The sequence below is a fragment of the Sagittula stellata E-37 genome (assembly GCF_039724765.1).
GTDB lineage: Bacteria > Pseudomonadota > Alphaproteobacteria > Rhodobacterales > Rhodobacteraceae > Sagittula > Sagittula stellata.
This window is the reverse complement of sequence record NZ_CP155729.1, coordinates 1,125,676-1,351,077: the sequence shown is the minus strand read 5'-3', so window position 1 is coordinate 1,351,077 and position 225,402 is coordinate 1,125,676. Positions and strand designations below refer to the sequence as shown.

Genomic DNA, 225,402 nt, shown 5'->3' with positions numbered 1-225,402 from the left:
GGGCTGCACAATGCGGGTTCCGGGCAGGACGCCGTGAATTTCGCCACGCCGATGCAGGCGATCCTTGAACACAGCCGCGTGCTGAAGGCCGCAGTCGGCGGCGTCCCGAACGGTGGCGGAGGGGGCAGCCAGGAGACCGGCGGTACGACGCCGCAACCCAGCTTCTGCGACACGCTCTACAACAAGGCCGAGACGTTGAACGCCTGTTACGCCTATGACGCCTACCTCCAGTCCTGCGGCGACCATCCTTTTGCCATTCTTGCCAAGGGCTACGTGGCGCGCGAGTGCAGCACATCCTCGACGATCGGCGGCACCACGGGCGGAGGCGGAACGACGGGAGGCGGGACGACGACCGAACTGCTGCGCCCCTGGTGCTCGTCCAGCCGGCTCAACCCGACAGAGGCGACGATCTGCGGGGACCGCTATCTGGCAGGCCTGGATGGGGAGTTGGAACGTGCCTACAAGAACCCGGCACGCCAGGTCTCTGCCTCGGCCCAAGGCGTCTGGCGCACCGGCACCCGCGACCGCTGCGGCACGGACACAAGCTGCATCTCACGCGCGGTGATCGACCGGATCGCCTACCTCAAGACCCCGGCCACATCCTCCGGCGGCACGTCCGGTTCTGGCGGGGCGACCACGCGCTCGGGCAACTATGAACTGTCGTCCTCGTGCTACATCATGACCGCATCGCGTCCGTCGCTGTCAGAGGCGAAGGCCTTCATCTCTCAGTGGTTCGGCAGCGGCCAGGGCGTACGCATCTTCCGGTCGGCCAACGGGTACTACGGCATCGCACTGGAAACCGTGTCGCGGGGCAACGCCGACGGGCGCATCGCACAGCTGATCTCTGCCGGGCGGATTCCAAGCGACAGCTATTGCTCCACCGGGTCGCGCTTTGTCGAAGAGGTGCTTTGGAACGGCGGATCTTCCGGCAACGGATCGTCTTCCGGCGGCGGATACACGATGTACATCGACAACACGGCCAGCCTGAACGTCCGTTCCGGACCCGGTACGCAGTACGGCCGGATCACAGCCGTAGACCGGGGCACGCAGGTGACGGTCACGGGCAGCAGCGACGGATGGTCGAACATCCGGCTGCCGAACGGGCTGACGGGCTGGGTGTCCGCAACCTACCTCTCCAGCTCCCGGCCCTCGGCGCAACGGCAGTGTTACGCCACCGTGACCAACCTCAACCCCTATTCCAGCCGCACCCGCGCAGATGGCTCCGGTTATCTGAACGTGCGCAGCGCCCCGTCCACACGCGGCAACATCCTGATGGAGGTCTACCTCGGGGACACCGTGCAGGTCGTTGGCCAGAGCAACGGCTGGGCAAAGATCCAGTGCGTCTCGGGTCAGTGTCAAAGGCCCTATGTGGGCAACGGCGGCGCCACCGGCTGGGCCTCGGCAAAATATCTCGCGATCCGCTGCAACTGACGGCGGATGCACACCAGGATTTCACAGGAGACACGCGCGATGACCCCCATTTTCCGGATGACGGCAGCCGCCCTGGCGCTTGGCGTCGGCTTGACCGGCGCAGCCTCGGCGCAAGACCAGTCGATCCTGATCGATGTGGAGCTGGAGCTGAACGGCATGCCCCTGCCCGGTGACGCCACACCGGAAGAGTCGGCAGCCTACGAGGTCCTGAACAAGTACTGTTCCGGGTGCCACCAGCAAGGGATGCTCGAAGAAGGGCTGACCAATCCGAAATCCGGGTTCGGGCACATCCTCGACGTGCGCCGCCTTGCGCAGGACCCGAAGTTCGTCGTGTCGGGCGAGCCCACGAAATCCAAGCTTTACCAAGTCATTGCGGGCGGCGCGCCCGCCATGCCGGACAACTGCTGGGACCCATCCTGCACACCCAAGCCGGAGGAAATGGCGTCGCTCGAAACGTGGATCACGAAACTGGGAGAGACCGCACCGCCGGAGCGCACCTTCGTTCCCCTGTCCGAACTCTACGCGTTGGCCCTGAAGGACCTGTCCGCCCAGCCCACAAACCGCCGCGACCGCACGCGCTACATTTCCATGCGGACGCTTTGGAACGACAGCGAGGTCACGCAGGAGAACTACGACGCCTACCTCGCCGCGACGGTGAAGCTGATGAACGCGCTCAGTTTCAACCCCAACGTCTACAAGTTCGAGAAGATCGACGAGAAGGGCATCCTGCTGCGGGTTTTCCTGCCCGATCTCGACTGGAACCACGAGAAGTGGGAGGTGATGGAGCGCGAGTATCCTTATGGGATGGAGTCCGACACCGATCCGAACCTCAGCACGCTCCAGACCATGGCAGGCACCAATATACCGGTGATCCGTGCCGACTGGTTCGCCGCGACCGCCTCGGCTGCGCCGATGTACTATGACGTGCTCGGCCTGGCCGACACGCTGAAGGGATTGCAACAGCAACTTGGGCTCGACATGCGGTCGAACATCCTGAACGAACAGGTGGTGCGCGCCGGTTTCCAGGATTCCGGCGTATCCACCAACAACCGCCTGATCGAACGCCATCCGCTTGGCAGCGGCATGTTCTGGACGTCCTATGATTTCTCGGGATCGAAGGGTCGGCAAAGTTTCTTCGAATACCCGCTTGGCCCTGTGTCCGCATTCGGCGAGGAGGTCTCGTTTCACGAGGATGGGGGCGAGTCGATCTTCACCCTGCCGAACGGCTTCCACGGCTACTACCTGAACACCACGGACGGCACCCGCCTGAACGTCGGCCCAACCGCCATCGTGCGCGACACCGACTACCCGGACGGCACCGGCGAGGTGGTGAACGGCATCTCCTGCATGTCCTGCCACTCCAAGGGCATCCGCTTCAACGACGATCACGTGCGCGAGGTGGCGCTGAACAACCTCGCCCTGTCGCCCGCCGTGCGCCAGACCGTCGACGCGATCTATCCCGGCAAGGAAGTGGTCAACGACTACTTCCAGAAGGACATGGAGGCGTTCTTTGCCACCCTCCAGAAGGCCGGCATCGACCCGGAGACCAAGGCCGCCGGGCTGGAACCCGTGCGCGGCCTGATGGTGTACTTCGTCGACTACTTCGTGAACTACGAACAAGCCGCCAACGAGCTGGGGTTGACCGAGGACGAGCTGACCGCCCGCGCCGCCTTTGCCGGGACAGAGAACGCCTCCCTGTTGCAACGGTTGAAGGTTTCGCCCATCGCGCGTGACGAATGGACCGCGGTCTACCCGGTGCTGCTGGACAAGCTGACCGACTACCGTCCGATCCTGACCGATCACCGCACGACCGCCGCACTGTCGCACTCGGTCAGGCAGGTGGTACAGGGCACGCCCTACGACAGCGTGGGCCAGACCGGCGGTCAGGCCATCGTAACCCATGCCGACGCCAAGCAGTTCGGGGCCGACTACGATGCCACGCAGCACTCGGTCACGGCGCAGAGCCACCTGACCGTCTACACCGACAAGCCCACCTACAAGGTCGGAGACCCGCTGCGCATCTTCATCGAGCCGCGCCACGACTGCCGTCTGACGCTGATTTCCATCGACGACGACCACGACAGCTGTGTCCTCTACCCCTTCCCGGGCCTGCCGGACGTGGTCATCAAGGGTGGCACGCAATACGTCTTCCCGCCGCAGGGCGCGCTGCGCACCTCCGAACCGGGGCTCGAAACGATCCTCGCGATCTGCAACGGCTCCGACGCGGCGATCAGCAAGGAACGGTCCGGCACCAACTCCGTCTCCTGTTCCGCCAACCACCAGCCGATCTCGCGCGAGAGCTACACGTCGGTGGTGAACGAGACATTGATCCTCGACCTCAACCCCGGCGGCGGCGACCAGCTGACCACCGCAAGCGGCGCCGATTACCGCGCCGTGTCCAGCCACAACCCGAACGTGACCAAGGCGCAGATCTCGGTTCTCGTCCAATCTCAATGAGGCCGACAATGCGACATCTGTTCCTTGCCCTGGCGTTCTGCGCACCGCTTGCCGCCCACGCTCAGAGCGGCGAGATCTTCATCCCCGGCGGCGACGACAGCGCGCTGCCGGACGATACCGCCGCACGGCCGACAAGCGCCCTGGCCCGCTGCCTCGCCTCTCCGGATGCGGCCACCTGTGCCGGGGCGACAGTCGATCCCTCAGGCGCAATGAACGAATCCGCCGTGCCGCAGGTCCAGTTCGAAACGCTGGTCCTGGACCTCGACCAGAAGAAGGTGACCTCCACCGCCGCACCGCCCGCCGCCGCGCCGAACTATGCCGCACCGCAACCGGCGGCGCACGGCACGGTTGCACTGCCGTCGGTCGCCGTCACGATCGAGTTCGACTTCGATAGCGCCAACATCCGGGGCGACCAGTTCGGCAAGTTGACCGCCCTTGTGGCCGCGCTTTCAGACCCGGCTCTGGCGGGCACGTCATACGCCGTAATCGGGCACACCGACGCCTCCGGCTCCGAGGGGTACAACTGTGACTTGTCTCGACGGCGGGCCGCCTCAGTCGCGGGTGCGCTCAATGCCGCTTATGTCACACTGCCGCTCTACCCCGTGGGGTTCGGAGAGCATGTGCTCAAAAACGTTTACGATCCCCGCGCGCCAGAGAACCGCCGCGTGACCTTCATGCGGTTGCCCGACGCGCCCGGTGCGGTGCTCCAGACCGCTGGCGCCGTGTGCCAATACTAGGCCAAATACCACCTATGCGAGAAACGCATGTCCGGCTCGCGCGGGCGTTTGAACCGTTGACACTGCAAGCGACAAGGCTAATTGCTGCGGACAGCGGTTCACAGGCAAAGGGGTCTCGCGGTAATGAACATGGTACCCGACACCGATATCGACACGCAGACACCGGCTGGCGACGCACCTGCCAAGTTCCTGACGTTTCGCCTCGCACGTGTGCAGGCCAAGCTGAACGCCCAATCCAGCCGAATCCTGAAGGAGCATGCTGGGATCACTCTGACCCAATGGCGCCTGCTGTCGCTGATTGGCGGAGCAGGCCGCACGACCGCCGCGCACCTGTCGCGTGAAGTGGCGATGGACAAGGGCCTGATCTCCCGCAACATCAAGACGCTGGTCACGGATGGTTTCGTGAAAGTGACGCTCGATCCCGAGGATCACCGCGCGCAGCATCTCGAACTGTCGCCGCACGGGCTTCAGGTCTTTCAGGACACCCTGCCACGGATGCGCGCCCGGCAGGACGCCCTGCGCGCCCACCTGGATATCGAGGAGGAGCGCATCCTGGACCGCGCTCTTGAAAAGCTGGAGCGCGCGGCAGAGGATCGCTCCCTCGGCTGACCCCTCCGAACAACCGGAGCGCGGCCTGGAGGGCGGGCCGCTGAGCCTGCGAAGGCTCAGTCGGGGCGTCCGGAAGGGTGCGCCGCAACACACCTGCGCCATCGGTCAGAGCGTTACCCGCACAGATCCGCTGCGCGCGCTTTCCGCGATGGCGTGGATCACCTTTTCGAACCCGAGCGCATCGGTCATCGACGGATAGGCCTGCGCGCCGTCACGGATCGCTGTCAGAAGCTCTGCCGCCTCGATCACCTTCAGGTCGTTGAATCCGATCTGGTGGCCCGGTGCGGGGACGAAGGCGCCGAACGGCGGATGGTCCGGCCCGGTCAGGATCGTGCGGAACCCCTGTTCGCCGCGCGGCCCCTCGTTCAGGTAGACCTGCAACTCGTTCATCCGCTCCTGCGCGAAACAAATCATCCCCTTGGTCCCGTGTATTTCCCAGTCCAGCCTGTTCTTCCGGCCCCAGGCGGAACGCGATGTGGAAATCGATCCGTGCGCACCGTTGGCAAATCGGATCAGCGCGGTGGCAGTGTCCTCATTCTCGACGGGCGAGCGCCCCGAGCCGTCCGCCAGCGGCCGCGACTCGTGTACCACCTGCATGTCCGCGACAAGGCTTTCGACCGGCCCTGCGAGGCCGACGATCATCGACACGAGGTGACAGCCCAGATCGCCGAGCGTGCCGAGCCCGGCATCGGCCAGTTTCGCACGCCATGTCCACGGCAGGTCCGGATCGGCCTGGTAATCCTCGTCGACCCAGCCCCGCACGTGCACCACGCGTCCGATGCGCCCGTCCTCGATCATGCGCCTGGCGTGCTGGTAGGCAGGATTGCGTATGTAGTTATAGCCAAGCATCGTCACGACCCCAGCCGCGCGGGCCGCTGCCTCCATTTCTTCGGCGTCGGCCAGCGTCAGAGCCATGGGTTTTTCACACCAGACGTGCTTGCCGGCCTTGAGCGCTTCCAGTGCCATCTCGCGGTGCAGGTTGTTCGGCGTGGTAATGCTGACGACATCGACGTCCGGATCGTTCACCAGCGCGCGCCAGTCGTCGGTCGCACGGGCAAAACCGAACTGCCCTGCCAACTGCTCTGCCTTGGCCATCGGCATCTCGCAAAGCATTTCCATGCGCACGTCGGGCAGATTGCCACCCAGCACCGCGCGGGCGTTGCGCCAACCCAACGCATGCGCCTTGCCCATGAACCCCGTGCCGATCACGCCCACGCCAATCCCGGTCATCTTCAAGATCCTCCCGCTGTCTTTGGCATGGCGTAGCCGTTTGCCACCCGATCCGGCAACGCTGCACGTCAAGCGCGACAGAAAATCTTGCAAAATACATCAGAATGCCGCAGTCGGGTTCGGGTATACCTTCAGGACACACCATGGCCCGCCGCCCCACAATCAACGATCTTGCCGCCGAGGCGCAGGTTTCCGTCGCCACCGTCGACCGCGTGCTCAATGGCCGCGCTAAGGTGCGCGAGGAGACCGCGCGCCGGGTGTACGAGGCCGCGCAGCGTATCGGCTATCACGCCGCCGCCCTGATCGGGCAACGCATGATGGCCGACCTGCCCGAGATCCGCTTCGGCGTGGTCTTCAACAAGGAACGCCAACCGTTCTACCAGGACTTCCGGACGGAGATGGAAAGCGCCATCGCCCGTGCGCCGAACATTCGCGGGCGCATGATCGTCGATTTCGTGCCATCGCAAAGCCCGTCGGATTTCGCGGCCGTACTGGAGAAGACAGCCGCACGCACCGATGCCCTGGTCGCGACGGCGGTGAACCATGTGCAGGTCACCGACACCATCGCCCGCATCCAGGACAACGGTACGCCCTGCTTCTCGCTGCTCAACGATTTCGCGCAGGGTGTCCGGCAAAGTTACATAGGCGTCAATAACATGAAGGCCGGGCGTGTCGCCGCGCACATGGTGATGAAGGCGATCCAGCGTCCGGGCAAACTGGGCGTTTTTGTCGGCGGTTTCCGTTGGCACGGGCACGAACTGCGCGAAACCGGCTTCCGCTCCTACTTCCGTGAATTCGGACCGGACTACAGCGTCCTCGACACGCTCGTGAACCTCGAAACCCGGCAACTGACCTACGAGGCGACGCTGGAACTGCTGCAGCGGCACCCCGACCTGAAGGGGCTGTATTGTGCAGGTGGTGGCATGGAAGGGGCCATCGCCGCCCTGCGGGAGGCGCGCGCACCCGGGCAGGTGGCGCTTGTCGTGCATGAAATCACGCCCGAATCCCGTGCAGCGCTGGCCGACCGCTATGCAGAGATGGTGATCGCGACGCCGCTGCGCCAGCTTTGCGAGGCCGCTGTGAAACTGGTGTCCGACACAGTGCTGAACGGGACCACTGGCACGCCGGGACAACTGTTCCTGCGCCCCGATCTGTATCTCCCGGAATCCGTCTGATCTTTTCATTTCGCCCCCCTGCAGCCTCTCAGAAATGATAGGAAAAACCGCAGAGGCGTTGACGCAGGACGTCCCTTGGCGACAGGTATCGGCAAGGGAGACGGCGGCCAGAAGGCCCCGTGGAGGATTCTATTCGTGAAGGCAGATGACATGACGAAACCCCTCGACGTGATCACGATCGGGCGGTCCTCCGTGGACCTCTACGGCGCGCAGGTCGGTGGCCGTCTCGAAGACATGGCCAGCTTCAACAAATACATCGGCGGCTCACCGACCAACATGGCGGCCGGTACGGCGCGGCTGGGGTTGAAGTCGGCGCTCATCACCCGCGTCGGCGATGAGCACATGGGCCGGTTTATCACCGAACAACTTGCGAAGGAGGGCGTGGACACGCGCGGCATCGTCACCGATCCGGAGCGCCTGACTGCATTGGTGATCCTCGGCATACGCGACCAGGAGCAATTCCCCCTGATCTTCTACCGTGACAACTGCGCGGACATGGCGCTGTGCGAGGATGACATCGACGAGGCCTACGTGACCTCAGCACGCGCGGTGGTGGCGACCGGGACACACCTAAGCCACCCTCGGACCGAAGCGGCGGTGCTGAAGGCACTCAATATCGCCCGGGCGAACGGGATGCAGACCGCGCTCGACATCGACTATCGCCCGAACCTTTGGGGATTGTCCGGCCACGGCGACGGCGAAAACCGGTTCATCGCCTCCGACAAGGTGACTGCCAAGCTGCAATCCACCCTCCATCTGTTCGACCTGATCGTCGGCACCGAAGAGGAATTTCACATCGCAGGCGGCACCACCGACACCATTGCGGCACTACGCGCGGTTCGCGAGGTGTCCGGCGCAACGCTGGTCTGCAAACGCGGCCCGATGGGCGCATCCGCTTTCGAGGGGCCGATCCCCGACAGCCTCGACGACGGCCAGACCGGCCCCGGCTTCCCCATCGAGGTGTTCAACGTGCTGGGCGCGGGCGACGGCTTCATGTCCGGGCTGCTGAAGGGCTGGCTCGATGGCGAGGACTGGCCGACCGCGCTGAAATACGCCAACGCCTGCGGCGCCTTCGCCGTGTCGCGCCACGGCTGCGCGCCCGCCTATCCTTCCTGGACCGAGCTCCAGTTCTTCCTCGACCGGGGCGTGCAGGAAAAGGCGCTGCGCAAGGACAAGGCGCTGGAGCAGATCCACTGGTCGACGAACCGCAAGGGCGACTGGTCGACGATGCGGGTCTTCGCCTTCGACCACCGCATGCAGCTTGAAGAGCTGGACGGCGCGACGGATGCCAGGATCGACGACTTCAAGGAGCTGTGTCTGGACGCCTGCGCCGAAGTGGCGAACGGCCAGCCGGGCTTTGGCCTGCTCTGCGACGGTCGTCTTGGCCGGCAGGCGCTCTATAAGGCTGTGGGCACCGGTCTGTGGATCGGCCGCCCGGTGGAATGGCCGGGATCGCGCCCGCTTAGGCTTGAGCCTGAGATCGGCCCGGACTTCGGCGGGCTGAACGAATGGCCGCTTGAGCACGTGGTGAAGTGCCTGTGCTTCTACCATCCCGACGATACGCCGGAGATGAAGCAGCAACAGGAAGACACGGTCACCCGGCTGTTCCACGCCTGCCGCCGCAACAACCTCGAATTCCTGCTGGAGGTCATCCCCTCCAAGGTCGCGGAAGTCACCGACACCACGACTGCAGAGGTCATCCAGCGCTTCTACGACATCGGCGTCTATCCCGACTGGTGGAAGCTGGAACCGATGAAGACCGAAGCGGGTTGGCAGGCCGCCTGCGACGCCATCGAACGCAACGATGCCCACACGCGGGGCATCGTCGTGCTGGGCCTCGCCGCCGCCGAGGACGCGCTGGCCGAAAGCTTCAGGTTCGCCGCGCGGTTCCCCCTGGTGAAGGGTTTTGCCGTCGGCCGCACGATCTTTGGCGACGCCGCGCAGGCCTGGATGAAGGGCGAGATGTCGGACGCCGATGCCATCGCCCTAATGAAGGACAACTACACCCGGCTCTGCACCATATGGGACGATGCGCGCGCGCAGGCGTCCGCGCAGGCCGACACGACACGACAGACCGCCTGAGGGAGGGCGCCGATATGGCCATGATACGACTGACCGCCGCGCAGGCGATGGTCCGCTACCTGTCCAACCAGATGAACGAGGACGGCGAACGCTTCCTCGCCGGGTGCTGGGCGATCTTCGGTCACGGCAACGTGGCTGCGATGGGCGAGGCGCTCTACCACGAGCGCGAGACCCTCCCCACGTGGCGCGGCCACAACGAACAGACCATGGCGCATGCCGCCATTGCCTATTCAAAACAACTGGGCCGCAAACGCGCAATGATGGTGACATCTTCCATCGGGCCAGGCGCGACCAACATGGTCACCGCCGCCGCGCTTGCCCACGTGAACCGCATTCCTGTCCTGCTGGTCCCGGGCGACGTTTTTGCCAACCGTGGCCCCGATCCGGTGCTCCAGCAGGTCGAGGACTTCGAGGACGGCACAATCAGCGCCAACGACTGCTTCCGGCCGGTGTCGCGCTACTTCGACCGCATCACCCGCCCCGAGCAACTTCTGACCGCCCTGCCCCGTGCAATGGCAACCATGACCGATCCGGCACAGTGCGGGCCGGTGACGCTGGCCTTCTGCCAGGACGTGCAAGCGGAGGCCTATGATTACCCGGAGGCGTTCTTCGAGCCGACGACGTGGCACCAGCGCCGTATCCGCCCCGACGAAGGCGAACTGGCCCGCGCGGCGGAGGCGATCAAGACGGCGAAAAAGCCGCTGATCGTCGCCGGTGGCGGTGTGCATTTCTCGGACGCCTGCGCCGACCTTCGGACCTTCGCGGAAACCTTCGACATCCCCGTGGTCGAAACGCAGGCGGGCAAGTCGTCGCTGGCTTGGGATCATCCGCTGAACCTTGGCCCCGTGGGCGTGACCGGCGCTGAATCGGCGAACCGGGCCTGTGCCGAGGCGGACCTCGTGCTGGGCGTCGGCACGCGCTTCCAGGACTTCACCACCGGGTCGTGGACCGTTTTCAGCGGCGGCGCAAAGCTCGTGTCGCTGAACGTGCAGGCCTACGACGCCGTAAAGCATGGCGCGATGCCTCTGATGGCGGATGCGCGCGTGGGCCTGCGGGATCTCGCCTCGGCGCTTGGCAGTTACAAGGGCGGCCTGAACATCGAAGGCTTCAAGGAGGCCTGGTTCGGCAAGGTCGATCCGCTGACCGATGCGCCTGCCGAGGGCAACGAACTGCCGACCGACCAGCAGGTCATCGGCGCGGTGCAGCGCGCGTCCGGCCCCGATACCGTCGTGATGTGCGCCGCAGGCACCATGCCGGGCGAGTTGCACAAGCTGTGGAAGGCGCCGCGCCCCGGAGCCTATCACATGGAATACGGCTTTTCCTGCATGGGCTACGAGATCGCAGGCGCCATGGGGATCAAGATGGCCCAGCCCGAACGCGACGTGATCTGCATGATTGGCGACGGGTCCTACATGATGGCCAACTCCGAGCTTGCTACGGCGGCGGCGATGGGTCTCAAGATCACCGTCGTCATCACCGACAACCGAGGCTACGGCTGCATCAATCGGCTCCAGATGGGCACCGGCGGCGCGGAGTTCAACAACCTTCTGGATCATTCCTCTGCCGCGGACAGCAACATCGACTTCGCCGCGCACAGCGCCGCGATGGGCGCAGCGTCGGTCCACGTCTCGAACATCGCGGAACTGGAGGACGGACTGGCCCGTCCCAAGGACGCGACCGGCCCGTTTGTGCTGGTGATCGACACCGATCCCTACCCCTCGACCCCGCATGGCGGCAACTGGTGGGACGTGGCTGTGCCCGAGGTCTCGGAGCGCGCCGAAGTGAACGACGCCCGCAAGGGCTACGAAGCCGCGCTGCTCGAGCGCACGTGAGGATAGCACAATGACCGTCAAGATCGGCATCTCCCCCATCGCATGGCAGAACGACGATCTGCCCGACCTGACCTCTGCCTACACCATGGAGCAGTGCCTGAAGGAGGCCCGCGAAATCGGCTATACCGGCGTCGAGCGGGGCCGCCGGATGCCCGCGGACACCGAGGGGCTGAAGGCCTATCTCCAGAAGTACGACATCGCGCTTTGCGGTGGCTGGTGCTCCGGCAACCTGCTGGTCGCCAGTGTCGAAGAGGAATGCGCCGCGATCACCCAGCAGGTCGATCAGTTCATCGCGTTGAACTCCCCCTGCCTTGTATACGCAGAGTGTTCAAACACCGTGCAAGGCATGGCGAACACGCCTGTCAACGACCGTCCAAAGCTGTCCCGGGACGAGGTTATGGCCTATGCCCGCAAACTGTCCGAGGTGGCAAAGTGGATGCAGGACCGTGGCATGGTCCTGTCCTACCACCACCACATGGGCAGCTTCATCGAAAGCGAGGAAGAGGTGACCTGGCTGATGGAGGGGTCTTCCCCCGAGGTCACGCTGTGCTTCGACACCGGCCACCTGTTGTTCGGCGGCGGCGATGTCATGGCGACGATGGACCGCTGGGCAGATCGTATACACCATGTGCACTTCAAGGACATCCGCCCGGATATCGTGAAGGACGTGCGCGAGAACGACCGCTCGTTCCTCGACGCCGTGATCGCGGGCGCCTTCACCGTGCCGGGCGACGGCTGCATCGATTTTCAGGCCGTGGCCGACAAGCTGGCGAAGATGTCCTTCAACGGCTGGATCGTGGTCGAGGCCGAACAGGATCCGGCCAAGGCGCCGCCCTACGAATACAGCCAGAAGGGCTATCAGCACATTCTGGAGGTCTGCGCAAACGCAGGCCTGACTGTCGAAACCTGACGCCATGGCCCGCCTTCTCGACGTCCAGCACCCATTCTTCAAACCGCTCTGGCGGCGGATCGTGACGGTCGCGGCCTGCCTCGGCTGGGCATTGCTGGAACTGTCATGGGGTGGGCCGATGTGGGCGCTGCTCTTCGGCCTGATCGGCCTGTACTGCGCATATCAGTTCTTCTTCGCCTTCGATCCGAAAGAGGCGGAGACCAAGGAGGAGGATTCATGAAAGACGTCGGTTACTTCGATATCGAGGACTGCGACCTGCAGGACTTCGCCCGGCTCTGCGGGCAGACCCTTTCAGCGGGACAGCTCCGCTTTGCCACTGACGTTCAGAAGAACGTCCCGCTCTACGACATGCCCTCTCTTACCGCGGCCCTCAGCGACCCGGCGCAGCGTCAGTCCCTGCTGGCTGAATGGGGCTGGGTGCTGGGCCAGTCCGCAGGGGCGCTGGTGCTGAAGGGCGCCTACGAGGACACCGCCCCAATCGACGCCGCCAGCCGCGCCTATGAGGCGATCATCGCGGAGGAGAAGGCGCGCTCCGGCGGCGGGGCCGATCACTTCGCCGCGGCGGGTGCCAACGACCGGATCTGGAATTCGCTCCAGAAGCTGTGTGAAACGGATCCCGAGACCTTCGCCCTCTACTTCGGCAACGACGCCATCGCGGCAGTCTGCGAAGCATGGCTCGGGCCGTGTTACCAGATGACCGCGCAGGTCAACCTCGTACGGCCCGGTGGCAAGGCGCAGGTCGCGCACCGCGACTATCACCTCGGCTTCCAGACGGCAGAGGCGGCAGGGCGCTTCCCGGCGCATGTGCACGACCTGTCCGCGGTCATGACGTTGCAGGGCGCTGTGGCGCATTGCGACATGCCCGTCGAAAGCGGACCGACCAAGCTGCTGCCGTTCAGCGAGCTTTTCCGCCCCGGTTACATGGCTTACCGCCGCGACGATTTCCGCGCGTATTTCGAAGACCACTGCATCCAGCTTCCGCTTGCGAAGGGCGACGCGGTGTTCTTCAATCCGGCGCTGTTCCATGGCGCTGGGTCGAACCACTCGTCGGACATCAACCGCATGGCCAACCTGCTGCAGGTTTCCAGCGCGTTCGGTCGGGCGATGGAGTCGATCGACCGCACCGCCATGGTCCGGACACTTTACCCGGTGGTCCGGGCGCTGCGGGCCGCTGGCCGGCTGGACGACACCGGCACCGCCGCCGCCATCGCGGCCAGCGCCGAAGGCTACAGCTTCCCCACCAACCTAGACACCGACCCGCCGGTGGGCGGGCTGGCCCCGGAAACGCAGGCGGCGCTGTTCCACCGCGCCCTGTCGGAAGACATGGCCCCGGACGCCTTCAACGCCGCGCTGGATGCGCAGAACGCCCGCCGCCGCGCGTGAAACAGCTTGTAGGGCGGGGCTTCGCGCCGCCCACCTCACGGAAAGGACGACCCATGACACATCTCCTGCGCAAGCCCTCCGGCACCTCCGGGCAGGTCCAGAACGTCACCATCGAGAATGCCCGGACACCGGACAGCCCCGACTGGGGCTACGTCGGTTTCGACCTCTGGCGGCTCTCACCCGGCGAGACGGCCAAGGGAGAGACCGGCGATCTGGAGGTCATCCTCGTCCTCGTCGAAGGCAAGGCAGAGGTGACGGGCGCGGGCGTGTCTTTCGGCGAACTGGGCGACCGGATGAGCGTATTCGACCGCACGCCACCGCATGCTGTCTACGTGCCGAAGGCCACCACGTGGGAGGCCGCGGCCACCACCGACTGCACCCTCGCGGTCTGCTCCGCACCGGCCACAGGCGATTACCCGGCGGCGCAGATCAGCCCGGAGGGCGTCGACCTCGTGACCCGCGGCAAGGGTGCGAATACGCGCTACATCCACCCCATCGCGATGGAGGAGCGCGACGTCGCCTCCTCCCTTCTCGTGACGGAGGTCTTCACACCTGCTGGCAACTGGTCGTCCTACCCGCCGCACCGCCATGACGAGGACAACTTCCCCGACATGACCTATCTGGAAGAGACCTACTATCACCGCCTGAACCCTGCGCAGGGCTACGGCCACCAGCGCGTGTTCACCGAGGACGGGTCGCTCGAAGTGACCATGTCGGTCTCCGATCACGACGTGGTGCTGGTGCCGAAGGGTCACCATCCCTGCGGCGCGCCCTACGGATACGAGATGTATTACCTGAACGTCATGGCTGGCCCGATGCGCAAATGGCGGTTCAAGAACCACCCGGACCACGACTGGATCGCACAGCGCGACGCATGAAACCATGACAGGCGGGCCGGGATGTCGTCACGGCCTGCCCCACCGCCTTGCGCCATCCCGGGCCTTTCAGGCAGGCGGCAGGAGTTTTCCGGGATTGAGGATGCCCTTTGGGTCGAGCGCCGCCTTGATCGCGCGCATCATGTCCAGCGCCACAGGGTCCTTCCGGCGCGCCATGCTGCCCAGCTTCGACCGGCCGATACCGTGTTCGGCCGAGAAGGTGCCGCCCAGCAGACGGACCAGATCCTCCACCGTTTCCATCACCGGTGTGACGCAGGCGGCATCGGTCACACGCACCGCATAGTGCACGTTCCCGTCGCCCAGATGCGCCACGACCATGGCATCTGCCTGCGGGTCCACCTTGGCGACGCGTTCTTCCGCCTGCTCAAGGAAGGTCTGGACCTTGTCCAGCGGCACCGCCACGTCATTGACCACGCAGGGTTTCTTGGCCAGCGACAGCTCTGCCGCCGCTTCCCGCCGTGTCCAGAACGCGGCGCGCTGCGCCTCGCTCGTCGCCACGGCGGCATCCATCACCAGCCCCTCTTCGAACAGCGTTCCCAGCGCGTCTTCCAGCAGGCCCGACAGAGGCACGCTGCCGTCCGGGCCGGGAGATGCATCGCGCGGAGCGGTGGCGCCCAGTTCGACAAGGATGTTCACGTCGTGCGGTTCCGCAAAAGGCGCTTGGGCCGCCGGATGCAGCGCGGCGTATGCGTCCATGTAGGCGCGCGGCATGAACTCGAAGGCCTCGACGGCACCCCCGGTGATGTCCTGCAGCCGGTTCAGCAAGGTCAACGCCACATCGACCGACTGCGCGGCTACCATCGCCGTGGCAAAGGCGCGGGGTTGCGGGACCAGTTTGACGACGGCCCGGGTGACGATGCCGAGCGTCCCTTCGGAGCCGATCAGCAGGTGCCGCAGATCGTAGCCGGTGTTGTTCTTGTGAAGCTCGGACATCAGGTCGACGACGCGCCCGTCGGCCAGCACCGCTTCCAGCCCAAGGACAAGGTCGCGCGTGTTGCCGTAGCGCAGGACGTTCGACCCGCCTGCGTTCGTGGCCAACAGTCCACCCAGCCGGGCAGAGCCCTTTGCGCCAAACGTCATGGGGAACGCGAGCCCCAGCTCTGCCGCCGCCGCGTGAAGGTCGGACAGGATCACCCCGGCCCCCACCCGCGCCAGCCGTGCCTCAGGGCGGATTTCCTCGATCCGGTCCAGCCGGTCGAGCGAGAGCATGATGGCCCCTTCGCCTTCGGTCCCGCCGGACAGGCCCGTATGGCCGGAGACCGGGACCACGGGCGTCCCGCTATCATGTGCCAGCCGCATGACAGCCGAAACCTCGGCCGTGTCGCGCGGGCGAACCACGCAAAGCGGTGTCCAGCGGTACTGTCCTGTCCAGTCCTGCGACCAGGGTGCCATGTCCTCTCCGGTCAGGACCTGCGTCACGTCTTTCAGTGCATTGATCATTCAGGAACCTTGAAGGTCAGCGACGCCCAGAGGCTTTCCCATGCCGGGTCACCGTTCGAGCCCGGATCGCGCTCCTCCATGACCACGCTGTCGACGAGATAGAAGTGCCCGGGCGACAGTTCGAGCATGGCCCTGCCCTCTGCGTCGGTGCGGTAATGGCGGATATCCACGGTGCCGTCCGGCGCGCGGTCGAACAGTTCGACCTGCACGTCGGCTCTCGGCTCATCCTTGTAGAACACGCGCACCGGGAAGCCCCCGGACAAATCGTCGGTGAAGGGGTTCGCTTCGGCGACGATCTCGGTCAGCAGACCGACCTGCACGTCCTGCCCCTCTCCGTCGCCGACCGCAATCAGGCTTTTGGCATGGCGGGAGTAGCGCTCGCGGACCTGTTCGGGATCGAGGCCACGTTCGATGTGCCGCGCACAGGCCCACGCAATGTCCTTGTGCGCACAGAACCGTTCGAATGTGGCAAAATCCTTGTAGGTCAGCGTGTAGTCGCGCGTCACATGAACCACCGTGGCCAGCCCTTCGCCAGGTACGGTCATGTTCAACGCGGGCTTGTCTCCGGCACGCCCTTCGACGGGCAGGACATCGCCGCCCATCAGGATCTCGAACCGGGTGAAATTGGGCGGCACATAGGAGAACGTCGCGCCCTCCAGTTTGTCCCCGACGTAGAGATCCGCAACCAGCGGCGCCCCTTCGGCCACCGTGCCGTCGACCGGCTCGATCCAGAATTCATGGGCGCTCGCCGGCATCGCGGCGACGCAAAGCGCCAGAAACAGACGTTTCATTCGGTGTCCTCCCGAGCCTGTGACCTAGCGTTCAGCCGGTTGCCTGCAAGCGGCGTTCAAGCTCCTGTGCGAGATCGTGCATCCGACCCTGAAAGCGCTTGTCCAGACCGCCCTTCGCCAGCTTGAGCGATTGCACCAGAAGGCGGGCCGACAGCGTTGTGGGGGCCATCTCGACCTCGACGCTGACACGTGTACGGGCGCGCGCCAGGGCCACGACATCCATCACCATGACCACTTTCAAGCCGCCACTGATCGAAGAGAAGACCATCCGTTCCGGCGGCGTGTATTCGGTGAGGGTAATGTCGGCTTCCCGCTTCTTGCCCCGGTAGGTAAAGCCCACCCGCCATTCCATGCCTTCGGTGGCTGCGGCCCCGCCCTTGACCCTCTGGACATCGACGCCGCGCCGGAGCGCCTGCCGCTCCACGGTTTCGAGGTCCGAGAGAGACCGAAAAACCTTGTCCAGCGGTGCCTCGATGTCTTCTCGTGCCTTCAACTTCATGTCGTCTTACCGCCCTTGTCCACACAACATGGTCCCCATGGATGAGGACCATACGCGCAGGGTGCCGTCAATCCAAACGGTCCGCCAGCCATGCCCTCAGCATGAAATGCGCAATCGCACCGCGCCTTGCAGGCATTAGATCCGGCCGCAGACCGGCCGCGGCGTCGGCCACCTCCTCGCGCGTGACCCATCGCGCGTCCTCCAGTTCGACCGGGTCCAGCACGATGTCCGTGGTGTCCGCCTCGCCATGGCAGCCGATCATCAGCGAGGACGGGAAAGCCCACGGCTGGCTGGCGAGATAGCGGACGGCACCGACACGGACCCCGGCCTCTTCAAAGACCTCGCGGCGGACGGCGGCCTCGATCGTCTCGCCCGGCTCCACGAAACCGGCCAGGCAGGAATACATCCCCTCGGGCCAGCCGGGCGAACGCCCCAGCAGGCAGCGGTTGCCACGGGTGATCAGCATGATGACGACCGGATCGGTGCGCGGGAAATGCGGCGCGTTGCACGACGGGCACTGCCGCTGCCAGCCCGACTGCCGGATGTCGGACGCCGCTCCGCAGCGCGCACAGAAGCCGTGGCTGTCATGCCAGCCGTGGATCGCCTTCGCGGTCGCCGCCAGCTCGGCGTCGCGCGCGGTGAGCCGCGTCATGATGCGGCGCAGCTCGGCGAACCGTCCTTCCGGTGCCATGGGATGCTGCTGTTCGCTGGGGTCCACGAAACTGCCCAACGTCTCTGCCGTTTCCTCCGGCTCCCAGCCCGAGATATCGGTCGCCCACGTCAGGACACCGTCTTCGCGCCCCAGAAGGATCGGGGCGCGCACCGCGTCCTTCAGCACAGGGTGATCGATGGGCAGCCGCAGGAGTGTCAGGTCCCGGTCCTCGCCGGCCACCAGCGGTTTGCCGTTCCACAACACCACCAATTGCCCGCCGTGATCGGCCAGCAGGTCCGTCGTGCCGCGCAGCTCTGCTGCCCGGTCCAGACCAGATCCGCCGAATGTCACCTGTTCCGCATGACGCATGTGCCGCCCTCCCTGCCTAGCCCCTTCATGCACAGCGGCACGCAAAGATGCAATTCATCGGCGGCGACCTGCCATGCCGTCGCGGAATGCGAAAAAACTGTCACACCGCCGTGCCTTTTCCGTGCAACCTGACCGCAGAAAAAACCTGACATCCGATGGGGGAACCATGACACACAAACAGAAACCACGGTTCAGCCGCCGCCAGTTCCTTGCGGGCACCACCGCCGGGGCGGCCCTGATCGTCCTGCACCCGTACTCCGCCAACGCCGCCGCCAACCAGGCGCATCTGCGGATCATGGAGACGACCGATCTGCACGTGCACGTCTGGCCCTATGACTACTACGCCGACAAACCCGTCGACACCGTGGGTGTGGCCCGCACTGCCTCGATCATCGAACAGATCCGGGCCGAGGCGACCAATGCGCTTCTGGTCGACAACGGCGACTTCCTTCAGGGCAACCCGATGGGCGACTACATCGCCTACGAGCGGGGCATGAAGGAGGGCGACATGCATCCGGTCATCACCGCGATGAACACGCTGGGCTACGACGCCGCCACCATCGGCAACCACGAGTTCAACTACGGTCTCGATTTCCTTGCGAAGTCCACTGCGGGGGCGGAGTTCCCCATCGTGCTCGCGAATATCGCCAAGAACCAAGGCGCCAATCCGCGCGAAGACGAGACTCTTTACAAGCCCTATGTGATCCTCGACCGCGAGGTGACGGACGGTGCGGGCACGGCACATCCGATCCGGATCGGCATCATCGGCTTCACGCCGCCGCAGGTCATGAACTGGGACCGCAAGCACCTCGAAGGCAACGTCACCGCCCGCGATATCGTGGAAACGGCCGAGGCCTACGTGCCCGAGATCCGCGAACAGGGCGCCGACATCGTGATCGCGCTGTCGCACTCCGGCATCGGGTCCGCCGACCACGAGGACGGGATGGAAAACGCCTCCGTCCCGTTGGCGGCGGTCGAGGGGATCGACGCGCTGGTGACGGGGCACTCGCACCTCGTCTTCCCGTCGCCGACCTACGAAGGGTTCGCCGCCGTGGACGCCGACAACGGACTTCTGCACGGCAAGCCCGCCGTCATGGGCGGCTTCTGGGGCTCGCACCTCGGGCTGATCGACCTGCTGCTTGAGCGGGACGGCAACACATGGCGCGTTGTTTCCGCCACGACCGAGGCGCGTCCGATCTCTCAGCGCAACGAGGACCGCTCCGTCGAGCCGCTGGTCGAAAGCTACCAGCCGGTTCTGGACGCCACCGAACAGCAGCACGAGGAAACACTGGCCTACGTGCGCCGCGCCGTCGGCAAGACCTCTGCCCCGCTGCATTCGTACTTTGCCCTCGTGGCCGACGATCCGTCCGTGCAGATCGTCTCCATCGCGCAGCAATGGTACATCAAGCAGATGCTGCAGGGCACGGAGTACGAGGACCTGCCGGTCCTCTCCGCCGCCGCACCCTTCAAGGCCGGCGGCCGGGGCGGTCCGGAGTATTACACCGACGTTCCGGTGGGCGACGTGGCGATCAAGAACGTCTCCGACCTCTACCTCTATCCCAACACCGTCCGTGCTGTGAAGGTGACGGGCGCGCAGGTGAAGGACTGGCTCGAACGCTCTGCCGGGATGTTCAACCAGGTGGAACCGGGCGCGACCGATGCCCTCCTCCTGAACCCGGATTTCCCGTCCTACAACTTCGACGTCATCGACGGTGTGACCTACCAGATCGACCTGTCGCAGCCATCGAAGTTCGACCGCGAGGGTAACGTCGTGAACGCCGACGCCAACCGCATCGTCGACCTGATGTACGAAGGCCAGCCGGTGACCGACGACATGGAGTTCGTCATCGCGACCAACAACTACCGCGCCTCCGGCGGCGGCAGCTTCCCGGGCGCGAAGGGCGACACCATCATCTTCGAGGCGCCCGACACCAACCGAGACGTCATCGTGCGCTACATCGTCGAACAGGGCACCATCGACCCGAAGGCCGACGACAACTGGTCCTTCAAGCCGATGGACAACACCACCGTCCTGTTCGAAACCGGCCCCAAGGCGCGTGACCTGCTGTCGGATGTCGACGGCGCGAAGATCGAGGATGCCGGCGACGGCGAAAACGGCTTCGCGATGTTCCGCATCACGTTGTGATCCATCGGCGGGGCGGCGCCGGCGGCGCGCGCCCCTCGACCAAAGTCGCGTATCCGAATTCGACCGGCGCCCGATTTCCATGCTATGCTGCCCTCCGGAGGAGACATGACCGGAGGGTGGCAGGATGCTGGAGGAGGCACTCTTGCACGACGCTTCGGGCGCGCCCGCGAACCATCGCGGACGCACCCGCTCGCATGACTGGGACGAGGTGCAGGCTTTCTGCCGCACCGTCTACATGCCCTATCGTGTCCGTCCGCTGGAACGCGGCGCACGGCCTGACGCGACGATGCTGTCCGCACAAGCGGGCCGCGTGACGATGACGCGGTTTTCCTACGGCACTGGCATCTTCCTCGACAGTTTCGACCCGGACGCGGGCAACATCATCGTCCTGAACACGCTGCGCGGGGCCCTGTCCCACCAGACATCCGGCACGCCCGCCTCCACCGGCGCCGGAGAAAGCTTCGTCGTCGATTGCTCGCGCACCGATTACTGGCTGGAAGGCGACACCGACCACATGCAGTTCAACCTGACCATCCCGCACGCCGTGATGGAAGAGACCGCACGACGCTGGTTCGGCTTCGTCCCCGACGACCGGCTGTGGGCCTGCCGGACGAAGTTCGGCGGCCCGGGGTCTCCGTGGCTGGCTCTGCTGGACTACGCCGCCCGCACCATGTCCGGTCCCGGAGCGATGCCGGCGGACGGCCCGCTGGCTCGTCACCTCGAAGAGTTCATCTGCATCGAACTGCTGCGCCGCTGGGCCATGGCCGCCGGTATCCGGCTGGAGGATGGCGCCCGCACCGCCGCCCCCGGCTATGTCCGCCGCGCCGAGGAGATCCTTGAGGCCGAGGCACGCGAAGCGCCGGTGATAGGAGATGTCGCCCGCCGCGTCGGCGTATCGGCACGCACCCTGTCTGGCGGGTTCCAGCGGTTCCGGGGCCAGTCTCCGCGCGAATTCCTGGCCGGGCGCAGGCTGGACGGGTTGCGGGCAGAACTGGAAAGCGCGGACGCGGACCGCTCCGTTTCGGATATCGCGTCCGACTGGGGGTTCGTGAACCTCGGTGCGCTGGCCGGGCGCTACCGCGAACGCTTTGGCGAATTGCCTTCGCACACCCGTGCACGCGCAGTCACACGGCACAAACTGGTCTGAACAACGCTTCCGAAAACGGACAGCCCCTGCCGGTCACGGACAGAAAGCCGCCTTTGGTGGGGGTACGCTCCCGCCATGGGAAAACCCTATGGGAGGACAAAATGAAAGATCTCAAGGCCAATTGCGATGCCGTGCTGTCGCGTGTGACAAGTGACAGCCCCCGCGTGCCCGGCGTCGTCGCCATGGTCACCGACCGCGACGGCGACATCTACGGCGGCAGCGCAGGCGACCGGCGCCTCGGCGATGGAGAGATGAGCCTCGACACCGTGTTTGCCATCTTCTCGACCACCAAGGCCATCGCCGGGACGACCGCCCTGCAATGCGTCGAAGAGGGCCTGCTGGACTTCGATGCGCCCGCAAAGACCTACGCCCCGGCCATCGGAAACCTGCAAGTGATCGAAGGCTTCGATGGCGACGGCAGCCCGCGCCTGCGCGCGCCGAAGTCCGACGTGACCACCCGCCAGCTCATGCTGCACACCGGCGGTTTCGGTTACGATTTCTTCAACGAGAGCTACAAACGCATGGCCGAGGAGCATGGGCAGCCCTCCGTCGTATCCGGCACCCGCGCCGCCATCGAGACGCCCCTGCTGTTCGATCCGGGCGAGAAGTGGGAATACGGCACGAACATCGACTGGGTCGGCCAGGTGGTCGAGGGTATTCGCGGCAAGCGCCTTGGCGAGGTCATGGCAGAACGGGTCTTTGCGCCGCTCGGGATGACGGATATCGCCTTCACCCGCACCGACGACATGAAGGCGCGTACGGCGACGATCCACGCCCGTGGCGAGGACGGCAGCCTGTCGCCCATGGACGGCTTCGCACTGCCCGACAACCCGGAGGTCGACATGGGCGGCCACGGTCTTTACGGGACCGTTCCCGAATACATGAAGTTCATCCGCATGTGGCTGAACGATGGCGCCGGTCCCAATGGCCGGGTGCTGAAGCCCGAGACTGTTGAGTGGGCCGTGAAGGGCGCGCTGGTGCCGCCGCAGAAAGTGACCATGCTGCCCGGTGTCATCCCGTCGCTGTCCAACGATGCGGAATTCTTCCCCGGGCTCGGCAAGGACTGGTCCTACACCTTCATGGTCAATACCGAGACTGCGCCCACGGGCCGTCCGGCAGGCGCCATCGGCTGGGCCGGGCTTGCCAACAGCTTCTTCTGGATCGACCGGGCGGCGGGCGTCGGCGGGTACTGGGCAACCCAGATCCTGCCGTTCGGAGACCCGGTGTCATTCCCCGGCTACCTCGACTTCGAGAGCGCCGTCTATCAGGCCATCGCCGCAGCGAAGGCCGCCTGACCGCACTTTAGGACCGTCCGGAAACTTAGGCGGGGGCGGCACGCCGTTCCCCGCTTTTTTCACGGCCTTTGGGAGGAGGACCGATGAAAGACCTGATCACCTTCGAGACCCTGCCCGACTGGGTGCCGGGCCGCCTGCTTCAGGCCAGCGACGGGCTTGGCTGGAAAAACGTGGCGCTCCGCTCCTACCACTACCAGGGGCAGGACGTGACCGTGCCCGCGATGCGGGACTTCCTGCTGGTGGGATATCGCTCCGGCGTCACTCCGATGCAGCGCCGGTTCGACGGGCGCTGGACAAGGGAGACGCTGGGCCCGGGCGCCGTGTCTCTTCTGACTCGCGCGCAGCAGGTGTCGTGGAACTGGGTGGAACCCATCGACGTGACGCATGTCTACCTGTCAGGCACGCTTGTGGCCGAGGTCGCCAGCGAAGTGCTCGACTGCACCGTGACCGACGTCGCACTGGCCGACATCCTGCGCACCGAAGACCCGGTGATGAGCCATGCCATGAAAGCCATCTCCGACGAGGCACAGACCCAAGGGCTTGGCGGCGCGCTTTATGTCGACAGCGTGGCGCGCGGGCTGATCGTCCACCTGTTGCGGCGCTATGCGATGGTGCGGATGCCGCCTGACAGGGATCGGGGCGGCCTGAGCCGCGCGCAGCAGGCCCGCATTCTCGACTACATCGACGCCGGGCTGTCGCAGTCGCTCGACCTGACCGGCATGGCCGAGGCGCTGTCGCTGACGCCCTGCCTCTTTGCCCGCCAGTTCCGCCGCAGCTTCGGCCTGCCGCCCTACGCTTTCGTCAAGGCGCGACGGCTGGAACGTGCCCGGCACCTTCTGGCCCGCACCCCTCTGCCTATTAAGGCGGTGGCGGCGGATTGCGGCTTTTCCGACCAGGCCCATCTGACGCGGCTGTTCTCTGCCGCCTACGGCGTGACACCCGCCGTCTTCCGGCGGCAGGCGTCGTGATTTCCAGCGCAGGTCCGGCGCCTCTTGACCGAGGCAGCGCACGCCTTCCGGGCACGCTGCCCCGACGCGATCACTCCGCCGCTTCGACTTCCGGCGTCTTCGACATGGCGAACCCTTCGTAGCCGTTCTGCGCAATCTCTTCGCACTTCTTCCGGTAGGTGCCGACGCCGCCGGTGTAGGACAGCACCCGGCGCGGTTTGCCCGCCACGTTGGAGCCGGTGTACCACGAGTCCGTTTTCGAGATCAGCGTGGCATTGGCCGTCTCGTCATGGTGCGCGACCCAGGCGTCCTCCGCTTCTGCCGTCGGTTCGATTACCGTCTCGCCCGCGGCCCGCACCGCCTTGATGCAGTCGGTGATCCATTCCGTCTGCTGCTGCAGGCAGGTGGTCATGTTGCATAGGGCCGCCGAGGGGGCGAGCGGCGCACCGGTCATGAACAGGTTCGGGAAACCGTACTTCTGCATGCCGAGCGTGGTGCGGATGTCCTTCGCCCATTCGTCGCGCAGCGTCATGCCGTCGCGACCGGTGATGTCGATCCGTGTCAGCGCACCCGACCCCGCGTCGAACCCCACAGCCATGATGATGATGTCGAGTTCATGGACCGTGCCGTCGGCCAGCTTCACACCTTCCGGCACGATCTCGGCAATCGGATTGTTCCTGACCGGAACGGCTGTGACATTGTCCTGCCGGTAGACCTCAAGGTAGTTCGTCTCAAGCGGCACCCGGTGCGTACCAAACCCGTAATCGCCCGGCTTCGGCACGAGGATGTCGATCAGGTCCGGGTCCTTCAGCCGCGCCTCCATCTTCTCGCGGACGAAGGCGCTGATCTCTTCGGACACCTCCGCGTCAAAGAACATCTCGCCGAACGAGGCGAGCCACAGCTTCAGCGACCCGTCGGCGTGGGTGTCTTCGAGGATCCGGCGGCGTTCCTCCGGCGTGCAGTCGGCCCAGGCGTGCTCAAAGTCGTACTCGAACCCTGTGAAGGTCACGGGCAGGTTGGTCTTAAGCTCATCCCAGCGCGCCTTGTAGGCGGCGGCCTCTGCCGGGCCGTACTTCGGGTTTTTCATCGGCAGAACGTATTGCGGCGTGCGCACGAAAACCGTGAGGGAGCCGACGACCGGCGCGATGGTCTGGATCACCTGGATACCGGTCGCGCCGATCCCGATGACGCCCACGCGCTTGCCTTCGAGATCGACGCCCTCCTTGGGGTAAAGGCCGGTATGGACGATGGTCCCTTTGAACGTGTCCTGCCCCCGGAACCGGTCGGTCAATGGCGCCGACAACATGCCGGTACAGCCGATCAGGTAGCGGGTGTCGTACGTCTCGCCGGTGTCGGTCGTCACCGCCCATCGGCCTGTGCCCTCGTTCCACTTGGCCGACGTCACCCTTTCACCGAATGTGATGTCCTTGCGCAGGTCCAACCGGTCCGCGATGTAATGCATCCAACGCTCGATCTCGGGCTGGCCGGGGAACCGTTCGCTCCAGGTCCAGTCCTTGTAGAGGTCTTCGTCGAACAGGTACTGGTAGATGTAACTCTCGGAATCGAACTTTGCTCCGGGGTAGCGGTTCCAGTACCAGGTGCCGCCTACGTCAGTGCCGGCCTCGACACCGTGCACGTCGAGTCCCTCGCGCCTCAGTTGGTAGAGCTGGTATAGCCCCGCCACGCCCGCGCCGATCACCAGTGCGTCCAGTTTCCGTGTCATCCTGTTCCTCCCATTGGGTGTTTTTCCCGGATGGCCCCTCCCGGCCAGCCGATCCGGAAAGGCTAGGCGGCCCCGGCCCGGGGGGTCTTGAACGTTCCTGACGGCCCTTTGAACGAAACCCGCAACAGCCTGACACACGACGTGAAGCCGCTTGGCTTCCACATAGGGGCGCCGCGTGTTAGCGATCACGCAACTGTTCTGGGAAAGGTTTGACGATGCCATACGATGCGGTGATCTTCGATCTGGACGGCACGTTGCTGGACACCGAACGCCTCGCTTTCGAGGCCGCCCGCCGTGCCACCTCCCGCTTCGGCCCACCCATGACCGAAAGCTTCTTCCGCACGCTTGTCGGCGGCGACATGGCGTCTACAAACGCCCGGCTCGCCGCCGAGTACGGCGCCCACAGGATGGAAGAGTTCAGTGCCGCCTGGGATGAGGAGCACAACAACCTGATGGTCTCCGGGATGCCTCTCAAACCGACGGTGCACGCACTTCTGGACCTGATCGAGGAAATGGGGCTGCCCCGCGCGGTGGCGACGTCTTCCGGGCGCGCAAGTGCCGACCGCAAGCTCCTGGCCGCCGACCTGACCCATCGCTTTGCCACCGTGGTGACACGCAACTGCGTGACCCTCCCGAAGCCCGATCCGGAGCCCTACCTGACCGCCGCCGCCCGGTTGAACGTCTCGCCCGAGCGGTGCCTCGCATTCGAGGACAGCACCCCCGGCGCCCGCGCCGCGCGCGCCGCGGGAATGACCGTCGTCGTGGTGCCGGACATCGCGCTGGTCGAGGAAGGACACGCCCACCACACCGCCGTCGACCTGCTCACCGGTGCACGCATGGCCGGGCTGGGTTAACGCCCGCGCGACGCAGTCAAACCGGTTTGCGGCAAACGATCTGTACCGGATGTGTCCGGCGCTCGGCGATATTGCGGGCGGCGTTGCGCACGATCTGCGGCGCCTGCCGCCCAAGCAGGATATGGACACCGAACACCGGGACCTGCCCGTTCTCCGCCAGTTCGATGGCCTTGTTGTACCCTTCAAGGTACTTGTCGCCCGTATCCGTGACCTCGATCTCGGTGAACCCCGCCCCGGAAAGCAGTGAGACCGTGTCGGAGGGCGTCATGAGGTAAGCACCGCTGCCGTCCTCCGACCAAGGCAAGGGATGGTGCGGATCGCCGGCAGGGCCAAGCCCATGCTCCGTGATCGCAAAGAAAGCGCCGGGCTTCAGCACCCGGAACGCTTCACCGAAAAACCCGGCGCGATCCGGGACGTTCATCGTGACGTGCTGGCTGTACCCGCCGTCAAATCTTTCGTCCTCGAAGGGCAGCGCCTGCCCATCACCGTGAACACAGGCAACATGGCCCGTCATGCCGACGAGGTCGGTCAGACGGTTGGCCGCATCGACAAAGGGCGCGGTGATGTCGATGCCCTCCACCTGGCAACCGAAGCGCCGCGCGAGGTAGCGCGCCGGACCGCCGATCCCACTGCCGATGTCGACGATCCTTTGACCTTCCCGGAAAGGCAGCGCCTCTGCCAGATCCTGCGTGGCCGGAAAGCCCCGTGCGTGAAAATGATCGACCGGGGCGAGTTGCTCGATTGTCACCGTGTCGGGATCGATCCCCGCAGCCTTCATGGTCTCGACGATCCTGCCATAGACGTCGCCGGTGCCCCAGTGATCCGAGATGTTCCGACTGTCCGCCATGTGCGCCTCTATCTGACCTAACGGAACCTTACGGCCCCAGGCCACTGTGTGGCAAGTTCCGGTTGGATGCCCGCCGGGACACAGTCGCCCCCAAGGCAAACGCAGGACCGAAACGCTGTCTTGCCGCGCCTAGAGCGCGGCCTGGTACAACCTGACTTTCAGCCCGCCGAACGCCACCTGCGGCCCGGCGTCCAGGTCCAGCCCGGTGGCTTTGGCCAGGCCGCCGTCCGAGGTCACCATACCCAGCCGCCATCCGCCGAACCGTTCTTTGAGCACCGCGCCCAGCGATCCGTACAGCCCGAACAGGAGCTTCCGGTCACCGATCCGCGCCCCGTAGGGGGGGTTGACCATGACCAGTCCGGGCGGCCCATCTGGGCGTTCGAGGGCGCTGACCGGGGCGCGGGTGAAGGTGCAGACCCCGGACACGCCGGCGCGCTCCGCGTTGGCCGTGCTGCCCCGGATGGCTCCGTCGTCGCGGTCGGCGCCGAAGAACCGACAGTCCGTAGGCCGGGCTTCCAGGCCGGCTTCGCGGCGGATTGCATCGTAAGCTTTGGCGTCGAATGGCGGGAAAGCCTCGAAGGCGAACCGGCGCGCGCGGCCCGGTGCCAGACCCGACGCGATTTCCGCTGCTTCGATCACGAAGGTGCCAGAGCCGCACATCGGATCGACCACGGTTTCGGTCCCGCGATACCCCGCCGCGCGCAGGAAACAAGCCGCCAACGTCTCGCGCATTGGCGCCTTGCCAACCGCCTCCTTGTAGCCTCGGCGGTGCAGCAGCTCTCCGGACGTATCCAGAGACACGGTCACGAGGTCGTCCTCGATCCGTACCATGACACGGAAGGCCCCCTCGGCAGTGACCTTCAGCCCCGCCGCCTCCATCGCGCCCGCCACACGCGACCGGGCAGCCCGGTCGTGGTAGATCTTCGATGCGCGGCAGGTCACGTCGACACGCACGTCGGCGCCCTTGGGAAGGTATGCCGTCCAGTCGACCTTCTTCGCGCGCTTGTCGAGTTGGGCCAGGTGGAAGGCGCGGAATTCGGCGATGCGGACCAGCACGCGCGAGGCCCCGCGCAGGCACAGGTTCGCCCGCCAGACATCGGGCCACCCGCCGCTCGTCAGGACGCCGCCCGCGACGGCCTTTGGCGTGGCCAGACCTGCCTCGGCGGCCTCCTCTGCCAGAACGGCTTCCAGCCCGGGAGGGGCGCTCAGGAAAATCTCGAATGGCGTGTCCATGCCCCCGCTCTTACCGGTTCCGGGCCGCCTGTCCACCGGGTTTCGCGCAAGCGACATGTCATCCATCGAACCCTGCGCCTGCTGCCGGGCACCGATGGTCATGGCGCTCGCAGTGTTGTCCGACCTGCTGGCCGCTGCCCTTGCAATCCACGGCGCGATTCCTTAGATGAGCGGTCGAGAGGTTGTGCGGGCAGGCGCCTCGCCAACCCGGTCAGGTCCGGAAGGAAGCAGCCGTAACGAGCCCCGCTTGGGTCGTTGCAATCTCTCACCACAAAGCCCCGGCCTCTGCGCTGGGGCTTTTGCTTTTCCGGGCGGCTTGCCGAAGGTCAGCGATCCGGATGACGGACGAACCGCGCCGCGCCACGCGGCGCAGCCCTTGCCCAATCCATCTGTTCCGCCGTCCCCTCCGCCTCCGGACATACGCTCTTCAGCCGCTCCTCGGCCTCGTCCGGGGCTTCGCCCGCCTCGATCATCAGGCGCAGCACGGCCATGCCGCAGCGTCCGCCGCCGTTGCGGCTGTTCACCAGAACCCGTCCGCCCCCCAGCAGGGCACGGCGCGCCTGTTCCGACACGGTGGGCCAGGCCTCCATCTGACTGGCGCTCGGCAGGCCGCCCGGCCCGACGGCAAGGTGCACCCAGCGCGTGCCCTTGTCCTGAATGTTCTGGCCGAGGTTCATCGCCCCCGCGTCCACCAGTTCCCCCGGGGTCACAAGCGACAGCACCATGGCCGGGCGCCAGCTTGCCAGGTGATCTAGGTCGCCGCGATAATCGCCGCCCGCACCCGGCAGCGGCGAGATAGCAACGATCCCGCCACCGACAGGCCACGCATGCATCACGACCGCCGATTTCGCTCCGATCCCCGTCACTTACGCCGCTCTTCCCGCCCTCTTGTACACCTGACCGGAGAAAACCCGTTCTGCCCGATGATACACACTTGACGCCCCGGTCCTAGCGATTCGGTCGGCGCAGAGCCTTTGAGATGCGAACGGGCTGGCTGTCAGACAACCTGCCCGGGCCAGGCCTCCGCCCAATCCGACAGGAACCCCCGCAGATCGGATCGCCCCGTCGCGCTGATGACGTGCCGTGGCAAGGCAACTCCGGCCTCCAGCGCCAGCCGCAAACATGTCTCGTGATCCCGGTCGGCACGGGCGGGATTGTTCTCTGAACCGTGGAGTATCGTGGACAGGAGCGTGCCACCGTATCCGTTGATGTGGCTCAGGTCGGGGCGCAGCGACAGCAGCCAGCCCATGATCTCGGGCAGGCCCTCCCACCCTGCGATCTGGACCGGCGTGATCCCTTGCGCGTCCGCCGTGTCGAACGGCAGCCCGATGGCGACGAGGCGCTTCAGATGGTCCATGCGACCCGGCAGGCGCAGAATGTCGTGGATGATGTTGCGATAGGGATCGGCCAGACGGTTGGGATCGACATAGACACCGGGGCTGTCCTCACCCTCGGCGGCGCGCACCAGCAGAACCTCCTCCTCCGTCAGGGCGCACGTGGCGCCACGCGTTTCCAGAACCGCCGCGACCTCCGCATTCCCATAGACCTTCGCGAAGGCCAACGGGTGTGTGCCCTGCCAGCGCCGCTCTGCATTCGCCCCGGCGTCCAGCAACATTTCTGCCATCCGCCCGTCGCAGCCCCGCCGCGCCGCCTGATGCAGTGCGGGAATGACCGTGGGGGCCTCTGCCCCCACCACCCGGCCCTTGAAGTCATCGGGGTCGGCATGTGCCGCCAGAAGCATGTCGACCGCGACATGATCGTTGAAGTCCATTGCCCGGAAAAGCGCGTTGGTCCCCTCCGGCCTGGCCCCTGCAGACAAAAGCAGCCGCAGGCCTTCGTGGTGGCCCAGCTCCGTCGCATGGTAGAGCGATTCGTTGTCGTTCGGATCCGCGCCGTGATCCAGCAACCACGCGCCAAGAACCATGTTGTCGGCATGGCCGATGGCACCGTAGAGCGCCGACAGCTTGTGCCCGTCTGGACCGTGCAGTCCGTCGTTCACATCCGCCCCGTGGGACATCAGAAGATCGGCAATCGCCAGCATGTCGCCTTCGAGTTCCGGGCGCTTGTGGATCCAGCGCGAGTAGGCCAGGTGAAGAATCGGCGTGCGCGGTCCCAGTCGCTGCACCGCGAGTTCCGGTTTGGCGGCCAACGCCTTTTCCACCGCCGCGCGGCGGTAGAGTGCGCATTCGAGACCGAATAGACCGTCGGCGAGGTCCGGCGTCTCTTCCAGAAGGGTTTCGGCCAGATCGACCTGCCCATGGGCCAGCGCCACCTTCAGTCGTTGCAGACGTGCGGCCCGATCAAGACCGGTCCTCTCTGCCTCCGCCTTTAGCCGGGGCCAACTGGCGAACCCGTTTTCCTGCGCGATGATGTGCAGGAAATCGGCGCGGACGAGGTTGGTCAGATCCTTTCGGGGCGGGTGCTGGCGCACACGTTCCACCGCCCATGGTTCACGCGCGATCCAGGCACGGTGCAGGAGTTTGGCGTCAATACGCAGCTTTTCGAGGGATGTTTCGGACATCGGCTTCCTCCGTCATCGCCCGCAATCCGCTGCTCGGGCCAGAGAAATCCGAAGATGTCGGTCTTCGACGTCAGATGCAGGTGCGATGGCTTTCCGCGGATCAGGCGGCCCCCTGCCGATGGGCCATGCCTGATCCTAGCGCCAACGCCTACGGAACCGCAAGCGTCAGAGACGGTCGGCGCCGAAGGTGTCGCAGGCCGCGGGGCTGCCGGCCTCGTAGCCGTTGCTGAACCAGCGCTGGCGCTGTTCGGAGGTGCCGTGGGTGAACGTGTGCGGATTCGGCACGCGCCCGGCCTTGCGTTGCAGGTAGTCGTCGCCGATCCGCTGCGCGGCGTTCAGGGCCTCGTCGATATCGCCCGGCTCCAGAAGGTCGTCCACGTAGGACGCCCAGACCCCGGACAGGCAGTCCGCCTGCAGTTCCAGCCGAACGGTGAGGGCGTTGGCCTCGCGCTCGGAGGCGCGCTGGCGCATGGCGTTGACCTCGGCGAGGATACCGATTTCGTCCTGAACGTGGTGGGCGACCTCGTGCGCGATCACGTAGGCCTGCGCAAAATCGCCGCCTGCCCCCAGCTCCTGCTGCATGAAGGCGAAGAAAGCCGTGTCCAGGTAGGCCTTTTCGTCGACCGGGCAGTAGAACGGCCCCGTGGCGCCCGAGGCCCCGCCGCAGGGCGATTGCGTGACCTGACTGAACAGCACCAACGTCGGCGGATCGTACGGCTTGCCGAAGGCGTTGGGAAAGATGTCGCTCCAGACCTGTTCCGTCGTGGCGAGGACCTGTGAACTGAATTCGCCGGCCTGCTCTTCCCTGTCGGTCAGCGGTCGGGTCTGCTGCGACTGCCCGGAGCCGCTGCCGGTCAGAATGGGCGACACGTCGATGCCGGTGAAGTAGCCTATGGCCAGCACCAGAAGCACGCCACCAAGGCCCAGCCCGCCGCCGACCGCCATGCCGCCACCGCGGCCCCGCCGGTCCTCGACGTTCGAACTTCTCCGAATTCCCCTAAGACGCATGCTCACCCTCCGTACACCCAGTCGTGATCGAACGTCTTAGGTGCGGCACCGGTTCCCGCAAGGCTTGCGATCCCCTGCCCCGGACAATAGCTTGGCCCCGTCCGATCCAGGGAACCCGCATGTCAGATCAGCCCGCCTACCAGGTGCTCGCCCGCAAGTACCGGCCAGAGACCTTTGCCGATCTCGTCGGCCAGGACGCCATGGTCCGCACCCTCAAGAACGCCTTCGCCGCCGACCGCATCGCGCAGGCCTTCATCATGACTGGGATTCGCGGAACCGGTAAGACCACGACGGCGCGGATCATCGCGAAGGGCATGAACTGCATCGGCCCGGACGGCAATGGCGGACCCACGACCGATCCCTGCGGCAAGTGCGAACACTGCGTGGCGATCATGGAGGGCCGCCACGTCGACGTGATGGAGATGGACGCCGCCTCTCGGACGGGTGTCGGCGACATCCGCGAAATCATCGAGAGCGTGCACTACCGGGCGGCCTCGGCGCGCTACAAGATCTACATCATCGACGAGGTTCACATGCTGTCCAAGAGCGCGTTCAACGCGCTCCTGAAGACGCTGGAGGAACCGCCCGCCCACGTGAAATTCATCTTCGCCACGACCGAGATCCGGCAGGTGCCCGTCACGGTCCTGTCGCGCTGCCAACGGTTCGACCTGCGCCGGATCGAGCCCGAGATCATGATCGCCCTGCTGCGAAAGATCGCCACCAGCGAAGCCGCGGAGATCACCGACGAGGCGCTCGCGCTTGTCACCCGCGCCGCCGAAGGATCGGCCCGCGACGCGACCTCGCTGCTGGATCAGGCCATCTCGCACGGTGCCGGAGAAACGACCGCCGATCAGGTCCGCGCGATGCTGGGTCTGGCCGACCGGGGCCGCACGATGGATCTCTTCGAACGCATCATGCGGGGCGACGCCGCCGGGGCGCTCGAAGAACTGGCCGCGCAATATGCCGACGGCGCCGACCCGCTGGCCGTGCTGCGCGACCTTGCCGAGCTGACCCACTGGATTTCTGTGGTGAAGATCACACCGGAGGCAGCCGAGGACCCGACGATCTCACCGGACGAGCGGGCGCGCGGGCAGGCCTTCGCGGACGGTCTTGGCCAGCGCAGCCTTGGCCGGGCATGGCAGATGCTCCTGAAGGCGATCGAGGAGGTCTCGACCGCGCCATCGGCCATCATGGCGGCCGAGATGGCTGTGATCCGGCTGACCCACGTCGCCGACCTGCCAACGCCCGAGGACCTGATCCGCAAGCTGCAGGACACGCCGCCGCCCCCCATGCCCACCGGACCCGCGGGCGGTGGCAGTGGCGGGCAGGCGCACCATGGCGGGCACACACAGGCCACCGGCATGCCCGCCCCCACGCATCGCGGCCCCTCCGGCCCGGTCGCTTCCCGTTCCGGCGGCGCAGCGCCCGCGCTGGCAACCGAGGCGCTTGCCCACTACGCGACCTTCGAACACGTGCTGGACCTGATCCGCGCCAACCGCGACGTGAAGCTGCTGGTGGAGGTCGAGGGCGGCCTGCGCCTTGCCGCCTATCAGCCCGGACGGATCGAGTTCACCCCGACCGACACCGCCGATCCGCAACTGGCGTCGAAGCTTGGCGCGGCCCTGCAACGCTGGACCGGAAACCGCTGGGCGGTGACGTTGGTGAACGGCTGCGAAGCACCGACCGTCACCGAACGCCGCGATGCCGCCGACCGCGCCCTGAAGGCAGAGGCCGCGCAGCACCCGCTGGTACAAGCCGCCCTCGCCGCGTTCCCGAAGGCCACGATCACCTCGATCCGCACCCAGGCCGAGGCAGAGGCGGAGGCTCAGTCAGAGGGCCTTCAGGAAGTCGAAGACGAATGGGACCCGTTTGACGAGGACTGAGGACTGCCCCGTCAGAGGCTCAACCTGACTTTCGAAAGGTCACGGATCCGGCGGACTGCCACCTCTGCGGGACATAGCCGACGCGGACATGGCCGCAGGGACGCTGCGGCGCCTGAAGGCTTGTCGATCCGGGCTGCGCTTGCGATAAGCCTCTGAACCTTCCGGGCCGTGGTCACGCAGGCGCGCGCGCCCCGCACACAGGAGTACAGACGATGTTAAAGGGCCTCGGGAATCTTGGCGACATGGCCAAGATGATGCAGACCGCAAAGGAAATGCAGGGCAAGGTTGCGCAACTTCAGGACGACCTGAAGACGATGACCGTGACCGGCGAATCCGGTGCGGGCCTCGTGAAGGCAACGGCCACCGCCAAGGGCGAACTGACCGGTCTTGAAATCGACCCGTCGATTTTCGTGGCCTCGGAAAAGGAAGTGGCAGAGGATCTGATCCTCGCCGCGATCAAGGACGCACAGGCCAGGGCGCAGGTCCGCGCCGAACAGGAAATGCGCAAGCTGACCGAGGAAATGGGCCTGCCTGCCGACATGAAACTGCCGTTCTGAGACGGGACGGTGGGCGCGGCGGATCAGACCGGACGCCTCTACCACACCCCCCGGGCATGGGTTCTGGCCGGGGGCATAGCCGTCGGCCTGACGACGGTCAGCGGCATGGCCTACCTGGCCACCGAAGCCGCCTTTACCTGCGACATCCGCGATGCGGCCCTGGTCCTGCTGGTGACCCTGAACGCCTGGATCGTCTACGCGACCGGCTGGCTGCTGACCCCGCGACTGGGGCAGATGTTCGCAAACATGCCCCTGCCCGCCCATGATCCGCAACGCTGGATCGACCGGACACTGTTCACCCCGGCCTCCCTGGTGCTTGCGGCGGCATGGGGCGGCGCACTGGCGGGCGGGATCTGGATTTTCGACCCCTGGAATCGTGAAGTCCTGTCGCTCTCCGAACTGGTGCCGCTGATCGCAGAGGCCGCCGAGCATCCGCTGGGCACCGCCCTGGGCGCACCCGACAATTGCCCGAACCCTGTGCCGAAGCTCCTGCTGACGCGGATGCTCTCGCTCTTCATCTTCTGCGGAAATCTGATCATCGGCGCCGGTGTCGCGGTGATCTTCCGCTTCTGGTGGGCCGTGCTGGTGCGCATCGACGACATCGACCTGCGGATCCTGAACCTGTCGCGCGAACCGCTCCCCGCGCTCTTGCGCGCCAACAGCCTGCTGGTCACGTCCTCGGCCTTGGTTGCGTCGCTGTCGATCCTGTCCCTGATCCTGTCCGGCTTCGAGGTGGATCAGACGGTGGCGCTGTTCTCTCTGCTCACCCTGTCGCTGGTCGTGGCCACCTACGCGGTGCCGATCCTGCCGCTGTCGAACCGGCTGAGAGAAGTGAAGTCGGAGGCGATGAATGAGGTCGAGCGTCTGATCGAGGCCCACCACATGCAGCGATCCGGTCTGCCCCCACGCCCGGACGGCCCGTTGAAGAACCCGGATGGCGACGGTTACCTGGACATTGCAACACTGGAGCCGCTGGACAAGCTGATGGAGACGCGCGACACCCTGCGCGGCATCCAGACGCTTCCTCCGGGTGGGCAGGTCTCCGTCTCGGCGGCGGGCATTGTCGCCTTCCTGTCTTTCCTGCCGACGATCATCGACTTTCTCCTCAAATGACGTGTACCTATCCGCATTGAACCGAACGCAGCAGGTCCATGAAAGACACCGACCCCATCGACACGCTCATCGGCCTCATGGCGCGCCTGCCGGGCCTTGGCCCCCGATCCGCCCGGCGCGCCGTGCTGCACCTGATCCGCAAGCGCGGTCCGTTGTTGCAACCGCTGTCCGAGGCGATGACAGAAGTGGCCCGCACCGCGCGCGAGTGTCTGAACTGCGGAAATGTCTCGACCTCCGACATCTGCCCGATCTGCACAGACGAGGGGCGCGGGAACGGGCTGTTGTGCGTGGTGGAGGACGTGGCCGATCTGTGGGCCATGGAACGGGCACAGGTCTTCCGGGGTCGTTATCACGTGCTGGGCGGAACGCTCTCGGCGCTGGACGGCGTGGGACCTGACGAGCTGCGCATTCCCCGGCTCATGGACCGGCTCGGCGCCGAGAACGTGACAGAAGTCATCCTGGCGCTCAACGCCACCATCGACGGGCAGACCACCGCGCATTACATTGCCGACCAGCTCGAAGGGCGGGTATCCGTATCGTCGCTGGCCCAGGGCGTGCCCATCGGCGGCGAGCTCGATTATCTGGACGACGGCACCATCACCGCTGCCCTGAACGCACGCAAACGCTTCTGACCTGCACAAACCTGCGCCCGAAAGGACGCACTCGCCACGTGTCGTGGCCTTGGGCTATTGCGCGTTTGGGGGCTATTCGCGATAGCTGCGGACATCTGCCCGTCCGCTGCCCCGGAGCCTTCCATGTCCTGCCTCGCGCGCCTAGCGCTTGCCCTGTCGCTGACCGTTGCCTCCCTTGCCCCGGCCCATGCCGCCGACAAGACCGCATTGTCGCAGACCGACCTCCTCGGACGCGAGATCGGATTTGGCATCGGGCAGACCGCACTCGATACGGCGGCGGCTGGCGTATGGATCGGAGCCAGCACCGGACGCACCACCGCCGACCCGTCCGGCGGCCAGCAGACCGACGCGGACCGGCGCAACGTTGTCCTTGGTTACGGATTTGGAGACACAGGTTTTGCGGCGTTCGCGGGCTACGGACAAGGCGCGTCGGAACTGGCGGACGACATCCACAAGGCGCGCATCCGGTCCTACTTCCTGGGCCTGACCTATGGGCGATCGGTCGGCCGGTTCGCCTTCGACGGTGCGGCCTACGTGGGGCGCAGCCACAACGTGATCGACAGCCCGGACTCCGCCACCGGCAGCGCCGACCGCGACGGGCGCCTTCTGGGACTGACGCTGCGCGGGTCCGGCATGTTGCTGGACGATGGCGCAGGCCACGGTATCGACTTCGTCGTCCAGGGCGACGCACTGCGCCACACCACAAAGTCCTATCCCGTCTCCGGCCTTCCCGGGGCGACCGTGGACGAGCGTGACAGCACCGCCAGTGCCCTGCGGCTGGAGGTTGGCGCACCGATGACTTCCTCCGGCGCAAGCCTTCGTCCCTTTCTCGGGCTGACGGCATTTGGCGGCCAACAGGACGAGATCGCGATTTCCGGGATGGCGCCGTTCGATGCCGTCGATGTGCTGTCCAAGACGCAGATGTCGCTTGGCATGAGCTTCAAGGCGGAGGCGCTGAACGGCCTCGGCGGCCGTGTTGAACTGACATCGGACGACAAGGGCCACACCGGATTCAACGCCGGGTTTTCCCTGAACTTCTGAACTCCCTACCTTCTGAACTCCCTACCACGGTCGGCGTCGGGCCCGGCGCCCGCGCGTGCCCGGTGCCCAAAAGAAAACCGCGGCCCCTGAAGGACCGCGGTTTCCAAACTGTTGCAAGGTCGGAGGACGACCGCCTCAGCGGTTCTCTTCCTCGTCCTCGTCGTCCTTGCCCTCGGGCAAGTTGAAGAAGCTGTCGGCATCCAGGTAGTTCTGCTTGTCGTCTTCTTCCTCGTCGTCGCCACGCGGATCGGACAGCGAGAAGCTCTCCAGCCCTTCCATGTTCGACGGCAGGCGCGGTTCGGCACTGTCCATCTCCAGGCTCTGCTCTGTCGACACCAGCTTGCGGCGTTCGTCGTCGGTCATGACCTTTTCCAGATCCTTCGCGGCCTTTGCGACGGCGGCGTCCAGCTCTGTTTGCTTGCAAAGGCCAAGCGCCACTGGGTCGATGGGCTGCATGTTCTGGATGTTCCAGTGCGTGCGTTCGCGGATCGACTGGATCGTGGGTTTCGTGGTGCCGACCAGCTTGGCGATCTGCCCGTCGGTCAGCTCCGGGTGGAACTTCACCAGCCACAGGATCGCGTTCGGGCGGTCCTGACGTTTCGACAGCGGCGTGTAACGCGGACCGCGGCGCTTTTCCTCGTCGCGGGCGGCGGGATTGAACTTCACCTTCGGTCGGTACAGCGGATCCTTCTCCGCCTTGTCGATTTCGGCCTGCTCAAGCTGGTTGTTCGCAATGGGGTCGAACCCCTTCACCCCAACGGCCACATCGCCATCGGCGATGCCCTGGATCTCCAGCTCGTGAAAGCCGGTGAATTCGGCGATCTGCTTGAAGGTCATCGTGGTGTTGTCCACCAACCATACGGCGGTCGCCTTGGGGTGCAGCAGCTTGGACATCTCGTCTACTCCTATTCACGTCTTAACGGCCAAACCTTTTCCGGGCCCCGGACCGCCTTTCGGGGCCGCGGGAGACCCCGGATCAACTCCGGGGCGGGTTACCGTTGTGGGGAAACTCGCGCCGTATATAGTGCCGGCCAAATCAAAAGGAAACGGAAAAATGCGCGCCTTTCTTGCGGCCGTCGCCCTGTTCGCCGCCGGACCTGCCCTCGCCGACGGCGAACGCGCCGGTGAGTTCGATTACTACGTCATGTCGCTGTCCTGGTCTCCGAACTGGTGCCGGATGGAGGGTGACGCCCGCGATTCCGAACAATGCGACGAGGATTTCGGCTGGGTCCTCCACGGGCTTTGGCCGCAGTACCATCGCGGCTGGCCCGCCTATTGCCCGACGACACAGCGCCAGCCATCCCGACAGCAAACTGCGGAAATGGCCGACATCATGGGGACCTCCGGCCTAGCCTGGCACCAGTGGAAGAAGCATGGCGTCTGCTCCGGCCTTTCGGCCAGCGCCTATTACGCCCTCTCCCGCGAAGCCTACGGCACCGTCAACCGCCCCGAGGTGTTCCGCAAGCTCGACAAGGCGGTGAAGCTGCCCGCCTCGGTGATCGAGGAGGCCTTCATGAAGGCCAACCCGGGGCTTGAGAAGGACATGGTGACTGTCACATGCCAAGACGGCTTTATCCAGGAGGTCCGCGTCTGCCTGTCGCGCGACCTCTCTCCGGTGCCTTGCGGACGCGACGTGGTAAAGGATTGCCGGATGAAAGACGCTCTGTTCGAACCGATCCGGTGACGAGGGACTGAAATCCCACCCCCGCGCGTCAGAATCGGTAGCCGAACCGCATGATGTCCTGCCGGCAGATGTTCCCCACGACCTCCGCCGTTTCGTCGGTGTAGTAAGTCCGGTAATCCGGGTGCCGGGGCGAACGATTGAGGTGCCCGATCCCCGGCACGAAACCCAGGTGTTGCGCGAGCATGTCAATGTCCGGCCGCCATGACTCGAGCCGGATGTAGTGGTTGCAGCGGTTCCGACCCTGCGAATCCGTCGTGTAGGCGGTGTAGGGCCACTGCTCCATCTGCTTGCGGGTGAACATGTGCTTCACGAAGTCCGGGAAGGTCATCATCTTCGACAGGTGCACCATCCGGTGGTCGAAACTCTGTGTCCTGAGCCAGTGGTAATAGCTGACCATCCGGTCCCACGGGTTACGCACCATGGTGAAGACAAAGAAATCCTCCACCTCCTGCTGGGTCACGACGCCCTCGATGTCCACCAGGTTCGAATGCTTCCAGAGGCGCCCGCGCGCCGTTTCCTGCAACTTCTTCACACGGCGCTTGCGCCGCTTGGCCTTTTCCGTGTCGCCGATCAGAATGTCGCCGCGCATGGCGCGGTCCTCCAGCGCCGCCGCCAGCGATGTGCCGCCTGTCTTCGGAATGTGCACGAAAATGTACTTTCGGCCGCGGGAAATGATCATCTGAAATCTCCTGTGTCCGGGACACGAAAACCCCCTTTTCCTTCCTCGTCAACTGGCGCAACATTCTTGCGTACATATCAGGGAGGGTAGACCATGGGCTGGCTGAAGGATGAAACCGGACTGGAACGCAACGCGGCGAATTACGTGCCGCTCACGCCCCTGTCCTTCCTCAACCGCGCCGTCCAGATCTGGCCCGATCACCTGGCCGTGGTCTACGGCCCGCACCGCAAGACCTACGCGGAATATGCGGAACGGATCAGTCGGCTGGCCTCGGGACTGACCGGATTGGGCGTGGAGCCGGGCGACGTGGTCGCAACGATCCTGCCGAACATTCCCGCCCAGGCAGAGGCGCACTTCGGCGTGCCCGCCTGCGGCGCCGTGCTGAACGCGATAAACACGCGGCTCGACCCGGACACGATCTCCTACATCCTCGACCATGGCGAGGCGAAGGTCGTGCTTTGCGATCCGCAGTTTCTGCCCGTTCTGGCGGAGGCCTTCGACCGGATGGAGAGCGAACCGCCGCAAGTCGTCGAAGTGCCCGACGACCACGCGGGGGTGCACCGCCACTCCGATTATCTGCAATACGAGGACCTTCTGGCGAACGGCGATCCCGACTTTGCGTGGATCATGCCGGAGGACGAATGGGAGAGCATCGCGCTCAACTACACCTCCGGCACTACGGGTCGGCCGAAGGGAGTGGTCTACCATCACCGCGGCGCCTACCTGAACGCCATGGGTCAGGTTCTGTCGTGGCGCATTGTGCTGCATCCGGTCTACCTGACCATCGTGCCGCTGTTCCATTGCAATGGCTGGTGCCACACGTGGATGATGCCCGCCGTGGGGGGCACCATCGTCTGCTGCCGGGACGTGCGCGCCGACTCGATCTTCAACGCCATCGCCGACGAAGGGGTGACCCACTTCGGAGGCGCACCCATCGTGCTCAACACGCTGATCAACGCCCCCGAGGACCAGAAACGGGCGTTCGATCACGTTGTGGAGGTCTTCACCGCCGGCGCGCCCCCCGCCCCCGCCACGCTGGCCGCCATCGAACCCATGGGCTTCAATGTCACGCAGGTCTACGGCCTGACGGAAACCTACGGTCCGGGCACCGAGTGCACCTGGCAGTCCAGATGGGACCACATGGAAGGCGAAGCCCGTGCCGCGCAAAAATCCCGGCAGGGCGTGGCGATGCCGTTCCTCGAACCGATGGACGTGCTGGATGAGGCCGGCGCGCCGATCGCGCGCGACGGCAAGACCCGGGGCGAGATCGTGTTTCGCGGCAACGGTGTCATGAAGGGTTACCTGAAGAACCCGCGCGCCACCAAGGAGGCTTTCAAGGACGGCCTCTTCCACTCCGGCGACATCGCGGTAATGCACCCGGACAACTACCTCCAGATCGCCGACCGCGCGAAGGACATCATCATCTCCGGTGGCGAGAATATCTCGTCCGTGGAGGTGGAGGGCGTGCTCATGGCCCACCCGGCTGTGCTGCTTTGCGCGGTGGTGGCGAAGCCTGACGACAAATGGGGCGAGGTGCCCTGCGCCTTCGTCGAGCTGAAGGACGGGCGGGACGCGTCAGAGGCCGATCTGATCGCCTTCGCCCGCGAACGTCTTGCCGGGTTCAAGACACCCAAGAAGGTGGTCTTCCAGGAACTGCCGAAGACGTCGACCGGCAAGATCCAGAAGTTCGAACTCAGGACCCAGGCAAAGGACATGTGATTTCGCCGTGCTGCGCACGTCGATCCGCGCGCTCCTGCGGAGCGCGTGCCGTGCCTTTGCTGTCGGTTTGGGAACGGTTGAGGATGAAGCAGGTATTTTTCCCAAGGTGAAGGGCTGGAGGGTGGCGCAACCTTGACGTGCAACTGCTGCGGTACGTAGGGTGGGCGTTCCCGGGCGGTGCCCGGGGTTGGCCACCTCCCCTCGCATCAGGTTTCGGGAGCGTCGTCGAGTTCTGCCCATCCTCCGCCGACTCGTGCCAGGTCGACCACCTTTACAACTTCGGTCTCGCGGGTTTCCTTGTACCAAGGGTCGTTCAACACGTGCTCTGGCAGACTGTCTTTCAGGCAGGCCGGGCGGCGATGCCGGACAATTTCCACCCGGTGGCCGTTGCCAACCGCCGGCGCGTGCCCCGACAGGACTTTCGCGCGGAGTTCAACCTCCCGCGCGTTCAGGCGCTGCATTTCCGCGCGCAGATGCGCAAGCTCGTCCACAGGGTGCATGACCTGACCTCCGTTTCGCTCAGCTTGGTGCCAGTGCGGTTAAACCGGAGTTAAGCCCTGATCTTGTCACCAGATTGCACCTGTAGCGTGCGCCATGTTATCGTTTGCCGAAGCGAGAGGCAGAGCAGCGCCCGCATGACAGCACTGAAGCAATTCCAGAGGCTCGAGGCCACCGGGCTGTGGCGCCCGGACCCGGACGCACAGCGGCGCGAGGTGATCGTATCGCTGGGCGATGCGACCCTCACCATGAGCTCCACGTCCGGCGATATTCTTGCCCATTGGTCGCTTGGCGCCGTGACGCGGGCCAATGGCACGCAGGTGCCGGCGATCTATCATCCCGACAGCGATCCCGGAGAGACGCTTGAGCTTCCGGCCGACGAGACCGAGATGATCACCGGCCTGGACCGTGTCTTGCGCGCCATCGACCGGCGGCGCCCGCGCCCCGGCAAGCTGCGCTTCTATCTGACCGGCGCTTTTGTCGTGGGTCTTGCGGCCGGGGCCATCTTCTGGCTGCCGGATGCCCTGGAACGTTACGCGACGACCGTCGTGCCACCGGTGAAACGGGCGGAGATCGGGGCGAAGCTGCTGACCCATATCACCCGCCTGACGGGGCAGCCCTGCAACACGCCGGACGCGCGCGAGCCCCTGAAGCGGTTTTCGCAGCGGGTTCAGCCGTCGGGCAGCGTGGTGATCGTGCCGGGCGGCGGGTTCACCAGTACGCACTTGCCGGGCGCCATCGTGCTGCTGCATCGCCGCGTCGTGGAGGATCACGAGGATCCGGATGTGGCCGCGGGGTTTGCGCTTGTCGAAGCGGCGCGTGCCCGTGCCAGCGACCCGCTGGCCGAACTGCTCGACTGGGCGGGGCTGGCGGCGTCCCTGCAGTTGCTCACCACCGGCAGCCTGCCCGACTCTGCACTTGCCGATTACGCCGAGTACATCATGACCCGCCCGGCCAGGCTGCCGGATGCCGCGCAGTTGCTGCCGGCCTTTGCGCAGGCCGAACTGCGCAGCACGCCCTATGCCTACGCGCTCGATATCACCGGCGAATCCACCCTGGCCCTGATCGAGGCCGACCCGATGCGTGCCACCGGCAGCCGGACCGTGCTTTCGGATGCGGACTGGGTTCGGTTGCAAGGCATCTGCGGGTCCTGACCTCCCCCCGAAAAGGGAGAGACCCGGGCACCCCCATGCCCGGGTCTCTCTGAAGCCGTCCGTTCCGAACTGGCTTGTATCTCGGGTACAGCCTACCGGACGTAGGCCTGCGTGTAGCCGCTGCGATGCACCGCAGCGAGGGCCGCCTGCACAGCCACATCGGAGCCGTAGGGACCGACGCGGAGGCGCTGCACCTTCTGGCCGCGATGGGTGACATTGGCCGCCTGCACCGGGAACCCCGCCGCGGTCAGCCGGGCCGAGGCCGCAGCCGCCTTGTCGCCAGTGGTGAAGACACCGATTTCCACGAAGCCGCCGCCCGAGGCGCCGCTGTTGCCACGCGTCGAAAGCACATCGGTGCGGTACGGCGCCTGCGCAGCGTATGCAATCTGAACGTCGGCAGGCGGATAGGTCTCGTTCGCCACATAGGCGATGTCCGGCGCAACCACCTTGTGCTTGTAGCGCGCGGTCCAGAGGTTCTTCGGAAACGGCTGACGCTTGTTGGCCTGCGAGATCAGGCGGCGCGGCACCTGGTTGGTCCAGACCTGTTGGGTCGCCCTATGGCCTGCGACCGTCTGGATCGCACGGTAGGGGTTCAGCCTGTCGTCTTCCCACGCCGGCTTGTAACCCGCCGGGATCGAGGCGATCTGCGTGTCGCGGCTCTCGTAAACGTGGCGCGGCACGATACGGGTTTCAGGCGCCAGCGACGACCCCTGCCACGAGTTGCGGTTGTAGTAGACGTTCTTGCCGGGTGCCGGTGCTTCGCCACGGCGGATCTCGGTCACATGCGGTGCGCTCTGCGGCCCGCAGCGGACGGACACCGTCCGGTTTCCGACACGGCGCGTGGTGTGACCGGACAGGCAGGCTTCGCGCGCGGGAACCACGACCCGTGTGCCGGTCGGCGCGACGGTCCGTACCGTGGTCGTCGGGACCGGGCGCACGATACGCGGCGGTTCGGCCATGACCGGCTTCGACGCCGGTGCCATGACGACGCGCGGTGCCGGAGCGTAATTCGGGACCGTCGCAGTCGTGCTGCGAACCACCCTGCGCGGCGCGGTCGGCGCCGCCCTCGGTGCTGCTGCAACGGGTGCAGGCGCAGCCGCCGGCGGCGTGTCCACAGTGATCTGCACCGGTGGCGGCGCACCTGGCGTGCGGACCGAGGCCGCTGCCGTCACGTTTCCGCCCATGGTTGGCGTCTGGCCGCAGATGGGTTTGCGCTGCCGCGTCACGCGCGGCACCCATGTGACGTTGCCGTCAAAGCCTGCGCGCACGAACACGCAGCCTTCGTTGTCCACGAATTGCGATCCGGTGTAGCTGGCCGGCGGGAAGTTCGCCGGAATCTGGCCTTGCGCGCTGGCAGTCTGCGCAAAGCTCGCAACATTGGACATAATAATGGCGTAAACCGCCAGTTTCTTAATAGTCATGTCTGCCCCCACAGATGTGACTCGCACAATGCAGTCTCAGCTTTGACCTGTAAAGCTTTGAAAACATTGCTTTCGCTAAATTTCCACTGGACTCCTGTGGATAAACAAGCGGTTGTGGCCGCTTGTCGCAGAATCGCCTTATTTTGGGGGTCGTCACAAGCTTAACGTTGGAAACGAACTATTTCGTCCCGAACATCCGGTCGCCCGCGTCGCCCAGTCCGGGAACGATATAACCCTTCTCGTTCAACTTCTGGTCGAGCGAAGCGGTAACGATGGGCACGTCCGGATGTGCTTCCTTCATCCGCGCCACACCTTCCGGCGCCGCCAGCAGACACAGGAACCGAATCTCCTTCGCGCCCGACGCCTTCACCAGGTCGACCGCCGCGGCAGAGGAATTGCCCGTGGCCAGCATCGGATCGACAAGGATCGTCACCCGGTCCTCCATGTTGGCGGGCAACTTGTTGTAGTACTGCACCGGCTGCAGCGTTTCCTCGTCGCGGTAGAGCCCGATGAAGCCCACCCGCGCGGCCGGGATCAGTTCGAGAATACCGTCGAGCAAACCGTTGCCCGCCCGCAGGATCGACACCAGCGCCAGCTTCTTGCCTTCGATCATCGGCGCGTCCATCTCGCACAGCGGCGTCTCGATTCGCACATTTGACAAGGGCAGGTCGCGGGTGACCTCATAGGCCAGAAGATGGCTGATTTCCCGCAGGAGCTGGCGGAAAGACGCGGTGGATGTGTCCTTGTTCCGCATGATCGACAGTTTGTGCTGCACCAGCGGGTGTTCGACGACGGTCAGGTGTTGGGTCATTTCGGCTCCAGTCTCTTCAGGACCGCGTCGCGCGTGGCCGCATCGCAGAAGGCGGCGTCGAGCGCGGTCCGGTTCAGCTCGTCGAACACCTCTTCGTCCCAATGGAAGGTCTTCGCAAGGTCTTCGAACTCCCGACGCATCGTCGTGTGGAAGAATGGCGGGTCATCGGTCGAAACCGTGACCTTCACGCCCGCCTTGCGCAGTTTGGCAATCGGGTGTGCGGCGAGAGAGGGGAAAACCCCGAGGAAGACGTTGGAGCCCGGGCAGACCTCCAGCACGATCTCGCGCTCGGCCAGCATGTCCACCACGGCGCGGTCGCCCCAGGCCCGGACGCCGTGGCCGATGCGTTCGACGCCCAGATCCTCGACGGCCTCGCGCACCTCTTGCGGGCCATTCCATTCACCCGCGTGGCTGGTCAGACGCAGCCCTGCCTCCCGTGCGCAGTCGAAGGCCCAAGTGAAATCGCGCTGCTTGCCCTTCTTCTCGTCCCCGGCAAGCCCGAACCCCGTCAGCCAGTCGCCCGCCGTCTCGGCCGCGCAAAGCGCCGTCTGCCGCGCCTTGTCCGGACCGAAGTGGCGGATCGCCGTGACGATCCCCCGCAGGGTGATGCCCAGGTCGCGCTCCGCCTCTTCGGCGGTCTCGCGTATCGCCAGAAGGTAGTCCTTCCAGGCGGACACGTCGCCTCCCCCACAGAAATCCGGACTGAGGAAGGTCTCCGAATAGACCACGCCGTTCGCGGCGCTCTCCTCCAGCACGGCCCGGCAAAGCCGCGCGAAGTCCTCGGGCGTCTTGAGGACCGAAGTGGCGGCCTCGTACACTTCGAGGAAATGCCAGAAGTCGCGGTAGTCGTAGGACCCGTCCGGCCGGAAGATCCGGCTGAGATCGACCTTCTTTTCCTTCGCCAGCCCGCGAATGAACGAAGGCGGCGCGGCCCCCTCGAAATGCAGGTGCAGCTCGACCTTGGGCATCCGCCCGATGCGGTCGAGCGTTTCCTCGTCCGCGCGCCAATCCGGATCCTTCACAGAAAACTCCTTCCCGGTCCCTGCGACGGAACCCCAAGATGTGCCGCGATGCTGGCCGCGACATCCGCAAACCCCACTTGTCCGAGCGGACCGGCGCCACGCCCGGCGATCAGCACCGGCACCCGTTCGCGTGTATGGTCGGTGCCGCTCCAGGTCGGATCGTTGCCGTGGTCGGCGGTGATGAGCAGCAGGTCTCCGTCCCGCAGTTTCGGCAACAGCCGTCCGATACCGTCATCGAACCATTCGAGGTGCCGCGCATAGCCGGACACATCGCGGCGATGACCGTAGAGCGAGTCGAACTCGACGAAGTTTGCGAAGGTGAAAGACCCCTCGGGCATCGTCTCGACCGCGTCATGAAGATGGTCCATCAGCGCGTCGTCCGCCCCTTTGACCACGGAATCGATCCCGGTCATCGAGAAGATGTCGCCGATCTTGCCGATGGCATGGACCGCACGGCCCGCGTCCTGCACCCAGTTGGTCAGCACGGGCTTCGGCGGCAGGATGGCGTAGTCGTGGCGGTTGGGCGTGCGGGCGTAGTTTCCCGACTCGCCTAAGAAAGGACGCGCGATCACCCGGCCCACCTTCATGTCGTGCAGGATCGGGGCCAGCCGTTCGCAAACGTCGTAAAGACGGTCCAGCCCGAAGTGCTCCTCGTGCGCGGCGATCTGGAAGACGCTGTCGGCAGAGGTGTAACAGATGGGTTGCCCCGTGCGGACATGTTCGTCGCCGAAGCGCTCGACCATCACCGTGCCGGAGCCGTGACAGTTGGCGAGGATGCCGTCGGTTCCGGCGATCTCGCAGACCTTTGCAGTCAGATCTTCGGGGAAGGCGGGCACGGTGTCGGGGAAGTAGGTCCAGTCCCAGGGCACCGGCAGCCCGGCCAATTCCCAGTGGCCGGACGGCGTGTCCTTGCCCCGAGAGACCTCGGTCGCCGCGCCCCATGTGCCCGTCGGCTGGGTGGCCCGAAGGCCCACCCTACATCCACCGCTTGCAAGATCGGCGGCATGGAGCAGACCGAGCGAACCGAGAACCGGCAGCGAGAGCGGACCGCTGCGTCCCTCCTCGGCCTCACCGCGCGCGCAGGCGTCGAAGATATGGCCAAACGTGTCCGCGCCGGTGTCCGGGACGCCGTTGTTGAAGAAGTCCGCGGCGTCCGGCGCACCGCCTATACCCACGGAATCCATCACCACGAGGAAGGCACGGGTCATGCCACCCGCTCCAGCACGGCATCGCAGGGCTCGGGCGCGTCGCCATAGGCGATGGCCGCGCGGACCGCCTCCGCCGCGCGGTCGGCCTGGCCTTCGCGGGCGGCGTGCACGCGGGCCAGCGGCTGACCCTTCTCGACCCTTTGCCCCAGTCGGACGACCTCCGTCAGGCCGACCGCCGGATTGATCTCGTCTGTCTCAACCCGGCGTCCGCCGCCGAGATCGACCACCGTCAGCCCCAGCGCCTCGCCATCGACAGAGGCGACGATCCCGCTTTCCCGCGCCGTGACTTCCCGGATCACCGGAGCTTCCGGCAGGAAGCGGCGCCAGTCCTCCACGAAACTCCGCGGCCCGCCAAGCGCATATACCATCTGGCCGAACCGTTCGACCGCCACGCCGCTGTCGAGCGCTTCGGAAAGCCGCGCCGCGCCGTCCGGCACGCCCGCCGTCGCCAGCAACTCGGCCCCCAGGGCCACCGACAGATCGCGCAGAGGCCCCGTCCGGGCGCCGGTCAGCACCTCCATGCTCATCTCGACCTCCAACGCGTTGCCGAGCGACGGCACCAGCGGCTGGGACATGTCGGTCAGAAGCGCCGTCGTCGGACATTTGGCGGCATTTGCCGTGTCGACCAGCGCCTGCGCCAGCGCGCGCGCCTCATCCGGTGTCTTCATGAACGCGCCAGAGCCGCATTTCACATCCAGCACCAACGCCTGCAGCCCCGCCGCCAGCTTCTTCGACAGGATCGATGCGGTGATCAGGTCGAGGCTCTCGACCGTGCCCGACACGTCGCGGATGGCGTAAAGCCGCTTGTCCGCCGGCGCGATGTCCGCACTGGCCGACACGATGGCGCAGCCGACCTCGGCGACGATGGCACGCAGGCGCTCTTCGTCGGGAGAGACGGAATAGCCCGGGATCGCCTCCAGTTTGTCGAGCGTGCCACCGGTGTGCCCCAGTCCGCGGCCCGAGATCATCGGCACGTAGACACCGCAGCACGCCAGCATCGGGGCCAGCACCAGCGACACGCAATCGCCCACGCCGCCGGTCGAGTGCTTGTCGACGACCGGACCCGGCAGGTCCCAGTCCAGCACGCGCCCCGAATCCCGCATGGCCAGCGTCAGCGCAACGCGGCCCGCCTCTGACAATCCGCGCAGGCAGACGCCCATGGCAAAGGCACCGCCCTGCGCCGCGCTTACCCTGCCGTCGGCCAGCCCCTGCGCGAACCACGCAAGATCGCGGGCAGAGGGCTCCTCTCCCCGCCTCAGATGACCGATGACGGCGCGCGCGTCGCTCATGCCTCCTCGCCCGCCTTGTCCATGTGATCGTTGGTGAAGGCGCCGGGCAGCAGATCGGCCACCGTGGTCACGAACTCCCGCCCGTCGACCGTGGCCAGAGTGACCTTGACCCCGCCCTTGGCGAATTCCATCAGCTTTTGCCGGCAGCCGCCGCAGGGCGGCACGGGGTGCGGGCTGTCGGCGATCACGTAGGCCTCGACGATCTCCGTCTCGCCCGCGGCCACCATCGCGGCAATCGCGCCCGCTTCGGCGCAGGTGCCCTCGGGGTAGGCCACGTTCTCCACGTTGCAGCCGACGTGCACGGCACCGGAGGGCGTCTTCAGCGCGGCGCCCACCTTGAAATGCGAATAGGGCACATAGGCATTTTCACGCACGCTGCGCGCGGCATCGGCCAGAGACATGACGGTCCTCTCCTTGGTCAGGTCCGGCCATGTTTCCCCTGCGCCCCGCCATTTGCAACCCTTCTCTGCGCGTCACCCGATGGCCGCGAAAAGCCTTGTCGGAAAGGGGCCGAAGCTGTATCGCCCTGCGATAAGACCCATCGCGCGAGACATTGGTTTAACGCTGAACCAATATTGAGAGGAGGCCGTCCGATGAGCGATTCCAAGCACGACACAGCCAAGGAGACGCTGCGCCAAGCAGCGCTTTTCTACCACGAGAACCCCAAACCCGGGAAACTCGAAATCCGTGCGACGAAACCGCTGGCCAACGGGCGCGACCTCTCCCGCGCCTATTCGCCCGGCGTGGCCGAAGCCTGCCTCGAAATCAAGGCCGATCCGACAAACGCCGCCCGCTACACCACGCGCGGGAACCTTGTCGCGGTGGTGTCGAACGGCACCGCGGTTCTGGGCCTCGGCAACATCGGTGCGCTGGCGTCGAAGCCGGTGATGGAAGGCAAGGCCGTCCTCTTCAAGAAATTCGCCAACATCGACTGCTTCGACATCGAAGTGAACGAAGCCGACCCCGAGAAACTGGCCGAGATCGTCTGCGCACTGGAACCGACGTTCGGCGCGGTCAATCTCGAAGACATCAAGGCGCCCGACTGCTTCATCGTCGAAAGGATCTGCCGCGAGCGGATGAACATCCCGGTCTTCCACGACGACCAGCACGGCACGGCCATCGTGGTGGGCGCGGCGGCCACCAACGCGCTGCACGTCGCGGGCAAGTCCTTCGAGGATATCAAGGTCGTCTCCACCGGCGGCGGGGCGGCGGGCATCGCCTGCCTCAACATGCTTCTGAAACTGGGGGTCAAACGCGAGAACGTCTGGCTCTGCGACATTCACGGACTGGTTTACGAAGGCCGGGACGAGGACATGAATCCGCAGAAGGCGGAGTTCGCCCAGGTGTCCGATCTGCGCACGCTGGACGACGTGATCGACGGCGCGGACCTGTTCCTCGGGCTCTCGGGCCCCGGCGTGCTGAAGCCTGAGCACGTGGCGCAGATGTCGGACAAGCCGATCATCTTCGCCCTTGCCAACCCGACGCCCGAGATCATGCCCGACCTCGCCCGCGAGGCGAAACCCGACGCGATCATCGCCACCGGCCGGAGCGACTTCCCCAACCAGGTGAACAACGTGCTGTGCTTCCCGTTCATCTTCCGGGGGGCGCTGGACGTCGGCGCCACGACGATCAACGACGAGATGGAGATCGCCTGTGTCGAGGGCATCGCTGCCCTCGCCCGCGCCACCACCAGCGCAGAGGCGGCCGCCGCCTACCGGGGCGAACAGCTCACCTTCGGTGCCGACTACCTGATCCCCAAGCCGTTCGACCCGCGCCTGTCCGGCGTCGTGTCGACCGCCGTGGCCGAGGCCGCGATGGCATCCGGCGTGGCGATGCGCCCGCTGGACGACATTCATGCCTACAAGCGGCAGCTCGACGCATCGGTCTACAAGTCGGCCCTGCTGATGCGCCCGGTGTTCGAGGCGGCACTGACCGCGTCCCGCCGGATCGTCTTTGCCGAGGGCGAGGACGAACGCGTGCTGCGCGCCGCGCAGGCCATCATGGAAGAGACGACCGAGACGCCGATCCTCATCGGCCGGCCCGAGGTCATGCAGGCGCGCTGCGAACGCTACGGCCTGAAGATCCGCCCCGATCAGGACTTCCACGTGGTGAACCCGGAAAACGACCCGCGCTATCGCGACTACTGGGAGACCTATCACCAGATCATGGCGCGGCGCGGCGTGACGCCCGACCTCGCCCGCGCCATCATGCGTACGAACACGACCGCCATCGCGGCGATCATGGTGCACCGCGACGAGGCGGATTCGATGATCTGCGGCACCTTCGGCGAATACAACTGGCACCTGAACTACATCCGTCAGGTCCTGGGCAACCAGCACCTGCACCCGCAGGGCGCTCTGTCGCTGATGATCCTCGAAGACGGGCCGCTGTTCATCGCCGACACCCACGTCCACGCGATCCCCACTCCGGACCAACTGGCGCTGTCGGCCATCGGGTCGGCCCGCCACGTCCGCCGCTTCGGTCTGAAACCCAATATCGCGCTCTGCTCGCAGTCTTCGTTCGGCAACCAGGCCGAAGGGTCCGGCCCGCGCCTGCGCGAGGCGCTGGAGATCCTCGACGCCCGCGAATGCGACTTCTGCTACGAGGGCGAGATGAACGTCGATGCCGCTCTGGACCCGGAACTGCGTGACCGCCTTCTGCCCGGCAACCGCATGCAGGGCTCGGCCAACGTGCTGATCTTCGGGCAGGCCGACGCGGCCTCTGCGGTGCGTAACATCCTGAAGATGAAGGCGGGCGCACTCGAAGTCGGGCCGATCCTGATGGGCATGGGCAACCGCGCGCATATCGTGACCCCCGCCATCACGCCGCGCGGGCTGTTAAACATGGCCGCGATCGCCGGAACGCCTGTGCAACATTATAGCTAAAGTCTCTTTATGGAAACACGCGAAGGTTGACGCCAGGGCAGCATCGGGTATGCTGTTCTGGTTTAATTTAGTGTATCTGTGAGGCACTTTTACTGATGACTGACGTGCTGAAGCTGGTGCCTGCCGTTGTCGATGCCGTGGCGGACAATTGGAAACTGTCCGCGCTGATCGTCGCCTGCATGTTCATCCTGATCTACCTGGTGTTTGTGGACAACGCGCCCGTTGTTCAGGTCGGTGTCTTCCTGGTTTTCGCCGCGGCGTCGCTGGCTGTCCTGATGATCGTCGCCGCCCCAGAGCAGAGCACCGCAACGACCAACACCAAGGTGGATCTGACCCGAGGCGCCTTCATCTGCGGTACGGTGAACGTCTCCCGGACTCAGGACAAGTGGCTTGCCGTGCGCCGTTCGCAAAACCCCGACAGCGCCATGAAAGAGAAGCTCTTCGAGGGCCAGCTCGTCTATGCCTACGATCAGGCCGGCAACTGGCTGAAAATCAAGGCTGACAAGGCGGGCACTATGGTCGACGGCTGGATCTACGCCGCCTACGTCACCCAGCACCCCTGTTCTGACTAACCCTCAAAGCACGTCCTGACCCTCACAGCACGTCGAACCGAGCTTGGCCGATCATGCCACGCTGATTGTACGCGCAGTGGTAATACTGCATCATCGCCTTCTCGATATCCCGGCGCGCCTGCGCCTCGATCTCCAACGGGGCCCAGCGGGCGTAAAGCATCGGCGTGTCGCTCAGGGATTTGTCGCGCAGGCCCTGGTTCACCTGACGGTGATACAACAGGAAGAGTGCGCCCTTGTGCAGGCTGCGCGTCTGGCCAGGGTCGGCGACCAGGTAATCCCGCATCCGCGCCCTGAGGCCACCCTTCATGCCCGTTTCTCCGATGTACAAAACATTGTCCCGGCGGAGCGGAAGGTTGTCCTCGGTAAAGGCGTAAAAGCCCGGGAATGTGGGGATGAGGTTGCGGTTCGTGACCAGAACCGGCACGGCCACCGCCGGCTCTCACTGAACGAATGACTGCCAATCGGGAACACTCATACCAAAAATCCCAAATCAATAAGGTTACAGCATGAAGGCTAGCACGCAGGCCGTCACCCAACAAATCATTCCGCAGGGGTCAGTTCTCCGCCTTGCAGCGACCATACCTGTTCGCAGGGGCCCGCTCCGACGCGCCCGCACATCGACCCGGAAAACGTGAAGCGCACCCCGCCCGCACTTTCCTCGGCAATGCTCTGCGCGGTGTTCAGGAAGACCCGCAGGAACTGTCCATCTTCCTGCGCCTGCCAGACCGAGCGCAGGCAGCCCGCCGGTCCGCACACAAGATTCTCGGCGGCGGAACAGGACAGAGCGCCGTGGTTGAGCGCGAGGTCCGGCGCCCCGCCTCCGTCGATATCGATGGGAGTGGCGTAGCCCTCGCCGACCGTGACCTCTCCACCAAGGACGGCGCAGGCCTCGCGCATGTCGGACAAGACCTTCGCGGCGGGATCGGCAACGGTGCGCGCCGCCCTCTCCTGCGCGGCGAAGTCGGGCATCGGGCAGACCCGTTCCATGGTCTCTATCGTGGTGCGCGACCCGGTCAGCGAGAAGCGCCAGACGACCGGTGGTGCGTCGTGCGCCTCCCAATACCGCAGTTCCATCCGGACGGCCGCCTTGAGCCGTTCCAACCCCGGCACATGCGCCTCTTCCAACGGGGCCTCGAACGTACCCAGCCCGATGGTATGGAAACTCAATGGCGCCAGCACCCGCGATCCGGCAAAAATCTGCACGTCGACGTCCGACCGTGCGATCAGATCGGCGGCCCCCTCAGAACTCATCCCGAACGCCATAGGGCCGCCCGCGTTGCACGCCAGGCCGAAACAAAGCCGTTCACCCGAGCGTATCCCAGTCCCGTCCGCGCAGACAAAGCCCGCGTGGCGCCCCTCTTCCGGTCCCGCCTGGTATGCCCAATCGGCCTGCGCCCCGCCCGCCGCAAGGGCCAGGACCGCCGCCACCGATGCCACGCGCGTGGCCATGCCTGTCTTAAACGCTCTCATGGTCGAAAGAGGCCACGCGCCGCGCGCCCGGTCAAGCGCCTGCCCGACCGACTCGGTCACTTTGCATCCGCAACATTCAAAATTTGCAAACCGGAGAGAACTTCGCAAGAAACCCGTCTGTTTCCCGGTGTTTTGCAAATATTTGCAGGCAAATTCGCGCGGGAATCGCAAAGTCTCTGCGGTAATCTGTCCTGACCGACGCCAACAGTCTTGCCTGAAAGCCCACCTCGCGCCTAAGCCGCTATGCAAGAGGGAGACCCGAGAGGAGGACACCATGGGCTACAAAGAGGTTTACCAGGGTTGGAAAACCGATCCGGAGGCATTCTGGATGGAGGCGGCGGAGGCCATCGACTGGTCCCAGAAGCCCTCGAAAGCTCTCTTCGACAAGGGCGACAACCTGTACGAGTGGTTTGCCGACGGGATGGTCAACACCTGTTGGAACGCGGTGGACCGGCATGTCGAACAGGGTCGCGGCGAACAGACCGCGATCATCTATGACAGCCCGATCACCCACACGAAGCGGGAGATCTCCTACGTCGAGCTGCGCAACCGCGTCGCCATGCTGGCGGGTGCACTGCGCGCCAAGGGGGTTGAGAAAGGCGACCGCGTCATCATCTACATGCCCATGATCCCCGAGGCCCTGGAAGCGATGCTGGCCTGCGCACGTCTCGGCGCGATCCACTCCGTCGTGTTTGGCGGTTTCGCCGCGCACGAGCTGGCCGTGCGCATCGACGACGCCCGGCCCAAGGCGATCATCGCCGCCTCCTGCGGGATGGAACCGGGCCGCGTCGTGCACTACAAGCCGCTGCTCGACGCCGCCATCGACCAGTCCACGCACAAACCGGACTTCTGCGTGATCTTCCAGCGCGAGCAGGAAGTGGCAGCACTGGTCGAAGGGCGCGATTACAACTGGCATGGCTTCCAATACGGCGTGCAGCCCGCCGAATGCGTGCCGGTAGAGGGCAACCACCCCGCCTACATCCTCTATACCTCCGGCACGACCGGCCAGCCAAAGGGCGTCGTCCGCCACACCGGCGGGCACCTCGTGGCTCTGAACTGGACAATGAAGAACCTCTACAACGTCGATCCGGGCGACGTGTTCTGGGCCGCCTCCGACGTGGGCTGGGTCGTGGGCCACAGCTACATCTGCTACGCACCGCTGATCCACGGCAACACCACCATCGTCTTCGAGGGCAAGCCCGTGGGCACGCCGGACGCGGGCACGTTCTGGCGGGTGATCTCGGAGCATAAGGTAAAGTCGTTCTTCACCGCGCCCACCGCCTTCCGTGCCGTGAAGCGCGAAGATCCCAAGGGCGAATACGTCGGCAAATACGACCTCTCCGGCCTGCGCGGTGTCTATCTCGCCGGTGAGCGTGCAGACCCCGCCACCATCGAATGGGCACAGGAACAGCTCAAGGTCCCGGTGATCGACCATTGGTGGCAGACGGAAACCGGCTGGTGCATCGCGGGCAACCCTCTCGGCATCGAGGAACTGCCGACCAAGCTCGGCTCTCCGGCCGTGCCGATGCCGGGCTACGAGATCCACATCCTGGACGAGGCCGGCCACCCGATGCCCCAGGGCGAACTGGGGTCGATCGCGGTCAAACTGCCGTTGCCGCCGGGCACCCTTCCGACCCTCTGGAACGCCGAGGCGCGGTTCCGCAAGGCCTATCTCGACCACTTCCCCGGCTACTATGAAACCGGCGACGCGGGCATGATCGACGATGACGGATACGTCTACATCATGGCGCGCACCGACGACGTCATCAACGTCGCGGGCCACCGCCTGTCCACCGGCGGCATGGAAGAGGTCCTGGCAAGCCATCCCGACGTGGCCGAATGCGCGGTGATCGGCGTGACCGACGATCTCAAGGGTCAGTTGCCGCTGGGCTTCCTGTGCCTGTCGTCGGGTGTGAACCGCCCGCACGAGGAAATCGTGAAGGAATGCGTGAAGCTGGTGCGCGACCAGATCGGCCCGGTCGCGGCGTTCAAGCTGGCCTGCGTGGTCGACCGCCTGCCCAAGACACGCTCCGGCAAGATCCTGCGCGCAACGATGGTCAAGATCGCCGACAACGAAGACTTCAAGATGCCCGCGACCATCGACGATCCCGCCATCCTCGACGAGATCCGGGAAGCACTCCAAACCCTCGGCTACGCGAAGTAACGCGGCGCATCCAGAGCGCTTCCCAAAGGCCCGGCCCCGCGCCGGGCCTTTGTCATTCCGCCTTGCCGCCGATCTTCGGGGCGAACCACAGGATCAGCGACCCGGTGATCGCCGCCGCCGTCGATGTGATCAGCACCGCCAGTTTCACGCTTTCCAGCTGCCCACCCTCGAAGGCGGCAGAGCTGATGAAGATCGACATGGTAAAGCCGACCCCGGCAAGGAACCCTGCCCCGATCATCTGCACCCAGCTGATTTCCGACGACAGGCGGGCGATGCCCAGCTTTGTCGCCAGCCAGACAATGCCCACGATTCCCAGCGGTTTGCCGATATACAGCCCCAGCATCACGCCCAGGCTTTCCGGCGCGAAGGGAGAGAAACTGGACCCGATGATCAGAAGCCCGGTGTTGAAGAAGGCAAACAGCGGCAGGATGATGAAGTTCGAATAGGCCTCCAGCGCCTCTTGCAAGTGAAATCCGGGCTCGCGCAGGCGGTCGACCGCGTTCTGCAAGCGACGCACGGCGGAATCGTTCATGTTCTCCGTGTCTTCCTCGCCGTCGACGATGGCCGCAGCCTGCATGGCAACGCTGCGCCCGTCCGCCGGACGCCGCGATGGCAAGACCGCCGCGGTGATCACCCCCGCCAGGGTCGCGTGCAGCCCGCTTTCGTGGATGAAGTACCAAAGCACGACGCCCAGCAAAATGTAGGGCATCCGGTTGTAGACCCGACCGATGGCAAGGACCGCCATCACCCCCGTCACGCCGCAGGCGATGAGGAACTGCGTCAGGTGAAATCCTTCGCCGTAGAACACGGCGATCACAAGGATCGCGCCGAGGTCGTCGGCAATCGCCAGTGCCGAGACAAAGACCTTCAGCGATGTCGGCACCTTGTTCCCAAGAAGCGCCATGATCCCCAGAGTGAAGGCGATGTCGGTCGCCATGGGCACGCCCCAACCATGCGCGGCCTCGCCGCCATAGTTCACCGCCGTATACAGCAGAGCAGGCACAATCATCCCGCCAAGCGCCCCGATGATCGGCATGATCGCCCTGTCGCGGTCGCTCAGTTCGCCAAAGACGAACTCCCGCTTGATCTCGATGCCCACCAGCAGGAAGAACAGCGCCATCAGGCCGTCGTTGACCCACATCTCCAGCGGCAGCGCAAAGCTCCGCGCGCCGAACATCAGGGTAAAGTCGGTCTCGCGCAGTTCCTCGTAGGCGTCGTGCCAGCCGATATTGGCCACCACCAGAGCGGCCAGCGTGGCGAGGATCAGAACCAGCCCCGCCGAGGCCGCCCAGTGGAAAAAGTCGTTGCCTGCTAGCGACAGGCGCACGCCCAACGGACGTTCGATGGCCTCGATCAGCGAAGTCTCGTCCCAGGCCCCTTCGTAGAACCGCCCGTCGATGAAGAGCAGCGGCATGTGCAGATCGGACGTGTCGCCAAGCGAATTGCGATCCGCTTCCAACTTGGCGTCGGCGTCCTCCATGTCGGCGCGGAACCGGTCGAGATCGAGGTCGAGGTCCCGCGCCAGTTCCTCCACCTTGTCTGTGGAATAGCTGGGCGGCACGTCGAACAGCGCGCGGTGCATGTCCATGAACCGGCCCTGGCGATGCGCGGCGCACGCCGCCCGCGCGGCGAAGGCCGCACCGTCCTCATCGTCGTGCGGGAGGATGAACCGCACCGCAACCGAGGCCCCGTCGCGACCGAACCGGGCCGGAGAGCGCCTGAGGACATCGCGTATCCGGCGGGTGTGCGGGCAGGTGTAATCGACGTACCACGTGATCTCGACACGACCGCCGGCCTCGCCCAGAAGAATGTCGTTCTCCGCATCGAATGGGCGGGAGAGTTGGTGCACCATGCGCAGCCCTCAAGTCAGTCCCGGGCCACGCGGACCCATCGCTGCGCAACATGGCAACATTTCCGCGACGAGCAAGCCCCGACACCCTGCGACACAGATACCTGCGAACAGCTTCCTACGCGGGGCCATCGACGCGACCACCGGCACAGGAAAGGGGTGGTGTCAGGTCGATGCGCCGCAGGCCGTGGCATCACAGAGGTGCGTAAACGACAGGTGTCAGCCGGACGCCTTGCGACGCTGCCCCACATCGCGTTCCGCCACGACCAGCGGCGCGCCCCTTGCCACCGACCGCGCCACCAGCGTCTCCGCCTTCCGCATGCTCAAAGTCGGCAGCGAAGGTTCCTGCTGCGCGACTTCCACCGCCAGAGTTTCGCGCTCTGCGGGGCCCATCTCCTGCAGGGCCTGCGGTTCTGGCAGCACGGACTCCACCGCGACACCCTCTGCCAGCAGCAGGACATGACGCGCGCAGGCGATATGTACGTAGTCCAGACCGGGCAGCGACGGCATCTGCCGCACCGGCGCCAAAGCCGTCAGGGACAGGGCGGGCACCAGCGCCTCCCCCCCTCTGGCCATCCGTGCCACCAGACGCCCGCGCACCATGACCCTGTGCTGCGGAGAGACCATCACCGCCCGTTCCGGTACGCCCGGTCCCAGCGCATCCTTCCCGATGCGCACCGGTCGTCTGCGTGCGTTGCCCATCTGCTCTGCCCATGTCACGCGCGTGCGACCCACCCAGACAACCGGCTCCGCCCGCCCGTCGTGCGTCAGCACGAGGTCACCCGGAACGATTGTCTCCACCGGCCGCGCGCCGCGCGGCGTCGCGACGCGACAGCCTGCCACGAAACACATGTTGCCCCCTTTGTGCGATATGCCCGCCGCGCGGCACGCCGTTCCGGCCACCGCGCAGAAGAATCGCAGGTACTATGCCTGCCCCGGGTGAATCAGGGGTTCATGGCCGGGCAGCATCTGAGCAACCCGGCCCGGGCCATCCACCGGTCATTCCGTGAAGGTGACAGAGACTTCGGGGTCGCCCGGCAGCCCGGCGTAGCTGACCGTCGCCTTCCCCAGCGCCTTGGCCGGCGGCATGAGCGGCCCGATGGACCCCACCGAGACAAGGTCGCCCGCATTCATCGCGTACCCCTTCGACATCAGCCACAGCACCGAATTGACCGGGTTGCCCAACACCGACGCGCCGGGCGCCTCGGCCAGCACGGTGCCCTCTGCGTCGGTGACGGTCACCTGCATGGACGCCAGCGCCTCCAGCATCGCTGCGGGGTCCTCCACCGGAATCGGTGCCCCCAGCACCCCCATGCGCGGCGCCACACCATTTGCGGTCAAAGTGATCCCGTTGATCGGCTCGCCGTCCTTGAACACGAGGTCCGGCAGTTCGATGAAAGGTTGCACCGCCGAGATATGGGCCATGGCCTCTTCCGGCGTGGCGGCGTCGTTGATGCCGTCATCGCCGATGACGAGGATCAGGTCCGCTTCGAACAGCGGCTTTGCGCCGAACGACAGCGGCACCAATGCGCCGTCCTGCAGCAGCATGTCGGCATAAAGGACCCCCGCGACCGGCTCCGTCACGCCGAACCGTTCCTGCGCGGGCCCCGAGGTCAGCCCGGCCTTGTAGCCGACGATCTCGCCCATCTCCGGCACCAGCGCCTCGATCAGCTTGTCCTGCGTGCAGCGGGCATCCTCCATCGACCCGTCCGGAACCAGCGCCGCCGTCGGCACCTTGGCCATGTAATCCTTGACGTAAGCGGCAATCGCCTCGTCCGTGGCGCACTCCGCGCCGGCCTGCCCCGCGATCACGGCCAGGGCCAGAATAAGCGCACTCGTTGTCTTCATCGAAATTCCTCCCGTTCGGCCCGTACACCGACTCGACCGGGCAAACGGGCTGACGACAGGCTACCAGCTTTTGCCGGAGGGAGAGACTTTTCGTTCACGCATGGGAATGGGCATGGCCCCCAACGTCGCCGTCGTGATCGTGATGAGTGTTGCGCGGGTCCATCATGCCGTCCTTCACACCGAAACGATCAGCGCGACGTTCACCGGGTAGGCGGCGATCAGGCTGCAGGACAACGACACCACCAGCGAAGACCGGAACAGCGGATCGCCGATGCCGGCGGCTCGTCCAAGCAGCCGGCTCACGCCGATGGCGGTCACCTCCATCACGGTGATCGAGGGCGTCTCGGACAGCAAAGCCTCAGACGAACTGCTCCTGGATCAGCCGTTCCTCCAGTCCGTGGCCCGGATCGAACAGTACCCGGTGGATCACCCCCGGCTCGGACCGGATGTGGACCTGCACTACGTCGCGGACCGCGACGCTGTCGGCCTCGGCCATGACCGGGCGCTTCTCGGCCTCCAGCACGTCGAAGGTCACCTCGGCCGCCTTCGGAAGCAGCGCCCCCCGCCAGCGCCTCGGCCGGAACGCGGCGACCGCCGTCAGGGCCAGCACGTCCGCGCCGATGGGCAGGATCGGCCCGTGCGCGGAGTAGTTGTAGGCGGTGGACCCCGCAGGCGTCGCCAGCAGCGCACCGTCGCAGACAAGTTCGGGCAGACGCACCTTGCCGTCGACGCTGATCTTCAGCTTCGCCGCCTGTGGTCCCGCGCGCAACAGCGACACCTCGTTGATTGCCAGCCCCATGTGCCGCGTGCCGTCCGCGCAAAACGCGCGCATGCCCAGCGGGTTGATCACCGCCTCTTCCGCCGACGTCAGCCGCTCGACCAGGCCGTGCTCGGAATACTCGTTCATCAGGAAACCCACGGTGCCGCGGTTCATGCCGTAGACCGGCGCCGCGATCTCCTGCGTGCGGTGCATCGTGTGCAGCATGAACCCGTCGCCGCCAAGCGCCACGATCACGTCCGAGCCTTGCTCCGCATGGTTGCCATAGCGTCGTGTCAGCGCGGCCAGGGCCGCCTGCGCGATGGGCGCGCGGGATGCGCAGAAGGCAATGCGTAGCGTCATGTGCTGTCCGGTCTCCGTTCCGGGACGGCGTTTCCGGAACACCCCCCTTGGGGCGGATGGAAGCACAAGTTGCCGTGGGGGACCAGAGATGCCGCAAGAATATTACACTAAGTCGTTTTGCCGTATTTGACCCCGACAGGCTTTCCGCTAAGACGCCCGCAACGCACGCCCCAGCCTTCAACAGGAGACACGGCCATGAACGCCCCTCACCGCGACGACGGTTTCTTCACCGAAGACCTCTCCTCCCGCGATCCCGAACTCTTTGCTTCGATCACCGGCGAACTCGGCCGCCAGCGCGACGAGATCGAGCTGATCGCGTCCGAGAACATCGTGTCCCGTGCCGTCATGCAGGCACAGGGCTCCGTGATGACCAACAAGTACGCCGAGGGCTATCCGGGCCGCCGCTACTATGGCGGGTGCCAGTGGGTGGACGTCGCCGAGGAACTGGCGATCGAGCGCGCCAAGGCATTGTTCTCCTGCGGGTTCGCAAACGTTCAGCCGAACTCCGGGTCGCAGGCCAACCAGGGTGTGTTCCAGGCGCTGATCAAGCCGGGCGACACCATTCTCGGCATGTCGCTCGACGCGGGCGGCCACCTGACCCACGGCGCGAAACCCAACCAGTCGGGCAAGTGGTTCAACGCGGTCCAGTACGGCGTGCGCCAGCAGGACAACCGTCTCGACTACGATCAGGTCGAAGCGCTCGCCAAGGAACACCAGCCGAAGATCATCGTGGCCGGCGGCTCCGCCATCCCGCGCCAGATCGACTTCGCCAAGATGCGCGAGATCGCCGACATGGTCGGCGCCTACCTGCACGTGGACATGGCGCACTTTGCCGGTCTGGTGGCCGCGGGCGAACATCCTTCGCCCTTCCCGCACGCGCATGTCGCCACCACCACCACCCACAAGACCCTGCGCGGCCCGCGCGGCGGCATGATCCTGACCAACGACGAGGACATCGCCAAGAAGGTCAACTCGGCGATCTTTCCGGGCATTCAGGGCGGTCCGCTGATGCACGTCATCGCCGCCAAGGCCGTGGCGTTCGGCGAGGCGCTCCGCCCCGAGTTCAAGACCTACGCGAAGAACGTGATCGCCAACGCGCAGGCGCTGTCCGACCAGCTCATCAAGGGCGGTCTCGACACCGTGACCCACGGCACCGACACCCACGTCGTTCTGGTCGACCTGCGTCCAAAGGGCGTGAAGGGCAACGCGACCGAGAAGGCGCTCGGCCGGGCCCACATCACCTGCAACAAGAACGGCGTGCCGTTCGACCCGGAAAAGCCGACCGTCACCTCCGGCATCCGTCTCGGTTCCCCGGCGGGCACCACCCGCGGCTTCATGGAGTCCGAGTTCCGCCAGATCGCCGACTGGATCATCGAAGTGGTCGACGGGCTTGCCGCCAACGGTGAAGACGGCAACGGCGAGGTCGAGGACAAGGTGAAGGCCGAGGTTGCCGCACTCTGCGCGAAGTTCCCGATCTACCCGACGCTCTGACGCGGGATCGTCACGACAATTGAAGATGGCCGGCCACAGGTGACCGGCCATTTTTCATTTACCGCTGCCCGAGAGGGGCTTGCCTGCCGCCTTTTGCGATCGCCCCGCTATGCATTGCCAGAACGCCGCCCGCCCCCCATCGACCTAGAGATCCGGCATGGCCCTCATGGCCCGTCAATGACCGGCCGTGGGCGACCGGTAAAAAATGTGCCCCTGTCGATCCGATACCAGGCGGGGAGGGAACCTCGCCGGCGCGTCGACAGGGGCGCCTGTCAAAGCCCCGCGTGAGGCGGAGCATCGACAAGATCTGCACGGGTGACTCTCGTGCCGCCCGCAAACAGACCGAAGTCTTCAGCCAGGACGGCCAGCGCCCGAAGGAAACCGGAGTGGTCGTTGCCTTCGCACAACAGCATGGCATGGCCCGCCGCGGCGACTTCGTTGCCGCGCACCACCGCTCTCATGGTGTTCAGGAACATCCGTTCATGGTCGCTGACGAAGGCCGAACAGCGCGCGCAACGCGCCGAGTTGAAGCGGAACAGCGATACGCGTGCCTGCCGCATCGCCTGAACCGCCGCCAACACCGACATGGCGGCGCGTGGCCCCCGGTCGGGTCCAAAGCACGCCAGTGCGTCGGAGGCCGCCCGCAGCCACCCATGCTCTGCCGGATCGGAAAACGCTCCGAAGTAGTGCCGGGCGATGCTGAGTACAATGAACTCCGCCGGCCTCAGCTTCATTGCCTCGATGGGCGTTCCGCGCCTTGCATCAAAACAACGTTGACCACCGGTTTCCATGACCGCACCTCCAGACCTGAACAGGGAGCCACTGGCGGCTGCCTTTCCGGACCTGGCGGACGGAGCGTCTGGCTGGGTCCCGGATAACTTACAAAAATAGTCATGTTAATTCAAGCAGGAAATCTGGACCATTCGCATCGCATGCGAACATCGGAGTTTCATTGGTCTCGCAAGGCAAGCGCGCGCGCAATGCCCCAGAACCACATCGTTGCGCTAACCACCCGCAACCAACTCAAGACCGGGCTTCGGGCAAGGACCGGGTAGATTTCCGCAAAATGCCCCCGCAAACCCGCCACCGGCGCGTCCCGACTCACCGCCCGCGCCTTGCACGGTGCCAGGAACGGTCAGGGCTGGCAGGGCTGCCGAGCTGTCCGGACGGCAGTGCGCGCGGCGCGCGACCGGGGCCCTGCCCCGGACCCCGAGGTATTTGTGCCAAGATGAAGGCAAGCGCGCGTACACTTTCATCTTGGTACAAATACCTCCTACCGTCCTCATCTTCATGCCGTCGCTCGGAGGTCAGCGCCGGGGGCGGCGGCGCGGGGTGGGCGGGCGGGAGTGCCGCCGGCCCCGGCGCATCAGTACGGCATCGGATGCGCCCTGTGGGTCTCGTCGAGCGCCTGAAGCACATCCTCGCCGAGCTCCAGATCCACCGCGGGCAGGAGGCTTTCGAGTTGTGCCAAGGTCGTGGCACCGAAAATCGAGGAGGTCACGAAGGGCCGCCGCGCCGACCAGGCCAGCGCCATGCGCGCCGGATCGAGGCCGAAGCGCCGCGCGATCTCAAGGTAGGCGTCCACCGCGACGAAGACGCGGTCTCCGGTGCGCCCGCCCATCGTCTCGTTGATCGACATGCGCGAACCTTCTGGCACCCTCCCCCCCTGATACTTGCCGGTCAGGAAGCCCGCCCCCAGCGGCGAGAAGGGCAGCAGCCCCACGTCCTCGTAAGCCATCAGCTCCGCCAGATCGGTGTCGGCCATTCGGCACAGCAACGAGTATTCGTTCTGGACGGACACGACCTTCGGCCCTCCGGTGCGCGCCGCCGTCTCCAGCCACATCTGCGTGCCCCAGGCGCTTTCGTTGGACAGGCCGAAGGCGCGGATCGTGCCACGGTCGACTTCGGCCTGCAGCGCGCCCAGGCAGTCCTCCATGTCCTGCACGATCTGCTCCTTGGTCCAGCCGGATTGCGACGGGTCGTACCGCCAGTTCCTGCGGAACATGTAGCTGCCGCGATTGGGCCAGTGGAACTGGTAGAGGTCGACGTAATCCGTCTTCAGTCTTTTGAGCGAGGCTTCCAGCGTCGGCCGGATGGATCCGGACGAGATCGGCTCCCCGTCGCGCGCGAGGCTGCCTTCGCCGGAGTGCTTTGTGGCGAGGATCCAGTCGCCGCGGCGGCCTGTCTTTTCGAACCATTCGCCGATCACCGCCTCGGTCAGGCCGACGGTTTCCTTGCTCACCGGGTTCACCGGGTACATTTCCGCCGTGTCCATGAAATTGATCCCGGCGTCGAGCGCGCAGTCGATCTGGGCGTGGGCGTCCTCCTTCGGGGTCTGGTTGCCATAGGTCATCGTGCCGAGGCAAAGCTCGCTCACCATCAGGCCGGAGCGGCCCAGCGGGTTCATCTTCATCGCGTCTGTCCTGCAATTGTCGTGGTTGCGCGCAGGATGCCTGCCCCGTCCGGGGAAGACAAGGCGGCCGCGGGACCTTGAGAACAAAAAAGGAACATTGTAAGCTCAGGGCATGATGGCCAGCGCCCTTCTCTCCCGTCGTCCGCACCGGCCGCCCCCCGCCCTGGCGCTCTGGGAAGAGGTGGCGCTGGCGCTGAACCGTGTGCACGAGATCTGCGGCCCGGCCCGGCGCACGCTGGCTCTCAGGGTGGCTGCCCGGGCGGGGGCGCCGCTGATCTGGATCGCGCCCGACCGCGGCGTGGACCTGCCGGATGCCTGCGGCATGGCGGGCATCATGAACCCAAGCGAGGTGCTTTTCGTCGCCGCCGCACGGACCGCCGAGCTGCTCTGGACGATGGAAGAAGCGCTGAAGAGCGGTGCCGCGCCCGTGGTGGTGGCGGACCTGGCCGAACCGCCGGGCATGACCCCGGTGCGCCGCCTGCACCTCGCGGCGGAGGCAGGGGCGGCGACCGGCCTGTCGATGCCGCTCGGGCTGCTCCTGACGCCGGGCACAGGCGGTGCATCGGGGATCGAGACGCGTTGGCATTGCGCACCGGCCCACACCCCCGGCCGCGATGCGTGGCGGCTGGAGCGGCTGCGCGCCCGGATGCTGCCGCCGAAGGTGTGGCGGCTGGAGGACGACCGCCTGCAGCCCGAGGGCATGGCGGCGCAAAGCCCCGCCCTACATCAGGTCGCGCCACCGGCGCCCGCATGTGACGTCCCGAGGCAGGGGGTTTAGGACGCAGCCCGAAACAGCCCTGAGGCATGGCCCGGTGACACGTGGCGGCACCTGATCGGCCGGTGGCGGACGGGCCTGTTGGCCAAGGACCTGCAGAGCGGCATGAACCGGCGATTGCCCCGACGGGAGAGCACCGCACGAATGTACGGCAACCGGACCCGCGCCTACCCGGCCGCCCTGCCCGGACGGGAAGAGCCTGCACCGGCACCCGACTGCGCCGCCTGCCGCGCCTCCGCCCGGGCGAAACTGCTGTAGGGCCAATCTCCGGCCCGTGGCACCAGCCCCTCCCGCACCGGCGCGGTCCGGCAGAAAGCCATGTGAGCCGCCAGGTCCTCCGGTCCACGAATGTGATGTTCCCAGAAGCGCCGTTGCCAGACACCACTCTCGCCGTCCCGCAGGTGCGCACCATCCGGTAGGGCGGGGCTTCGCGCCGCCTCCTCCCCCCGGGCTTCCTTCAGCGCGACGGAAAACCGCCCCTTGATCGCGCCCCACCGGCGCGCATAGCCGCTGTCGCCCTCCGGCATCCGCCAGATCGCATGCATGTGGTCCGGCAGAACCACCCAGGCCAATACCTCCACCGGATGGTCGCGCAGCGTCGCACCGACCGCCCACCGCAACAGGTCGATCTCCCGCAGCAGCAGATCCGAGCCGCGCTCCGCGAGGCAGACGGTAAAGAAGGCGGTGCCTCCGGGCACCAGCAAGCGGCGATAGCGCGACATGGCGGGCACTCTGTCGCAAAAGCCGTTAACCGCCGGTGAACGCAACAGGTCCCAAAACGACACACAAGGTCGAATCCCGACGCGCGCCCCCGCGCCTCCCATGGTCTTCCGGGCCGCATGAAACTCGCCCTGTCCTTCACCGCCCTCTTCCTCTCGGTCATCCTGCTCCAGCTTTCTTCCGGCGGCATCGGCCCGCTCGACGCGCTCTCCGGCATCGCGCTGGAGTTCACCACCACGCAGATCGGCCTTCTGGGCTCCGCGCATTTCGCCGGGTTCTTCATTGGCTGCTGGTGGGCGCCGCGCCTGATGGGAGAGGTCGGCCACGCCCGCGCCTTCGCCGCCTTCACCGCGCTCGGCACGCTGGGCATCCTCGGCCACGTCCTCACCGACAGCGCCTGGGCCTGGAGCGCGCTGCGCGTGGCGCAGGGATTGTGCGTGGCGGGCGCCTACACGGTGATCGAGGCATGGTTGCAGGCCAAGGTCACCAACGCCAACCGGGGGCGCGCCATGGGGGCTTACCGCCTCGCGGACCTGGGCGCGGCGCTTGGCGCGCAACTGGTGATCTCCGTGCTGCCGCCCGCGCACTACGTCTCCTACACGCTGCTTGCCATGGTCTGCTGCGCGGCGCTTCTGCCGCTGACCCTGACGCGCATCCCGCAGCCCGTAGTTGCCACCGCGCCGCGCCTGACGCCGTCGCTTGCCTGGCACAACTCGCCGCTCGCCGTGGCGGGGGTGCTGGTGGCGGCGCTGTCGGGGGCGTCCTTCCGGATGGTCGGCCCGCTCTACGGCGCCGGCGTCGGCCTTGCGCCCTCGCAGATCGCCTTCTTCCTTGCCGCATTCGTGGCCGGGGGCGCCCTGGCACAGCTGCCGGTGGGCTGGCTGGCCGACCGCTTCGACCGGCGCAACGTGCTGGTCTGGCTGTCGGTGGCGGCCATCCTGTCCTGCGTGTTCACCGCCACCGTCACCGACCTGCCCGCCTGGGGCATCATGCTGTCGGCGGCGGTCTTCGGGCTGACCACCTACCCGATCTATTCCATCGCGGCCGCCCACGCGCATGACTTCGCCGAGGACGACCAACGGGTGGAGCTGTCCGCCGCGCTGATGTTCTGGTACGCGACCGGCGCCATTGCCGCGCCCTATGTCGCCTCCGCCCTGATCGAGGGATACGGGCCGCCCGCGCTCTTTGCTCTGATCGCCGTCGGCCACGCCGCGCTGGTGGTCTTCGGGCTGGTGCGGATGCGCGCGCGCCCGGCGTCTTCCACGAAGACCCGCTACGTCTATGCCCCGCGCACGACCTTTGCCGTGGGCCGCCTGCTGAAACAGTTCCGAGACCCGCGCAACGGCGGCTGACGCATCCCGTACCGTTCGCCCAACGCCCAAAAAAGAGACGGTGGGGTATGCCGGAAAACAGTGGGGCGTTTGTCGGCAAGGGCCCCTGCCGTACCCTCAATCGGCTGCCGGAGCCCCCGGCACGCAGGCGTTGGGGCGACAACAATAATACGGACGCCTGCCGATTTTTACGGGAGGATACTCATGAAGAAGGCATTCACGGCCTCCGTTTCGGCGCTGGCACTCTGGCTTCCCGCCATGGCCATGGCGCAGGACGGCACGGTCAAGTTCGGCATCCTTGTCGCCACCGAGGGCGCGTTCGCCGAAGGCGGCGCGGATGGCATCCGCAACGTCGAACTGGCGATCCAGCAGGCCGGCGGCACCGCGGGCGGGCTGACCATCGAAACCGTCGTCGCCCCCACCGACACCACGCCGGACACCACCGTCCGCCAGGCGCGCAAGCTGATCGAGCAGGACGGTGTCGACATCATCCTCGGCCCGCTCTCCGGCTCCGAGGGCATCGCGATGCGCGATTACGCCAAGACGATCCCCGACAAGACCGTCATCAACGGCATCTCCGGCGCGCTGGAAACCACCTGGGTCGACCCGGCAGAGAACTTCTTCCGCTTCAACCTCGACGGCGCGCAGTGGGGCGCGGGCCTCGGGTCCTACGTGGTGAACGAGAAGGGCTGGACCAAGGTCGCCACCGTGGCCGCCGACTACTCCTTCGGCTACACCAACTTCCTGGGCTTCGCCGTGGACTTCTGCAGCGCCGGCGGCGACATCGTCGAACGCTTCTGGGTGCCGCTGGGGTCGTCTGACTTCGGCGGGGTGATTGCCTCGCTGCCCGACGACGTGGACGCCATCTATCTCGGCGTGGGCGGCACGGACGCCATCAACTTCCTCAACCAGTACAGCCAGGCCGGGGCCGACACCAACCTGATCGGCGGCACGATCATGGCCGACCAGACCGTGCTGACCTCGCGCGGGCGTGCCAAGGAAGCCCTGATCGGCACCCCCACCTCCGGCCCGCTGGCGGACGACAACCCCGATCCGGCATGGCAGGAATACGTCAAGGCCTACCAGGACGCCTTCCCGGAAGGCGAACGCTTCCCCTCGCCCTCGCTGTTCGGCGTCGGCTACTACGTCGCGGCGCTCGCGGCCATCGAAGGTCTGAACGAAGTCGACGGCGATCTCTCGGACGGCCAGGCAGCCTTCAAGAACGCGCTGTCGACCATGACGCTGGAAACCCCGCTGGGACCGGTTCACCTGAACGAGAACCGCCAGGCCACCGGCTCCGTGTTCATCAACGAAGTCGTGGATGACGGTCAGGGTGCTTTGCGTAACGAGTTCAAGTCGCGTACCGACAACGTCAACCAGACGCTGGGCCTGTCCGAGGAGGAATTCCGCGCGATGGGTCTGCCGTCCCGTGACACGCCGGATTGCGCAGCGTTGCGCGACGGTTGACGAAGACACGATGCGCAATCGCGCGCGGGGCCACTTGCTGGCCCCGCGCTGCGCCCGAAGGGGCCATGTCCCCGGCGGCGCGCATGGCTTCGGAGCGGGCTTGCCGTGTCTCTCATCACCTATCTCACCCGCATCCATTTCGCCGACCGCGTGCTCGAAGACGCGCTGTCCTCCGAGATGGAGCGTCACGGCCTGCGCCATCCGCTGGTGATCACCGACAGCGACGCGACGCAGGGCGACGGGCTCGACAGGCTGCATGCGGCCCTGCCCTCCGCGCCCCCGACGGCCAGCCACGTTGCGGGCGGCGTCCCTCCCGGAGAGGACCTGTCCCGCGCGCTGGATACTTTCGAACAGGCGGGCTGTGACGGGGTCATCGGTTTTGGCGGGCTGGCAGCGCTGACCCTCGCCCGGATCGCCGCGTCGGACCGGGTGCCGGTCATCACCATTCCCACCTGTACCGAGACTGTCGGGCTTGGCCCCATCGACCCGGCCCTGTCCGCGCGGCCGGGCCGCAAGGTGGCGTTGCCTGTGGCGATCCTCTGCGACGCGACGCTCACGACCTCCGCCGACCCGCAGGCCACAGCCGCAGCGGGCATGGACACGCTTTGCCAATGCCTTGAGTGCTTCCTTGGCACCGCCTTCAATCCTCCGGCGGACGGCATGGCGCTGGACGGGCTGCGGCGCGCCGCGCTCTGCCTCGAAAAGGCTGTCCACGACGGGCAGGACCTGTCCGCGCGGCGAGAGCTGCTTGCCGCCGCGCTGAACGCGGGGCTGGCGTCGGAGAAGGGACATGGCGGCATCGCCGCGGCCGCGCATGGGCTGGAAGCCATCGCCCGCGCGCGCCGGGGCGTGCTGCACGGCGCGCTTCTGCCGGAGGTGCTCGCCTTCAACGCGCCCGCTGTGCACGACCGCCTCGGACTGGTGCGTATGGTGCTGGGCCTTCCGGCAAATGCCGATCCGGGCGAACGGCTGGTCGCGCTGGCCCGCAGGATCGGTCTGCCGCGCCGCCTGTCTGACATCGGGATCGAGGAACACATGTTGTCGCGCGCGGCCCAGGGCGCCGCCGCCGATCCCGCGAACCGGACCAACCCGCGCCATGCCACGGGCCGAGACTACGAAAGGATCATGCGTGCGGTCCTGTGAACCGCAGATGGGCCACCCCCGCCAGACCTGTCCAGACGGGGCCGGGCGGCCAGGACGGGCAGAACGCCAACCCATATTTGTCGAAATCGGGAATCGGAGTAGCATACCTGCGCCTGACATGCCCGGAGAGCGCATGCAGCGCCAGCATTAAGGGGCGAAACGTCCCGGGAGGAGTAAATGAGTGACTCGCTGGCCGTGTTCCACGGCCGTTTCGGTCGCGTCTGCCTTTACAACATGGACCGCAGCATGGTGCCGCACGGGCACCGCGAGGGCCACCTGATCTTTCATCTTCAGGGACCGCCGGGCCAGATCGACGTCAACGGTCGGAAATGGCCCCTCGCCCCGGGTCAGGGCGTCGCCGTCAGCCCGTGGCTGTCACACTTCTACCAACCCGTGCACCTATGCGAACCGACGCTGGCGCTGGTGCTCTACATACGCCCTTCGTGGTTCCTCGACGTGTCGCGGCGGGCCTCGGCCTCGCTCGCCTTCGGGCGCGTGGGGATCGAAGTCACCGACCACCTCGCCCGGCTCATCTACGGTACGGCACAGGCGATGCTGGAGGAGGACTGCGAGGACGTACTGATCGAGGACCGCCTCTGCGACCTCACCCGCGTCGCCTACGAACAGTCGTGGCAATGGACCCCGCGCGGGGCCGACTTCACGGGGCCGGACATGCCACGCCGCGATTTCCGGATCCGCAAGGCGCTGAAGTACCTGCAGGAAGGGCTGGGCGAGGCGCTGGAGATGGACCGCGTCGCCCGCGAGGTCGGCCTGTCGCGCCCGCATTTCTACAAGCTGTTCCGGGCGCAGGTCGGGCTTACGCCGAACCTTTACCTCAATGCGCTGAGGATGGAGCAGGCCATCGACATGCTCGCCACCTCCGAGGACGGCGTGGCGGATATCGGCTTCGATCTCGGGTTCTCCAGCCAGGCCAGCTTCTCGCGGTTCTTCATCGGCAACGGCGTGGTGCCGCCCTCGGCCTACCGCCGCTCGGTGCACGTCGCCTGAGGCCCGGCACGAGGTCCGGTAAACCCCCTCCGCAACGGGTCGCCGCAACCGGCATGCATCCACGACAACGCCCGGCGATCCCGGCGCGCGCCTACGGGTCGTACCAATCCATGCGCCGCTGCTCCCAGATCTTTTCGCCGATCTCGCAGTCGTAGGGCGGCCTCGCCGGTGCGAACTGCACATCCTGAATGCCTGCGATCCCGGTGCTGGTCCCGGAGGCGATCTCCAGTACCAGCTTGCGCCGTACCGCCTCGCCGAAATCCGTCCAGTCCAGCACGGGGATCACGAAGGACCCGGGCCCGCCCGTGACACAGGCCTCGTAATAGATGTCGAGATCCTCAAGGTGCCACCATCCGCCTATGCCCTCCTGCATCATCAGCGGCAAACCGTTGATGACGATCCGCCGGGACAGCACGTCGTCGCGGGCGTCGGTCACGATCCGCCCCTGATTGTTCGGCCCGTCGCCCGAGATGTCGATGACCCGGCGCAGGCCCTCGTAGTCGTTCGACCCGATCATATCCGCGCCGAAGATCAGCGCCTCTGAAATGGAGGTCCGGCGCATGCCGGTGGTCGACGTGTTCTCCACCGCCCGCGCGAACGCCTCCAGATCCTCCCGCGCCTCAAGCACGGTCCAGTCGACGATCACCTTCTGCGATCCCGCCCACTCCACGTAACTCAGCGCGATGCGTTGCAGCAGCCCGGCCTGTACCGCCGCGAAAACCTCGTCGGACCGCAGGGCCGCGGCATAGCCCTGCCGCTGAATCTCCAGCTCCCCCATGGTCATCGAGCGCGAGACATCAACCATCAGGACAAGTTCCAGGTCCACCTCCTCGGACCGGGCCGCGGAGGACGTTGCAAGGACGAAGGCGGCGCAGGCGGCAAGAACGGGTTTCATGGCCATCAGGCTTCGGGTTCGGAAACCGTCCGTCAAATCACAAACCGGACAACACCGCCGCTTTGCCCGGCAAACCCGCGCCTCACCGTGGAAAGTGCACATTTCCGGCACATACCCCGCCCCGAAGGCACGGATGTTTTCAAACAGAGGGTTGAAGGATCAGACCCTCGGGTATCAGCGCGGCCGGGTTTGGGCGCTAACCTCTGCAAGCCCCTGCAGCGGGGCGTCGTGGACGGGAGACCATGCAAAGGTTCATTCAGCGCCATCCGGTCTGGTCATTCATCATCGCGCTCGGCGCGGCGATCCTCCTTTGGCTGATCTTCGCGCCGTGGTCGACGGGCATGGAAGACGCCCTCGGCAAGAAGCGCATCTTCCTGAACGGCATCTTCGGGGGCATCACGCTCGGCGCGCTCTACTTCCTCGTGGCCTCCGGATTTACCCTGATCTTCGGACTGATGCGCAACGTGAACCTCGCGCATGGCTCGCTCTACCTGCTGGGGGGGTATCTCGGCTTCGAGGTCTCCGAGAGGACAGGGTCCTGGTTCCTCGCCTTCCCGGTGGTCTTCGTCGTGGTCGGCATCGTGGGCATCGTCCTTCAGAACCAGGTCTTTCGCCGGATGGAGGGTGAAGAGCTGCGCCAGACCATGGTCACCATCGGACTGTCGGTGGTCATTGCCGATCTCCTGCTGTGGCAATGGGGCGGGCAGTCCTACACGATCTACGCGCCCGACATCTTGTTCGGCCCGATGACCCTGCCCGTCGTCTCCGACGTGCGCGACAGCGGAGAGGTCGTCTATCTCAAGTACCCCGCCGTCCGCATGGCGATCCTGTTCGCCGCCATCGTCATCGGCGTCGGCATGTGGCTGGTGCTGAACAAGACCCGGTTGGGCATGCTGGTGCGCGCGGGCGTCGACGACCGCGAAATGCTGGCGGCCTCGGGTGTGCGCATCCAGTACGTGTTCCTCGCCGTCTTCGCCTTCGGTGCGGGGCTGGCCGGCATGGCGGGCATCGTCGGCGGGACCTTCCAGTCGCTGTCCCCCGGAGAGGACACGCGCTTCCTGCTGGCCAGCCTCGTCGTCGTAATCGTCGGCGGCATGGGGTCCATCCCCGGCGCGGCCATCGGCGCGCTCATCATAGGGCTCAGCGAGCAACTGGGGCTGATCTACGCGCCCACCTATTCGGTGGTGTTCACCTTCCTCATCATGGCCGTCGTGCTGGCCTTCCGGCCGCAGGGCCTTCTGGGACGGGGGTAGGCGCATGGCACTGGCAGAAGACCGACCGAAGGACGACGCCCAACCGCTTTGGGTCGAACGGGTGCCGCCCGCGTGGTGGGTGCTGGGCGTGATCCTCCTGACCATGCCCGCCTGGGCCAACGATTTCTTCCTGTTCCAGGTGATGGGCTGGACGTTCATCCTCGGGATCATCGCCCTGTCGCTGATGTTCCTTGCGGGCTACGGCGGCATGGTCAGCCTGATCCAGATGTCGGTCGCAGCGACCGGAGGCTACATGGTGGCGATCTTCGGCACCTCGGGGGCCGAGCTGAGCATGGGGCTGTCGTGGTGGCTCTACCTGCCGCTGGCCATCCTGATCGCCGCGATCTTCGGCACCATCGTCGGCGCGCTGGCCGTGCGGACGGAGGGGATCTACACCATCATGATCACCCTCGCCATCGCAGCGGCCTTCTTCTACTTCACCCGGCAGAACTACACGATCTTCAACGGCTATTCCGGCTTCAACCTCGTGGTGCCGCCCGACCTCTTCGGGATCGACTGGCGGCAGCCTGCCCCCTTCTACTACCTGACGCTCGGCTGCGCGCTGGCTTGCTACGCCGCCGTCTCCTACGTATCGCGCGCGCCCTTCGGTCTGGCGCTGCAGGGCGTGCGCGACAACCCCCGCCGCATGGCGGCCCTGGGGTTCAACGTGACCGCGCACCGCGTCGCAGCCTACACCTTCGCCAGCGTCATCGCGGCCATCGGCGGCATCCTCCTCGTCTGGCAGAACGCTCAGATCGCCCCCGGCACCGCCGGCATCCCGGCGGTCATCGATATCCTCGTGATCGCCGTCGTGGGCGGCATCTCCAGACCCATCGGCGCCTTTATCGGCGCGCTGATCTACGTGCTGCTGCGGACATTCTCACCGGATGTCCTGCTGGCCTTCGGCATGTCCGGCGAACGTTTCAAGCTGCTGATCGGGCTGGGTTTCCTCGCGGTGGTCTTCTTCTCACCCGACGGGGTCCTCGGCCTGTGGGAGCGCTGGCGCGCCCGCCGCGCCCGCCGGGGCGACCCCCTGACCGGAGAAAGCGAATGACCGTGGTCGAGGACAGGCGCACCGCCGACGCGCTCGGCTCCGTCAGCTCCGGGAACGCGCTGGAACTGCGGGGCGTGTCGAAGCTGTTCGGCGCCCTCGCCGCCATTTCCGACGTGACGCTGACCGTGCGGTCCGGCGAACGCCGCGCCGTGCTCGGATCGAACGGCGCCGGCAAGACGACGCTCTTCAACTGCGTGACCGGGGACTTCCTGCCGACCTCCGGCACGATCCGGCTGTTCGGCGAGGACGTCACCCGCTTCCCGGCCTACGAACGCATCCGGCGCGGACTGCGCCGCACCTATCAGATCAGCCTGCTGTTCAACGGGCTGACCGTGGCCGACAACGTCTATCTCGCCTGCCGGGGCGTGTCGCGCGGACGGTTCTCCTTCCTGAGGCCCACCGCCAACGACGCGCTCCTGACTCGCTCGGACGAGTTGATCGCCGCCGTACACCTGACCGACTGGCGCGACACCTCCGTCGCCAACCTCAGCTACGGCCAGCAAAGGCAGCTCGAAATCGCGCTGGCGCTGGCGGGCGCGCCGAGGATCATCCTCTTCGACGAACCGGCGGCGGGCCTGTCGCCCACCGAACGGGCGGAGCTGGTGGCGATCCTCAACGGCCTGCCCGGCCACATCGGCTACATCATTATCGAGCATGACATGGACGTGGCCCTGCGCGTCGCGGAAAGCGTGACGATGATGCACAACGGGCGGATCTTCAAGGAAGGCACCCCCGAAGAGATCGAGAACGACCCCGAGGTCCAGGAACTCTACCTTGGGGGCGGCGATGAGTGACCGTCGCACCGCCACCGCCGCGCTGGAGGTCAGGGGGCTCAACGTCTACTACGGCGCCTCCCATGCGCTGCAGGGCGTGGATCTCAGGCTCGAAAGCGGCGTGCTGTCGGTCGTGGGCCGAAACGGCATGGGCAAGACGACGCTCTGCCAGACGATCATGGGGCTGGTCCCCGCCGCGTCCGGCGCGGTCACGTTCGGCGGTCAGCCCCTGCTGGGCCGCTCGCCGGCCGAAATCGCGCGCATGGGCATCGGCTACGTGCCGCAGGGCCGCCGCCTGTGGCGGTCGCTCACCGTCGACGAACACCTTAAGATGGTGGAGCAGAAGGGCGGCGCCTGGAGCTCGGACCGCATATATTCCACCTTCCCACGGCTGGCCGAACGGCGGCGCAACGGCGGCGCGCAACTGTCGGGTGGCGAACGGCAGATGCTGGCCATCGCCCGCGCGCTGCTGGCCAACCCGCGCCTGCTGATCATGGACGAACCGACCGAGGGGCTGGCCCCTGTGATCGTCTCTCAGGTGGAGAGCATGTTGCTGCACCTGGCCTCCGAGGGCGAGATGGACGTGCTGGTGATCGAGCAGAACATCGGCGTTGCCTGCGCCGTGGCCGACCACGTGGCTATCATGGTGAACGGGCGCATCAACCGGTTGGTGCCCGCGCGCGAACTGGCTGCCGACCGCGACCTGCAACAGCGGATGCTGGGCGTCGGGCGTCATGCTCATGACGAGACGCCCGAACCGCAGACCGATGACGACGCGGAAACGGCAACGACGGGCCAGCCGAAAGGCCCCCGTTCCGTCAGGATCTACCTGTCGAACCCGAAGACCCCGACCCGCTGGTCGCAGCCGGTCCCTGTGCCCCAGATCGAGCGTGCCGCCCGCGTCGTCACCACCGGGCAACCGACCTCAAGCGGCGTCGAAACGGCGCTGCGCCCCTTGTCGCCGTCGGGCGAGCAGGTGGTTCTCGTAGCGGGCACGCTCGACACCAAGGGGGCGGAACTGCGCTACATGCGCGACATCGTCCGCGCCGCCGGGCTGCCGGTGCGCATGGTCGACCTTTCGACCAGCGGCAAGCACTCCGGGGCAGAGATCCCCGCCCACCAGGTCGCCGCCTTTCATCCGCGCGGCGCGGCAGGGGTCTTTACCGATGACCGCGGCCAATCGGTAGCAGGCATGACCGAGGCCTTCCGACGCTGGATGGCCCGGCAGGACGGCGTGCTGGGCATCCTCTCGGCGGGCGGCTCCGGCGGCACGGCCATCGTCGCCCCCGCGATGCGCGCCCTGCCAGTGGGCGTGCCGAAGCTGATCGTCTCCACCGTGGCGTCGGGCGAAGTGGCCAAGTACGTCGGCCCCTCCGACATCACCATGATGCACTCGGTGGCCGACGTGCAGGGGCTGAACGCCATCACAGAAGAGGTGCTGTCGAACGCCGCGCAGGCGATGGTCGGCATGGTCAAGGCCCGCAAGGCCGCCCCCGCCCGCGTCGCGACCAAGCCCGCCATCGGCCTGACCATGTTCGGCGTCACGACACCCGCGGTGCAACAGATCGTGAAGGCGCTGGACGAGCAGTTCGACTGCCTCGTCTTCCACGCCACCGGCATCGGCGGTCAGGCCATGGAGAAACTGATCGACTCCGGCAAGATCGAAGGCGTCATCGACCTGACCACGACCGAGGTCTGCGACATGATGTTCGGCGGCGTCTTCCCGGCGACGGAGGACCGTTTCGGCGCGATGATACGGCGGCGGATGCCTTACGTCGGCTCAGTCGGCGCGCTCGACATGGTGAACTTCGGCGCGCCCGACACGGTGCCTGACAAGTACCGGGGCCGCACCTTCTACGAACACAACCCGCAGGTCACGCTGATGCGGACCACACCGGAGGAAAGCGCGCAGATGGGCCGCTGGATCGGCGCCCGCCTGAACGAGATGGAGGCGCCCGTGCGCTTCTTCCTGCCCGAGGGCGGCGTCTCGGCGCTCGACGCGCGCGGCCAGCCCTTCGACGATCCGGCGGCGCGGCACGCGCTTTTCACCGCGCTTGAGGACACGGTCCGCCAGACCTCCACCCGCCGCTTGATCCGGCGGCCCGAGAACATCAACGACCCCGGGTTCGCCGCAGCCGTCGTCACCGCCTTCCATGAGTTCCACGACGGCAGGCCCCCGACCCGCAAGGAGGTGCGCAGATGATCGACCGACAGACCATCCTCTCAAGGTTCCGCGACATGGTCGCGCGGGGCGAACCCATCGTCGGCGGCGGCGCGGGCACCGGGCTTTCGGCCAAGTGCGAGGAAGCGGGCGGCATCGACCTGATCGTGATCTACAACTCCGGCCGCTACCGCATGGCCGGTCGCGGCAGCCTTGCCGGCCTCATGCCCTACGGCGACGCCAATGCCATTGTGGTCGAGATGGCATCCGAGGTCCTGCCGGTGGTGAAGAAGACCCCCGTTCTCGCGGGCGTCTGCGCCACCGACCCCTTCCGGCTGATGGACAAGTTCCTCGATGAGCTGAAGCGGATCGGTTTTGCAGGCGTCCAGAACTTCCCCACCGTGGGCCTGATCGACGGCACCTTCCGCGCCAACCTCGAAGAGACGGGCATGGGCTACGGGCTGGAGGTCGACATGATCCGCATGGCCCGCGAAAAGGACCTGCTGACAACGCCTTACGTCTTCGACGAAACCTCGGCCAAAGCCATGGCCGAGGCCGGGGCCGACATCATCGTCTGCCACCTTGGGCTCACCACCGGCGGCGCCATCGGGGCCGAAACCGCGCTGACACTGGACGACTGTCCGGCGCTGGTGGACGCCTGGGCCGAAGCCGCGCTGGCGGTCAACCCGGACGCCATCATCCTCGTCCACGGCGGCCCGGTCGCCATGCCCGAAGATGCTGAATTCATTCTGAAGAACACGTCGCACTGCCACGGCTTCTACGGCGCCTCCTCGATGGAGCGCCTGCCGACCGAAGTGGCACTGACGGATCAAACGCGCGCTTTCAAGGCCATCAAGGGCCGGTAACGCGCAACGGGGAGGGTTGAGAAGTGAGTGGCCAGATAATCGGACAACTGATCCTGTGGCTGATCATCGCCGTTGTGGTGATCGCCATCATTTACTGGGTCATGCAGTGGCTCTACCGCCGGTCGACCAAGGAGATTGCCTTTGTCCGCACGGGGTTCTTGGGCGAAAAGGTGGTGATCGACGGCGGCGCCTTCGTCTGGCCCATCGTGCACGACATCACGCCGGTGAACATGAACACCCTGCCGCTGGCGGTCGAGCGCACGCGCGAACATGCGCTGATCACCAAGGACCGCATGCGTGTCGACGTGGAGGCGGAGTTCTACGTCCGCGTCCGGTCCGACAAGGACGCCGTGTCCAAGGCCGCCGCGACCCTCGGCCGCCGCACGCTGGAAACCGAGCGGCTGAACGGGCTGCTCTCGGGCAAGTTCGAAAGCGCGCTCCGCGCCGTCGCCGCCGAGATGTCGATGGGCGAGATGCACGAGAACCGCGGTGCCTACGTGGCGCGGGTGAAGGAGCAGGCGCAGGAGGATCTGGAAAAGAACGGGCTGGAGCTGGAGAGCGTCGCGATCATCGACATCGACCAGACCGGGCTTGAGTACTTCAACCCCTCCAACCGTTTCGACGCCGAGGGCCTCACGGTCCTCATCAAGGACATCGAGGACCGCCGCAAGCTGCGCAACGATATCGAGCAGGATTCGATGATCCTGATCCGCACCCGCAACCTCGAAGCCGAAAAGCAGGTGCTGGAAATCGAGCGCGCCAGCGAAGAGGCGCGCCTGAGCCAGGAACGCGACGTCGAAACCCGCCGCGCGCAGCAGCGCGCCGAGCTGGCCCGCGAACGGGCCGAGCGCGAGACCGAAGCCGAGAGCGCGCAGATCACCGCGCAGGAGGCCATCGAGCGCGCGCGCATCGCCAACGGGCGTGCCGTGGCCGAGGCCCGCATCGCCTCCGAGCGCGAAATCCGCGCCCGCGAGATCGCCCGCAAGAAGGCCGACGACGCCGAAGAGATCGCGGCGCAGGAGGCCACCGAAACCGCGCGCATCCTTCAGGAGCGTGCGGTCCGGCAGGCCCGCATCCAGAACGAACAAGAGACCCAGGCCCGCGAGATCGAGCGCCAGCGCGCCATAGACGAGGCCGAGATATCGGCCCGCGAGGTCATCGAACGCGCCCGCATCGAACAGGAAAAGGCCCTGTCAGAGGCGCGTATCGCCAAGGAACGCGACACCCAGTCGCTTGAGATCGAACGGCAGAAATCGGTGCGCGACGCCGAAATCGCCGCCAACGAGGCCAACGAGAAGCGGCGCATGGCGCAGGACCTCCTGCTGGCTCAGACCCGCATCAAGGGCGAAGAGGACATCCGCCAGCGCGAGATCGCCCGCCAGCAGGCGCTGGACGAGGCGGAGATCGCCGCACGCGAGGCCGTCGAACGTATGCGCATCCTTCAGGACGCACAGATCAGCGAGGCGCGCATCGCCGAAGACCGCCGCATCCGCGAACTGGAGATCGAGCGAAAGCAGGCCGTCGAAGCCGCCGAGATCGCGGCGGACGAGGCGGTCGAGGCCGCCCGCATCGCCCGTGAAAAGCAGATCGCCGCGACCCGGATCGAAGCCGACGGCGACACCACCACGCGCGAGATCGCGCGCAACAAGACCATCGACGAGGCCCGCGTCGCCGCCGACGAGGCGGTGGAGCAGGCCCGCATCGCGCAGCGCCGCGCGCTGGAGGCCGAACGCATCGCCGCCGACCAGGAGGTCCGCGCCCGCGAGATCGACAAGGAGCGCGAGCTGGAAAACGCCGAGATCGCCCGTCGCGAGGCGGTCGAGAAGGCCCGCGTCGCCTCGGAACTGGCGCTGGAGCAAGAGCGCATCGCCAGCCAGAAGACCCGCGAGGTCGCCGACATCGAACGCCGCCGCAGCACCGAGCAGGCCGAGGAACGCCGCGTGATCCAGCTTGCCGATACCAAGGCCGAGCGCGCCGCCGCCGAGGCCAATGTGCGCGAGGCGGAGGTCATCGCCCGCCGCGCCGTCGAGAAGGCCGAGATCGAGCGCGAGCGCGCGCTGGAGACCGCCCGCCTCGAACGCCGCCGGGCTCTGGAACAGTTGGAGGTCGCCCGCGTGCAGACCCTGCGCGAGGCCGAGATCGCCAGCCAGGAAGAGGTGGAGCGCGCGCGCATCGCCTCCGAACGGGGCCTGGACGAGATCCGCATCGACCACGAAACCGTCCGCCGCCGGCTGGAGGTCGGGCGCGAACGCGAAGTCGAGACCGCGCAAATGGAGAAGGCCATCTCCCTCTACCAGAAATCGCTGGAGGAAAGCGCCGCACGGGCCGAAGCCGACGCCGCCCGTGCACGGGCCGCCGAGGCTGAGGAGAAGGTCAAGACGGTGCGCGAGACCGAGGCCGCGAACCGGCGCAAGTCCATCGACGTGACCATGGCCGAGAAGGCCGCCGCCGAGGCCAAGCTGATCGCCGAGGGCGAGAAGGTCCGCAAGGCGGTGGAGGCCGAGGCCCAGAAGCTCATCAACGAGGCCGAGAACGTGCTCACCGACCCGGCGCGCGCCTCGCTCTTCCGCCGCAAGCTGCTGGAGCATGTGGAGGGGATCGTGTCGGCCTCCGTCAAGCCGCTGGAGAAGATCCAGGACATCCGGATCATGCAACTGGACGGGGTCACCGGCGGCGGTGGCAACCGGTCCGGCAGCCCCACGGACGAGGTCATCAACTCTGCCCTGCGCTACCGCGTGCAGGCCCCGCTGATCGACTCGCTGCTGTCCGACATCGGGATCGAGGGCGGCGGGCTGGCCAAGCAGGGTGGGCTGATCCGCGAAGCCTCGGACATGAAACGCATCAGCGACGCGGTCGAGAAATCCGCGCGCGGGGATGACACGCCGGGCGGCGACGCGCCCGAAGCCAAAGGGAAAAAGTGATGCCGCGCGTCTACATTTCATCGGTCATCGACGCGCCCGCCGCGAAGGTCTGGGACCGGGTGCGCGACTTCAACGGCATGCCGCGCTGGCACCCCCGCATCCGCGACAGCCGGATCGAGAACGGCGAACCGTCGGACAAGGTCGGCTGCGTGCGCGACTTCCACCTGCAGAACGGCGACCGCATCCGGGAAAAGCTCTTGGGCCTCAGCGATTACGACCTGTTCTGCACCTACGCCATCCTCGAAAGCCCGATGCCGCTGACCGACTACGTCGCGACCCTGCGGCTGACACCGATCACCGACGGCGACCGGACCTTTGCCGAATGGACGGCGGAGTTCGACTGCGCCGAGGCGGACGCCGAGGGCCTGATCGACGGCATCGGCACCAACGTCTTCGCGGCGGGCTTTGCCGCCCTGCAACGCAACCTGGCGACCTGACCGATGGTACATGTGGTGAAAAGCACTGTTCTCAACGCGCCGGTCGAAGCGGTCTGGGAGGTCCTGCGCGATTTCAACGGCCATGACGAGTGGCACCCGGCGGTGGCCGACAGCGTGATCGACCGGGGACACCCTTCGGACAAGGTCGGATGCGTGCGGCGCTTCCACCTCACCGACGGATCGGAGCTGCGCGAACAGCTCCTGACGCTGTCGGACGCGGACATGGCCTTCAGCTACTGCCTGCTGGAAACGCCCGTGCCGCTGCTGAACTACGTGGCGCACGTGCGGCTGGCCCCGGTCACAGACCGCGACATGACCTTCTGGCACTGGGAATGCCGCTTCGACACGCCCGCCGGGCGCGAGGCCGAGCTCAAGACCATGGTGGCCGAGAACATCTATCAGGGCGGCTTCGACGCGGTCCGCGACTTCATGGGACTGGAGGCAGCATGACGACGGTCGAAACCTACCGCACGCTGGACGAGGCGTCCCGCGCCATGGGCGGCGACACGGCCTACCTTGGCGGCGGAACGCTGGTCATGCGCGCCGTCAACGAGGGCACCGCCCCCGCCCGTCTCATCCGCGTCACGGATCCGGGCCTGACGCAGATCCGCGCGTCGGGCGACCGCATCACCATCGGCGCGGGTGTCACCATGGCGGATGTGCTGGCCAACCGCGATCTCGACTTCCTGCATCCCGTGGCGCGGCTGATCGGCGGCCCTCAGGTGCGCAACATGGCGACCGTGGCTGGCAATCTCTTTGCCGCCCACCCCTACGGCGATTTCGCCGCAGCACTGCTTGCACTGGACGCGCAGGTGACCGGCGCCGGGCAGTCCGGCACCCGTCCGGTGGCCGAGGTGCTGCGCAACCGCGACCGCGCCGGGCTGATCTCGGCGGTCGAGGTCACCCGCCCCCGCGACCGCCGCGCCTTCGGCTTCCTGAAGGTCAGCCGCGTGAAGCCCAAGGGCGTCTCCGTCCTGTCCATCGCCGTGCACCTGCCGCGCGACGGCGGACGCATCCGCAACGCCCGCGTGGTCTTTGGCGCCATGGGTCCGACACCCCTGCGGTCCAGCGGGGCGGAGCGCGCGCTGGAAGGCCACGCCATCGACGCGCGCAGCATCGCCGATGCCGCCGCCGCCGCGACCGAGGGGCTGGACCCGCCAACCGACCAGATCGCCTCCGGCTGGTATCGCCGAGAAGTCGCGGGCGTGCATCTTAAACGCCTCCTGACAGAGATGGAGCAGCGCTGATGGCCAGGAAACCCGTCACCTTCACCCTGAACGGAATCTCCCGATCCGCCTTTGCCGGAGAGGGCCAGAACCTGCTCGACTTCCTGCGCCGCGACGTGGGCGACATGACGCCCAAGTTCGGCTGCGGACAGGGCACCTGCGGGGCCTGCACCGTGACCATCGACGGCAAGACGCAGCTATCCTGCCTCGTGCTGGCCGAAGCGGTCGACGGGCGCGAGGTCGCGACAGCCGCGGGGCTGGCCAATGGCGTCACGCCCGACCCGCTGCAACAGGCCTTCATGGACCATTTCGCGGCCCAGTGCGGGTATTGCACCCCCGGCATGCTGGTCTCCGCCCGGGCGCTGCTGGACCGCAACCCGCGCCCCTCCCGAGACGAGGTGGTCGAGGCGATCTCCGGCAACCTCTGCCGCTGCACCGGGTACGAACCGATCATCACCGCGATCCTCGCCGTTGCCGAAGGGAGGGCCCGGGCATGAAGGACATGACCACCAGCGGACCGATGGTCGAGTTCCGCAAGGACCTGTTCGCCGACGAACGCGACGACAACCTGAACGAAGTGGGCAAACCCACCCGGCGGCAGGACATCGTGGGCCACGTCACCGGGCGCTCGCCGTTCTTCGACGATCACCGTTTCGACGGGCTTCTGCACATGCGCTGCGCCCGCTCACCCCACCACCATGCCCGCATCCGCCGGATCGACACGAGCGCCGCCGAGCGGATGCCCGGCGTGGTCCGCGTGCTGACCGGGCGCGACGTGCCGGTGAACCTCAACACCCTGTTGTCTCTGCTGGATTTCGGACTGGACGACGAGCCGATCCTCTCGGACCGCAAGGTGGCCTACATGGGCGAACCCGTCGCCGCCGTCATCGCCGCGACAGAGGCAGAGGCCCGCGCCGCAGCCAGCGCCGTGCGCGTCGACTGGGAGGTGCTGCCCCACGTGCTCGACGTCGAGGAGGCGATCAAGCCCGGCGCGCCCGCCGTGCTCGACATCTACCCCGACAACAAGTTCGTCTACCACGGCAAGTACGACCACCAGAAGCTGCGCTACGGCGACGTCGAGACCGCACTGAGACAGGCCGACCACGTTATCGAGGGCCGCTACCAGATGTCGCCGATCGAGCAGGCCCCGATCGAGACCTGCGGCGCCATCGCCGCGCCCGAGCAGAACGACCGCTACGTCTGCTACACCTCGACCCAGGCGCTGTTCTTTTCGCTCGGCACGGCGGCGAAGGTGCTGTCGATCCCCTCCTCGCGGCTGCACTTCATCGGCGGCACGGTGGGTGGCGGCTTTGGCGGCAAGGTGGATTCGATCCACGAACCGCTCGCCATCCTCGGGGCGATGATGACCGGGCGCCCGGTGAAATACGCCTGGGACCGGGCCGAAGAGATGCAGGTCGGCGCACCGCGCGGCGCGGAACGCTGGTACGTCACCGACGGGGTGATGAACGACGGGCGGATCGTTGCGCGCAAGTTCACCGGCTATTTCGACGCCGGGGCCTACACGCGGCTCAGCTCCTACGCGATCATCAAGGGGGTGGGCCACCTGCCCGGCCCCTACACGATCCCCAATGTTTCGGCCAACGTGTACTGTGTATATACCAACCGCACACCGGCCACGGCGATGCGCGGCTTCGGCATCACCGGCGTCGATTTCGCCATCGAGGCGCACATGGACAAGGTGGCCGAAGCGGTCGGCATGAACCCGGTCGAGTTGCGCATCCTCAATGCCTACCGCGACGGCGACATGAAGGCGCACAGGCGGCTGGCCAAGAACTGCGCGCTGATCGAATGCGCGCAGGTGGTGGCGGAAAAGGCGGGCATCACCCTGTCGCCACAGATGAAAGCGGCATCCTCCCTGAAGGACGGCGGCGGCGCGCGGGCCGAGCTGCCCCGCCATACCGTCACCGATCAGGATGGCAGGGTCGAGGGCTTCACCGCCACCAGCTACGCCCGCAAGGGCAGCGACAGCGCGTCCCCCACGCCACCCGCCGCGCGGCCCTCGCCCCCGGCGGCGCCGCGACCGGCGGCCGGACCGCAAGCCGCATCCGTGCCGCAATCGCCCTCTCAGGCCGCGACTGCGCATGAAACGCCCGAACCCATGCGCAAAAAGCCCACGCGCAGCGGGCCAATGCGCTTTTCGTCGCTCTCAGGTTTCAGGAGGCGCTGATGACCGTCCACCGTGGCCGCGGCTTCGCGGCGATCAACTATCCCATCGGCATGAACCTTGGTGGCGACCCGTCACAGGCGCTGGTGCATTCCAATCCCGACGGCAAGTTCACCGTCGCCCTTTCGGCCATCGACCTCGGGCAGGGGATGAAGTCCGTCACCCGCCAGATCGCCGCCGAAACCCTCGGCGTGCCGGTGGAAGACGTCTATGTCGACACCGCCGACAGCGACACCGGCCCGCATGACATGGGCAGCTTTGCCTCGCGCGGGACGCACCGCATGGGCAACGCCGTGATCCGCGCCTCTGAAGAGGCCCGGCAGGTCATGCTGGAGGCCGCCGCCGAAGAGCTGGAGGTCGACGCGGGCGACCTGACGACAGACGGCAAGGGCAACATCCACGTGAAGGGCGCGCCCTCCCGGTCGATCACCACCATGGCCGCGAGCCAGGCGGCGCAGTTCAAGCAGGGCCGCACCATCGCCGGGCGCGGCATCTTCCTGATCCCGCTGTCCGAAGTCGACCCCGAGACCGGAGAGATGTCCCCCGTCACCACCTTCGCGCATGCCGCCATGCTGGTCACGGTGGAGGTCGATGATGAGACCGGCGAGGTCACCGTCACCGACATGCAATCCGCCTACGAGGTCGGGCGCGCGCTGAACCCCAAGCTGGTGGAACAGCAGTTGCGCGGCGGCGCGTGGATGGGGATGAGCCACGCGGCATGGGAGACGACGGAACCCTACTACCCCACCCGCGACAACCGCCCCGAGGACTTCAACACCTATCTCATGCCCGGTCCTGGCGATCTCGCGCCGCACCATATCAGCATCCTCGAACGGCCCGCCGAGGACGGTCCCTACGGTGGCAAGGGCCCGGGCGAAATGTGCGCCAACCCGGTGCTGCCGGCGGTGGTCAACGCGGTCTACGACGCGGTGGGCGTGCGCATCGACGATCTGCCGGTGACCCCGGAAAAGGTGCTGCGCGGCATCCGCGCGCTTGGCGGCGCAAAACCGCGGCAGGCGCTCTGATGGCGGTGCGGCGCGCGATACAGGGCATCGACGGTCCCGACCCGCTGTCGCAACTGCTGGGCGACGCCCAGTACATTGCCGACGACGGGCTCGCGACCGCCGCCTACCTGTCTCTCGCACTCGGAAAGCCGCTGCTGCTGGAAGGCGCGCCCGGTGTCGGCAAGACCGAGGCGGCAAAGGCCATCGCCTCCGTCCTCGGGCGCGAACTGGTGCGCCTGCAGTGTTACGAGGGCATCGACGCCGCCGCCTCCATGTACGAATGGAACTTTCCCCGGCAGATGCTGGCGATCAGGCAGGCGGGCGACGACTACGTCAACCTCTACGACGACCGGTTCCTGATCGCGCGGCCGATCCTGCAGGCGCTGGAAGCCCCGCGCGACCGTGTCCTCCTGATCGACGAGATCGACCGCGCCGACCACGAATTCGAGGCCTTCCTGCTGGAATTCCTGTCCGACTTCACCCTGTCCATCCCCGAACGCGGCACCGTCCGGGCGGAGGAGCCGCCGGTGGTGATCCTGACCTCCAACCGCACCCGCGAACTGCACGAGGCGCTCAGGCGGCGCTGCATCTACCACTGGATCGGCTACCCCTCACCCGAGCTGGAACAGCGGATCGTGATGATGCGCGCCTCCACGGTGGCAGAAGACACCGCGCGCCGCGTCGTGGCGGCGGTCAATGCGCTCCGGGCCGAACCGCTGGCCAAGCCGCCGGGCGTTGCGGAAACCGTGGAATGGGCCGAGGCCGCGACGCTCCTGAACCGGGGCGGCGGGTCGTGGCCCCGCGCCTTCGCCCGCGCCATCGGCGTTGTGCTGAAGGACCAGGACGACCTCGACTACATCGCGCCGCGCATCGACGCGCTCCTGTCGGAAAGCGCCGCATGACCCCGCGCGCGCTCGCCCCCTTCCTCGCCTTCCCGCAGGCGCTTCGGGCTGCCGGTTTCCCGGCGACGCCCGACCGGACAGAGACCTTCATCGCCGCCGTGGGGCTGCTCGGTCCGAGCGACATGGCCGCCATCCGCCGCGCCGCCCACGCCGTCTACGGGCCGGGGCCGGACCGGCAACTGATGTTCGATACCGTCTTCGATCATGTCTTCCTTGGCCGCAGCCTCGCCGCGCCCGCCCCGGGCGATCCCGAAGAACTGCCGCGCAGCTACGACGCGGGCGACTTCGAGGAGCTGCCCGTCCCCGACGAGGAAGACCCCTCCGGCGGAGAGGCCACAGCGGCGGAACGGCTCTTTGTCCGCGAACTGGCCGCCGGGGACGAGGACGCCGTACTGCGCGCCTTCACCCGCGCCCTGCAGAGCCGCCTGCCCCACCGCCGCGCCCGCCGCATGGCCAAGGGCAAGGGCCGCCATCCCGACGCGCGCCGTGCCTTCCGCCAGATGTTGCGCCGCGACGGAGAGATCACCCGCCTGCCCACCCGCCGCCGCATCACCCGCCAGCGCCGCGTGCTGCTGCTGGTCGATGTCTCCGGCAGCATGAAGTCCAGCACCGAGGGCGCCCTGCGGCTGGCCCATGCGCTGCAACAAGGCGGCGAGCGGGTGGAATGCTTCACCCTCGGCACCCGGCTGACCCGCGTGACCCGCGCGCTGAGACACCGCAACCGCGAACAGGCGCTGACGCTGGCCTCCGGCCTCGTGGCGGACTGGGACGGCGGCACACGGCTGGGCGAGGCGCTGCAGGTCTTCCTGTCGGTCCCGCGCTTCGCCGCCCACGCACGCGGCGCGCTGGTCGTGATCCTCTCGGATGGGTTGGAGCGCGGCGGGCCGGAGGCGCTGACCGGTGCGATGGAACGCATGAGCGCGCTGGCGTGGTCGGTGCTTTGGCTCTCCCCGCTGGCCGCCGACCCCGCCTACCGGCCACAGACAGAGGCGATGCGCGCCGTCCATCCCCTGCTCGACCGGCTGGGCGCGGGCGACACGCCCACCGCCATCGCGGCCGAGATCCTCGACTTCCGGAAAGGAGCGCGCGCATGACCATCGTCGATGCACATTTCCACGTCTGGCGGCAGGACGATCTGCCCTGGCTGAAGGGCCCCATGCAGCCGCGCATCTTCGGCCCCTACGAGCCGATCCGCCGCGACTACCCGATGACCGAATACCTCGACGACATCGCGGGCACTGGCGTCACGAAATCGGTCTACGTGCAGGCCAACTGGCCCACCGACAAGGCGGAGGACGAGGCCGCCTGGATCGAGAGCCTGATCGCGGAGACCGGCTGGCCCCACGGCCTCGTCGCCTATGCCGACATGGGTGCGGAGGACGTGCGCCCGGCCCTCGACCGGCTGGCCCGCTTCCCGCACCTGCGCGGCATCCGGCAGCAGTTCCACTGGCACCAGAACCCCACCTACCGCTTCGCGCCCCATGCCGATCTCTGCCTCGACGCGACCGTGCAGAAGAACGTCGCGCGGCTGGCGGATTACGGCCTCGTCTTCGACCTCCAGGTCTTCGACGCCCAGATGGACGGCGCCTGCGACCTCGCCCGCGCCTGCCCTGACGTGACCTTCGTGCTGCAACATGCGGGCATGCTGGAAGACACCTCCGACGCGGGCCGGGCCAGATGGCGCGCCGCGATGGAGCGGCTGGCAGGGTGCCCAAACGTGGTCTCGAAGCTCTCGGGTTTCGGCACGTTCCAACACCGGCTCGACCCGGACCTGATCGGCTGGCTGACCACGGAAACCGTAGGGATGTTCGGCGCGGACCGCTGCCTCTGGGGATCAAACTTCCCCATCGAGAAGCTCTGGACCGACTACACCGCCCTGCTGGACGCCCACCGCCGCGCGGCGGGCGGGCTCAGCACCGTCGAGCAGCAGGCGATTTTCCACGACACCGCCACCCGGGTCTACCGGCTGGCGTGACGCAACGAACGACGAAGGGGAGGACACGATGGGGCTGGAAATCAAGATACTCGACTACGGGGACATCGAACTGGAATCGAGTTTCCTCGTGCTCGGGCGCGACTGCGGACGGGTGCGAAGGGTGCCGGTCTACGGCTTCCTGATCCTGGGCGGGATGTACCCGATCGTCGTGGACACCGGCTACCGCGACAACGCGATCATGGAGACGCTGGGGATGCGCGGCCTCCAGTTCCACGAGAACATGATCGAGCGGCAACTGGCCAACCACGGGGTGAAGCCGGGCGACGTGCGCTACGTGCTGCACACCCACCTGCATATCGACCACGCAGGCAAGGACGATCACTTCCCGATGAACACCACCGTGGTCATCAACCGGCGCGAACTGGAATACTCCGTCTCCGGCCTCATGCACCCGCAGTACCCCAAGCCCGACATCATCCACCTTGTCGAACGTCTGCACCACCCGGGCGCTCTGCGGCTGGAGGATCTGGCGATCTCCGGCCCGGTCGAACTGATCCCGGGCGTGTTCATCGAAGAGGCGGGCGCCCATACCGAAGGGTCGATGAACGTGCACGTCGACACCGACGAGGGCCGCGCCACGATCTGCGGCGACGTGATCTACGACTTCAACGATCAGATCATCCAACCCGTGCGCACCTTCGGCCCCGAGGAATACCAGGTGACCGGCAACCACGGGAACACCAAGCGGCAGGAGAAGGGCGCGATCCGCAAGCTGATGTATTCCGGCGCGAAGTTCCTGCTGCCGATCCATGACGCGCCCGCGAAGGTCGAGCATGGCCGCGTGGTCGGGCGGATGGGCATGTCGGTCCCCGGACCGGTCCAGCAATCCGTGCCGCGCCGCGACTGGTTTCCCGCCTGAGGAGGACTGACATGGCCCACGAAGCGCTCGACCCCGCCTTCCGGGACCTGATCGACGAACACGCGCCGGTCCGGCAGCCCGGCTCCGGCTTCATCTTCACCGAGGGGCCGATCTGGCACCCGGTGGACCACTACCTGCTGTTCTCGGACATGCCGGGCGACGTGCGCCGCCGGATGGACCGCGCCGGGGTGCGCGACGTCATGAGCCCCTCCCACAAGGGCAACGGCATGACCTACGACGCGGACCTGAACCTTCTGGTCTGCGAACACAGCACCTCTTCCGTGGCGCGTTTCCAGCCCGACGGCACGCGCGAGGTGCTGGCCTCCCACTTCGAAGGGCGCGAGCTGAACTCCCCCAACGACATCGTGGTGAAGTCGGACGGCTCCGTCTGGTTCACCGATCCGTGGTACGGACGGATGCCCGGCTTCGGGGTCGAACGTCCGCGCGATCTGGGCTGGCAAGGCGTCTTCCGCCTGCCGCCGGACCACCGCCCCGGCGACGATCCGCAGCTGGTGGTGGACCGCTACCTCTTCACCATGCCGAACGGGCTCTGCTTTTCGCCGGACGAGACGCGGCTCTACATCAACGACACCGAGCAGGCGAACATTCGGGTATACGACGTGGGTCCGGGCGGCGCGCTTTCGAACGGGCGGGTCTTCGCCAGCGGCATCCGCGACAGCCTGCTCGAAGGCGTGCCAGACGGCATGAAGTGCGACGCCTCCGGCAACGTCTGGGTGACGGCGCCCGGCGGGCTCTGGGTCTATGCGCCCGGCGGCAAGCTGATCGGCAAGGTCGCCATCCCCGAGAAACCCGCCAACCTGCACTGGGGCGGGGACGACTGGCGCACGCTCTACGTCGCCGCCTCCACCAGCGTCTACGCCATCCCGGTGAAGGTCGGTCCGCGCAACGAACCCTTCATGCGGGCGCGCGGCGCATCCCGCCCCTCGGCCCCTGCGCAGGGGGACGATGCGCTCGGGCTCGACGCATCGCGCTGCGCTCTCATCATCCAGGACATGCAGAACGACGTGGTGATCGAGGGCGGCGCCTTTGCCGCGTCGGGCAGCCCGCAACACTGCCGCGACCAGAACGCCATCGCCAACATCGCCCGTCTCGCCGCGCGCTGCCGCGAACTGGGCGTGCCGGTGATCCACGTGTATTTCCTCGTCCACCCCGGCGCGCCCGGCTTCACGCTGAACGCGCCGCTGTTCGAGGGGCTGCTGGACGAATCCGCCATGGTCCGGGGCACATGGGGCGCGCAGGCGGTGGACGGACTGGAACCCCAGCCCGGCGATCACGTGGTGGAGAAGATGCGCATGAGCGCGTGGGAGGGCACCTCGCTCGAAACCGTGCTGAAGGCCGAGGGCCGCGACATCCTGATCGAGACCGGCGCCTGGACCAACATGTCGATCGAGCACACCGCCCGCACCGGCGCCGACAAGGGCTATGTCATGGTGATCCCGGAGGACGGCTGCTCCACCATGAACGCCGACTGGCACCGCGCCAGCATCGACTATGCGATGCAGAACGTGGCGCTGGTGACGAAGGTCGACGAGGTCATCGGCGCGCTGGGCTGAAGGGTCGCCACCGGGTGCCCGGAACGGGATGTCCGGGGCCGACAGTCCGTGCACCGGTCTCGGACATGCCTATCCACGAACGACGGACCGGTCGCGGACGCTCATCCGTATGTGGCGCCCGCTGCGAACGGTCCGCCCCACGGCAGCGCCTGCCCCGCTTGCCCCTGCGGCAGCCAAGGTTCCCGCCCCAACGCCGTGCGACCGCCGGTCCGTAAACCCGCATCGCCGCCCGCACGGCGCCCCGTAGGGTGCAGATTCTGCACCCCCCCAAGGGTGACCACTGGCCACTGCGCCGCCACTCCGCTAAACCCGCGCTGACGCTCGCGAAGGAAGACGCATATGGCCCGCCACCTCATCACCTCTGCCATTCCGTACATCAACGGCATCAAGCACCTGGGGAACCTCGTCGGTTCCCAGTTGCCCGCCGATCTCTACGCCCGCTACCTGCGCGCCCGTGGCCACGAAGTCCTGTACCTCTGCGCCACCGACGAACACGGCACCCCCGCCGAACTCGCCGCCGCCAAGGCGGGCAAGCCGGTCGCGGACTACTGCGCCGAGATGCACGAGGTGCAGGCAAAGATCGCCGAGGGCTTCCGCCTGTCGTTCGACCACTTCGGCCGCTCCTCCTCCGACGCGAACAAGCGCCTCACCCAGCACTTCGCCAAGGTGCTGGACGAACAGGGGCTGATCCGCGAAACCTCTGAAACCCAGATGTATTCAAAGGCCGACGGACGTTTCCTGCCCGACCGCTACATCGAGGGCACCTGCCCCAACTGCGGCTTCGACTCCGCGCGCGGCGACCAGTGCGACAACTGCACGAAACAGCTCGACCCGGTCGACCTGATCAATCCGCATTCCACCATCTCAGGCTCCACCGATCTGGAAATGCGCGAGACCAAGCACCTCTACCTCCGCCAGTCCGCGATGAAGGACGAGCTGGAGAAATGGATCGACACCCGCGAGGGCTGGCCGGTGCTGACCACCTCCATCGCCAAGAAATGGCTGAACGACGGCGACGGCCTGCAGGACCGGGGCATCACCCGCGACCTCGACTGGGGCGTGCCCGTGATGAAGGGCGATCAGCCGTGGCCGGGGATGGAGGGCAAGGTCTTCTACGTCTGGTTCGACGCACCCATCGAATACATCGCCTGCGGTCAGGAATGGGTCGACGCCGGGAAAGGCACCGACTGGGAACGCTGGTGGCGCACCGACAAGGGCGCCGACGACGTGCGCTACACCCAGTTCATGGGCAAGGACAACGTCCCCTTCCACACCCTGTCCTTCCCGGTCACGATCCTCGGCTCGGGCGAGCCGTGGAAGCTTGTCGATTACATCAAGTCCTTCAACTACCTGAACTACGACGGCGGGCAGTTCTCCACCTCGCGCGGGCGCGGCGTCTTCATGGATCAGGCGCTGGAGATCCTGCCCGCCGACTACTGGCGCTGGTGGCTGCTGTCCCACGTGCCGGAAACCTCCGACGCCGAATTCACCTGGGAAAGCTTCCAGTCCGGCGTGAACAAGGACCTCGCCGACGTGCTGGGCAACTTCGCCTCCCGCGTGACGAAGTTCTGCCGCTCCAAGTTCTCCGAAGCGGTGCCCGAAGGCGGCACGCCCGGCGCGGCCGAGGCCAAGCTCATCGCCGACTTGACCGCAAAGGTCCGCGAGTACGAGACCCACATGGAGGCGATCGAGATCCGCAAGGCCGCCGCCGCCCTGCGCGGCGCATGGGTGCTCGGCAACGAGTACCTGCAGGAAGTCGCGCCCTGGACCACGTTCAAGACGGATCCGGAGCAGGCCGCGATGCAGATCCGCCTCGCGCTGAACCTCATCCGCCTCTACGCCGTGATCTCGCGGCCCTTCATCCCCGACGCATGCGCCGACCTGCTGGCCGCCATGCAGACCGATGACGAAAGCTGGCCGGTCGACGTGCCCGCCGCCCTTGAAATGTTGCCCCAAGGTCACACATTCACTGTGCCGGACGTCACTTTCCGCAAGATCACCGATGCGGAGCGCGAAGATTGGCAGCAGCGTTTCGCCGGAACGCGCGCGTGAGGGAGGACCAATTGATCGTCACCACCATCGAGGATGCGCTGAAGCTCCTGCTTGATTGGGTCGGTCGTCCCGACATCGTCATCCCGGAACGGGACATGACGCCCGGCCAGTTGCCGTGCCTGAAGCCCGTGACCGAAGTGTCGGACGCGCTTGGCACCGACGTATTTCACTCCGGACTGCCGCTCCTCCTGACGCAGGACCGGATCTTCCGCCCGGAAGAACTGCACGCCTCCAGCAACGGCTACATCACCTTCATCGTCGAGAACCAGGGCGTCTACAGCCTCGGGTATCGCCCCGATTACCCGGAACGCCTGTTCGTGTCCGGCGACTGGGTGACCGGCTCGGAGGAAACCGTTCCGCCCGGCTGGCGCCGGCTTCAGATGACGCCCGAGGATGCCCTCATCATGACGGTTCTGGTCAACGGGTTCTTCGGCCTCTCCGGCCATCTCCGCACGCGGGACGAGCCCGATTTCAACACTCTGCCGCCCGAAACCGACGTGCGCGTCTGGCATCACCCCGCCATGGGCGCACACTGGCCCGGTTTCTGGACGAACAGTGCCAGCAGCATGTTGCACTTCGGCGGCTTCGGTCAGACCCTGATGCGGGCCTGACCGCCCGCCGGGGCGACGGTGCGGTCTTCCGACAGCCCTGCCGCCTTCAGCTTTCGCCGACCGAGGATCGCGGCCCTCAGGCGCAGAATGGCGCGCCGGCGGGCCCTGCGCCGGTGACTTCTCACGCGCGCCTCGAAAGCCGCAGCCTCTGCGGTTGCGGGCGCTGCGACGACGGTCCGAAGGATGGGAAACGGAAAGGACATATTTCACTCCTGAAATCTCGTTTGTGATCTGGAGGCAGACTCTCATGCCATTTGGCTTGAAAATACTGCACACCTCCGCAAACTGACTTCCATGAATGAAAGTGCGCCCAGCCTCGACGACCTTACGCTGTTCCTGCTCGTGGCGCAGCACGGCTCCCTGACCGCCGCCTCCAGGCTCTCCGGCACGCCGCTGCCAACGCTCTCCCGTCGGATGACCGCGCTGGAGGCACAGACCGGACGCGCGCTTTTCCTGCGCGGCAAGGCGGGCTACGCGCTGACCGGCGAAGGCCGCGCGCTGGCGGACGAGGTTGCCGACCTCTCCGCGCTCCGCCGCCGCGTCGACCGGTTCCTCCACAGCGACAACGGCCCACGCCGGGTGCGCATCACCGCAGGCTTCTGGACGTCGCGCTTCCTCGCGCAGGTGCTGGCGCCCGACCCGGACGGCCTCTGGGTGCCGGAGTTCCTGCCCTCCAACGCCGCCCTCGATCTGGCCCGGCGCGAGGCCGACATCGGCATCCGCAACCGCGCGCCGGACCACCAGTGGCTGGCGCGACAGCGCACCCGCCCCATCCACTACGCCGTCTACGGCCTGCCCGACGCGCCGGACCGTTTCGTCACCCTGCCCGCCAGTGCCGACAAGCCGCCCTCTCAGCGCTGGGTCCACGACCGCCACGCCGACCGCATCCTCACCACCGCCAGCGACAGCCGCCTGTGCCTCGATCTCGCGTTGAACGGCTTCGGGCGGATCGTGCTGCCCTGCTTCGCCGGCGACTCTGAGCCGGGCCTGACCCGCCTGTCCGAGCCCATCGAAACGCTGACCCACGACGAATGGCTCGTCTCGCACCACGAGGCGCGCCACGACCCACCGATCCGCGCCGCGCTCGACGCGCTCGCACAGGCGCTGTGCACGGCACCCGCCCCTAGGGCATAGGCCCCGAGCCGCAAACATTCTTGCCTTCGCATCCATTCGCGCCATCTCCGTCGCCATGGCAAATGGCAAACCGAACCGCGATCTCACCTCCGGCCCCGTCTCTCGCGCGCTCTGGCGGGTCTCCGCTCCGATGAGCATCGGCATCCTCGGCACCCTCTCCGTGGGGATCGCCGACAGCGCGTTCCTCGCCCGGGCGGGGACCGACGCGCTGACAGCCATCGGCTTCGTCTACCCGGTGATCGTTGCGCTGACCTCGCTCAGCATCGGCATGGGCGCGGGCACCTCGGCCGTCGTCAGCCAGGCCTTCGGACGCAACGGAGACGACGACGCCTACGCCGCCCGCCTCGCCCTTCACGCACTGATCGTCGCGGCGCTGCTGGGACTTGTCACCGCCATCGCCTTCTACGTCTCCGCCCCCGCGATCTTCTCGCTCATGGGGGCCACCGACGCCGTCCGGGACGAAGCCCTGTCCTTCGTGCCGTGGTGGTGCGCCTCCTTCCCCTTCATGGTCGCCGCCATGGGCCTGAACGCGGTGTTCCGTGCGGGCGGCGAAAGCCACATCTCCGCCACGGTCATGGTGGCGCAGGCCATCCTCAACATCGCGCTCGACCCGCTGTTCATCTTCGGCGCGTCCTTCATCCCCGCCATGGGAACCGAAGGCGCGGGCATCGCCACCTTCCTCGCCCGCACGCTGGGCTGTTTCGGGCTGGTGATCTTCTCGCTGCGCAGCGGACGCCTTTCGATCAGCCGGAGCTGCCTGCAGGGCCTCGGCGAAAGCTCTCGCGACATCGCCCGGATCGGCGGCCCCGCCGCGCTGTCCAACGCGATCAACCCGCTGGGCCTGTCGCTTGTGACCTCCGCCGCCGCGATGCTGGGCGATGCCGCCGTCGCGGGCTTCGGCGCCGCCACCCGGGTGCAGTCGCTGCTTTTCGTGCCGATGCTTGCCCTCTCGGCGGGCATCGGCCCGGTCGTGGGGCAGGCCTGGGGCGCCGACAAACACGACCGCGCCCGCGCCGCAACGCGGCTCACCTTCCTCACCTGCGCGGGCTATGGCGCGCTTCTGGCGGCCGTGCTGTCCGTCGCGGCCCCCACCCTCGCCCACCTGATGACCGACGGAGGAGACGCCGCCGCCCATGCCACCACCTACCTGCGCTGGGGCGCGACGGGCTTCTTCGGTTACGGCATCCTCGTGACCGCAAACGCCGCGATGAACGCCCGCGACCGGGCGCTGTGGTCCATGGGCCTCTCGGCCAGCCGGATCGCGCTGGTCTACGTGCCGCTCGCCTGGCTGGGCGCGAGCGTGGCGGGCTTTCCCGGCATCGTCGGCGCCTTCGTGATCTCCAACCTCTGGGCCGTGGCGTGCGCGCTGTGGCTCTGCAACCGGGCGGGCCTGCTGGATCTCTCGGACCTGAGGAAAACCCCGGTCTCCGGCACGACCTGACGCCCCGGCCGCGCCCCCGGTTCCGACGATCCCCCGGGCAAGATTGACAGCGCGCGATGGCCTTGCTACCCGGCGCGCCTTACCGCGAAAGGGCAGCACATGGCACGCAAGCGCAAGGGCCGGGACATCTCCGGCTGGCTGATCGTCGACAAACCGGCGGGCATGACGTCGACCGCCGTCGTGAACAAGGTCCGCTGGGCGCTGGAAGCCAAGAAAGCGGGCCATGCCGGCACGCTCGACCCGGAGGCGACCGGCCTTCTCGCCGTGGCCCTGGGCGAGGCGACAAAGACCGTGCCCTACATCACCGACGCCACGAAGGCCTATGCCTTCACCATCCGGCTGGGCCAGGCGACCAACACCGACGACACCGAGGGCGAGATCACGGCCCAAAGCGACCTGCGCCCCACCGATGACGAGATCAAGGAGGCGCTGCACGGCTTCGTCGGAGAGATCATGCAGGTGCCGCCGCAGTTCTCGGCGGTGAAGATCGACGGCGAACGTGCCTACAAGCGCGCCCGCGACGGCGAGGAGATGGACATCGCCGCCCGTCGCCTCTGGGTCGAAGAGCTGGTGCTCACCGACCGCCCCGACGCCGACACCGCCGTTCTGGAAATGACCTGCGGCAAGGGTGGCTACGTCCGCTCCATCGCGCGTGACCTCGGCAAGACGCTCGGCTGCCATGCGCATGTCCTGACGCTCCGCCGCCTGTGGTCCGGCCCCTTCGACCTCGAAAACGCCGTGACGCTGGAGCAGATCGACGCAGAGGCCCGCACCCCCGACCTCGACGCCCGGCTCCTGCCGGTCGAGGCGGGGCTGACCGACCTGCCGGAACTCAAGGCCACCGCCGAGGGCGCGACCCGCCTGAGGAACGGCAACCCGGGCATGGTCTTTGCCGCGGGCGACGTCGAATACGGCGACGAGGCCTGGGCCAGCCACGAGGGCCGCCCGGTCGCCGTGGGCCGCTACAAGGCCGGTGAACTCCACCCCGCCCGCGTCTTCAACCTGCCCGACGCCTGACGGGCCGGGAAGCACGTCCGACCGTCGTCCGGCGGCGCAAGTCCTGCGCCCATGCGCCCCCGCGTTCCCGTCGGAGCGGCGGGGCGGGCGGATGGGCTGCGGCCCAAGCGGGGCGCGGGGGCGCGTCTCCCACGCGAACGGCTCACGACAGAAGCACTCCGACAAGGGCCGCGCGCCCGGGCAGAACCACCCGGCGAATCCGGCTTCGACTCAGCGCAGCATCCGGATCCAGCGGTGCAGCGCGTCCAGCGCCTCCGGCTCGTCGAGGAAGGGGATGTGTCCCCGCCCCTTCACCTCCACGGCGATCATGTCCGGGCGCCGCGCTTTCATCTCTTCGAAGGTCTCACGCGACAGCAGGTCCGAGTTCTCGCCCCGCAGCGCGCACAGCGGCAGCCCCTTGAAGGCGTCGAAGAACGGCCAGAGATCCGCCACCGGTTGCGCCCCGCCGCCCAGCACCGCGTCGCGCAGCGCCGGATCGTAGGTCAGGCCGACCCCGTCCTCCTCCTGCACGAAGATCCGCTCCGCCTCTTCCAGCCAGCGGCTCTCGGGCACGCCGACAAAGCCGGTCATCACCTCCGCCCGCCGCGCCGCGACCTCCGCCAGCGTCTTCTGCGGCGGCCTGCGCCCGAGGTATCCCTTGATGACCTCCAGCCCGGCGTCCGCGATCTCCGGCCCGATGTCGTTCAGCGCCACGCCCAGCAGGCGGTCCTTCACCGTCGCCGCCAGCCCCATGGCGATCAGCCCCCCGCGCGAGGTGCCCAGAACGGCGGCCTTCTCCAGCCCAAGATGGTCCAGAAGCTCGACCGCGTCGCGCCCCTCCACCGGAACGGTGTAGGTCGAAAACTCGGCCCAGCCCGATTGCCCCCGCCCGCGATAGTCGGGACGAATCAGCCGCACACCCTCAAGATGCGGGGCCACGAAATCGAAGTCCCGCCCGTCGCGCGTCAGCCCTGCAAGGCACAGCAGTGGCACGCCCTCGCCCTCGTCGCGGTAGAAGATCTCCACCCCGTCGGACGTCGTGAAAGTCGCCATCACACCCTCTCCGGTATCGTCGTCAAATCGTTCAGCACATGGTCGGGCTTTGCCATCAGCCGGTCCATCGGCAAATCGCCGCGGTTCACCCAGACCGTCTCGAACCCGTAGGCCGCCGCCCCCGCCGCGTCCCAGCCATTGGACGACACGAACAGCACCTCGCCCGGTGCCGTGCCAAAGGCCGTGCCCACCATGTCATAGACCGCGCGGGCGGGCTTGAAGACCCGGACCGCCTCCACCGACAGCACCTCGTCGAGGTAGAGCCCCACGCCCGACGAGTCCACCGCGCCCTCCAGCATGTCGCGGCTGCCGTTCGACAGGATCGCCGTGCCCACGCCCTTCGCCTTCAGGGCCGCCAGCATGAACGGCACCTCGCGGTAGGCGGGCAGTTCCCAGTAGACCGCCAGCAGTCGTTCGCGCAGCTCCGGGTCGTCCAGCCCCGCGCGCTCCATCGCCCAGTCCAGCCCGTCCATCGTCAGGTTCCAGAACGGCACGTAGTCGCCTGTCACGGCCCGCAGCCACGAATACTCAAGCTGCTTGCGCCGCCAGTCCTCGGCGACCTGCCCCCAGACCGCCGCCAGCGCAGCGCGCCCTGGCTCCTCCGCCACGACCCGCGCCGCCGCGGCCACGTCGAACAGCGTGCCGTAGGCGTCGAACACCACCACCTTCGCCATGCCTCAGCGCTCCAGCCAGGCCTTGAAGGCCGCGTCGTAATCGCCATGCCAGCGCGACAACGGGGGGCGGTTCTCCACGATATCGCCCGCGGCCCAGAGGATGCGCTTGTTGTCCGTCGCCCGGTCCACGTCGTTGTCCGGGCAGAGGATGTAGAACTCGTCGCGGTCGAGCGCCGCCAACAGGTAGTCCACCAGTTGCACCGCCGTCCAGGCGCCCGCCGGTTTCTCCGTCCGGCCCTGCCGCGTCAGCCCGGTCCAGACGAATCCCGGGATCAGCAGCCGGGCCTCGACCCTGCAACCGTCGCGCCCCCGCAGGTCGTGCTGGACGGCCTCGGCAAAGGCCTTCACGCCCGCCTTGGCCGCGTTATAGGCCGGATCGCCCGGCGGCGTGGTGATCCCCTGCTTCGATCCGGTCATCACGATCAGCCCCGGCGCGCCGCTGGCGATCATCGCGGGCGCCAGCACCTGCACCGTGTGCACCAGCCCCATCAGGTTGACGTCGATCACCCGCCCCCATGTGCCGCGCTCGTCGAAGACGTCCGATCCGGGCTGGATCGCGGCATTGGCGAACAGGGCCGAGACCGGGCCAAGCTCCCGCTCCACCCGGACCTTCAGCGCCTCCAGCGCCGCACGGTCGGTCACATCCGCCGCCACGCCAAGCGCGCCGGTCTCCGCCGCCGCCCGCTCCAGCGCCGGACCGGACAGGTCGGCGATCGCCACCTTCATGCCCAGCGCCATCAGGCGCTTCGTGATCTCCAGCCCGATGCCCGAGGCCCCGCCCGTAACCACCGCCACGTTGTCCTTCGCCAAGACCGGATGCATGGCAAACCTCCCTCTCCTCACGTGCCCAGCCCACGCCCGACGGCGCCCCCGGACCCTGCTTGTCCAACGCCCCGACAGTAGGCCGCGCACCCGCCGCTGGCCACCGGGTTTGCATCATGGGCCATCAAGCGCTAAATTGGTGCATGAGCATGCGAGCACCCGGGACGCGCCGGCCTCGCGAAACCCTTTCCAAGACATCAGAGGTACACACATGACGCAGGTCAAAACCGGCGACACAGTTCAATTGCATTACACCGGCACGCTGGCGGACGGCGCCACCTTCGACAGCTCGCGCGGGCGCGATCCGCTGCAGTTCGAAGTCGGCTCCGGCCAGATTATCCCCGGCCTCGACAAGGCGCTGCCCGGCATGACGGTTGGCGAACAGAAGAAGCTGACGATCCCGGCGGACGAAGCCTACGGCCAGCCCGACCCGAACGCGCAGCAGGCCGTGCCGCGCTCCGAGATCCCGGCAGAGATCCCGCTCGACCTCGGCACCCAGCTTCAGGTCCAGACCCCGCAGGGTCAGGTCATGCCGGTGACGGTGATCGAAGTGACCGATGAGCAGGTCACCCTCGACGCCAACCACCCGCTGGCCGGCAAGGACCTGACCTTCGACATCGAACTGGTCGCCATCGCCTGAACGGGGGCCTGCACGGTCGCCTGAACGGGCCGGTCTCCGACGCGTGCCGTCAAAGGGGCCTCTTTCGGCCCGCGGGCGCGCGGTCGGCACCTGACCGCAGACACGGTCCTGCAGCCCAGGCTGCGGGACCGTTTTCATGTCCGCCTCCCCGAATCCGGCGTCCGGCACGGATCGCCCCTGGCGGGCAGCGGATTGGAGGGTGGGCCGCTGAAGTCCGCAAGGACTTCAGTCGGGGCGCCCGGAAAGCGGCCCGCACGCTCAACAGATGGCAGCCGCACAACCGGCAGCCAGAACAGGCCCCCCGCCCTGCCACGCGCGGCTCCGCGCGCGCCCCGACGGCCGCGTCCCGATTTCACTCTCCCGAGGTCCGCGCTCCGCCACCTCGTGTCCCGCCACAGCGCGTTTCCCGACATCCTTAACGCCAATCGTGAACGGAAATTAACAAGGGTTTCCAACCGGCCGGAAAGGCCCCCCGAAACGGCCGTTTCACCCCATAACATCCGGTTAACGCGGCCTCGGACACAGACTCTCGTTGTGCTCCCGGCCCACCTTACCCCAAGATATGGGCCGCCGTGCGCCGCCGGACGCATCGTTAACCACCCGAAGGCCCCGGTCCGCAACACCTTCCGCAGGTCGTCAACCATGGTTAAACAGGGGGCAGACAGGAGGCCCCAATGCAGACAGTCCAGCTCGGCGACACCCGTATCCACTATGCCCTGACCGGCCCCGAAGATGGCACGCCCGTCGTCTTCGCCAACTCGCTCGGAACCGACTTCCGGCTCTGGGACAAGATCCTGCCGATGCTGCCCGACACCCTGCGCATCCTGCGCTTCGACAAGCGCGGGCACGGCCTCTCCGACACGCCCAAAGGCCCATATTCCATGGGCGCGCTGATCACCGACACCGAACGGCTGATGGACCATCTCGGGCTGAAGGACACGATCTTCGTGGGCCTCTCCATCGGTGGCATGATCGCGCAGGGGCTGGCCGCCAAGCGCCTCGATCTGGTACGCGCCATGGTGCTCTCGAACACCGCTGCAAAGATCGGGACCCGCGACATGTGGGCCGAACGCATCGGCAATGTCGAAAAGGCCGGCCTCTCGGACATCGTCGATCCCACCATGGACCGCTGGTTCTCCAAGCCCTTTCACCGGACCGAGGAATTCCCGGCCTGGCGCAACATGTTCCTGCGCACCCCCGCCGAAGGTTGGACCGGTTGCGCCGCCGCCATCTCCGGAACTGATTTCATGAGCGCCACCAGTGGCTTGCGACTGCCCACGCTGGCCATCGCCGGGTCGGAGGACGGGTCTACTCCGCCCGATCTTGTGTTCGAAACCGCCGACCTGATCCCCGGCAGCCAGAAGCACCTGATCCGCAATGCCGGGCACCTGCCCTGTGTCGAGCAGCCCGAGGAATACGCCCGCGTGCTCACCGACTTCCTGACGGCGCAGGGCGCATGACGGGCGCGGCTGGGCACGGCGCCTGATGGCGCGCTTCCTGCTGATCCACGGCGCGGCCCACGGCGCGTGGTGCTGGCGCGACGTGATCCCCGCGCTGGAGGCCCTGGGCCACGAGGCCCGCGCCATCGACCTGCCCGGACACGGCGACGACCCCACCCCGATCGAGGAAACCACCCTCCGCGATTTCGGGCAGGCCATCGTCGACGCGCTGGAAGAACCAACGGTGGTCGTCGGCCACTCCATGGGTGGCTACTCCATCACCCAGGCCGCCGAGGTCGACCCGACCCACATCCGGCGTCTCATCTACCTCTGTGCCTACACGCCATGGCCCGGGCTGAGCCTGTCGCAGATGCGGATGCAGGCGGACGAACAGCCGCTTGTGCCGCTGATCCGCCTTTCGGACACCCGGCGCAGCTTCACCTTCGACCTCTCCGGAGGCACCGGCAATTTCTACCACGATTGCCCGCCCGGCACCGACGCCTACGCCCTGCCCCGCCTGTGCGCCGAATCCACGGCGGCCTCCGGCACCCCGGTCGCGCTGTCGCAAAAGTCGCAGGACCTGCCGCGCAGTTACATCGTTTGCACCGAAGATCGCGCCATCCCCCCGGATTTCCAAAGGAAAATGGCCCAACGCTTCGCTCCCGAAGACGTCTTTGCGTTGCATAGCTCCCACTCTCCGTTCTTCTCCATGCCGGGGGACCTTGCGTCTCTGCTTCACAAAATCGTCGCAATGTGACAGAGACCCCGGACTTCGGAAGCCGCAACGCAAACCTGCGGCGCACGAAGGACAGAGGAACAACACATGCCCGCAACGCCTTTCGACAGCGCCCATCTGTCCGGTCTTTTCCCGACCGGTGAAACCGCGCGACTGTTCTCCGACAGCGCCGAGGTGAGGGCCATGATGCTGGTCGAAGGCGCACTGGCGCAGGTGCAGGGCGCCGCGGGCGTGATCCCGGAAACTGCCGCCGCCGCGATCCACCGCGCCGCGATGGAGTGCCAGATCGACCCCGTCGGACTGGCCAAGGCCACGGCGCAGAACGGCGTGATGACGCCCGCGCTGGTCGCCGCCTTCCGCGAAGCGATGATGGCGCCGGAATACGCGCAATACCTGCATTGGGGCGCGACATCGCAGGACGTCCAGGACACCGCGCTGATGCTGCGTCTGAGACAGGCGCTGGCCCTGCAGGAAGACCGGCTGAAGGCCACACTGCAAGCCTTGGCCAGGCTGGCGGCGGATCACGCCGAAACGCCCATGGCCGCCCGCACCTACGGCCAGCACGCCACGCCCACCGCCTTTGGCGCACAGGTGGCGCAATGGGGCTGGCCGCTGCTGAGCGCGCTCGAAGATCTGCCCCGCGTGCGCCGACAGCTGGTCGTTTCGCTCTCGGGCGCGGCGGGCACCGCTTCGGCCCTCGGCCCCGATCCCGTGGCCCTTCGTGCGGCATTGGCCGAGAAGCTGGGCCTGCACGATCCCGGTCACGCCTGGCACACCGACCGCACGCCCGTCCTGACCATCGCCGGCTGGTTCGGCCGCACTGCACTGGCCGCAGGCAAGATGGGCGAGGACCTCGTGCTCGCCACCCAGTCCGGCATCTCCGAGGTCCGTCTCGGCGGCGCCGGAGCATCGTCCACCATGCCGCAGAAGCAGAACCCCGTTGCACCCTCCGCCATGATCGCGCTGGCCCGTCAGGTGCAAGGCCTGTCCGCCACGCTGGACGGTGCGGCGCTACACCGCCAGCAGCGCGACGGCGCCGCGTGGTTCACGGAATGGCTCACGCTGCCGCAGCTCGTACTGTCAGCGTCCGCCGCGTTGACACTTATGCAAGACATGTCAGAGACACTCTCTCCCGACACGAGCGCCATGCAGGCGACGCTCGACGCCACCGGCGGCCTCTTGATCGCCGAGGCCCTGTCCTTCGCCCTGACCGACCGGATGCCGCGCCCAAAGGCCCAGTCCGCCGTCAAGGACCTCATCAAATCGGCCCGCGACTCCGGGATACCGCTGACCGACGCGGCCCGCGCGGAATGGCCCGACCTGCCGTCCGATCTCTTCGATGCGACCCGTCAGCTCGGCACCGCGCCGTCCGAGGCCCGTGCCTTCGCCGACGCCGTGACAAAGGCGATCTGACCCTTGCGACTGCCCGTTCTCTTCCTCCTCCTGACCGTGGCCATCGACGCCATGGGAATCGGCCTGATCCTCCCGGTCATGCCGGACCTGATCGAGGAAGTCTCCGGCCGCGGCCTCTCCGGGGCAGCGCTCTGGGGCGGGGTCCTGGGCACCGTCTTCGCGGCGATGCAGTTCCTCTTCGCGCCGCTTCTGGGCGCCCTGTCGGACACCTACGGGCGCAAGCCGATCCTTCTTGGCACGCTGGCGCTCATGGTCGTCGACTATGCGGTCATGGGCCTGACCCACAGCCTCGTGGTGCTGCTCATCGCCCGGATCATCGGGGGTTTCGCGTCCGCCACGCATTCCACCGCCTTCGCCGCCATGGCGGACCTCTCCCCGCCCAAGAAACGCTCCGCCGCCTTCGGGCTGATCGGCGCAGCCTTCGGGCTGGGTTTCGTGCTCGGTCCGACCATCGGCGGCCTGCTGGGAGAGTTCGGGACACGCGCGCCCTTCTGGGCCGCCGCCGTGCTGGCCGCGCTCAACACGATCCTCGGCCTGGCCGCCTTCCCCGAGACCATCAAGCCCGAGAACCGCCGCCCCTTCCGCCTGCGGGAGGCCAATCCGTTCAGCGCATTCCGCATCATGACCCGCGTACCGGGCATCCGCCGCGGCCTGGCGATCATGTTCCTCTACCACGTGGCTTTCGCGGTCTACCCCTCGGTCTGGGCCTTCTTCGGCCACGCGCAGTTCGGCTGGTCCAGCGCGATCATCGGCTCGACCCTGGGCGCCTTCGGCCTGTCCTTCGCCTTCGTGCAGGCCGGGGTGATCCGGCTCCTGCTCAAACGCTTCGGAGAATCGGGCACCGTTGTCTTCGGCCTGCTCTGCGCCGCCATCGCCTACGCGCTGATCCCCTTCCTCGACGACACGCGCACGGTTCTGGCGCTGATCCCACTGGCGGCACTTGGCGGCACCTTCGGCCCGGCGATGCAGGGCATGATGAGCCAGAGCCTCGGCGACGACCGCCAGGGCGCGCTTCAGGGCCTGCTGACCTCCACCGCCGCGCTGGCCGCCGCCGTCTCGCCGATCATGATGACCTCCGTCTTTGCCGCCTTCACCGCCCCCGAACGTGCCGAACCCTTCCCGGGAGCGCCCTTCCTGGTTTCGCTCGGGCTGATCGTGGTGGCGCTGACGCTGTTCCTCACCCGCGCGCCCCGTCACGCGGTGGCGTGAAACGCCCGACGTCATCGCCCTTTCCAACACTCCCCTGTCGTTTTCCGGGTTGATCCCCGGGGCGTGCCGGTGAACCCTTCGGAAAAACAGGGAGAATGGGATGACACGCATCCGCGCGGCGGTCTGCACCGCCTTCAATGCGCCTCTGACGATCGAAGACCTCGATCTTCGCGCCCCCGGACCCGGTGAGATCGAGGTCACGCTCGAAGCCGTCGCGATCTGCCATTCCGACATCTCCTACGCCGACGGCGCCTGGGGCGGCGACCTCCCGGCCGTTTACGGGCACGAGGCCTCCGGCCGCATCAGCGCGCTCGGGGACGGCGTGAAGGGCCTCTCCGAAGGCCAACGGGTGGTGGTCACGCTGATCCGTACCTGCGGAGCCTGCGTGAACTGCAACGCCGGCAAACCGACACTTTGCGAAAACCAGGGCGGGCGCCCCTCGCCGCTTTCCCGCCCCGATGGCACACCTGTCGTGCAGGCGATGAACTGCGGCGCCTTCGCCGAACGCGTCGTCGTGGACCAGAGCCAGGTCGTACCCCTGCCCGAAACCCTGCCCGCCGAAGGTGTCTGCCTCCTGGCCTGCGGCGTCATCACCGGCATCGGCGCCGTGGTCAACGCGGGCCGCCTGCGCGCCGGCGAGGACGTGGTCGTGATCGGTGCCGGCGGCGTCGGCCTGAACGCCATCCAGGGCGCCCGCATCGCCGGCGCCCGCCGCATCGTCGCCGTCGACATATCCGAGGCCAAGCTGGACATCGCCCGCGAATTCGGCGCGACCGACGCCGTGCTCGGCACATCCGGCGCGCCCTGGAAAAAGGCGCTCAAGGCCCTCGGCAAGGGCGCCGACGTGGTCGCCGTCACCGTGGGCGCCATCCCCGCGTACGAACAGGCGATGCGCTACCTCGGCTGGGGCGGGCGCATGGTGATGGTCGGCATGCCCCACACCGGCGCGATGGCCCAGTACGAACCCGTCGTCCCCGCCTACACCGGACAGCACATGATCGGCTCCAAGATGGGCGACGTGGTGATCCGCCGCGACATCCCCTGGATGGCCGACCTCTACCTCCAGGGCCGCCTGAAGCTCGACGAACTGATCTCGGGACGCTGGTCGCTCGACCGGATCAACGAGGCCGTCGCCGACACCAGGACAGGCGGCGCGCGCCGCAACGTCATCCTCTTCGACACCTGATCCACCCCAAGCTCGAACGCGCCCCGCCCCCTTCATCTTGGCACAAATACCTCGGAGGGGGTCCGGGGGAGGCAGCGCCTCACCCGGTCTGTCGGGTCGCGAAACGCGACCCGAAACCTCCAAGGGAGCCGCCCCATGATCCTCAAGGACCTCGACATCGTCGTCACCGCCCCGCCCCACCCAGGCTGGGGGGGGCGCTACTGGATCCTCGTCAAGCTCACCACCGACGACGGCATCACCGGCTGGGGCGAATGCTACGGTGCCTCGGTCGGACCAAAGGCGATGACCGCCGTGATCGGGGACGTCTTCCAGCGCTACGTCGCGGGCGAAGCGGCCGAGAACGTCGAACGCATGTTCCGCCGCGCCTATTCCTCGGGCTTCACCCAGCGCCCCGACCTTACCGTCATGGGCGCCTTCTCCGGGCTCGAAATCGCCTGCTGGGACATCCTTGGCAAGGCGCGCGGACGTCCTGTCTGGGCACTGATGGGCGGCCTGATGAACGAACGCATCCGCGCCTACACCTACTTGTACCCGCTGGCGAAACACAATCTGTCGGACTTCTGGACCGCGCCCGACCAGGCCGCCGAGGCCGCCGCCGACTGCGTCGCGCGCGGCTACACGGCGGTAAAGTTCGACCCCGCCGGCCCCTACACCATGCGCGGCGGCCACCAGCCAGCCATGTCCGACATCTCCCGCTCCGTTGCCTTCTGCAAACACGTGCGCGAGGCCGTCGGCGACAGGGCCGACCTGCTCTTCGGCACACACGGGCAGTTCACCACGGCGGGCGCCATCCGGCTCGGGCAGGCGATCGAACCCTACAATCCCCTCTGGTTCGAGGAACCGATCCCGCCGGACAACCCGCTCGAATTCAGCCAGGTCGCCAGCCAGGTCCGCATCCCCATCGCCACAGGCGAGCGCATGACCACCCGCTCGGAATTCGCCACCGTCCTGCGCACCGGCGGGGCGAAGATCCTGCAACCGGCGCTCGGCCGCGTGGGCGGACTGTGGGAAGCGCGCAAACTCGCGGCGCTGGCGGAATCCTTCAACGCCGAGATCGCGCCGCACCTTTACGCCGGTCCGGTCGAATGGGCCGCCAACATCCAGCTCGCCGCCTGCATCCCAAACCTGCTGATCGCCGAAACCATCGAGACCGATTTCCACCACCGGCTCATAAAGGGCGCGATCGAGGTGGAGAACGGCTTCGTTTCCGCGCCCACCGCGCCCGGGCTCGGCATCGAGGTGGACGAGGATCTCGCCCGCGCGCATCCCTACACGGGCGGCGAATTGCACCTTCAGATGCAGGATGCGCCCTGCAACTACGCGGAAGGCAATCGTTTCCAGGGTGGCGCGCCCGCCCATGACGAGTAATGTCGCATTTTTCGAATCGCCCCGCTATATAGTCCGGATACCGGACTCAGGACCCGACGATGGACCAGAACGCCCCCCCGGCGCCGCCGGAAGAAATGGAAGCCAATGCCCGCAACGCCGCCGCGTTCCTGAAAACGCTGGCGCATGAGGGCCGCCTGATGATCCTCTGCCACCTCGGCGGAGGCGAGAAATCCGTCGGCGAACTTGAAGAACTGCTGGGCATCCGGCAGGCCGCGGTCAGCCAGATGCTCGCCCGCCTGCGCGAAGAGGGGCTGGTCGTCACCCGGCGCGAAGGCAAGACGATCTACTACAGCCTCGCGAACGAGAACACCTCGCGCGTGATCGCCCTGCTCTACGAAATGTTCTGCGCGGCGCCAGATGCCCGCTGCTGAGACCCCGCCCTTCTCGGGCCCCGACCTCTGCCGCCTGACCGCCCGCGACGTGGTGGCCCTGCTGAAGTCCCGAGAGGTGTCGACCGCCGAACTCATCGACGCCAGCCTGAGCCGCATCGCCCACACCTCGCCCGCGATCAACGCCATGGTGACGACCTGCGCCGAGAGGGCGCATGACGCCGCCCCCGCGCGCGACAGCCTGCTGGCCGGGCTTCCCGTCGGCATAAAGGACCTGACGGACGTCGCAGGGGTGCGCACGACCTACGGCACCCCGGCGTTGGCCGATAATGTCCCCAAGGTCTCCGACCCTATGGTCCTGCGCATGGAAGCGCGCGGCGCCGTCGTGATCGGCAAGACCAACACCCCGGAAATGGGCGCGGGCGCCAACACCTTCAACGCCGTCTTCGGCGCCACCCGCAACCCGTGGGACACACGGATGAACCCCGGCGGCTCCTCGGGCGGTGCGGCTGCGGGGCTCGCGGCGGGCGAAGTGTGGCTGAGCCAGGGCTCCGACCTCGGCGGATCGCTTCGCACCCCGGCAAGCTATTGCGGCGTCGTCGGGCTCAGACCTTCGCCCGGGCTGGTCGCATCGGCCCCCGGCGCGGACGGCTTCAACGCCTTCGGTGTCGATGGCCCCATGGCCCGCAATGTGGCCGACGTGGCGCTGTTGCTTGACGCGATGACAGGCTTCGACCCCGTTTCTCCCCTGTCGCATCCGCCGTCGACCGACAGCTATCTGGGCGCCTGTCTCGCGGCACCGGGCCCGCTCCGCATCGCCTTCTCGCCGGACCTCGGCGGTCTCGCGCCCGTCACCACTGACATCGCAGAGATCCTGTCGAAGGCTGTCGTGCAGGTTCAGGCCGCCGATATCGCGGTGGAGGAACATCAGCCGGAGACCCGTGGCCTCGACCATGCCTTCCGGACGTTTCGCGCACTTGGCATGTGGACGTCGCACCAAGTCACGCCAAAGCGCATCTCCGATCACTTCAAGCCGACCTTGGCCGAGAATATCCGCACCGGTGGTACGCTCACCGTCGACGACATCGCGACAGCCAATGTCACCCGTTCGCGGCTTTACGCGCAGATGCGCGGTCTGTTCGGCACGTTCGACGTGCTGGCCTGCCCCGTCACCGGACTGGCCCCGCTGCCCTCGGAGGTCGAGTATCCCAAAGAGGTCGCCGGTCGGCCCTGCCGCGACTACCTAGACTGGCTCAGCTTCGCCTTCCTCGCGACGACCTGCGGCCTGCCCGCGCTGTCGCTGCCCGTTGGTTTCACCGCAAGCGGGCTGCCGGTCGGGCTACAACTGATCGGCTCGCCGCGTGGCGAGGCACGGCTGCTTCAGGTCGCACGCCGCCTGGAAGAGGCGCTGGCCCTGCCCGGGACGCCCATCGACCCCATCGTGCGGCACGACACGCAGGCGCGGACCGACGAGCCCGTATCCGCATCGCTCCTTACGCGCCCCTGAAGTGACGGGATCGCCGCGTCTCAGCGCGGCGCCCCCTCTTCCTCGACCCATTCCCACGGACGGGTGAACCCGCCCAGCACAGCGGCGACCTCCGCCTCGGCAGCGCCGTTGGGCGCCACCTCCGCGACCAGTCCGCGCGACTTGTCGTCCACGACCTTCTCGACGCGCGCGGCGACACCGGCCTTTTCCAGCGCCCCGTTGTAGACCCGGATGATCGCCAGCTTGCGCAGGTCTGGCTTGAAGACCTTGCCCACCGCCGTCTTCGGCAACTCGTCGAGGATGGTCATGTGCTTGGGATGCGCCGCACGTTCATGGACATGCACCTTGGCATGCTCCATGAGCTCTTCCTCGGTCACGGAGGCACCGTCGATCAGTTCCACGAAGGCACAGGGCAGTTCGCCCGAATGCGCGTCCGGCTGGCCGATGGCGCCGGCAAAGGCCACCGCCGGGTGCGAAAGCAAGGCCTCCTCGATCTCGGCCGGGTCGATGTTGTGACCGCCGCGAATGATGAGGTCCTTCGCCCGTCCGGTGATCCAGAGGTATCCGTCCGCATCCAGCCGCCCGAGGTCACCGGTCCGCAGGTGCGTGCCCCAGTGAAACAGGTCGGCGTTCTTGGCCTCTTCGGTGTATGTCTTCCCGGCATAAACGCCCGGGTTCGACACGCAGATCTCGCCGATCTCGTCGGTGCCGCAGACCGCCGGCTGGCCGTCGCGCACCTTCACGATCTTCACGTCCGTATAGGGGAAAGGAATGCCGACAGAGCCGACCTTCTTCTCGCCCTCGGGCGGGTTCACCGACACCAGACACGTCGCCTCCGTCAGCCCGTAGCCCTCGCAGATCGTCACACCGCAGGCGCTCTCGAACCGCTTGAACAGTTCCAGCGGCATCGGGGCAGAGCCGGAGAACGCCGTCTTGATCGACGAGATGTCCGCATCCACCTTACGCTGCATGAGCGCCGACACGGCGGTCGGCACGGTGATGACGAAGGTGGTCTTCCACCGCTCGCAGAGCTTCCAGAAGTTGTCCATCACGCCTTCGCCGCGATATCCTGCGGGCGTCGGGAAAACGACATGCGCGCCCGAGCAGACCATCGCCATCAGGATCACGTGGCAGGCGAAGACGTGGAACAGCGGCAGAGGGCACATCACGCTGTCCTCTTCGGTGAACAGCAAGGTGTCGCCCAGCCAGCCGTTGTACATCATCCCGGAATAGAGATGTTGCGCCACCTTCGGCATGCCCGTGGTGCCGCCGGTGTGGAAATATGCCGCCACCCGGTCCTTGCCGCCGTCCTCGAAGGTCAGGGTCTTCGGCTGCTTCTTCATCTCTGCCCGGAAGCACTTGTAATCCGCGTGCCGTTTGCCGGTCATCTTCGGGCGGATCAGCGGCACGATCCACTTCTTCGGCGGCGCCAGATAGCGGTTGAGGTCGACCTCCAGCACCGTCTTCACACCCGGCGCATGACGCACGGCCTCCTGCACCTTCTGCGGCACATCGGTCTTCGGGAAGGGCTTCAGCGTCACCACGACCTTCGCGCCGGTTTCGCGCAGGATGGCGCCGATCTGCTCCGGTTCAAGCAACGGGTTCACCGGGTTCACGATACCCGCGACCATGCCGCCCAACAGCGTCGAGACCGTCTCGTTGCAGTTTGGCAGCACGTAGGCGATCACGTCTTTTTCGCCGATGCCAAGACTGCGGAACAGGTTCGCGGCCTGCGCCGTCCGGTCGCGCAGCTCCGACCAGGTCATCGTCTCCGCCTTGTCCTGCGGTCCCGACAGAAGCTGGTAGCTGACCGCCGGACGTCGCGGGAATTTGTCCGCCGTCAGGCACAACTGGGCCCAGACCGTTTTCGGCAGCCCCAGGTCGTGCCAGGCACCCTGCGATTCGATGGCATTCCGGTCGTCCATGGTGGCGTAGCCCATGAGCGCGTTCTCCTCCCCTAGTCCTCGGTCTCCAGTCTTGGCCTCCCCCCGTGCATCGCGCAAGAGCGGTGGACGTCAGGGAAAATACCCTGTGACGCTGCGTTCCGAGGTTCTGGGCAACAACCGGGTCACGGTTTATATAGGGCTCATGGACCATCCTTTAATCGACCTCATCTCTGCAAAGATACGCGCGGCCGAGGCGGAAGGCGCGTTCGACAACTTGCCGGGCGCTGGCAAACCGCTGCCGCCCTGCGACGATCCGCAGAACGCGGTTCTCAACCGGATCATGAAGGAAAACGGCGCCGTGCCAGAGGCGATCTCTGTCTCGAAGGAACTGGCCCGCCTGCGCGAAGAGCTGCGCGAAACCGGCGACCGGACCGAACGGCAGCGGATCATGCGCGACATGGCCCTCCTGGAAACCCGTCTGGAGATCGCCAAACGCCGCTAGGGCTGGCCATCACGGGCACGATCGGGCAGGACGCTGCGGCAGTCGGAGGGCAAGGCATGGTCACGGTCAAGGAACAGTACGAGGTCTACCCCTACCCCGCCCGCGACCCGGAGGATGAACGCACGCGGCTCATCACCGGCTCCCCTTCACGGCCCACGGAAATCGACCACCATCTCTTTGGCGGTGCGCGCGACTGGTCGCAGCCACTCCGCGTGCTCGTGGCCGGGGGCGGCACCGGCGACGCGCTGATCCAGCTTGCCACCCTGATGACGAAGGCCGGCGCGCCCTACGATATCACCTACCTGGACCTGTCCACAGCTTCGCGCCGGATCGCCGAGGCGCGCGCGCAGATGCGGGGGCTGAAGGGCATCTCCTTCCACACCGGCAGTCTGCTCGACGCCGGGGACTTCGGCCCGTTCGACTACATCGACTGCTGCGGCGTGCTGCATCACCTGCACCGCCCCGAGGACGGTTTTGCCGCGCTGAGGGGCGCGCTGGCGCCGGGGGGCGGCATGGGCTTCATGGTCTACGCCCCCTACGGCCGATCCGGCGTTTACCCCCTGCAGGAGGCGTTCGGCGCATTGCTGGACGGCCTGCCGCCGGAGGACCGCCTGACCCGCGCGAAAGAGATCGTCGCAGCCCTGCCAGCGGGCCACCCCTTCGCGTCGAACCCGCTGCTGATGGACCACGACCAAAGCGACGCAGGCTTCTACGACCTGCTGTTGCACAGCACCGACACGCCGTTCGACGTGGGCCGCCTGCTGGACACCTGCGCCGCCACCGGCTGGCGTCTGCAGGGGTTCGTCACGCCTGCCCTCTATGACCTGTCACGCATCGCCGAAGCGCCCGCCGGAATCGAGGCCGGAACCGCAATGGCCGTGGCCGAGAAGCTGCGCGGCACGATCCGCAAACACGTGGGTTACCTCGTGCCAGCCGAAGAAGACCGCCCCCTGCCGAAACCGGGGCGCGCCTCGCTGATACCGCGCCTGCAACTGCCGCATCGCCAACTGGCGCAGGCCGTGGCGCGGGGGCAGACACCGCCGGTGGAGGTGGACGGGATCAAGGACAGGCTTTCGCTCCCGCGCGAGGCCGCGCCGCTGGTCGCCGCCGCCGACGGGCGCACACCTTTGTCGCGCATCGCCGCGGGCGCCGGGCTGGACCCGCTGCGCTTCGGGGCGCTCTGGGGCAAGGTGCACAGGGAACTCACCGACTGGGGGCTGCTGCATTACAGCGGCTTCGGCCTCTGATCGTTTGATTTCCCGCCCCGCCCGGTAGATCATCCGGCAAGGACCTGCCCCCGGAGGATACGCCATGTGCGGCCGTTTCGCCGTCACCCTGCCCCCCGACGCCATGGCGCAGCTTTTCGCGGCGGTGCCGTCGAACGACTTGCCCGATGTGCCGAACTTCAACGTGTGTCCGACGAACCAGGTGCATGTCGTCATGAGCGACGAGGGGCGCAGGCTGGTCTCGATGCGATGGGGGTTCATCCCACATTGGTACAAGAAGCCGAACGACGGGCCTCTGTTGATCAACGCCCGTGCCGAGACCATCGCCGAAAAGCCCGCCTTCCGCGCCGCCTGCCGCGAACGCCGCTGCCTCGTGCCCGCAACCGGGTTCTACGAATGGACGAAGGACGCGGACGGCAACCGGCTGCCGTGGTACATCCACCCGACCGATGACGGCCCGCTGGTCTTTGCGGGGGTCTGGCAGGACTGGGCGCGCGACGACCTGTCCTTCCGAACCGTCGCCATCGTCACCTGCGGTGCGAACACGTCGATGTCGCGTATCCACCACCGGATGCCCGTGGTGCTGGCCGAAGACGACTGGAGCAAGTGGCTGGGCGAGGACGGGCACGGCGCTGCCAGTCTCATGCAGCCCGCCCCCGAGGACGCGCTGGCGTTTCACCGGGTCGCGCGCGAGGTGAACTCCAACCGTGCGTCGGGGCCGGATCTCATCGAGCCCATCGACGACTGAGCGCTAACCCAGAAGGAACATCAGCGGCAAAAGCCCGATCAGCCAGAGCCCGCCCATGTCGCTGCCGCCCTCATCACCGCCGTCATCCCCGTCGCCGTCCGGAGATGACCCGCCCCCTTCGGACGGCGCGGGTGCGCTTTCGGTGAGCGAAGCCATCACCCCCTGTCCGCCGACCGACGAGGCGTCCGGGTCATCCGCATCCGCATCGTCGCCATCGTCATCGGTGTCGTCCGGTGGCACTGCAACCCCGTCCGCTTCGACACGCGGACTGCCCGTGTCGGCGAATGTCTTGGCGAAATCGGCGGTCGGCACCACATCCGTCAGCCGCACCTGCATGATTTCTCCGGGCGCCAGCACCGTCTCGATCAATCCGTCGACGTGAAGCTCCTCGGGGTCGGGATGGTCCACCGAAGCGCGGCTTTGCGTGCTGCCCGGGCCGTCGCCACGCGCAACCCCCAGCACGGTGATCTCCATCTCGCCGAAACCTTCCACGAGGTTCGAGATATCGACCTCGCTGTCGGCCACACCTTGCTGCAGGTTGGACGTGAAATAGAAAAGCATGTCCTGACCGTCGGCAAAGGCGTGCACGTCCATTTCAGCGGTTTCCATTTCCGTGCCGCGTTCGTCCTGCGGAGCGAAATCCAGCATCCGCATGCCCGGCAGGTTCTCCGACAGCATGGCGAACATCTCGCCCGGCGGGGTGGTCTCGTCGAACTCCCGCCCAAGCGCCAGCGCGGTGGGGGTGTTCTGAATCAGCGGCCAGACCTGCGCCGAGGCCACATCCATCCGCATGAACTCCTCAACCTGTTCCAGCATTTCCTGCGCCTGCCAGAGCCCGTAGTCGCGGCTTTCGTCGAAGGCGCCGGTGTTGGATTTCTGGTTCCATTCGGTGACGTGGATCTCCAGCTCCGGATGGATGGACTGCCAGTGCTCCTCGATCTGCTCAAGTTGAAACCAGCGCGAATGCTCGACCACCGGCGCGCGCGAATAGACATGGGCGATCACCCCGTCCGTCGCGGCCATGGCGTCGTCGTCGAAATGCGACAGCAGGATCTCGTTGTTGATCTCCGTCCAGTCGATATCCCCGCTCGGATAGATCACGCTTTCGTCCAGAGACAACCCATAGGCCGCGTTCACCTCTGCCACCACGTCCGCCGGAGCCATGCCTGCATAGTCGTCGGACAGGTCGGAATGGCCGAAGTTCGTCCCCACCTGCACCAGCACGTCGACCTGCGCCGCACCGGGATGGGTCGGCGCGAGCTCGTTCAGGGTGCGGTCGATCACCTGCGCCATGTCAGCGGCGAGCCGGCCGTATTCGGCGGCGTTCATCTCGCCCGAGCCCCAGTATTCGTTGCCGATCTCGAAGGCGGCAACGTTGGCGGCGCCGTATTCACCGCTGACAGTGCCGCGCACGAACTGGCTCAGAACGTCCCGGTCGATGGCTGGCATCCGGTCGCCGTTGGCATCCAGAGCCTCATCCGACAACTGGTCGCGGGTCGGAATCACGATTGTCACGTCGCGCCCGGTCTGTTCCGCGTACTGCATGAAGCCCGACATCGGGATGAAATCGACCTCCCGCCCCAGGTCCGGCTCGAACACACGGTCGGCGTCGGGGTCGCGCAGGCTGAACATCTTCTCCGTCAGCGACCCGCCCGGGTAGCGCAATCCGGTGACGCCCAGTTCCTCGATCGCCTCCGCATAGCTGCCCGGTCCCTTCATGTGGGCGCGCGGGGCGAGGATGTTGCCGCCGAAAAGAGCCGCGTGCGCGGCAGAACCGGTCGTGGCGTCGGGTGTCGTCAATACAGGCATGATCGTCCCACTCAATCGTGCGTTTGGCTGCACGTTGACGCAAAAGAGGAAACGATCTCTCTATATCGGGAGGAATGTCTCTAAATTACAAAGTATTAACCACGACCAACACGCGCGAGCACATAAGGCGTCAGGTACATCGGGATCTGGTAGCACCCTATGAAAAGCATGACGTGGGCCATCGTTTCCGGTGGGAGAGCCAGCAGGTAGAGCGCGATGTTGCGGTTGCCCGCCACCACCGACAGAGCCATCCGTTCGCCTTTCGGCCAGCGCCGCAGAACCAGCGCCGCCACCCCCTGCAGCCCGAAGTTCACCGCCACCGCGATCCCCAGCCACAGGGCGAAGCGGTCCGGCGCCTGGCGCAGGGCGTCGGCAGCCGGCGACATCAGTCCCAGCACCATAAGCGTCATCACCAGCGCGGACAGCCCGTCCATGATCGCGATGGCGCGCGGAGTGCCGGGCACCACGCGGTGCGCGAGCAAGGCAAGCCCCCCGGCGCCGAGAATCAGAACCAGCAGACGCGCCACCGCCATGGTCACGGCCCAGGGGTCGCCGCCGATCTTCAGGACGGACAGGACGACCCACGCCGTCAGCGGCAGCAGCGCGGTGCCAAGGACCATTATACGCAAGGCGGGGGCCGGGTCGCCGCCGCCGAGGGCGGCAAGGTTCGGGCTGCCTGTGACCGAAGGGGCCGCCGTCACCAGCAGAAGCGCCAGCACCGCCGGTTGCCCGATGACCCCAAGGACCGCCGCGATCCCGGCCAGTGTCAGCGGCAGCGCCACCTGGAAGGCCGCGACGAAACCCAGCGTCTCACGCAGCTGCAGCCCCGCCGTCCCGACGCGGCCGGTGGCCCCCACGCGCAGGGCACCGAAGAACAGCATCACCGCGATCAGGTGCGGCAACCACGGGGCGAAGATCGCCCCCGCTCCGGGAAACGTCAGCCCGGCCACAAGACCGGCCACCAGCATCAGGCGCCCCTGCCGGCCAAGCCATTCGAGGAATGCCACCTAGCCTCCGGGTCGCACGCGGATGTTGTCGGGCAGCCATGTCGCCAGCTCCGGCATCGCGATCAGCACGAAGACCATCAGCACCATGATCAGGAACATCGGGAAGGCGGCCTTGGCGATAAAGCCCATCTCGTGCTGCGTCATCCCCTGCAGGACGAACAGGTTAAAGCCGATGGGCGGTGTGATCTGCGCCATCTCGACAACGACCACGATGAAGATGCCGAACCAGATCAGGTCGATGCCCGCCTGCCGGACCATCGGCTCCACCACCGCCATGGTCAGCACCACCGACGAGATTCCGTCGAGGAACATGCCCAGCACGATGTAGAAGACCAGCAGAACCATCAGCAGCTCGAACCGGCTCAGGTCCCAGCCCGCGATCAGGTCCGCCAACCCGCGCGGCAGGCCTGTAAAGCCCATCGACAACGACAGAAAGGCCGCGCCCGCGAGGATCAGCGCGATCATGGCAGAGGTCCGGGTGGCCCCCATCAGGCTCTGGGTAAATGTCTTCCACGACAACGATCCCTGCACTGCCGCCAGAACCAGGCTGCCGATCACCCCGAAGGCCGCCGCCTCCGTTGCCGTGGCGAAACCGAGGTACATAGATCCGATCACCAGAAGGATCAGGCAGATCACCGGCGCGAGGTAGCGAGAGTTCCAGAGCTTTTCGCGGAAGGTCATCTCCGGCTCCGCATCCGGGTTCCATCCGCTGGAGAACCGGCTCATGACAGCGACATAGGCCATGAACATCAGTGCCAGCACCAGCCCCGGCAGGATGCCCGCGAAGAACAGCTTGGAGATCGATTCGTTGATGGTCACGCCGTAGACGATCAGCGTCAGCGACGGCGGGATCATCAGGCCCAGCGTCGCCGCGCCCGCCAGCGTGCCGATCACCATCTTTTCCGGGTAGTTTCGCTTGCGCAGTTCCGGGATCGACATCTTGCCGACCGTGGTCAGCGTCGCCGCCGATGAACCCGACACCGCCGCGAAGACCGTACATCCGACGATATTGGTGTGCACCAGCCCGCCCGGCAGGCCCTTCATCCAGGGCGAGAGGCCGCGGAACATGTCCTCCGACAGGCGCGTGCGATACAACACCTCCCCCATCCAGATGAACAGCGGCAGCGCGGTCAGGGTCCAGGACGAGGACGCGGCCCAGATCGTGGTCATCATGGTGTCGCCCACGGGCCGGGTGGTGAACAGCTCCATCCCCACCCAAGCCACGCCCATCAGCGCAAGGCCGACCCAGACACCGGACCCCAGAAGGGTGAAGAGGACGAAGAGGAACAGCAGAATGATCGAAATGTTCTCCATGTCACTCTCCGAAGCTCTGATCCATGCGGTCCTGAACGATTCGCGTCTTGCCGCTGAAAAGCAGCGACAGGAGGTTGTCGGTCAACGCCACCGCAAAGATGACCGCCCCGACCAGCACGACGCTTTGCGGTATCCACAGCGCGGTTCGGTCCTGCCCCTGGCTGACCTCGTTGAACTTCCACGACCAGTAGACGAAGCGGTATCCGTAATAGACAACGTACCACGCCACCGCCGTGCCGATGGCGAAGCACCAGATGTCCAGCCAGCGCCGCGCGCCGTCGGGCAATGCGTTCATCAAAAGCGACACGCGGATGTGACTGCCCCGGTTCAGCGCGTTGCCGAAGGCGAGGAAAGACGCCGCGGCCATGAAGTACCCGGCATATTGCGGCACGCCGGGAAGGACTTCGCCAGTCCAGCGCGCCAGCATCTGCAACACGATCAGGACAAGGATCATCACGAGGCACAGCGCCGCAGCCACCCCGGACAGTCGGTAAATGAGTTCGAGCAGGCGGCGGAGCGCGGCCACGGGCGTTCTCCTTCAAGAATGTGGGGGAAGGTCGGACGGTGGCGCGGCCCGGAAGGTGTCCGGACCGCGCGGGGTCTGCTTACTGATTGGCCTTGAAGGCGTCGACGATGGCCGCGCCTTGGTCCCCGGCTTGTTCCAGCCACTCGGCGGTCATGGTCGCACCGATCTCCTGCAGTTCGCCCTTGAGCTTATCGGAGGCCGGCGCCACCGTCATGCCGCCTTCACGCAGGCCATCCATCGTGAACTGCGTGTAACCCTTGGATTTTTCGAGCCCCTCCGCCTCGGCCGTGGCGGCGCAATCCTGGATCACCGTCTTGTTGGCGTCGGACACACCCGACCACGCGTCGGCGTTGACGATCACGTAGTTGCGCGGCAGCCAGGCGTCGACCTCATAGAAATAGTTGAGCGACTCCCATACCTTGCGGTCATAGCCGGTGGCCCCGGACGACACCATGCTGTCCGCCACGCCGGTCGCGAATGCCTGCGAGACCTCCGCCGCCTCGATCTGCACCGGCAGCATGCCGGTCAATTCCGCCAGCCGCGCGGTGGCGCTATTGTAGGAGCGGAACTTGACGCCTTCCATATCCGCGACCGATGTGACCTCGTCCCGGAAATAGAGCCCCTGCGGCGGCCACGGCACGGAGTACAGCAGGACAAGGTTCTGGTCTGCCAGCACCTCCTCCAGCGGTCCCTTTGCGGCTTCCCACAACTTCTCGGACGCATCGAAGGAGGTGGCGAGGAAGGGCACGGAATCGAAACCGAAGATCGGGTCCTCGTTCTGGTGGCTCGACAGCAGGCGCTCGCCGATGGGCACCTGCCCGGTCTGCACGGCGCGCTTGATCTGGTCGCCGGGGAAGAGCGAGCCGGACGGGTGCGTCACGATCTCGATCTCGCCGCCCGTGCCGTCGGTCACGCATTTGCCGAACGCGGCGGCGTTCTCGGAATGGAAGTTGGTGGCGGCATAGGCCAGCGGCATGTCCCATGTTTCGGCCATGGCCCCGGTCGAGGCTACGGCGGTGACGGCCGTGGCCGCCAGGATGGTGCGCATCTTGGTCATTGGTAGAACTCCCTGTCTTGTTTTATGCGCTCATTGAAACCGCCCCGGCGAATAGGGTGCAAGGTCTATGTTGGGCATCCGGCCCGAGATCGCCTGCGCCAGCAGCCGCCCGGTCTTCGGTCCGCCCGTCAAACCGACATGATCGTGACCGAACCCCGCATAGGCGCCGGGGGCGTCCGGGAAGGCCCCGATCACCGGCAGGGAATCGGCCATCGAGGGGCGGTGCCCCATCCATTCGACCTTTTCCTTCCAGGTGAGGCCGGGGATGGCGCGGCGGATGTTGTCTTCGAGCAGGGCAAAGGGCGCGCGGGAGGGGTCCGCCTCCAGCCCGCCGAATTCGACGATCCCGGCAAGCCGCAGCCGTCCCTCCATCGGGGTCGCCACGAACTTGCCCGACGCCACCATGACCGGCGCCTTCGACATGACAGAGGGCTCCCACAGTTCCAGGTGATAGCCCCGTTCGCTTTCCAGCGGGACCTTCACGCCCAGTTTCGCCGCCAGTTTCGCCGACCAAGCGCCAGCCGCCAACACCACGGCATCGCAGGTCAGGGTCTCGCCCCCTACCCGCAAGCCGATGACACGCGGGCCGTCGCGCACTACGTCCCTGACCTCGGCCTTCAGGATCTGACCGCCCTGCCGTTCGACATGGGCGGCCAGCGCCTTCACGTAGGCGCCGGGATCGCTGATCCGCCCGTGACCGCCCAGCCGGACGGCACAGCGCAGGTCCGGACCGAAACATGGGTCGTAGGCGGTGAAGTCCGCGTCCTCCAGCACGTCCCAGTCCCAGCCAGCCTCGCGGCGAACCTGCCAGTAGGCACCGTCGGCCTCGAACTGGCGGCGGGTCGGATAGACGTAGAGGTAATCGGAGGGTACGACGAACCGCTCCGCCCCAGTGCCTTCCGCCAAAGCGAGGTGATCGTTCAGGCTGTCGCCGATGATCGGCGCGATGGCACGCGCGCGGGTGGCTACCCCTTCGGCCGTGGCGTGGCGCATGTAGCGCAGGAGCCAAGGCATAAGACGCGGCAGATAGCCCCACTTCAGGAACAGCGGCTGGCGTGGATCGAACAACATCCGGGGCGCCATCTTCCACAGCCCGGGCACCGGCACCGGCACGACGGAGGCAGAGGCCAGGACGCCGCCGTTGCCGTGGCTGGTGCCCTCCCCCGGGCCGCGCTGGTCGATCAGCACGACGCGGTGCCCTTCGCGCTGCAACCAGATCGCCGTGGACACGCCGACGATGCCCGCCCCCACAATCGCTACCGTCTTGGTCATGCCACCCCCGATCGTTTGCGCGGACCTTGCGAAGGGAGCAACCCCGTGTCAACGAGGACCCGCACCGCCGGAGCCCGCCATGTCCGCCATTCCCCCGCACGACACCGCAGCCATCGGTATTCTGATGCTCGATTCCCGCTTTCCCCGCATCCCGGGCGATGCAGGCAATCCGCTGTCCTGGCCGTTCCCGGTGGTGATACGCGTCGTGCGCGGCGCGTCGCCTCAGCGGATCGTGCGCGAAGGTGGCGGCGACAGCTTGACCGCTTTCGTCGACGCCGCCCGCGCACTGGTGGACGACGGTGCCGTGGGCATCACCACGACCTGCGGTTTCCTGTCGCTGTTCCAAAAGGCGCTGGCGGAAGCCGTCCCGGTGCCGGTCGTGACGTCCTCGCTGGCGCAGGTGGAGATGGTCAATCGCACGCTGCCCGCAGGGCGCGTGGCGGGCATCCTCACCATCGCGGCGTCATCGCTGACGCAAAGGCACCTCGCCGCCGCCCACGTGCCGGCGGCCACGCCCATCGGCACCACGGAAGGCGGGTGGGAATTCACCCGTGCGATCCTGAACGACGAACCCGCTCTGGACGTGGCTCTGGCCCGGCAGGACAACATCGACGCCGCGCTGGCCCTGCAAGAGGCCAACCCACACCTCGGCGCCATCGTCCTCGAATGCACCAACATGGTGCCATACGCACCCGCCATCGCGGCGGCGACGGGGCTGCCGGTCTATTCGATCCACACTCTGGTGCGCTGGATGCACGCGGGCCTCTGCCCGCCGCGCTTCGCGACTTAGGGGATCAACCCGGCCAGCAAGGCGTCCGCCGCCGAGGGCGAAAGCGCAAGCGGTGTGTCGTGATAGATCGCCAGACGCGTCAGCGCCTGAAGGTCGGCATCGCCCACGTAACCGGAACCGGGATCGGCGAAGAACACCACCGCGTCCAGTTCCCCCGTGGCGATCAGCGCCCCAAGCTGCTGGTCGCCCCCCAGCGCGCCGCGTTGCAGGCGCTGTACAGTCAATCCCGGCGCGGCCTCCGCCACCATGCGGCCCGTGCCGCCGGTGCAGATCAGGCGTTGCCCCGACAGCGCCCGGGCGTGCCGCAGGACCCAGGCGCGCAGATGGGCCTTGCGGTTGTCATGCGCGACCAATGCGATCCGTCGCGGCGCGTGAGAGAACCTGCGCGCCCGGGTCGTGATCTCCAGAATGGACCGGACCTGCGCGGCGAAGCCCTCTGTTTCGGCCGGGAAAACCCCGTCCAGCGCCGCCGTGCCCACGGTGAAACCCGCCGCGCCCGCCTCGGCCACGGCCTGCACACGCGCCTCGCCGTCAATGGACCCGGCCATGATGACCGGCTTCTCCACCGCGCCGCAGACCTGCGCCATCAACCCCGGTACATCGCCGTCGAAGCGGTAGGCCAGCAGGTCCAGCCCGTGCACGTATTCAAGGTCACACAGACGGCGGGCGGACTCGGCTATGGATTCTGCCGGGCCTTCCAGAACCGACGGGTGGCCAACGATGCGGCCCGGAAAGGGATAGTAACGCAGGGGGTGCTGGCGGATGACCTCTGTGACCTCCGCCGCGCGGGTGCCGCCCAGCAGGCAGTCCACGTCCAGCGCCACGGCGGCACGGGCCGAGGCCAGCTCGCTTTCGGCATCGAGGCTGACGACCTCCAGGTAGGACCGCCCCCCGGCGGCGCGGATCGCCTGCGCCAGGCCCTTCAGGTCGTCGAAGGGCAGACCCACGTCCTTGAAGCCGATATGCCGGACACCGCCTTCCAATGCTTCTTCCAGTCGTGCGCGGGCATCCGGAATGGTGCGGTCGTTGGATGTCAGCATCAGGATGAAATCAAAGGCCATATGGCTCTCCCTCAAGCGGCGCGGCCCGGGTCCAGACCGGTGCCGCCTCCGCGATCCTCAGATGTGGCGCGCCGAGGCTTTCCGCGATCAGCGCCTGCAGATGCCCCAGTGCCTGCCCGACCGGCACCCCCACGGCGATCAGCGCGGCCAGGACATCTCCGGTCCCCTGCGGCACCCCGTCGAGCCTCTCGACACCGTAGCGGACAGCCGCCCCCTGCGACAGGTCCAGCACACCGGTTTCCGCCCGTGTCCCGCCATGCGAGGTGACAATGATGCGCGGCACAAGCGAAGCGGCGGCTCCGATCCAGCGCCGTTCGAAGGCGTTGGGCGTCAGGATGTCCGCGCGCGGGACCAGCGTGTCCCTTATGCGCTTTGCCGCCGCCGCATCGATGTAAAGGCCCTTTGGCTCGTCCCCCATCACCGGATCGACGACAACCCGCGCCTTGCCTGTTCCGCGCATCCGGTCGATGAGCCGGGCGGCGAAATCCACATGCTCCGACGTGGGCAGATAACCGGTGAGGACGGCGTCGTGATCCTGCAGGAACCCGTTGCGCTCCAATGCGGCGACCATGTCCCCGAGCTGCCCGACAGGGCCCCGTGCCCCAGCCACAGCGGGGAAGCCAGGGTGGTTCGACAACAGAACCGTTGGCAGGACAGTCGCCGTGTGGCCAAGGGCCTGCACGGCCGGGAGGAAGCCGAAGCGCCCACATGCCCGCAAGCCACAATGCTGGACAGGATCAGAACCCGGGCCATGTCTCCCCCGCACCTGACGGCCCCAGAACCGTCTTGACCGTTCCGACGGGTTGGCCTAGGACGGGGCACCCGAGCGGGTATAGCTTAATGGTAAAGCCCCTGCCTTCCAAGCAGGTTATCTCGGTTCGATCCCGTGTACCCGCTCCAATCCTCCCGTCATCTTCCCTTGCCCTCGACAAAAACTGGTCGGGGACTGACCAAGGCGTCTACCGCGCCACCGCCCCCGCGTCGTCAAGTCGCTTGACCCGGACGCCTGCCGTGGCCACAACGCCACACGCGCGATGACGAAGGAGAGGACATGGCCCGCACACCGGCAAACGCCCCCGGAGAGGAGCGCGAGAAGTCGAAGAACGTCGGCGCCCTGCGCGCGCTCTGGCCGTTCGTCCGCCCCTACCGACCGCTGGTCGTCGCCGCCATCGGCGCGCTGATCCTGACCGCCTGCGTCTCGCTGGTGCTGCCCATGGCCGTGCGTCGCGTGGTCGACAACTTCAACGGCGCAGGCACACTGCTGGACAAGTATTTCGGCGCAGCTCTCGGGATTGCGGCGCTACTGGCCGTGGGCACGGCGATGCGCTACGCGCTGGTGACCCGATTGGGCGAACGGGTGGTGGCCGACATCCGCAAGGCGGTCTTCGACAAGGTCATCGGCCTGTCACCCTCGTTCTACGAAAAGGTGATGACCGGCGAGGTCCTGAGCCGTATCACCACCGACACCACGCTGATCCTGTCGGTGATCGGCTCGTCGATTTCCATCGCGTTGCGCAATGTGCTGCTGTTCTCCGGCGGGCTGGTGCTCATGCTCTTCACCTCGCCCAAGCTGACCGGCCTCGTGCTGCTGATCGTGCCACTTGTGGTGGTTCCGATCCTCGTCCTGGGGCGCCGGATGCGGGTGCTGAGCCGCGAGAACCAGGACTGGATCGCCGCCTCTTCCGGCAACGCGTCGGAGGCGCTGAGCGCCGTGCAGACGGTGCAGGCCTACACGCATGAAAGCCTGTCGCGCGCGGCTTTTTCGGACGTGACCGAAAAGAGCTTCGTCGCCGCCAAGAAGCGGATCTGGACCCGCGCCGCCCTGACGATGATCGTCATTTTCCTGGTCTTCACCGGGATCGTCGGCGTGCTCTGGATCGGCGCATGGGACGTGCGCGCCGGCGACATGAGCGCCGGTGTGCTGATCCAGTTCGTCATCTACTCGGTGATGGTCGCGGGCGCCGTGGGCGCTCTGTCGGAAACCTTCTCGGAACTGCAACGCGCCGCCGGCGCGACAGAGCGGCTGGTGGATCTGCTGCAGGCTGAGGACACGGTCAACGATCCCGCCCGGCCGGCGGCCCTCGCCTCGCCCGTCCGCGGCGAGATCGCCTTCGAGGATGTGCATTTTTCCTACCCATCGCGGCCTGGCGTCTCGGCGCTGGACGGCGTCTCGCTGCACATCGCCCCGGGCGAGACCGTGGCGCTGGTCGGCCCCTCCGGCGCAGGCAAGACCACCATCGTGCAACTGATCCAGCGGTTCTACGACCCGGCCTCCGGACGCGTGACGCTGGACGGTCTGGCGCTGGCCGACATGGCGCGCGATGCCTTCCGCCAGCATATCGCGCTCGTGCCGCAGGACCCGGTGATCTTCGCCGCCTCGGCCCGCGACAATATCCGCTTCGGACGCCCCGATGCCTCGGACGCAGAAGTGGAAGCGGCGGCACGGGCCGCGGCGGCGCACGATTTCCTGACCGGTCTGCCGGACGGCTACGATACGTGGCTGGGCGAACGTGGCGTGATGCTGTCGGGAGGTCAGAAGCAACGCGTGGCCATCGCCCGCGCCATCCTGCGCGACGCGCCGGTCCTCCTGCTGGACGAGGCGACCTCAGCCTTGGATGCCGAAAGCGAACGGCTGGTCCAAAGCGCAGTCGACACGCTGGCTGAGGGCCGGACCACCGTGATCGTCGCACACCGGCTGGCCACGGTGAAAAAAGCGGACCGCATCGTCGTCATGGACCAGGGCCGCATCGTCGCGCAGGGCACGCACGACGCCCTCGTTGCCGAAGGCGGCCTCTACGCCCGCCTGGCCCGCCTCCAGTTCACCGAAGGCATGGCCGCCGAGTGAACGGACCTGAAATGCAATTGGCCCAAAGCCTGCCTTTTCGGGGGCTTGTCGCACATATCGGTGATGAGGATTCACTATAGGAATCCAGTGCGTTGGATCGGTGTCATGCCGAGGCCCTCTCCCTCCCGCTATCGCACGACGGACTGGTCCGAATAAAACACTGCGCTGCGCCGGCGGGGTTCGCTCTGGGTCTGGTTTGATCCCGACACGGTCCGGCACGCCGGAAAGACCGGTAAACGGGGGCGGCCCGAGACGTTCTCGGACGCCGCGATCCAAACCTGCCTGACGCTGGAGGGTGAGGGGCGTCTCGGCAACGATCCGGGGGATCGTTTCAGCCCTGAACGGGCGGAGCCCCGGCCTGTTCGGCCTTCCGCTTCTGCAGACGGTCGGGCCGGTCGAGAGCCCGATCCGGATGGCTGGGCGCGACCGGCGGGCTCCGGACTGTTCGGCGCTGTGCCGACGGCAAGCGCGGATCGGGGTCAGATCCCCTGTCGCCGCTCGGGCAAGCCCTTGAACCTGCCGATCCCCTCTCGTGACATCACCGCGCGATGCACGGCCGGGCAGCGGACAGCACGGGGGTGACGTTCGGTGGCGGTGGCGCATGGCCGGCCCGGAAGCATCGCGCCTCCGGCCAGAGGCAATGGCGCAAGGTTCACATCGCCCCGGACACGGAAACCGGCGACATACGCGCGGTCGAGTTCACCTCAGGCCGCCATGGCGACAGCCCGCTGCTGCCAGACCTGCTGTCGCACATTCCCGAGGGCGAGGAGATCGCCACCGTCACGGCCCCTCTCGGGATCATGCGACGCATGACCCTGCCGGGCAACGGACGGCGCATCCGACACACGCCGATGCCATCCCGCCATCGTCGAGCACGGCGCCGATGCCGTCATACCGATCCACCGGAACGGCCGCGCCTGGAAAGAAGACTGCCCCGCAGCATTGGCGCGAAACGAGATCCTGCGCGCGACGCGACACCTCGGCAGGGCGCTCTGGAAGACGTGGGCCCGCTACCATGTCCGAAGTCGGGTCGAAGCTCAGCCTCTCGGGACATTGCTGTGCAATGCCCTGCTGGCCAAGGGATGAATTGCCTGAAGCTCTTCGGGGAGCGGATCATGTCCGTTCGCCATTGCCGCTCGGACCGATGGCGCATCGATGGCCCACCCCCGACCGTCAGACCCCCGAAATCCGGATCCGCATCGTCATCGTGAACCGCTTCCCGGCCCCCGGCAGAGCCGAGATCGAGGCTATCGCCTGAAGCACAACGGGAAAAGGGACCTTCAGCCCGAACCCCGATTTGCCCAAAAACGCCCCCTTTCGGACAAAGGGCGAAGGCCGCCTCGCGCCCGCCAGATCCAGCGCAGCCCCGTCGTAGCCCCCGTCACACAGTTCCCGCCGACGGGCCACCCGGCGCCGTAGGCTTCGTACCAAACGTTGGGTCTGCAAGAAACACTGGATCAAATGGCCTAACGGCATGGCGGCGCAGAGCCCCGCCCTACGTCCCGTTGTCTGTGTCATCTCGCCCTCAACATGTCCGGGACCTTGATCGCCAGTGGGGCTTTGCCCCCGGCTCTACGAGCCTCCCCCAAGGTATTTTCGTCCAAGTGAAGCCACGACCGATCGGGGACGTCAACCCGCCTTCCCTTCATCTTGGCCCAAATACCTTCGGGGGGCTGCCGCAGGCAGCGGGGCAGAGCCCCAATGCGCCCGGAGGGCGCACGGGTCGCTTTGCTGGAGGCAGAGAGAAATCCGAAGGGTCACCTGCAATCGAAAAGGGCGGCACCTTGTGGCACCGCCCTGTCTTAATGAAAATTGCGCGGGCCGTTATTGGCTGCCAAGCACCTTGATGCGGCCGTCGGTATAGGGCGCATAGGGGCCCTTCTCCGCCAGGTATTCCGCCGTCACGTCCGCGAGGTCGGGACCGAAGTCGTAGGCGTTCTGCGCGTCCACGAACATCTTGTAACCGTCGCCGCCGTTGCGGACGTAGTTGTTGGACACGACACCGTAGGTCTTCTCCGGGTCGATGGCTTCGCCGCCGACCATGACTTCGGAGACCCGGCTGCCCGGTTCCGCCGAGGGGTCGACCGTGAAGGAGATACCCGCGACCTGCGGGAAGCGGCCGCCGCCATCCTCCATCTGGCTCACGCCGTTTTCCAGCGCCTCGACCAGGGTCGCGCCGGTCACCTGGAAGGTCGACAGCGTGTTCTGGAATGGCAGCACGGTCAGCACTTCGCCCATGGTCACCGAACCCGCATCGATCGATGCGCGCAGGCCGCCGCTGTTCGCGATGGCGATGGCGATGCCCTGGTCCTTCACGCGGTCGAGCATGGCGTCGGCCACGAGGTTGCCCATCGAGCATTCCATGGCGCGACAGACATCGCGGTTGCCTTCGATTGCTTCGGCGGCTTCGGCCACGACCTCGTTGCGGATCTCGTCCAGCGGCACGGCCGCTTCGGCGATGCGCGCCTTGGTGCCCTCTTCCTCGGCTACGTTGCCGTCCAGCAGGATCGGTTCGCCCTTGGCTTCGGTGATGACGCCCTCGTCGTCGAAGACCACGTTCAGCTCGCCGAGGAACTTGCCGTAGGCGTAGGCCTGCACGATGGCGGTGTCGCCGATCATGACCGGGTACGGGCCTTTCGCGCCTTCCTGCGTGTTCGACAGCAGAGAGTTGTCGTGGCCGCCGACGATCACGTCGACACCGGTCGTATTTTCGGCCACCGTCTTGTCGACGTTCAGGCCGGAATGCGACAGGACGATGATCTTGTTCACACCCTCTTCGGTCAGCTTGTCGACCTCGGCCTGCACGGCGTCGGACGGGTCGGTGAAGATGATGTTCTTGCCGGGCGACGCCAGTTCGTCGGTGTCCTGCGGGGTCAGGCCGATCAGGCCGATCTTCTCGCCGCCCTTCTCGATCACCGTGGACTTCATGATGGAGTCCTTCAGCAGGTCTTCACCCGAGATATCGGCGTTCGACATCAGCACCGGGAACTCCACCGCGTCGACGAAGCCGCGCAGCACTTCGGGGCCGTCGTCGAATTCGTGGTTGCCCACGGTCATCGCGTCGTAGCCCATCTGGTTCATCATCTCGGCGGCGAGCTTGCCCTTGTAATAGGTATAGAACAGCGTGCCCTGGAACTGGTCGCCGCCGTCCACGAGGATGTAGTTGTTGGTCCGGGTCTTTGCCTCGTCGATGGCGGTCTGCAGGCGCGCGGAACCGCCGAAGCACTCGCCGGCGTCGTTGTCTTCTGCCGAGCAGCCGGAATCGTACTTCGAGATCGGTTCGAACCGGGCGTGGAAGTCGTTGGTGTGCAGGATGGTCAGCGAATAGTCGGCGCTCGCGGCACCCGCGATCAGGGCGAATGCGGCGGCACTGGTCATCAGGCGGTACATGAAAGACCTCTCTGTCAGAACTGTTTTTTGTGTCGTCAGCAGACCCCGGTTGGACCAAAGAGTCAAAGCCTGAAACCGCATATCGCAACGTCAGGCGACGATTCCATGACACCGCTGCACGAATGGGGATCACGGGGCCGTGCGCCACTTGCCGGAACCGCCGGGAGCAGGCCGGGGATTGACCGGCGGCTCGATCCCCGGCAACAGGATGACATGCTTATTTACAAGATCCTGAGAGCCGACGAGTGGTCGGACCTGCGCGCCCGGGGCGCGACAGAGGGCGCGCCGGTGGACATCGCCGACGGTTTCATTCATTTCTCCACCGCCGAACAGGCGCGGGAAACGGCGGCGAAACACTTTGCCGGCGAGGACGGTCTGATGCTTGCGGAGCTGGAGACCGACCGCATGGGCGATGCGCTCAAGTGGGAGGAATCCCGTGGCGGCGCGCTGTTCCCGCATTTCTACGGGCCGCTGACCCTCGCGCATGTGACGTGGTGCCAGCCTCTGCCCCTGAAGGACGGTGCCCACCAGTTCCCGGAGACCTTCGCGTGAGCCATGTCGATCCCACGCGGACGCAGTTCGACATCTTCAAGGGGCTTGACCGTGACGAGCCGTGCGAGATGCTGAACCTCGTGCGCCTGCGCGACCGCGCCGCCTACCCAGTGGACCATCCGCTGCACGGAACCGGTCTGACCGGGGCGGAGGCCTACGCCCGGTACGGGGCGGAAAGCGGCCCGGTCCTGGCGAAAGTCGGCGGTCATATCCTCTGGCGCGGCGGGTTCCGCTCGACCCTGATCGGGCCGGAGGGCGAGGCCTGGGATCACGTCTTCATCGCGCGCTACCCGTCCGCCCATGCTTTCATGGCGATGGTCAAGGACCCCGAGTACGCCCGTGCAGTGATCCACCGGCAGGCGGCGGTGGCCGACTCCCGGCTGGTCCGTTGCGCCCCTTCTGAGACCGGGGAGATTTTCGGATGAACGCGCTGGAACGTATCGGGCTGGGTGTCCTGCACAGGCTGGACCCGGAGGACGCGCACACCTGGGCACTGCGCGCGCTGAAGGCCGGCGTCGCGCCGCTGCCCGGGCTGGTCACGTCGGACCGCCTTCGGACGCAGGTGGCCGGCCTGCCTCTGACCAACCCGGTCGGGCTGGCCGCCGGTTTCGACAAGAATGCGGAGACCCTGATGCCGCTGTCGCGCGCGGGTTTCGGGTTTGTCGAGGTCGGGGCCATCACCCCGCGCCCGCAACCCGGCAATGCGCGCCCGCGTCTTTTCCGACTGACGGAGGACGCGGCGGCGATCAACCGCTTCGGCTTCAACAACCAGGGGATGGAGGCCGCGGCCCCGAGGCTGGAGAATCGTCCGCGCGACATGGTGCTGGGTCTGAACCTCGGCGCCAACAAGGACAGCGACGACCGCGCCGCCGACTTCGCGAAGGTGCTGAGCCGTTGCGGCGCACATCTCGACTTCGCGACGGTGAACGTATCTTCCCCGAACACCGAAAAGCTGCGCGACCTGCAGGGCAAAGAGGCGCTTTCGGCCCTTCTAGCCGGGGTGATGGCGGCACGCGATGCGTTGCCGAAACCGTTGCCGGTCTTCCTAAAGATTGCGCCGGATCTGGATCCGCAGGGTCTGGAGGACGTGGCAGATGTCGCCCTGTCCTCCGGCGTTGCGGGCGTCATCGCCACGAACACGACGTTGTCGCGCGACGGGCTGCGGTCGGCGCACAAGGGCGAGGCCGGCGGCCTCTCAGGACAGCCCCTCTTCGAGAAATCCACCCGCGTGCTGGCGCGACTGTCGCACCTGACGGATGGGCGCCTGCCACTGATCGGTGTGGGCGGGGTGTCGACGGCAGAGCAGGCCTATGCCAAGATCCGGGCGGGGGCCTCGGCGGTACAGCTCTACACCGCGCTGGTGTACGGCGGCCTGGGGCTGGGCGCAGAGATCGCCCGCGGCCTTGACGCGCTTCTGGCGCGGGACAATTTCAAGACTGTCGCCGACGCCGTCGGCACGGACCGGGAGAAATGGCTATGATCCTCTGGCACAACCCGCGCTGTTCCAAATCGCGCGAGGCGCTGAAACTGCTCCAAGACAATGGCTACGAGGTGGAGATCTTCCGCTATCTCGACTCGCCGCCATCGTTCGAGCAGCTCGAGTCGCTGCACAAGGTTCTGGGCGTCCCCGCCATCGAAATGGTCCGTACGAAAGAAACCGCCTTCCGGGAGCATGGCCTGTCGAAGGACGAAACGGACGAGGCGTTGCTGAACGCCATGGTGGCAGAACCGAAGTTGATCGAACGTCCGATCCTCGTGCGTGGCGACCGCGCCGTCATCGGGCGCCCGCCGGAACGCGTGCTGGACCTGGCCGCCGAGTAACGCTCCGCAGAGCCACGTACCGATCTAGGCCAATCCGCCCCACCCGGCATCGGGCATGAAACGTTCGCCATGCCGTGCTGCCAATGTGCGCAGCCGGTCAGGCACCCTTCCCCGCTTTTTCGCATAATGCAGCGGCCCGCCGCGGAACGGCGCGAAGCCGACACCCAGAACGGCAGCGGCATCGACCGTGTTCGGATCCGACACGATCTTGCGCCGCACGGCGCTTGCAGCGGCATCGCAGATCGGCAAGACGAGCCGGTCCGAGATATCGGGCGAGGCAGGCTCCACGGGCAAAACAGGAGGTTTCTCGCCCCGTGCGTACAGGTAAAGCCCGGTGCCCGCCTCGATCCCGGTGTGGCCATCCTCGACCATTTCGGGCAGCCAGGCTGGGATGCTGGCGACCGGGCTGTCGGACGTGTCCGTCACCGCGTTGAACAGCTTGAGGCACCGGTCGAGCCCCATCCGGTCCGCCAGAGCGACCGGTCCGACCGGCATCCCGAACCCCAGCGCCGCGCGGTCCAGATCGCGCTTGTCGTGGCCCTCGTCGATCATCACCATTGCCTCCATCAGGTAGGCGGCGACCAAGCGTTCCACCAGCCCGACCGGAGCGTCCATGACAGCGAGCGGCAGCTTGCCCAGACCGGTGACGAAGGCTGCCAGCCGATCGCGTGTACGTGGATCCGTCTGCCGGTGCGCGGCGATTTCGACCAACCCGCTCGCGTCGTCGGAAAATCGCATCGCGGCAAGACGTGACGGGGTCCGCGTCAGACCGGCAAGCTCGGTAAGCCGCAGGTGCGGCGAGGCATTGACCAGCAGCGCTCCGCGCGCCATGCCGTCCGCCAGATCCTTGTGCAGGGCCAGACGCTCGGCGATATTGTCGTCGCCTGCAACGATCACAAGGTCCGCCCTCGCGCGGCCATGACCTTCGGCGTCGGGGATCAGGCGGTCAAGCGCGGCACGCCGCTCCGCCTCCGGGCATCCCGCTTCATCGCACAACCGTGCGGTCCGGCGCACCCCCAGCGCCAACCGTTCCAGCGATGGGTCCTCCAGCGTGACGCGCACCCCGTGCGCCGCGATCCACGCGGCGATCGCGGCTCCGTTCCTGTCCGCGCCGATCACGTGAACCGACCGGATCGGGTCCTGGTTCCTGACCTCCAGCCCGGCGCGCAGACGGGCGACATGGGACATGTTGCGCGCGACGTCGGACTGCGCCAGACGGGCAAAGGACTTGGTCTCGGCGAGTTGCATGGCGCCCTGGTCGAAGCCATGCTCTTCCCACAGGGCGATCAGCGCGCAGGGGGCCGGGTAGAAGGCGTAGGGCGTGACGCGCTCTGCCTCCGACCTCAGGCGACCGGCGGACAGGCGGCGGGACGGACCCAGGCGCATGGCGGCGGTGCGCAGGCTTTCCGTCCGGTCCAGCCGCCGCTCCACCGCCGCGCGCACAGCTTCGGTGACGTGGCACTCCGGCACCAGCGCATCGATCAGGCCAAGGGACTTCGACCGTGCGTCCGAAAGGGGCGTTCCGGCCAGCATCATCTGCATCGCCTCCACCGGGTCCATCATCCGGGTCAGGCGCACTGCGCCGCCCATGAACGGATGCAGGCCGAGACAGATCTCCGGGAAAGCGCAGGTCATGCCGTCGATCCCGATGCGGTGGTCGCAAGCCAGCGCCAGCGAAAGGCCAGTGCCCAGCGTGCGCCCGTGCATCACGGCGACGGTCGCACAGGGCAACCCGGCAAGCCGGTCGAGGACGGCGGCCCCGCCCTCGGCCAGCTCTTGAGCTGCCACACTGTCGAGATCGCACAGATCCTCCGGCGACATCCCGTCCGCCAACCCCTCGGCCCGGGAAGCGCGAACGATGACGACGTCCGGCATGTGGGTAGCGAAGACATCCAGCAACTCGCCCAGTTCATCCAGAACCCGACGGGTGACACGGTTCGGTCCCTCGCAGGCGCAGTCCAGCCAAAGCGTGATGTTGCCGCCGTGCCGGGAGGGGCGCCAGTTCTCCGTCGCCGGGAACCCGTTATCCGGGAACGCGGCGGTCATACCGTCTCCAGCAGAATGGACGCGCCTTGCCCGCCGCCGATCGCGGCCATGGCGACCCCCTTTTTCGCACCCCGGGTCCGCAGGGCATGCGCCAGGTGCAGAACCATCCGGCAGCAGTCGGCGCCGACCGGCAAGCCAAGCGCGATGGCGCCGCCGTCCACGTTCAGCGTTTCGGGATCTATGGCGCCGACCGCACGATCATCTCCAAGCGTGTCACGGCAGAAAGCTTCGTCTGAAAACGCCGCTGCGCACGCGAGAACCTGTGCTGCCATCGTTTCCTTGATTTCCCAGAGGCCCACATCATCTGACGTCCAGTCGTTCCGGTCGATCAATGACAGGGCGGCGATGGCCGGGGCCAGTCCCGCATCCGCTGCCCGGACCGCCGCGATGCCACTGTCGGTCACTTTCGCAAGAGGGGTCAGCCCGAACGCATCCACTGCCGCGTCCGACGCGATCATCAGCCAGCAGGCCCCTTCCCCGGGCACAGCCGCGTTGCCGGTCGTCACGCTGCCGAAAGGCGACCCGGAGGCCGGGGTGAGCCGCGACAGACGTTCGGCAGAGACCCGGGCCAATGCGCAGTCCCGCGCGCTGACAGTGCCATCCGCGCCGAACCTCGGCACAACCTCGGCGTCGGTCCGGCCGGCGGTCATCGCATCGGAAAGCCGCGCATGGCTTTGCGCGGCGTAGGCGTCCGCAGAGGCGCGGTCGATACCGAACCGATAGGCAGCGGCCTCGGCGGCACGGATGGCGGACGGGTTGCTTGCGGGACCGTCTGCGCTGCGTCCGGGGGCGCGCACCGGCAAGAGATACTCCGGGTGTCCGTCAGCCAGTGCCTTGACCCGCGCCAGCGGAGCCCTGCGGCTGGCCACCTCGCTGAACCATGAAGACGCCTCAGACCGGTAGACCATCGGCGCGCGGCTTGGCACGTCGGCCCCGCCCACCAGAACCACGTCCTGTTGCCCTTCTCGCACCATGCACAGCCCCAGGTTCAGCGCCTGCATTCCGGCACCGCAGGTGTCGCGCAGGGTGAAGGTCTGGCAAGTGGCGGGCAGGTCAAGCCGTTGGACAGTCTCGCGCGCCAGATCGCCCTCCACCTCCGACGGGGCCGTGGCGACAAGGACCATGCCGATCGCCTCTCCGGGCACTGGCTGGCGGATTAGCAACTGCTGTCCGCACTGCACCGCCAGATCGGCGGCAGAGAAAGCGGATGCCGTGCCGGTCATGGGGTGAAACGGCGTGCGGGCGCCATCGACGATGAAGACGGGACGAGTCATGCGCGGATTCGATCCGCATTGCTTCTGCCGTCTCCGGCACGCTTGCGCACCGGTGTCATCATGTCCTGCTTCATGCCCGTACGCCTCCAACACTTACAACGCGTGCGCGGGTGCAATGTTCCGGAACCCAAGGAAAATCCGGTCGTCGGGAGAACGGCGCACGCGCCTCGCCCCGACGGTCCGAAGCGCCGCGACATCCGGGCTGCAGTCAAAGCCGGGGCACGCTCTCGACACCCTGCGCGGCGCGCACGAAGGCCGCGATCCGGGCCGGGTCCTTGACCCCGGGTGCGGATTCGACACCGCTTGAAACGTCGATCTGTGCCGCGCCGGTCATCGCCACCGCCCGGTCAACGTTCTCCGGTGTCAGCCCACCTGCCAGCATCCACGGCTTAGGCCAGCGGCGTCCGGCGATCAGGCGCCAGTCGAAGGCCAGCCCGTTGCCGCCCGGCAATGCAGCGTCCTTCGGCGGTTTCGCGTCGATCAGAAGCTGGTCGGCGACCTGCGCATAAAGCCCGAGCTTCGGCAGGTCGTCCTCGGTCGCCACGCCGACCGCCTTCATCACCGGCAGGCCGAAACGAGCGCGGATTTCGGTCACGCGTTCAGGTGTCTCGCGCCCGTGCAGCTGCAACATGTCCAACGGCACTTCCGCCAGGATCTGTCGCAACAGCGCGTCGTCCGCATCGACGACGAGCGCGACCTTCGCCAGGCCGGACGGGGCCGTCACGGCGAGGTCACGAGCGGTCGCGATCGGGATGTTGCGCGGGCTTTTCGGGAAAAAGACGAAACCGCAATACGCCGCACCGGCGGCGACCGCCGCCTCGACGTCGCCCGGTGTCTTCAAACCGCATATCTTGACGCGCACGTCGGCCATGTTTGCCTCCGTTCAGGGCCGGGCGGCGGCAATCAGAGGGGGACGCCGCTCACCCGGGACAGGCTGTACGTCTGTCAGCGAGACTGGTCTAGGATCGCCAGGACTTCGTCCTTGTCCTTGTCGCGCTCGTCCTGGGTCCGCTTGAGTTGTCGTTCCAGCGTCTTGACCTCGGCCTTCTTGCGCGAAGCTTCGGCGCGATACTTGTACTCACGCAGCCATTCGAACAGCTCGCCTATGGCAAAGCCCAAAAGCAGTCCGCCCAGCACGACGATGAACAGCGGCACCTCGACGGACACGGCCAGCCAGCCCATTCCCGGGATGGCCGCCAGACCGTCGGGCAACGTGCTCAGCGTCACGGTCCCGCGATTGGCGAGACAGACGACGACCAGTACGATGGCCAGCACCGCGTAAATGGCGTAGCGAACGTAACGCATTGATTATTTCCCGTTCAGGCGGTCCCGCAGGAGCTTGCCGGTCTTGAAGAAGGGGACGTGTTTCTCTTCGACTTCGACGGAATCTCCGGTGCGGGGGTTCCGACCGATCCGTGCATCCCGCTTCTTGACCGAAAACGCCCCGAAGCCCCGCAGCTCGACCCGATCGCCCCGGGCCATGGCGTTGGTGATCTCTTCGAAGATCGTGTTCACGATCCGCTCTACGTCACGCTGATACAGATGCGGGTTCTCGTCCGCAATCTTCTGGATCAGTTCAGATCTGATCATCTCACTTCCCCCTCGTCGTGCCTTCGGATCTCGAGACACGTTAGGTGGGACTATACGCATCTGTTTTCGATACGGAAACAGGGGAAACCGTGGGAAAACCGTGATTTTGCAGCGGTTTGCGAGCTTTTCGCGTCAAAAGTGTGTGGATATCGCAACGATCAGGCATGTCCCGGCCCGGCCCGTCCATGGCTTCCCACCCAAGTGCCGCGACGATTCGCGCGGACCGGACCGGCAAAGGCGCAGGGCGTCACTTGCAGACGGCGGCGAACTCTGTCCGGCCCTTTGGGTCCTTGCCGCCGGGCTTGAAGTAGATCAGCCGCATGCCGCCCTCCGCGCAGGTCTGGGCGGCACGGCTTTTCACCTCGCCCTCGGACCAGGCGGCTCCGTAGCGTCCGCGAAGCTGGTTCTGGCCTTGCACGGTCACGGGTTTCATCACGAGGTCGGTGCCGGTCTGGGGCGCGTTTTGACGGATGCCGGGATCTTCAGCCGGCAGAACGATATCCTGAGCCGCTGCCGCCGTACAGGCGCACAGCCCGAAGATCACGATGGCCATCCGCATGGCGTCCTCCCCCGGTTTCCGTTGCGTCCGACGATAGGAAATCGCCCACCGGGATGCGAGCGCTTTTCTGCCGCACTTGCCGCAGGATCCGGAGTGCCGAACCGCAGGAACCGGATCGCCGGAGCCCCGCACACTGACCATCCTTAAGGCATCCGAAACCCGGGAGAACCCTCATGTTCCGACGCCTGTTCCGCCGACGCCCTGAATGCCAGCCTCTTGTAAACGGCCCCCACCTGGATGCACGCATCCGCCGCGACCTGAACCTGCCCCCCCGCCCAGCCGGCGACCGCTGGTCACCCCCGGACTGGTGGATGCGATAGCACCCGCGCCGTCGCGTGCGCCACACCATGCAAAAGAAAAGGCCCCCGCCGAGGCGAGGGCCTTTCCCGAATTCTTGAGCGGAACGATTACTCGTCGCCGCCTTTCAGTGCCGCGCCGAGGATGTCGCCCAGAGATGCACCCGAGTCGGAGGAACCGTACTGTTCGACGGCCTCTTTCTCTTCGGCGATCTCGCGTGCCTTGATCGACAGGCCCAGACGACGGGTCTTCATGTCGATGTTGGTGACGCGGACGTCCACCTTGTCACCGACCGAGAAACGCTCGGGGCGCTGCTCGGACCGGTCGCGGGACAGGTCGGAACGGCGGATGAAGGACTTCATGCCTTCGTATTCCACCTCGATGCCGCCGTCCTCGATGGCCGTCACTTCGACAGTCACGATGGAACCGCGCTTCACGCCGCCGGTCGCCTCTGCGAACTTGTCGCCACCCAGCGCCTTGATCGAGAGCGAGATACGCTCTTTCTCGACGTCGACTTCGGACACCACGGCCTGGACGATGTCGCCCTTGCGGTATTCCTGGATGGCTTCTTCGCCGCGCTGGTCCCAGCTGAGGTCGGAGAGGTGAACCATGCCGTCGATCTCGCCCGGCAGGCCGATGAACAGACCGAACTCGGTGATGTTCTTGACCTCGCCCTCGACCTGCGTGCCCTCGGGGTGCGTTTCGGAGAACACTTCCCACGGGTTGCGCATGGTCTGCTTGAGACCCAGCGACACGCGACGCTTGGTCGGGTCGATTTCCAGCACCATGACATCCACTTCCTGCGAGGTGGAGACGATCTTGCCGGGGTGCACGTTCTTCTTGGTCCAGGACATCTCGGAGACGTGGACCAGACCTTCGACACCGGCTTCGAGCTCAACAAATGCACCGTAATCGGTGATGTTGGTCACGCGACCTTTGTGCACGGAGCCCAGCGGGTACTTCACGCCGACCAGATCCCACGGATCTTCCTGCAGCTGCTTCATGCCGAGGGAGATACGGTGGGTTTCCTTGTTGATCTTGATGACCTGCACTTTGACAGTCTCACCGATCGACAGGATTTCCGACGGATGGTTCACACGGCGCCATGCCATGTCGGTGACGTGCAGCAGGCCGTCAACGCCGCCGAGATCGACGAATGCGCCGTACTCGGTGATGTTCTTGACCACGCCGTCAACCGAATCCCCTTCCTGCAGCTTGCCGATGACCTCGGCGCGCTGTTCGGCGCGGGACTCTTCGAGGATCGCGCGGCGGGAAACAACGATATTGCCACGGCGACGGTCCATCTTGAGGATCTGGAACGGCTGCTTGAGACCCATGAGCGGGCCAGCGTCGCGCACCGGGCGCACGTCGACCTGAGAGCCGGGCAGGAAGGCCACGGCGCCGCCGAGGTCGACGGTGAAGCCGCCCTTGACGCGGCCGAAGATCGCGCCTTCGACGCGTGCGTCGTCTGCGTATGCCTTCTCCAAGCGGTCCCATGCTTCTTCGCGACGGGCCATCTCGCGGGAGATGACGGCTTCGCCACGGGCGTTTTCGGCTGCGCGGAGGAAGACCTCCACTTCGTCGCCGACCTGAACGTTCGGCTGCTCGCCGGGTTCAGCGAATTCCTTCAGCTCGACGCGGCCTTCCATCTTGTAGCCTACGTCGATGATGGCCTGGCCCGCTTCGATTGCGATGACCTTGCCTTTGACAACCGAACCTTCGTCCGGGGTGTCCATTTCGAGGCTCTCATTCAGGAGCGCTTCGAATTCTTCCATGGATGCGTTTTGAGCCATGTGGCGTGTGTTTCCTTTACATCATTCTATTCTGGCCGAGCGGTTGTCTCCGCCGGTCTTGGATGGGTTGGTCAGTTCAGGCATGCCGCAAAACAAAGAGGGCCGGTGTTTCCGGCCCTGCTCGTCCTTGCCGCGGCAATTCCTGCCTTGTCGACGCCCGCGCGTATAGCTGGCGGAGGGCGCCGGGTCAAGGCAAAGGCGTGCGGAGGCTCCCCTCCGGACGCCGGACAGCGACGTTCCCGCGCATGCCCGTCAAAGCCATCGCTTCCACCGGAAGAACAGGAAACTCCCAAGGGCGGACCCGGCCATCAACCCGGTTGCGATCAGCCAGCCCCACGGCTGGTGCATGCCCGGGACGTAGGGAAAGTTCATGCCGTAGATCGAGGCGACCAGCGTCGGCGGCAGGAACAGCACCGCGACCACCGACAACGTGCGGTTGGCGTCCGACTGCTGCAGGCTGACCATCCCGAGAATCACGTCCGTCACATGCGCCACGCGCCCGGTCAGGAAATCGGCATGCACCACGAGAGAGCGGATGTCGCGGGTGTGGGCCTTCAGAACCTGCTTCAACCCCTGCCCTGCCTTGGCCGGAAGGTTGAGCGAAAACGTGGTCAGTGCCCGCTCCAGAGACAACAGCGACAACCGGTAGTTGGCCAGCTCCTCGCCCCTCCGCCCGACGATTCGGATCATGTCTTCCAGCAGGTCCTCGGGTTCATCGCCCTCGAACAGTTCGCGGGCCGCCTTGTCCAGTTCCCGCCCCGTGCCCTCGATCAGGTCGGCAATACGGGCGACGATCTCTTCGATCAGGCCAAGGAACAGGTGCAGGTGCGTGGCGCACCCCGCGCTGGAGGTGACGGCATGGTCCGGGAAGGTCTCGAACGAGCGCGGCCCGTGGTAGCGAACGGTGATCATCCGCTGCGGCGAAAGCATGAAGGCCACCGGACCGAAACCGCGCTTGCCATCCCCCCCGGTGCCCGGAAGCGAGACGGTCAGCACCTCCACATCGCCAAAGCGATACAGCCGGTTGGACACCTCGATCTCTTCCATGTCCGCAAGGGTTGGCACCTCGAAGCCGAGTGCGCCAACCCGGGCCGCCTCTTCCGTGGTGGGAGAGGCGAGGTCGATCCACCGGGCCCCGTCGAGCGGGACATCCGCCTGCGCCGTTTTCAGCGCGGAGTTTTCGATAAAGAAAGCACGTAACATCGCGGTCAGATTGGCGCAAAGCGGGCGGCGGGTACAGATGGGCTGACACGACAGTTTGGTGACGACCCGAAAGTGTGCGACACTGGGCACATTAAGACATGGATTTTTACAATGGATTTCAGAAAGGGTTTTAGATGACGGAAGATGCGTTCGCCTGGCTTTTCCTTGCCTCGTTCATTCTCTTCATCGTGGTGGCTGGTGCGTTGCGCCTGCGGAAGAAGGAGCAGATCCGCCGCACGATCTCGCAACACGAGGACGGATCGTGGATGTGGACCGACCGCAAGGGCGAATCCCACCGCTCGCACACCAATCCGCTCGACGACATGGCGCGCGAGGAAAAGAGAGGCTGGGAGGACTACGAGCTTCACAGCGATGACTGACGGACCGGCGCCATGACCGGCGATATCGTCTTTTTTCTGATCCTCGTCCTGCTTGCCGGGCTGGCGATCCGAAGCGTACGGGACAGGCGGCGCCGGAAACGGCGTCGCGACACCCTGCACCGCGATGGCGACGGGGTCTGGCTCTGGACCGATTTCGACGGGACAGAGCACCGCTCGAATTCGCATCCCGATCGCGGCTGCGGCGCGTCGGGCACGTCCGACGATGCCAGCTCGGGAGGTGGAGACGGCGGCGGAGACTGATCCCCGGCACCGCCACGTGATAGGCGTCACCGATACGCACAAGTCGCGGGCCAGCCAAACCGTTGTGCGCGTGACAAAAGGCGTTGCTTCTCCACATGCGGTACGGCAGCGCCCATGTCACCGGGTTGATACATTGCTGCGCTATGTCCGCAGGACCCGGAATGTATCGAGCAGGACCCATGACCACCCCGCCCTCCAGCCTGCGCCTGACTGGTGCCACGGTGCTTCGCGACGGCGCGCTTCAGCAACGCTCCGTCGCGTTCGAAGACGGGCGGATCTCCAAGGGGCCACTGCCCGAGGTGGACCTCAGCGGCTACCTCGTGCTGCCGGGAATCGTGGACCTGCACGGCAGCGCGATGGAACGCCACCGCTCCCCCCGTCCCGGGGATGCGGTCCCTCTGGACACGGCCCTCCGCGCCACCGACCTCGAAGCCGCCGCCAACGGCGTGACGACCGCCTGGCTGTCGCAGGCGTGGAGTTGGGAGGGCGGCGACCGGGCACCTGACGGAGCAGAGGCGCTGCTGCGCGCGCTCGACACCTTCAGCCGCCGCGCACTGACCGACCTCCGGGTGCAGATCCGCTGCGAAACGCACACCGCCGACACTCAGGACCGGCTGTTGTCCGCTGTCCGGCGGCATGGTGTGGACTTCGTGCTGTTTGCCAACACGCTGGACGACGCCGGGCTTCTGGCAGAGGTCGATCCGGTGCGCCTGGCGCAATGGGCGGCGCTGGCCGGCAGGACGCCCGAGGATCATCACGCGGCAGTCCGTGCCGCCCGGGCGATGCGGCGGGACGTACCGCGATTTCTGTGCCGGCTGGCGGAGGCCTTCGACACCCTGGGTGTCAGCTATGGCAGCCTGCGCGATGCGGATGGCGAAACGCGGGAGTACCACTCGCAGATCGGTGCCAAGCTGTGCGTCTTTCCGGCCCGCCGCACCGCCGCCGCGCTGGCCCGCGCGGTCGGCGATCCGGTCGTTCTGAGCGCCCCGGAGTTGCTGCGCGGCGAGACCTGTCCGGCGCGCGCCGGCGGACTGGAACTCGTCCGGCAAAGGCTTTGCGATGCCTTGGCCTCGGACCACCACTACCCGTCGCTCTTGCAAGCCGCGTTCCGGCTGGTGGACGAGGACGTCATGGACATGCCGCACGCCTGGTCGCTGGTCTCGGCGGCTCCGGCAGAGATACTGCGCCTGCCGGACCGGGGCGTGATCGACTACGGACGCCGCGCCGACCTCGTGGTGGTGAACCCGCGCAGCCGCGCCGTTGAGGCAACGATCTGCGAGGGGCGGATCACCCATCTGGCGGGCGAGGCAGCGGGCCGTTTCCTCGGGTCGCGCGCGCGCTTCCGACTTGCAGCGGAGTGAAACCGCAGCACCGCGCATTTGTCATGTGTTTGTCACTCGGGGTCACATGGGTGTCACGCAGCGCCGCTATTGGGGGCGTGCGAGTGTGACCGCAAACCCCGAGGGTACAGATTTCGAACCCACGGGCCACTTTGACAAAGGTGTTTCGATCGCGCGTTTCCATCACCTGTGGACGGCCTCCGGGCCGTCCTTTTCCTTTCGGGACATGGGGGACGGGTCAAACTGATTCCCATCGCCGCGCATCGCGCCTAGACTGCCGCCGAAGCGCCCCTTTGCAGAGGGCGCGGGCGTACCGAGGGCGAGCATATGAAGATCCTGTTGATCCACCAGAATTTCCCGGGCCAGTACAAGCATCTCGCGCCGGCGCTGGTACGGCAGGGCCATCAGGTGGTGGCGCTGACCTGCAAGGTGAAGGAACCGCAGGTCTGGCAGGGTGTCCGCGTGGTGCCCTACGCCATCAACGGACAGAGCACGCCGAAAATCCATCCCTGGCTCGCGGATTTCGAAACCAAGCTGGTGCGCGCCACGTCTTGCTATCGCGGCGCCAAGGGGCTGAAGGCGCAGGGGTTCGAGCCGGACGTGATCTGCGCCCACCACGGCTGGGGCGAGTCGATGTTCCTCAAGGACGTGTGGCCTGGCGCGCGCCTGGGCCTGTACTGCGAACTCTACCATCTGACCGAGCAGCCGTTCCTGCACTTCGACCCGGAGTTCCCGTCAAAGAGCCCGGAGGCCGACGTGCTGCGCATCCGGATGAAAAACCTCAACAACCGGCTGCACGAAGAGGTCATGGATGCCGGGATCTCGCCCACCGGGTTCCAGGCATCGACCTTCCCCGAGCACTGGCAGGAACGTATCACTGTTGCCCATGACGGCATCGACACGCGGTCCGTCCGGCCCGACCCGGGCGCGCGGCTCATGGTCTCCGACGACCTGACGCTGACGCGGGACGACGAGGTCATCACCTTCATCAACCGCAATCTGGAACCCTATCGCGGCTATCACATCTTCATGCGCGCGCTGCCCGACATCCTGAAGCGGCGCCCCAACGCGCATGTGGTGATCCTTGGCGGCGACGAGGTGTCTTACGGATCCAAGCCGCCGAAGGGCCAGACCTGGAAGCAGATCTTCATCGACGAGGTGCGCGGCCGCATCGCCACGCCGGACTGGAACCGGGTGCATTTTCTGGGGCGCGTGCCCTACGACCGGTTCCTTGCCATGATGCAGGTGAGTCGGGCGCATGTGTACCTGACGTACCCTTTCGTCCTGTCGTGGTCGCTGCTGGAGGCCATGAGCGCCGGTGCCGCCATCGTCGCCTCGGGCACCGAACCGGTCCGCGAGGTGATGACCGAGGGCGAGAACGGGCTGATGGTCGACTTCTTCGACCGCGACGCGCTGGTGGAACGGCTGTGCGCATTGCTAGACGACGCCGATCTGCGTGCCCGGCTGGGCGCCAACGGGCGCGCCTTTGTGCAAGAGCACTATGACCTCGCCTCCGTATGCCTGCCGCAACATCTCGACTGGGTGGCCCGGCTGACCGAGTTGGAGCCGCGTCCGGTACGGGACTGAAGCGCATCCGGCCGGCGGACGACCTGCCCGTCCAATGCCGGCATCAGGCGCGTCTTTGCGGGCTTCGCCCGGTTTCAGGTATTTTTGCCAAGTTGAAGGTCAGGCGGCGCGTTTCAGATGCAGCGTCGCCGCGTCGGGCGCAGACATGCAAAAGGCCCGGGCAAAGCCGGCGCTTGTCACTCTTGCCGTGCGGGGCGCCGGTTCAGAGACGGGCGTCGCGGGCGCGGAGTTGCCGTGCGCGGGTGAGGATCGCGTCTTCGATGGCGCGCACGGTGGACGCCGAGGCCGGGCCGCCACGGGTTGCCAGCGTCACGTTCAGAGAGCGCGCATCGAGCGCCGGGTCGTTCACGAGGATCGTGGCGCGGTAGGGCTGGCTGCCCCCCGGGGGCGTGCCGTAGCCGGTGGTGATGACGCCGGTGAAGGGATCGACCGTTTCGATCGGCAGGAAATTCAGCACTTCGAGCGAGGCGTTCCACAGGTATTTGTTGACCGACCCGATCTGGCCCTGATCGCCGCGCGGCTTGAAGATGTCGAAGATCGAGGAGTCCGACCGGCCCTTGGCGCCTTCGCGCTGGTTGATCTCGGCCAGGATCTCGTCGTTGGTCGGCGTATTCACCGCCGCCTGACGCGTGCGCTGGCCGCCCATCCCGCAGCCTGCCTGCAGGAGAACGATTCCGACAAGGCCCGCCCCAAGCAGGATCCGCGAGGGTACTCTGCGCTTGCTCATAAGGTGTATCTCCCTGTCGTGACCGATCCGAACTGCCTCCTGCATCTCATTACAAGCGCAAAGGGCAACCGGCAACCCGTCAACGATCGGCAGCTTTTCGCGCAACAAATGTCACAAACGCCCTGCGATCCAGTGCTTTGTGGCAATTGCGCATCACTGATCCGCTTTGGACGGACGAGCCTTTTGCGCGGGTTGCGCAGAGGGACCCTCGGGGCGCATAGAAAGCTCATCAAGGCCGGGGCACCGGCTTGGTACGTGCCTTTGAACACATGAGGGAAACAATGAAAAAGATCCTGTTCGCGTCCACCGCTCTGGTCGCATTCGCAGGCGCAGCCGCGGCAGAAGTGACTGTCACCGGTGCTGCCGAAATGGGTATCGTTGGCGGCAACCGCTACGCGACCGCTTCCAACACCGATGGCGTCACCCAGTTCTGGACCGACGTTGACGTGACCTTTACCATGTCCGGTGAAGCCGACAACGGCCTGACCTTCGGCACCAAGGTGAAGTTCGAAGAAGCAGCCGGCGGTATCGCAACCCAAACCGAAGACGACTTCGCAGTCTGGATCGCATACGGCAACGCTCGCCTCGACATGGGCGACACCGACGGTGCATTCGACTGGGCCATGCAGGAAATGAACCTGGCAGCCGGCTCCATCGACGACTCCGAGACCGAGCACCCGGGCTTCAACGGCAACGCCGGCTTCGACGGTCACGAAGATGGCCAGATCGCGCGCTTCACCTACACCTTCGGTGACTTCGCAGCCGCTCTGTCCGCAGAAATCGACGACGACCCGAACGCTCAGGCGATCGCACCGTCCGTCAACCCCGACTCCGACGACGACGTTGTCTGGGGCCTCGGCTTCAAATACTCCGGCGATCTCGGCGGCACCAAGATGAACGTTGGCCTGGGTTACCAGGACCAGAACGACTTCGGCTCGCTGATCGGTCTGTCGGTTGACGCAACCCTGGCTTCCGGCTTCAAGGTTGGCGCGTCCTACTCCGAAATGGACCCGGACTCCAACATCGCGTCCGACAACGTGACCCACACCGCAATCGGTTTCGGTTACGAGATGAACGCTCTGTCCATCGGCCTGAACTACGGTAAGTACGAGAACTTCGACAAAATGTCGGGCACCTACGGCTCCGCAGCTGAATCCGACGGTTACGGCCTCGCAGTCGCATACGACCTGGGTGGCGGTCTCGCAGTTCAGTTCGGCTACGGCGTGGGCGACTCCACCACCGCAGCTGGCGTCGACAGCGACTGGGACTCCTACTCGCTGGGTCTGGCAATGTCCTTCTAAGGACACCAGCCATTTGGCTTAGGGAAGAGCGGGCGCTTGCGTCCGCTCTTTTCTTTTGCGCTGGATTTTGATTGAACCGGCCCTGTCCACGACAACGGCAGGCCCCGCATGACCCCGCAGCAGATGAAGGCGCAGTTCGCGCAGGCCCAGGCGATGATCCGGACCGACCGGCCCGAAGAGGCGCTGGCGCTGCTGACCCCCCTGCTGATGCCCTCCGGCGGCGCGCCGGAAATCCGTTTCCAGATGGCGCGCGCGCTGGATCTGATCGGCGACACCGATGCCTCCGCCAAAGCTCTGGATGACGTACTGAAAGCCCGCCCCGGCGAAGCGTCCGTGCGCGAGGCGGCGATCCGCGCGCATACCCGGCTGGGCCACGAAGACCGCGTGCGCACCCTTTACGACGAGGCGATCAGGGCGGATCCGAAGGCGATCAAGCCGCGGGCGGACAAGGCGCAGTATCTTCAGCAGATCGGCGATTTCGACGGGGCAGAGACGATCCTGCGCCGCCTCCTGAAGCAATCCCCGCACGAAACCGAACTTTACCGGATGCTTCTCGCCGGGATCAAACCGAAGGCCGGCGATCCGCTTGTCCGCGCGATGAAGAAGCTATGGACCGACCCGCGCCTGAACGATCAGGGTCGGATGCAGCTTGGCTTTGCGCTGGCGAAGGCGGCTGAGGACACGGGCCAAACGGACCGCGTCTTCGGCTACCTCGATGCCGCGAACGCCGCGCAGGCCCGGCTGGCGCCCTTCGATGCCGCGGCGCGCGATACGGAGTGGGCGGCCTATGCCCGCGCGCAGGACGACCTGACACCGCCCGCCAGCACAAAGCCCCTACCCCTGCGCCCGGTCTTTGTCACCGGCATGCCCCGGTCGGGCACAACCCTCGTGGAACAGATCATCGGCGCGCATTCGCAGGCGGTGGCGGGGGGCGAAACGGGGCATGCCCTGCGCGAAGCCGTGCGCCTTTTCGGACCTGCGGAAAAGATGCCTGCGCTGTCGGAAATGAACGCGGTCGACCTCGACCGCTGGGCCTCGGCCTATCGGCGCGGGGTGCGGCGCGACACCGGCGCGGTCAGCGGCGTGGTGACCGACAAGTCGATCCGTTGCCAGCTGATCTTCGGCCTGATCGCAAAGGGCCTGCCGGACGCACGCATCATCGTCGTGCATCGCGATCCGCGCGACATCGCGCTGTCGATCTACAAGAACCACTTCCGCCTTGGCACACACCGCTACGCCAACGACCTCGGCGCCATTGCCGCCGAGATCAAGGCGTTTCGCGCGCAGGTCGACCACTGGCGCGACCGCCTGCCCGTACCGATCCACGACATCCGCTACGAAGACCTTGTCGCCGACGCGGAAGGACAATCGCGCGGACTGATCGCCGCGGCGGGGCTGGACTGGGAAGACGCCTGCCTCACGTTCCACAAGCAGGCGGGCAAGGTGAAAACGCTGAGCCTCGCACAGGTGCGGCAACCGATTCACGCCGGACGACGCGAGGCGTGGCGGAAATACGAAAGCGAACTGGCGCCATTTCTGGACGCCTGGGGAGACGAACCATGGGACTGAACGACATCCGCACCCGCGTGGAGACCGCCTGCAAGGCCGCAAACCGCGACCCCGCCGAGGTCAAGCTGATCGCGGTCAGCAAGGTGCAGCCGCTGGAACGGGTAGAAGCCGTGCTGGAAGAAGGCCATCGCCTCTTCGGCGAGAACCGCGTGCAGGAGGCTGCGGGCAAATGGCCCGACTTCCGCGAACGCTTTGAGGGCGTCGACGTGCACCTGATCGGCCCGCTCCAGTCGAACAAGGCGCGGCAGGCGATGGACCTGTTCGACGCGATCCATTCCGTCGACCGCCCGAAACTCGCCAACGCCATCGCCCGCCTGGCGCAGGAGATGGGCCAGTGCCCCGACCTCTTCATCCAGGTGAACACCGGCGAGGAAGACCAGAAGGCCGGCGTCCTGCCGAAGGAGGCCGACGCCTTCATCGCGGAATGCCGCGGGCTGGATCTGCCGGTCGCGGGCCTGATGTGCATCCCCCCGGTGGAGGAAACGCCTTCGCTGCACTTCGCACTTCTGGCGAAGATCGCCGCGCGAAACGGGCTGACCGGCCTATCGATGGGGATGAGCGCCGACTTCGAAGAAGCGATCGCCCTCGGCGCGACGCATGTGCGTGTCGGCTCCGCCATCTTCGGAGAGCGTGTCACCACCTGAGCCGCCGCGTATCGGACCAGATTGCGCACCGGATAGGTCCAGTCTAGCGTCGCCACATGGCAATCCCGGTCGAGACTTTCCACCTCGCCCCAAGGGTGCAGGGCACCCTGCAGGCACGCATCCAGCAGCTGGTGGCAGAGGGCATTCTCTCCGGCCGCTTCAGGCGCGGCGAGAAACTGCCCTCCACCCGCGCCCTCGCACGGCATCTCGGCATCAGCCGGATTACCGTGACGCTGGCCTACACGGAACTCCTCGCCAACGACTATCTGACGGCACGCGGGCGGTCGGGCTATTACGTCAGCGACAACGCGCCCGAACCGCCGGACTTCCGCCCTGTCGCCGCACGCAGCGACAGGGTGAACTGGGACGCGGCCCTGCCGCGCCGCTACGCCGGCGGCCCCGCTTTCGACATGGAGCGCCCGCCGGACTGGGCCAGCTACCGCTACCCGTTCATCTACGGCCAGACGGATCCGGCGCTTTTCGATCACGCCAACTGGCGGCTCTGCGCGATGCAGGCGCTGGGGGCCAAGAACTTCGATGCGCTCACGCAGGATCAGTTCGACGCCGACGACCCGGAACTGGTCCGGTTCATCGCCCAGCAGACCCTGCCCCGCCGCGGCATCCACGCCCGTCCCGACGAGATCCTGATCACGCTCGGCGCGCAGAACGCGCTCTGGCTGGCGACGCAACTGCTGGCCGTGCGGCGGCGCGTGGCGGTGGAAACACCGGGCTATCCCGCGCTGCGGCAACTCCTCGCCCAGTCCGACAGCGAGGTGCACGCGGTCCCGGTCGATGACGAGGGCCTGCCGCCGGACCTCGTGCCGGAAGGCACACGGGTGATCTTCACCACGCCCAGCCACCAGTGTCCCACCTCCGCAACCCTGCCCCGCGCCCGCCGTGAAGCGCTGCTGACCCGTGCCGCCGATCTCGACGCCGTCATTGTGGAGGACGACTACGAGTTCGAAATGGCTTATCTCGACGCCCCGTCTCCCGCCCTGAAAAGCCTCGACGAGGATGGCCGCGTGATCTACGTCGGCAGCTTCTCCAAGTCGCTCTTTCCCGGCCTGCGACTCGGCTACCTTGTCGGCGCCGCCCCTTTCATCCGCGAGGCCCGCGCCCTGCGGGCCTCGGTCCTGCGCCACCCGCCGGGCCACGTCCAGCGCACCGCCGCGCAGTTCCTGAGCCTCGGGCACTACGACGCCCTCGTCCGCCGCATCGGTCGCGCCTTGGCCGCACGGCGCGACGTGATGGAACGGGCCATCGCCTCCCACGGTCTCGAGGTGGCGGGAAAGGGCGCACACGGCGGCTCCAGCCTGTGGATGCGCGCGCCCGAAGACACCGACACCCGTGCGCTTGGACTGGCCCTCCGCCGCGAAAGCGTGCTCATCGAACCCGGCGCCCCGTTCTTCTCCGGCCGGGACGTGCCGCACCGCTTCTACCGCCTCGGCTACAGCTCGATTCCCTCGGACCGCATCGACGAAGGCATCGCCCGGATCGCCACGGCCATCGCAGGGCATTCCCCCTCGGCCTGACCCCCGGACCCTACACCTCGCTCCTTCATCTTGGCAAAAATACCTCGGAGGGGGTCCGGGGGAGGCAGAGCCTCCCCCGGCGGATCGCGCCCGAAGGGCGCGATGCCAAAACCGGTTTCACCTTCGCCCGGAAATGCTCTAAGCCGCAGGCATGCGGATCGTCAGAGACTACCAGTACACCAGGCCCGGGGATCGGGGCGCAAGCGTCGCCATCGGCAACTTCGACGGCGTCCACCTCGGCCACCAGGCGGTGATCGGCCTCGCCCGGCAGGCTGCGCCTAACGCCCCGCTCGGCGTGCTCACATTCGAGCCGCACCCGAGGGAATATTTCGCCCCCGACGCGCCCAGCTTCCGCCTGATGAGCGCCGAGGCGCGCGCCGCCCGGCTGGAGAAACTGGGGGTCGACATGCTTTACCAGTTGAACTTCAACACCGCGATGGCCTCACTCAGCCCGCAGGCCTTTGCCCGGCGGGTGCTCTGCGAGGGCCTCGGGCTCGTCAACGTGGTGGTCGGTGCCGACTTCTGCTTCGGCAAGGGGCGCACGGGCACAGTCTCCGATCTCATCGCCTTCGGAGAGGAGATGGGGTTCGGCGTGACGGTGGCCGATCTGATGGAAACCGACGGGCTTGTGGTCTCGTCCACCGCCATCCGCGACGCGCTGTCCGAGGGACGACCGCGCGACGCGGCCAAGCTCCTGGGTCACTGGCACCGGATCGAAGGCGAGGTGATCGGCGGCGAACAGCGCGGCCGCGAACTGGGCTATCCCACCGCCAACATGTCGATCGACGGGCTGCATCCGCCGAAATTCGGCGTCTATGCGGTGCTTGTCGACGTGCGCGACGGTCCGCACCGGGGCAGCTATCACGGCGCGGCCTCCGTGGGCGTGCGCCCGATGTTCGACGGCGAGGTGCCCAACATCGAAACCTTCCTTTTCGACTTCACCGGCGATCTCTACGGCGCCACCCTGTCGGTGGGACTTGTCGATTACCTCCGTCCCGAACTGAAGTTCGACGGGCTCGACGCGCTCATCACCCAGATGGACGCCGACTGCGTAAAGGCGCGCACCATACTGGAGGCATTGTGACACAGCCCATCGCCCGTCCCGGCCTCGCACCACGTTTCTGGGAAAAGAAGCGCCTCGGGGACATGTCGAAGGACGAGTGGGAGGCGCTCTGCGACGGCTGCGGCAAGTGCTGCATGAACAAGCTGGAGGACGAGGACACCGGCGAGGTCGCCCTGACCCGGGTCGCCTGCCGCCTGTTCGACGATTCGACCTGCCGCTGTTCGCAGTACCCGATCCGCCACCAGTTCGTGCCGGAGTGCATCGTCCTGTCGCCCGCGAACCTGCGCCACAATCTCTACTGGATGCCCGAGACCTGCGCCTACAAGCTGCTGAACAACGGCAATCCCCTGCCCGACTGGCACCCCCTGCTGACCGGTTCGCCCGACAGCGTGCACAAGGCCGGCGTCAGCATGCAGGGCGCCACGGTGCCGGAGTTCGAGATAGGCGAGGACGACTGGGAAGACCACATCATCGAGGAGCCCACATGACCGGAGAGGGCACATGAACTTTGCATCCGACAACGCAGGCCCCGTCCATCCAAAGGTGATGGAGGCGCTGGCGCGCGTGAACAGCGGCTACCAGCACGGCTATGGCAACGATCCGGAGACCGAGGCCGCAAAGGCCGCCCTCCGCGAGTTGTTCGAAGCCCCGGAGGCCGAGGTCTTCCTGATGCCCGGCGGCACGGCGGCGAACGCGCTGGTGCTGGGCACGCTGGTCCAGCCCTGGCAGGCAGTCTATTGTTCCGGCCTTGCCCACATCCATGTCGACGAATGCAACGCGCCGGAGTTCTACACCGGCGGGGCAAAGCTGGTCGCCGCCGTGCCGGGCGACCGCATAACCCCCGAGGCGCTGAAGAAGGCCTGGGCCTTCTGGGACACCGGCGACGTGCACCAGCCGTTCGGCGGCGCGCTCTCCGTGACCAACACCACCGAGCGTGGCAACACCTACACGCTGGACGAGCTGAAGACGCTTTTCGACCTCGCGAAAGGGCGCGGGCTGGCGGTACACCTCGACGGCGCACGCTTTGCAAACGCCGTGGCCAGACTGGGTTGCACGCCGGCCGAGATGAGCTGGAAGATCGGTGCCGACGCCGTGGTCTTCGGCGGGACGAAGAACGGCTGCATGGCGGTCGAGGCGGTGATCTTCTTCGATCCCGAAAAGGCGCGCGGCCTGCCCTTCCGGCGGATGCGCTCGGGCCACCTGCTGTCGAAGCACCGCTACCTTGCCGCCCAGATGAACGCCTACGTGGCCGACGGACTGTGGCTGGACCTCGCCAGGACCGCCAATGCAACCTGCGCCAGTGTCGTGGACGGGCTGACCGCGCTGGGGGTGACGATCGAAACCGAGACACCGGCCAACATGATCTACTTCCGCCTGCCCCTGCGCGTCCACGAGGCGCTGCTTGCCAAGGGCGCGGTGTACTACCACATGCCGGAACCGGGCGATGGGCCCGACGCATCCGTGCGCGCCCGGCTGGTCTGCGACTGGAACCTTTCCGAAGAGGCTGTGCAGCGCTTCCTCGACCTCGTGAAGTCAGAGATCTGAACAAAGGAAAAGGCGGCCTCCCGGGGCCGCCTTTTCCTTTCGCTGCATCCGCGCGCCGGATCAGTTCAGCGCAAAGTGCAACTCGTAGCTGCCATCGGTGAATGCCCCGAACAGATCGGGGATGTCGGGATGATCGACCGGCTCGCCCGAGTAGTCGGCGATCAGGTTCTGTTCGGACACGTAGGCCACGTAGAAGCTCTGATCGTTTTCCGCCAGCAGATGATAGAACGGCTGCTTTTTCGCAGGCCGGCTCTCTTCCGGGATCGATTCGTACCATTCCTCGGTGTTGTTGAACTCCGGGTCGACATCGAAGACCACACCGCGGAACGGGTGTTTCCGGTGCCGGACGACTTGTCCCAGGTGATATTTCGCGCGCTGTCTCAGCATATGCTCCACCTTACTTTGCCCCTGTTCTACCGCTCCGGGTCTGGATTTGTCCAACAATTGCCAAGATTCTGCCGGAAACACTCTGTGGAGTCGTGTCCGACAGTCGCCAATGCGCGAAGCGCCTTCAGATTGATCACGCAGCTTCCACGACTCACTCAAAAGGAAATGTGATTTCAAAGCGGGCCGCAATGGGTTAAAATCGAGCAAACTAAAATAACAAACGACGCGAGAGGCAGATGAGCAGAACCCTTCGCGCGCTGGTGATCATACTTCTTGCCGCGTCCTGTGGAGGCGGCGGCGGAAGCGGCACGTCCCCGAACCAGTTGGACGATGCCTGCGCGATTCTCCAGCAGCGCCCGACCTATTACCGCGCCTTCCGGGCCACCGAACGCCGTTGGGGCGTGCCGGTGCACGTCCAGATGGCTGTCATCCACCAGGAGAGCAAGTTCGACTCAGACGCGCGCACCCCGCTGCGCTTCACGCTCGGCGTGATTCCCGTTGGGCGGCAAAGTTCGGCATTCGGCTATTCGCAGGCGCTGGACGGCACCTGGGACGAATACCTTGCCGACGGCGGACGCAGGAATGCGCGGCGCGACGACATCCGCGATGCCACGGACTTCATGGGCTGGTACATGAAACAGACCGAGGAACAGCTTGGCATCCCGCTCTGGGACGCACGGCGGCAATACCTCGCCTACCACGAAGGCCGCACCGGCTATCGTCGCGGATCGTACAACAGCAAGGCGTGGTTGATGCGCGTCTCCTCCTCGGTCGGGGACCGCGCCGTTATGTACCAGGGACAGCTTCGCGGCTGCCGCCACGCACGCTAAAGGACCGTCAGGTCGTGATCGGGGGCACGTCCCAGGTGTCCCCCGGCGCCTGAGCCCGGAAGCGGTCAGGCGCCACCGCATGACGCGCCAGAGCCTCCTGCAAAGCGGTCAGAGGGGCGGTGCGCGCCTCGTCGGTCAACTGGATCGTGCCCCAGTGGTGGCCGATGGCGTGTGCCGCCCCCGACAGCAGAAGACCCTGCACCGCCTCGTCCGGGTTCTGGTGCTGATCTCGCATGAACCAGCGCGGCTCGTAGGCGCCGATGGGCAGGATCGCCAGCCGGAGCGGCCCGAAACGGTCGAGCCCGCGATAGGGCCGCCCACCGTCGAAACCGGTGTCCCCGATGTGCAGGATCGTGCCGGCCGGTCCGGTGACGACGAACCCGCCCCACAGCGCCATGGACCGGTCCCCCACGCCCCGCGCCGACCAATGGTGGCAGGGCGTGCAATGGACCGTCAGCGGCCCGGCCTCGACCGATTGCCCCCAGTCCACCGCCTGGCAGCGCAGTCCGGTCGGCGACACAAGCGCGTCGTTGCCAAGCGGGGTGATGACAAGCGGGTCGTGCACGGCCTTCAGGCGGCGCAGGGTCGCCAGATCGAGGTGGTCGTAATGGTTGTGCGTCAGCAGCACGATGTCGACAGGCGGCAGGTCGCCAAAGGCAATACCCGGCGCCACCGCCCGCTTCGGACCGGCAAAGGTCATGGGTGACGCGCGCCCGGACCAGAACGGATCGGTCAGGATGTTGATTCCGGCCGTCTGGATCAGCAGCGTCGCGTGGCCGACCATTGTCACGGTCAGATCCTGCACACGCTCGGCCGGTTTGGCTGTGCCCGACAGCGTGACCTCTTCCGGCCAGTCCTCGGGTCTTGGCCCGAAGCGCCAGCGCAGCAGATCGCGGAAACCCTTCGGCGCCTGACCTTCGGGGTTGAAGAAACGGACCCCGTCAAAGTGATCGCTGACGGGGCCATCGTAGTAGCGGTTGCGTCCGGCGCGCGCAGCCACCGTGCCGCCCGCCGCGGATACGCCCAGAAGCGCCGCCGCAGACCGGAACAGGCTGCGCCGGTTCATGCGCCCGCACCGTTCAGCGGTTCAACTCCGTGTCGATCAGGAACTGGCTCGTGGGGATCGACGTCTTCTGCAGCCCGCCCAGCACGACCGTCGTCTTCACCCCGTCACCATCGGTGATGATCCACTGGCGCAACTCGGTCGGGTTGGCCGTGAACTTGAGCTGGATGTTGCCGTACTCGGGACGGCGCGGATCCTGCGCGGTCACCACCGTCGCGGTGCCGTCAAAGCTGTGGCCGGTCACCATGCCCGCCTGCCCGAGATTCACGTTCCGCGCCAGGATGATCGACAGCGGGGTCTGCTCCAGCGGGTAGGTCTCGGGCATGCCGCCCAGCTTGCGGTCGAGGATGTAGACGGAGCCCGACGACACCAGCACCAGCCCGCGCTCCGGCGGGTTGTAGTCGAAACGCGCCTTGCCCGGCCGCTTGATCGAGATCGTACCGGTCGAGATGGTGCCGTCCGAGTTGATCTGGGTGAACGGGCTTTTGACGGTCTGGAGCGTGTTCAGGTAACGGGAAATCTCGTTCAGCGACAGTTGCTGCGCCTGTGCCGTGGCTGCCAGGAATATGGCGGCCGCTGCGGCCAGTAGGGTGCGGATCATGCGGAGTCTCCTGCTCTTGTCGCCTTCCATGTGTCGGTTCATCGCCTGATATGCGATAGCCGCCGAAGTGAAACCGCATATCATCGGCGAAGTTCCACCGATCGTGGCGGCTTTGGGGAATGTTGTATCCCCCGCTCCCGCCAAATTCCGGAAAACTTCCTCAACAAATCGCTTAGCAGAGGGCATGCGGCGCGGTACGATAGCTGCGGTTGTACACTCGACCAACCGTATCATCTCGCAACACGACGCCATACGCGCAAAGGTGACCCTTGGATCACGCCGCTCAGCATTTGCCCCGGATGTGCCCGGCCCTGCGCCATGCCTTGCTGGTATGGGCCTCGTGGCGCCATGACGAAACCCACCCGCCGCGCTTCGACGAGATGCAGATCGTCGACGTCACGACGCAGGAGCTGGCCGTCAGCGTGGCAGAGGTCATACGCCAAGGGGACGATCCGGAGCCGGATGACTTCCGGCTGATCTACGTCTGCCCCAACCTGCGCAAGCTCGCGCTCGGCAAGGGGGAAGGTGCCCGCTTTTCGGAGCGCAAACACAGCCGCCCGGGCAGCCCGACCTTCGAATCCGCGCGTGCCTCCGCGACCATCGGAAAGGCGCAGTACTTCGATGCCTCCGGCGAGAATGGCGTGCTTGGCTTTCGCAAGCTCGAAGGCGTCTCGCTGCCCATGTTTGGTGACACGGATCGGGTGGATTACGTCATGACCGTCGTGTGCTTCGAACGCTAAACGGCGCCTCCCTGCCATCGCGCTTGCCGGGCCGCGGCCCGGGGCCTTGTCGAGACCGCCCCATCGCTTCCCGTGAACTTCGCCGCGACGGAAGGAACACTCCGCCCTCGCAGCACCATGGAACTGTCGACCCGTGCAAAGCAAAGGGCGGGGAAGACACGCTTCCCCGCCCCGTACATGTTCAGTCGATCCCGGGCCCTCAGGCCTGTTCGGGCACCAGGATTTCGCGTTTGCCGACGTGGTTCGCGGCGGATACGACGCCCTCGTCCTCCATCTGCTCCACAAGGCGAGCGGCCTTGTTGTAACCGATCCCAAGCTTGCGCTGGATGTAGGAGGTGGAGCACTTGCGGTCCTTGATGACGATCGCCACGGCCTGATCGTAAAGCGCGTCCTCGCCACCGGTGTTGCCGCCCGTGTTCAGGCCCAGCACCGCGTCGATGTTGTCCGCCTTGTCGTCGTCGGGGCCTTCCACCACGCCGCCGACATATTCCGGCGGACCGTAGGCCTTGAGGTGATTGACGATCTCCTCGACCTCCTCGTCGGACACGAACGGCCCGTGGCAGCGGGTGATCTTCGCCCCGCCCGCCATGTAGAGCATGTCGCCCATGCCCAGAAGCTGCTCGGCCCCCATCTCGCCAAGGATCGTGCGGCTGTCGATCTTCGACGTGACCTGGAAGGAAATCCGCGTCGGGAAGTTCGCCTTGATCGTGCCGGTGATGACGTCGACCGACGGACGCTGCGTCGCCATGATCAGGTGGATGCCCGAGGCCCGCGCCATCTGCGCCAGACGCTGGATGCAGGCCTCGATCTCCTTGCCCGCGACCATCATCAGGTCGGCCATTTCGTCGACGATGACGACGATGTAGGGCATCTTCTTCGGCTCGAACTCGTCGGTCTCGAAGACCGGTTCGCCCGTCTCGTCGTCAAAACCCGTCTGCACCGTGCGCGAGAACATCTCGCCCTTCGACAGGGCATCCGCCACGCGGGAGTTGTAGCCGTCGATGTTCCGCACGCCCATCTTGGACATCTTGCGGTAACGGTCCTCCATCTCGCCCACGACCCACTTCAGCGCCACGACGGCCTTCTTCGGGTCGGTGACGACCGGCGACAACAGGTGCGGGATGCCGTCGTAGACCGACAGTTCCAGCATCTTCGGGTCGATCATCACCAGCCGCAGGTCCTCGGGCGTCAGCTTGTAGAGCAGCGACAGGATCATCGTGTTGATCGCCACCGACTTGCCCGACCCGGTCGTACCCGCGATCAGCAGGTGGGGCATCTTGGCCAGGTTCGCGACCATCGGGTCGCCGCCAATGTCCTTGCCGAGTGCCAGCGGCAGTTTGTGGTTGCCGTCGCCGTATTCGCGACCGGCGAGGATCTCGCGGAAGCAGACCATCTCGCGCTTGTCGTTCGGCAGTTCGATCCCGATGACCGACCGGCCCGGCACGGTGGAGACACGCGCCGAAAGCGCCGACATCGACCGGGCGATGTCGTCGGCCAGGCCGATCACGCGGCTGGCCTTCAGGCCCGGCGCCGGTTCGAGTTCGTACATGGTGACCACCGGGCCGGGACGGACCGAGACGATCTCGCCTTTCACGCCGTAGTCGTCCAGAACGGACTCCAGCATACGGGCATTCTCTTCCAGCGCCTCGTCGGACAGGTGGTGCCGTTCGATCCGGTCCGGCGACATCAGAAGCGACAGCGGCGGAAGCTCGAACTCGGGCGCGTTGTCCTCGAACTTCAGGCTCGGCTGGGCCTCCAGCTTGGCACGGGTCGACAGTTGCACCGGCTTGCGAACCTGCTGCTGCACCACCTTCTTGGCATCCTGCACCGGCGCGGCGCGATAGACGGGCGGCGCGGGCATCGGCGGCGCGGGGGGAAGCGTGCGGTGATCGTCATCGTCCTCGTCGAAGCGGGACATGACGTCACCGTCATCGTAGCCGTCGTCAAAGCGATCGTCGGCCTCGTATCCGTCGTCGTCGCCATAGTCGTCGAAATCCGACAGTTCGCTGTAGGCATCGGTTGCCTGAACCCTGTCCGGCTCGGCCACGCGCGGAGTGGCCGCCATGGCGGGCTGCGGTGGCAGCGTCGCCTCCTCCGCCACGGGTGCGGCCATGGGGCGCGATGCACCGGGCGCCTGAGGCACGGCACCGCGCGGCGTGGCATGCAGCGGCGGCAGGCCGGCGGTCCCCGCCCCCACAGCGCGCGATGCGGTCAGCGGCGGTTCCGGCGGCAGCGCAGCGGGACCGGCGGTCATCGGCGGCTCCGGCGGCAGGGCGGCGCCGGCCGCTGTTTGCGAGATCAGAAGCGGCTGCGGCCCGTGGCCCCGTCCCTTCGTCAGCGGCTTGGTCGGGTCCGGCTTCTTGGCGCTCAGCGTCGGCATGGCGGGGCGGCGGGCATTCACGGCCGAGGCGATCTTGGCCCGGATGCGGTCCTCACCCGGAGCGTCCACATCGTGATCGACCAGGTTTTCCACCAGTTCCGGCTGCGGCATGGGCGCGGGCTCACGCCGGATAAGCGATGGCATCCGCTTCAGGAACCCGGTCTTCTCCGGCGGCGGCGCAAAGGCCGGATCGTCGAAATCGACGTCGTCCTCGGTCACCTCAAGCGTATCCATCGGCGGCACGGCGCGTTTCACGCGCGGCGCCGTCGGGATGCCTTCGTGCGAAATCGCCTCGGCCTCTGCCACGGCCGCGCGCGAGGCACGGCGTTCGGCGTTGCGCTCCTGCATGACCCTTGCGGCGCCCACGGCCTGCTGCGCGCCACGGCCCGTCAGTCGCACGATAAAGGCGTAGGTCATCACCAAGCCGATCATCATGAAGCGCCCGATCCGCACCAGTTCCTCGCGCGTGAAGCCCAGAACGAAGGCACCCAGCCCGATGATCCCGAGACCCAGAACCAGCATGGTCAGCTTCAGCCCCAGCGCGGGCGACAACGGGAGACCGGTCAGGATCGAGCCCATGACCATGTCACCGAACAGACCGCCATGGCCGAAGTGATGCGTCCAGTCGCCCCCCTGCGGCAGGCCCGACGCGTAGACCGAGCACAACATCATCCAGACCGGCGCGAGGATCACGCAAAGGAAGGACCGACCCTCTGCCTTGTGCGCCACCATCCGCACGCCCCAGACGGCAAAGGCGAAGGCCAGCGCCCATGTGCCCAGCCCGAGGATCATGAACAACGGCGCAGAGATATAGGCTCCCAGCCGGCCCATCCAGTTCTGCACCGGCGCGTCCGTGGCCGAGAGCCACGACGGGTCGTCCGGAGAATAGGAGGCGATCATCAGCGCGACGGCAAAGCCCACGATCACCATAACCACGCCCACCAGTTCGCGCCCGCGCTTTTCCAACACCAGCGCGGTGTTCGAATCCAGCAGCGGGTCGCGGCGGCGGCCTGAGTTGTGAGCCTGGAAAGATGCCATGTCGTGTTCGCCTCTTTTCTTGTCCTTGCGCCCTCTTCCGGGGTCTTCGACGCCGTCGCGCGCCGGTGCCCCGGCGGGTGCGCCGGTCTTTTCTTATCCGTAAAGCGTGTCCCTGATGAGGGTCAGCCCTTCTTCCGTTTCGTCCCGCGGTGCAACGATGGCCACGCGGATGTATGCCTTGCCGGGGTTGCCCGCGGCGGTGTCCTTCGACAGGTACGCGCCCGGCAGCACGCGCACGCCGGTCTTCTGCCACAGCTCCAGCGTCGCGGCCTCGCCGTCCTCGACCGGCAGCCAGAGGAACATGCCGGCGGCCGGGCTCATGTAACCCGGCACATGGCCCAGCAGGCGGTCCGCCAGTTCGTACTTCTCGACGTACAGCGCGCGGTTCTCGGTAACGTGCGTCTCCTCGGCCCAGAGTTTTTCGGACACGCGCTGGATCGGCAGCGGCAGGGGCGCGCCGGAATAGGCGCGCAGTTGCTTCATCCGCGCGATGCTCTCCGGCCCGCCCGCGGCAAAGCCCGACCGCAGCCCCGGCAGGTTCGACCGCTTCGACAGCGAATGGAAGGACACCACGCGTTCCGGGTCGGCGCCCATCTCCTTCGCCACCTCCAGCGCGCCCTTGGGCGGCGCGTCGCGGTAGATCTCGGCGTAGCATTCGTCGGCGAGGATGACGAAGTCGTGCTTCTCCGCCAGCCCGATCAGGTCCCGCCAGTAGGCATCGTCCGCCATCGCTCCCTGCGGGTTGGCGGGCGAGCAGATGTAGACGGCCGCCGTGCGGTCCAGCACATCCGCCCCGACCGAGGCAAAGTCCGGCAGGTGGCCCGTCTCTGCCGTCGCGGGGACAAAGCGCGGCTCCGCCCCCACCGAAATCGCCGAGATCATGTAGACCTGGTAAAACGGGTTCGGCATCAGCACGACCGGCCGCTCGCCGTTCTTCTGCTCCGGGATCAGCGACATGCCCGCGTTGTACAGCCCTTCGCGCGACCCGTTCAGCGCCATGATCTGAGTGTCCGGGTCCATCATCACGTCGTAGCGCCGATAGAGCCAGTCACGGATCGCACCGCGCAGTTCGGGCGTGCCCTCGTTCGGCGGATACTTCGCGAATTCATGAGCATGGGCGACCAGCGTGTCAGAAATCCACAGCGGAAAGGGATGCTTTGGCTCCCCGATGGACATATGGCGCACCGGTCCGCCCGGCTCTGTCGAGTCGAGAAGCGCCCGCAGACGCGGGAAGGCATAAGCCGGTAGGTTCGAGAACCGCTCGGGGAACATCTGGTTTGCTCTGTACTGCCTCGGTGTGCCCGTTCGGGCTGCGGGGTCGTTTGCCGCCCCACGTTGCAGGAAGGATACGTTTATTGCCCCCGGTCTGTCCAGAATCTTGGGGCACCTGCGGAGCGCTGTGGCGCGAAAGTCGCAATGGCCCTCAAGGACTTCGCCCGCGCACCGCCGGTTCTTGCGCGCAGTCCGGCGTCCGAACCGCGCCCTGGGCGCGCCGGGGCCACGAAAGGGGCCACGAAAGGGACTGTTCCGCGCATCCGGGCGACCGTCGCCACGCCCCGAAGGTCACGCAAAACGAAACGCGCCGTCAGCCCCGAGGCAGACTTCTTGTACCGGGGCCGTTGACACCGGCGCAGCCATGCTCACCGCGCTGGAAGGTCTCCGGCCCGGGCATCCGGACCCGCCGCTTTAGCCCGCCAGCGCCGCCTCCACGCCTTTCGCCAACCGAAGCAGCCGGTGCTCCGCCATCGGCGGCGCCATGAGGGAGATGCCACAACTCGGCAAACCGGCAGGCAGCGTGACGATGGCACCGCCCAGCAGGTTGCCGATGCGGGTGTTGCGCAGGGTCCGCAGGTTGGCCTTCACATATGTCTCGCCCAGTTCCATCAGCGTCGCGGTCTTCTCCGGCAGGTTGGGCGCCGTGGGCATCAAGACGCCGTCGAACCCGGCGGTCGCCAGCGCCCATGCCTTCCGCACTGCCCGCAGCCGTTGCCATGCGGCCTCGAAGTCCGGTCCGGAATGCGACTGTCCGCTCTCGAAACGTTCGCGGATCGGCTGGAATATCAGGTCGGGCCGTGCGCTGATCTCTGCGCCCCAGGTCGCCCAGGCCTCGACCGTATACAGCATGGCGCTGTCCTTGTGCGGCCCCTCGATCTCCGGGAAGTCGAGCGGCACAAGCTCTGCCCCGGCTTCCCGCAGACGGTCCAGCGCCTGCGCGTAAGCCCGCGCCGGCGCGTCGTCGAGGTCGTCCATCACCACGGTCTGCAAGGTTGCGAAACGCCGCCCCTTCAGCGAGGTGTCGCCGCGCAGGTCCGGCGCGGGGCTGCCCTCCAGCGCCGACAGGACCAGCGCCGCGTCCTCCACCGTGTGGCACAGCGGCCCCACCGTGTCGAAGCTGACGATCAGCGGGACCACACCCTTCAGCGACAAGCGGCCCGTTGTGGTCTTCAACCCGACGAGGTCGTTCCAGCAGGCGGGCAGACGGACGCTGCCTCCGGTGTCCGACCCGATTCCCGCCGCCGCCAGCCCGAATGCCACGGAGGCCGCCGCCCCCGAGGACGAGCCCCCCGCCACCGCTTCGGGATCGTTCACGCAGGGCGACGTGGCGGTCGACGGGTTCAGTCCCAGACCGGAGAACGCCAGTTCCGACATATGCGTCTTGCCAAGGCAGACCAGCCCGTTCAGCGTTGCCGTGCGCAGCACCTCCGCGTCCTGCGCGGGCATCCGGCCCTTCAGCAAAGCCGAGCCCGCCTCCGTCGCGACGCCCGCCGTGTCGTAAAGGTCCTTCCAGCTGATCGGCACACCGTCCAACGGGTGACGCCGCAGCTTGAGCCGCGCCCGCTCCGCCGCGGCCTCCGCCTCGGCCATGGCGCGGTCCGGGGTCACGCGGGCAAAGATCCGGTCCTTCATCGGATGAGCCTCGATCGCGTCCAGCATGTCGCGCGTCAGGCGGACCGGATCGGTCTCGCCGGTGGCGATGGCGCGTCCGAGGTCTGCGGCGCTGGGTCGGTCGGTCATATCGGGCTCCCTGTCATGCATCGCCGGACGTCGGTTGCGACGGCGAACCGTCCGTCCCGTTTCCGGTACGTCGCGAACAGGAGTAGCGGCGGGAAGGCGCATGGACAATCCCGCGCGGGCCGCCATATTCCGCCGTATGGAACATGACCTGATCATCGTGGGCGGCGGACTGAACGGCCCCGCCCTTGCCCTCGCCGCCGCCCGCGCCGGACTGACAAGCGTCGTGCTCGACGCCCTGCCAGACGCCACCCGCAGCGACGACAATTTCGACGGGCGCGGCTACGCGCTTGCCCTCGCCTCGCAACGGATGCTGGCCGCCCTCGACCTGTGGGACGGCCTTGCCCCCGATGCCCAGCCCATGCGCCAGATCAAGGTCTCCGACGGCCGCGTCGGCGAAGCGCAGGTCTTCCTCGGCCTGCACTTCGACAGCGCCGAACTCGAAGAAGGCCCGATGGGCTACATGCTGGAGGACCGCTTCCTGCGCCGCGCACTGATGGCCGCGACAGAGGCCTCGCCCCTCATCACCCCGCGCGCCGGTGCACGGGTCACGGCCCAGTCCACACGGGCCGAGGGCGCGACCGTGACACTGGACGACGGCGAGGTGCTGAAAGGCCGGCTGCTGGTCGGCGCCGACGGGCGGTCCAGCGGCACGGCGGCCCGCGCGGGCATCAGACGCACCGGCTGGGGCTACGGCCAGACCGCACTGGTCTGCGCCATATCGCACGAGAAACCGCACGAAGGTATCGCCCACCAGCTCTTCCTGCCCTCCGGCCCGCTGGCGATCCTGCCGCTGCCCGGCAACCGCTCCTCCATCGTCTGGAGCGAGACCGAGCAGCGTGCCCGGGCAATCAACGCCCTCGGCGATGCCGAATACCTCCAGGTTCTGCGGCCCCGCTTCGGCGACTTCCTAGGCGAGATCGGTCTGGCCGGGCAACGCTTCACCTACCCGCTGAACCTGACGCTGGCCAACCGCTTCGTCGACACCCGGCTGGCGCTGGTCGGCGACGCCGCCCACGGCATGCACCCCATCGCCGGTCAGGGCCTGAACGCCGGTCTGCGCGACGTGGCCGCCCTGGCCCATGTCCTGAGCCACGCCAACACCCGGGGCGAGGACATCGCCTCCGAGCCCGTCCTCGCCCGCTACCAAAGCTGGCGACGCTTCGACACCGCCTCGCTCGCGGCCAGCACGGACCTGTTCAACCGGCTGTTCTCGAACGACAACCCCCTTCTCCGCCTTGCGCGGGACGCGGGCATGGCCGCGGTCAACGCCGTCCCCGGCCTGCGCCGCGGCATCATCCGCGAAGCCGCGGGCCTGACCGGCGACCTGCCCGACCTGATGCGCGGCTGACGGAACACGGCACGGGCCGCCCGGGCCGCGCCTCCCGACAGTGCGACGACAGCCCCGCCACACCCGACCGCGCCCCTTCCGCACCGCGCCGCGCTCTGCTTATCTGCACCGGTCAACGGGAGGAAAGACACCAATGAAAACCGCTATCGTGACGGGCGCCGCCCGGGGCATCGGGCTGGCCACAACCGACCTTTTCCGGGAAATGGGCTGGCAGGTCGCCATGGTCGACCGCGACCGCGAGGAACTGGAAAAGGTGGCGGGTGCGCGCGAAAACACCCTCGCCGTCTGCCGCGACGTCTCCAACCCGCAGGACGTCGACGCCATGATGCGCGACACGCTCTTCTGGTCGCCCACCGTCGACGCGCTCGTCAACAACGCCGGCGTGGCGGAATTCGGCCCGATCGAGGACTGCGACTTCACCACCTGGCGGCGGGTGATGGAAACCAACCTCGACGGCGTCTTCCTCTGCTCGCAGGCCGCGACACCGGCGCTGAAGGCAAGCCGCGGCGCGATCCTCAACATCGCCTCGATCTCCGGACTGCGCGCCTCCACCCTGCGCGTGGCCTACGGCACCTCGAAGGCAGGCGTCATCCACCTGACGAAACAGCACGCCGCCGAACTCGGCGAATACGGCATCCGGGTGAACTGCGTGGCCCCCGGCCCGGTGAAGACCAAGCTCTCCATCGCCGTGCACAGCCCCGAGATCATCAAGGCCTACCACGATTCGATCCCGCTCAATCGTTACGGGTCCGAGCGTGAACTGGCCGAGGTCATCTGTTTTCTCTGCTCGGACAAGGCTGCCTATGTCACCGGACAGATCGTCGCCGTCGACGGCGGCTTCGACTCCACAGGGGTGGGCCTGCCCGCCCTCAGGAACTGACCCCCGGGCTTCTCTGCTGGAAAATACTCCGGGGTGAGGCCGCAGGCCGAGGGGCAGCGCCCCTTCACCGGGTCGCGCCGCAAGGCGTGACCTCATCCTGACGCGCGGCACGCGCGCCCGTTTCGCAACCGCAAACGAAAAAGGGCGGGGTCCCGGCCCCGCCCTTTCCGAACGTCGTCAAAAGATCACTTGATCCGCTGGCCGTTCGCCAGGATCTGACCCTGAGCGTTGAACTCGATGGTCGAGGACGCGGTGTCCGGTTCGGCGCCCGGCACGGTGAACATGCCCAGCATCATCCGCGCACCCATCGCGTCCTGCTCCTGCACCAGCCCCATGGCGATCAGCTTGTCGATCAGCCCGTTCAGGCCCGACACCTGCAGGTTCACCTCGCCCTCGGGGCGCGGCATGCCGTCGAAGGTCTCCAGGTCGGTGTTGTCGAAGGTGAAGGACCCCGCACCGAGCAATTCCGCTCCGACGGCGCGAATCACCAGGTCGGACAGGGTCAGGGCGTTCAGCTCACCCGGCACGCCGCCCTGGCTCTCGACCGCCTCGATCGCGTCGGGGTCGAGCAGCGACACGAAGGGCGTCACCTCGGCCTCGACGTTGGCACCGATGGTCGCCGGATCGCGCGGCAGCGTCTGGCCCGGATCGAAGATGTTCCACAGCATGTCCGCCATGGTGAAATCCGCCAGCAGGATCGACAGCCCGGCAGGCTTCGGTGTCTCCGACTTCTCCAGCGGCACCTCGATCGAGAAACCCGCCTCGCCGAACCGCGCATCGATCGGGAACGGCATATCCGGCACGGTCATCGACACCGTCTGGCCGGTCGCCGACAGCGCATAGGTCATCGCGGCCTGCGACATCGACATGCCCAGCTCGCCCGCTTCCGACGAAAGCGTGCCGGACACCGTGTCGGAGCCGTCGACGAAGTTGAATTCCGTCGTGCCGCCCTTGTGCGCCATGGTCGCATCCACCGCGAAACCCGCGGCGAACATCGCCGCCGGATCCTCGTAGTCCAGCTCCAGCGGTACGGTCGTCTCGCCCGCGGCCGCCAGCCCGCGCAGGGTGCCCTTCAGCATGCCCGAGGACTTCGCGTTCTCGGGATCCTTGAAGGCGAAGTCGTAGGCGATGTCGCCATACGTGACCTCCTGGCTGATCGTCTGCCTGTCCGTTCCCTTCGAGACATCCGCAGTGCCCGCCATCGGCCCCATGGAGACAGTGGCTTTCAGCACGTCCGGCGGCAGGACCTCATCCGGGCTCTCGATCTCGTCCAGCGTCACGCCAAGGCTGTCCGCACTGTACGTGTAGTGCATGTCGTTCTCGTCGCCCGAGATGTTCATGGCCATGCCGGAATGGGTCATGCCCAGCTTGATCCTGCCGTCCTGTTCCTCGCCGTTTTCAGAGAAGGTGACGACGACCTGCGAACGCTCCGGCATCGACACGTCGACAGATCCGTCCCCTGCCGATGTGTAGGTCATGTCGGGCATGGTCACCACGACACTGGCGTCTTCCTCGGGGACCGGAATGGTCATGGTGATCGCGGAGACGGTCAGCGTGTCGCCGCCACCGGTCTCGGTGGCGGACACCTTGTAGCCGAAACCGGCCATGTAGGCTTCGAAGCTGTCCCAGGCCTGTTGCGGCGTAATGTCCGCGTAGGCCGGTCCGCTCAACACGAGCGCCAGGGCAGAGGCAGTGGCAAAGCGTTTCATGATATACCTTTCTGAGAGACTCTCGTTGTGCTCCAGAATCGAGCACCGGGGCCGGTCAGGTCAAGGGGCTGGATTCCCTACCTTTCAGGCTTTACCAGTTTGCCGGGAAACCACAGCCGGGGGCAAGGTATGGATCAGACAGGCAAAGAGCTCGCAGGCAAGGTGGCGCTGATCACCGGGGCAAGCCGCGGCATCGGCGCGGACACCGCCCGCGCCTTCGCGGCGGCAGGCGCCAGGGTCGCACTCGTCGCGCGCAGTGCCGAGGCGGTGGCCGACCTTGCCGGTGAAATCGGCCCGCAGGCCGTGGCGGTGCCCTGCGACATTTCGCGCTACTGGGAGATGGAGCAGGCGGTCGCCAACTGCCTGACGGCACACGGGCGGCTGGACATCCTCGTCAACAACGCAGGCGTGATCGAACCGATCGCCCACATGGCGGACGCCGACCCGGACGCCTGGGGACAGGTCATCGACATCAACCTGAAGGGCGTCTTTCACGGCATGCGCGCGGCCCTGCCGGTTATGCTGGCCCAGGGCGGCGGCTCGATCCTGACGATCGGCTCCGGCGCGGCACACGGACCGGTGGAGGCGTGGTCGCACTACTGCGCCTCGAAGGCCGGCGCGCTGATGCTGACAAAGATGGCCCACAAGGAATACGGCGCACAAGGCGTCCGCGCCATCTCGCTCTCACCGGGCACGGTGGCGACGCAGATGCAGCGCGATATCAAGGCGTCCGGCATCAACCCCGTCAGCCAACTCTCCTGGGACGACCACATTCCGCCGGAGTGGGTGGCCAGGACCTTGCTCTGGATGTGCTCCGACCACGCCGACGACTTTCTCGGAGACGAGATCTCGCTGCGCGACCCGGACATACGCACAAGGGTCGGCGTCGCGTGATCCGGCTGGACAGGGAGGGCGGTCTCTGGATCGTCACCATCGACCGCCCGGAAAAAGCGAATTCCCTGACCGAAGACATGCTGGAACGCCTGACCCGGATCGCGGAGGACGCCAGCGACGCCCGTGTCCTCGTCCTGACCGGCGCCGGCAAGGTATTCTCCGCCGGCGCGGACCTCGACGCCGCGAAGGCCGGACTGGCGGTGTCGCCGCTCTGGGAAAGGCTCTCCGGCGCGCTGGCCCGACACCGCGGCCTGACGATCTGTGCTCTGAACGGCACTGTAGCGGGCGGCGCGATGGGTATGTTCCTTGCCTGCGACCTGCGTATTTCCGTACCGGGCGCCAAGATATTCTACCCGGTGATGAAACTCGGCTTCCTGCCGCAACCTTCCGACCCCGCCCGTCTCGCGGCACTCGCAGGCCCCAGCCGGGCGAAGCTGATCCTGATGGGCGGTACGAAGGCATCGGTCGAAGAAGCGCTCACATGGGGCCTGGTCGACCGCATCGTGGACGGCGATCCGCTCGCCGCCGCCCGCGACCTCGCCACCGACACGCTCGCCGCGACGCCTGCGCACGCCGCAGGCATCAAGTCGCTGATCCGCTAGGGCTTGTACCTTCTCCGAAACCGCCTCGCCTGCATGCAGGTGGCGCAGGGTCTTGCACGCTTTGACAACTGACTGGAAGGGGAGCAAAGGTTTCGCCTCGCTGTCGCGAGGCGACCGGTTGGGGGCTCTGCCCCCACCGAGGTATTTCAGCCAAGATGAAGCGCCCGCGTCTCCAGTACCTTCATCTTGGTTCAAATACCTCGGGGTGAGGCCACAGGCCGAGGGGCAGAGCCCCTTCCGCGCCCGGAGGGCGCGTCTGTCGGAGGCCGGCCGCGCTGTCGAAGATAGCGTGCGCCGGGCTTCGAGGTGTGCGTTGCCCTTTTCCCCTGTGGCGTGTCGTGTACCGTGGGCGCGAGTCAGGCAGGAGACGGTGGACATGGGTACTCTTGAAGACAGGATTGCGCAGGGACGCGGCGATGAGGCGGCGGACATCGTGCTGCGCGGCGGGCGGATGCTGGATCTCGTCACCGACGCGTTGCTCGAGGGCGACGTGGCGATCTGCGGTGACCGGATTGTCGGTACGCTCGACAGCTACGACGGGCGGGAGGTGATCGATGTCGGTGGGGCGATCCTCGTGCCCGGCTTCATCGACACGCACCTGCATATCGAGTCCTCGCTGGTCACGCCTTTCGAATTCGACCGGTGTGTCGGCCCGCGCGGCGTCACAACCGCGATCTGCGACCCGCATGAGATTGCCAATGTCATCGGCGCGGCGGGCATCCGGTATTTCCAGGACGCGTCCCGGCACACCCTGATGGACATCCGCGTGCAACTGTCCTCCTGCGTGCCGTCGACCCACATGGAAACCGCCGGGGCAGAGCTTGACGCTCAGGCGTTGCGCCCGCTGATGGGCCACGAGAGCGGGCTGGGTCTGGCGGAGTTCATGAACTATCCCGGCGTGATCCACCGCGATCCCGGCTGCATGGAGAAGCTCGCGCTTTTCGATGGCGGCCACATCGACGGCCATTGTCCGCTGCTGTCCGGGCGCGACCTGAACGCCTATGTCGCGGCGGGTATCCGGACGGAGCACGAGGCGACCTCGGCCCCCGAGGCGCTGGAGAAGCTGCGCAAGGGGATGCGGGTCCTGATCCGCGAGGGGTCCGTCTCGAAGGACCTGCACGCCTTGCAGCCTCTGCTCGACGAACGGACCGCGCCCTACATGTGTCTGTGCACCGACGACCGCAATCCGCTGGACATCGGCGAGCACGGGCATCTCGACTACATGATCCGCGAGCTGATCCGGTTGGGGACGCCGCCGCTGGCGGCCTACCGGGCGGCGACGCTTTCGGCCGCCGAGGCGTTCGGCCTGAAGGACCGGGGCATGATCGCGCCGGGCAAGCGCGCGGACATCGTGGCGGTGGGTTCGCTCGAAGCCTGCGATGCGCGCATGGTCATGGCGGGCGGCGTGGTTCTGTCAGAGGCGGCCTTTGCCGCGCGGCAGGGGATCGAACCGGTCGGTCGCGCGTCGGTCAAGGCGCCGGTGGTCCGTGCCGCCGACTTCCGCCATCGCGGCAACAAGGTGGAGACCGACGTGATCGGCATCCGCGAGGGCCAGATCCTCACCGATCACCTGCACGAGGACATTGCCATCGCCGACGGCGACAAGGCACCGGACACCGCACGCGACCTTGTGCGGATCGCGGTGGTGGAGCGGCATGGCAAGAACGGCAACATCGCCACCGGTTTCGTCAGGGGATTCGGTCTGAAAGCGGGCGCCATCGCCTCGACCGTCTGTCACGACCATCACAACATCGCCTGCGTCGGCGTCTCATACGAGGACATGGCCGTGGCCGCGAACCGGCTGGGCGAGATCGAGGGCGGTTTTGTCGTGGTGCGGGACGGCGCGGTGCTGGCCGAACTGGCACTGCCGGTGGCAGGTCTCATGTCGCTGGAGCCGTTCGAGGCGGTGCGGGACTCGCTGGAGTCGCTTCGTGCGGCGGCGACATCGCTGGGCGTGACGCTGGAGGAGCCTTTCCTGCAGCTGGCTTTCCTCGCACTGCCGGTGATCCCGGCGCTGAAGATCACCGACCGTGGCATGGTCGACGTGACAAAGTTCGAGATCATTTCCTGAGCGCGCGCCCGTGCGCATCGTGGGAAGGCGGCGCATAGCCCCGCCCTACGGGCCGTCGCACTTCAGAAAACGTTGCGCCAGATCCCGCGCAGCGGCCCGGTTCTGCCGAGGATCGGGTCGGTCTCCGGCAAGGGCACCGCCGCGATGCTGGCCCGGTCGCCTGCCTGCATCTCGCCGGTGCGACGGGTGCTGTAGCCCTCCTGCCCCGGCGGGTAGGCGCCGCAGAGACGGAAGTCCTCCGACTGCGCGACCCGGCAATGGCCGGTGCCGGCGGGCAGGACCAGCGCGTCCCCGGCCTGCACCGAGACCGTGCGCCCCCCGGGGCCGCCCAGTTGCAGCCGGGCAGTGCCGCTTGCCACGGCCAGGGCTTCATGCGCGTCGGGGTGGAAGTGGTGGTAGGGAAAGACGGTGTAGACCCATGTCCCCGTCCAGCCGTTCGCTTGCAGCAGGGCGCAGGTCGCTTCCGGCCCCTCGCTTTCGAAGGCACCGCCATAGACCACCACCGGCAGGTCGGGGTTGTTCGGAATGTCGCGCGTCGGGGGCAAGGCGATACGGGTTATGACCGGTTCCGCCATCTCAGGTACACCTGCTGTACACAAGGGGGTCGGAGACGATTGCGCCCTCCACATCCCGGCGGACAAGGGTCTGACCGTCGCCCTGCAGATCGAAGAGGAACTCCGAGTCCCAGGCCTGACCCTCGCCGTTTGCGGCAAAGGTGGCCCGCAGGTGATCCGGCCCGGCCTCTTTCACCCGTTCCAGACTGTGGCGGCTTTCGTAGAAGGTGAGCACGGTGGCGTCGATCCCGAGCAACCCCTTGGCGTCTGCCCGGGTCGGGTCGCAATCCGCCGGGTTGATGCCCCAGCGGCCCTGAAACGCGGGCGGGATGCTGTCAGGCTGCGGTGTATCCTGCGGCAGGCACGCGGCCAGCACCGGCAGCAGCAACGTCATGGGCAGGGTGCGCGCGATCATGTGGTCCCCACGGTGCGGTCCCGCCGCAGGGCGCGGTCCTCCACGATGGAGCCGCGAAACAGGGTTCGGATGAAGTACTGTATCATGTCCGACCAACGTCTGCGCATCGCGGCAGTTCCCGGACCTCCGATCAACTGCGCAACGAAAAGCGCGCGCCGTGCCGGATCGGACCCCGGCCCATCGGCGCACGCTGAAGGTGTCACAGCCGGTTCAGGAGCGCTGCGGTCGGCCATGCGTCGGCGGGCAGGCCCAGCTCCTTCTGCACGTCCCGCACCGCGTTGCGCGTGCCGCTCCCAAGGATGCCGTCGATCTCGCCCACGTCATACCCCCGTTCGGCCAGCTTGCGCTGCAGCAGCTTCATCTGGTCGCCGGACAGTCCCTGCTCCGGGTTGCCCGCGTCGTAGGGCGCCGCACCCATCAGCCGGGTGCCGAAGTAGGCCGCCGTCAGAACATACGTAAAGCTCTGGTTCCATTCGAAATAGACGCGGAAGTTCGGGTAGGCGATGAAGGCCGGTCCCTTGCGGCCCTGCGGCACGATGATCGACGCCTCAAGCCGTCCGTCGTCCAGTTGCCCGCTGCGCGCCCGGACGCCCAGTTGTTCCCACTCGGCCACGGTCTTGGTGGTCTGAAGGCCGGTCTCGTACCAGTCGAGGTCCTCCGGCAGCGTCACCTCCTGCAGCCAAGGCTCATTCGGGCGCCAGCCGAGGTGCGACAGCATCTTTGCCCCGGACAGCAGCGCATCCGGCGGAGAGGTCTTGAGCGACACATGCCCGTCGCCGTCGCCGTCCACCCCGTTTTCGAGAATGTCCTTCGGCAGCATCTGGACCATACCGATTTCTCCGGCCCACGCACCGGTGGTGGTCGCCGGGTCGAAGTCGCCGTGCTCAAACAGCGTCAGCGCCGAGAAAACCTGCGGCCGGAATATCTCGGGGCGGCGGCAATCGTGCGCCAGAGTCACCAGCGCATTGGCGGTGTTGAAGTCGCCCTGATAGCCGCCATAGTCCGTCTCGAACGCCCAGAAGGCCAGCAGCACACCTGGCGAGATGCCGTATTCACTTTGTATACGGTCAAAGACACCGGACCATTCACGCGCTTTCCGCAGGCCGGTGTCCAGACGGTTCTGAGAGATCAGCTTTCTCGAAAACGTGATGAACGGATCCTGAAAGATCCCCTGCCGGCGGTCCGCTTTCAGCACCGACTGGCTTTGCGAGATGCCGGAAAAGAACCGGTTGACGGTCGCGGGGTCGTGCCCCTCGGCCACCGCCTGATCCTTCAGCCCCTGTACGAAGGACGAAAAGCTGCCACCGCAGGGCACGTCCTGTGCAGAAACCGGGCCGGACAGGGCCGTGGCCGCAAGGACCAGACCAAGAAGGGTGTTGCGTCGCATGAAGCCTCCCGAGCGTGCGTTTCGCGGCAGATTATCAACTGGACCGCCATGAGCAAGCACGCTGCACCCGCGCAATTCACGCCGCAACGCAGCGAAATCTCAAAACATTAACCTGATCTTCACCTTTGTGAACGCATACTGAAAGGGCCGAACCGGTCGCCTGATCCCGGAGATATGGATGAACGTCCTCATTCTGGAAGACAACGCAGAGCTCGCCCTGCTCTGGTCACGCCACATTGAACGCCGAGGCGCGGCAGTGACCTGCGCCACGGGGCTGGAAAGCGCCGTCGCCGCGCTGGAGGGCAGCCGGTTCGACGTTCTCCTGCTCGACATCGAGTGCGCGGGCGGCGCGGCGCTGACCGTCTCCGACCTGGCCGCCTACCGTGATCCCAAGGCGCGGGTAATCTTCGTTACCGCGTCGCGCTTCTTTTCGGACGGGTTGTTGTTCAGCATCTGCCCCAACACTTGCGCCTACCTGCACAGCGGCACGCCCGCCAAGGACATCGCCGACATGGTCGAACACTACACGGCCGTGCGCGCCTGACGGCGCTCAGGCGGCGGCGAGATGACCCCGCCCGTGCGGCGCGCCGAAGTCCAGACGCGGCCCTGTCGGGATGATCCGGTGCGGGTTCACCGTGTCGTGGCTGTAGTGATAATGCCGCGAGATATGGTCCATGAACACCGTGTCCGACACCCCCGGCCACTGGAACAGCTCACGCGTGTAGGCCCAGAGGTTCGGATAGTCGACGATCCGCGCACGGTTGCACTTGAAGTGCCCGTGATAGACCGTGTCGAACCGCACGAGCGTCGTGAACAGCCGCCAGTCGGCCTCGGTGATGCGGTCGCCCATCAGGTAGCGCTTACCGGCCAGCCGCTCTTCCAGCCAGTCGAGACTGTCGAACAGCGGATCGACCGCCGCGTCATAGGCACTCTGCGTGGTGGCGAAACCCGCCTTGTAGACGCCGTTGTTGACGGTGTCGTAGATCCGCTGGTTCACCGGTTCGATGTCGTCCCGCAGATGCTCGGGCCAGTAGTCGTCGGTGTTGCCGGTGATGCCGTCGAAGGCGCTGTTGAACATGCGGATGATCTCGGAACTCTCGTTCGAGACTATGGTCTCCCGCTGCTTGTCCCAGAGCACCGGAACGGTCACGTGGCCGTTGGCCCCGCTGTCGGCCTTGATGTAGATGTCGCGCATGAACGGCTTGCCATAAAGCGTGTCACCCGTGGACCCCGCGAAACCCGTATCGAAGGTCCAACCGTCCTCCAGCATGTCGGGATGCACGACGTTGACGGTGATCAGGTCCTCCAGCCCCTTGAGCTTACGGAAGATCAGCGTGCGGTGCGCCCAGGGACAGGCATATGAGACGTAAAGGTGATAGCGCGCGGCCTCCGCCGCGAAGCCGCCCTCGCCCGAAGGCCCCGGCGCGCCGTCCGGCGTGATCCAGTTGCGATAGGCGGTGGTGGTCCGCTTGAACGCCCCGTCGGCGTCCTTCCCGTACTCCCACCCTGATTTCCATTCTCCGTCGACAAGTCTGCCCATGGTATCCTCCTCTTCGCTTACCGGAGAGGTAGGTCGGTGCAGCGATTTGGGAAACGCCTTCCTGCGCAGGAGACCGGTGCGAATCCGCACAAACGAGGCGCGCGCGGCCTCAGCGTCGGCTGATCCAGTGCCAGAGGCCGATCAGCACCAGCGCACCCAGCGTCGCGCCGACAAGCCCCGCCGCCATCCCGGTCAGCACCAGCAGGAAGCGCAGCACCAGCCCGCCCAGCAATGCGCCGAGAATGCCGATGCTGATCGTGGTGACGATGCTCGTCTCCATCCCGAGGATGCGGGTCGCGATGAACCCGGCGGCGGCGCCGATGATGACGAGAAAGACAAGCGACATGGACCTACCGCCGCCGGCTGCCGCGCCGACCGACGCGGCCACGGTAATGCGTCGGCACGATCAGCAGGGCCCCGATGGACGACACGATCGCGTTCAAACCGGGGCTGCGGAAGCCGAAGCCGAACATGATCTGCACGAAGTAGAACAGGAATGCGCCGCCGATGCAGATGATGATCGAGGGCAGGATACCGTTCCGGGTAAACCCGGTCTTCTCGGAGGCGTAACCGATGATGCCCGCGATCACCACTGTGCCGATCAGGACTGGAAACATGAGCAGGACTCCTTTGCAGTGACTATGGGGGCGCACCGCGCGGCTGCCAAGTCCCGCCGGGCCTCAACCGCCGAACGCCGTTCCCTTCGGCAATGGCAACCCTCGCAGGAAGGTCTCCGCATCCTGCGCGGACCGGCCCGCCCGCTGCGCCTCGGTGACGCGAAGGGCACCGGTGCCGCAGGCGACCGTGAACCGGTCGTCGAGCGTGGTGCCCGCCGGCGCCTGCCCCGGGGCGGGCAGCGCGGCCAGAAGCTTCACCCGGTCTCCGTTCAAAGTGGTCCACGCCCCGGGAAAGGGCGACAACCCATTGATCTGACGGACAATCGAGGCGGCGTCGCCGGACCAGTCGATCGCCGCTTCCGCCTTGTCGATCTTGCTCGCATAGGTCACGCCCTCCTCGGGCTGCGGAACGGGCACGAGCTCCGGCAGCCGATCCAACGCCTCTACGATCAGCGCCGAACCGATCAGCGACAGGCGGTCGTGCAACTGGCCCGCGGTCTCCCCCGACGCGATCGGGGTGGCCTTGCGCAGCAGCACGGGCCCGGTGTCCAGACCCGCCTCCATCTGCATGATGCAGACGCCGGTATCCGCATCGCCGGCCAGGATCGCCCGGTGAATCGGCGCCGCCCCGCGCCAGCGCGGCAGCAGCGAGGCATGGATATTGAGACACCCGCGCTCCGGCGCGTCGAGCACGGCCTGCGGCAGGATCAGCCCGTAGGCCACGACCACCGCCACCTCGGCGCCAAGCTCCGCAAACGCCTCCTGCGCTTCCGCGGATTTCAACGATACCGGATGACGAACAGGCAAACCCAGTTCCACCGCCCGCGCATGAACCGGCGTCGGGCGATCCTTCTTGCCCCGCCCTGCCGGGCGCGGGGGCTGGCAATAGACACCGACCACGTCATGCCCGGCCTCGACGAGCGCATCGAGCACCGGCACCGAAAACTCCGGGGTCCCCATGAAAACCAGCCGCATCGAAAACCTCCTTCCGGACAAAGGGCGGCGCAAAGCCCCGCCCTGATTGGCCCATCGCCCGCGCCGTGACAAGCCTATTGCCATAAGGGGGCTCTGCCCCCCCGGCCTTCGGCCTCCCCCCGAGGTATTGTCGCAAGGTGAAGCGCAAGCCCCTCTCATCCCTTCATCTTGGCCCAAATACCTCGGGGGAGCTGCGGAGCAGCGGGGGCGGAGCCCCAATCGCGCCCGAAAGGGCGCGCCTGTCGGCGCGTCGCATGGCTTTTCGCAGAAAAGACAGGCCGGCGCGCCGAACCTTACATCTTGCGCGCCTTGCGGATCAGCATGTCGCGTTTCACCTTGGACAGCCGGTCGAAGTACATTCGCCCGTTCAGGTGGTCCACCTGGTGCTGTACCGACGTCGCCCAAAGGCCGACGAAATCTCGTTCCACACGCAGGCCCGTTTCGTCGATGTAGGCAACGGTGACCGCGCGTGGGCGCGCGATCTTCGCCCAGACACCCGGCAGGTTCGGGCTGCCTTCCTCGTGGTCGCGCAATTGCACCGACGCGTGCAGGATTTCGGGGTTGGCCATGCGCACCGCCTGGCCGCGCGCGTCCGAGGCATCGACCACGGCCAGCCGCAACATCACGCCGATCTGCGGCGCGGCCAAGCCCACGCCCGGCATCGCCTCCATCGTGTCGATCATATCGGTCCAGATCGCGCGAATCTCGTCGGTGATGGCATCCACCTGCGCGGCGGCCGCCCTCAGCCGCTTGTCGGGCCAGGGCACGAAGGGGCGGACGGTCATCGCAGGGCCTCGTATTCGGCGAGCAGCACGCCGCGTTCGGCCAGCGGCAGGTGCTGGAAGTGCATCACACCGTCGAGGTGGTCGGTCTCGTGCTGGGCGATGCGGGCGGCGGCGCCGGTCAGCACGACCTCATGCGTCTTGTCGTCGAGATCGGTGTAGCGCAGGCGGATCCGCGTCGGGCGCGTGACCATGACTGACACGCCGGGCATCGACAGGCAGGCTTCCTCGCCCGGCTCTTCGGGGCCGTCCAGCGGCGCCACCACCGGGTTGATGCAGACCGTCGGCGTCTTTTCCCCGTCCTTCCAGGTCGCGTCCATCACGAACAGTCGCGACCGCACGCCCACCTGCGGGGCGGCGAGGCCGCGGCCCGGGGCGGCGTACATCGTCTCGAACATGTCCTCGACCAGCCGCGCGACCGCGGACGGCGCCCTGACCGGCATCGACGCCGCGCGCAGTCCGGTGTCCGGCCAGGTGAGGATCGGCAGCAGGCTCACGCTTTCTCCCGCGCGCGTTCCTTCTTCAGCTTGACCATCTTGCGGGTGATCATCTGACGCCGGAGCGGCTTGAGGTAGTCGATGAAGAGCTTGCCGTCGAGGTGGTCGATCTCGTGCTGGACACAGGTCGCCCAAAGGCCGTCGAAGGTCTCGGTCCGCAGCATCCCGTCGCGATCCAGCCATTCCACGTCCACGACCCTGGGGCGCTCCACCTCGGCGTATTGCTCGGGGATGGACAGGCAGCCTTCCTCGTAGACATTCTGTTCGTCCGAAGAGGCGATCACGCGCGGGTTGAACATCACCAGCGGGCGGGCGTCTTCCCCGTTGTCGGACTTCGCGCAGTCGAGCACGATCAGCCGGGACAGCACGCCGATCTGCGGCGCGGCCAGCCCGATGCCCGGCGCGTCGTACATGGTTTCCAGCATGTCGTCGGCCAGCACGTGCAGCTCGTCCGACAGGTCGGGCACGGCATCGCAGACCTTTTTCAGGCGCGGGTCGGGATGGATAATGATGGAGCGCTTCATGCGCCGGGATTTAGGGAAATGTGCGCCGCCGCGCAAGCATCGGGGTTGCACCTGCAGGCCAGAAGTCTAGCTTCCGCCGCGAAACTGCAGGAGACGCCGCCGCCATGAGCCGCTTTGACGAAGAAATCGACCGCCACGGAACCCATTCGGTGAAATGGGACATGATGGAAAGCATTTACGGCGTGCCGTCGGACGAAGGTCTGGCGATGTGGGTGGCGGATATGGACTTTCGCCCGCCGGACTGCGTGCAGGCCGCGGTTCAGCGCATGGCCGACCACGGGCTCTACGGCTATTTCGGCGACGACCGCGCCTACAGGGAAGCGATCTGCTGGTGGATGCGGGAAAGGCACGGCTGGACGGTCGAGCCCGGCGCCATCTTCACCACCCACGGGCTGGTCAACGGCACCGCGCTCTGCGTGCAGACCTATACCGAGCCGGGCGATGGCGTCGTCCTGTTCACGCCGGTCTACCACGCCTTCGCCCGCGTCATCAAAGCCTCGGGCCGCGAGGTCGTAGAATGCCCAATGGCGCAGGAAGACGGGCGCTATGTCATGGACTTCGAAGCCTACGACGCGCAGATGACCGGACGCGAAAAGATGGTGATCCTCTGCTCGCCGCACAATCCGGGCGGCCGGGTGTGGACGCGTGAGGAACTGCAGGGGGTGGCGGACTTCGCCAAGCGGCACGACCTGATCCTGGTGTCGGACGAGATTCACCACGACCTCGTGATGCCGGGCCAGACCCACGTGCCGATGCCACTGATCGACGACAGTATCAACGACCGGCTGGTGATGATGTCCGCGACCACCAAGACCTTCAACATCGCGGGATCGCACATCGGCAACGTCATCGTCCCGGACGAGGCCCTGCGCGCCCGCTTCGCGGCGACAATGGCCGGCCTGGGGATTTCGCCCAACTCCTTCGGGATGTTCATGGCCGAGGCCGCCTATTCGCCCGACGGCGCGGCCTGGGTCGACGAACTGGTGCAGTATCTCGACGGCAACCGGCGGCTCTTCGACGAGGGGATCAACGCCATCCCCGGCCTGCAAAGCATGGACATGCAGGCGACCTACCTCGCATGGGTCGACTTCGCCGGGACCGGCATGACGGCAGAGGAATACGGCAACCGCGTGCAACAGCAGGCGAAGATCGCCGTCAACCACGGCCCGACGTTCGGCACCGGCGGAGAAAGTTTCCTGCGGTTCAACTTCGCAACCCCGCGCGCCCGCGTGGCCGAGGCCGTCCGGCGGATGCAGGAGGCCTTCTCCGACCTGCAGTAATCACCGGACAGATCCGGCAAGCCGACTGGGGGCATCAGCGTCCCCAGCCGCCTGCCGGGCGGTAGGCGTCGCCGACCTCCATCTCCGAGACACCAAGCGCCTTCGCCACCTCCTTCTTGGTGGCGTAGCGCGACTTGGTGTGGAAGTTGGTCGTCGCCTGCCGGTGACGGCCAATCCCGTAGGCGCCCGGCTCGTTGTTCTTGACGATGATCTTCCACGGGTGCTTGTTCTCGCCGCCGAACTCCGGGTCCTCGAAATCCAGCAGTTTCTTGGTCGTGATGTTGGTCGCCGCCGGATCGGTCAGGTCGAAGGCCAGCAGGATGCGACCCTTCACCATGTTCGGGCGGTAGCCTTTTTCCATCGAGAATATCCACATCGCCGACCCGTTGTGGGACACCAGCCCGGAGGCCAGCGCATCTTCTGCGTGATCCTTAGGCACCCATCTGTAGAACGTCGGCATGTCGCAATCCTCCCCGCAAAAACTGCGGAGAGCGTGGCACGAGTTCCCGCTAAGCGGGAGTATGCTATCCCTGACCCGAAACCCGAGAGCCCGGCCCGCGCCGGCTCAGGGTTTGTAGCGCGGCGGAAAGCCCTTGTAGACCGGCAGGCGCCATCCGAAGGCGATGCTGCCCGCCCGCAGGCAGAAGGTCACGGCGGCACAGGCCAGCGCCGCCTGCGCCGCGCTGACGGTCTGCGGCAGGAAGGTGGCCAGCCCCGTGGTCAACGCGCCAAAGAAGGCGCAGGTGACGTAAAGCTCCCCCTGTTTCAGGACCAGCGGCACCTCGTTGGCCACTACGTCGCGCATCAGCCCGCCCGCACAGCCGGTCAGCACGCCCATCACCAGCACGATGCCCAGCGACTGCCCCTCTGCCACGGCGATGCCCGACCCGGCGGCCACGGCCACCGCCAATGCCGCCGCATCCAGCCAGACGATCGCCTTGTAGCGGCTCTCCAGCAGGTGCGCGGTGAAGAACACCAGCACGGCGGCGGCGCAGGCCACGCCAAGGATATGCGGGTCGTCCATCCAGAAGATTGGGTTGCGGTCCAGCATCAGGTCGCGCAGCGTGCCGCCGCCCGTCGCCGTCAGGCAGGCGAAGAAGGCAAACCCGACGATGTCGAGCTGCGCCCGGCTGGCCACCAGCGCCCCGGTCAGCGCGAAAACGAGGACGGAGGCATAGTCGAGCAACTGCAGCGCGGTCATGGCGCAAACCCCTCACTGGCCGTGGCGTTGGGATGCGCCGCGCAGTTGATCGTGACGGGCGCAGCCGATGGCCCGACACGATCCGACGACATCCGCTTGGTGCGCGTTCGACTTGCGCGGATCCGCAAGGCGCCTCTTGCCCCGGTCTGCGTCCCCGCGACGGCCCCCATGGTCATGCGTCTGCCCTCGCAACGGTTCGAAACCTGCGCCCGGCAACCACCGGCCTGTACCGAACCCGGCAAATGCGCTGCACGGTCATGCCGTCCTCCCCTCTTCACCCCGTGGGCCGCGCCCATGTGCCTGGCATGCGCCAGGCCGTCCGAAGGACCTGACAAACCGCCTTCTACGACTTGAAGGGGGCCATGCCCGCGCGGGCCAGTTCGTCCGCGCGTTCGTTCTCCGGGTGTCCGGCGTGGCCCTTGACCCATTCCCAGACCACGTCGTGACGGGCCTGCGCGGCGTCCAGCCTCTGCCACAGTTCGACGTTCTTCACTGGCTTCTTCGCGGCGGTCTTCCAGCCGTTCTTCTTCCAGCCGAAGATCCATCCGGTCACGCCGTTCTTCACGTACTGGCTGTCGGTGATGACCGTGATCCGCGACGGTTTCGTCAGCGATTCCAAAGCGCTGATCGCCGCCATCAGTTCCATCTGGTTGTTGGTTGTGACCCGCTCGCCACCTTTCAGCTCGCGCTGTTTGACGACTTCGTCGCCCTCCATCGCGCGCAGCAGCACACCCCAGCCACCGGGGCCGGGATTTCCGGAGCAGGCTCCGTCGGTATAGGCGTAGAGATCGGGCATGAGGCGTTCGGTCAGGCAGTGTCTGTGCGGGCTTCGGTGTCCGGGACAATCTTCCGGGCGGTCAGGGTGAACCACCCGGCGACCTCACCGTCAAGCCCCTTGTCCGCGCCCTCGCGCAGATCGTCCGTCACCATGTCCAGGTCCGCCAGCAGGCCGGTCAGTTCGGCCACGGTGTAATAGGTGTAGAACCGCCCCAACCGGTCGCGCCGTTCGCCGGTGCCCTCCTTCAGCCCGACATGCAGGACGCCGCCGGGTTTCAGCGCCCGATACAGCCGCGCCAGATGGTCCGGCATGGCGGCGCGCGGCGCGTGCAAAAGCGAGAAGTTGGCCCAGATCCCGTCGAAGCGCGCCACGTCGTCGATGTCCTCGAAGACGGCCTTGCGGACGGCCAGCCCCTCGACCTTGGACGCTTCGGCCACCATCGCGTCGGAGGCATCCGTGGCCTCGACCTCGAACCCCATCTCCAGCATAGCCCGCGCCCAGCTTCCCGGTCCGCAGCCGAGGTCGAGCACGCGACCGCCCTTCGGCAACCGCGCCACGAAGGCCCGCAGCGAGGCCATGGCGGCGGGGTCCCGTCCCATGGTCTGCGCGTAGTCGCCCGCGCGGGCGTTATAGACCTCAAGCGTCTCGCGATCCGCACTCACAGCACCACCCCCACGGCAAGGCAGGCGAGGACCAGCACGGTCAGCAGCACCCGCAGTTTCATCCACCAGTCGGGCGCCAGCCCCCAGCGCCAGAACGCAAAGTCGAGCGCCAGCAGCCCGAGGAAGCCGAAGATCAGGTAGATCCCCGCCGACACCGGGCCGCCGCCGGTCATGAAGAAGGCCCAGAGCGCGGGCAGCACCGACAGCCCATAGCCCGTCGCAGCCTGCCCGCCCTCCGCCTTCGTGGCGAAGCCCCAAAGCACACCCGACATGAACGACAGGATCACCGCACCGTAGAACAGCTGGACATAGGGGCCGGCAAAACGCGGCCCGAGGGTCGATGCGGCGAAGTTGGCCGCCCAGGGCGACACCATCGTCAGCGCGCCCCACGCAAAGGGCAGAACCCCGGCAAGGCCGAGGATCAGGGCGGAACGGGGGATCTGGGTCATGGCTTCTCCGTCGCGTGTCTGTCGGGCTGCGGGCGGGCACGGCTCTGCGCTCTGTTTAGCCCCCGTCACGACCGTCGGCCAGCCCCGCCATCACCGAACCGACCCCGCGCCCTATTCGTGCGGCGGATTGCGCGACGCCTGCAACGCGCGGATCTCTTCCGGCCACTGGTCGTGGATGTATGTGACGATGTTCCAGATCTCCGCGTCCGACAGCATGTCGTCGAAGGCGGGCATGCCCGGGTCGAAGCCTTTAGCCCCCAGCCGCTTCACGAGTTCCGCGCCGCCCGGCAACTTACGTTGCACGGCGCAGGATGGTTTACGGCGACGATGCGGGCCCCCGTTGTCAGGCCGGGACGCGCAGCACGCGGGGCACCTTGAACTCGACGTTCTCCTGCGCGGTCTCGACCACCGCCTTCGTCACGTCATACCGCGCGCGGAAGGCGTCGATGACCTCTTCGATCAGCACTTCGGGGGCCGACGCACCGGCGGTGATGCCCACCGCGCCGATGCCCTCCAGCGCCCGCCAGTCGATGTCTGCAGCCCGCTGCACGAGTTGCGCGTAGGAACAGCCCGCCTTCCGTGCGACCTCCACCAGCCTGCGCGAGTTGGAGGAGTTCGGCGCGCCCACAACCAGCAGCGCATCGACCTTCGGCGCGATGGCCTTCACCGATTCCTGCCGGTTCGTCGTGGCATAGCAGATGTCTTCCTTGTGCGGCCCGACGATGGCCGGGAACCGCGCCTTCAGCGCCGCGACGATCTCGGCGGTGTCGTCGACCGACAGCGTGGTCTGGGTGACGAAGGCCAGCTTCTCCGGATCGCGGACCTCGACGTGCGCCACATCGTCGGGCGTCTCCACCAGCAGCACCTCGCCCGCCGGAAGCTGGCCCATGGTGCCGACGGTCTCCGGATGGCCGGCATGGCCGATCATGATCATCTGAAGCCCGTTCTCCGCGTGGCGGGCAGCCTCGATGTGGACCTTCGACACCAGCGGACAGGTCGCGTCGACATAGATCATCTCGCGCCGCGCCGCCTCGGCCGGGACCGCCTTCGGCACGCCATGGGCCGAGAAGATCACCGGGCGGTCGTCCGGGCATTCCTCCAGTTCTTCGACGAAAACGGCACCCTTGGCGCGCAGGTCGTCGACGACGAACTTGTTGTGCACGATCTCGTGGCGGACGTAGACCGGCGCGCCCCATTTCTCGAGCGCCATCTCGACGATCTTGATCGCCCGGTCGACGCCGGCACAGAAACCGCGCGGCGCGGCAAGGTAAAGGGTCAGTGGGGTCATGCGCATGTCTCCTTGCCCCTCACCTAGTCAGTCGCACCGCCCGCGTCCAGTAATCCGGACCTTGATCCCCTTGCGTTAACCAAGCAGGCTGGCAGCAACGCCTTTTTGACAGACAGAGTATTGCCATGACCGCCTCCAGCGACGATTTCACCGATTTCCTCCGCTTTGGCGGCGCGGCCCCGCTGGACCCGTTCGCCGCCCTGAAGGAGAAGGTCCGCCGCAACCCGCTGGACGGCGCCGCGCTTGAGGAACTGGCCGAGGCGCAGATCGCCGGGGGCCGCATCCTCGACGGCTTCGCCACGTACAACACGCGGATCTCGCTCGGGAATGTCTCGGCGCCCACATGGGCGCGGATCGGCGCGGCGATGGACCGGCAGCAGGAATACGCCCAGGCCATCGCCTGTTTCGCACAAAGCCTGGCGCTGGAGGAAGCGCCGGAGGTCCGCCACATGATGGGCCGCGCGCTGTTCAAGCTGGGCGACGTCGACGGCGCCGTGGCCATGCACAGCAGCGCCGCGCAGGAGACCGGCAACCTGGCCGCTTGGTTCGCCGTGGCCACGCTGATCCCCGGCGCGCCCTCTGCCACACCCGAAACCATCCTTGCCGCGCGCCGGGACTTTGCCGCGGTGCTGGCAAGGTCGCCGCTCGCCAACCGGATGAAGCGCGCGCCGAAGCCCCGCCCCCGCACCGACGGGCCGCTGCGCGTGGGCTACGTGTCCTCCTGGCTGGAAAAGCCGAACTACATGCGGCCGACCTGGGCGCTGATCAACAACCACGACCGTTCGAAGGTGGAGGTGCATCTGTTTTCCGACAGCGCGGAAGGGGCGGAAATGATCGGCTACGACCCGCAGCCAACCGACGTGATCCACGCCACCGGCAAGCTCGACAACACGCAACTGGGCAAGCTGATCTGCAAGACCGAACTGGACATCCTGATCGACATCAACGCCTACAGCACGCCCGAACGGCTTGGCACTTTCACCCAGCCCGTCGCCCCGATCTGCCTGGCGTGGCAGAACCACTTCGCACCCTCCGGCCTGCCCGGGTTTCACGGCATCGTCGGGGACGAGCAGTCGGTCAAACCCGGCGAAGAAGGGGTCTTCAACGAAACCGTGTATCGCCTGCCCACCAGCTACCTGACCTTCACCGTCGCCCACAAGGCACCCCCGGTGGTCGATCCGCCCTGCCTGACAAACGGCCACATCACCTTCGGCAGCCTCTGCGTGCAGTACAAGCTGACACCCACGGTGATCGACGCCTGGTCCGAGATCCTGAAAGGCGTGCCCGGCGCGACGCTGTTCCTCGCCAACCGCGCGCTGGAAAGCGGCGAGAACCGGGTCTGGCTGACCGAACGCTTCGCCGAACGCGGGATCGACACCGACCGGCTGATCTTCGACGGCGGAGCCGAGCACTACGACTACCTGAAGAACTACGACCGGATGGATATCGCGCTGGACGCCTTCCCCTACAACGGCGGCACCACCACCGTCGAAGCGATCTGGCAGGGCGTGCCGGTGCTGACCTTCGACGGCGACCGCTGGGCATCGCGCACCTCCGCCTCGCTGATCTGCTACACGCACCTGAAGGACTTCGTCGCGCCCTCGCGGCAGGCGATGATCGACATGGCGATCCGCATGGGCAACGACCCCGAAACGCCCGCCCGCCTGAAAGAGATGCGCCACGGCATGCGCGACGCCCTGAAGGACGCGCCGGTCTGCGACGGCAAGCGGATGGCCCAGTCGATGGAGGCGCTCTTCGACCGGCTGATGGCACAGCGGACGGACCCGGCCTAACCGATGATCCCCGCCGCCGCCCAGGCGAACAGGATATAGCGCACCGTCTTGGCAAAGCCGACCAGCGCCACGAACAGCCACAGCGGCGTGCGCATGACACCGGCGACCAGCGTGATGGCATCGCCCAGCGGCGCCCAGGACAGCAGCAGCGTCCACACCCCCCAGCGTGCGTACCAGTGTTGCGCCCGCTCAAGCTGCGCTTCCGACGCCGGGAACCAGCGCGATCCGCGGAACCGCTCCGCCGCGCGGCCCATGGCGTAGTTCACCACCGATCCCAGCGTGTTCCCGACCGAGGCCACAACGATCAGCAGCCACACCGGCCAGATGCCCTTTGCCTGCATCGCGGCAAAGACCAGTTCCGACTGGAACGGCAGCACCGTCGCCGCCCCGAAGGCGGCAAGGAAAAGGCCGCCCATTGCGACGAATGTGGCGGCCAATCCCGTCATCTTTTCAAAGGTCGTGCCCCATCCGGTCCGGCGCCATCCCCACAGCGCCCGACGGACGGATGCCCCGTCACTTGGACGAGGCGACCTCGAAGTTGCGTTCCACCTGCTGCTCGCGCGGCGGGCGGCCGATGACCTCCCGCAGTTCGTCCAGCTCGATGAAGTTGTCGGCCTGGCGGCGCAGTTCGTCGGCGATCATCGGCGGCTGGCTGCGGATGGTCGACACGACCGAGACCCGCACCCCCTGACGCTGAAGCGATTCGACCAGCGGGCGGAAGTCACCGTCGCCGGAGAACAGCACGATATGATCGACGCGCGGCGCCAGTTCCATGGCATCGACCGTCAGCTCGATATCCATGTTGCCCTTCACCTTACGGCGGCCCTGACTGTCGGTGTACTCTTTCGCGGGCTTCGTCACCATGGTGAAGCCGTTGTAATGGAGCCAGTCGACCAGCGGGCGGATCGGCGAATACTCGTCGTTTTCGAGCAGTGCCGTATAGTAGAACGCACGCACCATCTTGCCGCGACGCGCGAATTCCTGCCGGAGCAGCTTGTAGTCGATATCGAAACCGAGAGCCTTTGCAGCCGCGTAGAGATTCGAGCCGTCTATGAACAGCGCAAGCCGTTCGTCCTTGTAAAACATCAAATGTCCTTTCATTCAATGTGCCCGCCGACGTCCGTGAGTGTGAGTGGTTTGGAAACGGGCGAGCCTGGGAGAGAAGGTTAATGCTTTCAGCACGTATATCAAGCGCGCAAAAGACATCATTAGGATAGAACGGCGATCAATATGGGACAAGAATACTTGATTGCATTGGGGTCGAACCTCGGATCCGAATTCGGTGCCCCTGCGGAAACCGTGAAAGCGGCGCTCAGGGCCATCAAGGACGCGGGCTTCCGGCTTCGCCGCGTCAGCCGGTTTTTCGCGACGCCGTGCTTTCCCGCCGGGGCCGGTCCCGACTACGTGAACGCCTGCGCCGCCGTCGCCCTGAGCGGCGCCGGGGCGGCCGATGTGCTGGCCCGGCTCCACGCGATCGAGGCCGACTTTGGCCGTGCCCGGGTGCAGCGCTGGGGCAGCCGGACGCTCGACCTCGACCTGATCGCGGCGGGGGACGCCGTCCTGCCCGATGCCGAAACCCACGCCGCGTGGCGCGCCCTGCCGCTCGAAGACCAGAAACGCCGCGCGCCGGACCGGCTTGTCCTGCCGCACCCCCGGCTTCACGAACGCGCCTTCGTGTTGGTCCCGCTGCGCGACGTGGCTGCCGGCTGGCGCCACCCGGTGCTGGGCACGACCGTCGCCGCGATGACGGATGCGCTGCCGGACGACATGCGGCAAGAGGTGTTGCCATTGTGACTTGACGCCGCTTGTAAATCCGGCATTGCCGCGTTAAACCGTGGTTTCTCAGGAATCCACCACAGGATTGGAGCGTTCAGATGGCCCGCGTGACGGTAGAAGATTGCGTTGACAAAGTACCCAACCGGTTCGAACTGGTGATGCTCGCCGCGCATCGCGCACGTGAGGTGTCCGCCGGTGCGGCCATCACCGTGGACCGCGACAACGACAAGAACCCCGTGGTCGCCCTGCGCGAAATCGCGGAGGAAACCCAGTCCGCCGACGAACTGCGCGAGCGCCTGATCGAGTCGAACCAGACCCAGATCGAAGTCGACGAACCCGAAGACGACGCCATGGCGTTGCTCATGGGTGCCGAACAGGACAAGCCGCAGGAAGACGACATGTCCGAAGAGAAGCTTCTGCGTGCGCTCATGGAAGCGCAGGGCCAAAGCTGAGCGGGACCTGTTGGGTCGGGGTGGAGCAACATGATCGCTGCTGAGGATCTTGTTGCCCTCGTCCGCAACTACAATCCGAAAACCAACGAGAAACTGATCACGGCGGCCTATGAATATGGCCGCCAGATGCACGACGGTCAGTTCCGCAAGTCGGGTGAACCCTATTTCACCCACCCCGTCGCCGTGGCCGCCATCCTGACGGAACAGCAGCTCGACGATGCGACGATCATCACCGCCCTGCTGCACGACACGATCGAGGACACCCGCTCCACCTATACCGAGGTGGAGCAGAACTTCGGTCACGAGGTCGCGGAACTGGTGGATGGCGTCACCAAGCTGACCAACCTGCAGCTCTCCAGCTCCGAGACCAAGCAGGCCGAGAACTTCCGCAAGCTGTTCATGGCGATGTCCAAGGACCTGCGCGTCATCCTGGTGAAGCTCGCCGACCGGCTGCACAACATGCGCACCATCAAGGCGATGAAGCCGGAGAAGCAGCAGCAGAAGGCGCGCGAGACGATGGATATCTTCGCGCCGCTCGCCGGGCGCATGGGGATGCAGTCCATGCGCGAGGAGCTAGAGGATCTCGCCTTCCGCGTGCTCAATCCGCAGGGGCGCGAATCGATCATCCGCCGCTTCATCACGCTTCAGAAGGAAACCGGCGACGTGATCCACCGGATCACGTCGGACATGCGGCACGAACTGGAAAAGGCCGGTGTCGACGCCGAGGTCTTCGGCCGCGCGAAAAAGCCCTACTCCATCTGGCGCAAGATGCAGGAGAAGAAGATCGGCTTCTCCCGCCTGTCGGACATCTACGGCTTCCGCATCATCACCCAATCCGAGGCGGACTGTTACGCCACGCTCGGCGCAATCCACCAGCGCTGGCGCGCCGTGCCGGGCCGGTTCAAGGATTACATCAGCCAGCCGAAATCGAACGGCTACCGGTCGATCCACACCACCGTTTCGGGCCGCGACGGCAAGCGCGTCGAAGTGCAGATCCGCACACGCGAGATGCACGAGGTCGCCGAAACCGGCGTGGCCGCGCACTGGTCCTACCGCGACGGTGCCCCTGCCGAGAACCGCTTTGCCGTCGATCCCGCCAAGTGGATCGCCTCGGTCACCGAACAGTTCGATTCGGAGGAGGACCACGACGCCTTCATGGAGGCGGTGAAGCTGGAGATGTACTCCGACAAGGTGTTCTGCTTCACGCCCAAGGGCGACGTGGTCAAGCTGCCGAAGGGCGCGACGCCGCTGGACTACGCCTATCAGATCCACACCCGCATCGGGTCGAAATGCGTGGGCGCGAAGGTCGACGGCATCCGCGTGCCGCTCTGGACCCGGCTGAAAAACGGCCAGTCGGTCGAGATCATCACCGCCGAGGGGCAGGCCCCGCAGGCCACCTGGCTCGACATCGCGACGACCGGCAAGGCCAAGACCGCGATCCGCCGCGCCCTGCGCGAAGCGAACAAGGAACGCTTTGCACGGCTTGGCCTGGAACTGGCCCGCGCCGCCTTCGAGAACCATGGCAAGAAGGCCACCGACAAGGCGCTGGAAAAGGCGGCAAGGACGCTGCGGCTGGAAGACACCGAAACCCTGCTGGCCCGCCTCGGCAGTGCCGAACTGACCACCCGCGAGGTGGTCGAGGCGATCTATCCCAACCTCGCCGTCGTCCGGGACGTGGAGGTCGACACGCGCCGCGCGGTCGTCGGCCTGGAACACGGCCAGGGGTTCGAACGCGCGCCCTGCTGCCAGCCCCTGCCGGGCGAACGCATCGTCGGTCTCGCCCACCGCGGCAAGGGGGTGGCGGTGCACGCCATCGACTGCGCCGCGATGGCCGCCTACGAGGATCAGCCCTCGCGCTGGCTCGACCTGCACTGGGCGGACGGTATCCACCCTGCGGTCTACACCGTCTCGCTTGAGATGGTGCTCGGAAATGACACAGGTGCACTTGGTCGGATTTGCACATTGATCGGAGAGCGGAAGGCCAATATCTCGGACATGACCTTCCTTGACAGGAAACCCGATTTTTACCGCATCATGATGGATATCGATCTGCGCGATGCCGAGCACCTGCATTCCGTCGTCTCCGCTCTGGAGGCAGAGAGCATGGTCGCCTCGGTAGCGCGCCGGCGCGATCCCGGGCTGGAGGCGGCGCCGGAAGCGGCAGAATAGAGCGAGGCAGCGGCACGTGTTCAAGCGACGCGACAGGCGTCCGATCTGGCGGATCGTGACTGAAGCGCTCTGGCCCAAAGGCGGCTGGGGTCGTGCCGCGCGTTATGTCCGGCTGCGCCTGAATCGCCTGCCGGACCCGCCGCACAGGATCGCACGCGGTATCTTTGCCGGGGTGTTCACCACCTTCACGCCATTCTACGGGCTGCATTTCGTTGTGGCGGCGACGCTGGCCTGGATCATGCGCGGCAACATCCTCGCCGCGCTTCTGTCGACCTTCTTCGGCAACCCCCTGACCTACGTGCCGATCGGCGTCATCGCGATGAAGACGGGCTATTGGCTGCTGGGCCTGAGCGGCCACCCCGACCACCACGACGGCAGCCTCGGCCGCAAGTTCGTGAAGGCCGGACAGGACCTCTGGGACAACTTCTACGCCATCTTCACGCCCGACACCGCGGACTGGTCGCACCTGCAGATCTTCTACAACGAGGTGTTCTATCCCTACATGATCGGCGGAATCATCCCCGGGATCGTCGCGGGCACCATCGCCTACTACGTGTCGCTGCCGCTGATCACCGCCTTCCAGAACCGCCGCAAGGGGGTCATCAAGGCCAAGCTCGCCGAACTGAAGAAGCGCAAGGCCGAAGGCCGCTCTCCCTGACGGCCAACGGCGGACCAGCCGCCGACATTTCAAAATGCTGTTCAATGATTTGCATCCAACCGGCCGGCGGCGCCCCGCAAATCAGCAGCGCCGATGACGGGTTGGCGGGCGGGCGCACTTGCCGAAGGCAACAGTCCCGCCCCCGGCCCGCGGTCATCGCCGCAAGGCGCCTACTCTTCCTCTTCCGGCTGGACATAGGCCACCGGCCCGAGGGTGGAGTTCAGCCCCCAGTCCCGCACCTTCAGCATCCCGTCCGCGATATAGAGCTTGCGGATCGGATAGACCTGCTCGCCGTCTGGCCCGGCCAGCACCATCACCGGCCCCTTGTTGGTGTTGCGCGTCCAGACCAGAGGGTCGGTCTCGGTGATGCTGTCGATGATCGCGCGGACCTCGTCCGGGTCCGTCACCCGCTCCACCTGGAAATAGCACAGCCCTTCGTAGCTGCCGACGGCGGCAAAGGCGACCGCGCCCACCACCAGCGTCACCGGCGCCGTCACCACCGCCGTGACAGAGGCCGCAAGCCCGCCGACACCGCCCGCCGCCGTCGTGGCGCTCGACACGGTTCCGGCGGCGCCGGTCACCAGCTTCACGCTCTGGCCCGGGTGCATCAGCATGTAGTTCCCGGCGGCCTTGGCGCCGCTCTTGGCCACATCGCCCGCACCGCTCAGTACCGTACCGGCCCGCTCGGCCGCCGCGCCTGCCAGTTTCGACGGCTTGTTGGCGCAGACGCCCTCCGCCCATGCCAGCGACGGCAGCGCCGCCATCATCGCCAGCCCGATGAAAGTCCCTGCAAGACGTCTCTGCGTCATTCCGGTCTCCTGCTCGCTATCCTCTCCGCCAGATTTATCAGCCCCGGCCCCTCCGGCAAACGCCGCTGCTTCGGGCCCCGCCCCTCTGCGCGACCTTCCGCCAAGCCGCGCGCCCGTAAACCGCGTTGCATTTCCCGCAGGGACCCCTAGTGTTTGATCAAATTCCACTCCGGAGGCTCCCATGACCCCCACCGGCGAACTGCGCCTTGGCGTGAACATCGACCACGTCGCCACCGTCCGCAACGCACGCGGCTCCGCCTACCCGGACCCGATCCGCGCCGCTCAACTGGCAGAGGAGGCGGGCGCCGACGGCATCACCGCCCACCTGCGCGAAGACCGCCGCCACATCTCCGACGGCGACATCGAACGGCTGATGGACACGCTGACCCTGCCGCTCAACTTCGAGATGGCCGCCACCCCCGAAATGCAGGCCATCGCGCTGCGTCACAAGCCGCACGCGGTCTGCATCGTCCCGGAAAAGCGCGAGGAGCGCACAACCGAGGGCGGGCTGGAAGTGGCGCGCGAAGAGAACAAGCTGGCGCATTTCATCGCGCCCTTGCGCGAGGCCGGCTGCCGCGTGTCGATCTTCATCGCCGCCGACCGCCGCCAGATCGAGGCCGCCCACCGGATCGGCGCGCAGGTGATCGAGCTGCACACCGGCGCCTACTGCGACTTCCACGCCGAGGGCGCCTTCGACCAGCGCGACGCCGAGCTGGAGCGCATGCGCGAGATGGCCGGCCTGGCCCATTCGCTGGGGCTGGAGGTCCACGCCGGTCACGGGCTGACCTACGAAACGGTGAAACCCATCGCCGCCTTCCCGGAAGTGATGGAACTCAACATCGGACACTTCCTGATCGGCGAGGCGATCTTCCTCGGCCTGAAACCGGCCATCGCCGAGATGCGCCGCCTGATGGACGAGGCGCGCGCATGACGGATGCCACCGCCGCCGAACGCGCGGTGATGGAGGAGCTGATCGACACCGCGCTCGACCGGCAGGGCAGCGGCGGCCCCGCCGCCATCGCCGCCGCGATCATGCGCGGCGACACGCTTCTGGCGCGCGGCGCGAACGAAGTGCACCTGAACCACGATCCCTCGCGCCATGCCGAAATCGTGGCGATCTCCGCCGCCTGCCGCGCGCTCGGCACCGCCGACCTGTCGGGCTGCACCCTGCTGACCACCCTGCAACCCTGCGAGATGTGCCTGGGCGCGATCCGCTTCGCGGGCATCGGCCGGGTGATCTTCGCCGCGCGGAAGGGCGGCGTGCAGGCGGACAAGTATTTCGGCTTCCCCGGCCTCGAGCTGCCGGACTTCGAAGCCGCCTGCGCCGCGGATCTGGCCACCCTCGGCGGCGTCGGAGAGGACCGCATCCTGCACGTCTATGCCGAGGGCAACGACTGAAGCGCTCCGCCGTTTCCCTGCCGCAGCCCCCGTGTTAGCCTCGCCGCGACCCACACCCGGAGTGCCCGCCATGTTCCGTTCGCTCGCCCTGATGGGCCTTCTCGCCGCCAGCCCCGCCCTCGCTGAGGACTTCGATCCGCAGGTCATGCCCTGCGACGGGCGGTCCAGCGCATGGAACCTCGCCGAACCGTGGGAGGCCCACACCCGGACCTTCTCCAACGGCAAGACCCGCGTGGCGATGATCGACACCGTGGAACCGGCGGGCGGCTGGGCCTACCTGCTGATCCTCTCGCCGCCCTACGACGAACTGGGCAGCCGCCAGTGCGTGCTGATCGGCAACGGCGGGATCGGCTTTTCGCGCATGGACTTCGCCGCGCTGACCGCCGATTACGACCCGGCGCAGGGGCTGATCTTCAGCCTGCCCGTGGGTTCCTACATCACGGGCGAGGACAGCGACCCGGTCCACGACCTGCGAATCGTCCTCAACCAGGCGACCGGCGACGTCACCCTGCACTGGACAAACTGACCTCCATGATCCTCGGAATCGGCACCGACCTGGCCAACATCGACCGGATCGCCCGGACACTCGACCGCTTCGGCGACCGTTTCCGCACCCGCGTCTTCACCGAGACCGAGCAGGCCAAAGCCGAACGCCGCGCCGACACGCCCGGCACCTACGCCAAGCGGTGGGCCGCGAAAGAGGCCTGCTCCAAGGCGCTCGGCACCGGGCTGCGCATGGGCATCGCGTGGAAGGACATGGCGGTGACGAACCTGCGCACCGGGCAGCCGGTGATGCACGTGACAGGCTGGGCGAAGGAGCGGCTGGACAGCATGACGCCGCCCGGGCACGAAGCGATCATCCACGTCACCCTGACCGACGACCACCCGTGGGCGCAGGCCTTCGTGGTGATCGAGGCCCGCCCCCTGGCGCCGTCTCCAGACCAGTCACAGGCGCCGTCGTCGGACCCGGCACCGTCTCCGGACAACGGCTGATCCCCCGCCCGGCCCCGCGCGCCGGTGTTCTCCGAACCAGACGCCTCCGCGCGCCTACCACGGTGCAGGCCCGACCGGATGCCTGTTCGACAAGGCCAATGCGCCTGCCTTTGCCGACGGCACATCCCGAAGTAGGGCGGGGCTCTGCGCCGCCTTCCCGTTGCCTCCGCCGCGCTGCGACCCGGATGGATGCCCCGGGGCCCTGATCAACCCCGCCGCCAGCCCCGTGATCCGCGCCACCATCGGGAAGGATCGCGCCGGGCCCCAACCGCAACGCTGCGGGTCCCGCCCCCCCCTGACGTAGGGCGGGGCTATGCGCCGCCTCCCCGTCACAAAGGCCGGATCACTCCCGGTTGCCCGAGCGGACAACGGAACCGGCGCTGGCTTCGATGTCCCACGCGCCGCGCTCGTTGCCGCGCAGGTCGTTGTCCTCGAACTGGCCGCCCGCTTCCTTGTAGATCCAGACCGCCTCGTAGGTGTTGCCCGAGATCCGGTTGCGCCGCACCACCGCATGGCTCTTTTCGCGGGCCGAAATTCCCGCCCCGCCATTGCCGGTGATCTCGTTGTCCTCGATGGTCCCCTTGCCGCCCTCGAACAGGTTCACGCCGCTCTGTTCGTTGTCCCGGATGGTGTTGCGGCGGATCAGCGGGTCGCCGTCCTCGCTGATCGAGATCCCGGCGTTGGCGTTGCCGAAGATTTCGTTGTTCTCGATCAGACCTTTCGCGGCCTCGTAGACGTAGATGCCGCTCTGCTCGCCGTCGCGGATGGTGTTGCGGCGGATCACCGGATCGCCGTCCTTGCCGACCGAGATCCCCGACAGCGCGTTCGCGTAAATGTCGTTGTCTTCGAAGGTGCCGCGTCCGCCGTCGTAGATGTTCATCCCGGACTGCTCGTTGTCGTGCACGACGTTGCGCCGCACGATCGGGTCCGACCCGGTCGCCACCGCGATGGCCGACTTGCCCGATCCCGTCACCTCGTTGTCCTCGATGGTGCCCTTGCCGTCGTCGAAGACATAGATGCCGCTTTGCGTGCTGCGGTGGATCGCGTTGCCCCGGATCACCGGATCGCCCCCGGTCTTGACCGAGATCCCCGACCCCACCATGTCCAGCAGCTCGTTGCCCTCCACCGTGCCGCGCCCGTTGTCGTAGACATAGATCCCGGTCGACGCGCCGTCCTTGATGATGTTGTTGCGCACGATGGACGTGCTGCCCGACCGGACGCCCACGATGGCCAGCCCGCCCGACGACAGGACGCTGTCCTCCAGCACCGCCGTGCCGCCGTTGAAATCGACGGTGTAGAATTCGCCGCCCCGCATGTGCAGCGTCAGGTTGGCGATCCGGCCCGACCCGGCGGTCCAGTAGATCACGTCGTCCTCTTCCGACTCCCACACGATCTTGGTGCGGTCGCCGACACCCACGATGGTCACGGGCACGTCCACGTCCACGCCGCCCTCGTAGAGGCCCGGATAGATCTCGATCACGTCCCCGGCCGAGGCCGCGCGCAGTGCCGCCTGCGGCGAGATGTAGTCACCCCGCCCGTCCGCCATCACCCGCAGCACATCCGTTCCGGAGATCGGTTCGCGCGGGTTGATCGCCTCCTGGGTGGAGGACGCGGTGACCAGCTCCAGCATGGCGCGCGCGCTCTCGGCCGCCGCCGTCTCCGGGAAGGTCGCGATCAGTTCCTCAAGCCGCGCGCGGCGCGACAGGCCCTGCACCTGAAGCGCGGCGGTCAGGGCGGCGGTCGCGGTCTGCTCCGGGTCCGCGCGACCCGGCCCCTGCATCAGGTCCAGCGCCCGCTGCGCGCTTTGCGCCGCGCGGCTGCCGGGAAATCCCTGCACGATCTGCGCCAGTGCGTCGCGGCGCGCGGCGTCGTCCTCGATCAGCAGCGCATCGGTCAGCGCCCCCTGCGCCCGTGCCGCCGGATCGAAGCTGCCGGTGCCACCCGCGCCCGCCTGCTGGAATTCCAGCCCCAGCGCCGCCGCCACGGCGGAAATCTTGTGCCCGCTGTTGTAGCCGCCCTGCGCGTTCAGTCCGCCCTGGTTGTGCAGCCCCATGACCGCCAGGGTCCGTGCGTCCAGCAGCAGCGACCCCGACGACCCGCCGGTGCTTTCGCAGCTGTGCCGCAGCTGCGACGCGCTCTCGGGCAAAGAGGCCTGCTCGGGATGGATCTGGCAGGTGCCGGAAGAGAACTGCTGCGCGTCGCCCCGCGGGTGATGCACCATGGTCAGCGCACGGCGCGGGGTGAAGTCGGTCTCCATCACCATCGGGATGCTGCCGCCCAGAACCGCGTTCGCATCGGCCCCGATGATCTGCAACAGCATGGCGTCGGTGGCGTCGTCGGCGGCGATCTCGCGGTCGTCCACAAGGAAGGTCTGCACGTTTCCGGTGAAGTCGGTCGAGGTGTAGCCGAAGTTGATCCGCGCCTCCCGCACCCGGGTAAAGCCTGCCGCCACAAGGCTCGGCTCGCGGAAGCAATGCACGTTGGTCAAAAGCCGGTTACCGGGCAGCAGCGCGGCGGTGCAATTGGTCACGTAGGGCGAATTCAGCGTGGTCGATCCGTTCGGCGTCTGCACGGTGCGCGGCTTGCCATCCGGCGTCATCAGGCAGACGTCCAGCCGCCCGATGAACCGGCCGATGTCCTGCACGTCCTGCGGCGCCTCACGGATCGGGCGCCAGAACCCGCCACGCGTCGCCGCGCCCTCGACCAGCGCCTGAAAGGCAGAACTTTGCGCGTCGATCTTGAATTCGAACTTGCAGTCTTCCAGCGCATGGGCCGGCATCGCGGCAACGACAAAGCCCAGCACCACGCAGGCGATCCTAAAAAACATGATCCATCCGTCCCGACGAAAATATGACCTGTGAAGTATGCCCCCACGGTACGCCCGTTCCACGATCTGTCAACGGTTGGAGAGCCGCCTTGACACGCCCTGCCCTGCCGCTCATGTAGCGCGGGGGAATTCCGGTAAGGGGCATTGAATGGCAAGCGAAGAGAAAAAGGGTGGTCTGCTCGAGACCGTCAAGACCATCGTCTACGCGTTGCTCATCGCCGGCGTCTTCCGCACTTTCCTGTTCCAGCCGTTCTGGATTCCCTCGGGCTCGATGAAGGACACGCTGCTGATCGGCGACTTCCTCTTCGTGAACAAGATGGCCTACGGCTATTCCTACGCCTCCTGCCCCTCCGTCATCGTCCCGCGCTTCGGCATCGACATCGACGCGCATGACATCTGCGGCTGGGCCGACGGCGACAACACCCGCCTCTTCGGGTCCGAGCCCAAGCGCGGCGACGTGGTGGTCTTCCGCCACCCGACCACCGGGCGCGACTTCATCAAGCGGCTGATCGGCCTGCCCGGCGACCGCATCCAGATGCGCAACGGCATCCTCTACATCAACGATCAGGCGGTCGAGGTGCAGCCCGACGGCACCTTCGAAGAGATCGCCGCACCGCAAGGCCCCCAGCGCCTGCGCCCGCGCTGCGCCAACGGCCCGGTCGGCGAAGGCGGCATCTGCATCAAGGACAAGCTGATCGAGACGCTGCCCAACGGCGTCAGCCACTCGATCCTGAACATCGGCACGCAGGGCTCCGACAACACCGGCGTCTTCACCGTGCCCGAAGGCAACTTCTTCTTCATGGGCGACAACCGCGACAACTCCTCCGACAGCCGGGTCAGCTCCATGACCGGCGGCGTGGGCTTTGTACCCTACGAGAACCTCGTGGGCCGGGCGGACCGGGTGATGTTCTCCTCCGCAGGGCGTTCGATGCTCTTCTTCTGGACGTGGCGCGGCGACCGGTTCTTCAAGAAGATCCAGTGATCCCATGGGCTTCGTCCGCGACGGGCTGGACTGGAGCGGCCTGACCGGGCGTGCCCGGGTGGCCTTCGCGTCGGCCCTCTGGCTGGCGCTGTCCTTCCTGGCACAGGGCGTCGACGGCTTCGGCCCTCTGCACGCCGTGCTTTGGATGGCCGCCGCCCTGTCGATGCTGCTGGCCGTGGGCCATGCCCGCCGCCGCCTGCGCGACATCGGCGCCTCCGGCTGGTGGCTGTGGCTGCTGATGGTGCCCTTCGTCTCGCTGGTCTTCGCGCTGTTCCTCGCCCTGCGCCGTCCCGAACCGACCAAGGCCTCACCCGACTTCAGCCGCACCGCCCGCGCCGCCGTCGTCGTGCTCGCGCTCCTCGTGGCCAGCCGCGCCCTGTGGGAGCCCTACGCGATCCCCGCCGGCAGCATGAAGCCCGCGCTCCTGCCCGGCGACTACATCCTCGCCACGCCCGGACTGGGCCGCCCCGAACGCGGCGACGTCATCATCTTCTCCCACCCCGACACCGGCATCCCCTTCGTCAAACGGGTCATCGCCCTCCCCGGAGAGACCGTCGCCTTTCAGAAAGGCGTGCCCGTGATCGACGGCACGCGCCTGCCGCACGCGCCCGACGGCCTCTTCACCGAACCCGCCGAGGCACCGCTGTCCACGGCCGCCCCGCGCTGCGTCAACGCGCCCGTGCCCCCGGGCGCGCCCTGCCAGAAGCGCCGCGAGACGGAAAACCTTCCCGATGGCCGAACCGTCACCGTGCTCGACATCGACGCGAAGACCATGGACGACCTGCCCCCCTTTGTCGTACCCGGGGGGCATGTCTTCGTTCTGGGCGACAACCGCGACAATTCTCTCGACAGCCGTGTGCCGCGCCGGTCCGGCGGCCCCGGTGCCGTGCCCTATCGCGCCATCACCGGCCGGGCGCGGATCGTGCTGTTCAACAACCGTGGCATCGGCGGCCGGGTGATGCGGAGGATCGAATGAAGGTATCGGCAGAGATCAAGGCGCTTGAGGACAAGCTCGGCCACACGTTCCGGGACAAGGCCCTCCTGCGGCGCGCCGTCACCCACGCCTCCATGTCCGGCCCCGGACGCGAGGACAACCAGCGGCTGGAATTCCTTGGCGACCGCGTGCTCGGACTCGTGATGGCAGAGGCGCTGCTGGCCCACGACCGCAACGCCTCCGAAGGGCTGCTGGCGCCGCGCTTCAACGCGCTGGTGCGCAAGGAAACCTGCGCCGAGGTCGCGCGCACCATCGGCGTCGGCGACGCGCTGAAGCTCGGCCGGTCCGAGCAAATGTCCGGCGGCCGCCGCAAGCAGGCGCTGCTGGGCGACGCGATGGAGGCGGTGATCGCGGCGGTCTACCTCGACGGCGGTTTCGACGTGGCGCAGGACATGATCCTGCGGCTCTGGGCCCCGCTGATCGCCAGCGTCGAGGAAGACGCCAAGGACGCCAAGACCACGCTGCAGGAATGGGCGCAGGGCCGCGGCATGACCCCGCCCTCCTACACCGAGGTCGAACGCTCCGGCCCCGACCACGCCCCCGTCTTCACCATCGAGGCCCGCCTCGCCACCGGCGAAACCGCCCGCGCCACCGCCGGCAACAAGCGCCAGGCCGAACAGGCCGCCGCCCGCGCCCTGCTGGACACGTTGTCCTGAGCGGTCACCCTGATCGGTCACGGCCAATTCCCTGAAACCATCTCCCCGACAGGCCCGTTCGCACCGCGACACGGAACGCTGTACGGGGTCGACGGCCCCCTGGACGACCGCCCTTCCCTTCGGTGCCGCCCATGTGCAAGACAAAGGGCCGTCCCTTTCGCGCAGAAGACCCCCATGACCGACAACCTCCGCGGCGCCCTCTGGATGATGCTCTCGATGCTGGGCTTCGGGATCGAGGATGCGTTCTTCAAGGCGGCGACCCGTACCGGCGGGGTCAGCGCAGGTGTGGCGACCGTTCAGTTCGGGCTGCTGGCCATGGCGCTCTATGCGCTCTACGCCAGGCAGCAGGGCGTGCCGGTCTGGACCGCCGAATACCTCAAACCGCGCCTCTTGATCCGCACCGCCTTCGAGATCGTCGGGCGATTGTTCTTTGCGCTCTCGCTGGCCTACACGCCGCTCTCGACCACCTCCGCCATCCTGCAGGCCGCACCACTTGTGGTGATGCTGGGCGCCGGGCTGATCCTGGGCGAAAAGATTGGGCCGCGCCGCTGGGCCGCCATGGCCGTGGGCTTTGCCGGGGTGTTGCTGATCGTGCGTCCGACCCCCGACGCCTTCCAGCCCAACGCCATCCTCGCGATCCTCGGGATGATCGGATTCGCCGGGCGCGACCTCGCCACCCGCACCGCGCCGATGCACGTTCATGCCGCGCAACTGGGGGTGCTGGGCTTTGCCGTCGTCACCTTCGCCGGGCTGGTCATCGTGGCGTTCGAGCCGGGCGCACCCGCGCTGCCCTCGCCGCAGGCCGCCACGCTGCTCTGCGGCACCGCCATCGCCGGGGTGATCGGCTACACCGCCATCACCTTCGCCATGCGCACCGGAGAGGTCTCGGTCGTGGCCCCCTTCCGGTACTTCCGGCTGATCGTGGCGCTGATCCTCGCCTATTCGATCTTCGGCGAACGGCCCGACACACTGACCCTGGCCGGGGCCGCGCTGATCGTCGGCGCCGGAACCTATTCGCTGATCCGGGACGGACGGCGCCGCAAAACCGCTCCGCTCGCGAAGTCGTGAACCGGAAAGTTCGAACAAGTCGACCGACCCGCCCGTTTTCCCGGCCAGATCCGCAAAACGGCCATGTTCGCGATTCGTCGCCCCGGCGAACAGGTTAACAACCGGCCGGTTCAGCCCCCCGAACCGGCCGGGACTCACCACAACAAAACCTTAACGCGCCGGGATTAACGCACCGCCCGTTCCGGCGGGGACGGGTTTCGGCCTTTGTGCTATGGCGGGACGGCGCGAAACCCGCTAAGGGAGCGCCTTCACCATCGGACCAAGACAGCCACCATGACCACACGCGCCGGTTTCATCGCCCTGATCGGAGAGCCCAACGCGGGCAAATCCACCCTCACCAACCGCATGGTCGGGGCCAAGGTGTCCATCGTGACGCACAAGGTCCAGACCACCCGTGCACGCATTCGCGGCGTGGCGATGGAGGGCGACAGCCAGTTGATCTTTGTCGATACGCCGGGGCTGTTCCAGCCGCGCCGCAGGCTGGACCGGGCGATGGTCGCAGCCGCCTGGGGCGGGGCCGCCGATGCCGACATCGTGGTCCTGCTGGTCGAGGCGCATCGCGGCAAGACACCGGGCGTGGACCGCATCCTCGAAGGGCTGGCGGAACTGCCGCGCGGCCGCCGCGTGGCGCTGGCGATCAACAAGATCGACCGCGTGAAGGCCGAGGAACTGCTGGCGCTGTCGCAAGAGCTGAATGAAATCCACGCCTTCGAGAAGACCTTCATGATCTCCGCCGAACGCGGCTACGGCGTGGACGACCTGCGGGAATGGCTGGCCGCCGAGGTGCCGGAAGGCCCGTGGCTCTACCCCGAAGACCAGATCGCCGACCTGCCAATGCGCATGATCGCGGCGGAAATGACGCGCGAGAAATTGACGCTTCGCCTGCACCAGGAACTGCCCTACCAGCTGACGGTTGAGACGGAGCACTGGACGGAACGCGAGGACGGCACGGCACGGATCGACCAGGTGATCTACGTCGCCCGCGACGGTCACAAGGGCATCGTGCTGGGCCACAAGGGCGAAACGATCAAGGCGATCTCGAAGGCCGCGCGCGAAGAACTGACCGAATTCCTGGGCCGCAAGGTGCACCTGTTCCTGCAGGTGAAGGTGCGCGAAAACTGGCTGGAAGAGGCCGAGCGTTACTCGGAAATGGGGCTCGACTTCAAGGACGGCAATTCCTGAGCGACCCGCGCAGACAGGACCCCTTGTTTCATTGGGGTTCAACCTTTCGTCAACCGACCTGAACAGCGCATTAACCGGAGTTGCGATGACCCGCCTGACCGCCCGTTTCTGGGTCGACGCCTACCTGGCGCGGCTGCGGTTGCACGACATCCCGGCCTTCGTCGTGGCGCATGGCGACGACACCGCCGGGGCCGTTCTGGTCAAGCTCTCGACACTCGACGGCAAGGCCCGCGCCTTCACCCGAGGGTTCGATCTGGCGACCGGCGAACGGGTCTGGTCGGACCTCGCCGGAGGCGACGAACGCGAGGTCGACGCGGCCATCTCCCGCCAGCGCGGCTTCGACCCGGACCTCTGGGTGATCGAGGTCGAGGACCGTGCCGGACGCCACCTGCTGGATCAGGACGGGCTGGCCTGAGCGCGGGGCGGCGCACAGCCCCGCCCTACAGTCCCGCGCGCCCTTGGCAGGCACCGGGCACGTCCCTCAGCCAGGGAAGATCCGCGCCATCTGAGACTCGAAATGCGCCCAGGTCATCGTCGCCTTGTTGCCCGCGTAGCCATGATAATGCGAGCGGCCCGAAGAGTTCGGCAGCCCGGCCCAGATCTTGGCGATATTGTTCATGAAGGCGGTGCGCGTCATCACCCCTTCACGGAAGGCGGTCAGGCCCGCCTCCTCCAGCAGGATGTCGGCCAGGCTGTCCTGCACCGCCGGAGTAAATCGGGTGTTCGGGCCGTATTTCGCTTTGCGGACAAGGCCTTGAAGGGTGGACGGTATGATCTGGTAGCGTCCGATGGCATGGGGCTGACCGGGTGTCGCGTCGATCCAGGCGTAGATCTCCGACAGGGTCATTCGGGTGGGCGGCAGGGGCGGCTTGATCCGCGCCCCGTGCTGCACGGCATCATAGCCCGCGCGCCCCGCCTCTGCCGTGGCGATCAGGTCCCGAAGCTGTGCGACCGGCCCGCCGGACCGAGGTCCGATCCGGTCGACCACCGGTGCCCCCCGACTGGGCCACGGCGCAAAGAAGGAGGCCGCCGCCCGCCCGGCAAACAGGCTCGCCGCCGCCCCGTTGGTGCCGCCTTCGCCGCCGGTGCTGACCTGGATCACCTGCGCCTGCCGGTCGCGGACCACAGGCACAACAGCGCCCGCCGCCCCGCCGAACATCGGCCCGCGATCGGCGAAAAGCGCGCCGCGCGCATCCATGGAAATCGCCTGCGCGGCGGCCCCGTCCGCTGTCAGCACCATGACCAGAATCCACAGGTATCGCCGCATCCCGTCCTCCTTCTGAAGGTCGGGGCGTTGTGACACAGCGGGGTTGAGAAACCCTTGCCCCCGCCCGGCCACAGCGCCAATGTCGCGGCATGGAATGGCGGGACACCGGGATACTGCTGGCGACGCGGCGGCACGGCGAGACCTCGCTGATCCTCGACGTGTTCACCCCCGAACGCGGCCGTCATTCCGGCGTCCTGAGGGGCGGCACCTCGCGCAAGATGGCACCGCACCTGCAACCCGGCGCGCAACTGGACCTGAGCTGGCGGGCGCGTCTCGAAGATCACATGGGTGCTTTCACGGTCGAGCCGCAACGCTCCCGTGCCGCGCAGGCGCTGGGGGACCGGCTGGCGCTGGCCGGTTTGAATGCGGTGGTGGCGCTGCTCAGGTTCTGCCTGCCCGAGCGGGTCCCGCATCCTGACCTCTACACCTTCAGCGAACAGCTTCTGGACCTGCTCGACCAGCCCGATCTCTGGCCGCTCGCCTACCTGCGGTGGGAGATGGCGCTGCTGGAGGAGATGGGATTTGCCCTCGACCTGTCGTGCTGCGCGGTCACCGGACGGACCGAGGGGCTGGTCTACGTCTCACCAAAGAGCGGGCGCGCGGTGACGGCCGAAGGCGCAGGCAACTGGGTCCATCACCTGCTGCCTTTGCCCGAGGTGATGCTGGGCCGAGGGGCCGCCGACAACCCCGAGGTCGCCACGGCACTTGGCACCACAGGCTATTTCCTCGAACACCGGCTGGCACCGCAAATGGGCGACAAACCGGTGCCCGAAGCGCGCGCCCGGCTGATCGAGCGCATCCGCCAGAGGGGCTGACCGCTCGGGCTGCCACTGCCCGGGCGGCGTTTCATCGCAGGTCGCGGGAAAGGCGAACGCGATACGCTATGTGACCGCGAGATGCGAATTGCCACTAAGGCGAGGCCCCTTCCCCCGCCGGTTCGAACCAGCTAGGAATGCTGCGATGAAATGGACCTTGCCCAATATCCTGACGGCCCTGCGCCTGCTTGCCGCCCCCGGCGTGGCACTGATGTTTCTGTATTTCGCGCGGCCGCTCGCGGACTGGCTTGCACTGATCCTCTTCCTGGGCGCGGCCATCACGGACTTCTTCGACGGCCACCTTGCCCGCGCCTGGAGCCAAGAAACCAAGATCGGCGCGATGCTGGATCCGATCGCCGACAAGGCCATGGTGGTGATCGCCCTCATGGTGATCGTCGGGTATTCGTCCTGGACGCCGTGGCTTGTCCTGCCCGCCACGGTTATCCTGTTCCGCGAGGTATTCGTTTCCGGTCTGCGGGAGTTCCTCGGCGACGTATCGGGCACGCTCAAAGTGACCAAGCTGGCGAAGTGGAAGACGACGGTCCAGATGGTCGCCATCGCGGTGTTGTTCAGCCAAGGCGTGTTCGAGCACTATGTGGTGATGTCATCCATGGGTATGAACGACGAAATCGTGGGCAATATCCTCGATGGCACGGCAGAAGACCTGATGGGCCTGCGCTGGAAGCAGCACGGCATGGTCTGGTCCGGTCTCGCAGGGATCGCATTGTTGTGGCTGGCGGCGGCGTTGACGCTCATCACCGGGCTCGACTATTTCCGAAAGGCGATCCCGCACCTCAAGGAGGAGACGTGATGCAGGTACTCTATTTCGCTTGGGTCCGCGAACGGATCGGACTGGCCAAGGAAACGGTGGACACCGGCGCGGCGACGGTCATGGACCTCGTGACGGAACTGCGCGCCCGCGAAGAACGCTACGCCGCAGCCTTCGAGGACATCTCGGCCCTGCGCGTGGCCGTCGACCAGGAGCTGACGGAATTCGATGCCCCCCTTGCCGGTGTGCGCGAAGTGGCCTTCTTCCCGCCGATGACGGGCGGCTGATGCGGATCGTCGTTCAGGACGCGCCTTTCGACTTCGGCGCCGAGGCGGCGGGGTTCGCCGCCGGACGCCACGACATGGGCGCCATCGTGACGTTTACCGGCGTCGTCCGCGATGTGGACGGCGGGCTGAACGCGATGGAGATCGAACACTATCCAGGCATGACAGAGAAAGCGCTGGAAAAGATCGCCGCCGAGGCCATGGACCGCTGGTCCCTCGGCGATGCGCTGGTTATCCACCGCTACGGGCGGATGGAAGCCGGCGAGCAGATCATGATGGTCGCCACCGCCGCGCGCCATCGCAAGGACGCCTTCGAGGCGGCCGAATACCTGATGGACTACCTCAAATCGCGCGCGCCCTTCTGGAAAAAGGAATTCGTGGGCGACGAAACGGGCTGGGTCGCCGCTCGGGACGAGGACGAGGCGGCGCTTGACCGCTGGTAGTTACCTGAGGGGCAAAGGCGGCGCATAGCGGCGACCAACAGGCCGAGGGCCCCCTGGCCAAGCGGCTCAGACCATTACGCCCACCACAAGGACGTCCGACGCATCCAGCATTTGCGCTGGCGACAGCAGGGTTGCAACTGTCAGGCCGTCAGCCGTGACAACCTGGTCTCCGTTCGCGAACGTGGTCACCGCGATTTCAGGAGCCGCCGCCCCGGTCGAAGCGTCGTACTCCACGATCAGTTCATCGTCACCCAGGCCGAAGTCGTCAATAAGCGCGCCTGTCCCACCGCTCTGCGCCGTCCAGTCGGACACCACGAAGTCGTCGTCCCCCGCACCGCCGATCATCTCGTCGCCGTCACCGGCGTGCAGCGTGTCGTCGCCCGCCCCGCCGTCCAGAGTGTCGGCCCCGTCCGCGCCCGCCGGGGCGCCGGGATAGCGTTGCAGCATCTCGTCGAACAGGGTTTCCGCCGCTGCCTGCTGGTCCTGCTCGGAGAGCGCATCGAACTCTGCCCTGTGGTCAAAGACATGCTCAAGAGATTCATGGAACGCCCGCGCCGTCATGTCGTCGCCCGAAGGCCCGGGAACATGCGCGTACATCAGATCGTCCCCACCGTCGCCTGTCATAGCATCGCTGCCTGCGCCGCCGATCAGCAGGTCGTCCCACTCGCCCCCGGACATCTCGTCGTCGCCCTCGCCGCCGAGGAGCGTGTCCTTGCCCGTGTCGCCAAGGAGCGTGTCGTCACCCGCGCCGCCGTCCAGTGCGTCGTGCCAGGCGTTGCCGTTTAGGAAATCGTTGCCGGTGCCGCCTTCGAGGAGGTCGCGGCCGCGCTCTCCGTAAAGGGTGTCGTTACCTTCGTGACCTTCCAGTGTATCGCAGCTCCGTCCACCGGCCAGCCAGTCGTCCTGTGCGGTGCCATCCACCTGGTCGGACCAGAGCCCCGCCTGGACAATGTCGCCGGATGCCGCGTCCGGCTGGTCGAGCGGCAGGTCGGGTGTGTCGTCGCCCTCTGTCAGGTCGCCCGGCTGGGCGACGGCGGCAAGCGTCATGGTGCCAAGGAGGGTAGCAATCAGTGCGGTCAGCATGGGGGCCTCTGTGGTGCGGTGTCCCGAACCATTCTGTTGAGGATTAAGGCCGTAATGCGCCGCATTTCGGGTAATTGTTTACAAGCGCCGACGGATGGGGCTTCCCTGTGTGACTTCGGCTTTGGTAAGACGAACAGACCAAAGCGAGGTCCCATGCCCTTCGAGAAAGTCCAACCGGAGAAACTGGCGGCAACGGTCGTGCGGCAGATCGAGAAACTGATCCTGCGCGGCATCCTGCGGCCCGGAGAGCGCCTGCCCTCGGAACGCGAACTGTCTGAAAAGCTTGGGGTTTCTCGCCCGTCCCTGCGCGAGGCGGTGGCCGAACTCCATGCCCGTGGCCTGCTGGAAAGCCGGGCTGGCGCGGGCATCTTCGTGACCGACGTTCTGGGCTCCGCGTTTTCGGAGGCGCTGGTGGGGTTGTTCGCCAACCACGACGAGGCGGTCTTTGACTACCTGTCCTTCCGGCGCGATATGGAGGGTCTGGCGGCGCAGCGCGCGGCGGAAAACGGCACCGAAACCGACCTGAAGGTCATCGACGAGTTGATGACCAAGATGGAAGCGGCCCACGGCAAGCGCAACCCGGCAGAGGAAGCTCGGCTGGACGCCGACTTCCACCTCGCAATTATCGAGGCTTCCCATAACGTTATCATGCTTCACATGATGCGCAGCATGTATCAGTTGCTGCGCGAGGGCGTGTTCTACAACCGCCAGATCATGTTCAAGCAGCGCACCACGCGCGAAAGCCTGCTGGAGCAGCACCGGGCCATCAACGCCGCACTTCAGATCCGCGATGCGGAAGCCGCGCGCGCTGCGGTGGAGCAGCACCTGGATTACGTGGAGGCGGCCCTGACCGCCGACCGCAAGGCAGAGCGCAACGAGCTGATCGCGCGTCAGAGGCTGGAGCGGGAAACCAGCCGCTGAGCATGACGCGGTCGGCTGAACGTGCCCGATCCCGGGCACCGTGCGTTGCGTGCCAGTGTAAACGTCGGCTTGACCTTTACATGCATAGAGTGTGATGGGCGTCTCGGGCGCTACCGATGGGGCAGGAAACCGTGACTGTGAATGCAGCGTCCGCTGCGTTCATCCTACCACGTTAACCATTTGTTGGGGTGAGTCCCGGCCGGTTCGACCCCTTGAACCGGCCGGTTATTAATATCTTTGCGCGAATGCCGCCCGGCGCAACGGTGGCGCGCGTCGCGCCCCCGAATCGCCCGCCCCGGGCTGGCCGTTCCTCAGATATCGTCGGTCGGCTTGGCGTTGAGCTGGCCGTAGGCCGTGGCGCCGAGGGTCTTTTCCAGATCGAGCTGCGTTTCAAGGAAGTCGATGTGCCCTTCCTCGTCGGCGATCAGTTCTTCGAACAGGTTCTTCGACACGTAGTCGCCCACCGAATCGCAGTGCTGGCGCGCCTCGATGTACAGGGTGCGCGCGTCGTATTCGCCGGCGAGGTCGGCCTCGAGCGTTTCGCGCAGGGTCTCGCCGATGCGCAGCGGGTCGAGCTTTTGCAGGTTCGGATGGCCACCGAGGAAGATGATCCGGTCGATCAGCTTGTCGGCGTGGTGCATTTCTTCGATGCTTTCCGCGCGCGATTTGGCGGCCACGCGGCCAAAGCCCCAGTCTTCCTGAAGCCGGTAGTGCAGCCAGTACTGGCTGACCGCGGTCAGTTCGCTGCGCAGTGCCGCATTGAGATATTCGATGACTTTTTCGTCGCCCTTCATGGTGCCCCTCATTGTCTGAAATGGCCTGGCTTGCGGTCCTCGCGGGCGCTGGCTGGGTGATCGGTCAGATCACCTTACGGCAGATTTCCGGGCGGCGCCAATAGTCGACGCGACGGGTGCGACCGTCAGCGCACCTGCCGCATGCGGCGGGCGCCGACGCTTGTCAGAACGGGCACTTCGAGGTTGGGGTTCTTCTGCATTGTTTCGAGAAAGAGCGGCAGGCAGCCGGCACAATCGGTCTTGCGCCCCAGAGCGCGGAAGACCTTGCCCGGCGTGATGATCGTGTCCGGGTCGGCGGCGCGCATCCAGTCCATGGCGGCGTGGATGTCCTTGTCCGAAAGTCCGTTGCAGTGGCAGATCATCATGGCGCGTTTGATCCTTTTGCTGACGCCAAATAGATGACCAATTAAGTCGGACTTGTCAATCCTGATGGATTTACTCGGGCCTTCCTTTGCGCGCAGCAGGAGGACGCCCCTGCGCGCAAAGGAAAGGCCCGGGCGCATCGCTGCGCCCGGGCCCGTGCCAGATCGGGTTGAGAGGGAGGTCTCAGCCCTTGGAGAATTCCGGGTAGGCTTCCATGCCCAGTTCGGCCATGTCGAGGCCCATGATCTCTTCTTCCTCGCCGACGCGGATGCCCATGACCATTTTCAGGATGAACCAGACGACGCCGGAGGTGACGACCACGAAGATACCGACCACGAGGATGGAGTAGAGCTGTACGCCGAGGTTCGCGTCACCGTTGGTCAGGACCACGGCGATGGTGCCCCAGATGCCGCAGACGAGGTGCACCGGGATGGCGCCGACAACGTCGTCGATCTTGAGCTTGTCGAGGACCGGAACCGCGAGGACGCAGAGCACGCCACCGATCATGCCGATGATGGTCGCCATGCCCAGACCGGGGGTCAGCGGCTCAGCGGTGATCGACACGAGGCCTGCCAGAGCGCCGTTCAGCACCATGGTGAGGTCCGGCTTCTTGTAGAGGATCTGCGTCAGGATCAGCGCCGCGATCGCGCCACCGGCGGCTGCCGTGTTGGTGTTCGCGAAGATGCGGGAGATGTCGGCCACGTTGCCCGCGGTGTCCATGTAGAGCTGCGAGCCGCCGTTGAAGCCGAACCAGCCGAGCCACAGGATGAACGTACCGAGGGTCGCCAGGGTCAGGTTTGAACCCGGCATCGGCACGGTGCGGCCGTCCTTGTACTTGCCGATCCGCGGTCCGAGGATCAGGGCACCGGTCAGGGCTGCCCAGCCGCCGACGGAGTGCACAACGGTGGAGCCTGCGAAGTCGAGGAAGTCGGTCTGGCCGTCGATGCCCGGCGCGAGGAAACCGCCGCCCCACTTCCAGGACGCCTGGATCGGGTAGATGAAGCCGGTCAGGACCACGGTGAAGATCAGGAAGGGCCACAGCTTGATGCGCTCGGCCAGGGTGCCGGAGACGATCGAGGCGGTGGTGGCGCAGAACATCAGCTGGAAGAAGAAGTCGGAGCCCACGGACGCGTAGGTGAGGTCGGTTTCCGTATCGGCCAGGCCGACGGGCTCCAGCGTGGTCGGCATGAAGGCACCGATGACACCCTCCACGGACCAGCCGTCGCCCGGGTACATCAGGTTGTAACCGATGAGGTAGTACATGATCGCAGCGATCGAGAAGAGCGCGATGTTCTTCATGAGCTGCATGGTGACGTTCTTCTGACGCACGAGGCCGGCTTCGAGCATGGAGAAGCCTGCGCCCATCCACATCACCAGGAAGCCGGTGACGAGGAACATGAAGGTGGTGAAGATGTAGCCGATCTCTCCGTTCGGCGGCGTGACGTCTGCCTCCTGAGCGAAGCCCAGTGTCGGCAGCGCCACCAGCGCGGCGGCCGCGGCAACTGTGGTGAAGCGTTTCATGTCTGTGTCATTCCCCTATGAGTGGCGCGTCTCAGAGCGCGTCTGCATCCGTTTCGCCGGTACGCACGCGCACCGCCTGCTGCACATCCAGAACGAAGATCTTGCCGTCGCCGATCTTGCCCGTCTGCGCGGTGGTCTTGATGGTTTCGACCACCTGGTCCGCCATGGCTGCGCCGACGACGATCTCCAGCTTGATCTTCGGCACGAAGTTCACGGCGTACTCGGCTCCGCGGTAGATTTCGGTATGGCCGGACTGAGAGCCGAAGCCCTTGATTTCCGTAACCATCATGCCGCGCACGCCGATGCCCGTGAGGGCTTCGCGCACCTCTTCGAGCTTGAACGGCTTGATCGTTGCAATGATCAGTTTCACCTTGTTCCCCTTCGGTCTTGGCGGGGCCGCCCCCGCATTGCACTGGCAGCAAAGCGGGTGAGGCCGCCCAAATTGAAGAGTTTGACGGAAAATGAGGCGTTCCATCAACGCATGACGCATAATAATTGTGCACTATAGGGAATTTGCCTGCATTTTGCGCAAAACAAAAACGTCACCTTCGCCGGGAAGTGGTCAACATTCCGAGTCGGACCGGGTAGAGTCGGCGCAACGAACAAACCTGAGCAGGCGCAGTTTCATGAGTTCCACACGAAAGCCCGGTCGGCTGGTGGCGGACCGCAGGTACGGCGGTCAGTCGTCCAGAACATCCGCGAAATCCAAGGCCGAAACAGCCAAGAAGACCCCGGCAAGGAAGGCGTCCGCGAAGCGGCGGCGCGCCCCCAGGCAGCGCCGGGGCGGGATCGCGGGGCTCATAACCGGGTTCTTCGGGTGGATTTTCCGGCTGGTCTTCAAGATCACGGTGTCGGTCGCGGTTCTCGTGGCGCTGGCGATCGGCGCATGGGTCCTCTACGTCGAATCGACCCTGCCGGAGGTGGAGACCCTGCTCGACGGTCGCGCGCGCGGCTCGGTCACGCTGCTCGACCGCGACGGCGCGGTCTTTGCCCTGCGCGGCGACCAGTTCGGCGGCGTGGTCACTGCCGAAAGCGTCAGCCCGCACCTCAGGAACGCCGTGGTCGCCACGGAGGACAAACGCTTCTACCGCCACTTCGGCGTCAGCCCGAGGGGCGTCGCCTCGGCGGTGCGCATCAACCTGAGCGAAGGCCGGGGCGCGCTGCAGGGGCATGGCGGCTCCACCATCACGCAGCAGACCGCGAAACTGCTGTGCCTCGGAAAGGTCTACGACCCCAAGGTCTGGAAGACGGAGGCCGAATACGTCGCGGACTGCCGCCAGTCCTCGCTGGAGCGCAAGATCAACGAAGCGATCTTCGCCATGGCGATGGAGGTGAAGTACACCAAGAACGAGATCCTCTCGATCTACCTGAACCGCGCCTACATGGGCGGCGGCGCCTACGGGGCAGAGGCGGCCTCGCAACGCTACTTCGGCAAACACGCGGCGCAGCTGAACCCGGCCGAAGGCGCGATGCTGGCGGGTCTCCTGACCGCCCCCTCGACGCTGGCGCCGACCTCGAACCTCGAACGCAGCCAGGCCCGCGCGGCCACGGTGCTGCGGCTGATGGCCGATCAGGGCTACATCACCGAAGCGGAGATGCGCCAGTACCAGAACAACCCCGCGACGCTGGGCAGCGGGGCGGACACCATGGGCGGCGGCTACTTCGCCGACTGGGTGATGCAGTCCGGGCCGGAGTTTTTCACCCAGGACACGACCGAGGACGTGGTGATCTCGACCACACTCGACCCGCGCATCCAGCGCGCCACCGAGGACGCGGTGCGGCAGGTCTTTTCCGAGAAGGTCAAGGAAGGCTCGAAGGCGCAGGTGGCCGTGGTGGTGATGAGCGCCGACGGCGCCGTGCGCTCGATGGTCGGCGGACGGGACGTGGACGCCACTGGCCTGTTCAACCGCGCCTTCCAGGCGGTGCGGCAGACCGGCTCCGCCTTCAAGCCCTTCGTCTATGCCACGGCTCTGGAACTGGGTTATTCGCCCCTCGACACTGTGGTGGACGAACGGTGGTGCGTCGACATGCCGGGGGGGCAGAAGGACTACTGCCCGGACAACTACAGCCATAACTTCCACGGTCGGGTGACGCTGACAGAAGCGCTGCAGCGGTCGCTGAACGTGCCGGCGGTGAAGGTCTCCGAATCGGTGGGGCGCGACCTGGTGATGCGGGTGGCGCGCGACTTCGGCCTGTACCGCGACCTGACGGACACGCCGTCGCTGGCGCTCGGCGCGTCCGAGGCGACGCTGCTGGAGATGACGGGCGCCTATGCCGGCATCCTGAACGGCGGCTCCTCCGTGACCCCTTACGGCCTGGAGGAACTGCGCCTGAAAGGCGACACCGAGGCGCTGATGGGCACGGGCGGCGGCATCGGCGAACGGGTGGTGCAGGAAAGCGCCGCGCGGCAGCTCACCTGGATGATGCAGAAGGTGGTCGACGAGGGCACCGGCACGCGGGCGCGGCTCGACGGCTGGCAGGTGGCGGGCAAGACCGGCACCAGCCAGGAGGCGCGCGACGCCTGGTTCGTGGGCTTCACAGCCGATTACGTGGCCGGGGTCTGGATGGGCTACGACGACAACACGCCGCTCTCCGGCGTGACCGGCAGCGGCCTGCCCGCCGAAATCTGGCACGAGGTGATGGCCCGGGTGCATGACGGCGTGACCCCGAAGCCCCTCCCGCTGCAGGCGCCGGTCGCCCCCGCCCCGCCGCCGGAGCCCGAACCCGTGCCGCAACAGGCCCCGGAGGTCGTGGTTCCCCGAGGCGGCGGCACCCGCGAAGTGCCCAAGAGCGTGCTGGAACAGGTGCTTCGCGACATCCTCGGCGGCAACCGCTGACAGACCCCGACGCCGGGCGGCGCAAAGCCCCGCCCTACCAAGGCGGGCCGCTAGCGTTTGCGCACGCCCGAGCCATGCCCTCCAGGAGGGGGCTCCGCCCCCGGCCTTCGGCCTCCCCCGAGGTATTTTCACCAAGATGAAGGCGCAAGGCGGTCCCGGCCCTTCATCTTGGCCGAAATACCTCGGGGAATCGCTCCTCAGGAGCGATGGGGCGGAGCCCCGATCAATCGGGTCCCGGGTCGATGCGCTTTGGAAGGGGTGGCGCTGACGCGGTGTAGGGCGGGGCTTTGCGCCGCCCTGGGACTGTGGTCGTCAGGAGGCCGTCTTGAGATCCTGGATCAGCGCGTCGATATTGCCGCGGCGGCGGTCCAACATGGCGCCCACTTCGGTGCGTTCCGTCAGGAGCATGTTGACCCCTTCGATGAACATGTTGAACAGCAACGGCCGGCCGGTGCGGTCGGAGACGTGGAAAGACACGGTGAACGGGCTTTCGCCGCGCAGGAACGCGGTGGTCCGCACCTCATAGTAGTTCTTCACGGCCTTGACGGACTGCACTTCCAGCCGGCCGCCGATGAACTCGCGGAAGCGCTTTCCATACTTGCGCGAGATGTACCCCGTGAAGGCGTTCGAAAAGGCTTTCTTCTGCGCGGCCGTGGCGGTGCGCCCGTCGTTGCCCAAGGCGTAGGCGGCGATGTAGGGGATGTCGCCATAGGTGCGGAAGATGCGTTCGAAGTCGGTGTACATCGCGCGTTCGGACCTGCCGCTGGCGATGACCTTGTTGATCTCGGCCACCATGCCGTCGATCAGCCCCCTGGCCTGGCCTTCGGTCAGCGCGAGGCCGGGCATCGGGAAGGCAAGTGCCAGAAGGCTTGCACCGCCGAGGGTGAGCACCGTGCGTCGGGTGTACGTCGTGTCCATGTCGAATGCCTCTCTGGAAAGCTGTTTGCCGGCAGGCTGTGTGCCGGTCAGAAACCGGTGGTGTCGAGCGCCATCGGGTCGATGTCGGCGGCGCCCGGCGCGTCTTCGCCAAGTTCGAAACGGCGATTCTGGAGATAGATCAGCCGCGCCTGTGCGTAGCTGTCGGCGCTGTCGTAGAGCACCGAGTCGACGGTTTCGCCGAACTCTCCGCGTTTGATGACCTTGTCGGCGACCCGGGCCGCCGTACCGATGTACTTCTCGGGCGACGGCAGAGCGTAGCTCAGCGGGTTGGTCACCAGATCGACGGCAGAGCCTACCGCGTCACGCTCGGTCGAGGGGCCGACCATCGGAAGTTCGAGGTAGGCGCCCTCGGGCAGGCCCCAGACCGCCAGCGTTTCGCCGAAGTCGCTTTCGTCCGACACCAGCCCGATTTCGGCCGCCGGATCGAGGATGCCCAATCCCAGCGTCGCGTTCATGGTGAAGCGCAGCGTGTTCTTCGTCGCGCGCCACAGGCGCAGTTGCAAAAGCTGGTTGAGCACGGTTTGCGGCGTGCCCACGGTGTCCGCGAACTGCGCCACGGCCTGGCGGCTGCCGTCGGGAACGGAGTCGGCCAGCCCCGCGCCCGTGCCGCGCAACACGCGTTCGTCGATCTTGCGGTTGAAGGCATGCACGCGGCGGTTCTGGGCCTCGTAGGGGTCCCACACGCCGTCCGGCGCCTGCCCCGGGCCGGGGACCGAACAGGCCGCCAAAGACGCCGCCGCGATAAGTGCGAAGACCGCACGTGTCCTGAGCATTCGGACCGCCCCCCGTCGAAAGTCCTTGGATCGCCTCACGGCTTCCGTAAAAGACAAGGTAGTTTCATTTTACAAGGCGCCCAAGCAAGCAACCTGCATTCAGCACTTTTGTGGCACAATGGCGACAAGGGCAAGCGTCCGGCGGTTCGGCCCGCAGACGTGGCGGAAGGCTGCCGGCCCCCTGAACGCCGGTTCGGCCAACCGCGAGGAGGCACATGAGCAAACAGGAATTCGAGACCGGCCGTGAAGAGCTGAGGGCAGCGCGGCGGCAGTCGCGGCCATATTACTGGTTCGTCGCGGTCTTCAGTTTCCTCGTCAACATGCTGATGCTCACCGGCCCGCTTTACATGCTGCAGGTCTACGACCGGGTGCTAGGGTCGCGGTCGGAGGCGACGCTGGTCGCGCTGACCGCGCTGGTCGTCTTTCTCTACGGGATGATGGGCATCCTCGATTATGTCCGTGGCCGCGTCATGGGTCGGGTCGCGGCACGCTTCCAGGCGGCGCTGGACCTGCGGGTCTTCGACGCGGTGTTGCGCCGGTCGACCGTCAAGAACGACGAGCTGGCCCAGACCGGCCTGCGCGACCTCGAATCGGTGCAGCGGCTGATGTCCTCGCCGGTGCTTCTGGCGGTCTTCGACATCCCGTGGTCGCCGATCTTCCTTCTTGGGCTGTTCATCTTCCACCCGTGGATGGGGTATCTGGCGCTGGCGGGCGGCGGCTTCCTGATCGTGGTGACACTGGCCAACCAGATGATCTCGCGCAATCCGACGCTGAAATCCAACGTCGCGGTCATGCAGGCGGAGCGGACCTCGGATCAGATCCGGCAGGAGGCGGAGATGGTGCAGGCGCTGGGGATGCGGCGCGACGCCTTTGTCCGCTGGATCGGCGCGCGTGGGCAGGCTCTGTCGGGGCAGATCACCACCGCGGACATCACCGGCACCTTCGCCACCATGACCAAGACCTTCCGGATGCTGTTGCAGTCCGGGATGCTGGGGCTGGGCGCCTACCTGGTTCTGGAGGGCGAGCTGTCGCCGGGCGCGATGATCGCGGGCTCCATCCTGATGGGCCGGATGCTGGCGCCCATCGAGCTGGCCATCGGCCAGTGGCCGCTTGTGACCCGGGCGCGCAAGGGCTGGACCAGCCTTGCGCAGCTTCTGTCCGAGGTGCCGGAGGAGGCGCCGCGCACCGCCCTGCCCCGCCCGGAGGCGAAGCTGGACGTGCAGCAACTGACCGTGGTCGCCCCGGGCGAGCAGCAGGCGGCGCTGCGGCTGGTCAGCTTCAACGTGGCCCCGGGCGAGGCGGTCGGCGTGATCGGGCCTTCGGGGTCGGGCAAGTCGACGCTGGCCCGCGCGCTGACCGGCATCTGGCGTCCAGCGGGCGGCAAGATCCGGCTGGATGGCGCATCGCTGGACCAGTACGGGCCGGACGTGCTGGGGCGTCACGTGGGCTACCTGCCGCAGCGCGTCACCCTGTTCGATGGCACCATCGCCGAGAACATCGCGCGCCTGTCGCCCCAACCCGACGCCCAGAAGATCGTGGAGGCGGCGCGCAAGGCGGATGCGCACGAGATGATCCTCAAGCTGCCGAACGGCTATGACACGCGCGTCACCGCCATTGGCGGGCGGCTGAGCGGCGGGCAGATGCAGCGCATCGGGCTGGCGCGCGCGATGTACGGCGATCCGGTGATCCTCGTGCTGGACGAGCCGAACTCCAACCTCGACAACGAGGGATCGGAAGCGGTCAACAAGGCGATCGCGGGCTTCAAGGCGGAAGGAAAATCGGTGCTGATCATGGCGCATCGTCCGGCGGCCATCAAGGAATGCACCAAGCTTCTGATGCTGGAAGGCGGGCAGCGCGTGGCCTTCGGACCGAAGGACGAGGTGCTGCAGCAGATGGTGAAGAACCACCAGCAGATCCAGAAGGCGGCCACCCCGGGAGGTGTGAGATGAGCGGCAGGACCGAGGACGACAGCCGGACGACGCCCGCCCCCGCCGGAGAAGGCGGTGTCGCGGCGGGCGACAGCCGGGTTCAGGGTAAGATGACCGCCGGTGCGGCTGCGGGCGCGGGTCCGGCTGCTGGCGCGCAGGCGCGGCCTCTGGCGGCGGCGACGGCGGCCCGGACAGCTGGGCCGAACGCGGGTGGCGGCGGCGCGGCCCCCGCCCTGCCGTCGCATGCCTCCTTCCCGACGCGCGGGCCGATGACGGTGGGTCTTCTGGCGGTGGCACTGCTGGTGGGCGGTTTCGGCTACTGGAGCGCGACGACGAACATTTCCGGCGCCATCGTCGCCTCGGGGCAGATCCAGGTGGATCAGAACCGGCAGGTCGTCCAGCATCCGGACGGCGGCGTGGTGGCGCGGATCGCGGTCGACGAGGGTGACGAGGTGGCGGAGGGCGACCTGCTGCTGCAACTCGACCCGACGCTTCTGTTGTCCGAACTGAACATCGTCGAGGGCCAGCTCTACGAGCTGACGGCCCGCCGTGCGCGCCTGATCGCGGAGCGGGACGGCGCGGAAGAGATCGTCTTCGAGGAGGAGGTGCTGGCCGCTGCGCGCAACAACGAGGACGTCGCGGAACTGGTGGAAGGCCAGCGCAACCTGTTCTTCGCCCGGGCGGAATCGCTGAACCGCGAGGTCGAGCAACTGCGCAAGCGGTCCGAGCAGATCGCCGACCAGGTGCGCGGGATCGAGGCACAGCAGGCCGCGCTGACCACCCAGCTCGAACTGATCGAGAAGGAGTTGCGCGACCAGCAGACACTTCTGGACCGCGGACTGGCGCAGGCGAGCCGGGTGCTGTCGCTCCAGCGCGAGCAGGCGCGGCTGTCGGGCACCGTGGGCGAGCTGGTGGCCTCGAAGGCGCAGGCAGAGGGGCGGATCACCGAGACGGAGATCCAGATCCTCGGGCTGGAGACGCGGCGCCGCGAGGAGTCGATCACCACCCTGCGCGACCTTCAGTTCCGCGAGCGCGAACTGGCGGAGCAACGCCGCAGCCTGCGCGAACGGCTGAGCCGGCTGGACATCCGCGCCCCGGTGTCGGGCGTGATCTACGGGCTGACGGTTTTCACCCCGCGCTCGGTCATCCGGCCGGCGGAACCGGTGATGTATCTCGTGCCGCAGGACCGCCCGCTGGTGATCGCCGCGCAGGTGGAGCCGATCCACATCGACCGGCTGTTCGTCGACCAGGAGGTGGCGCTGCGGTTTTCGGCGCTGGACCAGCGTCGGACGCCGGAGCTGTTCGGCGAGGTGACGCAGATCTCGGCCGACGCCTTCGAGGATGAAGCCTCGCGCGTGCGCTACTACCGCGCGGAGATCGTGCTGAACGAGGGCGAGATCGCGCGGCTGCCCGAGGGCACCGTGCTGATCCCCGGCATGCCGGTGGAGGCCTTCATCCGCACCGAGGACCGCACGCCGCTGGCCTATCTGGTGAAGCCGTTCATGGACTACTTCTCGAAAGCGTTCCGCGAGGGCTGAAGGTTTGCGGGGCGTGCGCGGGCGCGCGGCGACGGATATCCTGCCGGCCTGGGCTTTTGAGACGGGGTGGCGGCACTGGCCGCCGGGGGCGCGCGATGGCATCGGGGCGATGTCACGGGGCGCCCTTGCCCGGGACCTGCGCCGCGTCGCCGGCGCGGCAGAGGTATTTTTTGCCAAGGTGAAGCAGCAGGGGGGTTTCGCTTTCCCGGGCCGCGATTTAGCTTCGCCGCGTCGCGCGGCATGTCGCCACGACGACAAGGAGAACCCTATGAGCAACGAGATCGAAGAGCGCCTTCAGACGCTTGGCCTGACCCTTCCCGACGCGCCTGTACCGGCTGCGAACTACGTGCCTTACGTGCTGACCGGCAACACGCTGTATGTGTCCGGCCAGATCAGCATGATGGATGGCGAACTGATCAAGGGCAAGGTGGGCGCGGACCTGGACGTCGACCAAGGTGCGGCGGCGGCGATGGCCTGCGCGCTGAGCCTGCTGGCACAGGTCAAGGCGGCCTGCGGCGGCGACCTGACCCGGCTGAAGCGCGTTGTGAAGCTGGTGGGCTTCGTCAATTCGCTGGGCAATTTCACCGACCAGCCGAAGGTGATCAACGGCGCCTCGGACCTGATGGTCGCCGTTCTGGGCGACAAGGGGCGGCATGCCCGCTCTGCCGTGTCGGCGGCGGCGCTGCCGCTGGGCGTCGCGGTGGAGATCGAAGGCATCTTCGAGGTCGAATGATGCTGCCGCGCGCCTTCCTCGACCGGCCTGTCGCGCATCGGGCTTTCCATGACCGGGCGGCCGGACGGCCGGAGAACAGCCGGGCCGCGATCCGGGCCGCCGTGGCGGCGGGGTATCCCATCGAGCTGGACCTGCAACTGTCGGCGGATGGCGAGGCCATGGTCTTTCACGACTATGACCTGGCGCGGCTGACCGGCGCCAGCGGTCCGGTGGCGCAGCGCACGGCGGCGGAACTGGGCGGCCTTCTTTTGCGCGACGCGGAAGACGGCATCCCGACACTGACCGAGGTGCTGGGGATCGTCGCGGGCCAGGTGCCGCTGCTGATCGAGGTCAAGGATCAGGACGGCCAGATGGGCCCGAACGTGGGTCCGCTGGAGGAGGCCTGCGCGCGGGCCATCGAGAGCTACCCGGGTGAGGCGGCGCTGATGTCGTTCAACCCGCATTCCGTGGCGGCGCTTGCACGTTTGTGTCCGCGCCGCCCGCGTGGCCTGACGACCTGCGCGGGCACCGCCGAGGATTACCCGACCCTGCCCGCCGCGCGGCGTGTGGAACTGGCGGAGATCGGGTTGGCGGACGAGATGCCGCTGCACTTCATCAGCCATCACCACGGCGACCTGGACAATCCCCGGGTGGCGCAACTGAAGGCGCGCGGCCTGTCGATCCTGTGCTGGACGATCCGCACCCCCGCCGAGGAAGCGGAGGCGCGGCGCATCGCCGATAATGTGACGTTCGAGGGCTACCCCGCTTGATCGCCGCGCCGGCAGGGCCAGATTGGGAAGCATGAACACAGAGACTGCGCAGCGCGACGTGACCGTGAGCGTCCTGCCCTCGCTTGGCGATATTGCGCCCGAGGTCTGGGATGCCTGCGCCTGTCCCGAGGCCGCGGACGGGCAGCGGCCCGGCGATCCGTTCACCACCCACCGGTTCCTGAAGGCGCTGGAGGACAGCGGGTCAGTCGATGCACGCACCGGGTGGGAGCCGCACCACCTGTCGGTCGAGGTGGAGGGCCAGGTCGTGGCGGTGGCGCCGATGTACGCCAAGAGCCACAGCCAGGGCGAATACATCTTCGATCATTCCTGGGCCCATGCGCTGGAGAACGCGGGCGGTCGCTATTACCCGAAGATGCAGATCGCGGTGCCCTTCACCCCCGCCACCGGACGGCGGTTCCTGGTGAAGCCGGGCTGGGAGACGCTGGGCCGTTCGGCGCTGGTGCAGGGCGCGATCCAGTTCGCGGCGAACCACGGGTTGAGTTCAGTCCACGCCACCTTCTGCACCGAGGAAGAGGCGGAGGCCGGGGCGGAGATGGGCCTGCTGCACCGGGTGACGCAGCAGTTTCACTGGGACAACGACGGATACGCCGATTTCGACGCCTTCCTGGCGACGCTGTCCTCGCGCAAGCGCAAGACCATCCGCAAGGAGCGCGCGAAGGCGCAGGACTTCGGCGGCGAGATCCACATGCTGACGGGCGACGCCCTGCTGCCCGAGCACTGGGACGCCTTCTGGCACTTCTATCAGGACACCGGGGCGCGGAAGTGGGGCTCGCCCTACCTGACGCGCCGGTTCTTCGACATCGCGCAGGAGACGCTGCGGGACGACATCGCGCTGGTGATGTGCGAACGCGAGGGGCGCTATGTTGCAGGCGCGCTGAACTTCATCGGGCGCGACGTGCTGTACGGGCGCTACTGGGGCTGCGTCGAGGACCACCCCTGCCTGCATTTCGAGGCCTGTTATTATCAGGCCATCGACTTTGCCATCGCGCACGGCCTTGGCCGGGTCGAGGCCGGGGCGCAGGGCGAACACAAGCTGGCGCGCGGGTATCTGCCGAAACCGGTGCATTCCCTGCACTGGCTGGCAGAACCCTCCTTTTCGGATGCCGTTGCGCGCTATCTGGAAGCGGAGCGGCGCGCGGTTGATGAGGATATCGAGATCCTGACCAGCTACGGGCCGTTCAGAAAAGACAGACGCGAGGAACAAGAATGACCGAGAAACTGTCGGACACCGGGCGCAAGACCGTGCTGGAACCGCTTTTCGCCACCGGATGGGAGATGGTCGAGGACCGCGACGCCATCCGCAAGACGTTCAAGTTCGACGACTTCACCGCCGCCTTCGGCTGGATGACGCGGGCCGCGATGTACGCCGAGAAGTGGAACCACCACCCGGAGTGGTCGAATGTCTACAACACCGTCGAGGTCACGCTGAGCACGCATGACGTGGGCGGGCTGTCTTCGCTGGATGCAAAGCTTGCGCGAAAGATGGACGGCCTGATCGGCTGACGGTCGCGGGCCGGGCACGTGAGTCCCCGGCCCGCGTCCCGCGCTCTCTGTGCCGTGCCGCGACTGCCTCCCAAACAGGCAATGACGCCGCCATGGCGCGTTTCGGCGGGCGTTTCAAGTATGTGACGCTGCGTCAGCAGTGTTTGCGCGCCTGCGGACTCGCCCATTGCGCTCCCTGTCCCGAGACTTGTCCAAAGGTAAACAAATGCCTGCAAGGCATGGAGGGACACATGACGAGTACATCGAACGACACGGGAACCCTGATCTACGGGCTGGACGATACCCCCGCCCCGCCCGCTGCCGCGCTGGCGGCCATGCAGCACATCCTCGCCTCCATCGTGGGGATCGTGACGCCGACGCTGGTGATCGGCGGCGTCCTCGGGTTGGGAGAGCACATCCCCTACCTCATCGCCATGTCGCTGTTCGTGTCGGGCGTGGCGACCTTCATCCAGTGCTACCGGGTCGGTCCGGTCGGCTCTGGCCTGCTGAGCGTGCAGGGCACTTCCTTTGCCTTTCTCGGGCCGGTGCTGGCGGCGGGCTTTGCGGTGAAGAACGCGGGCGGCACGCCGGAGGACATGCTGGCGATGATCTTCGGACTCTGCCTTGCCGGTTGCCTCGTGGAGATCGTGCTGAGCCAGTTCGTCGACAAGCTGGACCGCATCATCACGCCGACCGTGACGGGCATCGTCATCACGGTGATCGGGCTGTCGCTGGTCAAGGTGGGCTTCACCGATTTCGCCGGCGGTGCACAGGCGGGCGAGACGCTTGGCGCACCGGTGAACCTGCTGATGGGAGCCATCGTCGTGGCAGTCATCCTTGTGCTGACCTTCGTAGGCAATCCGATGCTGCGCATTTCGGCGATCATGATCGGGCTGGTCGTCGGCACCATCGTCGCCATGGTCCTGGGCCAGGTCGATCTGTCGCGCGCCGGTCAGGGTGAGCTGCTGGCGATCCCGCAGCCGCTGAAATACGGGCTGGATTTCGACATCGGGCTTTTCCTGCCCATCGCCTTCGTCTTCCTCGTGACGGCGATCGAGACGTCGGGCGACCTGACGGCGAACTCCGTGATCGCGGGCCAGCCGGTGAAGGGGCCGCTCTACATGAAGCGGATCAAGGGCGGCATCCTTGCGGACGGGGTGAACTCCGGCCTCGCGGCACTGTTCAACACCTTCCCGAACACGACCTTCAGCCAGAACAACGGGGTGATCCAGATGACCGGCGTCGCCTCGCGGCACGTGGGGCTGTATATCGCGGGCATTCTGGTGGTGCTGGGCTTCCTGCCGGTGGTGGGGCAGATCTTCCTCCTGATCCCCAAGCCGGTGCTGGGCGGTGCGACGCTGGTGCTGTTCGGGACCATCGCGGTGGCGGGCATCCGCATCCTCGCCACGCAGGAGATCGACCGCAAGAAGGTCTACATCATGGCGGTGTCCTTCGGGCTTGGCCTTGGTGTGACGCTGGTGCCGGATGCCACGCAGAACCTGCCGGTCTTCCTCAAGCAGGTGGTCGCCACGCCGATCACGCTGGCGGGCCTGTCGGCGATCATTCTGTCACTGGTGATCCCGGATACCGAAGAGACCTCCAAACCGGTCGAGACCGTGGCGCCGGTGGAGGAAGAGACGGCGGCCGTCTGAGCGCTGTCGGAACGAAGTGGAGGGCGTGCCGTGCGGCGCGCCCTTCTGTTGTTTCGGGGTGGCGGGAAAGGAAGACCCCCGCAGCGGACCGCGGGGGTTTCGATGCCCGAAGCGGTGTCAGCCCAGGCGCGGCAGGGAGGTGTCAAAGACAGTGTCGGCGATCAGCCCGCCGATGCGCAGACCTTCGGTGTTGTCGGCCTCCCAGTGGATGCCGCCGTATTCCCGGCTCGCGCCCGCCTCTTCCGCCGCCTGGCTGAGTCGCGTCCACGACCGCCGCACGCCGGTCAGCTGCTTCGGCCAGTTCACCAGATCCGGGGCACCACCGGTGAAGGACACGTTGTCGGTGCCCAGCAGATGCGCCAGCATCCGTGCCGAGGCACCGCTGAACGTCGAATGCCCCGAGGTATAGGCCGGGAACGGCGGCGTCGGGATCAGCGTCTTCCACTCGGCGTCATGGAACCGCGCGAACTTGTCCTGCGGCAGGACCGTGGTGCGGATCGCCGTTTCGGGGCGCACCACGTCCATGTCGAACTTGCAATCCCACGTCACGATGGCCGCATCGGCCTGCGCCATGCTGATGAGCGCCATGAACCGCGCCTGGTCGACGAGGTCCAAGTCCTGCCGTTGCAGCAGGTCCATGGCGATGATCTGCCAGTGCCCCGGCGGGGTCGCGCCGCGCGGGCCGTCTTCCCAGAAGAAGGCGATTTCGGCCTGGTCCTCGGTGCGGAAATCGCTGGTCGCGCCGCCCCACTGGAAGACCTTTTCGAGTTGGCGCATGAACTCCTTGCTGTCCTGACGCGGGAAGGGCGCCGGACGGAAGTCGCGGGCAGAGCCGACCGCGAAGGTCTTCATCCTGCCCCAACCGGGCAGCAGCGGCCCGCCGTATTGCTTGAAGGTCGGGCCGTTCTGGGCGCCGAAGAACGGGCCGGTCGGCTGCCAGGCCATCGGGCCGTCGAGCTTGGTGTAGAGCAGCTCCTTCGAGCCGCCGATCCCGTCCTCGCCGCGCCAGTCGAGCACGGCATGGGCCGCGTTGGCGCCCCAGACGATGGCGTTGTTCTTGGCCTCCCCGTCCTCGAACCCGTCGAGGAACGCCATCAGTTCGCAGTTGTCCCAGCCGAAAAGCGCGTTGATCGCGGTGGCGACGGCAGTGCCGTAGGCGATGTCCGCATTCACCGGCATCGGCGGTTCGGGCAACTTCACCGGCCCTGCATAACGCGGGGCGAGGCCGTTGACCGCGACGAAACCCGCGAGGTGGCCGATAGCGAAGGCGCGGGTGGCCGGCGGCGGCGGGGTGGCGGTGTCACGCACTTTTTGCACAAGTTGGTCGGACCACCACATCACCGGGGTCATATTGCCCGGAGACACGACACCTTCGATGTAGGACGCGCCGGAGCCGCAACCTTGTCCGGCAAAGGCCTTCGGTGTGGCGGCGACAACTGCGGCTGTGGTCAATAAACCCAGTGCGGCGCGTCTGCTGAAATTCGTAATCACTTGCGAGTCGGTCATATGGCAGCTCCCAACTTCAAATTAATGTTATTGGCCGATGTTGGCCGACGGCATTGAAGCTGGCAAGCTTTTCGGTCCGGCCCGTCCCGGAAAGGCCCGCAGAACCCACTATTTCCCGAAGAAAACACGCCAGTGCCGCGATCCATCCGGATCGGCGGAATGCCGCGCGACGGATTTTGCCCGCAGGGAATCGGTGCCGGGAAAGCGTCCGCTAGCGGGCCGAAGGGATATATCGGGATGTAGCCGGGAGGCGCGCGCCCGTGCCGAGGCTGTCCTGCGCGGGCGCAGACGGGCTGCCATCGCGCACGGAACCGCCGCGTGGCAGGATATGGCGGCGCCCGTCAGGCCCGGTCAGACCGGATCAGGACAGGACGCCGCCGGTCGTTCAGGCGAGTTCCAGCATCGCCTCGCCGCAGGACTTCTCGCAGACGCCCGGGTTGTCATCCAGGTTCAGCCCCTTGACGGTGCCGTCCTCGACCACCATCGCGTAGCGCTTGGAGCGGTCGTAGAACCCCACTGGCGGCGCGGTGAAGTTCATCCCCATCGCCTTGGTGAAAGCGGCATCCGGATCGGCGAGGAAGGTGATGCCCGCCTTGTCTCCACCGGTGTGGCGGCTCCAGGAATCCATCACGAAGGGATCGTTGACGGCGATGCAGACGATCTCGTCCACGCCCTTTTCGGCGAAGGCATCCTTCGTCTTGATGAAGCTGGGCACATGGGCGTTTGTGCAGGTGCCGGTAAAGGCCCCCGGCAGCGCGAAGATGAGCAGCTTGCGCCCCTTGGCCAGCTCTGAGAGGTCAACCGTCTCGGGGCCGTCTGCGCCGATGCGCAACAAAGTTGCCTCCGGCAGCGTGTCACCGGGTGAAATCGCCATTTGTCCTGTCCTCCGTGGAATTGCGTTTCCCTGTGTCGCAAGGATAGTGTCGCGCCTACAAGAGAAAAGGGAGCTCGGACCATGACGGACGTCGTTGTTGTTGGGGGAGGACAGGCGGCGGCCTCGCTGGTGGCGAAGCTGCGTTCCAAGGGGTTCGAGGGGACCATTACCCTGATCGGCGAGGAGCCGGTGCCGCCCTACCAGCGCCCGCCCCTGTCGAAGGCCTACCTCATGGGCGAGATGGAGGAAGAGCGGCTCTACCTTCGGCCCGCGGCCTATTACGCCGAAAACGCCATCGACCTGCACGTGGGCGAAAAGGTGATCGCCGTGGACCGCGACAACAAGGAAGTCATGGCCGGTGGACGCGCGGTGAAATACGACGAGCTGGTGCTGTGCACAGGCTCGGTCCCGCGCAGGTTGCCCGGCTCCATCGGCGGTGCGCTGGACGGTGTCTACGTGGTGCGGACGCTGGCGGACGTGGATGCGATGTGCCCCTCCTGCGTGTCGGGCAAGCGGGTGCTGGTTGTCGGCGGCGGTTACATCGGGCTGGAGGCGGCGGCGGTCTGCGCCAAGCTGGGCCTGACGGTCACGCTGGTCGAGGCGGCGGAGCGGATCCTGCAACGGGTGGCCGCGCCCGAGACCTCTGCCTGGTTCCGCGACCTGCACAAGGGCCATGGGGTCGACCTGCGCGAAGGCACCGGGCTGGTGCGCCTTCTGGGCGACGGCCATGTCACCGGTGCCGAACTGGCGGACGGGACCACGATCGAGGTCGACATGGTGATCGTCGGCGTCGGCATCGCGCCCGCGTCCGAACTGGCGGAAGCCTGCGGGCTGGAGGTGCTGAACGGTATCGCGGTGGACAGCCACGGCCGCACCTCGGACCCGTCGATCTGGGCGGCGGGCGACTGCGCGTCCTTCCCGCATGGCGAAGGACGCATCCGGCTGGAATCGGTGGGCAACGCCATCGACATGGGCGAACTGGTGGCCGAGAACATCATGGGCGCCGCGAAGGCCTATGTGCCGAAACCGTGGTTCTGGTCCGACCAGTACGACGTCAAGCTGCAGATCGCCGGGCTGAACACCGGCTACGACCGGGTGGTGGTCCGCAAGGACGGCGATGCCCTGTCGCACTGGTACTACGAGGACGGCAGGCTGCTGGCGGTCGACGCGATGAACGACCCGAAGGCCTACATGGTCGGCAAGCGGCTGATCGAGGGCGGCAAGACCGCCGATCCGGAGGCGGTGGCCGACCCGGAAACGCAGCTCAAGGCACTGCTGAAGGCGTGAGGATCATTGCGGGCGAGTGGCGCGGCCGGCGGCTGGCGTCCGTGGGCAAGGGCGATCCGGGCGCGCATCTGCGCCCCACGACCGACCGCGTGCGCGAATCGCTGTTCAACATGCTGGCGGGCGGGCGCTTCGGCGATCCCTTCGA

The 225,402-nt window shown here is 66.7% G+C and carries 215 protein-coding genes, 1 tRNA gene, 1 other RNA gene and 1 pseudogene (2 of these 218 cut by a window edge); 126 read left to right on the top strand and 92 right to left on the bottom strand.

What is annotated here, in order from left to right; genetic code table 11:
- The 4 genes from ABFK29_RS06385 to ABFK29_RS06370 form a co-directional block, all read left to right on the top strand.
- A protein-coding gene (locus ABFK29_RS06385) for an SH3 domain-containing protein (protein ID WP_005860564.1) crosses the window boundary here: on the top strand, positions 1-1,431 show its 3' portion. It extends 741 nt beyond the left edge of the window; only the last 1,431 of its 2,172 coding nucleotides appear in the window; the start codon falls outside the window, past its left edge; its stop codon occupies positions 1,429-1,431.
- 39 nt (positions 1,432-1,470) lie between these two features.
- Positions 1,471-3,888 (top strand): DUF4384 domain-containing protein, encoded by a 2,418-nt coding sequence (locus ABFK29_RS06380; RefSeq protein ID WP_040604742.1) that lies wholly within the window; start codon positions 1,471-1,473, stop codon positions 3,886-3,888.
- Positions 3,889-3,896: 8 nt separating this feature from the next.
- Positions 3,897-4,625 (top strand): OmpA family protein, encoded by a 729-nt coding sequence (locus ABFK29_RS06375; protein ID WP_005860560.1) that lies wholly within the window; start codon positions 3,897-3,899, stop codon positions 4,623-4,625.
- Positions 4,626-4,748: 123 nt separating this feature from the next.
- Positions 4,749-5,234, top strand: coding sequence for a MarR family winged helix-turn-helix transcriptional regulator (locus ABFK29_RS06370; protein WP_005860558.1), 486 nt, complete (start codon positions 4,749-4,751; stop codon positions 5,232-5,234).
- Positions 5,235-5,339: 105 nt separating this feature from the next.
- Here the strand turns inward: ABFK29_RS06370 and ABFK29_RS06365 are convergent, their stop codons facing one another.
- Positions 5,340-6,464 (bottom strand): Gfo/Idh/MocA family protein, encoded by a 1,125-nt coding sequence (locus ABFK29_RS06365; RefSeq protein WP_005860556.1) that lies wholly within the window; start codon positions 6,462-6,464, stop codon positions 5,340-5,342.
- 143 nt (positions 6,465-6,607) lie between these two features.
- Here ABFK29_RS06365 and ABFK29_RS06360 point away from each other — a divergent pair, with 143 nt between their 5' ends.
- The 7 genes from ABFK29_RS06360 to iolB all read left to right on the top strand — a co-directional run bounded on the left by ABFK29_RS06360 (position 6,608) and on the right by iolB (position 14,724).
- Positions 6,608-7,639, top strand: coding sequence for a LacI family DNA-binding transcriptional regulator (locus tag ABFK29_RS06360; protein WP_005860554.1), 1,032 nt, complete (start codon positions 6,608-6,610; stop codon positions 7,637-7,639).
- A 150-nt stretch (positions 7,640-7,789) separates the two neighbouring features.
- Positions 7,790-9,721, top strand: a complete 1,932-nt coding sequence (locus tag ABFK29_RS06355; RefSeq protein WP_005860552.1) for a bifunctional 5-dehydro-2-deoxygluconokinase/5-dehydro-2-deoxyphosphogluconate aldolase — start codon at positions 7,790-7,792, stop codon at positions 9,719-9,721.
- A 14-nt stretch (positions 9,722-9,735) separates the two neighbouring features.
- Positions 9,736-11,553 (top strand): 3D-(3,5/4)-trihydroxycyclohexane-1,2-dione acylhydrolase (decyclizing), encoded by a 1,818-nt coding sequence (iolD, locus tag ABFK29_RS06350; protein WP_005860550.1) that lies wholly within the window; start codon positions 9,736-9,738, stop codon positions 11,551-11,553.
- A gap of 10 nt (positions 11,554-11,563) precedes the next feature.
- On the top strand, positions 11,564-12,463 hold the full coding sequence (iolE, locus tag ABFK29_RS06345; protein WP_005860548.1) for a myo-inosose-2 dehydratase: 900 nt from the start codon (positions 11,564-11,566) through the stop codon (positions 12,461-12,463).
- A gap of 4 nt (positions 12,464-12,467) precedes the next feature.
- Positions 12,468-12,683: a hypothetical protein gene (locus ABFK29_RS06340; RefSeq protein ID WP_005860546.1), complete on the top strand. Its 216-nt coding sequence runs from the start codon at positions 12,468-12,470 to the stop codon at positions 12,681-12,683.
- Positions 12,680-13,846 carry a phytanoyl-CoA dioxygenase family protein gene (locus ABFK29_RS06335; RefSeq protein WP_005860544.1) on the top strand — a complete coding sequence of 389 codons (1,167 nt, stop codon included), beginning with the start codon at positions 12,680-12,682 and terminating at the stop codon, positions 13,844-13,846. The genes ABFK29_RS06340 and ABFK29_RS06335 overlap by 4 nt, the downstream gene beginning before the upstream one ends.
- Positions 13,847-13,899: 53 nt before the next feature.
- Complete coding sequence (gene iolB, locus ABFK29_RS06330) at positions 13,900-14,724, top strand: 5-deoxy-glucuronate isomerase (RefSeq protein WP_005860542.1); 825 nt, start codon at positions 13,900-13,902, stop codon at positions 14,722-14,724.
- A 66-nt stretch (positions 14,725-14,790) separates the two neighbouring features.
- On the opposite strand, the gene ABFK29_RS06325 is transcribed toward iolB, so the two are convergent.
- The 4 genes from ABFK29_RS06325 to nudC form a co-directional block, all read right to left on the bottom strand.
- Entirely contained in the window at positions 14,791-16,182 is a 1,392-nt protein-coding gene (locus ABFK29_RS06325) for an FAD-binding oxidoreductase (protein WP_005860540.1), read from the bottom strand.
- Complete coding sequence (locus tag ABFK29_RS06320) at positions 16,179-16,973, bottom strand: DUF4198 domain-containing protein (protein WP_005860538.1); 795 nt, start codon at positions 16,971-16,973, stop codon at positions 16,179-16,181. Before ABFK29_RS06320 ends, ABFK29_RS06325 begins: the two co-directional genes overlap by 4 nt.
- A gap of 31 nt (positions 16,974-17,004) precedes the next feature.
- Positions 17,005-17,472 carry an SRPBCC family protein gene (locus ABFK29_RS06315; RefSeq protein ID WP_005860536.1) on the bottom strand — a complete coding sequence of 156 codons (468 nt, stop codon included), beginning with the start codon at positions 17,470-17,472 and terminating at the stop codon, positions 17,005-17,007.
- Positions 17,473-17,539: 67 nt separating this feature from the next.
- Complete coding sequence (gene nudC / locus ABFK29_RS06310) at positions 17,540-18,493, bottom strand: NAD(+) diphosphatase (RefSeq protein ID WP_005860534.1); 954 nt, start codon at positions 18,491-18,493, stop codon at positions 17,540-17,542.
- A gap of 166 nt (positions 18,494-18,659) precedes the next feature.
- On the opposite strand from nudC, the gene ABFK29_RS06305 reads away from it, so the two are divergent.
- From ABFK29_RS06305 to ABFK29_RS06290, 4 genes are all read left to right on the top strand, one after another.
- On the top strand, positions 18,660-20,639 hold the full coding sequence (locus ABFK29_RS06305; protein WP_005860532.1) for a bifunctional 2',3'-cyclic-nucleotide 2'-phosphodiesterase/3'-nucleotidase: 1,980 nt from the start codon (positions 18,660-18,662) through the stop codon (positions 20,637-20,639).
- Positions 20,640-20,763: 124 nt separating this feature from the next.
- Positions 20,764-21,786 carry an AraC family transcriptional regulator gene (locus tag ABFK29_RS06300; protein WP_005860530.1) on the top strand — a complete coding sequence of 341 codons (1,023 nt, stop codon included), beginning with the start codon at positions 20,764-20,766 and terminating at the stop codon, positions 21,784-21,786.
- A 101-nt stretch (positions 21,787-21,887) separates the two neighbouring features.
- Positions 21,888-23,081 carry a serine hydrolase domain-containing protein gene (locus tag ABFK29_RS06295; RefSeq protein ID WP_005860528.1) on the top strand — a complete coding sequence of 398 codons (1,194 nt, stop codon included), beginning with the start codon at positions 21,888-21,890 and terminating at the stop codon, positions 23,079-23,081.
- Positions 23,082-23,164: 83 nt separating this feature from the next.
- Entirely contained in the window at positions 23,165-24,049 is an 885-nt protein-coding gene (locus ABFK29_RS06290; protein WP_005860526.1) for a helix-turn-helix domain-containing protein, read from the top strand.
- Between the two features lie 70 nt (positions 24,050-24,119).
- On the opposite strand, the gene ABFK29_RS06285 is transcribed toward ABFK29_RS06290, so the two are convergent.
- The gene (locus ABFK29_RS06285; RefSeq protein WP_005860524.1) at positions 24,120-25,751 is read right to left on the bottom strand and encodes a flavin-containing monooxygenase; all 1,632 of its coding nucleotides are present in this window, start codon (positions 25,749-25,751) and stop codon (positions 24,120-24,122) included.
- A gap of 215 nt (positions 25,752-25,966) precedes the next feature.
- Here ABFK29_RS06285 and ABFK29_RS06280 point away from each other — a divergent pair, with 215 nt between their 5' ends.
- On the top strand, positions 25,967-26,605 hold the full coding sequence (locus ABFK29_RS06280; protein ID WP_005860522.1) for an HAD family hydrolase: 639 nt from the start codon (positions 25,967-25,969) through the stop codon (positions 26,603-26,605).
- 16 nt (positions 26,606-26,621) lie between these two features.
- Here the strand turns inward: ABFK29_RS06280 and ABFK29_RS06275 are convergent, their stop codons facing one another.
- The gene (locus ABFK29_RS06275; protein ID WP_005860520.1) at positions 26,622-27,452 is read right to left on the bottom strand and encodes a class I SAM-dependent methyltransferase; all 831 of its coding nucleotides are present in this window, start codon (positions 27,450-27,452) and stop codon (positions 26,622-26,624) included.
- Between the two features lie 129 nt (positions 27,453-27,581).
- Positions 27,582-28,685 carry a THUMP domain-containing class I SAM-dependent RNA methyltransferase gene (locus tag ABFK29_RS06270; protein WP_040604764.1) on the bottom strand — a complete coding sequence of 368 codons (1,104 nt, stop codon included), beginning with the start codon at positions 28,683-28,685 and terminating at the stop codon, positions 27,582-27,584.
- 173 nt (positions 28,686-28,858) lie between these two features.
- On the opposite strand from ABFK29_RS06270, the gene ffs reads away from it, so the two are divergent.
- Positions 28,859-28,958: signal recognition particle sRNA small type (gene ffs / locus ABFK29_RS06265), an RNA gene on the top strand.
- 53 nt (positions 28,959-29,011) lie between these two features.
- On the opposite strand, the gene ABFK29_RS06260 is transcribed toward ffs, so the two are convergent.
- The 3 genes from ABFK29_RS06260 to ypfJ all read right to left on the bottom strand — a co-directional run bounded on the left by ABFK29_RS06260 (position 29,012) and on the right by ypfJ (position 32,214).
- A complete protein-coding gene (locus tag ABFK29_RS06260) occupies positions 29,012-29,551 on the bottom strand; it encodes a protein-tyrosine phosphatase family protein (RefSeq protein WP_005860515.1) in 540 nt (179 codons plus the stop codon).
- 131 nt (positions 29,552-29,682) lie between these two features.
- Entirely contained in the window at positions 29,683-31,206 is a 1,524-nt protein-coding gene (locus tag ABFK29_RS06255; protein ID WP_005860513.1) for an ankyrin repeat domain-containing protein, read from the bottom strand.
- Between the two features lie 165 nt (positions 31,207-31,371).
- Positions 31,372-32,214, bottom strand: coding sequence for a KPN_02809 family neutral zinc metallopeptidase (gene ypfJ, locus ABFK29_RS06250; protein ID WP_040604741.1), 843 nt, complete (start codon positions 32,212-32,214; stop codon positions 31,372-31,374).
- Between the two features lie 119 nt (positions 32,215-32,333).
- On the opposite strand from ypfJ, the gene ABFK29_RS06245 reads away from it, so the two are divergent.
- The 5 genes from ABFK29_RS06245 (at position 32,334) to ABFK29_RS06225 (ending at position 37,440) form a co-directional block, all read left to right on the top strand.
- Positions 32,334-34,097 (top strand): DNA polymerase III subunit gamma/tau, encoded by a 1,764-nt coding sequence (locus tag ABFK29_RS06245; RefSeq protein WP_005860509.1) that lies wholly within the window; start codon positions 32,334-32,336, stop codon positions 34,095-34,097.
- Positions 34,098-34,309: 212 nt separating this feature from the next.
- A complete protein-coding gene (locus tag ABFK29_RS06240; RefSeq protein WP_040604740.1) occupies positions 34,310-34,654 on the top strand; it encodes a YbaB/EbfC family nucleoid-associated protein in 345 nt (114 codons plus the stop codon).
- Between the two features lie 9 nt (positions 34,655-34,663).
- Positions 34,664-35,767: a hypothetical protein gene (locus ABFK29_RS06235; protein WP_005860506.1), complete on the top strand. Its 1,104-nt coding sequence runs from the start codon at positions 34,664-34,666 to the stop codon at positions 35,765-35,767.
- 38 nt (positions 35,768-35,805) lie between these two features.
- Positions 35,806-36,399 carry a recombination mediator RecR gene (gene recR, locus ABFK29_RS06230; RefSeq protein WP_005860504.1) on the top strand — a complete coding sequence of 198 codons (594 nt, stop codon included), beginning with the start codon at positions 35,806-35,808 and terminating at the stop codon, positions 36,397-36,399.
- Positions 36,400-36,522: 123 nt separating this feature from the next.
- Positions 36,523-37,440: a hypothetical protein gene (locus ABFK29_RS06225; RefSeq protein WP_005860503.1), complete on the top strand. Its 918-nt coding sequence runs from the start codon at positions 36,523-36,525 to the stop codon at positions 37,438-37,440.
- Between the two features lie 135 nt (positions 37,441-37,575).
- On the opposite strand, the gene ABFK29_RS06220 is transcribed toward ABFK29_RS06225, so the two are convergent.
- Positions 37,576-38,334: a DUF1013 domain-containing protein gene (locus tag ABFK29_RS06220; protein ID WP_005860501.1), complete on the bottom strand. Its 759-nt coding sequence runs from the start codon at positions 38,332-38,334 to the stop codon at positions 37,576-37,578.
- Positions 38,335-38,494: 160 nt separating this feature from the next.
- Here ABFK29_RS06220 and ABFK29_RS06215 point away from each other — a divergent pair, with 160 nt between their 5' ends.
- The gene (locus ABFK29_RS06215) at positions 38,495-39,124 is read left to right on the top strand and encodes a ribonuclease T2 family protein (protein WP_005860499.1); all 630 of its coding nucleotides are present in this window, start codon (positions 38,495-38,497) and stop codon (positions 39,122-39,124) included.
- Between the two features lie 28 nt (positions 39,125-39,152).
- Here ABFK29_RS06215 and ABFK29_RS06210 read toward each other — a convergent pair whose 3' ends face one another.
- The gene (locus tag ABFK29_RS06210; protein ID WP_005860497.1) at positions 39,153-39,803 is read right to left on the bottom strand and encodes a sulfotransferase family 2 domain-containing protein; all 651 of its coding nucleotides are present in this window, start codon (positions 39,801-39,803) and stop codon (positions 39,153-39,155) included.
- 93 nt (positions 39,804-39,896) lie between these two features.
- On the opposite strand from ABFK29_RS06210, the gene ABFK29_RS06205 reads away from it, so the two are divergent.
- A complete protein-coding gene (locus ABFK29_RS06205) occupies positions 39,897-41,522 on the top strand; it encodes an AMP-binding protein (protein ID WP_005860495.1) in 1,626 nt (541 codons plus the stop codon).
- A 206-nt stretch (positions 41,523-41,728) separates the two neighbouring features.
- Here the strand turns inward: ABFK29_RS06205 and ABFK29_RS06200 are convergent, their stop codons facing one another.
- The gene (locus ABFK29_RS06200) at positions 41,729-42,022 is read right to left on the bottom strand and encodes a hypothetical protein (protein ID WP_005860493.1); all 294 of its coding nucleotides are present in this window, start codon (positions 42,020-42,022) and stop codon (positions 41,729-41,731) included.
- Positions 42,023-42,157: 135 nt separating this feature from the next.
- Between ABFK29_RS06200 and ABFK29_RS06195 the strand changes: the two genes are divergently transcribed.
- Positions 42,158-43,174 (top strand): hypothetical protein, encoded by a 1,017-nt coding sequence (locus tag ABFK29_RS06195; protein ID WP_005860491.1) that lies wholly within the window; start codon positions 42,158-42,160, stop codon positions 43,172-43,174.
- 92 nt (positions 43,175-43,266) lie between these two features.
- On the opposite strand, the gene ABFK29_RS06190 is transcribed toward ABFK29_RS06195, so the two are convergent.
- The 6 genes from ABFK29_RS06190 to ABFK29_RS06165 all read right to left on the bottom strand — a co-directional run bounded on the left by ABFK29_RS06190 (position 43,267) and on the right by ABFK29_RS06165 (position 49,326).
- The gene (locus ABFK29_RS06190) at positions 43,267-44,595 is read right to left on the bottom strand and encodes an SPOR domain-containing protein (RefSeq protein WP_040604739.1); all 1,329 of its coding nucleotides are present in this window, start codon (positions 44,593-44,595) and stop codon (positions 43,267-43,269) included.
- Between the two features lie 178 nt (positions 44,596-44,773).
- Entirely contained in the window at positions 44,774-45,406 is a 633-nt protein-coding gene (gene upp / locus ABFK29_RS06185; RefSeq protein ID WP_005860487.1) for a uracil phosphoribosyltransferase, read from the bottom strand.
- Entirely contained in the window at positions 45,403-46,374 is a 972-nt protein-coding gene (locus ABFK29_RS06180) for an adenosine deaminase (RefSeq protein ID WP_040604762.1), read from the bottom strand. The genes upp and ABFK29_RS06180 overlap by 4 nt, the downstream gene beginning before the upstream one ends.
- 50 nt (positions 46,375-46,424) lie before the next feature.
- Positions 46,425-47,636: a phosphopentomutase gene (locus tag ABFK29_RS06175; RefSeq protein ID WP_005860483.1), complete on the bottom strand. Its 1,212-nt coding sequence runs from the start codon at positions 47,634-47,636 to the stop codon at positions 46,425-46,427.
- Positions 47,633-48,925, bottom strand: coding sequence for a thymidine phosphorylase (locus ABFK29_RS06170; RefSeq protein WP_005860481.1), 1,293 nt, complete (start codon positions 48,923-48,925; stop codon positions 47,633-47,635). The genes ABFK29_RS06175 and ABFK29_RS06170 overlap by 4 nt, the downstream gene beginning before the upstream one ends.
- The gene (locus ABFK29_RS06165; protein ID WP_005860479.1) at positions 48,922-49,326 is read right to left on the bottom strand and encodes a cytidine deaminase; all 405 of its coding nucleotides are present in this window, start codon (positions 49,324-49,326) and stop codon (positions 48,922-48,924) included. Before ABFK29_RS06165 ends, ABFK29_RS06170 begins: the two co-directional genes overlap by 4 nt.
- Before the next feature lie 192 nt (positions 49,327-49,518).
- On the opposite strand from ABFK29_RS06165, the gene ABFK29_RS06160 reads away from it, so the two are divergent.
- Together ABFK29_RS06160 and ABFK29_RS06155 are read left to right on the top strand one after the other, a co-directional pair.
- On the top strand, positions 49,519-51,810 hold the full coding sequence (locus ABFK29_RS06160) for an NADP-dependent malic enzyme (RefSeq protein WP_005860477.1): 2,292 nt from the start codon (positions 49,519-49,521) through the stop codon (positions 51,808-51,810).
- 95 nt (positions 51,811-51,905) lie between these two features.
- Positions 51,906-52,382 (top strand): hypothetical protein, encoded by a 477-nt coding sequence (locus tag ABFK29_RS06155; protein WP_005860475.1) that lies wholly within the window; start codon positions 51,906-51,908, stop codon positions 52,380-52,382.
- Between the two features lie 22 nt (positions 52,383-52,404).
- Here ABFK29_RS06155 and ABFK29_RS06150 read toward each other — a convergent pair whose 3' ends face one another.
- The gene (locus tag ABFK29_RS06150) at positions 52,405-52,812 is read right to left on the bottom strand and encodes a hypothetical protein (protein ID WP_005860473.1); all 408 of its coding nucleotides are present in this window, start codon (positions 52,810-52,812) and stop codon (positions 52,405-52,407) included.
- 110 nt (positions 52,813-52,922) lie between these two features.
- Positions 52,923-53,831, bottom strand: coding sequence for a hypothetical protein (locus tag ABFK29_RS06145; RefSeq protein WP_005860472.1), 909 nt, complete (start codon positions 53,829-53,831; stop codon positions 52,923-52,925).
- A gap of 295 nt (positions 53,832-54,126) precedes the next feature.
- Between ABFK29_RS06145 and prpE the strand changes: the two genes are divergently transcribed.
- Positions 54,127-56,016 carry a propionate-CoA ligase PrpE gene (gene prpE, locus ABFK29_RS06140; protein WP_005860470.1) on the top strand — a complete coding sequence of 630 codons (1,890 nt, stop codon included), beginning with the start codon at positions 54,127-54,129 and terminating at the stop codon, positions 56,014-56,016.
- A gap of 52 nt (positions 56,017-56,068) precedes the next feature.
- Here the strand turns inward: prpE and nhaA are convergent, their stop codons facing one another.
- The 5 genes from nhaA to ABFK29_RS06115 form a co-directional block, all read right to left on the bottom strand.
- The gene (gene nhaA / locus ABFK29_RS06135; protein ID WP_005860468.1) at positions 56,069-57,868 is read right to left on the bottom strand and encodes a Na+/H+ antiporter NhaA; all 1,800 of its coding nucleotides are present in this window, start codon (positions 57,866-57,868) and stop codon (positions 56,069-56,071) included.
- A 216-nt stretch (positions 57,869-58,084) separates the two neighbouring features.
- On the bottom strand, positions 58,085-58,717 hold the full coding sequence (locus ABFK29_RS06130) for a Hint domain-containing protein (RefSeq protein WP_005860466.1): 633 nt from the start codon (positions 58,715-58,717) through the stop codon (positions 58,085-58,087).
- A gap of 147 nt (positions 58,718-58,864) precedes the next feature.
- Positions 58,865-59,713: a 2-keto-4-pentenoate hydratase gene (locus tag ABFK29_RS06125; RefSeq protein WP_005860464.1), complete on the bottom strand. Its 849-nt coding sequence runs from the start codon at positions 59,711-59,713 to the stop codon at positions 58,865-58,867.
- A 174-nt stretch (positions 59,714-59,887) separates the two neighbouring features.
- Complete coding sequence (locus tag ABFK29_RS06120) at positions 59,888-60,067, bottom strand: DUF4396 domain-containing protein (protein WP_005860463.1); 180 nt, start codon at positions 60,065-60,067, stop codon at positions 59,888-59,890.
- Positions 60,068-60,071: 4 nt separating this feature from the next.
- Positions 60,072-60,833, bottom strand: coding sequence for an NAD kinase (locus tag ABFK29_RS06115; RefSeq protein ID WP_005860461.1), 762 nt, complete (start codon positions 60,831-60,833; stop codon positions 60,072-60,074).
- Between the two features lie 195 nt (positions 60,834-61,028).
- Between ABFK29_RS06115 and glyA the strand changes: the two genes are divergently transcribed.
- The gene (gene glyA / locus ABFK29_RS06110) at positions 61,029-62,324 is read left to right on the top strand and encodes a serine hydroxymethyltransferase (protein WP_005860459.1); all 1,296 of its coding nucleotides are present in this window, start codon (positions 61,029-61,031) and stop codon (positions 62,322-62,324) included.
- Between the two features lie 272 nt (positions 62,325-62,596).
- Here glyA and ABFK29_RS06105 read toward each other — a convergent pair whose 3' ends face one another.
- Positions 62,597-63,058: a hypothetical protein gene (locus ABFK29_RS06105; RefSeq protein ID WP_005860457.1), complete on the bottom strand. Its 462-nt coding sequence runs from the start codon at positions 63,056-63,058 to the stop codon at positions 62,597-62,599.
- Positions 63,059-63,690: 632 nt separating this feature from the next.
- On the bottom strand, positions 63,691-64,737 hold the full coding sequence (locus tag ABFK29_RS06100; protein ID WP_005860455.1) for an aldo/keto reductase: 1,047 nt from the start codon (positions 64,735-64,737) through the stop codon (positions 63,691-63,693).
- Between the two features lie 112 nt (positions 64,738-64,849).
- On the opposite strand from ABFK29_RS06100, the gene ABFK29_RS06095 reads away from it, so the two are divergent.
- Positions 64,850-65,515 carry an ImuA family protein gene (locus tag ABFK29_RS06095; RefSeq protein WP_005860453.1) on the top strand — a complete coding sequence of 222 codons (666 nt, stop codon included), beginning with the start codon at positions 64,850-64,852 and terminating at the stop codon, positions 65,513-65,515.
- Between the two features lie 164 nt (positions 65,516-65,679).
- On the opposite strand, the gene ABFK29_RS06090 is transcribed toward ABFK29_RS06095, so the two are convergent.
- Positions 65,680-66,234, bottom strand: coding sequence for an REP-associated tyrosine transposase (locus ABFK29_RS06090; protein WP_005860451.1), 555 nt, complete (start codon positions 66,232-66,234; stop codon positions 65,680-65,682).
- Between the two features lie 117 nt (positions 66,235-66,351).
- Here ABFK29_RS06090 and ABFK29_RS06085 point away from each other — a divergent pair, with 117 nt between their 5' ends.
- From ABFK29_RS06085 to ABFK29_RS06070, 4 genes are all read left to right on the top strand, one after another.
- Positions 66,352-67,584: an MFS transporter gene (locus ABFK29_RS06085; RefSeq protein ID WP_005860449.1), complete on the top strand. Its 1,233-nt coding sequence runs from the start codon at positions 66,352-66,354 to the stop codon at positions 67,582-67,584.
- Positions 67,585-67,767: 183 nt separating this feature from the next.
- Positions 67,768-69,030, top strand: a complete 1,263-nt coding sequence (locus ABFK29_RS06080) for an ABC transporter substrate-binding protein (RefSeq protein ID WP_005860447.1) — start codon at positions 67,768-67,770, stop codon at positions 69,028-69,030.
- Between the two features lie 105 nt (positions 69,031-69,135).
- A complete protein-coding gene (locus ABFK29_RS06075) occupies positions 69,136-70,173 on the top strand; it encodes an iron-containing alcohol dehydrogenase (protein ID WP_005860445.1) in 1,038 nt (345 codons plus the stop codon).
- A gap of 177 nt (positions 70,174-70,350) precedes the next feature.
- Entirely contained in the window at positions 70,351-71,181 is an 831-nt protein-coding gene (locus ABFK29_RS06070; RefSeq protein WP_005860443.1) for a helix-turn-helix transcriptional regulator, read from the top strand.
- A gap of 91 nt (positions 71,182-71,272) precedes the next feature.
- On the opposite strand, the gene ABFK29_RS06065 is transcribed toward ABFK29_RS06070, so the two are convergent.
- On the bottom strand, positions 71,273-72,076 hold the full coding sequence (locus tag ABFK29_RS06065) for a DUF1194 domain-containing protein (protein ID WP_040604756.1): 804 nt from the start codon (positions 72,074-72,076) through the stop codon (positions 71,273-71,275).
- Positions 72,077-72,318: 242 nt separating this feature from the next.
- On the opposite strand from ABFK29_RS06065, the gene ABFK29_RS06060 reads away from it, so the two are divergent.
- From ABFK29_RS06060 to ABFK29_RS05970, 19 genes are all read left to right on the top strand, one after another.
- Complete coding sequence (locus ABFK29_RS06060) at positions 72,319-73,329, top strand: branched-chain amino acid ABC transporter permease (protein ID WP_005860439.1); 1,011 nt, start codon at positions 72,319-72,321, stop codon at positions 73,327-73,329.
- Between the two features lie 4 nt (positions 73,330-73,333).
- Positions 73,334-74,383, top strand: a complete 1,050-nt coding sequence (locus tag ABFK29_RS06055) for a branched-chain amino acid ABC transporter permease (protein ID WP_005860437.1) — start codon at positions 73,334-73,336, stop codon at positions 74,381-74,383.
- Positions 74,380-75,177: an ABC transporter ATP-binding protein gene (locus tag ABFK29_RS06050; protein ID WP_005860435.1), complete on the top strand. Its 798-nt coding sequence runs from the start codon at positions 74,380-74,382 to the stop codon at positions 75,175-75,177. Before ABFK29_RS06055 ends, ABFK29_RS06050 begins: the two co-directional genes overlap by 4 nt.
- A complete protein-coding gene (locus tag ABFK29_RS06045) occupies positions 75,170-77,359 on the top strand; it encodes an ABC transporter permease (protein WP_005860433.1) in 2,190 nt (729 codons plus the stop codon). The genes ABFK29_RS06050 and ABFK29_RS06045 overlap by 8 nt, the downstream gene beginning before the upstream one ends.
- Positions 77,356-78,183, top strand: coding sequence for a phosphoenolpyruvate hydrolase family protein (locus tag ABFK29_RS06040; RefSeq protein WP_005860431.1), 828 nt, complete (start codon positions 77,356-77,358; stop codon positions 78,181-78,183). Before ABFK29_RS06045 ends, ABFK29_RS06040 begins: the two co-directional genes overlap by 4 nt.
- Before the next feature lie 23 nt (positions 78,184-78,206).
- Positions 78,207-81,104 (top strand): flotillin family protein, encoded by a 2,898-nt coding sequence (locus ABFK29_RS06035; protein ID WP_005860428.1) that lies wholly within the window; start codon positions 78,207-78,209, stop codon positions 81,102-81,104.
- The gene (locus ABFK29_RS06030) at positions 81,104-81,541 is read left to right on the top strand and encodes an SRPBCC family protein (RefSeq protein ID WP_005860426.1); all 438 of its coding nucleotides are present in this window, start codon (positions 81,104-81,106) and stop codon (positions 81,539-81,541) included. The genes ABFK29_RS06035 and ABFK29_RS06030 overlap by 1 nt, the downstream gene beginning before the upstream one ends.
- A gap of 15 nt (positions 81,542-81,556) precedes the next feature.
- On the top strand, positions 81,557-81,991 hold the full coding sequence (locus tag ABFK29_RS06025; RefSeq protein WP_232281579.1) for an SRPBCC family protein: 435 nt from the start codon (positions 81,557-81,559) through the stop codon (positions 81,989-81,991).
- Positions 81,988-82,788, top strand: coding sequence for an FAD binding domain-containing protein (locus ABFK29_RS06020; RefSeq protein ID WP_005860422.1), 801 nt, complete (start codon positions 81,988-81,990; stop codon positions 82,786-82,788). The genes ABFK29_RS06025 and ABFK29_RS06020 overlap by 4 nt, the downstream gene beginning before the upstream one ends.
- Positions 82,788-83,264 carry a (2Fe-2S)-binding protein gene (locus tag ABFK29_RS06015; protein WP_005860421.1) on the top strand — a complete coding sequence of 159 codons (477 nt, stop codon included), beginning with the start codon at positions 82,788-82,790 and terminating at the stop codon, positions 83,262-83,264. Before ABFK29_RS06020 ends, ABFK29_RS06015 begins: the two co-directional genes overlap by 1 nt.
- A complete protein-coding gene (locus ABFK29_RS06010) occupies positions 83,261-84,955 on the top strand; it encodes a xanthine dehydrogenase family protein molybdopterin-binding subunit (RefSeq protein WP_005860419.1) in 1,695 nt (564 codons plus the stop codon). The genes ABFK29_RS06015 and ABFK29_RS06010 overlap by 4 nt, the downstream gene beginning before the upstream one ends.
- The gene (locus ABFK29_RS06005; protein ID WP_005860417.1) at positions 84,955-85,977 is read left to right on the top strand and encodes a xanthine dehydrogenase family protein molybdopterin-binding subunit; all 1,023 of its coding nucleotides are present in this window, start codon (positions 84,955-84,957) and stop codon (positions 85,975-85,977) included. Before ABFK29_RS06010 ends, ABFK29_RS06005 begins: the two co-directional genes overlap by 1 nt.
- A complete protein-coding gene (locus tag ABFK29_RS06000; protein ID WP_005860416.1) occupies positions 85,977-86,858 on the top strand; it encodes an AAA family ATPase in 882 nt (293 codons plus the stop codon). The genes ABFK29_RS06005 and ABFK29_RS06000 overlap by 1 nt, the downstream gene beginning before the upstream one ends.
- The gene (locus ABFK29_RS05995) at positions 86,855-87,952 is read left to right on the top strand and encodes a vWA domain-containing protein (RefSeq protein WP_005860414.1); all 1,098 of its coding nucleotides are present in this window, start codon (positions 86,855-86,857) and stop codon (positions 87,950-87,952) included. The genes ABFK29_RS06000 and ABFK29_RS05995 overlap by 4 nt, the downstream gene beginning before the upstream one ends.
- Positions 87,949-88,833: an amidohydrolase family protein gene (locus ABFK29_RS05990; protein ID WP_005860411.1), complete on the top strand. Its 885-nt coding sequence runs from the start codon at positions 87,949-87,951 to the stop codon at positions 88,831-88,833. The genes ABFK29_RS05995 and ABFK29_RS05990 overlap by 4 nt, the downstream gene beginning before the upstream one ends.
- A gap of 28 nt (positions 88,834-88,861) precedes the next feature.
- Positions 88,862-89,713 carry an N-acyl homoserine lactonase family protein gene (locus ABFK29_RS05985; RefSeq protein ID WP_005860409.1) on the top strand — a complete coding sequence of 284 codons (852 nt, stop codon included), beginning with the start codon at positions 88,862-88,864 and terminating at the stop codon, positions 89,711-89,713.
- A gap of 11 nt (positions 89,714-89,724) precedes the next feature.
- Positions 89,725-91,287: an isochorismatase family protein gene (locus ABFK29_RS05980; RefSeq protein WP_005860407.1), complete on the top strand. Its 1,563-nt coding sequence runs from the start codon at positions 89,725-89,727 to the stop codon at positions 91,285-91,287.
- A 339-nt stretch (positions 91,288-91,626) separates the two neighbouring features.
- Positions 91,627-93,339 carry a methionine--tRNA ligase gene (gene metG, locus ABFK29_RS05975; RefSeq protein ID WP_005860405.1) on the top strand — a complete coding sequence of 571 codons (1,713 nt, stop codon included), beginning with the start codon at positions 91,627-91,629 and terminating at the stop codon, positions 93,337-93,339.
- 11 nt (positions 93,340-93,350) lie between these two features.
- Positions 93,351-93,950, top strand: a complete 600-nt coding sequence (locus ABFK29_RS05970) for a hypothetical protein (protein ID WP_005860403.1) — start codon at positions 93,351-93,353, stop codon at positions 93,948-93,950.
- On the opposite strand, the gene ABFK29_RS05965 is transcribed toward ABFK29_RS05970, so the two are convergent.
- Entirely contained in the window at positions 93,929-94,153 is a 225-nt protein-coding gene (locus ABFK29_RS05965) for a hypothetical protein (protein WP_040604737.1), read from the bottom strand. The two genes, ABFK29_RS05970 and ABFK29_RS05965, sit on opposite strands and share 22 nt — an antisense overlap.
- 91 nt (positions 94,154-94,244) lie before the next feature.
- On the opposite strand from ABFK29_RS05965, the gene ABFK29_RS05960 reads away from it, so the two are divergent.
- From ABFK29_RS05960 to truB, 3 genes are all read left to right on the top strand, one after another.
- A complete protein-coding gene (locus tag ABFK29_RS05960; protein WP_005860401.1) occupies positions 94,245-95,084 on the top strand; it encodes a LysR family transcriptional regulator in 840 nt (279 codons plus the stop codon).
- 130 nt (positions 95,085-95,214) lie between these two features.
- Positions 95,215-96,525 (top strand): MATE family efflux transporter, encoded by a 1,311-nt coding sequence (locus ABFK29_RS05955; RefSeq protein ID WP_347100194.1) that lies wholly within the window; start codon positions 95,215-95,217, stop codon positions 96,523-96,525.
- 99 nt (positions 96,526-96,624) lie between these two features.
- A complete protein-coding gene (gene truB / locus ABFK29_RS05950) occupies positions 96,625-97,542 on the top strand; it encodes a tRNA pseudouridine(55) synthase TruB (protein ID WP_005860397.1) in 918 nt (305 codons plus the stop codon).
- Positions 97,543-97,752: 210 nt separating this feature from the next.
- On the opposite strand, the gene ABFK29_RS05945 is transcribed toward truB, so the two are convergent.
- Genes ABFK29_RS05945 through ABFK29_RS05935 form a run of 3 tightly spaced genes read right to left on the bottom strand, consistent with a single transcriptional unit; the run spans position 97,753 to position 100,070 of the window.
- A complete protein-coding gene (locus tag ABFK29_RS05945; RefSeq protein ID WP_005860395.1) occupies positions 97,753-98,574 on the bottom strand; it encodes an alpha/beta fold hydrolase in 822 nt (273 codons plus the stop codon).
- On the bottom strand, positions 98,574-99,248 hold the full coding sequence (locus ABFK29_RS05940) for a haloacid dehalogenase type II (protein WP_005860393.1): 675 nt from the start codon (positions 99,246-99,248) through the stop codon (positions 98,574-98,576). The genes ABFK29_RS05945 and ABFK29_RS05940 overlap by 1 nt, the downstream gene beginning before the upstream one ends.
- A 3-nt stretch (positions 99,249-99,251) precedes the next feature.
- Complete coding sequence (locus tag ABFK29_RS05935; protein ID WP_005860391.1) at positions 99,252-100,070, bottom strand: SDR family oxidoreductase; 819 nt, start codon at positions 100,068-100,070, stop codon at positions 99,252-99,254.
- A gap of 211 nt (positions 100,071-100,281) precedes the next feature.
- Between ABFK29_RS05935 and ABFK29_RS05930 the strand changes: the two genes are divergently transcribed.
- From ABFK29_RS05930 to ABFK29_RS05890, 9 genes are all read left to right on the top strand, one after another.
- Positions 100,282-100,710: an FKBP-type peptidyl-prolyl cis-trans isomerase gene (locus ABFK29_RS05930; RefSeq protein ID WP_005860389.1), complete on the top strand. Its 429-nt coding sequence runs from the start codon at positions 100,282-100,284 to the stop codon at positions 100,708-100,710.
- 674 nt (positions 100,711-101,384) lie between these two features.
- Positions 101,385-102,170: a 3-oxoadipate enol-lactonase gene (gene pcaD, locus ABFK29_RS05925; RefSeq protein ID WP_005860387.1), complete on the top strand. Its 786-nt coding sequence runs from the start codon at positions 101,385-101,387 to the stop codon at positions 102,168-102,170.
- A 25-nt stretch (positions 102,171-102,195) separates the two neighbouring features.
- Entirely contained in the window at positions 102,196-102,906 is a 711-nt protein-coding gene (locus ABFK29_RS05920; protein ID WP_005860385.1) for an alpha/beta fold hydrolase, read from the top strand.
- 66 nt (positions 102,907-102,972) lie between these two features.
- Positions 102,973-104,298, top strand: coding sequence for a lyase family protein (locus tag ABFK29_RS05915; RefSeq protein ID WP_005860383.1), 1,326 nt, complete (start codon positions 102,973-102,975; stop codon positions 104,296-104,298).
- 3 nt (positions 104,299-104,301) lie between these two features.
- Positions 104,302-105,507, top strand: a complete 1,206-nt coding sequence (locus ABFK29_RS05910) for a TCR/Tet family MFS transporter (protein WP_005860381.1) — start codon at positions 104,302-104,304, stop codon at positions 105,505-105,507.
- Positions 105,508-105,607: 100 nt separating this feature from the next.
- Positions 105,608-106,693, top strand: coding sequence for a zinc-binding dehydrogenase (locus ABFK29_RS05905; RefSeq protein WP_005860379.1), 1,086 nt, complete (start codon positions 105,608-105,610; stop codon positions 106,691-106,693).
- Between the two features lie 135 nt (positions 106,694-106,828).
- Complete coding sequence (locus ABFK29_RS05900; protein WP_005860377.1) at positions 106,829-108,061, top strand: mandelate racemase/muconate lactonizing enzyme family protein; 1,233 nt, start codon at positions 106,829-106,831, stop codon at positions 108,059-108,061.
- Between the two features lie 59 nt (positions 108,062-108,120).
- Complete coding sequence (locus ABFK29_RS05895) at positions 108,121-108,453, top strand: ArsR/SmtB family transcription factor (protein ID WP_005860376.1); 333 nt, start codon at positions 108,121-108,123, stop codon at positions 108,451-108,453.
- On the top strand, positions 108,440-109,918 hold the full coding sequence (locus tag ABFK29_RS05890) for an amidase (protein ID WP_005860375.1): 1,479 nt from the start codon (positions 108,440-108,442) through the stop codon (positions 109,916-109,918). The genes ABFK29_RS05895 and ABFK29_RS05890 overlap by 14 nt, the downstream gene beginning before the upstream one ends.
- Positions 109,919-109,938: 20 nt before the next feature.
- Here the strand turns inward: ABFK29_RS05890 and ABFK29_RS05885 are convergent, their stop codons facing one another.
- The gene (locus ABFK29_RS05885) at positions 109,939-111,837 is read right to left on the bottom strand and encodes an acyl-CoA synthetase (protein WP_005860374.1); all 1,899 of its coding nucleotides are present in this window, start codon (positions 111,835-111,837) and stop codon (positions 109,939-109,941) included.
- A 148-nt stretch (positions 111,838-111,985) separates the two neighbouring features.
- On the opposite strand from ABFK29_RS05885, the gene ABFK29_RS05880 reads away from it, so the two are divergent.
- From ABFK29_RS05880 to ABFK29_RS05870, 3 genes are all read left to right on the top strand, one after another.
- Complete coding sequence (locus ABFK29_RS05880; protein ID WP_005860373.1) at positions 111,986-112,285, top strand: DUF1992 domain-containing protein; 300 nt, start codon at positions 111,986-111,988, stop codon at positions 112,283-112,285.
- A gap of 56 nt (positions 112,286-112,341) precedes the next feature.
- Positions 112,342-113,532 carry a class I SAM-dependent methyltransferase gene (locus tag ABFK29_RS05875; RefSeq protein WP_005860372.1) on the top strand — a complete coding sequence of 397 codons (1,191 nt, stop codon included), beginning with the start codon at positions 112,342-112,344 and terminating at the stop codon, positions 113,530-113,532.
- Between the two features lie 64 nt (positions 113,533-113,596).
- A complete protein-coding gene (locus tag ABFK29_RS05870; RefSeq protein WP_005860371.1) occupies positions 113,597-114,259 on the top strand; it encodes an SOS response-associated peptidase in 663 nt (220 codons plus the stop codon).
- A gap of 3 nt (positions 114,260-114,262) precedes the next feature.
- On the opposite strand, the gene ABFK29_RS05865 is transcribed toward ABFK29_RS05870, so the two are convergent.
- The 6 genes from ABFK29_RS05865 to ABFK29_RS05840 all read right to left on the bottom strand — a co-directional run bounded on the left by ABFK29_RS05865 (position 114,263) and on the right by ABFK29_RS05840 (position 121,244).
- Positions 114,263-116,068 carry a hypothetical protein gene (locus ABFK29_RS05865; RefSeq protein ID WP_005860370.1) on the bottom strand — a complete coding sequence of 602 codons (1,806 nt, stop codon included), beginning with the start codon at positions 116,066-116,068 and terminating at the stop codon, positions 114,263-114,265.
- A gap of 95 nt (positions 116,069-116,163) precedes the next feature.
- Positions 116,164-117,075 carry a hypothetical protein gene (locus ABFK29_RS05860; protein WP_005860368.1) on the bottom strand — a complete coding sequence of 304 codons (912 nt, stop codon included), beginning with the start codon at positions 117,073-117,075 and terminating at the stop codon, positions 116,164-116,166.
- Positions 117,076-118,389: a TRAP transporter large permease gene (locus tag ABFK29_RS05855; protein WP_005860366.1), complete on the bottom strand. Its 1,314-nt coding sequence runs from the start codon at positions 118,387-118,389 to the stop codon at positions 117,076-117,078.
- 1 nt (position 118,390) lies between these two features.
- A complete protein-coding gene (locus ABFK29_RS05850; protein ID WP_005860364.1) occupies positions 118,391-118,915 on the bottom strand; it encodes a TRAP transporter small permease in 525 nt (174 codons plus the stop codon).
- Positions 118,916-118,994: 79 nt separating this feature from the next.
- Complete coding sequence (locus ABFK29_RS05845) at positions 118,995-119,972, bottom strand: TRAP transporter substrate-binding protein (protein WP_005860362.1); 978 nt, start codon at positions 119,970-119,972, stop codon at positions 118,995-118,997.
- 30 nt (positions 119,973-120,002) lie between these two features.
- Complete coding sequence (locus ABFK29_RS05840) at positions 120,003-121,244, bottom strand: NAD(P)/FAD-dependent oxidoreductase (RefSeq protein ID WP_005860361.1); 1,242 nt, start codon at positions 121,242-121,244, stop codon at positions 120,003-120,005.
- A gap of 79 nt (positions 121,245-121,323) precedes the next feature.
- Between ABFK29_RS05840 and ABFK29_RS05835 the strand changes: the two genes are divergently transcribed.
- Positions 121,324-122,034 (top strand): aspartate/glutamate racemase family protein, encoded by a 711-nt coding sequence (locus tag ABFK29_RS05835; protein ID WP_005860359.1) that lies wholly within the window; start codon positions 121,324-121,326, stop codon positions 122,032-122,034.
- Here ABFK29_RS05835 and ABFK29_RS05830 read toward each other — a convergent pair.
- Entirely contained in the window at positions 122,031-123,095 is a 1,065-nt protein-coding gene (locus tag ABFK29_RS05830; protein ID WP_005860357.1) for a methylglyoxal synthase, read from the bottom strand. The two genes, ABFK29_RS05835 and ABFK29_RS05830, sit on opposite strands and share 4 nt — an antisense overlap.
- Positions 123,085-123,666, bottom strand: a complete 582-nt coding sequence (locus ABFK29_RS05825; protein WP_005860355.1) for a bifunctional hydroxymethylpyrimidine kinase/phosphomethylpyrimidine kinase — start codon at positions 123,664-123,666, stop codon at positions 123,085-123,087. The genes ABFK29_RS05830 and ABFK29_RS05825 overlap by 11 nt, the downstream gene beginning before the upstream one ends.
- A 255-nt stretch (positions 123,667-123,921) precedes the next feature.
- On the opposite strand from ABFK29_RS05825, the gene ABFK29_RS05820 reads away from it, so the two are divergent.
- From ABFK29_RS05820 to ABFK29_RS05810, 3 genes and pseudogenes are all read left to right on the top strand, one after another.
- A tRNA-Gly gene (locus ABFK29_RS05820) sits at positions 123,922-123,995 on the top strand.
- A gap of 151 nt (positions 123,996-124,146) precedes the next feature.
- Positions 124,147-125,940, top strand: coding sequence for an ABC transporter transmembrane domain-containing protein (locus tag ABFK29_RS05815; RefSeq protein ID WP_005860353.1), 1,794 nt, complete (start codon positions 124,147-124,149; stop codon positions 125,938-125,940).
- A 165-nt stretch (positions 125,941-126,105) separates the two neighbouring features.
- Positions 126,106-127,198 (top strand): annotated as a pseudogene (locus ABFK29_RS05810) (IS5 family transposase).
- Between the two features lie 566 nt (positions 127,199-127,764).
- On the opposite strand, the gene ABFK29_RS05805 reads toward ABFK29_RS05810, so the two are convergent.
- Positions 127,765-129,330 (bottom strand): bifunctional metallophosphatase/5'-nucleotidase, encoded by a 1,566-nt coding sequence (locus tag ABFK29_RS05805; RefSeq protein ID WP_005860349.1) that lies wholly within the window; start codon positions 129,328-129,330, stop codon positions 127,765-127,767.
- A 213-nt stretch (positions 129,331-129,543) separates the two neighbouring features.
- Between ABFK29_RS05805 and ABFK29_RS05800 the strand changes: the two genes are divergently transcribed.
- Genes ABFK29_RS05800 through arsC form a run of 4 tightly spaced genes read left to right on the top strand, consistent with a single transcriptional unit; the run spans position 129,544 to position 131,703 of the window.
- On the top strand, positions 129,544-129,882 hold the full coding sequence (locus ABFK29_RS05800; RefSeq protein WP_005860347.1) for a DUF952 domain-containing protein: 339 nt from the start codon (positions 129,544-129,546) through the stop codon (positions 129,880-129,882).
- Positions 129,879-130,307 (top strand): DUF1330 domain-containing protein, encoded by a 429-nt coding sequence (locus tag ABFK29_RS05795; RefSeq protein ID WP_005860345.1) that lies wholly within the window; start codon positions 129,879-129,881, stop codon positions 130,305-130,307. Before ABFK29_RS05800 ends, ABFK29_RS05795 begins: the two co-directional genes overlap by 4 nt.
- Positions 130,304-131,362, top strand: a complete 1,059-nt coding sequence (locus ABFK29_RS05790) for a quinone-dependent dihydroorotate dehydrogenase (RefSeq protein ID WP_005860343.1) — start codon at positions 130,304-130,306, stop codon at positions 131,360-131,362. The genes ABFK29_RS05795 and ABFK29_RS05790 overlap by 4 nt, the downstream gene beginning before the upstream one ends.
- A complete protein-coding gene (arsC, locus tag ABFK29_RS05785; RefSeq protein ID WP_005860341.1) occupies positions 131,359-131,703 on the top strand; it encodes an arsenate reductase (glutaredoxin) in 345 nt (114 codons plus the stop codon). The genes ABFK29_RS05790 and arsC overlap by 4 nt, the downstream gene beginning before the upstream one ends.
- A 24-nt stretch (positions 131,704-131,727) precedes the next feature.
- Here arsC and ABFK29_RS05780 read toward each other — a convergent pair whose 3' ends face one another.
- The 8 genes from ABFK29_RS05780 to ABFK29_RS05745 all read right to left on the bottom strand — a co-directional run bounded on the left by ABFK29_RS05780 (position 131,728) and on the right by ABFK29_RS05745 (position 140,465).
- Positions 131,728-133,749 (bottom strand): enoyl-CoA hydratase-related protein, encoded by a 2,022-nt coding sequence (locus ABFK29_RS05780; protein WP_005860339.1) that lies wholly within the window; start codon positions 133,747-133,749, stop codon positions 131,728-131,730.
- Positions 133,746-135,023: an acetyl-CoA C-acyltransferase gene (locus ABFK29_RS05775; RefSeq protein ID WP_040604735.1), complete on the bottom strand. Its 1,278-nt coding sequence runs from the start codon at positions 135,021-135,023 to the stop codon at positions 133,746-133,748. The genes ABFK29_RS05780 and ABFK29_RS05775 overlap by 4 nt, the downstream gene beginning before the upstream one ends.
- 208 nt (positions 135,024-135,231) lie before the next feature.
- Positions 135,232-135,894 (bottom strand): phosphoribosylanthranilate isomerase, encoded by a 663-nt coding sequence (locus ABFK29_RS05770; RefSeq protein ID WP_005860335.1) that lies wholly within the window; start codon positions 135,892-135,894, stop codon positions 135,232-135,234.
- Positions 135,895-135,968: 74 nt separating this feature from the next.
- Complete coding sequence (locus tag ABFK29_RS05765; protein ID WP_005860334.1) at positions 135,969-136,328, bottom strand: LapA family protein; 360 nt, start codon at positions 136,326-136,328, stop codon at positions 135,969-135,971.
- 3 nt (positions 136,329-136,331) lie between these two features.
- On the bottom strand, positions 136,332-136,613 hold the full coding sequence (gene ihfB, locus ABFK29_RS05760; RefSeq protein WP_005860332.1) for an integration host factor subunit beta: 282 nt from the start codon (positions 136,611-136,613) through the stop codon (positions 136,332-136,334).
- A gap of 247 nt (positions 136,614-136,860) precedes the next feature.
- Positions 136,861-137,172, bottom strand: coding sequence for a hypothetical protein (locus ABFK29_RS05755; protein ID WP_005860330.1), 312 nt, complete (start codon positions 137,170-137,172; stop codon positions 136,861-136,863).
- A gap of 407 nt (positions 137,173-137,579) precedes the next feature.
- Complete coding sequence (rpsA, locus tag ABFK29_RS05750; RefSeq protein ID WP_040604734.1) at positions 137,580-139,262, bottom strand: 30S ribosomal protein S1; 1,683 nt, start codon at positions 139,260-139,262, stop codon at positions 137,580-137,582.
- Positions 139,263-139,514: 252 nt separating this feature from the next.
- Entirely contained in the window at positions 139,515-140,465 is a 951-nt protein-coding gene (locus ABFK29_RS05745) for a CorA family divalent cation transporter (protein WP_005860324.1), read from the bottom strand.
- A 134-nt stretch (positions 140,466-140,599) separates the two neighbouring features.
- Here ABFK29_RS05745 and ABFK29_RS05740 point away from each other — a divergent pair, with 134 nt between their 5' ends.
- From ABFK29_RS05740 to ABFK29_RS05725, 4 genes are all read left to right on the top strand, one after another.
- Positions 140,600-140,845: a hypothetical protein gene (locus ABFK29_RS05740; protein ID WP_005860323.1), complete on the top strand. Its 246-nt coding sequence runs from the start codon at positions 140,600-140,602 to the stop codon at positions 140,843-140,845.
- Between the two features lie 12 nt (positions 140,846-140,857).
- Entirely contained in the window at positions 140,858-141,106 is a 249-nt protein-coding gene (locus ABFK29_RS05735) for a hypothetical protein (protein ID WP_005860321.1), read from the top strand.
- 179 nt (positions 141,107-141,285) lie between these two features.
- On the top strand, positions 141,286-142,467 hold the full coding sequence (locus tag ABFK29_RS05730; RefSeq protein WP_005860319.1) for an alpha-D-ribose 1-methylphosphonate 5-triphosphate diphosphatase: 1,182 nt from the start codon (positions 141,286-141,288) through the stop codon (positions 142,465-142,467).
- Positions 142,468-142,773: 306 nt separating this feature from the next.
- Positions 142,774-144,033, top strand: coding sequence for a glycosyltransferase (locus ABFK29_RS05725; RefSeq protein ID WP_005860315.1), 1,260 nt, complete (start codon positions 142,774-142,776; stop codon positions 144,031-144,033).
- Between the two features lie 202 nt (positions 144,034-144,235).
- Here the strand turns inward: ABFK29_RS05725 and ABFK29_RS05720 are convergent, their stop codons facing one another.
- Positions 144,236-144,760, bottom strand: coding sequence for a DUF3576 domain-containing protein (locus ABFK29_RS05720; RefSeq protein ID WP_040604733.1), 525 nt, complete (start codon positions 144,758-144,760; stop codon positions 144,236-144,238).
- A 281-nt stretch (positions 144,761-145,041) separates the two neighbouring features.
- On the opposite strand from ABFK29_RS05720, the gene ABFK29_RS05715 reads away from it, so the two are divergent.
- The 7 genes from ABFK29_RS05715 to ABFK29_RS05685 all read left to right on the top strand — a co-directional run bounded on the left by ABFK29_RS05715 (position 145,042) and on the right by ABFK29_RS05685 (position 152,414).
- Positions 145,042-146,061, top strand: a complete 1,020-nt coding sequence (locus ABFK29_RS05715) for a porin (RefSeq protein WP_005860311.1) — start codon at positions 145,042-145,044, stop codon at positions 146,059-146,061.
- 108 nt (positions 146,062-146,169) lie between these two features.
- The gene (locus tag ABFK29_RS05710; RefSeq protein ID WP_005860308.1) at positions 146,170-147,630 is read left to right on the top strand and encodes a tetratricopeptide repeat-containing sulfotransferase family protein; all 1,461 of its coding nucleotides are present in this window, start codon (positions 146,170-146,172) and stop codon (positions 147,628-147,630) included.
- On the top strand, positions 147,621-148,274 hold the full coding sequence (locus tag ABFK29_RS05705; protein ID WP_005860306.1) for a YggS family pyridoxal phosphate-dependent enzyme: 654 nt from the start codon (positions 147,621-147,623) through the stop codon (positions 148,272-148,274). Before ABFK29_RS05710 ends, ABFK29_RS05705 begins: the two co-directional genes overlap by 10 nt.
- Positions 148,275-148,330: 56 nt before the next feature.
- Complete coding sequence (locus ABFK29_RS05700) at positions 148,331-149,806, top strand: PLP-dependent aminotransferase family protein (RefSeq protein WP_040604732.1); 1,476 nt, start codon at positions 148,331-148,333, stop codon at positions 149,804-149,806.
- A gap of 151 nt (positions 149,807-149,957) precedes the next feature.
- Positions 149,958-150,890, top strand: a complete 933-nt coding sequence (locus ABFK29_RS05695) for a bifunctional riboflavin kinase/FAD synthetase (RefSeq protein ID WP_005855531.1) — start codon at positions 149,958-149,960, stop codon at positions 150,888-150,890.
- Positions 150,887-151,357, top strand: a complete 471-nt coding sequence (locus tag ABFK29_RS05690) for a YcgN family cysteine cluster protein (protein ID WP_040604069.1) — start codon at positions 150,887-150,889, stop codon at positions 151,355-151,357. The genes ABFK29_RS05695 and ABFK29_RS05690 overlap by 4 nt, the downstream gene beginning before the upstream one ends.
- A gap of 13 nt (positions 151,358-151,370) precedes the next feature.
- On the top strand, positions 151,371-152,414 hold the full coding sequence (locus ABFK29_RS05685; RefSeq protein ID WP_040604067.1) for a threonine aldolase family protein: 1,044 nt from the start codon (positions 151,371-151,373) through the stop codon (positions 152,412-152,414).
- A gap of 60 nt (positions 152,415-152,474) precedes the next feature.
- Here ABFK29_RS05685 and hspQ read toward each other — a convergent pair whose 3' ends face one another.
- The gene (gene hspQ, locus ABFK29_RS05680; RefSeq protein WP_005855525.1) at positions 152,475-152,801 is read right to left on the bottom strand and encodes a heat shock protein HspQ; all 327 of its coding nucleotides are present in this window, start codon (positions 152,799-152,801) and stop codon (positions 152,475-152,477) included.
- A 236-nt stretch (positions 152,802-153,037) separates the two neighbouring features.
- Between hspQ and ABFK29_RS05675 the strand changes: the two genes are divergently transcribed.
- Complete coding sequence (locus tag ABFK29_RS05675) at positions 153,038-153,631, top strand: transglycosylase SLT domain-containing protein (protein ID WP_040604065.1); 594 nt, start codon at positions 153,038-153,040, stop codon at positions 153,629-153,631.
- 7 nt (positions 153,632-153,638) lie between these two features.
- Here the strand turns inward: ABFK29_RS05675 and ABFK29_RS05670 are convergent, their stop codons facing one another.
- Positions 153,639-154,697, bottom strand: coding sequence for an MBL fold metallo-hydrolase (locus ABFK29_RS05670; RefSeq protein ID WP_005855521.1), 1,059 nt, complete (start codon positions 154,695-154,697; stop codon positions 153,639-153,641).
- A 13-nt stretch (positions 154,698-154,710) separates the two neighbouring features.
- Positions 154,711-155,295: a LolA family protein gene (locus ABFK29_RS05665; RefSeq protein ID WP_040604063.1), complete on the bottom strand. Its 585-nt coding sequence runs from the start codon at positions 155,293-155,295 to the stop codon at positions 154,711-154,713.
- Positions 155,296-155,564: 269 nt separating this feature from the next.
- On the opposite strand from ABFK29_RS05665, the gene ABFK29_RS05660 reads away from it, so the two are divergent.
- Positions 155,565-156,035, top strand: a complete 471-nt coding sequence (locus tag ABFK29_RS05660; RefSeq protein WP_157136383.1) for a hypothetical protein — start codon at positions 155,565-155,567, stop codon at positions 156,033-156,035.
- 199 nt (positions 156,036-156,234) lie between these two features.
- Here the strand turns inward: ABFK29_RS05660 and ABFK29_RS05655 are convergent, their stop codons facing one another.
- The 3 genes from ABFK29_RS05655 to ABFK29_RS05645 all read right to left on the bottom strand — a co-directional run bounded on the left by ABFK29_RS05655 (position 156,235) and on the right by ABFK29_RS05645 (position 162,468).
- Positions 156,235-159,453: a DNA translocase FtsK gene (locus ABFK29_RS05655; protein ID WP_005855515.1), complete on the bottom strand. Its 3,219-nt coding sequence runs from the start codon at positions 159,451-159,453 to the stop codon at positions 156,235-156,237.
- 93 nt (positions 159,454-159,546) lie between these two features.
- Positions 159,547-160,725 (bottom strand): aminotransferase class I/II-fold pyridoxal phosphate-dependent enzyme, encoded by a 1,179-nt coding sequence (locus ABFK29_RS05650; RefSeq protein ID WP_040604061.1) that lies wholly within the window; start codon positions 160,723-160,725, stop codon positions 159,547-159,549.
- 414 nt (positions 160,726-161,139) lie between these two features.
- The gene (locus tag ABFK29_RS05645) at positions 161,140-162,468 is read right to left on the bottom strand and encodes an amidase (RefSeq protein WP_005855511.1); all 1,329 of its coding nucleotides are present in this window, start codon (positions 162,466-162,468) and stop codon (positions 161,140-161,142) included.
- 100 nt (positions 162,469-162,568) lie between these two features.
- Here ABFK29_RS05645 and ABFK29_RS05640 point away from each other — a divergent pair, with 100 nt between their 5' ends.
- Both ABFK29_RS05640 and ABFK29_RS05635 read left to right on the top strand, forming a co-directional pair.
- The gene (locus ABFK29_RS05640) at positions 162,569-163,816 is read left to right on the top strand and encodes a UbiH/UbiF/VisC/COQ6 family ubiquinone biosynthesis hydroxylase (RefSeq protein WP_005855509.1); all 1,248 of its coding nucleotides are present in this window, start codon (positions 162,569-162,571) and stop codon (positions 163,814-163,816) included.
- Positions 163,817-163,949: 133 nt separating this feature from the next.
- Positions 163,950-164,696, top strand: a complete 747-nt coding sequence (locus ABFK29_RS05635; RefSeq protein WP_005855507.1) for an SDR family NAD(P)-dependent oxidoreductase — start codon at positions 163,950-163,952, stop codon at positions 164,694-164,696.
- 185 nt (positions 164,697-164,881) lie between these two features.
- On the opposite strand, the gene ABFK29_RS05630 is transcribed toward ABFK29_RS05635, so the two are convergent.
- On the bottom strand, positions 164,882-166,405 hold the full coding sequence (locus tag ABFK29_RS05630; RefSeq protein ID WP_005855505.1) for a DUF2125 domain-containing protein: 1,524 nt from the start codon (positions 166,403-166,405) through the stop codon (positions 164,882-164,884).
- A gap of 129 nt (positions 166,406-166,534) precedes the next feature.
- On the opposite strand from ABFK29_RS05630, the gene ABFK29_RS05625 reads away from it, so the two are divergent.
- The 3 genes from ABFK29_RS05625 to ade all read left to right on the top strand — a co-directional run bounded on the left by ABFK29_RS05625 (position 166,535) and on the right by ade (position 169,972).
- A complete protein-coding gene (locus tag ABFK29_RS05625; protein WP_005855503.1) occupies positions 166,535-167,299 on the top strand; it encodes an SDR family oxidoreductase in 765 nt (254 codons plus the stop codon).
- Positions 167,296-167,901: an enoyl-CoA hydratase/isomerase family protein gene (locus ABFK29_RS05620; protein WP_005855501.1), complete on the top strand. Its 606-nt coding sequence runs from the start codon at positions 167,296-167,298 to the stop codon at positions 167,899-167,901. The genes ABFK29_RS05625 and ABFK29_RS05620 overlap by 4 nt, the downstream gene beginning before the upstream one ends.
- 376 nt (positions 167,902-168,277) lie before the next feature.
- Complete coding sequence (ade, locus tag ABFK29_RS05615) at positions 168,278-169,972, top strand: adenine deaminase (RefSeq protein WP_040604059.1); 1,695 nt, start codon at positions 168,278-168,280, stop codon at positions 169,970-169,972.
- 62 nt (positions 169,973-170,034) lie between these two features.
- On the opposite strand, the gene ABFK29_RS05610 is transcribed toward ade, so the two are convergent.
- The 3 genes from ABFK29_RS05610 to ABFK29_RS05600 form a co-directional block, all read right to left on the bottom strand.
- A complete protein-coding gene (locus ABFK29_RS05610; protein WP_005855497.1) occupies positions 170,035-170,547 on the bottom strand; it encodes a cupin domain-containing protein in 513 nt (170 codons plus the stop codon).
- A gap of 1 nt (position 170,548) precedes the next feature.
- Positions 170,549-170,941 carry a hypothetical protein gene (locus tag ABFK29_RS05605; protein ID WP_005855495.1) on the bottom strand — a complete coding sequence of 131 codons (393 nt, stop codon included), beginning with the start codon at positions 170,939-170,941 and terminating at the stop codon, positions 170,549-170,551.
- 199 nt (positions 170,942-171,140) lie between these two features.
- A complete protein-coding gene (locus ABFK29_RS05600) occupies positions 171,141-172,328 on the bottom strand; it encodes a lytic murein transglycosylase (RefSeq protein WP_005855492.1) in 1,188 nt (395 codons plus the stop codon).
- Between the two features lie 178 nt (positions 172,329-172,506).
- Between ABFK29_RS05600 and ABFK29_RS05595 the strand changes: the two genes are divergently transcribed.
- On the top strand, positions 172,507-172,872 hold the full coding sequence (locus ABFK29_RS05595; RefSeq protein WP_005855490.1) for a response regulator: 366 nt from the start codon (positions 172,507-172,509) through the stop codon (positions 172,870-172,872).
- Between the two features lie 6 nt (positions 172,873-172,878).
- Here the strand turns inward: ABFK29_RS05595 and ABFK29_RS05590 are convergent, their stop codons facing one another.
- The 7 genes from ABFK29_RS05590 to def (ABFK29_RS05560) all read right to left on the bottom strand — a co-directional run bounded on the left by ABFK29_RS05590 (position 172,879) and on the right by def (ABFK29_RS05560) (position 177,263).
- Positions 172,879-173,868, bottom strand: a complete 990-nt coding sequence (locus ABFK29_RS05590; protein ID WP_005855489.1) for a glutathione S-transferase family protein — start codon at positions 173,866-173,868, stop codon at positions 172,879-172,881.
- Between the two features lie 109 nt (positions 173,869-173,977).
- Positions 173,978-174,214 (bottom strand): hypothetical protein, encoded by a 237-nt coding sequence (locus ABFK29_RS05585; protein WP_005855488.1) that lies wholly within the window; start codon positions 174,212-174,214, stop codon positions 173,978-173,980.
- A gap of 4 nt (positions 174,215-174,218) precedes the next feature.
- On the bottom strand, positions 174,219-174,485 hold the full coding sequence (locus ABFK29_RS05580; protein WP_005855487.1) for a hypothetical protein: 267 nt from the start codon (positions 174,483-174,485) through the stop codon (positions 174,219-174,221).
- 63 nt (positions 174,486-174,548) lie between these two features.
- Positions 174,549-175,460, bottom strand: coding sequence for a methionyl-tRNA formyltransferase (fmt, locus tag ABFK29_RS05575; RefSeq protein ID WP_005855486.1), 912 nt, complete (start codon positions 175,458-175,460; stop codon positions 174,549-174,551).
- Between the two features lie 293 nt (positions 175,461-175,753).
- Positions 175,754-176,245 (bottom strand): peptide deformylase, encoded by a 492-nt coding sequence (gene def / locus ABFK29_RS05570; protein ID WP_005855485.1) that lies wholly within the window; start codon positions 176,243-176,245, stop codon positions 175,754-175,756.
- Positions 176,242-176,739, bottom strand: coding sequence for a peptide deformylase (def, locus tag ABFK29_RS05565; RefSeq protein WP_005855484.1), 498 nt, complete (start codon positions 176,737-176,739; stop codon positions 176,242-176,244). Before def (ABFK29_RS05565) ends, def (ABFK29_RS05570) begins: the two co-directional genes overlap by 4 nt.
- A complete protein-coding gene (gene def, locus ABFK29_RS05560) occupies positions 176,736-177,263 on the bottom strand; it encodes a peptide deformylase (protein WP_005855483.1) in 528 nt (175 codons plus the stop codon). The genes def (ABFK29_RS05565) and def (ABFK29_RS05560) overlap by 4 nt, the downstream gene beginning before the upstream one ends.
- Positions 177,264-177,367: 104 nt before the next feature.
- Between def (ABFK29_RS05560) and ABFK29_RS05555 the strand changes: the two genes are divergently transcribed.
- Positions 177,368-178,543, top strand: coding sequence for a MalY/PatB family protein (locus tag ABFK29_RS05555; protein WP_005855482.1), 1,176 nt, complete (start codon positions 177,368-177,370; stop codon positions 178,541-178,543).
- A gap of 34 nt (positions 178,544-178,577) precedes the next feature.
- On the opposite strand, the gene ABFK29_RS05550 is transcribed toward ABFK29_RS05555, so the two are convergent.
- From ABFK29_RS05550 to ispH, 7 genes are all read right to left on the bottom strand, one after another.
- On the bottom strand, positions 178,578-179,003 hold the full coding sequence (locus ABFK29_RS05550) for a hypothetical protein (RefSeq protein ID WP_005855480.1): 426 nt from the start codon (positions 179,001-179,003) through the stop codon (positions 178,578-178,580).
- 105 nt (positions 179,004-179,108) lie between these two features.
- Positions 179,109-179,744: a trimeric intracellular cation channel family protein gene (locus ABFK29_RS05545; RefSeq protein WP_005855479.1), complete on the bottom strand. Its 636-nt coding sequence runs from the start codon at positions 179,742-179,744 to the stop codon at positions 179,109-179,111.
- 343 nt (positions 179,745-180,087) lie between these two features.
- On the bottom strand, positions 180,088-180,540 hold the full coding sequence (gene rnhA, locus ABFK29_RS05540; RefSeq protein ID WP_005855477.1) for a ribonuclease HI: 453 nt from the start codon (positions 180,538-180,540) through the stop codon (positions 180,088-180,090).
- Between the two features lie 11 nt (positions 180,541-180,551).
- Complete coding sequence (locus ABFK29_RS05535; protein WP_005855476.1) at positions 180,552-181,184, bottom strand: class I SAM-dependent methyltransferase; 633 nt, start codon at positions 181,182-181,184, stop codon at positions 180,552-180,554.
- A complete protein-coding gene (locus tag ABFK29_RS05530) occupies positions 181,181-181,633 on the bottom strand; it encodes a DUF3429 domain-containing protein (protein ID WP_005855474.1) in 453 nt (150 codons plus the stop codon). Before ABFK29_RS05530 ends, ABFK29_RS05535 begins: the two co-directional genes overlap by 4 nt.
- 111 nt (positions 181,634-181,744) lie before the next feature.
- A complete protein-coding gene (locus ABFK29_RS05525; protein ID WP_157136382.1) occupies positions 181,745-181,936 on the bottom strand; it encodes a c-type cytochrome in 192 nt (63 codons plus the stop codon).
- 40 nt (positions 181,937-181,976) lie between these two features.
- Positions 181,977-182,927, bottom strand: coding sequence for a 4-hydroxy-3-methylbut-2-enyl diphosphate reductase (gene ispH / locus ABFK29_RS05520; RefSeq protein ID WP_005855470.1), 951 nt, complete (start codon positions 182,925-182,927; stop codon positions 181,977-181,979).
- Positions 182,928-183,046: 119 nt separating this feature from the next.
- Between ispH and ABFK29_RS05515 the strand changes: the two genes are divergently transcribed.
- Entirely contained in the window at positions 183,047-184,714 is a 1,668-nt protein-coding gene (locus ABFK29_RS05515) for a hypothetical protein (RefSeq protein WP_005855468.1), read from the top strand.
- Here ABFK29_RS05515 and ABFK29_RS05510 read toward each other — a convergent pair.
- Positions 184,711-185,160, bottom strand: coding sequence for a YqaA family protein (locus ABFK29_RS05510; RefSeq protein ID WP_157136381.1), 450 nt, complete (start codon positions 185,158-185,160; stop codon positions 184,711-184,713). The two genes, ABFK29_RS05515 and ABFK29_RS05510, sit on opposite strands and share 4 nt — an antisense overlap.
- Before the next feature lie 67 nt (positions 185,161-185,227).
- Positions 185,228-185,800: an NYN domain-containing protein gene (locus tag ABFK29_RS05505; RefSeq protein ID WP_040604057.1), complete on the bottom strand. Its 573-nt coding sequence runs from the start codon at positions 185,798-185,800 to the stop codon at positions 185,228-185,230.
- 144 nt (positions 185,801-185,944) lie between these two features.
- Here ABFK29_RS05505 and folK point away from each other — a divergent pair, with 144 nt between their 5' ends.
- The 4 genes from folK (at position 185,945) to ABFK29_RS05485 (ending at position 189,769) form a co-directional block, all read left to right on the top strand.
- Positions 185,945-186,508 carry a 2-amino-4-hydroxy-6-hydroxymethyldihydropteridine diphosphokinase gene (gene folK / locus ABFK29_RS05500; RefSeq protein ID WP_005855461.1) on the top strand — a complete coding sequence of 188 codons (564 nt, stop codon included), beginning with the start codon at positions 185,945-185,947 and terminating at the stop codon, positions 186,506-186,508.
- Positions 186,509-186,588: 80 nt separating this feature from the next.
- Positions 186,589-186,942 (top strand): DNA-directed RNA polymerase subunit omega, encoded by a 354-nt coding sequence (gene rpoZ, locus ABFK29_RS05495; RefSeq protein ID WP_005855459.1) that lies wholly within the window; start codon positions 186,589-186,591, stop codon positions 186,940-186,942.
- A 30-nt stretch (positions 186,943-186,972) separates the two neighbouring features.
- Positions 186,973-189,111, top strand: coding sequence for a RelA/SpoT family protein (locus tag ABFK29_RS05490; RefSeq protein ID WP_005855457.1), 2,139 nt, complete (start codon positions 186,973-186,975; stop codon positions 189,109-189,111).
- A 16-nt stretch (positions 189,112-189,127) separates the two neighbouring features.
- Positions 189,128-189,769 carry a DUF2062 domain-containing protein gene (locus ABFK29_RS05485; RefSeq protein WP_005855455.1) on the top strand — a complete coding sequence of 214 codons (642 nt, stop codon included), beginning with the start codon at positions 189,128-189,130 and terminating at the stop codon, positions 189,767-189,769.
- A 170-nt stretch (positions 189,770-189,939) separates the two neighbouring features.
- On the opposite strand, the gene ABFK29_RS05480 is transcribed toward ABFK29_RS05485, so the two are convergent.
- Complete coding sequence (locus tag ABFK29_RS05480) at positions 189,940-190,578, bottom strand: hypothetical protein (protein WP_005855453.1); 639 nt, start codon at positions 190,576-190,578, stop codon at positions 189,940-189,942.
- 181 nt (positions 190,579-190,759) lie between these two features.
- On the opposite strand from ABFK29_RS05480, the gene ABFK29_RS05475 reads away from it, so the two are divergent.
- From ABFK29_RS05475 to acpS, 4 genes are all read left to right on the top strand, one after another.
- Positions 190,760-191,509 carry a pyridoxine 5'-phosphate synthase gene (locus ABFK29_RS05475; protein ID WP_005855451.1) on the top strand — a complete coding sequence of 250 codons (750 nt, stop codon included), beginning with the start codon at positions 190,760-190,762 and terminating at the stop codon, positions 191,507-191,509.
- A complete protein-coding gene (locus ABFK29_RS05470) occupies positions 191,506-191,976 on the top strand; it encodes a nucleoside deaminase (protein ID WP_005855449.1) in 471 nt (156 codons plus the stop codon). Before ABFK29_RS05475 ends, ABFK29_RS05470 begins: the two co-directional genes overlap by 4 nt.
- A 70-nt stretch (positions 191,977-192,046) precedes the next feature.
- Positions 192,047-192,502 (top strand): hypothetical protein, encoded by a 456-nt coding sequence (locus tag ABFK29_RS05465; protein WP_040604054.1) that lies wholly within the window; start codon positions 192,047-192,049, stop codon positions 192,500-192,502.
- 5 nt (positions 192,503-192,507) lie between these two features.
- The gene (acpS, locus tag ABFK29_RS05460; protein ID WP_005855445.1) at positions 192,508-192,969 is read left to right on the top strand and encodes a holo-ACP synthase; all 462 of its coding nucleotides are present in this window, start codon (positions 192,508-192,510) and stop codon (positions 192,967-192,969) included.
- A gap of 343 nt (positions 192,970-193,312) precedes the next feature.
- On the opposite strand, the gene ABFK29_RS05455 is transcribed toward acpS, so the two are convergent.
- Complete coding sequence (locus ABFK29_RS05455) at positions 193,313-195,796, bottom strand: right-handed parallel beta-helix repeat-containing protein (RefSeq protein ID WP_005855443.1); 2,484 nt, start codon at positions 195,794-195,796, stop codon at positions 193,313-193,315.
- 148 nt (positions 195,797-195,944) lie between these two features.
- Here ABFK29_RS05455 and lepB (ABFK29_RS05450) point away from each other — a divergent pair, with 148 nt between their 5' ends.
- The 6 genes from lepB (ABFK29_RS05450) (at position 195,945) to ABFK29_RS05425 (ending at position 201,093) form a co-directional block, all read left to right on the top strand.
- Positions 195,945-196,778, top strand: coding sequence for a signal peptidase I (gene lepB / locus ABFK29_RS05450; protein ID WP_005855441.1), 834 nt, complete (start codon positions 195,945-195,947; stop codon positions 196,776-196,778).
- A 4-nt stretch (positions 196,779-196,782) separates the two neighbouring features.
- Positions 196,783-197,754, top strand: a complete 972-nt coding sequence (gene lepB, locus ABFK29_RS05445; protein ID WP_005855439.1) for a signal peptidase I — start codon at positions 196,783-196,785, stop codon at positions 197,752-197,754.
- Complete coding sequence (rnc, locus tag ABFK29_RS05440; RefSeq protein ID WP_005855437.1) at positions 197,751-198,428, top strand: ribonuclease III; 678 nt, start codon at positions 197,751-197,753, stop codon at positions 198,426-198,428. Before lepB (ABFK29_RS05445) ends, rnc begins: the two co-directional genes overlap by 4 nt.
- A gap of 174 nt (positions 198,429-198,602) precedes the next feature.
- The gene (locus ABFK29_RS05435; RefSeq protein WP_005855436.1) at positions 198,603-199,496 is read left to right on the top strand and encodes a DMT family transporter; all 894 of its coding nucleotides are present in this window, start codon (positions 198,603-198,605) and stop codon (positions 199,494-199,496) included.
- Between the two features lie 273 nt (positions 199,497-199,769).
- The gene (gene era, locus ABFK29_RS05430; RefSeq protein ID WP_005855434.1) at positions 199,770-200,678 is read left to right on the top strand and encodes a GTPase Era; all 909 of its coding nucleotides are present in this window, start codon (positions 199,770-199,772) and stop codon (positions 200,676-200,678) included.
- Positions 200,679-200,763: 85 nt separating this feature from the next.
- The gene (locus ABFK29_RS05425) at positions 200,764-201,093 is read left to right on the top strand and encodes a DUF1491 family protein (RefSeq protein WP_005855432.1); all 330 of its coding nucleotides are present in this window, start codon (positions 200,764-200,766) and stop codon (positions 201,091-201,093) included.
- Positions 201,094-201,159: 66 nt separating this feature from the next.
- Here the strand turns inward: ABFK29_RS05425 and ABFK29_RS05420 are convergent, their stop codons facing one another.
- Positions 201,160-201,945: a hypothetical protein gene (locus ABFK29_RS05420; RefSeq protein ID WP_005855430.1), complete on the bottom strand. Its 786-nt coding sequence runs from the start codon at positions 201,943-201,945 to the stop codon at positions 201,160-201,162.
- A gap of 89 nt (positions 201,946-202,034) precedes the next feature.
- Here ABFK29_RS05420 and recO point away from each other — a divergent pair, with 89 nt between their 5' ends.
- The 4 genes from recO (at position 202,035) to ABFK29_RS05400 (ending at position 204,256) form a co-directional block, all read left to right on the top strand.
- Positions 202,035-202,760, top strand: coding sequence for a DNA repair protein RecO (gene recO, locus ABFK29_RS05415; RefSeq protein ID WP_005855428.1), 726 nt, complete (start codon positions 202,035-202,037; stop codon positions 202,758-202,760).
- 145 nt (positions 202,761-202,905) lie between these two features.
- On the top strand, positions 202,906-203,571 hold the full coding sequence (gene pgsA, locus ABFK29_RS05410) for a CDP-diacylglycerol--glycerol-3-phosphate 3-phosphatidyltransferase (protein WP_005855426.1): 666 nt from the start codon (positions 202,906-202,908) through the stop codon (positions 203,569-203,571).
- Positions 203,571-203,816, top strand: a complete 246-nt coding sequence (moaD, locus tag ABFK29_RS05405; protein WP_005855424.1) for a molybdopterin converting factor subunit 1 — start codon at positions 203,571-203,573, stop codon at positions 203,814-203,816. Before pgsA ends, moaD begins: the two co-directional genes overlap by 1 nt.
- Complete coding sequence (locus ABFK29_RS05400; RefSeq protein WP_005855422.1) at positions 203,816-204,256, top strand: molybdenum cofactor biosynthesis protein MoaE; 441 nt, start codon at positions 203,816-203,818, stop codon at positions 204,254-204,256. The genes moaD and ABFK29_RS05400 overlap by 1 nt, the downstream gene beginning before the upstream one ends.
- A 66-nt stretch (positions 204,257-204,322) precedes the next feature.
- Here ABFK29_RS05400 and ABFK29_RS05395 read toward each other — a convergent pair whose 3' ends face one another.
- Positions 204,323-205,339: a calcium-binding protein gene (locus tag ABFK29_RS05395; RefSeq protein ID WP_005855420.1), complete on the bottom strand. Its 1,017-nt coding sequence runs from the start codon at positions 205,337-205,339 to the stop codon at positions 204,323-204,325.
- A gap of 153 nt (positions 205,340-205,492) precedes the next feature.
- Between ABFK29_RS05395 and ABFK29_RS05390 the strand changes: the two genes are divergently transcribed.
- On the top strand, positions 205,493-206,260 hold the full coding sequence (locus ABFK29_RS05390) for a FadR/GntR family transcriptional regulator (protein WP_005855419.1): 768 nt from the start codon (positions 205,493-205,495) through the stop codon (positions 206,258-206,260).
- Between the two features lie 311 nt (positions 206,261-206,571).
- Here ABFK29_RS05390 and bfr read toward each other — a convergent pair whose 3' ends face one another.
- The 4 genes from bfr to ABFK29_RS05370 all read right to left on the bottom strand — a co-directional run bounded on the left by bfr (position 206,572) and on the right by ABFK29_RS05370 (position 209,308).
- Positions 206,572-207,054 (bottom strand): bacterioferritin, encoded by a 483-nt coding sequence (bfr, locus tag ABFK29_RS05385; protein ID WP_005855417.1) that lies wholly within the window; start codon positions 207,052-207,054, stop codon positions 206,572-206,574.
- A 125-nt stretch (positions 207,055-207,179) separates the two neighbouring features.
- Positions 207,180-207,419: a (2Fe-2S)-binding protein gene (locus ABFK29_RS05380; protein WP_005855413.1), complete on the bottom strand. Its 240-nt coding sequence runs from the start codon at positions 207,417-207,419 to the stop codon at positions 207,180-207,182.
- 181 nt (positions 207,420-207,600) lie between these two features.
- Positions 207,601-208,938 (bottom strand): ammonium transporter, encoded by a 1,338-nt coding sequence (locus ABFK29_RS05375; protein ID WP_005855410.1) that lies wholly within the window; start codon positions 208,936-208,938, stop codon positions 207,601-207,603.
- Between the two features lie 31 nt (positions 208,939-208,969).
- Positions 208,970-209,308, bottom strand: a complete 339-nt coding sequence (locus ABFK29_RS05370) for a P-II family nitrogen regulator (RefSeq protein ID WP_005855408.1) — start codon at positions 209,306-209,308, stop codon at positions 208,970-208,972.
- A gap of 256 nt (positions 209,309-209,564) precedes the next feature.
- Between ABFK29_RS05370 and ABFK29_RS05365 the strand changes: the two genes are divergently transcribed.
- Entirely contained in the window at positions 209,565-211,775 is a 2,211-nt protein-coding gene (locus tag ABFK29_RS05365) for a transglycosylase domain-containing protein (RefSeq protein WP_040604052.1), read from the top strand.
- 312 nt (positions 211,776-212,087) lie between these two features.
- Here ABFK29_RS05365 and ABFK29_RS05360 read toward each other — a convergent pair whose 3' ends face one another.
- Positions 212,088-212,693 carry an MlaC/ttg2D family ABC transporter substrate-binding protein gene (locus ABFK29_RS05360; RefSeq protein ID WP_005855404.1) on the bottom strand — a complete coding sequence of 202 codons (606 nt, stop codon included), beginning with the start codon at positions 212,691-212,693 and terminating at the stop codon, positions 212,088-212,090.
- A gap of 47 nt (positions 212,694-212,740) precedes the next feature.
- Complete coding sequence (locus ABFK29_RS05355; RefSeq protein ID WP_005855402.1) at positions 212,741-213,487, bottom strand: MlaA family lipoprotein; 747 nt, start codon at positions 213,485-213,487, stop codon at positions 212,741-212,743.
- 215 nt (positions 213,488-213,702) lie between these two features.
- Here ABFK29_RS05355 and ABFK29_RS05350 point away from each other — a divergent pair, with 215 nt between their 5' ends.
- The 7 genes from ABFK29_RS05350 to ABFK29_RS05320 all read left to right on the top strand — a co-directional run bounded on the left by ABFK29_RS05350 (position 213,703) and on the right by ABFK29_RS05320 (position 221,590).
- Entirely contained in the window at positions 213,703-215,436 is a 1,734-nt protein-coding gene (locus ABFK29_RS05350) for a type I secretion system permease/ATPase (protein ID WP_005855400.1), read from the top strand.
- Positions 215,433-216,953 carry an HlyD family type I secretion periplasmic adaptor subunit gene (locus ABFK29_RS05345; protein ID WP_005855398.1) on the top strand — a complete coding sequence of 507 codons (1,521 nt, stop codon included), beginning with the start codon at positions 215,433-215,435 and terminating at the stop codon, positions 216,951-216,953. The genes ABFK29_RS05350 and ABFK29_RS05345 overlap by 4 nt, the downstream gene beginning before the upstream one ends.
- Positions 216,954-217,221: 268 nt before the next feature.
- Positions 217,222-217,686, top strand: coding sequence for a RidA family protein (locus ABFK29_RS05340; protein ID WP_040604141.1), 465 nt, complete (start codon positions 217,222-217,224; stop codon positions 217,684-217,686).
- Positions 217,683-218,435, top strand: a complete 753-nt coding sequence (locus ABFK29_RS05335; protein ID WP_005855394.1) for a glycerophosphodiester phosphodiesterase family protein — start codon at positions 217,683-217,685, stop codon at positions 218,433-218,435. Before ABFK29_RS05340 ends, ABFK29_RS05335 begins: the two co-directional genes overlap by 4 nt.
- A 31-nt stretch (positions 218,436-218,466) precedes the next feature.
- On the top strand, positions 218,467-219,666 hold the full coding sequence (locus tag ABFK29_RS05330) for a GNAT family N-acetyltransferase (RefSeq protein ID WP_005855392.1): 1,200 nt from the start codon (positions 218,467-218,469) through the stop codon (positions 219,664-219,666).
- Entirely contained in the window at positions 219,663-219,959 is a 297-nt protein-coding gene (locus tag ABFK29_RS05325) for a 4a-hydroxytetrahydrobiopterin dehydratase (RefSeq protein WP_005855390.1), read from the top strand. Before ABFK29_RS05330 ends, ABFK29_RS05325 begins: the two co-directional genes overlap by 4 nt.
- 230 nt (positions 219,960-220,189) lie before the next feature.
- The gene (locus ABFK29_RS05320) at positions 220,190-221,590 is read left to right on the top strand and encodes a nucleobase:cation symporter-2 family protein (protein WP_040604140.1); all 1,401 of its coding nucleotides are present in this window, start codon (positions 220,190-220,192) and stop codon (positions 221,588-221,590) included.
- A gap of 117 nt (positions 221,591-221,707) precedes the next feature.
- Here the strand turns inward: ABFK29_RS05320 and ABFK29_RS05315 are convergent, their stop codons facing one another.
- Both ABFK29_RS05315 and ABFK29_RS05310 read right to left on the bottom strand, forming a co-directional pair.
- Positions 221,708-223,096 (bottom strand): vanadium-dependent haloperoxidase, encoded by a 1,389-nt coding sequence (locus ABFK29_RS05315; RefSeq protein ID WP_083803394.1) that lies wholly within the window; start codon positions 223,094-223,096, stop codon positions 221,708-221,710.
- A 385-nt stretch (positions 223,097-223,481) separates the two neighbouring features.
- Complete coding sequence (locus ABFK29_RS05310) at positions 223,482-223,970, bottom strand: peroxiredoxin (protein WP_005855385.1); 489 nt, start codon at positions 223,968-223,970, stop codon at positions 223,482-223,484.
- Positions 223,971-224,051: 81 nt separating this feature from the next.
- On the opposite strand from ABFK29_RS05310, the gene ABFK29_RS05305 reads away from it, so the two are divergent.
- Together ABFK29_RS05305 and rsmD are read left to right on the top strand one after the other, a co-directional pair.
- On the top strand, positions 224,052-225,257 hold the full coding sequence (locus tag ABFK29_RS05305) for an NAD(P)/FAD-dependent oxidoreductase (RefSeq protein ID WP_005855383.1): 1,206 nt from the start codon (positions 224,052-224,054) through the stop codon (positions 225,255-225,257).
- Positions 225,254-225,402, top strand: the beginning of a protein-coding gene (rsmD, locus tag ABFK29_RS05300) for a 16S rRNA (guanine(966)-N(2))-methyltransferase RsmD (protein WP_005855381.1). Its footprint extends 406 nt past the window's final position; 149 of the gene's 555 nt are visible here — the first part of the coding sequence; it begins with the start codon at positions 225,254-225,256; its stop codon lies off the right edge, out of view. Before ABFK29_RS05305 ends, rsmD begins: the two co-directional genes overlap by 4 nt.

Excerpts from the sequence above, each read along its gene's own strand:
- ABFK29_RS05425 (WP_005855432.1), top strand. The coding sequence starts at position 200,764 with ATGACCCGCCTGACCGCCCGTTTCTGGGTCGACGCCTACCTGGCGCGG.
- ABFK29_RS05895 (WP_005860376.1), top strand. The coding sequence starts at position 108,121 with ATGGACCAGAACGCCCCCCCGGCGCCGCCGGAAGAAATGGAAGCCAAT.
- ABFK29_RS06370 (WP_005860558.1), top strand. The coding sequence starts at position 4,749 with ATGAACATGGTACCCGACACCGATATCGACACGCAGACACCGGCTGGC.
- ABFK29_RS05400 (WP_005855422.1), top strand. The coding sequence starts at position 203,816 with ATGCGGATCGTCGTTCAGGACGCGCCTTTCGACTTCGGCGCCGAGGCG.
- ispH (WP_005855470.1), bottom strand. The coding sequence starts at position 182,927 with ATGCGCATGACCCCACTGACCCTTTACCTTGCCGCGCCGCGCGGTTTC.
- ABFK29_RS05775 (WP_040604735.1), bottom strand. The coding sequence starts at position 135,023 with ATGACTCGTCCCGTCTTCATCGTCGATGGCGCCCGCACGCCGTTTCAC.
- pcaD (WP_005860387.1), top strand. The coding sequence starts at position 101,385 with ATGCAGACAGTCCAGCTCGGCGACACCCGTATCCACTATGCCCTGACC.
- ABFK29_RS06340 (WP_005860546.1), top strand. The coding sequence starts at position 12,468 with ATGGCCCGCCTTCTCGACGTCCAGCACCCATTCTTCAAACCGCTCTGG.
- ABFK29_RS05375 (WP_005855410.1), bottom strand. The coding sequence starts at position 208,938 with ATGAAACGCTTCACCACAGTTGCCGCGGCCGCCGCGCTGGTGGCGCTG.
- def (WP_005855483.1), bottom strand. The coding sequence starts at position 177,263 with ATGAAGCGCTCCATCATTATCCATCCCGACCCGCGCCTGAAAAAGGTC.
- ABFK29_RS05990 (WP_005860411.1), top strand. The coding sequence starts at position 87,949 with ATGACCATCGTCGATGCACATTTCCACGTCTGGCGGCAGGACGATCTG.
- ypfJ (WP_040604741.1), bottom strand. The coding sequence starts at position 32,214 with ATGCGTCTTAGGGGAATTCGGAGAAGTTCGAACGTCGAGGACCGGCGG.
- ABFK29_RS05595 (WP_005855490.1), top strand. The coding sequence starts at position 172,507 with ATGAACGTCCTCATTCTGGAAGACAACGCAGAGCTCGCCCTGCTCTGG.
- ABFK29_RS05865 (WP_005860370.1), bottom strand. The coding sequence starts at position 116,068 with ATGCCTGTATTGACGACACCCGACGCCACGACCGGTTCTGCCGCGCAC.
- rpsA (WP_040604734.1), bottom strand. The coding sequence starts at position 139,262 with ATGGCTCAAAACGCATCCATGGAAGAATTCGAAGCGCTCCTGAATGAG.
- ABFK29_RS06380 (WP_040604742.1), top strand. The coding sequence starts at position 1,471 with ATGACCCCCATTTTCCGGATGACGGCAGCCGCCCTGGCGCTTGGCGTC.
- ABFK29_RS05605 (WP_005855495.1), bottom strand. The coding sequence starts at position 170,941 with ATGATCGCGCGCACCCTGCCCATGACGTTGCTGCTGCCGGTGCTGGCC.
- nudC (WP_005860534.1), bottom strand. The coding sequence starts at position 18,493 with ATGCGTCATGCGGAACAGGTGACATTCGGCGGATCTGGTCTGGACCGG.
- ABFK29_RS05315 (WP_083803394.1), bottom strand. The coding sequence starts at position 223,096 with ATGACCGACTCGCAAGTGATTACGAATTTCAGCAGACGCGCCGCACTG.
- ABFK29_RS06275 (WP_005860520.1), bottom strand. The coding sequence starts at position 27,452 with ATGGCGGACAGTCGGAACATCTCGGATCACTGGGGCACCGGCGACGTC.
- ABFK29_RS05640 (WP_005855509.1), top strand. The coding sequence starts at position 162,569 with ATGGACAATCCCGCGCGGGCCGCCATATTCCGCCGTATGGAACATGAC.
- ABFK29_RS05455 (WP_005855443.1), bottom strand. The coding sequence starts at position 195,796 with ATGTTTTTTAGGATCGCCTGCGTGGTGCTGGGCTTTGTCGTTGCCGCG.
- ABFK29_RS06315 (WP_005860536.1), bottom strand. The coding sequence starts at position 17,472 with ATGAAGTTGAAGGCACGAGAAGACATCGAGGCACCGCTGGACAAGGTT.
- ABFK29_RS05360 (WP_005855404.1), bottom strand. The coding sequence starts at position 212,693 with ATGGACACGACGTACACCCGACGCACGGTGCTCACCCTCGGCGGTGCA.
- ABFK29_RS06205 (WP_005860495.1), top strand. The coding sequence starts at position 39,897 with ATGGGCTGGCTGAAGGATGAAACCGGACTGGAACGCAACGCGGCGAAT.
- ABFK29_RS05670 (WP_005855521.1), bottom strand. The coding sequence starts at position 154,697 with ATGAACCGGCGCAGCCTGTTCCGGTCTGCGGCGGCGCTTCTGGGCGTA.
- ABFK29_RS06100 (WP_005860455.1), bottom strand. The coding sequence starts at position 64,737 with ATGAAGATGAACCCGCTGGGCCGCTCCGGCCTGATGGTGAGCGAGCTT.
- ABFK29_RS05490 (WP_005855457.1), top strand. The coding sequence starts at position 186,973 with ATGATCGCTGCTGAGGATCTTGTTGCCCTCGTCCGCAACTACAATCCG.
- ABFK29_RS05555 (WP_005855482.1), top strand. The coding sequence starts at position 177,368 with ATGAGCCGCTTTGACGAAGAAATCGACCGCCACGGAACCCATTCGGTG.
- ABFK29_RS05955 (WP_347100194.1), top strand. The coding sequence starts at position 95,215 with ATGAGCATCGGCATCCTCGGCACCCTCTCCGTGGGGATCGCCGACAGC.
- ABFK29_RS05480 (WP_005855453.1), bottom strand. The coding sequence starts at position 190,578 with ATGACGCAGAGACGTCTTGCAGGGACTTTCATCGGGCTGGCGATGATG.
- ABFK29_RS05510 (WP_157136381.1), bottom strand. The coding sequence starts at position 185,160 with ATGACGGGATTGGCCGCCACATTCGTCGCAATGGGCGGCCTTTTCCTT.
- lepB (WP_005855439.1), top strand. The coding sequence starts at position 196,783 with ATGGGCTTCGTCCGCGACGGGCTGGACTGGAGCGGCCTGACCGGGCGT.
- ABFK29_RS06210 (WP_005860497.1), bottom strand. The coding sequence starts at position 39,803 with ATGATCATTTCCCGCGGCCGAAAGTACATTTTCGTGCACATTCCGAAG.
- ABFK29_RS05830 (WP_005860357.1), bottom strand. The coding sequence starts at position 123,095 with ATGGCCTTTGATTTCATCCTGATGCTGACATCCAACGACCGCACCATT.
- ABFK29_RS06040 (WP_005860431.1), top strand. The coding sequence starts at position 77,356 with ATGATCGACCGACAGACCATCCTCTCAAGGTTCCGCGACATGGTCGCG.
- ABFK29_RS06280 (WP_005860522.1), top strand. The coding sequence starts at position 25,967 with ATGCCATACGATGCGGTGATCTTCGATCTGGACGGCACGTTGCTGGAC.
- recO (WP_005855428.1), top strand. The coding sequence starts at position 202,035 with ATGGAATGGCGGGACACCGGGATACTGCTGGCGACGCGGCGGCACGGC.
- ABFK29_RS05870 (WP_005860371.1), top strand. The coding sequence starts at position 113,597 with ATGTGCGGCCGTTTCGCCGTCACCCTGCCCCCCGACGCCATGGCGCAG.
- ABFK29_RS05355 (WP_005855402.1), bottom strand. The coding sequence starts at position 213,487 with ATGCTCAGGACACGTGCGGTCTTCGCACTTATCGCGGCGGCGTCTTTG.
- ABFK29_RS05630 (WP_005855505.1), bottom strand. The coding sequence starts at position 166,405 with ATGAAACGCTTTGCCACTGCCTCTGCCCTGGCGCTCGTGTTGAGCGGA.
- ABFK29_RS05935 (WP_005860391.1), bottom strand. The coding sequence starts at position 100,070 with ATGCATCCGGTCTTGGCGAAGGACAACGTGGCGGTGGTTACGGGCGGG.
- ABFK29_RS06060 (WP_005860439.1), top strand. The coding sequence starts at position 72,319 with ATGCAAAGGTTCATTCAGCGCCATCCGGTCTGGTCATTCATCATCGCG.
- ABFK29_RS05835 (WP_005860359.1), top strand. The coding sequence starts at position 121,324 with ATGTCCGCCATTCCCCCGCACGACACCGCAGCCATCGGTATTCTGATG.
- iolB (WP_005860542.1), top strand. The coding sequence starts at position 13,900 with ATGACACATCTCCTGCGCAAGCCCTCCGGCACCTCCGGGCAGGTCCAG.
- ABFK29_RS06020 (WP_005860422.1), top strand. The coding sequence starts at position 81,988 with ATGACGACGGTCGAAACCTACCGCACGCTGGACGAGGCGTCCCGCGCC.
- ABFK29_RS06125 (WP_005860464.1), bottom strand. The coding sequence starts at position 59,713 with ATGAAGACAACGAGTGCGCTTATTCTGGCCCTGGCCGTGATCGCGGGG.
- ABFK29_RS05980 (WP_005860407.1), top strand. The coding sequence starts at position 89,725 with ATGGCCCACGAAGCGCTCGACCCCGCCTTCCGGGACCTGATCGACGAA.
- folK (WP_005855461.1), top strand. The coding sequence starts at position 185,945 with ATGGGACAAGAATACTTGATTGCATTGGGGTCGAACCTCGGATCCGAA.
- ABFK29_RS05905 (WP_005860379.1), top strand. The coding sequence starts at position 105,608 with ATGACACGCATCCGCGCGGCGGTCTGCACCGCCTTCAATGCGCCTCTG.
- ABFK29_RS06085 (WP_005860449.1), top strand. The coding sequence starts at position 66,352 with ATGAAACTCGCCCTGTCCTTCACCGCCCTCTTCCTCTCGGTCATCCTG.
- ABFK29_RS05770 (WP_005860335.1), bottom strand. The coding sequence starts at position 135,894 with ATGGCCGACGTGCGCGTCAAGATATGCGGTTTGAAGACACCGGGCGAC.
- ABFK29_RS05545 (WP_005855479.1), bottom strand. The coding sequence starts at position 179,744 with ATGACCGCGCTGCAGTTGCTCGACTATGCCTCCGTCCTCGTTTTCGCG.
- ABFK29_RS05665 (WP_040604063.1), bottom strand. The coding sequence starts at position 155,295 with ATGATCCGCACCCTACTGGCCGCAGCGGCCGCCATATTCCTGGCAGCC.
- ABFK29_RS05395 (WP_005855420.1), bottom strand. The coding sequence starts at position 205,339 with ATGCTGACCGCACTGATTGCTACCCTCCTTGGCACCATGACGCTTGCC.
- ABFK29_RS05945 (WP_005860395.1), bottom strand. The coding sequence starts at position 98,574 with ATGGCGACTTTCACGACGTCCGACGGGGTGGAGATCTTCTACCGCGAC.
- ABFK29_RS05505 (WP_040604057.1), bottom strand. The coding sequence starts at position 185,800 with ATGTTTTACAAGGACGAACGGCTTGCGCTGTTCATAGACGGCTCGAAT.
- ABFK29_RS06355 (WP_005860552.1), top strand. The coding sequence starts at position 7,790 with ATGACGAAACCCCTCGACGTGATCACGATCGGGCGGTCCTCCGTGGAC.
- ABFK29_RS05305 (WP_005855383.1), top strand. The coding sequence starts at position 224,052 with ATGACGGACGTCGTTGTTGTTGGGGGAGGACAGGCGGCGGCCTCGCTG.
- ABFK29_RS05815 (WP_005860353.1), top strand. The coding sequence starts at position 124,147 with ATGGCCCGCACACCGGCAAACGCCCCCGGAGAGGAGCGCGAGAAGTCG.
- ABFK29_RS06305 (WP_005860532.1), top strand. The coding sequence starts at position 18,660 with ATGACACACAAACAGAAACCACGGTTCAGCCGCCGCCAGTTCCTTGCG.
- rnc (WP_005855437.1), top strand. The coding sequence starts at position 197,751 with ATGAAGGTATCGGCAGAGATCAAGGCGCTTGAGGACAAGCTCGGCCAC.
- ABFK29_RS06220 (WP_005860501.1), bottom strand. The coding sequence starts at position 38,334 with ATGTCCAAGCTGCTGCACCCCAAGGCGACCGCCGTATGGTTGGTGGAC.
- ABFK29_RS06290 (WP_005860526.1), top strand. The coding sequence starts at position 23,165 with ATGAAAGACCTGATCACCTTCGAGACCCTGCCCGACTGGGTGCCGGGC.
- ABFK29_RS06000 (WP_005860416.1), top strand. The coding sequence starts at position 85,977 with ATGGCGGTGCGGCGCGCGATACAGGGCATCGACGGTCCCGACCCGCTG.
- ABFK29_RS05365 (WP_040604052.1), top strand. The coding sequence starts at position 209,565 with ATGAGTTCCACACGAAAGCCCGGTCGGCTGGTGGCGGACCGCAGGTAC.
- ABFK29_RS05700 (WP_040604732.1), top strand. The coding sequence starts at position 148,331 with ATGGCAATCCCGGTCGAGACTTTCCACCTCGCCCCAAGGGTGCAGGGC.
- ABFK29_RS05745 (WP_005860324.1), bottom strand. The coding sequence starts at position 140,465 with ATGTTACGTGCTTTCTTTATCGAAAACTCCGCGCTGAAAACGGCGCAG.
- ABFK29_RS05600 (WP_005855492.1), bottom strand. The coding sequence starts at position 172,328 with ATGCGACGCAACACCCTTCTTGGTCTGGTCCTTGCGGCCACGGCCCTG.
- ABFK29_RS06375 (WP_005860560.1), top strand. The coding sequence starts at position 3,897 with ATGCGACATCTGTTCCTTGCCCTGGCGTTCTGCGCACCGCTTGCCGCC.
- ABFK29_RS05695 (WP_005855531.1), top strand. The coding sequence starts at position 149,958 with ATGCGGATCGTCAGAGACTACCAGTACACCAGGCCCGGGGATCGGGGC.
- ABFK29_RS05875 (WP_005860372.1), top strand. The coding sequence starts at position 112,342 with ATGGTCACGGTCAAGGAACAGTACGAGGTCTACCCCTACCCCGCCCGC.
- ABFK29_RS06245 (WP_005860509.1), top strand. The coding sequence starts at position 32,334 with ATGTCAGATCAGCCCGCCTACCAGGTGCTCGCCCGCAAGTACCGGCCA.
- ABFK29_RS06365 (WP_005860556.1), bottom strand. The coding sequence starts at position 6,464 with ATGACCGGGATTGGCGTGGGCGTGATCGGCACGGGGTTCATGGGCAAG.
- ABFK29_RS06285 (WP_005860524.1), bottom strand. The coding sequence starts at position 25,751 with ATGACACGGAAACTGGACGCACTGGTGATCGGCGCGGGCGTGGCGGGG.
- ABFK29_RS05335 (WP_005855394.1), top strand. The coding sequence starts at position 217,683 with ATGATGCTGCCGCGCGCCTTCCTCGACCGGCCTGTCGCGCATCGGGCT.
- rpoZ (WP_005855459.1), top strand. The coding sequence starts at position 186,589 with ATGGCCCGCGTGACGGTAGAAGATTGCGTTGACAAAGTACCCAACCGG.
- upp (WP_005860487.1), bottom strand. The coding sequence starts at position 45,406 with ATGACCCAACACCTGACCGTCGTCGAACACCCGCTGGTGCAGCACAAA.
- ABFK29_RS05590 (WP_005855489.1), bottom strand. The coding sequence starts at position 173,868 with ATGGGCAGACTTGTCGACGGAGAATGGAAATCAGGGTGGGAGTACGGG.
- ABFK29_RS05435 (WP_005855436.1), top strand. The coding sequence starts at position 198,603 with ATGACCGACAACCTCCGCGGCGCCCTCTGGATGATGCTCTCGATGCTG.
- metG (WP_005860405.1), top strand. The coding sequence starts at position 91,627 with ATGGCCCGCCACCTCATCACCTCTGCCATTCCGTACATCAACGGCATC.
- glyA (WP_005860459.1), top strand. The coding sequence starts at position 61,029 with ATGAACGCCCCTCACCGCGACGACGGTTTCTTCACCGAAGACCTCTCC.
- ABFK29_RS06325 (WP_005860540.1), bottom strand. The coding sequence starts at position 16,182 with ATGATCAATGCACTGAAAGACGTGACGCAGGTCCTGACCGGAGAGGAC.
- ABFK29_RS05550 (WP_005855480.1), bottom strand. The coding sequence starts at position 179,003 with ATGCCGACGTTCTACAGATGGGTGCCTAAGGATCACGCAGAAGATGCG.
- ABFK29_RS05755 (WP_005860330.1), bottom strand. The coding sequence starts at position 137,172 with ATGCGGATGGCCATCGTGATCTTCGGGCTGTGCGCCTGTACGGCGGCA.
- ABFK29_RS05530 (WP_005855474.1), bottom strand. The coding sequence starts at position 181,633 with ATGACCCAGATCCCCCGTTCCGCCCTGATCCTCGGCCTTGCCGGGGTT.
- ABFK29_RS05880 (WP_005860373.1), top strand. The coding sequence starts at position 111,986 with ATGGACCATCCTTTAATCGACCTCATCTCTGCAAAGATACGCGCGGCC.
- ABFK29_RS05800 (WP_005860347.1), top strand. The coding sequence starts at position 129,544 with ATGCTTATTTACAAGATCCTGAGAGCCGACGAGTGGTCGGACCTGCGC.
- ABFK29_RS05420 (WP_005855430.1), bottom strand. The coding sequence starts at position 201,945 with ATGCGGCGATACCTGTGGATTCTGGTCATGGTGCTGACAGCGGACGGG.
- ABFK29_RS05345 (WP_005855398.1), top strand. The coding sequence starts at position 215,433 with ATGAGCGGCAGGACCGAGGACGACAGCCGGACGACGCCCGCCCCCGCC.
- iolD (WP_005860550.1), top strand. The coding sequence starts at position 9,736 with ATGGCCATGATACGACTGACCGCCGCGCAGGCGATGGTCCGCTACCTG.
- ABFK29_RS06170 (WP_005860481.1), bottom strand. The coding sequence starts at position 48,925 with ATGAGCGACGCGCGCGCCGTCATCGGTCATCTGAGGCGGGGAGAGGAG.
- ABFK29_RS05960 (WP_005860401.1), top strand. The coding sequence starts at position 94,245 with ATGAATGAAAGTGCGCCCAGCCTCGACGACCTTACGCTGTTCCTGCTC.
- ABFK29_RS05855 (WP_005860366.1), bottom strand. The coding sequence starts at position 118,389 with ATGGAGAACATTTCGATCATTCTGCTGTTCCTCTTCGTCCTCTTCACC.
- ABFK29_RS05675 (WP_040604065.1), top strand. The coding sequence starts at position 153,038 with ATGAGCAGAACCCTTCGCGCGCTGGTGATCATACTTCTTGCCGCGTCC.
- ABFK29_RS06255 (WP_005860513.1), bottom strand. The coding sequence starts at position 31,206 with ATGTCCGAAACATCCCTCGAAAAGCTGCGTATTGACGCCAAACTCCTG.
- ABFK29_RS05720 (WP_040604733.1), bottom strand. The coding sequence starts at position 144,760 with ATGAGCAAGCGCAGAGTACCCTCGCGGATCCTGCTTGGGGCGGGCCTT.
- ABFK29_RS05470 (WP_005855449.1), top strand. The coding sequence starts at position 191,506 with ATGACGGATGCCACCGCCGCCGAACGCGCGGTGATGGAGGAGCTGATC.
- ABFK29_RS06050 (WP_005860435.1), top strand. The coding sequence starts at position 74,380 with ATGACCGTGGTCGAGGACAGGCGCACCGCCGACGCGCTCGGCTCCGTC.
- ABFK29_RS05730 (WP_005860319.1), top strand. The coding sequence starts at position 141,286 with ATGACCACCCCGCCCTCCAGCCTGCGCCTGACTGGTGCCACGGTGCTT.
- ABFK29_RS06360 (WP_005860554.1), top strand. The coding sequence starts at position 6,608 with ATGGCCCGCCGCCCCACAATCAACGATCTTGCCGCCGAGGCGCAGGTT.
- ABFK29_RS06010 (WP_005860419.1), top strand. The coding sequence starts at position 83,261 with ATGAAGGACATGACCACCAGCGGACCGATGGTCGAGTTCCGCAAGGAC.
- recR (WP_005860504.1), top strand. The coding sequence starts at position 35,806 with ATGAAAGACACCGACCCCATCGACACGCTCATCGGCCTCATGGCGCGC.
- ABFK29_RS05890 (WP_005860375.1), top strand. The coding sequence starts at position 108,440 with ATGCCCGCTGCTGAGACCCCGCCCTTCTCGGGCCCCGACCTCTGCCGC.
- ABFK29_RS06115 (WP_005860461.1), bottom strand. The coding sequence starts at position 60,833 with ATGACGCTACGCATTGCCTTCTGCGCATCCCGCGCGCCCATCGCGCAG.
- ABFK29_RS06335 (WP_005860544.1), top strand. The coding sequence starts at position 12,680 with ATGAAAGACGTCGGTTACTTCGATATCGAGGACTGCGACCTGCAGGAC.
- ABFK29_RS05705 (WP_005860306.1), top strand. The coding sequence starts at position 147,621 with ATGGGACTGAACGACATCCGCACCCGCGTGGAGACCGCCTGCAAGGCC.
- ABFK29_RS06065 (WP_040604756.1), bottom strand. The coding sequence starts at position 72,076 with ATGAAACCCGTTCTTGCCGCCTGCGCCGCCTTCGTCCTTGCAACGTCC.
- ABFK29_RS06015 (WP_005860421.1), top strand. The coding sequence starts at position 82,788 with ATGGCCAGGAAACCCGTCACCTTCACCCTGAACGGAATCTCCCGATCC.
- ABFK29_RS06295 (WP_005860528.1), top strand. The coding sequence starts at position 21,888 with ATGAAAGATCTCAAGGCCAATTGCGATGCCGTGCTGTCGCGTGTGACA.
- ABFK29_RS06225 (WP_005860503.1), top strand. The coding sequence starts at position 36,523 with ATGTCCTGCCTCGCGCGCCTAGCGCTTGCCCTGTCGCTGACCGTTGCC.
- ABFK29_RS05320 (WP_040604140.1), top strand. The coding sequence starts at position 220,190 with ATGACGAGTACATCGAACGACACGGGAACCCTGATCTACGGGCTGGAC.
- fmt (WP_005855486.1), bottom strand. The coding sequence starts at position 175,460 with ATGCGGCTGGTTTTCATGGGGACCCCGGAGTTTTCGGTGCCGGTGCTC.
- ABFK29_RS05465 (WP_040604054.1), top strand. The coding sequence starts at position 192,047 with ATGTTCCGTTCGCTCGCCCTGATGGGCCTTCTCGCCGCCAGCCCCGCC.
- ABFK29_RS06055 (WP_005860437.1), top strand. The coding sequence starts at position 73,334 with ATGGCACTGGCAGAAGACCGACCGAAGGACGACGCCCAACCGCTTTGG.
- rnhA (WP_005855477.1), bottom strand. The coding sequence starts at position 180,540 with ATGCCCGATCTCTACGCCTATACCGACGGAGCCTGCTCCGGAAATCCC.
- ade (WP_040604059.1), top strand. The coding sequence starts at position 168,278 with ATGGGTACTCTTGAAGACAGGATTGCGCAGGGACGCGGCGATGAGGCG.
- iolE (WP_005860548.1), top strand. The coding sequence starts at position 11,564 with ATGACCGTCAAGATCGGCATCTCCCCCATCGCATGGCAGAACGACGAT.
- truB (WP_005860397.1), top strand. The coding sequence starts at position 96,625 with ATGGCACGCAAGCGCAAGGGCCGGGACATCTCCGGCTGGCTGATCGTC.
- ABFK29_RS05845 (WP_005860362.1), bottom strand. The coding sequence starts at position 119,972 with ATGACCAAGATGCGCACCATCCTGGCGGCCACGGCCGTCACCGCCGTA.
- ABFK29_RS06200 (WP_005860493.1), bottom strand. The coding sequence starts at position 42,022 with ATGCACCCTGTGGACGAGCTTGCGCATCTGCGCGCGGAAATGCAGCGC.
- ABFK29_RS05995 (WP_005860414.1), top strand. The coding sequence starts at position 86,855 with ATGACCCCGCGCGCGCTCGCCCCCTTCCTCGCCTTCCCGCAGGCGCTT.
- ABFK29_RS06145 (WP_005860472.1), bottom strand. The coding sequence starts at position 53,831 with ATGGCCACGCGCGTGGCATCGGTGGCGGCGGTCCTGGCCCTTGCGGCG.
- ABFK29_RS05650 (WP_040604061.1), bottom strand. The coding sequence starts at position 160,725 with ATGTTCCCCGAGCGGTTCTCGAACCTACCGGCTTATGCCTTCCCGCGT.
- ABFK29_RS05625 (WP_005855503.1), top strand. The coding sequence starts at position 166,535 with ATGGATCAGACAGGCAAAGAGCTCGCAGGCAAGGTGGCGCTGATCACC.
- lepB (WP_005855441.1), top strand. The coding sequence starts at position 195,945 with ATGGCAAGCGAAGAGAAAAAGGGTGGTCTGCTCGAGACCGTCAAGACC.
- ABFK29_RS06080 (WP_005860447.1), top strand. The coding sequence starts at position 67,768 with ATGAAGAAGGCATTCACGGCCTCCGTTTCGGCGCTGGCACTCTGGCTT.
- ABFK29_RS05985 (WP_005860409.1), top strand. The coding sequence starts at position 88,862 with ATGGGGCTGGAAATCAAGATACTCGACTACGGGGACATCGAACTGGAA.
- ABFK29_RS06300 (WP_005860530.1), top strand. The coding sequence starts at position 20,764 with ATGCTGGAGGAGGCACTCTTGCACGACGCTTCGGGCGCGCCCGCGAAC.
- ABFK29_RS06270 (WP_040604764.1), bottom strand. The coding sequence starts at position 28,685 with ATGGACACGCCATTCGAGATTTTCCTGAGCGCCCCTCCCGGGCTGGAA.
- ABFK29_RS05920 (WP_005860385.1), top strand. The coding sequence starts at position 102,196 with ATGGCGCGCTTCCTGCTGATCCACGGCGCGGCCCACGGCGCGTGGTGC.
- ABFK29_RS05685 (WP_040604067.1), top strand. The coding sequence starts at position 151,371 with ATGAACTTTGCATCCGACAACGCAGGCCCCGTCCATCCAAAGGTGATG.
- ABFK29_RS06155 (WP_005860475.1), top strand. The coding sequence starts at position 51,906 with ATGACTGACGTGCTGAAGCTGGTGCCTGCCGTTGTCGATGCCGTGGCG.
- ABFK29_RS06095 (WP_005860453.1), top strand. The coding sequence starts at position 64,850 with ATGATGGCCAGCGCCCTTCTCTCCCGTCGTCCGCACCGGCCGCCCCCC.
- ABFK29_RS06190 (WP_040604739.1), bottom strand. The coding sequence starts at position 44,595 with ATGACTATTAAGAAACTGGCGGTTTACGCCATTATTATGTCCAATGTT.
- ABFK29_RS05380 (WP_005855413.1), bottom strand. The coding sequence starts at position 207,419 with ATGATGATCTGCCACTGCAACGGACTTTCGGACAAGGACATCCACGCC.
- ABFK29_RS05740 (WP_005860323.1), top strand. The coding sequence starts at position 140,600 with ATGACGGAAGATGCGTTCGCCTGGCTTTTCCTTGCCTCGTTCATTCTC.
- ABFK29_RS06320 (WP_005860538.1), bottom strand. The coding sequence starts at position 16,973 with ATGAAACGTCTGTTTCTGGCGCTTTGCGTCGCCGCGATGCCGGCGAGC.
- ABFK29_RS06070 (WP_005860443.1), top strand. The coding sequence starts at position 70,351 with ATGAGTGACTCGCTGGCCGTGTTCCACGGCCGTTTCGGTCGCGTCTGC.
- ABFK29_RS06215 (WP_005860499.1), top strand. The coding sequence starts at position 38,495 with ATGCGCGCCTTTCTTGCGGCCGTCGCCCTGTTCGCCGCCGGACCTGCC.
- ABFK29_RS05965 (WP_040604737.1), bottom strand. The coding sequence starts at position 94,153 with ATGTCCTTTCCGTTTCCCATCCTTCGGACCGTCGTCGCAGCGCCCGCA.
- ABFK29_RS05825 (WP_005860355.1), bottom strand. The coding sequence starts at position 123,666 with ATGGTCGCCGCATTGGAGCGCAACGGGTTCCTGCAGGATCACGACGCC.
- ABFK29_RS05645 (WP_005855511.1), bottom strand. The coding sequence starts at position 162,468 with ATGACCGACCGACCCAGCGCCGCAGACCTCGGACGCGCCATCGCCACC.
- nhaA (WP_005860468.1), bottom strand. The coding sequence starts at position 57,868 with ATGGTGCACCAACTCTCCCGCCCATTCGATGCGGAGAACGACATTCTT.
- ABFK29_RS05900 (WP_005860377.1), top strand. The coding sequence starts at position 106,829 with ATGATCCTCAAGGACCTCGACATCGTCGTCACCGCCCCGCCCCACCCA.
- ABFK29_RS05885 (WP_005860374.1), bottom strand. The coding sequence starts at position 111,837 with ATGGGCTACGCCACCATGGACGACCGGAATGCCATCGAATCGCAGGGT.
- era (WP_005855434.1), top strand. The coding sequence starts at position 199,770 with ATGACCACACGCGCCGGTTTCATCGCCCTGATCGGAGAGCCCAACGCG.
- ABFK29_RS05840 (WP_005860361.1), bottom strand. The coding sequence starts at position 121,244 with ATGACCAAGACGGTAGCGATTGTGGGGGCGGGCATCGTCGGCGTGTCC.
- pgsA (WP_005855426.1), top strand. The coding sequence starts at position 202,906 with ATGAAATGGACCTTGCCCAATATCCTGACGGCCCTGCGCCTGCTTGCC.
- ABFK29_RS05765 (WP_005860334.1), bottom strand. The coding sequence starts at position 136,328 with ATGCGTTACGTTCGCTACGCCATTTACGCGGTGCTGGCCATCGTACTG.
- ABFK29_RS05915 (WP_005860383.1), top strand. The coding sequence starts at position 102,973 with ATGCCCGCAACGCCTTTCGACAGCGCCCATCTGTCCGGTCTTTTCCCG.
- ABFK29_RS06005 (WP_005860417.1), top strand. The coding sequence starts at position 84,955 with ATGACCGTCCACCGTGGCCGCGGCTTCGCGGCGATCAACTATCCCATC.
- ABFK29_RS05725 (WP_005860315.1), top strand. The coding sequence starts at position 142,774 with ATGAAGATCCTGTTGATCCACCAGAATTTCCCGGGCCAGTACAAGCAT.
- acpS (WP_005855445.1), top strand. The coding sequence starts at position 192,508 with ATGATCCTCGGAATCGGCACCGACCTGGCCAACATCGACCGGATCGCC.
- ihfB (WP_005860332.1), bottom strand. The coding sequence starts at position 136,613 with ATGATCAGATCTGAACTGATCCAGAAGATTGCGGACGAGAACCCGCAT.
- ABFK29_RS05780 (WP_005860339.1), bottom strand. The coding sequence starts at position 133,749 with ATGACCGCCGCGTTCCCGGATAACGGGTTCCCGGCGACGGAGAACTGG.
- ABFK29_RS05940 (WP_005860393.1), bottom strand. The coding sequence starts at position 99,248 with ATGGCGAAGGTGGTGGTGTTCGACGCCTACGGCACGCTGTTCGACGTG.
- ABFK29_RS06160 (WP_005860477.1), top strand. The coding sequence starts at position 49,519 with ATGAGCGATTCCAAGCACGACACAGCCAAGGAGACGCTGCGCCAAGCA.
- ABFK29_RS05340 (WP_040604141.1), top strand. The coding sequence starts at position 217,222 with ATGAGCAACGAGATCGAAGAGCGCCTTCAGACGCTTGGCCTGACCCTT.
- ABFK29_RS05635 (WP_005855507.1), top strand. The coding sequence starts at position 163,950 with ATGAAAACCGCTATCGTGACGGGCGCCGCCCGGGGCATCGGGCTGGCC.
- ABFK29_RS05310 (WP_005855385.1), bottom strand. The coding sequence starts at position 223,970 with ATGGCGATTTCACCCGGTGACACGCTGCCGGAGGCAACTTTGTTGCGC.
- ABFK29_RS05655 (WP_005855515.1), bottom strand. The coding sequence starts at position 159,453 with ATGGCATCTTTCCAGGCTCACAACTCAGGCCGCCGCCGCGACCCGCTG.
- ABFK29_RS06180 (WP_040604762.1), bottom strand. The coding sequence starts at position 46,374 with ATGCCCAAGGTCGAGCTGCACCTGCATTTCGAGGGGGCCGCGCCGCCT.
- ABFK29_RS06130 (WP_005860466.1), bottom strand. The coding sequence starts at position 58,717 with ATGTGTTTCGTGGCAGGCTGTCGCGTCGCGACGCCGCGCGGCGCGCGG.
- ABFK29_RS06165 (WP_005860479.1), bottom strand. The coding sequence starts at position 49,326 with ATGTCTCTGGCCGATGCCGCGCGCAGCGTGCGTGAAAATGCCTATGTG.
- ABFK29_RS05735 (WP_005860321.1), top strand. The coding sequence starts at position 140,858 with ATGACCGGCGATATCGTCTTTTTTCTGATCCTCGTCCTGCTTGCCGGG.
- moaD (WP_005855424.1), top strand. The coding sequence starts at position 203,571 with ATGCAGGTACTCTATTTCGCTTGGGTCCGCGAACGGATCGGACTGGCC.
- ABFK29_RS05790 (WP_005860343.1), top strand. The coding sequence starts at position 130,304 with ATGAACGCGCTGGAACGTATCGGGCTGGGTGTCCTGCACAGGCTGGAC.
- ABFK29_RS06045 (WP_005860433.1), top strand. The coding sequence starts at position 75,170 with ATGAGTGACCGTCGCACCGCCACCGCCGCGCTGGAGGTCAGGGGGCTC.
- ABFK29_RS05610 (WP_005855497.1), bottom strand. The coding sequence starts at position 170,547 with ATGGCGGAACCGGTCATAACCCGTATCGCCTTGCCCCCGACGCGCGAC.
- ABFK29_RS05930 (WP_005860389.1), top strand. The coding sequence starts at position 100,282 with ATGACGCAGGTCAAAACCGGCGACACAGTTCAATTGCATTACACCGGC.
- ABFK29_RS05580 (WP_005855487.1), bottom strand. The coding sequence starts at position 174,485 with ATGTTTCCAGTCCTGATCGGCACAGTGGTGATCGCGGGCATCATCGGT.
- ABFK29_RS05350 (WP_005855400.1), top strand. The coding sequence starts at position 213,703 with ATGAGCAAACAGGAATTCGAGACCGGCCGTGAAGAGCTGAGGGCAGCG.
- ABFK29_RS06030 (WP_005860426.1), top strand. The coding sequence starts at position 81,104 with ATGCCGCGCGTCTACATTTCATCGGTCATCGACGCGCCCGCCGCGAAG.
- ABFK29_RS05515 (WP_005855468.1), top strand. The coding sequence starts at position 183,047 with ATGACCGCCTCCAGCGACGATTTCACCGATTTCCTCCGCTTTGGCGGC.
- hspQ (WP_005855525.1), bottom strand. The coding sequence starts at position 152,801 with ATGCTGAGACAGCGCGCGAAATATCACCTGGGACAAGTCGTCCGGCAC.
- arsC (WP_005860341.1), top strand. The coding sequence starts at position 131,359 with ATGATCCTCTGGCACAACCCGCGCTGTTCCAAATCGCGCGAGGCGCTG.
- prpE (WP_005860470.1), top strand. The coding sequence starts at position 54,127 with ATGGGCTACAAAGAGGTTTACCAGGGTTGGAAAACCGATCCGGAGGCA.
- ABFK29_RS06195 (WP_005860491.1), top strand. The coding sequence starts at position 42,158 with ATGACAGCACTGAAGCAATTCCAGAGGCTCGAGGCCACCGGGCTGTGG.
- ABFK29_RS05390 (WP_005855419.1), top strand. The coding sequence starts at position 205,493 with ATGCCCTTCGAGAAAGTCCAACCGGAGAAACTGGCGGCAACGGTCGTG.
- ABFK29_RS05475 (WP_005855451.1), top strand. The coding sequence starts at position 190,760 with ATGACCCCCACCGGCGAACTGCGCCTTGGCGTGAACATCGACCACGTC.
- ABFK29_RS05325 (WP_005855390.1), top strand. The coding sequence starts at position 219,663 with ATGACCGAGAAACTGTCGGACACCGGGCGCAAGACCGTGCTGGAACCG.
- ABFK29_RS06175 (WP_005860483.1), bottom strand. The coding sequence starts at position 47,636 with ATGACCCGTGCCTTCCTCGTGGTGATGGATTCCGTGGGTATAGGCGGT.
- ABFK29_RS06105 (WP_005860457.1), bottom strand. The coding sequence starts at position 63,058 with ATGAAGCTGAGGCCGGCGGAGTTCATTGTACTCAGCATCGCCCGGCAC.
- ABFK29_RS06240 (WP_040604740.1), top strand. The coding sequence starts at position 34,310 with ATGTTAAAGGGCCTCGGGAATCTTGGCGACATGGCCAAGATGATGCAG.
- ABFK29_RS05330 (WP_005855392.1), top strand. The coding sequence starts at position 218,467 with ATGAACACAGAGACTGCGCAGCGCGACGTGACCGTGAGCGTCCTGCCC.
- bfr (WP_005855417.1), bottom strand. The coding sequence starts at position 207,054 with ATGAAGGGCGACGAAAAAGTCATCGAATATCTCAATGCGGCACTGCGC.
- def (WP_005855485.1), bottom strand. The coding sequence starts at position 176,245 with ATGACCGTCCGCCCCTTCGTGCCCTGGCCCGACAAGCGGCTGAGGGCG.
- ABFK29_RS06090 (WP_005860451.1), bottom strand. The coding sequence starts at position 66,234 with ATGTCGCGCTATCGCCGCTTGCTGGTGCCCGGAGGCACCGCCTTCTTT.
- ABFK29_RS05710 (WP_005860308.1), top strand. The coding sequence starts at position 146,170 with ATGACCCCGCAGCAGATGAAGGCGCAGTTCGCGCAGGCCCAGGCGATG.
- ABFK29_RS05805 (WP_005860349.1), bottom strand. The coding sequence starts at position 129,330 with ATGTACCGCCTGATGACCAGTGCCGCCGCATTCGCCCTGATCGCGGGT.
- ABFK29_RS05715 (WP_005860311.1), top strand. The coding sequence starts at position 145,042 with ATGAAAAAGATCCTGTTCGCGTCCACCGCTCTGGTCGCATTCGCAGGC.
- ABFK29_RS05585 (WP_005855488.1), bottom strand. The coding sequence starts at position 174,214 with ATGTCGCTTGTCTTTCTCGTCATCATCGGCGCCGCCGCCGGGTTCATC.